This window comes from Streptomyces luomodiensis (assembly GCF_031679605.1).
Taxonomy (GTDB): domain Bacteria; phylum Actinomycetota; class Actinomycetes; order Streptomycetales; family Streptomycetaceae; genus Streptomyces; species Streptomyces luomodiensis.
In genome coordinates, this window is the sequence record NZ_CP117522.1 from 9,580,751 (window position 1) to 9,811,436 (window position 230,686).

Below are 230,686 nucleotides of genomic sequence, written 5' to 3' on the forward strand. Positions count from 1 at the left end.
GTCCGGTCCCGGCGGACCCCGTGCCGCCGGAGCGGTCACGGGAAGACCGCATGACGGAGGGCCCCGACCCGGACGGAGCGGGCCGGGTCCCGACCGGACCGGGCGCAGGGGCACCGGACGTGACGGAACCGGGCACAGAGGCACCGGACGTGGCGGAACCGGATATGACGGCACCGGACGTGGCGGAACCAGACGTGGCGGAACCGGATATGACGGCACCGGACGTGACGGCACCGGACGTGGCGGAACCGGACGCGGCGGAACCGGACGTGACGGAACCGGACGTGACCGCACCGGACGCGCCAGGACCGGACGCGGCAGGACCGGACGCGGCAGGACCGGGCGCTCCCGGCCCGGTCCGTCCGGGGCCGGACGGTCGCGCACCCGCACGCGAGCGCCCCGCGGCCCCGCCGGCGCCCCCGGCCCGCGCAGCACCCGCGACCCCCGGTGTCCGGGCGTCCGGCGCGGCGTCCGGGGTACCGCCGTCGGAGGCGGCCGCTCCCTCCGGACGCACGGCGCGGAGCAGCAGCGGCCCCCCGCCGCTCGGAGCGGACCGGGGAGCGGCCGGGCGGGTGACGCCGCGCAGCAGTCCGGCCGGGGCGGTGGGGAGCAGAGCGTGGCCGAGACCGGCGTCGAACGACGGGTTCTGCCAGGCCGCGAGGCTCGCGCGGAAGGCGAGGCCGTCGCTGACGGCGAGCGGGGTGCGGGCCACGGTGAGGTGCGGCGGCGCGGTACGGCGCCATCCGCCGTCCCAGTCACCCGGCACGGACGGCCCCGGCACTTCGGACGCGCCGGGGCTCACCCCGTCGTCCGACCGCCCGCCCCGACCGGAACCCAGCCCGGCCCCGGAATCCAGCCCGGCCCCAGGACCCGCCGTCCCCGCAGGTTCCGCCGTGCGGGCGGCGGGGCGCCGGCGCCGTCTGTGCAGCCATGCCATCCGCTCAGCCACCTTCGTTCACACGCGTGTTGATCCGGGCGATCTCGGCCACCCACTGCCGGCGCTCGTCGTGGGTCAGGTCGAGGATCTCCGCGCGGGGCCAGTGGAAGTGGTAGGCGATGTACGCGATCTCCTCCCGGAGCCGGGGAAGGGCGTACGTCACGATTCCCCCAGGCGCCCACCCGAGAGGTCGACCTCGAAGCCGCCCTCGCAGTGCGGGCAGGTCACCGCGGCGCGGGTGTGGCCCTCGCTGTTGACGCGGCGGTAGAAGTCCTGGAGGAAGGCGACGTCCGTGGCGTACATCCGCTCCACGATCCCGGCGTGCACATCGGTGAGGGTGCCGAGCCGGGTGATCACCTGGCTGAGCAGCACCACGCTCAGGTACGCCGGGTTCTCCTTGACCCGCAGGTCGATCTGGGGCCGCAGCTCGTCCCGGGCGGTGGCCAGCCGCATGGTGCCGTGGCGGTGGACCGCGCCCGTCTCGTCCACGTACCCGCGTGGCAACTCGAACGCGAACTCCGTCCGCAGCCCGTGGTCCTCCCCGGACGTGGCCGGAGTCGCCGGGGCCGCCGCCGTCTGCTCCGGGGCGGGAGCGGGCGCCGTCACCTGGAGGATCTCCTCCAGGTTGCCCGCGGTCACCGTACGGCGCCTCATTCGACCACGATCTCCTCGAAGACGATCGTCACCGTCTCGGTGGCCGCGGCCGACTCGCCCGCCTTCAGCGACGGGCCCTCCCATTTGGACGCCCAGCCCTGCATGAGCTGGATGCGCCGGACGGTGGTGCCCTCGGAGTCCTTGATCTCGATGGTGAGGTTCTGCCGGGCGGCGTCCACGGCGCCCTTGTTCAGCGTCTCCTTGATCCACTCGGTGAACTCGCTGCTCTTGTCGAGTCCCCGGGTGATCGTGACCTCTCCGGCCTGCCGGGCGCCGGGCTGCTTGCGGATGATCTGTTTGCCCTCCGAGCTGACCTGGCGTACCTCGACGACCTCCTCCTCGACCGTCAGCCCGCTGATCTCCTGAATCGACTCGACCAGATAGCCGCCGAGCTGCACGCCGAAGACGTGGGTGGAAAGAGCGTCACCCTCTGCCATGACTGTCCGTCACCTCTCCTTGCGATCCGCGGGTCACTCGTCGATGAGGCTGGTGCTGTCGGAGAACTGGGCCAGCCGGAACACCACGAACTCCGCGGGCTTGACCGGCGCGACGCCGATCTCGCAGACGACCCGGCCCTGGTCGATGGACTCCTGCGGGTTGTTGTCGCGGTCGCACCGCACATAGAACGCCTCGTCGGCGGTGCGGCCGAACAGCGCGCCGCGCCGCCACTCCTCGGTGAGGAACGCGGTGACGTTGCGCCGGATGCTCGACCACAGCCGGTCGTCGTTCGGTTCGAAGACCACCCACTGGGTGCCCAGGAGGATCGACTCCTCCAGGTAGTTGAACAGCCGCCGCACGTTCAGGTACCGCCAGGCCGGGTCGGAGGACAAGGTGCGGGCGCCCCACACCCGGATGCCCCGGCCGGGGAAGGCCCGTACGCAGTTCACCCCGATCGGGTTGAGCAGGTCCTGCTCGCCCTTGCTGAGCCGCAGTTCGAGGTCCACCGCGCCCCGCACCACCTCGTTGGCGGGCGCCTTGTGCACACCGCGCTCGGCGTCGCTGCGCGCCCACACCCCGGCGATGTGGCCGCTCGGCGGGACGGTGGTGTTGCGTCCGGCGGCCGGGTCGAAGACCCGCACCCACGGGTAGTACAGGGCGGCGTACCGGGAGTCGTAGCCCGCCTCGTCGTTGCGCCAGGCGCGGACCTGCTGGGCCGAGAGGCGCGGCGGGGGATCCAGGACGGCCACCCGATCGCCCATCTGCTCGCAGTGCGCGATCACGGCGAGCTGTACGGTGCGCACGCCCTCGGCGTCGAGGGCGCCGCGCTCGTAGGCGCTCATCAGATCCGGCACCGCGACCATCGTGATCTCGTCGATGGTCTCCAGGCCGCCGAAGCCTGTGCGGGCGGCGGCGTCCCCCACGTACTCGGCCGGGTCCAGGCGCACCACGTCGCCGGAGCCGGACCCGCCGGGCGTGGCGGGGGCGACGGGTGCGGCCGGTCCGTCGGGCACCGCCACGGTCCCGGTCGCGGGCCTGCTCTGGGCGGCGGGCCGCTGCTCGGTGACCTCGATCAGCTTCGAGGAGCGGGCCTGGGTGACCAGATACCCCTTGACGTTCTTGCGGGTGGAGGCCTCGTACCGCTCCACCACCTGGTCGCCCTGGCGCACCAGGAGCGTGAAGCGGTCCTCGGGCGGGTTCTCCCCCTCGGCGTCGGCCACCTCCACCGACACCCCGGTGACCCCCGGCCGGGCCGCCACCAGGAAGCCGCCCAGCTCCACCGGCTCCGCCGCCGGGGTCTCCCCGCGCCGCCGCGGGCCGGTGGCGGCCGCGGGCGCGGAGGTGTCCTCGGCGGAACCGCCGATCCGCACGATGTACGCGGCGCCGCCGCCGTTGGCGAAGTACCCGTACACCGCATGGGCGAGATACGTCCCCTCGGTGAAGCCACCGAACGACTGGGTGTACTGGTCCCAGCCGGTGACCAGCGTCGGCGTGTGGAACGGGCCGCTCTGAGCGAACCCGACGAACGCGGCGACGGCGGTGCCGACCCCTTCGATGGGCCGGGCACCGGACTGCACCTCCTCCACGTACACGCCCGGGGTGAGGTACGTCGGCATTCCGGCTCCTTCACGTCCTGACAGCCCACTTGTGTCCGGGCCGAGTCTCATCGGTGGGTCCCTTGGGACGGCAGGGGCCCGGGTCCCTCTCCGGGGGCAGGCCGGCTGCCTTTCCGAACGCCCCGCCTGCCTTGTCCGGCCGTCACCCGGCCTTGCCCTCGGCTCTGCCTGTGCGGGCCTGGACACCCGTGGTCCCCCGCGACCGGCACGGGGGAACGAGGCCCCGGGCCCGGCGAGCCCCGGCCACGGGACCGCCGTCCAGCGGACGGAGACGGACGAGCGGAGAGCAGGAGGAGGCGGTGGAAGCGGCGGGGGCGAGCGAGCCAGGGGTGGGCGCCCTTCACGCCTCGTTGGCCGCCCCCAGATACGGCCCGAACTCGCCCTCCAGTACCAGCCGTCCGAGCTTGCGGTACTCCTGGGCGACCGCCGTCACCAGCAGTCGCATGGTCAGCGGGCCGCCCGACTCCGCCGCGAGGTAGGCCGCGGTCACCGCGCAGGCCCGGATCGAGCCGCCGGCCAGCTCGAAGCGGTCCGCGCAGAAGGCGAGGTCCACGTCGGCGGCGCGGGGCAGTCGGTCACCCAGGCACCGTTCCCACAGGGCGAGGCGCCGGCCGGCGTCGGGCACCGGGAAGTCGGCCACCACGTCCAGACGGCGCGTGAACGCCTCGTCCAGGTTGGCCCGCATGTTGGTGGTCAGCACCGCGATCCCGTCGAACGACTCCATGCGCTGGAGCAGATACGCCGACTCGATGTTGGCGTGCCGGTCGTGCGCGTCCTTCACCTCCGAGCGCTTGCCGAAGATGGCGTCGGCCTCGTCGAAGAGCAGCACCCCGTTGACCACCGACGCCTCGGTGAAGATCCGCTCCAGATTCTTCTCGGTCTCCCCGACGTACTTGTCGACGACCGTGGACAGGTCCACCACGTACAGGTCCATGCCCAGATCGGCCGCGACGACCTCGGCGGACATGGTCTTGCCGGTGCCCGACTCGCCTGCGAACAGCGCGATCACGCCGCGGCCCCGGCCGCCGCCGGGCCGCATCCCCCACTGCCCGAGCACCTGATCGCGGTGGCGGGCGCGCACCGCGAGGTCGCGCAGCCGCCGGTGGGTCGGCCGCGGCAGGACGAGGTCGTCCCAGCCGACGGACGGCTCCACCCGGCGGGCGAGCCGGTCGAGCCCGGCACCGTTCTGGGCCCGTACGGCGGCCCGCAGATCGTCGGGGCCGACCGTACGCCCGCCGAGGGCGGCCGTGCGCACCGCCACGTCGGCGGCGCGGCGCAGCTGCCCGGAGTCCAGGCGGTGGGCGGCGACCGCCCGAGCCAGTGCGTCCGCGTCGCCGGTCGCGCGCCCGTCCCCGGCGGCCCGGTCCAGCGCGTGCCGCCAGCGCGCGGCCTGCCGCTCAGGTGTGGGCGCCGTGACCGTCAGGGTGACGGGCGAGTCGGCCGCCCACGCCGGATCCCATCCGGTGGCGCCGTACGTGAACAGGGGGACGCCGCGCAGCGCGTCGCACACCGCCCGCAGGACGCGAGCCCGTCCGGCGGGTTCGCCGGGCAGCGACTCCAGCGGGCCGAGGAGGACCCCGGCGCCGGTCAGCCGCGCCTCCAGGGCGGTGACCCGGGCGAGTTCCGGCACCTCGCCGGCGCGCCGGGCGAGCGCCGCCGGGTCCAGCACCAGCGGACCGAGACCACGGGCGCGCAGCGCGGCGGCGGCCAGCCCCTCGGCGTCGCCGCCCCGGCTGCGCAGATGGACATGGCCGGTGCCGGTTCCGGCCGCGGCGGCCGCGTGGTCCGTCTCGGCCGCCTCGGCGGTCGGGTCCGGGCAGGCCGCGGCGAGCACCCCGATGAGCCGCGCGTCGGGCGCCGGGTGGCCGAGCAGATGGGCGGTGACGCGGTCGGGCACCCGCACGACGCGGGACAGCGGCGGCCGGTCCGGCTCGGTGACCTCCAGCAGACCGCCCGCGATCAGCGGCGCGCCGGGCGAGAGCCGGAACCGTGCGGGTGACACCCCGCCGGCCCCGCACAGTTCGAGAGCGAGCCCGACCGTGGGGCGACGGCGCGTCAGGTCGTCGTTGAGATAGCCGTAGAGCTGTTCGTACCGGGAGTCCAGATCGGGCGCCACCGCGACCAGGAGCAGGTCCGCGTCCAACGGCGACAAGCCGAAGTCGGCCGCGAGACGGGCCAGGACCGAGCCGGGCGGCGGGGACGGCGGCTCGGGGGCGGCCGGTCCGAGCCCGTTCGGCCGGTCCAGGAGACGGGCGACCGCCTCCGGGGAGAGGTACTGCCCCCGGTACGGGTCGTCGGGGTCGGGATCGAGGGCACGCCGCGCCGCCACGGCCTCCCGGACCCGCTCCTCGACCAGCCGGAACCGTGCCCACAGATACGCGTCCCCGGCCCCCTCGACAGCGCCCCCACCGGGCGGGGTGCCGAGAGCGGTGGCGGGCCATGCGCCGGGTGCGGCGTCGGTGCCCCGCTCGGCGGGCGGTGGGGTGTCGGGTCTGGCGCCGGGTGGTGTCTCGGGCCGGGTGCCGGACGCGGTGCCGGGCCATGCGCCGGGTGCGGCGTCGGTGCCCCGCTCGGCGGGCGGTGGGGTGTCGGGTCTGGCGCCGGGTGGTGTCTCGGGCCAGGTGCCGGGCGCAGTGCCGGGCCATGCGTCGGGTCTGGCGCTGGGTGGGTGGCCGGTGACACCGTCGGCGGTCCGGCCGTCGGGTACGGCCTCGGTCCGTGGCTCGTCCCGGGCCTCGGGCGGGGCTTCGGGCGGGGCCTGGGGCGGGGCCTCGTCCGAGGCTTCGGGCGGGGCCCCGGTGCCAGGTTCGCGCGCCGGGTCGGGCCGGGCGGCGACGGGTTCGGCGGTGTGCGTCACGGCCGGCGGTCTCCCTGGTCGTCTCCCCGGCTGTCGTCCCGATGGTCTCCTCGGCGGCGCCGCCGGGCGGGGACGGGCTGCCGCTCGCGCGGGCCGGCGAAGCCGTACGGGCCCGGGTCGGTCGTGCCCGGGTAGCGCAGCCGGCGCCCCGGTGTCGCGTCCCCGCCACTGTCCCGGGCCGCGGAGCGCGCCACCAGTCCCTCGGTGACCGGTGGCGCGACGGCGGTGCTGATCCCGGCCAGCGGCGCCCGCACCCGCACCCCGAGCGACGCCTTCAGCTCCCCGCCGAGCGCCGACCACACATCGGCGGCGGTCGGCGCGTCGAGCCCGGCCTCCGCGGTGTCCAGGCCCACGGTCAGGCCGAGTTCGGCGAGGGAGCCGGTGAGCAGCCGCGCGGGCAGCGTCTCGGTGGCCACCAGGCAGGCGAGTACCTGCGAGAGCAGCCGGTGTTCGTCCTGCGGCCGGTTCGCCCACGCCGTGACCAGGTACGTCAGCGTGAACCAGCGCGCCGGGGCCCGCCGCGCCACCACGTGGCCGTCCGCGTCGTACACCTCCCGGTCCCCGGCGCCGCGCCGCGTGGCGTCCTCGCGGATGTCGTAGAGGAACACGCAGACCGTGGGGGCGCTGCGGCGCGCCGCCCAGTCCCGGGTGGGCGCGTCGAACACCACCTCGATGCCCGACGCCTCCAGTGCGCACTCGCCGAGCAGGCGGCGCAGCCCCTCGTCCACCTCGTGGATCATCGCCGGGTCACCTCGTCCGGCGGCTGTACGGTGCCGCTGACGACCAGGAAGTCGGTCCGCACCGGGGAGAATCCCGGGCCCCTGGCGGTGATGGTCCGCGGTCCGGTCTGATCCTTGGCGAGGATGAGCAGTTGGCCGATGAACGTGCCGTCCGGCAGCGGTACGGTCGGCGCCGCCGCCGCGGTGATCCCCGGTTTCCAGGTGAACCGCACCGGCGCGCCCGGCGGGAAGTCCTTGCCGCGCACCGAGGTGACGAAGCCGGGCTTGCCGATCGGCGGCACGGCGACGATCCGCGGCTGGAGGATCCGCAGCCGGGTACGGGCGGTGTTGTCGCGCGGGTCGGCGTCCGTCCCGGTCGTGGTGAGCGTGGCCGTGGTGTACGCGGTCAGCGCCTTGTCGGGGCTCAGGACGACGGTGAGGCCGGCCCGCGCGCCCGGGGCCAGGTCCGGCAGGGCGCAGACCCAGGCGCGGTCGCAGCCCGGCGGCGGCCCGTCGGCCGGGATGCCCCGGGGCGGGCCGATGCGCAGCCGCAACCCGGTGGCCAGCGCGTTCCGCCCGTTGCGCACGGTGTACGTCACCACGACGCGGCCGCCGACGTAGCCCGGGTTGGGCTGGGCCGTGATCCGCACCCCGGGCCCGGCCGCGGGCTCCTGTGGCGGGGGCGGGGCCGGCGGGGGAGCGGTCGTCGGCGGGGTGGGGGTGGGCGTCGGGGTCGGCGGCCGGGTGGCCTCGCGCACCGGCACCACGGTCCGGCCGGTGTTGTCGTCGGGCCGCGGGTCCAGCACGGCGCCGGTAACCGACCAGTCGACCGGCGCCGGGCCGGGGGTGACCCCGGTGAGGGTGACGGTCACCGGGACGGTGGCGCCCGGCGGTACCACGCCGATGTCGCACTGGAGGGAGGCGGCGTCGCAGGTCCCGCCGGGCCGGGTCAGTCCGGTGATCCGCACCCCGGGCGGCGGGGTGGCGGTGAGGCGGGTGCCGGGGGAGGCGGCGGGGCCGTTGTTCACCACGTCCACGCGGACCGTGGTGGAGCGGCCGACCGTGACCGCCGGAACGCTGCCGGGCGCGCGGACGGCGAGGTCCACGGACTGCCGGACGCTGGGCTCCTTCTGCCGGCCCGGGAGGCCGGCGGTGAGCGGGGTGACGCTACCGGAGGCGACGTCCACCAGCCGTAGCTTCTCGGGGCTGTTGGGCGGCAGGGCCTCGCGGGAGCTGAACACCAGGGCCGTGCCGTCGGCCGTCCAGGCGGCGTCGCGCGGCTGGAACGGGCCGGTGGCCGAGGTGTCCGGCAGCTCCCCGTGGCAGGCGTCGGGGAGGTCGCGGGCGGCGGCGGGCAGCAGGACCCGGCAGTCGTCGCCGGAGACGGACGCCAGGAGGAGGCCGTTGCGCTCGTCGACCCGGCCGCCGCCGTTCTTGCGGTTGAACGCGACGGTGCGCCCGTCCGGTGAGAACGCCGGGCTGTCGTCGATGACCTGGCAGTTTCCCGGGCAGAACGTGGCGCTCAGATCGCGCTGCCGGTCCAGGTGGTCCACGGGCACGGTCCACACGTGCTTGCTGCCGCCGGTCCCGTAGATCACCTGGTCCCGGGTGAAGGCCAGGGTGGTGCCGTCGGAGGACCAGGTGGGCTGGGCGTCCCCGCCCTGGCCCTGCCCGGCCGGCGGGGTGATCTCGCCGCGGATCGCGCCGGTGGCCACGTCCGCGATCAGGATGCGGCCGGGGCCCGCCCCGTCGCCGGTACCGCCCGGGGAAGTGCGGGTGAAGGCGAGGTATCTGCCGTCCGGGGAGAACGTCGGATCGGTGTCCCAGTCTCCCGGGCCGCCCCCGGCGAGCGGCAGGGGCGCCGCCTGGGAGCCCTCCGCATCCGCCGTCCAGATACGCTCGACACGGGTGTCCCGTTCGTCCTCGAACCTCGTCACCACCAGCCCGCGCCCGTCGGGGGTGTAGTTCTGGCGCTCGGTCCACGGGTCGTAGCCCGGCCGGGGCTGGAACAGGGGGTCCCGGGTGGGGTCGGTGTTGGTATCGGCTTCCGGGTCCTCGTCGAGGATGGTCGGCCCCAGGTCGCGTGGGTCGACCCCGTCCATCCGGATGTCCTGCAACGTCGCCGTCCGCACCGTGGGGGCGGAGGTGCGCTGCACCACCACCGAGCCGCCGTCGAGGGGGCCGAGCCAGGTGGGCGAGAGGACTTCCCGGTCCTCGCTGAGCACCAGCTCGGGCCCGCCGGAGGGCGAGCGCACCGCGTACACGTGGTCCCAGTCGCCCTTGCAGTCGCACGTGCGGTCCGGGCTGAGGAACAGCAGTCCGTTCCCGTCGGGCAGCCATGCCGCCGCGTGGCTGCGCCAGCCCTCCGGCACACCCGTGAGCAGCGGTTCGTCGGTGCGTCCGTCCGTCACCCGCAGCCGGGGCCCGCCCGTGGAGGTGGACGTGTACGCGATCCGGTCCCGGTGGGCGGGGTCGTCGACCGGGTTCCACACCGGTTCGGTGGCCGTGCCGTTCGCCGGGTCGGTGATCCGCGTGGCGGTGCCGCCGTCCAGGGGCCGGACGTAGATCTGCTGTCCGGCGGGCGGATCGCTGTCGCAGGAGTACGCCAGGCGCAGTCCGTCGGGGGAGACCGTGGGGAACTCATCGTTGGCGGGGGTGTCGGTCAGCCGCCGCAGCCCGGTGCCGTCGGTGTGCACCAGCCACAGGTCGCGCTGGGTCCCGCCGTCCGGCCCGCCCGGCTCGGCCGAGTCGAACACAACGGACCGGCCGTCCGGCGTCAGCCGGGGGTGCGCCGCGTCCCGGCCGCTGGTGAGGCGGCGCACCGACCCGTCGGCGGACCGCAGATAGATCTGCGGGTTCTTCTCGTCGCGGCGGCCGGCGAACACCATCGCGTCGCCGAGGGCGGACGGCTGGACGTCGAAGTGGGCCGGCCCCGCGCCGAACAGCGGCTCGCTGGACTCCTCCCCGGTGACCCGGCCCAGACTGCGGTGCCGGGTACCGGCGTAGGCGACCCGGGTGTCCGCGGCGTCCTTCACCACCGGCCCGGGAGCGGGCTCGGCGCTGCCGCTCCCGGAGGCCGCCGTCACGGTGAGCAGCGGAACGATCAGCAGCCACGACATGCCGAGTCTCCCCAGGCGGTACCGCCCACCGGACGCAGCGGTGCCCATCACGGTCCCCCTCACACTCCGGTACGGCCATGCCCCCGCCATCCTGCGCCCCGCCGTGCGCGGCGCGGCAGGGTGGCAGGGACGTACCCGGGGGAAACGCGCGGTGTGCGTTCGGGCAGCGCCCAGGGCCCGGCCGCCGTCAGATCAGCCCGTTGCGCAGCGCGTAGCCGACGGCGTGGGCCCGGTTGCGCAGTTGCAGCCGGGCGATGACCTCGTGCAGCACGTTCTTGACGGTCCGTTCGGAGTACGCGGTCTTGCGTGCGATCTCGGCAGTGTCCAGGCCGTCCGCCACCAGCCGTAACATGTCGGCCTCGCGCGTGGTCAGCGTGGACAGGGCGGGGCCCTGCGGGTCGAGCGCGGACCGCTGAAGTCTGCTCACCTGGGCCAGGAGCGTGCCGAGCAGGTCGCCGGGCAGCACCCCCTCGCCCTTGGCGATCGCCAGGATCAGGTGCAGGAGCTGGTCCTGACCGGCCTCGGCGCGCCGGAGCACCGCCGCGACACCGCATTCGATGACCCGTTGCAGCGCGCCGGCCCCGAGGGTGCCGACCACCAGACCCGTGCGGGTGGCGGGGTTGTGCCGCAGCCGGTGCAGCAGGGCGGCCACGTCGTCGTCGACACCGTCCACGACCACCAGCGACACCTGGGCGTGCCCGGCGTCGGCGTCGTCGAGCAGATCGACCTCGGGGCGCTGGCGCAGCTGGTGGACGACGCCGACGCGCAGCACCGGATCGGCGGCGTAGATCGCGACGGTCACCCGGTCCGGACGGCCCGGACCGGAGGGCCACCGTACCGCCCGGGACCGGGCGGGCACGGGCGTCGCGGCGGCGGACGGGGTGCGGCTGGTTTCCTCTGAACGGGACATGGTGCGGATACCTGTCTCTCGAGTTCGGGGAAAGGAAAGTCAGAACCAGGAGGATCGCGAGGATCAGGAGGATCAGGAGCAGGAACGACGGGGAGCGGAACGGAGGGCCTGGCGGGGAAAGGGGAGGAAGCCGGGACGGGCACGGGGCGGGCCGGGCGCCGCGGGGCGGCGCGGCGGGCAGGGCGGGGCCGCATCACGATCTCATTCGCGTTGAGCGCAGGGCGGCGGCTTCCGGGGCAGCGCGCGTGCCCGGACGTTGCCCCCGCGTTCCTCGTGGCGCCCCGGGCGCGTTCCTACCGTGGTGGCGTGACGCCTTCTGCAGCCTCGTCCGGCGCCGGCGCGCCGGGTCTCGAGATCCCGGCGGTGACGGTGGCGCCCGGCGGCACCGCCACGACCACCCTGACCGTCCGCAACGACAGCGACATCGTCGAGGCATACGATCTGGAGGCCGTCGGCGACTGTGCCCCCTGGACCACCGTGGAACCCGCGCGGGTCTCCCTCTACCCCGGCACCTCCGAGACGGTGACGCTCCGTCTGGAGCCGCCGCGGTCCCCGGAGATCGGGGCCGGCGCGGTGCCCCTGGGCGTTCGGGTGCTGCCGAACCAGCATCCCGAGTCGGTCCGGGTCCCCGAGACCACCGTGCACATCGAGGAGTTCCACGAGCTGCGCACCGAACTGGCCCCGCGCCGCCGGCGCGGCTGGCTGCGCGGCCGCTACCGGCTCGCGGTGCGCAACCAGGGCAACACCCCGGTGCGGGTGGGCTTCACCCCCGGTCAGGCGGGTGAGGAGCTGGGGTTCGCCTTCAGCCCGACGGGGCCGAAGCTGGAGCCCGGCGAGTCGACGGAGGTCCGGCTGCGGGTCCGTACCGGCAAGCCCGTATGGTTCGGCGCGCCCGTGGTGTGGCCCTTCACCGTGCACACCACCGAGACCGGTGATCAGGACGCGGCACGGCGGGAGGAGGCGCGGCGGGACGCGGCCCCACCCGCCGTCCAGGCGCCGCTGGACGCGGAGTTCGTCCAGATCCCGGTCTTCTCCAAGTGGCTGCTCGCGGTGCTCGCGGCGCTCATCGCACTGGTGCTCGCCTGGTTCGCCCTGGTCCGCCCCGCGGTGCGCAGCGCCGCAGAGAAGGCGGCCAATAAGACCGTCCAGTCCCGCCCCGGCCTCGGCGACCAAGGCGGGCAGTCCCCGGGAGCCGGCGCCGGGGACGGTGCGCCGACCCAGCCCGGAGGGCAGGAGACCGGCGGGCAGAACGGGCAGCCCGAGCCCGGCGGATCGGGCCCCGGCGCCTCGTCCGGATCCGGCGGGGGCACCGGCCGCACGGCCGGCGTTGAGCAGAGTTCGCGGACCATCGACGTGCGGACGGCCGCGGGGGCGAAGAAGACCGGCACCTACCGGGTGCCCGAGGACACGGCCTTCGGGATCACCGACATCGTCGTCGCGAACTTCCAGGGCGACGAGGGCGTGATGACCATCACCTTCGGCAATCGCAAGATCACGACGATTGCGCTGGAGACCTTCCGCAACCAGGACTACCACTGGGTCACCCCCATCCAGATCGCCGAGAACGACACCGTGACCGTCGAGGTGACCTGCGACAAGCCGGGCATCCCGGCCACCGGGCGTCGGGCGCGGGAGTGCCACGAGGTCCTGAACGTGAGCGGAGAGCTCAGTCGCACGAAGCGATGAAGTGCGCCTGCCGGGACATTGTTGGGCACCTGTGACGCCGTGAGGAAGGCGGGCCCACGGCGGATGACCGGAAGACGTATGAAAAACAATGACGCTCGTCCGAAAACAGCGTCCGCTTCCCGGGCACCGACACTGCTGGGTCTGCCGGCGCGGCGGCCGCCCCCAGCGGGCGAGCGCCACTCGGCGCCGCGCGGCCCTTCCGGAAGCTGTCGCCCCCGGCGGCACGCTGCTCTTCGCCACCACGGCCTTGTGGCGGGGACGGCCCCGCCGCGAGACCAGCGCGCTGTACGCCGACCACGGGTACGACCACGACATCGTGGCCGGCCCCGCGCCACCGCTGCCGTTCCGGCATCTGCGGTGCCCTTGCGGCTGCCTCTTCAGCTGGTGGAGGCCCGGCCGATCAGTCGCCTGCGGACCGGCTCCGACCGCGCGACGTCCGCGATCGTCAGTGCCATGGCCAATCCGCCGTCGTGAACGAACCGGTCGCCCTCGGGGCCTGCCGCAGCGGCCGCGAAGGCGGCGGTGTGATTGCCTTCCTCGGTCGGAAGATCGAACGACAGCATGGGGTGCAGCGCGGGGATCCGCAGGGAGACGTTGCCCATGTCGGTCGACCCGAACGTCTTGTCGGGATAGTCGGGGAAGGTCCGGCCGATGGCCTTCGCGTGGGACTCGAAGATGGGGGCCAGGTCCTGGTCGTGACGGAACTCGCGGTAGACGGAGGGCAAGGACGTGAACTCCACACCGGTCCCGGTGGCGATGGCTCCGGCGTCGAAGCACCGTCGCACCCGCTCCCACACCTCATCGACCTCATTGATCGTGTCAGCGCGGATCATGCAGTCGACCACGGCGTGGTCCGCGATGACATTGACGGCCGACCCGGCTTCCTTCACGACGTGATGCACCCTGATGCCGTCGCGCAGCTGCTGGCGCAGCAGACCGATGGCGGTCTGGGCGACGACCGTCGCGTCGGCGGCGTTCAGCGCACTCCACGGCCGTGACGCATGCCCTCCACGACCCGTGTACGTCATGCGCCAGGACCGCGCGGCGCGGAGTTGCGGGGTGACGACATCCTTCAGCGAGGGGTGAACCATGATGGCCGCGTGGGTCCCGTCGAAGACGCCGCGGTTCACCATGATCTCCTTGCCGGTTCCGCTTTCCTCGGCAGGTGTACCGAAGACCCGCACCGTCAGTCCGAGCTCATCGGCGAACGGGGCCAGCGCCAGCGCGGCACCCACGGCCGACGCGGCGATGACGTTGTGACCACAACCGTGGCCGATGCCGGGGAGGGCGTCCATCTCCGCGCAGACGCCGAACACCAGGTCACCGGATCCGGCCGACGCCACGAATGCCGTTGGCAGGTCGGCCACTCCTTTCTCGATCGTGAAGTCACCGCTGTTCTCAAGAGCCGCGACGATCGCCGCCGATGTCGCGTACTCCTCGAAAGCCGGCTCGGGATGGGCGCTGATCCTGTGCGAGAGCTCGGTCACCAGGTCGAGGTTCTTCTCGAACTCGCGCTTGACGCGTCCGTTGATGTCAGCCATGGTCGCACCTCGTTCCAGGGGTGGGTGGATGTTGCCGCTTGCTCCGTCGAAGCCGCACGTGGTCGACGACCTGGGCATTCGCCAGTGGTACGAGAGGCACTCCGCTGGGCAGTACGTCTAGGCATCGGCGTCCGGCTCGGCGGCCACCCGGCGTCGTACGCGCCCGTCTTCGGCCACCACGATGGACGGATCCAACTCCCTCGATGCCTCAGCGAACCGGGCGAGGATCGAGGCCGCCGCCTCGGGCCTCGGAATGACCGGCTGACTGTCCGCGTCCAGTTCGATGGGGTCCAGGCGGAGCTCGGGCCCGTCGGACCCTCCCAGCCGCACACGGAATACCGCACTCTCGTACCAAGGCCCCTTCAGCAAGGCCGGCTGATACGGAGCGGAGGGATGAGCGTCTTCCTTCGCGACCATCGAATCCGGATTCCACCCGTCGCACCAGTCGAAGACGAAGTTCCCCGTCGAATAGAGGATCAGGCCGTGTTCGTAGAACTCGACCGGGTGGAGGCAGTGCGGGTGGTGCCCAATGATGAGGTCCGCCCCGGCGTGGATCAAACGCCGTGCCAAGGGCTGCTGGTACCGCGCCAGCGGCCCTTGCGCTGTCGGCAGGTAGCAGAACGGCACGCCCCAGTGCAGCGCGACGGCCACGAAGTCGTTGCGCTTCTTGGCCTCGTGGATCAGGGCCTCGGCCCGCTGAACGTCCGGCTCGTGCGCGCTGGAGTGCACGAAGGGAGGCGTGCCGGGTGTCTCCTCCAGGAAACCGCTGTCGAACTCGAAGCTCTGGCGTACCCGGATCGCTGCGATGCCCGCCCGGTCGGCGGTGGCGTCGGCGCCCAGGGGGAGCGCGCAGCAGAAGCTGAAAAAGGCCAGGCTGCTCTCACTGAGAGGTACCACACGGGGACGAGTCGCCTCAAAGATCGATTCGCCGAAGCCGGCGTGCAGGACTCCCGCGGCATCCAGCGCCCGCACCGTGTCACGCATGCCCTCGGCGCCATAGTCCATCGCGTGGTTCATGGCCAGGGACATGACATCGAACCCGAGAGCCGCCAGTTCTGCCGCGCCCGACGTCGGAGCACGCATCGTGACCAGTTTCTCGGCACGCTCCCCGGACGCGGTGAGCGGTACCTCCAGGTTGCCGATCGTCAGATCACCGCCCTGGAGCAGCCCGAAGGCCGAGTCGCCGGGTCGGGCGGGGTCCCGGGTCGGGCGCCGCGGCACCCCGGAGACGACGACATCTCCGACGACGGTGAGATCCATGGTGCTCCGTTTCGCTTTGCGACACGACGTACCGCAATGTAATCCAGCTCTGTGGTGTCCGTAAAGCGCGAAGGTGTCGATCGGGCAGGTGCGGCGCCGGGGTGGCTCGCGCCGAAATGGGGTTCACACCAGGTGATAAGGTCTTTGCCTTATGCGCATAGAAGAGGGCGACAAGGACGCCTCCGGCCAAGACAAGCGGAGCACCGGCGTCCGATCGATGAACAGCGTGCTGAGCACACTCCGCGTCTTCGAAGAAGTCGCCCTGCGGCAGCCGATCGGCGTCTCGGAACTGTCCCGCGTGACGAACATCCCGAAAAGCTCGGCGCAGCGATGCCTGGTGACACTCCAGCAGGCCGGCTGGCTACGAGTCGTCGACCCCGAGCATGCGCGGTGGGGTGTGACGATGAAAGCTCTCACCCTCGGATTGCGGGGCGCCGGAGAACAGGATCTCCGAGAGGTGGCGGGGCCCGTTATCAAGCGTCTCGCGGCAGAGACGGACGAGACCGTCCACCTCGGCCTCCGCGACGGTGAGGATTACGTCGTCGTCGCGAGAGAAGACAGCACGCACGTCGTTCGGGTGTTTCTCGACATCGGCACGCGCCTGCCCCTGCAAGCCACCTCGGGGGGAGTCGCGATCATGGCGTACCTCGAGGCCGCCGAGGTCGATCAACTGCTGCGGCGCGAACTTGAGGAGTTCGCGGAGTTCCCCATGCCGGACTCCGATGAGCTCCGGCAGGAGATCGCCCGGACCGCCGAACGCGGGTACGCGCTCAACGTCTCGTCGTCGTGGTACCGCCCGCACGTCTCCTCGATCGCCGCGGTTGTCACGAACGCGGCCGAGCAACCCATCGCAGCGCTCACGCTCTCCATGCCGGAGATCCGCTATGACAGCGCACGCGAGAAGGACCTGGCGCACTTGGTCATCGCGGCAGCGGATGAGATCAGCCGGCTGATCTCATCCGCCTGACAGCCCCGGCGGCGGTCACGAGCGGGGTGGTCCGGTGGTGGTCCTATCCGGCTACCACTCGGGCCACGAGCTCAGCCGTGCCGGCAGGCGACTCGCGGTGAAAGTGATGACTGCCCAAGTCGACGGGCACGATGCGGATGCGGTCACCGTAGCGGTCGATTGCCTCCTGTGTGAGGATCTCGCGCACCGCGAACAAGGTGATCGGCTGCTTTACCTCGCGCAGCACGTCATCCATGCGCCAGCGCACCAGGCCCTCGAGTGATCGCAAGCCCGCGGGCTGCCGCACGGACACCATCTTCTCGAAGTACGCGTCCTTCACCCCCGGATCGGTGCCGGCCGGTGAACCCGCCTCGACCATGCCCCGTACGCCCGCGGGGAAGTCTTCGCTGAAAGACCGCAGCATCGCCTGGACCTGGCTCTCGTCCTGCGCGGGAAACAGGGAGAGATAGTGCAAGGCGTCGAGCGCGACCACGTGCGAGACCACATCGGGCAGGAGCCGGCCGACTTCAACGGCCACCGCTCCGCCGAGCGAGTGCCCGACCACGACACAGGTGTCCACCCGCTCGGCCTCCAACACCGCCGCCACGTCCCGGGCGAACTCCTCCATCGTCCAGACGTCTCGTGTGGACCGCGACTCACCGTGCTCGGCAAGATCGACCGCAAGGACCCGGTAGTGCTCGGGGAGGAAGGCGGTCACCTCGCCGAAGTCGTCACGGTCGCATCCCCAGCCGTGCACGAAGACCACCACCGGCCCGTCGGCCGGACCGCTGATCGTGTACCGGATCGTCGTATGGCTCGAACGCTGGACTGCGCGCGTCGTCGTGCTCCCACGTACCTTCGACATAGCAGGCTCCTCTGTACCGCAATGTGATCCAACAGATCGCATTATGATCCATGTGGGCCTGGCCGCCCAGGCTGACCGCCCGGAGCGGCACCAACCACCGATGGCGCACGGCTCGTCGCCAGTCCGGCTCCATGACCGGGCGGGTGGCCCTTCCGCAGCCGCGCAAGGCCGCGAAGAAGGTTGCCGCGGCGGTCGACGTGCCACGGGAAGCTGAAGCCGGCCAAGCTCGGCAAGGCCGAGGATGACAGACCCATCGCGAGCAGGCCCGGTTGCCATGACCGGGCCTGCTCGTACGACACGCACCCACCACAAACAAAACCGTGAATCTGCTAATGTCTCCCGTAAGCAGAACAGCGATTCTTTTTGTGGGAGGTGTGGTGCCTCGGCTCACCGACGCACGCAAGGAACTTCGGCGTACTCAGATCGCCGAGGCCGCCGTCCGCTGCTTCAGCCGCAACGGCCTGGAGCGGACCTCGATCGCCGACATCACCGCCGAGTCCGGCCTCTCGGCCGGCTCGATCTATGCGCACTACCGCAACAAGGCCGACCTGGTCCGGGCCGCCGCCCGCGAGGTGCTCGCCAAGCGCGCCGATGTCCTCGGCGAGTACGCCGCGGCCGACGCCCCACCCAGCCCCGACGAACTGCTCGCCCGCCTGATCGCCGCGATCGACCCGGCCGAGGCCCGGGTCGGCGTGCAGACCTGGGGTGAGGCGACCACCGACCCGGCCATCCGCGACATCGTCGTCGACATGACGGACCGGATGCGCGCGATGCTGCACGACTGCGTCACGGCCTGGCTCGTCAAGGTGGAGCGCCATCAGCCGCCCCAAGCCCGGGAGCGCGCCACTCCGATCGCCCACCGGGTCATGGCGCTCTACCAGGCCGAACTGCTGTACACCGCCTTGCGAACACCGACCGAGGAGACAGCGTCATGACCACCACGACCGCTTCGTTCGCCGCCCGCACCGTTTTCCGGATCGGCTACGGCGCATTGCAGCTCGAGCGGCTGCACGACCGCCGCGGCGAGGCCGTCGCGCTGCTGCGCCGCGCGGTCGAGCTGGGTGTCGACCATGTGGACACCGCCGAGTTCTACGGCTTCGGTTTCGCCAACGCCGTGATCCGCGAGGCACTTCGCCCCGAGGACGACGTCCTGGTCGTTACGAAGGTGGGGGCTGACCCCAACCCGGGCGGGCGCCTGCCGCTGCGTTTGGCGCAGCGGCCCGAGCAGCTGCGCGCCAGCGTCGAGGACAACCTGCGCAGCCTCGGCGTCGACCGGCTCGCGGTCGTCAACCTCCGCCGTCTGGACACCGGCCCCGGGCTGCGTCCCGAGGGCGATCAGGTCGTCGACCTCGACGACCAGCTCGCGGTGATGACCGCCTTGCGCGACGAGGGCAAGATCGGCGCGATCGGCCTGAGCAGCGTCACCCTCGACGGCCTGCGCCGTGCCCTGCCCGCCGGCGTCGTCTGCGTGCAGAACGCCTACAGTCTCGTCTCCCGCGAGGACGAGGAGATGCTGCAGCTGTGCGCGGCCGAGGGCATCGCCTGGGTGCCGTTCTTCCCGCTCGGCGGGGCCTTCCCCGGCCTGCCCAAAGCGACCGACGAGCCGGCGGTGCACGCCGTGGCCGAGTCCCTGGGCGCCACGCCCTCCCAGGTCGGCCTCGCCTGGCTGCTGCACCACGCCCCGAACGTGCTGCTCATCCCCGGCACCGCCAACGCCGCCCACCTGGAGGCCAACATCGCGGTCAGCGAGATCGCGCTCGACGCCGCGACCCTCGCCACCCTCGATGGCATCGAGTCCCGCTCCAACGACGTCCCCATCGGCTGACCGGAACCAACGCGGCCCGGGTCGCGACCGCACCACACGCCGGACACCCTGCCGAACCGCCAGGCCACACCGGGAAACCCCCTATCAGGCTCCAAGGACGGATCATGAAGGCCATCATCTACCGCGACAACGGCGCCCCCGACGTTCTGCAGTTCGTCGACCGTGACCTGCCGGCGCCCGGCCCCGGCGAGGTTCGCGTCCGGGTCGCCGTGTCCGGGGTCAACCCGACCGACTGGCAGGCACGCTCCGGCGCCGGCCACCCCAAGCACTTCTCCGAGGTCACCCCGCACCTCGACGGCGCCGGCACGATCGACGCCGTCGGTGAGGGTGTCGCCCAGAGCCGGGTCGGTCAGCGGGTCTGGCTGTTCATGGCCGCCGCCGGGCGGCCCACCGGCACCGCCGCCGAGTTCACCGTCGTGCCCGCCGAACAGGCCGTGCCGCTGCCCGACGAGGCCGGCTTCGACGTCGGCGCCGCACTCGGAGTCCCCGCGCTGACCGCGCACCGCGCGCTCACCGTCGCCGAGGACGGCCCGCGTCGGCTGCGGCCCGGGGCACTCGACGGGAAGGTGGTGCTCGCCGCGGGCGGGGCCGGAGCGGTCGGGCACGCGGTGATCCAGCTCGCCCGATGGGCCGGCGCCACCGTGATCAGCACGATCAGCAGCCCGGAGAAAGCCCGGCTGGCCACCGCCGCCGGGGCCCACTACGTGATCAACTACCGCGAGGGCGACCCGGCCGCCGAGGTCCGCAAGATCGCCCCGGACGGCGTCGACATCGTCGCCGAGGTGGCCCTGGGCACGAACCTCGCACTGGACCTGGCCGTGCTGCGAACCCGCGGCACGATCTCGACCTACGCCAACGACGGTGGCAAGCCGGTCGAACTGAACGTGCTGCAGAACATGGTGCTGAACACACGCTTCCAGTTCCTGGTGCTCTACACGGCCGGTCCGGAGGCACGCACCGCGGCCGTCCAGGACGTCGCCACCGCAGTACGCGACGGCGCGCTGCCGGTCGGCGAGAAGCACGGCCTGCCGCTGATCCGCTTTCCCCTCGACCGCACCGCCGACGCGCACCGAGCGGTCGAGAGCCACGCGGTCGGCAAAGTCCTGGTGGACGTCACCGCCTGACGTCCAGTTGGCCACCGCGCGCCCTCCGGCCGCCCCGGGGAGCCCGGCATGGGGCGGGCCGGGCGGGCGGCGTCACCCCGACTCTCCGGTCTCATTCGATCTTGCCGCCGCGCAGTGCCATGATCTGCGGAGAGACAAAGTCGGGTGAGACGCCGAAACCTCGCCGTCTCGCATGATGTTGTCGCTCGGGCTCGTTTCCAGACCACGCCCTCGCATCCGCGCCGCCTGTAGGGACGTCCCGAGTCACAGGTCATCGGGGTAGCAGTACGCCCCCTCTCCGCTGGAGACGTCGTCGGTTGCGTAGCGCATGACGATGTGATGCCAGTCGTGATTGGCGCCTATAACGGCGTCCATGTTGGTGATGAATCTCTCCACGGCTGATACGATCTCTGGCCGGGTGCCCGAGCCACGAAGCTCGGCGCGCAGGCTCTCGCAGGCATCCTTGTAGATGGTGACGAGTTCCGCCATACGTTCCAGCACTGACCCAACTGCTTCCTGGGCGCTGCAGCCCTTTTCCTGCTGGTAGATCACGACGCTGTTGACCTGGCGCTCCTGGTGATCTTCGCGGGCAGCGGAGAAAACGTCGTTGAGGAGTGCCTGCTGAAGGGTGGAGGACCAGCGCAGGGTACGCATCGGGATGCTCCGACGCACCGCCTCCGGCAGGTAGGTGCCGGAGGAGTTGACCATTTCCATGAAGTCATAGACCCACTCCATGCCGTATGTGATCTCACGGAAGGATTCATACTCAGCCAGCGGCATCACCTGACCCTGACCGGGTGCGTAGTTGAAGCGCGACTGGTCTGCGTAAGAGCGGACGAGGTCACAGTAGTGGCGGCGGAAGGTGTCCACCCAGTCCGACGGACGGCCTTCCTGGGTGTGCAGCCAGGTGCGGTGCAGTTCTTGGGAAAGTGCGCTGTCGCCGGCTTCGCGCTGGTTGTGCATGATGCCTGTGATTTCTTCGACCGCGCGGTTGACACGGACGAAGTCCCGTTGGGCCGCTCCCTCTTCCATCTGGTCGTCGAACCGGAAGAAGAAGAACATCCACTTCATGCCCTCCAAAAGCTGCTCCTGGTCCGCCCACGGCCAGCACCAGCAGGAGGCAAGTTCTATGCCGCTGCGTCTGAGGCGTTCGCGGGCGCGGTCGTTCGGAGCGAGCGTCCGGTTTTCAATCCATTCCCAGAAGCGCTGTGACACGCGACCGGTGTAGGGATTCAGGAGAGGTGTGAAGGGAACGGGAAAGCGAGTGGGGATCTCGAATCGCACGTCACTCCTCCGAGCACTTCGGTGGTCTTCCCGACATCTTCATGCCCGGGAGGTGACGCGTATTCGCAGCCCGCGCGGAGCAAGAACGGCGCCGAGGGCGGGACGGACCGGTTCGCTGGAAGCCGGCTCCAGATCCCATTTGGCGGCGATACTGGAGATCACCAGGGACGACTGGGTGAGGCTGAAAATATCGGCGATGCATTTGCGTGGGCCCTCACCGAAGGGAATGTGCGCGTTGCGGGGAACATCGGCGGCGCGCTCGGGCAGCCAGCGGTCGGGATCGTAACTTTCCGGATCGGGATATACGTCGCCGTCCCGGTGGATCATGTAGGGGCTGTAGATGATTGTGGTGCCTGCCGGAATGGTGTGCCCGGCGAGCACGCTCTCGGTTGTGCTCACCCTGGTGACAAACCAACCGGGTGACCACAGGCGGAGCGATTCAGCGATAACGCGTTTGGTGACATCCAGGCTCCGCAAGTCCTCGAAGGTGGGGTCGGCGCCCTTGAGGACGGCATTCATTTCGGCCTGCAACTGGCTCTGCACATCACGATGTTGTGTCAGGAGGTGCAGCGTCCAGGACAGAGCGCTGGCAGTCGTCATCACGCCGGCCAAGAAAAACGTGCACAGATGATCGTGGATTTCACTCCCGGTCAGGCCCTCGCCCGCGTCGTCGCGTTCACTCAGCAGCACGGAGAGCAAATCGCCACGATCCTCACCGCTGGCCCGCCGCTCGGCAACGATGCTGTTGACAGTGTCCTTGACGAAGGCACGGCACGCGTCGTAGCGGCGTTTGTCGGGAAGAGGGAGCTTGTCCAACGGCGGCGGCATGATCATGCGCTTGTACATGGTTCTGACGATCGTGACGAAATTCTCGGTCGTTTCCCTGACCAGGTCAGGCGACATCGAGTCCGAGAACATCGTGGCCAGAACGACCTTTGCCGTGATGGTCAGCATTTCCGAGTAGCCGTCGATGACCTGTCCGTCGCGCCAGGACCCGGTTACCGCAGCAATCTGCTCCCCCATGATATTCGCATAACCGGGCATGCGGGAGGTGTGGAAGGCCGGTTGGATCATGCGGCGCTGCCGCCGATGCACATCGCGCGGGGAGGTGCCCAGACCGTTGCCCATTATTTCCCGGAGGCGGTCGAAGAAAGGTCCACCTTTGTCGAAGGTGCGGTCGTCGCGAAGAACTTCCTGCGTCAGTTCACGGTCCAGCAGCACGATCGCCTTCATCGGACCGATCCGGATCTGAACCAAGTCCTCACTGGCGGGCAACGATTTCAGGAACTCAATCGGGTCTCGCAGCAACTGCACGCTGTTGCCGATCAGCGGTATCGCGCCGGGCGCTTGAGGAATTGTGGTGGCCATAAGACACTCCTTGCGAACATCCTGAATGGATGCACTCAACCGTGGCTGGGGGGCGGCCTTTGCGGACTCAGTCTTCGCCAAAGGGATCGGCGCGGTGTAGGAGGTGCTGGCGTTGTACTCCGGATCCGGCCAAGTGGCCGGATTTATACGGACGTTAGTACCCGCAAGCGTAGCGAGAGGTGGCGCCTTGTCAAGCTATCTGACCTGCAGTTATTCTGACTTCGCATCAGGTTTATCCTCAGCTGCAACACCGTTGACTTCGGCCTGGCGGCGACGTGTCAAGGGGTTGAACGACGCAACGGAACGTGCGAGCAGCCTGTGGTGTACTTCTCCTGGCGCTGGCACTGTTCGAGCGGTGCGGCTGTTGAGCGGTCCGCGAAATGCTCCATCGCGTATCCCGCGGCGGACCGTTGTGCTTGCCATGCAAGACGATGTGCGGCTCAATGTCTGGACGGCGGAACTGGAAGAACTGCTCGTGCGTATCGGCCGCCGGTTCGGGCGGGGGACTTACGGCGGAGCGGCGTCATGCCCCAGGCGGCGAGCGTGTCGAGCATGTCCACCGCCAGCCGCCACTTCTCCCGGTGCCCGACCTTGGGCGGGAGGCAGTTCGCTCGTTTCCCCAGTGCCCCGCAGTACTGCGGGGCCACCCCGACCGACATCCGTCCGTCCATGGGCACCGACACGTCATCGATCACCACGCTGTCGGACCGATGAGCGGCGGCATCCGCTCGCAGATCCGCCGCCGCACAGGCACCGGGTCCCACGTGGACTGGTTCACGAACTGCTGCACGTTCCGCTCGTTGCCGTCCGGCAACCGTCCCCGCAGATAGCAGTGGCCCGCTGATCCTTCCGCGGCACCGAGGCGAACACATCCGCCACGAACAACGCCAACGCCGCCCGGACACGGTTCACTTCATGGGCATCCGCACACCCAACATGCTCCCGAACCTATTAGGGGGTGGGTCGGAGGCTGGTGGGTTTGCGGTCGTGTGCGTGGGGCTGGGATGTGGTTGTCGTGTGGTTGTGGGTTTCGGGCAGTGCGGTGGTGATGATGATGAGTGCGATGGCTGCGAGGGCTGTGATGTAGGTGCCGGGTGCCAGGTGTCCGAAATGTTGGGTGAGGAGGGCGCCGAGGAGTGGGGCGGTGCCGCCGAATACGGCGTAGGCGGCGTTGTAGGCGAGTGCTGTGCTGGTGGTGCGGATGTGGGGTGGGACGAGTTCCACGGCCATGATGGTCGCCGGCATGCCGATGAGGGCGGCGGGGATGATGAGCAGGGTTTCCGCGGCCAGTGTGGTGAGAAGTCCTCCGCCGCCGGCGAGGATGTAGGCGGGTACGGAGCCCGCGGCTGCGATGACCACTCCGGTGATCAGTACTGGCTTGCGTCCGATGCGGTCGGTGAGGGCGCCGGTGAGGATGCACAGGCCGGTACACAGGAGGAGAGCGGTGCCGCCTGCGACGAGTACGGTGACTTCGGGGAGGCCGCCGGTGGTGATGAGGTAGGTGGGCAGGTAGCCCAGGAGGTTGTGGACGACGACGGCGAGGAGGGCGAAGACGGTGAACAGGACGAGGAAGAGCCGCCAGTTGCGGAAGGAGTCCCTGACCGGGCTGGCCGAGGTTTCGCCGTGGGCTTCCAGGTTCCGGAAGGTGCTGGTCTCCTCGAGGCTGAGGCGCATGTAGAGGCCGACCAGGGCCATGAGTCCTCCGAAGAGGAAGGCGATCCGCCAGGTCCATTCCGTATAGGCGTGTGGTGATGCCGAGTGGAGGGCGAGGAGCGCGAAGGCGGCGAATGCGGAGCCGATGAAGGAGGCGCTGCCTACGGCGCTGATCCACAGTCCGCGCCTGTTCGCAGGGGCTTGTTCCATGACGTAGGACGCCGCGCTGGTGTATTCGGCTCCCATGGATATCCCTTGGGCGAGCCGGCAGCACAGCAGCAGCAGTGGGGCGGCGATCCCGGCTGTGGTGTAACCGGGCAGCAGCGCGATCGCGGCCGTCGAGACAGCCATGATCAGTACCACGGTGGACAGCGCGGTGCGTCGGCCAAGACGGTCGCCGATGCTGCCGAAGACGGCGGCGCCGACAGGGCGGACCACGAAGGCGATGCCGTAGACGGCCAGGGCCGACAGGATCGCCAGGGTCGGGTTGTCGTCGGGGAAGAAGTGTTGGGCGATGATGGTCGCTGAGGAGCCATAGATGACGAAGTCGTAGGACTCGACGGCGTGCCCGATCATAGCGGCGCCGAGAATTTTCTTTTGCACCACTGCTCCGTTGCTCCGTGAGAGAAGGATGGGAAGGTGTGCGGATGCTCCTGGCGTGTGGTGCTGCGTGGGTCAGCGCTTCACCAGATGTTCTCGAGCACCCGCAGTGCGTTGCCGCCGATGACCGCGGAGATGTCCTCGTCCGAATATCCGTGCTTGACGAGCCAGCGAGTGATGTTGCGGAAGCATTCACCGGGGTTTTCCAGCCCGGCTACGGATTCGATGGTCTCGAATTCGGGGCCGGATCGGATGGTGTCGGTGACTCCCCACTTCTGACTCATCACGTGGTGCAGGTCCAGGTGGTCTCCGAAGAAGGTGTCCGGACCGAATCCGACGTGCTCGATGCCGACCAGGTCGACGCAGTAGCGGAAGTGATCCATCACGGACTCGATGGTGTGGCGGCGGTGCTGCGGGCTGACGGTGGTGTAGGGGGCCGCTTCGATGCCGATCATGCCGCCTGTTTCCGCGCAGGCGCGGATGACCTCGTCGGGTTTCATCCGGGCGGTGTTCCACAGACCCCGTGCCCCGGCGTGCGTGATCAGTACGGGTTTGTCGCTGGTCTCGATCACCTCGAGCGCGGTCCGGTCCCCGGCGTGCGAGAGGTCGATGGCGATGCCGAGTTGGTTCATCCGGCGGACCGCGCGCCGTCCGAGTGAGGTCAGGCCGCCGTCCGTTTTTTCTCGCAGACCACTGCCGAGGGAGTTCGCGTCGCTGTAGGCGATGCCGATCTGCCGGACGCCCAGTCCGTGGAGCACGTCGAGCCGGTCGATTTCGTTCTCGATCAGTGCCGCTCCCTCGAGGCCGGCGACCACGGCGAGTTGGCCTTCGGCGTGCGCGCGCCGGATGTCGGCGACCGACTCGGCGCGGATGACGTAGTCCTGGTGGGCGACGTCGCACCAGCGCATTCCCAGGTCGGTGATGACGTCGTCCCACTTCCACCCGTTCCGGGACTCGCAGGCGCCCCAGCCGAGGTTGTCGAACACGGCGTCCAGTCCGGACCGGCTCAGTCCTTCGTAGCCGTAGGCGAGGCGGGCCTCGCGGTTCCACTGGAGCAGTTCCGTCCTGGCCCTTAGGGGGAGGCGCACCGGGTGGTCGTGGAGCGATACCGCGATGTTCTCGGTCAGGAGGCGCTCGGCCCGTGCCTGTTCATCGGCGGTCAGTCCGAGGTCGTGTTCCGGCAGCCGGTCCACATCGGCCGAGGGGGTGAACTCGGTGTAGTCTTTTCCGGCTTCCAGGTAGGAAAAGGACTGGTAACCGGTATAGCGCTTGGTTGCCATCGGGACTTCGCCTCCATGCGAGTGTGGGCGTACGGCTTGCGGAACAGCGTGCTGCTGGCGGGACGCGTGTGAGGGGCCTGTGCCGAAGCGAGGGCGGCGAGGCCTGTGGAGTGCCCGGGTCGTGCGGCACCAAAGCCTCGGAGCGACGCGACTGGGCCTTGCCGTGACCGCGGCGGCGGTGACGATGACCCGCCGGGCGATGCCCGCAAGGCCACGAAGCGGGGCTGGATTCGGCGGCGGCCGGACAGGTTCTGCGTGTGCGATGTGTCGCTCAGGGGGCCGAGTCGTCCAGGCAGCGCTCATGGCGCAACCCCCGTTGTTCCGGAATACGGAACGACCGTGCTGCTTTCCGACACGAATCTGAACGGAGCGTGGCGGTTCTGTCAACCATCGCGCGGCACTCTCCGTCGGCCGGAGGTGGCCGGAGGCGGCCGGAGGAAAGGCGGTGCGGATGGCGGTCCGGCTGCCCGCCGAGGCCGTGCGGCGGCTGCGCCGGCCCTTCCGCCTGGTGTCAGTGCCACCTCGTCCAGGCGGGCGTCGCCCCCTGTCCGGATCGACCGGGGCCTCGCGCTGGACGGTGCGCTCGTGGAGGAGCGACCCGACCCCCTTGTCTTCCTGTGTCTTCCTGCCGTCAGGGTCGGCAATCGGCGGTTGACGATGACGCGGCACCGAAACTATCGTTCCGTATCTCGATACGCTGTTCACTATGGCGGCACGGTAGGCGCATGCTCATGCCAGCCGGAAGCAGGAGAGAGGTATGGCCGATGACGACGGCATCCATGGCCTGGACCCCGATTCGTCTCAGGGAGCTGTCGGTACCCAACCGGGTGTGGCTCTCACCGATGTGCCAGTACTCCGCGGACAGGTCCGGCGCCCCGACCGACTGGCACATTGCCCACTACGGGTCCCGGGCGGCAGGGGGCGTCGGCATGATCATGGTCGAATGCACCGCCGTCGCCCCCGACATGCGCACCACGGCACAGGACCTCGGGCTGTACACCGATGACCAGGTGATCGGCCACCGGCGATTGGCGGAGGCCATCACCTCTATCGGGTCGGTGGCGGCGGTCCAGCTGGGGGTCGCGGGTCGCAAGAGCTCGCACGGCGTGCCGTGGGCGAATGACGGGACCCGGAACGCGATACCACCGGAGGATGGCGGATGGCAGCCGCTTGCGCCTTCCCCGATCCCGTTCGCCGGCCTGGCCGTTCCGGCCGAGATGACCACGAAGGACGGAACGCGGGTGCTGGAGGACATCGAGCGGGCCGCCCGCAACGCCCATCGCGCGGGTTATGAGGCCATCGAACTCCATGGGGCGAACGGATATATGCTCCACGAGTTCCTCTCGCCGCTGGCCAATCACCGTACCGACGAGTGGGGAGGCGACCCGGAGCGGCGGATGCGGTTCCCGCTGGAGATGGTGAAGGCCGTTCGCGCGGGCTGGCCGGAGGACAAGCCGGTCCTCGTCCGTCTGCCCGCCGCGGATCTGCTGGAGGGCGGTCTCACCGCCGACGATATGGCCCTGGTCGCGACCCGCATGGGCGAGGCGGGCGTTGACATGATCGACCTCGTGACCGGGGCGCTGGTCCCGGAGGCCCTCCGGGTTGCCGAGCCCTTGCACAACGCCCAGTACGGTCCGCGCTTTCGTGCGGCAGGGGTCCTCACGGCGGCGTCCGGCATGATTTCGCAGGCGCACCACCTCGATCAGGCGATCCCGGAGCTGGTGGACGCGGTGCTGGTCGGCCGGGCCATGCTGCGCGACCCCTATTGGGCGCTGCGCGCCCTCGATGCGGAGCCGCGTGCGTCGTGGCCGAAGCAATACCATCGCGCGTTCTGAGGTACGCGCATCGCCCGCAGTCCGCCGCCGTGTCCCCAGGACTCCAGGACCCCAGGACGGGAATCCCTGGAAGCGGCGGACAGTTGCCGCAGCGTGCGGGATGCGGGTTCGGCGTGCGAGGAAACTTCACGCGCGGGCGATGATTTTGCTTCGGGGTAAGGGTCTCCTCCTTGAACGCCCCTGCCGGACGCCCACCTGTTCCGGTCCGGGTGCGGAGGCAGAGCACTACTCGTGACAGGAGACTCTCCCGAATGACTGATCCCGAACTGGCAGCAGGCCGCAGCCGGAGGGCCGGGGTCTGGCCCCTGATCCGCAATGAGCGAGCGGCGCTGGCGACCGATCTCGCGGACCTGTCTGACGAGCAGTGGGCGACACCTTCGCTGTGCGGCGGATTGACGGTACGCGAGGTCCTGGCGCATCTGACTGCGGGGGCCAGCCTCAACGCCGCGCGCTGGCTGGCGGGTGTGATCCGCTGCCGGTTCGACTTCGACAAGCAGGTGGCCATGCGGCTGGCCGAGCAGCTGGGGGCAACCCCGACCGAGACCCTTGAGCGATTCCGGCACATCGTCCCGAGCACGACGAAGCCTCCGCTCCCTGCGGTGGCCATGCTGGGCGAGACGATCGTGCACGCGGAAGACATCCGGCGCCCGCTGGGAATTCGCCGTGACCATCCGATCGAGACAGTCACGCAGGTGGCCGAGTACTACCGGGGATCGGACCTCGTGGTCGTCGCCAAGGGACGCATCGGCGGCCTGCAACTCGTCGCCACTGACGGCCCCTTCGCGGCCGGTTCCGGACCGCTCGTGTCCGGCACCAGCTTGGCCCTGGTGATGGCCATGACCGGGCGCACGACGTACTGCGATGACCTTGAAGGCGACGGTGTTGAGCTCCTCCGCGGCCGCTGCGCAATAGTGTGACGGCGTGGAGCCGTTCCTCCCAACGCTTCGCCCGGTGGAGCCGGGCCCGAGTACGGGCCCGGCTCCACCGCGTCCCGACACCCCCGGTCACCGGTATGTCGCCGGTAAAGGTGTGGAGTCCTCGCAACGACGCGGACGCTCCGGTCGTCGCTTTCCAACGCGCGCTGACGAGGGACCGCCGGCCGGAGATGGCTGACAGGGCCCGGCCGGCCGGCGGTCGTTCGGGGTTATGCGAACAACGGGCTTTCGCCGCCGCCCGCCGTGGGGTCACCTTCGTCCATGGGCATGCGCGAGCTATCCCTTCAGTCGAGGAGGTCCAACCCGGCGGCGACGATGCTGTCGGTATCGATGCCGTGGTAGCGGTAGACGTCCTCAAGGCCGCCGGACTGGCCGAAGCCGGTCACGCCGAGCGTGGCGATGGGCACGTTGTTGACCGTGGCGAGGAAGGCCAGCGTGTGCGGGTGGCCGTCGAGCACGGTGAGCAGGGGAGTGGCCCGCTCGGCCGGGAAGATCTGGTCGAGGATCCAGGCCGGGGCAGCCGCCAGCCCCCGTCGGGCCTGGAGCGCGCGGAAGAGCAGGTCCGGACTGGTCACGCACACGACGTCGGCGCCGTAACCGAGTGCGGCCAGCCGGTCGGCGGCGGCCATGGCCTGGGGAACCGTGGCGCCCATCGCGGCCAGTGTCACTGCCGGCTGATCGTGCTGCCGTAGCCGGTAGCCGCCTGCGACCACCTGCCGGCGGCGGCGTTCGCGGGCAGCCGGGTCGCTCGGCACCGCCGCCAGGGACTGGTCGATGGGACGGGTGGACAGCCGCAGGTACGCCGAGCTCCCGTCCGGCCGGCCGAGGTTGCCGAGCGCGGCCAGCAGGCACCACTCGGTATCGATCGCGAACGCGGGCTCGTACGCCACACACCCCGGCTGTTCGATGCCGAGCGAGGGCGTGGTGATCGACTGGTGCGCGCCGCCTTCCGGTGCGAGGGTGACGCCGGACGGCGTGCCGACCAGGATCGACTGGCCGCCGGCGTAGATACCGAAGGACCACGGCTCCAGGGCCCTGTTGACGAAGGGGTCGTAGACCACGCCGATCGGCAGCAGCGGCTGGCCCCAGCGGCTCCAGGTGGCGCCCAGTTCGCCGAGCAGGCCGACCAGGTTCGTCTCGGCGATCCCCAGCTCCACGTGCTGCCCGGTCGGCTTCTCCCGCCAGTGCAGGATCGTCTCCGCGTCGTCCGCGAACCAGTTGGTGCGTTCAGCGGGCGACCACACGCCCACCTTGTTGAGCCAGCCGCCCAGGTTGGTGGTGGAGCTGACGTCCGGGCTGACGGTGACGATCCGGCCCGCCGCCTGCGGTGCCTGACGGGTGAGGTCCAGCAGCACCCGTCCCAGGGCCTGCTGGGTGGTGCCGGTGCCGCTGGGTGCCGGGCGGCCAAGGTCGGGCGGGACCGTGGGCGGCGCCTGCGGCTCGCGCAGGGGACGGCGCAGCCGCCGGGCGGCGGCCGCGCACAGATCCGCTTCCGCCGAACCCTCGGCGAAACCTGTCCATGGGTGGTCCAGGTCCGTCCCGAGGCGGTCGGCCAGTGCCCGCATCTGACCGGCGGTCAGCAGCGAGGAGTGGTTCTGCGGATGGCCCTCGGTGGGCAGCCGATGGCCTTTGACCGTGTACGCGAAAATCACGGTCGGGCGGGTGTCGTCGACGGCGTCGTACGCCTCGAGCAGCGTGCCGAGGTCATGGCCGCCCAGGTTGCGCAGTGCCGCCAGCAGAGTGGCATCGTCCAGTTCCGCGATCAGCCCGGCGATGGGGGCGGCGGTGGAGCCGGTGCCGGGCAGACGTTCGCGCAGCTGATCGGCGGAGCAGCGCAGCAACCGCTGGTACTCGGGGTTGCCCATGGCGTCGATACGGGCGCGCAGGGACTCCCCGCCGGGACGGGTGAACAACTCCTGCAGCAGGTGCCCGTACTTGAGGCTGAGCACCTGCCAGCCGGCCGCGGCAAACGTGTCCCGCAGCCGTTCCGCGGCGATTCCGGGCACGACACGGTCCAGCGACTGCCGATTCAGATCCACGACCCACACCACCTCGCCCAGGCCCGGCACCGCCGGGTCCTGGACCGCCTCCCAGATCGCGCCCTCGTCCAGCTCCGCGTCACCGAGCAGGGAATACTGCCGCCCGGTGCCGGCGCCGCCGAAGTGGCCCTCCACGTAGCGCCGCGCGAGGGCACCCCACAGGGGAGCGGTGGCGCCGATGCCGACCGAACCGGTGGAGTAGTCGACCGGATCGGGGTCCTTGGACCGGCTGGGATAGCTCTGCAGACCGCCGAAAGCGCGCAGACTCGTCAGGTAGGACTCGTCCAACTCGTCCAGCAGGTAGTTGATCGCGTGCAGAACGGGTGACGCGTGAGGCTTGACGGACACCCGGTCCTCGGCGGCCAGCGCGTGGAACCACAGCGCTGTCATGATCGAGGTCATCGAGGCGCTGGACGCCTGGTGACCGCCGACCTTCAGCCCTGACGGGTTCGGCCGCACGCGGTTGGCATGGTCGATGATCGCCGTGGAGAGCCACAGCACCCGCCGCTCGACCGCCTCCAGCGTCGCGAGTTGTCCTGGCTGGACAGGCCCCCTGTCCTGAGCGTCAACGGATGCCACCTTCGGAACCACCACAGACCACCTCCGCATCCCGGGTCAAGACCCCGGGCTGTGACTTTGTGATCCGCAAGTAGACAGATAAGTCTCCGACTGCACAAGATGCTCCTCTGTGACTGAGCATTCTGCTCAAATGCAAGGGGAACGAGAGGACGCCGATTGAACACCGTGAACAGCAAGCGGGCCCTGGACGCCACCGACGCCCGGATCCTGCTCGCCCTGGCGACCGAGCCACGCGCCACCGTCGTCGCCTTGGCCGAGCGCCTGGGCCTGTCCCGCAACACCGTTCAGGCGCGGCTGGCCAGAATGGAACGTGGTGGCGCGCTCGGTTCCTTCGAACGCCGCATCACCCCGGACGCGCTCGGCTACCCGCTCACCGCATTCGTCACCGCACGGGTCGACCAACACCGGCTGGCCGAGGTCTCCCAGGCGCTGACAGGCATTGCCGAGGTGGTGGAGGTCTTCGGTCTCAGCGGCGAGACCGACCTGCTCGTGCGGGTCGTCGCAGCCGACGCCGAGGACCTGTACCGGATCGCGGGACAGATCCTCGCCATCCCCGACGTGGAACGCACCACCACGGCCCTCGCCATGCGCGAACTGGTGCCCCACCGCCTCACCCCACTGCTGCGCCGTGCCGCCATGGACGGCAGCCGGCAACAGGACGATGAAGGGCCCTGATGGGCGGGTCGGCCGGTCGGTGCGGGCGGCACTCCACCACGGGAAGCCCGCCGCCTGAGCAGGTGTCGGCTGGTCACGCTCGGCCGCAGCCGCTGCGGACTACGCCTCTCCAGCGCACCGGCCCTCGCCGTCGGCTGCCTGCTCCCCGGCGGCCAGGCCACCTCCTGGAGCAGGGAGAAGACCAGCGCGCGCCGTGTGATGGCCTGGGGAGCCCCGCCCCGGCCCCCGTCGCGGACGGCACCGCCGCGTAGGGGGGGGCGGCCGGACGCGGACCGGCGAGTGGAGCCTTGACATGCCGATGAGCCCGTCCCTAGCCTGTGCCGTGTTCAGGCACACCGTGCCATGATTTGGCACGCCGTTAGGGAGTGAAAGCCTTCACCCTCCGGAACGGCGACGATAGGGGTGTTCGTGACTTCTTCAGCTGGCGCGACCGTCGGCACGTACGACCCGGGCGCGTTCCGCGGACTGCGGTTTCACACGGCGGTGGAGCGGTTCCGCAGTGGCGCTGACACGCCGCGCGATTACCTGGAGCGTTGCCTTTCGAGGATCGCCGAACTCGAGCCGACCGTGCGAGCCTGGGCCGTGCTCGAGGAGTCGGGTGCGCGCGAGCAGGCTGACGCCAGCACCCGTCGCTACCGTCGGGGGGAGCCGCTCTCGCCCATCGACGGCATGCCCGTCGGAATCAAGGACGTTCTGGAAACGAAGGACATGCCCACCGAGTACGGCTGCGCCGCGTACGCGGGTAACTTCCCGAAGCGGGACAACGCCGCGGTGTGGGCACTGCGGCAGGCGGGCGCCGTCCTGGTCGGGAAAACCGTCACCACGGAACTGGCGGGCCCGGAACCCGGCCCGACGACCAACCCGTTCCACCCGGAGCACACGCCGGGTGGATCGTCGTCCGGCTCGTCAGCGGCCGTCGGGGCGTCGATGGTGCCCGCGGCGATCTCCACACAGTCCGGCGGATCGCTCATGCGGCCTGCGAGCTTTTGCGGAAACTGGGGTCTGAAGCCGTCACGCGGGGCCATCAATCGTGGTGAACGACAGACCGCGAGCACGACGGCCCACGGCGTGGTGGCGGCGTGTCCTGAGGACATGTGGCAGGTGGCCATCGAGATCGCCCGTCGCGTGGGCGGCGATCCGGGTTGGCCGGCCTTGCGCGGGCCCGCCACGCCGCCACCGGCCCGAAAGCCCCTCACCCTCGCCGTCATGGAGACCGAAGGCTGGGACCGTCTGGACGAGCGGAGCCGCGAAGCCTTTGACCGGGTGACCCGGCAGATCGAGGCCTGCGGCGTGACGGTGCTCCGGCGAGGCGACGAACCACTGGTCGAACGATTCGAGCGGGCACTGGTCGGCGCTGCCGAGTTGACCAGTCTGATCCTCGCACGCGAGCACCTGTGGGCCTTCCGTGACCTGGTGGAGGCACACCCGGACCGCGTCAGCGCGCGGAGCAAGCGCTTCTTCATCGAAGCCGCGGAGAGGCTGGGGGCGGCAGGCTATGAGCGGGCGTTGCAGGACCGCGAAGTCGTGCAGGCGGCTTTCGCGGGTATGGGCAACGTCGTGGACGCCGTCGTCGCGCCGACATCCACCGGCTCGGCGCCGCGGTGGCTTGGCGATGTCGCCGGAGAGCCGCCGGCGCGATGGCCGACGGGAGACCCGGTGTTCAATACGCCGAGCTCGCTCTTGGGGGCCCCGGCGGTGAACGTTCCGCTCATGGCGGTCGGCGGGCTGCCCTTCGGCCTTCAGGTGATGGGGCAACCGGGCACCGATGCCCGCATGGTCGCTATAGCACGCTGGTTGGGTGAGGCCGTTGCGCCGGTCATCGCCTGATGCGGGCCAACGCGCCGTCCCGGAAGGGGGAGGGTCCGCCGTACCACGCCGAGGCAGCATGTTCCGCCGCTGCATCGTCCGGCGGAACGGCCACGCCGCTGACGAACGGCTCGGCGAGGTAGTCACCAGGGCGAACGTTGCCGATCCGGCACTGGTGCCAGTACTGCTCTTGGGAGACGCCCCGGTGGTCCGCGGTGGCTCGTAGCCGGAGGCGTTCACGTGCGTCCGGAGCGCCCACCACCGGCCAGAAACCGGCTCATCGCTGCCCGAACCTCCGGCCGGGCGGCGGCGTCGGCGATGAACCCGGCCTCGCACTCGAGGTGATCACGCAGTCCGTCGAGGTGTCCGGCGCGCATCAGCAGTTTCGCCCGGCTCAGCGCGGCTACTTGGCCGGTGGCCAGGGAACGGGCCAGTTCCTCGGAGACGGAGGGCAGGTCCTCGTCGTCGACGACCCGGCTGAACAGCCCCCACCGCTCGGCCTCGGTGGAACGCAGAACGCGGTTGGTGAACACCAGGTCGAGGGCTCGGCGCTCACCCACCAGCCGGGGCAGGAACCAGGAGGCTCCGCAGTCGGGAGTGAGGCCGAGGGCCGTGTAGGCCAGGCGCAGCTTGGCCGAGCGCGCCGCCACCACCAGGTCGGCGCTCAGCGCCAGGCCCACCCCTCCGCCGGCGACCGCGCCGCTGACTTGTGCGATGACGGGAACGGACAGCCCCGCCAGTCCGAGGACGGCGGCGTGCGCGGCACTGGCGACCGACATGACGTACGCGCCGACGTCGTCCCCTTGCGCGACGAACGCCTTGAGGTCGCCGCCGACGCTGAAGTTGCGGCCTTCGGCGCGAACCAGCACTGCGCCTACGCCGTTGCGGTCCGGCTCGGCCGTCCAGGCAACGACCTGTTCCACGACTCGTCGCAACGTGGTGACGAAGCCGAGGTTGAAAGCGTTTCCCGTTTCCGCGCTGGCCAGCACGACGTGCGCCACGGCGCCGTCGCGCTCCAGCACCACAGGAGGGTGGGAGGAGGCGGGCTGCTCACTGGCCGATGGCATCCGGGTTGTCGGTGCGGACTGTGTCATGAGCTCGTGTTCCTAGTCTCGCGGAGGACGTGTGGGACCGGCTGGGCGGTGCCTTGCGCCGGTGATCCGGCCGCACCGGACGTCGCCGTCGCGGACGACGACCCGCTGTCGGCTGTGTGCCGGGCGCGGACTGAGGCGGGGGAGGTCCATGCCGTCATCGCGCATCGCCGGCGAGCCCGGTCCGGTCGGAGTCGGCGAGGTGCGCGTGTTGCACTCTCAGGTCCTTCTTGAGGATCTTGCCACTTGGGTTCTTGGGCAGGGATGTGGCCAAGACGACGTACTTGGGCCGCTTGAAGCCGGCGAGCTTCTCGCGGGCGTGAGCGTCGATCTGCTCGCGGGTGAGCTCGACACCCTCCTTGGGCACCACCACCGCGGTGACCGCCTCGATCCAGTGCGGGTGGCTGATGCCGAACACGGCGACCTCCGCCACTCCGTCGAGCAGGTAGAGGGCCTCCTCGACCTCGCGGGAGGCGACGTTCTCGCCACCGGTCTTGATCATGTCCTTCTTACGGTCGACCACGGTGAGGTATCCGTCCTCGCCGATCACGCCGAGATCGCCGGAGTGGAACCAGCCGTTGCGGAACGCGGCGGCGGTCTTCTCCTCGTCGTCGTAGTAGCCGAGCGCGGCGTGCGGGGAGCGGTGCACGATCTCGCCGACCTCGCCCGGCGGGACCGGGTTGTCGTCCTCGTCCACCACGCGGGTCTCCACGTTGAGCGCTGCCCGGCCCGCGCTGCCCGCCAGGGGCAACTGCTCCTCCGGACGGAGGATTGTCGCGACCGGCGACATCTCGGTCTGACCGTAGAAGTTCCACAGTCGCAGGTCCGGGAGCCGCCGCCGCAACTCGCGCAGCACCTCCACGGGCATCGCCGCGGCGCCGTAGTAGCCCTTGCGCAGGCTGGACAGATCCAGGGTGTCGAAGGCGGGATGGCGCAGCAGGGAGATCCACACCGTGGGCGGACAGAACAGCTTGGTGGCCTTCTCGCGCTCGATCGCCGCCAGGATCGTGCCGGCGTCCGCCGCGGGCACGATGACGCTGGTCGCACCCAGATAGACGTCCACGCTGAAGAAACAGTCGAGCTGCGCGCAGTGGTACATCGGCAGCGCGTGGACCTCGATGTCGTCCGGGGTCATGCCGCCGTCGACGATGCAGGACACGTACTGGCTGATCAGCGACTTCGACGACAGCATCACGCCCTTGGGACGGGACTCGGTGCCGGAGGTGTACATCAGGCGCAGCGGGTCGTCGTCCGCGACGGCGACATCCGGCGCGGCCGGATCCCCCTCGGCGATCCAGCTACCGACGTCTTCCCAGTCCCTGGTGGGCGCCGCACCGGAGAGTCCGATCCAGCCACGGACCCCGCCCGCGAGCCCTGCGGCGGCGATGGCCCTCTCCGCCGTCGGGGCGAGCGCGTCTTCGATGACGATGCCCTTGGCACCGGAGTGGCCGAGGATGAACCCGGTTTCCTCGGCGTTCAGCATGAAGTTGACGGGCACGAGCACCACGCCGAGCCGTGCGGTGGCGAACGCCAGCACCGCGAACTCCAAGGAGTTGTGCGAGATCAGCGCGAGGCGGTCGCCCTTCTCCAGCCCGCGGGCGGCGAGGGAGTTGGCGCAGCGGTTCACCGCCTCGTCGAACTCCGCGTAGGTGGCGCGGCGCTCGCCGGCGACCACCGCGAGCTTGTCGGGGTAGCGCTGCGCGGTGCGGTGCAGCAGGTCGCCGAGGGTGTGCTGACGGGCCTGCGCGATTGAGGCTGCTGTCTGCGGTGCGAACGAGTTCGGCACGGTCGTCCTCCGAGCGGGTAGACGGGTCGGGTCGGGTGCCTCGGGCCGCGGCGTTCCCTTGGCGGGAAGCAGGGTCCGGTCGAGCGCCTTCATGCTCGAGATACCCATGAGAGTCAGGTGCGCGCCATCTGGGCCCGCAGGACAGAACACATGCTCGACTCCGGCCGGCTGCGGCCGCCGCCCTGCCGTGGAGGTGGGACCGCCCGATGCGGACCGGCGTCGCGTCGAGGCAGGGGCGACGACGACGTCGCGAAGATCCGTGCCGCTCGCCGGCGGTGCCGCGCGGGTGAGCGCGGCACCCCGGCCTTCCCGCGGATCGTGCCGGTCCCGCATCAGGCGCTGGGCACGGTCTCCGGGTGCTCCGAGCGAGGCTGGTCCACCGTGAGGTCGGTGAGGTCGCGGGTACGGGTTTCCGGGATCCACCACACGGCCAGCGTGCTGAGCAGGCTGATCACGAGCACGAAGGCGGAGATCAGCCCCGTGTTGGTGCCCCCGCCGGCCGCGGCGAGCAGCGACGCGGCGATGAGTGGTGTGAAACCGGCCATGAGGTGGGCGAGTTGGTAGCAGGTGGACACACCGGTGTAGCGGATCTGGGTGGGAAACAGCTCGCTGAGCATGACCGGTGCGACCGCCACCACCGGAGTCATCGCGAGCACCAGTACCGCGGCGACTGCGAGCATGAACAGCCCGGCCGAGCCGCTGTTTATCAGCAGGAACGCGGGGTGGGCCAGCGCCGCCATGAGGATGGTGCCCCCGACCACGACCGGCCGACGGCCGATCCGGTCGGACAAGCGGGCGAACAACGGCGTGGCGACCAGGGCGATCAGCGTGCTGACCAGGACCGCGCTGAGCGTGGTGCTGTGCGCGTATCCGATGGCCGGGGCGTAGGACATGATGAAGATGCCGAACACGCCCTGCCCGACCGTGGCGCCGAGCAGGAAGCCTGTCGACATGAGAACCGTGACCGGGTGGGTGCGCAGCAGCGTGACGATGGGGGCGCCCGCCGGCTGGTGTTCCTCGCGGCGCGCGAGGAACACGGGGCTCTCGGCGATGCGCAGACGGAAGTAGAGACCGACGCCGACCAGCAGGAAGCTCACCAGGAACGGAATGCGCCAGCCCCAGGCCAGCAGTTGGTCCTCGGGTAGCAGGGTCACCAGGGTCATCGCGCCGGTGGCGAGGACCGCTCCACTCGCGGCGCCCATCGCGGCGGCGCTGCTGGCGAGTCCTCGCCGCTTGGTGTCCGCGTGTTCGGATGTCATCAACACCGCGCCGCCGTACTCGCCGCCGACCGCCAGGCCTTGCAGGATCCGCAGGACGACCAGGAGAAGCGGGGCTGCGTCGCCGATCTGGTCGGACCCCGGCATGAGGCCGATGAGGCCGCTGGTGACGCCCATGATGACCATGGTGGTCACCAGGACGGCCTTGCGGCCGAGGCGATCGCCGAAGTGCCCGAAGACGATCGCCCCCGCGAAGCGGGCGATGTAGCCCACCGCGAGGGTCGCGAGGGCGACGATCGTGCCCACCCACGGCGAGAGGCCGGAAAAGAAGACCTCGTTGAAGACCAGCGCCGCGGCTGTGGCGTAGAGCAGGAAGTCGTAGTACTCGATGGTTGTGCCGAGATAGCTGGAGGTGGCGACTCGGCGGAGGTGTGTGCCCTTGGACGGCGTCGTTGCCATGGGGTTCCCTCTCGGGACAGTGAAGTCCAACGGACGGGTGGCCCGCGACGCACCGCTCGCCTCCGGGTAGTCGTCATGCGCTGTCGGTTGGCTCGGAGCGGTCCCGCGGTGCAGCCATGATTGGTAGGCAATTCAAGGGCTGTCAAGGGTTCGGGATGCCCTGGCTTATGACACGGTCGACGCGCTCGGAAAGGGCTTCTGTGCGGAGCGGCGCCTTGGAATGCTCGCTGGGATGGCGTCGAGTGGTCCCCTGACCAGGCCAATATGCTCATCGCTCAGTGCCGCTGCCGTCGTTGGGTGGGGTGTGGATGGTGGGCGCTGCTCCACCGGTTGCCGCTCGGTTTCACGGTTCAAGGACTTGCGTAACTCCTCAGGGGCAGCAATATTGGCTACCAATCGCGTCGGTGATTGCGCTGGAGATCGCCATGCCAGATCCCACCGGATGGGACGGCTCCGACGAGGCGCCAGGGGCCGGTGCGCCGTGATCCCCGTCCGTTCAGCGTCGTCGACTGATGTCCGTCCCCACCCCACCAACCCTTACCGAGAGGACGAAACCGATGGCCGAGATCGTGTTCGGGGCCGGGACCTCGCACAGTCCGTTGCTCGCAGCCCCGCCCCACCTGTGGGCCGAGCGCGCCGACCAGGACGTCCACAACCCTGAGCTCTACGACCACACCGGAGTCATCCGCGGCTTCGGCGAACTCGCCGCCGCCGCGGGCGGCCGGTTCGATGCCGTCTGCACGACGGAGGTCTGGCAGGCGAACTGGGACCGCTGCCAGGCCGCGCTGGACCGGCTGCGCGAGGATTTCCGCCGTGTCGCACCCGACGTGGTCCTGGTGATCGGCGACGACCAGCGCGAGCTGTTCGACGACACCAATCAGCCCGCCATGGCGATCTCCGCCGCGGCGGAGATGAAGACCTGCCTGCTCGACGATCACGATTCGGAGTTCCTCAAGGAAGCCGCGGCCAGCTATCTCATGGACGAGGAGTTCACCTTCTCCGGCCATGCCGAGCTCGCCGAGGATCTCGTCCGCGGGCTGATGGACGAGGGTATCGACGTCGGCTGGATGGCGGGTGCGCCCGCAGGCAAGGGCTTCGGGCACGCCTACGGATTTCCCATCCACCGGTTCCTTCAGCCGGACCCGGTGCCGGTCATCCCCTTCATGCTCAACACCTACTATCCGCCCAACCAGCCCAGCCCGCGCCGCTGTTTCGCGCTCGGTCGCGCCCTGCGGGCGGCCGCGGCCGCGTCGCCGATCAACGCGCGCATCGCGATCCTCGCCTCCGGCGGCCTGTCGCACTTCGTGGTCGACGAGGACTTGGACCGCAAGGTGCTCGACGCGATCGCCGCCAAGGACGCGGAGACCCTGTGCAGCCTGCCGCCCGAGTTGCTCAACAGCGGCTCCTCGGAGATCCGGAACTGGATCACTGCGGCGGGCGCGATGGAGGGGCGGGCGATCGACTGGTGCGAGTACGTGCCGATCGTGCGCTCCGCGGCCGGGACCGGCTGCGCCATGAGCTTCCTGGCCTGGCAGTAGATCCGCAAGACCGGCCGTAAAGACCGGCCGTAGACGCCCGCACCCATCCGGAAAGGATCCGTCCATGGCCCGACGATCAATCGAGGTGCCCGGACTGCACCACGGTGGCCTGCCCATCCCCCAGGCCAGCGTGGTCGGCAACCTGCTGGTCTCCAGCGGGATCTCCCCGCTGGACCCGGACACCGGCACCGTTCCGCCCGGTACGGAGGAGCAGGTCGCGCTGGTGTTCGCCAATGTGCGCCGCGTCCTCGACGCGGCAGGCGGATCGCCCGACGACGTCGTCAAGTGCGCGGCGTTCGTCCGCGACAAGTCGATCCGGCCCGTCATCGACAAGCACTGGCTGGAGATGTTCCCCGACGAGGCGAGCCGACCCGCGCGCCACACCCTGCGCATCGACCTCGCCGACCCACTGCAGATCCAGCTCGAGATCACCGCCGTCCTCGAAGAAGGCTGAACCAACATGATCATCGATGCACACGCACACCTCGTAGCGCCCGATTCCCTCTACGCCTTCCGCGCACTGCTGCTCGCCGACGGCGGCTACCACGGCATCGACCCGAAGATTTCCGACGACGCCCTGACCGAAGCCGCAGCCGGCAACGTGGCGATCATGGACTCGGTCGGCACCGACCTGCAGCTGCTGTCCCCGCGCCCGTTCCACCTCGGCAGCTCGATGCAGCCCTCGCGGATGCTCGCCCCCTGGGTCCGCGCCAACAACGACACCATCGCGCGCACGGTCGCGCTCCATCCGACCCGCTTCGCCGGTGTCGGAGCGCTTCCGCTGTCTCCGGATGAGCCCGTCTTGGTGGGATTCGACGAGCTGGAGAGGATCGACGAACTCGGCTTCGCCGGGGTGTTGATCAATCCCGACCTCCACGAAGGCCGAGGGAACACCCCGGCACTCGGCGACCGCTACTGGTACCCGCTCTACGAGAAGCTCGTCGAGCGCGACCTCCCGATCCACATCCACTCGGCCGGCTGCTACTCCGGCCGCGAGACCTACTCCGAGCACTTCGTCACCGAGGAGTCGATCGCGATCCTCTCGCTGCTGCGCAGCGACGTGTTCACCCACTTCCCGACCCTGCGCATCATGATCTCGCACGGCGGCGGGTCGGTGCCCTACCAGATCGGGCGCTGGCAGTCAGAGGCCCTGCACCCCAGCCTCGGAGGCAGCCCGGACGCCGAACGGTTCGAGACCGCGCTGCGCCGCTTCTGGTTCGACTCCGTGCTGCACCACCCGTTGTCCCTGGAGCTGCTGCTGCGCACCGTCGGCGCGGACCGCGTCCTGTTCGGTACGGAGAAGCCGGGGAGCGGCAGCGCCCTCAACCCCGACACCGGCCGCGACTTCGACGACATCAAGCCCGTCATCGAGGGCTTGGCATTCCTTTCCGAAGCCGAGAAGCAAGCCGTGTTCGAGGACAACGCGCGCACCGTGTTCCCCAAGCTGAAGAACCACGAGGCCCGCTGATGAACGACATCCTGGAACGACTGCGTGCGGTCGACACCTGCGCGGTGTCCGATGCCCTCGACCGCCACGGAGTGCGGGGCGTGGTGACCGGTCTGCGTTCGCTCGCCGCCGACCGCCCCTTCGCCGGGCGGGCCGTCACGGTTCGTCTCGGTCCGCCGGCCGAGGGCGGCACCCTGCCGAAGCGGCACCTCGGCACCGCCGCGGTCGACGCCTCCGGGCCCGGTCAGGTCATCGTCGTCGACCACCAGGGCCGGACGGACTGCGCGGGCTGGGGCGGCCTGCTCTCCCGAGCCGCCGCCTCCCGTGGGATCGAGGGGGTGATCGTCGACGGCGCCGCCCGCGATCTCGCCGAGGCCGCGGAGGTTGGGTTCCCCGTCCACGCTCGCACATCCACACCCGTCACCGCCCGTGCCCGTGCGGTCGAGCACGCCTGGGGAGAACCCGTAACCCTCGACGGCCTCGAGGTCATGCCCGGTGACCTCGTCCTCGCCGATTCCGGCGGTGTCGTCGTCGTCCCCGCGGACCGTGCTGAAGAGATCATCGCGACCGCCGAGCGCGTCGCCGCCACCGAAGCGGCCATGGCGCAGGCCATCGACGGCGGCACACCGGTCTCCGACGTGATGGGCAAGACCTACGAGGAGCTCACCGATGCCGATCACTGAGAACCAGTCCGAGCAGCGGTCGAAGCCGGACCCGGGCACCGCGCCCGAGCTGATCGCCCGGTTGGGCGCGCTGTCCACCTCAGGGGTCTCGGACGCCCTGGACAAGCTCGGCATGACCGGACAGGCCCTCGGCATCGCACCGTTGGACCGCTCCTTCCGCCTCGTCGGCCGGGCCTGGACCCTGCGCTACGGGCCGGTCGGCCAGGACCGGGGCACCGTCGGTGACTACATCGACGACCTCGGTCCCGACGACGTCGTGGTGCTCGACAACCAATCCCGTCTCGACGCAACCGTGTGGGGTGACCTGCTCACCACCACCGCGCACCGACGTGGCGTGGCCGGCACTGTCATCGACGGCGTCTGCCGCGACGTCGACCGCAGCCTGACCCTCGGCTATCCGATCTTCGCCCGAGGTAACTGGATGCGTACCGGTAAGGACCGGGTGCGGGTTGAGGCCACCCAGGTTCCTGTCTCCATCGGCGGTGTGCGCGTCGAACCCGGTGACCTGCTGCTCGGTGACGGCGACGGGCTTGTCACGATCCCCGCGGCCCGGATCGAGGAGGTCCTCGCGGCGGCCGAGGGGATCGAGCGAGCCGAGGACGCCATCAGGCGCTCGATCGAGTCCGGGGCGTCGCTCCGGGAAGCCCGCACCACCCACCGGTATCACGACCTACAGCATCGGACGACGTCATGACCGCCACCCGGACAGCCACCCTCACCTCAGCCACCGTTCACGAGGCCGCCGGGCGGATCGGGGCGCTGCCGTCGGCGATCAAGCCCGTGCATCCCGCGATGCACGTCGAGGGACCGGCCTTCCCGGTGCGGATGCCGGCAGGCGACAACCTCTGGTTGCACCGCGCGGTCTACGCGGCGAGCCCGGGGGAGATCCTCGTCATCGATTGCGGCGGGGGGTTCGAGCACGGCTACTTCGGAGAGGTGCTCGCCGAGGCGGCCCTCGCGCGTGGCCTCGCCGGCCTGGTCATCCATGGGGGAGTGCGCGACGCGCGTCGTCTCGGAGAGATCGGCTGGCCGGTGTTCGCCGAGCGGGTCTGCATCCGCGGCACCGGCAAGGATCCGCACGGCGACGGGGAACTGGGTGAACCGATCACCATCGGGGACGTGGAGATCCGTCGCGGCGACCTCGTCGTCGCCGATACCGACGGCGTCGTCTGCGTCCCCGCCGACCGTGCCGAGGAGGTCCGAGCCGCCTCGGCTGCCCGTGACGAAGCCGAACACGGCTACATCAGTCGACTCCGAGCCGGAGAGAGCACCCTTGCGGTCTATGGGCTGCGATGAGCATGCGGCCGGGCCGCACCGGACCACGCTGTTAGACTCCGAACCGCGGTCAACGGAGGGAGGAGGGCGAGCGATGGCAGGGGACCAGCCCGCGAGCCCGCCCAGCAAGCGCAGCGTCGCAGCGGTGGTCGACAGGCTGCGCGAACAGATCCTGGACCGCGTTCTCATGCCCGGCGAGCCGATCCGCCAGGAGGAGATGGCCCGCAGGCTCGGCATCAGCCGAGTCCCGCTGCGCGAGGCGCTGCGGGTCCTCACCACCGAAGGACTGCTCACCCACCGCCCGCACCAGGGCTACTTCGTCGCACAGCTCAGCGTCGAGGCCCTGCGCCAGATTCACGCGCTGTTGGAGTTCCTCGAAACCGAACTCATCCGGACCGCCCGCTGGCCGGACGACGAGGAACTGGCCGAGTTGCGCACGATCAACGCGACCATGGCTCACGCGGCCCGGGTCGGAGACGTCGCGGCTGTCAACCGGCTCAATCGACAGCTGCACAACCGGATCTTCGCCCTGTCCCCGCAGGAGATCTACCTGAGCGAGGCCGAGCGGTTCTGGACGCTCTCCGAGCCCTACCGACTGCTGCACGTCACCTCCACCGACGCGGCAATCGCCACGGAGCAGCACGAACAGATCATTGACGCGCTTGCCGCGCGTGACCGCGCACTGTGTCTGCGGGTGCTGAGTGAGCACCGGCGTGAGACGCGGAACGGCGCGCTCAGCATGCTCAGCCGGATGGAGTCCGGCAGCACGCCTCGCGCGGTCGGCTGACCCGACCGACGGCGGAGCCACGCGCTTCCGCAACCAGCTGTGTGAGTCCTCATCGCTGTTGCCGAGGTCTCGGGCTGGAGTGGCACCTGTCCCAGCCCGTGCGACTGCGCAATGGCGCGCCGACCTGCACGCCCCCTTCTGCTTCGGTGCGGTGGGTCTTCGCCGTCGCGCCGTCGACCATCCCTGCCGACTCGGATCCCGTTACTCCAGTCCGTGCACCCCTTCCCCCGCCTGCTGCACGTCACTCACGGCAAAGAGCCCGTCACCCACCGCAGAGAGAAGGAACAGATGCGCATCGCTTACTGGGCAGGCATTCCACTCGCGCGTCAGCTGATCACCGCCAGTCTGCAGTCCGTCGAGGGCGCGGACGTCCTGGTCGTCGACACACTCCCGGCGTTGCTCGACGCGCTGCCCGAGGTGGATGCCCTCGTGCTCTCCGACTGTCCGGTATCGGAGGCAGTCGAGATAGGCAGGCGACTGCGCTCGCCGGACAACCGAGTGCGGTGGATGCATTTCATCACCGCCGGACGCGAGAAGTTCCTCAAAGCCGGAATCCCTTCCGGGATTCGCGTGACGGATCCTGACGGGGCCATCGCCCCGACCGTCGCCGAGCACGCCCTCGCACTGCTCTTGGCCCTGGGGCGGCAGCTGCCGGCTTGCGCCGCATCCACCGGCCGCGGCGAGTGGGACCGCTCGATGGCGGTCCGGGCACGCTCGATCGAGGGCCAGTCATTGCTGGTGGTTGGGTACGGTCACGTCGGCCGCCAGGTGGCACGCCGCGCTGCTGCGTTCGGCGCACGGATCACCGTCGTCACCCGCACTCCCCGACACGACGACGTGGCCAGCGATATCCGACCGCTGTCCGCTCTTGAGGAAGCGCTGTCCACTGCGGACGCGATCGTGGTCACGATCGCGCTCACCGAGCAGACCCGCCATCTCATAGGCGCCAGGCTGTTCGCCGCTGTCAAGTCCGGAGCCTTGCTGGTCAATGTCGCTCGGGGGGACGTGATCGACCAGTCCGCGCTGGCCGCCGCCCTGCACGCTGGACGGATCGCCGCCGCGGGACTCGACGTCACCGAACCGGAACCGCTGCCCACTGGTGATCCGTTGTGGGGTGCCCCGAATCTGCTGGTCTCCGGCCACTTCGCAGGCGCCGGGAGCGCGCCGAGCGTCGAGCGCCTGGCACAGGGCGTAGTGGCCCACGCTGCGAGGTTCGTCGCCAGCTCCGGCTCGGAGGTCTGAGACATGCGTGTGGTGGATGTCCAGGTGCTGGCGGCAGACGGGGGCTACCGGGTCTGTCGCTTCGTGAAGGTGACGACGGATGAGGGCCTGGTGGGGTGGAGCGAGTACTACGACCAGCTCAGTCAGGTGGATCTCACGTCGCTGATACTCCATCACGGGAGGTCGCTGATCGAGCATCGCATCGATCCGTGTTCGCCGGGCCTGGTCAGTTCGGCGTTGACCGCTACAACGCGGTTGACGGCCGGCGGAGTGCAGCAGCAGGCGATCGCCGCCCTGGAGAACGCATGCCTCGATATTCAGGGCAAGGCGGCAGGCCTGCCCGTGTCCCGTCTGTTCGGCGGGCCGTTCCGGACTCGGATACCCGTCTACTGGACACACTGCGGCAGTCTGCGCGTGTGGCACGCGGCGTTCTTCGAGCGCGAGTTGGGCATGGCACCGGTACGGTCGCTGGAGGACCTGACCAGCTTGGGCCAACAAGCTCGGCGTCTGGGGCTGCGAGCGGTCAAGACGAACCCGGTCAGCTTCCGACCGGATGCGAAAGGGTGGAACGGTGGGTTCCGTATCGGTCCGAGGATGTTCGACCGCCGAGGCGACGACTCGCTCATCGCCGACATCGAGGACCAGCTGGCCGCACTACGGGCCGGGCTCGGGCCGGACGCGGACCTGATGCTGGATGTGAGCTTCAGCCAGCGCACCGAGGGCGCCGTGCGGTTGGTCCGATCTCTGGAGGGACACGGACTGCGGTGGCTGGAGCTGGACATCCCCGATCCGGAGGCGCTGGCGTTCGTCCGCCGCTCGAGCCGAACTCCTGTGGCCTCTCTGGAGTCGCTCTACGGGCTGAATGCCTACCGCCCGTTCCTACAGCAACGCAGCGCCGATGTCGCGATCGTGGACGTGCTGTGGAACGGCTTCTGGCAGGCCAACCGGATCGCCACTCTGGCCGACGCCTACGACACCGATGTCGCCCCGCACAACATGGTCGGGGAATTGGGCAACCTCATCAGCGCACATTTCTGTGCCGCCATCCCCAACTTTTCGATCATGGAACTGCGGGTCGACGAAGCCCCCTGGACCCGCGACTACGTCACCAGCCCCACCGTCTTGGACAACGGCGAACTCATCCTGCCCAGCGGACCCGGATGGGGCAGCGACATCAACGAGGACGCCGTCAAAGACCACCCACCACGCGCTCGACCGCGCTGAGATCCCGCACGCCGCCGGCTGAGAGCTGGGTTCACGCGCAGGAACCGACCGGCGTGACAGCCGTCGCGGGCACGGATCACAAGTGCGGATCCGTGCCCACAGCCGAGGCCGGATACACCGGCACCAGACTCCTGGCCGACGGTGGGATGACGGGCCGCTTCTTCGGGCACACCACCGCGAGTCCGCCGGCGGAGACGTCGCGGCCAATGTCAGATGATCGCGTTCTGGCGGGCGAGTTCGGCACGAACGGCGGCCACATCGTGCGGTATCCCGTCGGCATAGTGCGCGGCCGCGACGCCGGCGGCATGCCCGGTGGCGAAAGCGGCACCCATGACCCGCACCGAGGCGTACGCCTGGGCGTCGGCGCTGGTGAGGCGTCCGACACCCCAGACATTGTCGGTGTCGGCCGAGCAGATGGCGCCGTAGGGAACGTCGTACCAGCCGCGTCCCGCCAACTCGGTGTAGCGAGTGACGCCAGGACCTGCGTGGTCCTCGATCGGCCAGCCGCACCGGGCGATCGAGGATGCGGGCAGCTTACGCGTGGTGAGCACGTCGGACGCGGTCAGTGTCTCCCGGCCGATGAGATGCCGGCTTTCCCGGATACCCATCTGGGGACCGGTCTCGATCAGGTGCGCACCGGACCAGCCGGGAAGGTACGTGCGCAGCGCCGACAGATAATGCCACGCCTGACGGCGCGCACTGACCTCGTCTCGGCTGAGCGCATCGACGTCCAGCGCGTCGACCTGTTCATCGGCCAACAGCGCAACGACTTCACCGGTGAGCGGCAGATGCGCCGCGATGCCGGAGTCCCGGGCAAGCCGCACTCCGGCATCACGACGGTACGCGGCCACCGCCGCCCGCAATCCGTCGCGAGACAGATCGGCGTCCTGGGCGACCCCTCCGAAGCGGCACACCAACGTGCTGGTCTGCCGACGCTCGACCGGCTCCACTCGCACACCGGCACCCGCCGCCGCCAGTACCGCGCCGTCACCGCTGGCGTCCACGAACGCCGGCGCCGCGACGTTCTCACGACCACCCCGGTGGTACAACTCGACCTCGGTGACACGGCCATCCTCCCGCCGGGCGCCGATGAGCGTGGTGTGCAGGAGCACATCCACCCCGGCGGCCTCGGTGACCGCGTCACACGCCAGCTTGGTCGCCTCGGCGTCGAGCAGGATGACACGATTCCCCGAGGAGCTCATGGTCTTTTCCTCGTACGCACCGAGGTCACGTAGCTGCTTCAAGACCTGCTCGCCCGCCCCCGCGACCACGCGTTCCCCGCGCTGGTCGAAGAAGCCGCAATAGCCCAGCACCGAGCTGTTCGTGGCCGCTCCGCCCAGGAACGGAAACCGCTCGACCAGGAGCACTCGGGCGCCTGTCCGCGCGGCACCGACGGCCGCTCCGATACCCCCCGCGCCGCCCCCGACGACAACGACGTCATATGACCTGCTCATCGACCACCCCTTTCTTGACCTGCGGCCAGTACACGATGTGCGGGGCGGGCGACGCCAATATCATTCGAACATCAGGCTCATAACGCAAAGGTATGGCTTCATGGAGCTACGACAGCTGCGCTACTTCGTCGCGATTTTCGAACATCGCTCGGTCTCCCGCGCGGCTGAACACCTGCGGATCTCGCAGCCTGCGCTCACCCGCCAGCTCCGTCAGCTCGAGCGTCACGTGAACACGCCCCTGTTCGAACGCGGGCCCACCGGGGTCAGCCCCACATCGGCGGCGGTAGCTCTGCACGAGCATGCGAGGCTTCTGCTCCGGCTGGCTGACGCCACTGGCGAGGTCGCCCGCTCGGCCGGCCCGGCCAAGGAGATCGTGCGTGTCGGTCTGCCGCCCGGTACGCCCTCGGCGTGGCTGGACCAGGTACTTGACGCGCTGCGCAGCCACGCTCCCGGTGCGGCGATCCAGTTCACCGACGCCAGCAGTACCGACCAGGTACGGCTGCTGCGTGAAGGCCTTCTCGACATAGCCCTCGTCCACCAGCGACCAGCGACTCGGTGCACGGCTCGGTTGCTCTACGAACAGCCGGCCGGGATCGCGGTGCGCCCCGGCCACCCGTTGGCCCGCCGTCGCCGCTGTCACCTGGCCGAGCTCGACGGGCTGCGGATTCTCGCCCACAGCCGGGACCAAACCACCGCCGAACACGACCGTGTCCTTACCGTCGCGGAATCGCTTGACGTGCGCCCCGATTGGGTCTTCGCGTGGTTCATCGAGAACGCGCTCGCCTGCGCCACCGCCAGCGACGCCGATGCCGCGTTGCTCACCCGCCCCAGTGCCCAGCGGCTGTTGCCCGGTTGGCGCTGGCTACCGCTCACCGATCCCGGCTTCGCCTTGCCGACCTGGCTCGCCAGGCAACCGCGGGCCCGCGCGATCGTGGAGAGGGTGGCCGAGGTGGTCACGGCGACGGCCGCCGACCCGACCGCATGAACCAAGCCGCCGACCCGACCGCATGCACCACAGCGTCTCGGCCACTGTCGTCGTCGACTCGGTGCCGCGCTGGAGGTGCCCGGTCACGCTCGTGCCTTCCCAAGACCACCCCGCCGTGGCTCCCCACTCGAACCGGTGCTCTGCCAACCGTCAGTGCCGAGCAACGCCATGGTGTGTTCCTCTTGAGCAAGCGGTCGGAATGTTTCGCTGACGTGCCGGCATCAGTCAGGCATGGTGAGGAGCGGCTTGATCACCTCGCCGCGAGCCGACGCTTCGAGGGCATCCTCGACGCGCTCCAGCGGGAAGGACTCAATGAGCCGGTCGAAGGGAAACCGGCCCTGTGCGTACAGGTCCATCAGGGCGCCGATGAGTTCCAGGCTCCGGCCTCCGCCGCCGAGGACGCCTACGACCGACTTACCACGCAGCATGCTCCCGTGGTCGAGGCTCAGTTCGGCGCCGGCCGACGTTCCGCCGACGAGCACGCACGTGCCGAGCATGCCGACCGAGTCGGCCGCTTGCCGCGCGCCCGAGACGGTGCCGGTGCAGTCCACCGCGTGGTCCGCGGGACCGTCGCATATGTCGTGGATTGCGCGTACCGGGTCTTCTTGCGTCGTGTTCACGACGTGGGTGGCGCCGAGCTGCTTGGCCAGTGCCAGTCGCGACGCGTAGCGGTCGACAGCCACGATCCTGGTGGCTGCCGTGCTGACGCAGGCCATGATCGCTGATAGACCGACGGCGCCGACTCCGTAGACAGCGACCGACGCACCGGGCGACGGCCGGACGGTGTGGAAGACCGCTCCCGCTCCGGTGGCCAGACCACACGCGAGAGGACCCATGAGCCCAACGGGGAGCCCGTCGGGGATGGGTACCAGCGACGACGCGTAGGTCACCGAGTGGGTGGCGAACGACGACTGACCGAAGAAGTGGCTCGACAGCCGCTCGCCGGTGAGTTCACGCAAGGCCGACGAGCCGTCTTGCCGACCGCCGCTCGACGCGAGCGCGAAGACCGACTGGCAGTATCTGTGCTCTCCTGCCCTGCAGTGTCGGCACCGTCCGCACCATGGCCAGCCGATGACGACGGCCTGGCCCTCCCGTACCTCGGACACGCCGTCGCCGACAGCGACGACGGTGCCGGCGCCCTCATGCCCGAGCACTCCGGGCAGCGGAAACGGCAGGTTTCCGTCTCGTGTGGCGGCGTCCGTGTGGCAGATGCCACTGGCCGCGATCCTGACCAGCACCTCCCCGGGCCCGGGTTCATCAATCTCAACGTCCCGGACGTCGAACCGGCCGTGCAGCCTGTCCACGACCGCCGCGCTGACCCGCATGAACTACTCCCCTCGCTGTGGCCTCTCGGAGGAACCCTCGCCACGAAGTCAGAGCCATGGCAGGAGGATCAATGGGAGACGTTATTGGTAGCCAATCCATATGGCAAGGGTCACGGTATCTATGTGATTTCCGGTCCTCTGTGGGCGGCAAGTCTGGATGGAGACGCACCAGAAGGCCATCGAGGGCATCCGACATCCGTGGACTTGGCTACCAATCCTGATGGCCGACTCGTGTCTGCCGCGCCGGCTGCTCGCGCGGAGTGCCGCGCTGCTCATGGGGGAAGGTCGGCTGCCGGACGCTGACCGGATCGAGTGTGAGCGGCTGGCGGAGGGCAAGAACTCGAGTCCGCACTTCGGGTACGGCGCTTCGTACCGCGGGCAGGGGGGGCCGGCCGCGGCCGATTGCGTCGCGCAGTACGCGTGCAAGCGGCCACTGCCGGCCTACCGGGCCCGACGGACAGAGGTCAGGTCCCCGTTTGCGACCGGGTCGTGTAGGCGGCGCCCGGACGACGATCAGCCGTTCTCGCGTCGGTCCAGCGTGCTGCCCACCACCTTGGGATTCCCCTGCGTCCAGGTGCCGGTGACCCGTCGTCGGGCGATCCGCCAGCCTTCGGTCGTGCGCGTGAGCCGGTCCTCGTACCTGCCCCCGATGAGGAACTGGTCGCCGCCTTCGGTGTTCGCGCGGACGTGCTGGGCCAGGAAGTAGGCCGTCGCTTCGGCGGTATCACCGTCGATGACGGTCTCGATGTTGGTGACCAGGTGCTGTGTGGTGTCCAGCGGCGGCAGGAACGCCTTGTAGTCGACGAGCATCCTGTCCAGTCCGACGGCCTGGCCGGTGGCGAAGTCGCCCACGGCCTCGGGGATGAAGCAGGTGGCCAGCAGGTCCCAGTCGCGGGTGTCCATCGCGCGGGCGAGCCGGTGCAGAACCTGGGCGATCTGGATCTGGTCGTGGTCCGGGCCGGTCGGCGCGTCCGCGGGAGTGGGGGTGGGGGTGGGGGACATGTGCATCGTCCTGTCTGTGTCGTCTTGTTCGTCTGGTTCAGGTGTTGGGCTGCGGGGCGGGTGGCCGCTTGTGGCGGTAGAGCAGGGCGGTGAGGAATGCTCCCGCGGTGTAGGTGCCGGCGCCCCACCAGTAGGCGACGGCATAGCCGTGGGTGGCGGCCTGTGCGGTGGCGGTCGGCGAGGTGCCGTGTGCGGCGAGGTAGTGGTCGGTTGCCGCGGTGGCCAGGGTGTTGAGCAGGGCGGTGCCGATCGAGCCGCCGATCTGCTGGCTGGTGTTGACCACGGCGGAGGCGACGCCGACGGTTCCGGGATCGACGCCCGAGGTGCCGGCCTGGAAGGACGAGGTGATGACGTTGCCGATGCCGAAGCCGATGAGCAGCAGGGCGGGCAGGACGCCGGTGGTGTAGGTGCTGTCCGGCTCCAGGCCGGTGAGCAGGACCATGCCGATGGCGCCCAGCACCATGCCGGTGGGCACGACCCTCCGGTGCCCGAGACGGGGCAGGAAGACGTTGGTCGCCAGCTGGGAGCCGATGATGAGCAGGACGACCATGGGCAGGAAGGCCAGCCCGGTCCGTATCGGCGAGTAGTGGAGGGAGTTCTGCAGGTAGTAGTTGACGAAGAGCAGCACACCGAACATGCCGACGCTTGCCAGCAGGATGCCGCTGTAGCCGGCCGCGCGGTCGCGGTCGAGCAGGACGCCCAGTGGCAGCAGGGGGTGCGCTGCGCGCCGCTGCCAGGCGGCGAAGGCCACCAGTAGCAGCGCCGAGGCGGCGAGTGGTGCCCAGCTCAGCGGCGAGGTCCATCCGTCGGTCTCGGCCTCGGAGAAGCCGAGGACCAGGGCGAACAGCGCGGCGGAGACCAGCACCGCGCCGGGAATGTCGAGCGCCGGACGGGGTCCCTGACGCGGGGTGCGGCCGATGGACACGGTGGCCGCGGCCGCGGCCACCACGGCGATGAACACGTTGATGTAGAGCGTCCAGCGCCAGTTCAGGCCCTCGGTCAGAAATCCGCCGAGCAGCACGCCGATCGCGCTGCCGGCGCCCGCGGCGGCACTGAACACGCCGAAGGCGCGGGCGCGTTCCTTCGGCGCGGTGAACGTTGTGGCCAGGACGGCCAGCGCCGTGGGTGCCAGCAGCGCGCCCGCCGCACCCTGGAGCACGCGGGCGGTCACCAGCATGCCGAATCCGTCGGCCGCACCGCCCAGTGCGGACGCGGCGGCGAAGCCCACCAGGCCCGCGAGGAACGCGCGCTTGCGGCCGATCATGTCCGACACCCGGCCGCCGAGCAGCAGCAGACCGCCGAAGGCCAGCGAGTAGCCGGTGACGATCCACTGGCGGTCGCCGTCGGAGAAGCCCAGGTCTGTCTGGGCCGAGGGGAGCGCGATGTTCACCACCGTGCCGTCCAGGACCACCATGAGCTGGGCCAGTACCACCGCGCCGAGCACCCACCAACGCCGCGCGGACGTGCCGTCGCCGGGCCGGGGCGGCGCTCCGCTTCGAAGTGCAGTTTCCATGGACGTCACCATAAACGAAACCAGCCAGTTCCGGAAACGCTTAGTTCCGGAACCGGCTGGTACGCTGCTGGAGACATCGAAGGGAGTGCGTCGCGCATGTCTGGAACAGCAGCCGCCATAAGCGGTGCCGGCGGGGCCGTGCCGGAGCGTCCCGCCCCGCGGCTCGGGCGCAAGCGGGACCACACCCGTGACGCGGAAATCCTCAAGGCCACGCTCGACGTCCTCGCCGAGACCGGGTACGAGGCCATGTCGATCGACATGGTCGCCACCCGCGCCAAGGCGGGGAAGGCCACGATCTACCGGCGGTGGGACACCAAAGGGCACCTTGTACTCGATGCCATCTCCTCTTTGAAGGACACCGCGCTGTCCCCCGACCGGCTGCCGGACACCGGCTCACTGCGCGGCGACATGATCGCGATGATCAACCCGCGCTGGCTCGGCGAGAGCGAGCAGCGCATCAAGATCCAGTCGGGTCTGATGTCCTTGCTGTACCGCGCTCCCGAACTCGCCGCGGCCGTCGACGCCGCGATCGTCGAGCCATCCGCCGCCGCCTACCGGCAGCTCATGGCGCGCGCCGTCGAACGCGGCGAAATCCCCGCCAGCACGGACATCGACACGCTCGCGCTGATCATCCCGTCCATGAGCGCGTACCGCGTGATGTTCATGCGCGGATGCGCGGACCGGACATTCCATGAAGCCCTGGTCGACGAAGTGATACTGCCGGCGCTCGGCATCCGCCCCTCACAGACCGTCGCAGATCAGCGGTTCTGACATACAGCACGATTCCGTGAAAGCCACGTCGATCGAGTACCGAGGGCCAGTTCGACGGCCTGTGACGTCGCAGTCCAGTCCGGCTGCTCCGTGCTCACTCGGCGTTCCCCGCCTTCGTAATGTCTCCATGGCCGTCCGACGTATCCCGCCACCGACGCGCTCTGCCAGCTCGCGAGCCGCCTGGAGGTGAACGTCCTGGGCACCAGCCCCGGCTACCTGGCGGCCTCCCGCACGGCCGGTGTGCGGCTCGCCGACCACCACCCGGCCTCGCTCGAGCGCCTGGGGGCCGGGTGTAACGGCGGCCGCGCCGGGGGGGGCACCGGTGCGGCGGCGCGCTCTCGGTAGCAGTCCTTCACCCGGCGCCCCTCGCGGCCCAGGAGTTCCTGCCGGGTGAGGCCGACAGGGTCCTCGTCGGGAAAGCGCAGCCGGTACATGGCGCATGCGGCAGCCAGCTAAGACAACCGTTCCGGCTCTGCGTGGGGTGTGAGCAGGGCGGCTTGTCGCGGTGGCCGCCCGGGGCCAGGGCTGGAAGCTGCTGCGCGGGTGCCTGCCCCTCGGGCACTCGAATGGGTTATTAAATGCGGCGACTTTCAAGGTAGCACTCTCATAGTGAATGTGAGCGCGGAAACGTGATCAGACGCATGGACCAGCGATCTGGTACTGCCGACCGAAGAAGGAGTAATGATGGCCGGGAAGAGCATTTCGGAAGCTTTGGCAGGCTTGACTGCAGAAGACATCAACGTGGACGAGGAGGGCCGGGTCGAGATCAACAATCCGGAGATTTCTAAGACCCTGGCAGAGGCGGTTTCTGAAGCTCCTGGAAAGGGTGGCCAGACTCCGTCAAATGCTAGTGCCTGCCAACCCAACGGCTCAAAATGCAGCCCTAATGCCTCGCAGTGCAACCCTCCGAAGCCAATCAAGGCGTGACTCCTCAACGCCAAGGGGAAGGATCGTGGTGAATAGTCGCACTGACGTTGCTACGAGATTCACCGAAGAGCTCGCACTCTCGCTCCGCAACGACAGCCTGCACCTCATCCTGCTGCCCACAGAGAAGTGCAACTTCAGGTGCACTTACTGTTACGAGGACTTCTCTGTGGGCCGCATGAAAGATTCGATCGTCAAGGGCATCAAGGGCCTGATCGACCGACGCCTGGAGGGTTTGCGCTCTCTTAGCATCTCGTGGTTCGGCGGGGAGCCTCTGCTGGCTCTTCCGGTGATCGAAGAGGTCTCCGCCCACGTCATCAGAGTTGCCGCGGATCATTCGGACCTGGAGTACGCGGCCGACATGACGACAAACGGCTACCTCCTTGACTCCACAACGATGACCCGTCTGAGCGCGTTGGGAATCCGTCAATACCAGATTTCCCTCGACGGGCCGCAGAAATTTCATGATCGAACTCGCGTACAGGCTAACGGTTCCGGATCGTTCCATCAAGTATGGGAAAATCTGCTGGCGATTCGCCAGAGTGCAACGCCGGTCCACGTCATCCTGCGGGTGCATATTACCCCCGCCAACTTGTCGTCAATGCCAGAGTTTCTGACGCACATCCAGGACGCGTTCCTCGGAGATGCTCGATTCTCTGTGCTCCTTAAGCCGGTGGAGCGACTCGGCGGACCTAATGACGAGAAGATGAGCGTCATCGGCGGAGAGGAAGCACCGAAGATCCTCGCCGATCTACAGTCGATGGTGCTTTCTGGTGGAGCAGGCTCCGGCCTGCAGCCCGTTCCGGACGTTTGCTATGCCGCACGTCCCAATTCCTTGATGATTCGCGCCAATGGCGTCGTCGGGAAGTGTACCGTGGCGCTTACCGATCCCGCCAATGCCATTGGGAGACTCCGGTCGGACGGCACTGTCGAAATCGACAATGTTCTGCTCCGCCCCTGGTTGCGGGGATGGGAATCCGGTGACTGGAGTACCTTGAGCTGTCCCGCTAACGGACTTCCGCGTAATCAACCCACGTTGCTGCAGGTCGGTCCCACACGACTTGAGCCGGAGCGGATGTAAAAATGTCCCCCGCTGCTACGTGGCCGGGCTGCTCGCTCGCCGCAGAATCCCTCATGGACTATGACCGACCATCGCGGCGTGCTCTGGACAAGTGGGCAAACGAGCTGTGCGGTGACCTGAATTCTCTCAACTCCGCACAGCACCTTATGGATCAGAGAGAAACAGCGTCAGCATATATGAATCTCGCCGCCCTCGTCGTAGCTCATTCAGGTGACGTCAAAACCGCTGAACGACTGTGCTGGCTCCAATTGGAGTGGTTAGCTCGGCTCTCCTCCGATTCCGGTGAATCTTTCATCCTGCACAACACTTTGCAGCCATGGATCAATGTGGGGCGGCTGCGTGCTCTTCAGGGGGATGCGGATGGGGCCCGACGTCACTTTCTTCTGGCCGAGTATATGCGCGATCGCCGAGCTGTGCAGCTAGGTCCGTGCAGTATTCTGGCTGGCGCATGGCCGCTCATTCTGGCCGCCGAACCTGAGATTCCTGGCGTACTGTGGAATGTTTACGCAATCGATCAGGTAAAAGCATATATGCGCTCTGGAGATCCAGCCCGTGCGCTGGCTGTTATCTCTGGTCTGCGTCGTGTTGCCCCGCCCGCATCGCATCCATTCATCACCGAAGGAGAGATTCTCATCCTTCTGCGCAGCGGGCGCGCCAAGGAGGCCCTCGACAAGGCAACCAATGTGACCCCCGAAAGACCGTCCAGCGAGATGGCATTTCTGTTGCATCAAGTAGCGGCCATGGTTGCGTTGGGACATGAGGGGCGTGCGAGACGGCTCGCAATCAGTCTCACGGCGCTTGTTACGCGGACAGACCTGGAGTACGCCACTCCCGGCACTTTTCTCCGGCACCTCAAACAACTTGGGCTGCTTCTGGAAAAGGTCAGCGAATTCAATTACGCCCGTGCAATTTATCTCCGAGGGCTGGAAGTATGTGACAAACATGAGGATGAGCCGTTGCGTCTGGAGTTCGTAGAAGGAGTCCTGCGCCTGGCGCCGAATGATGCTGCATCAGCCAAGTGGCGTTCTAGACGGGATGACCTGCTCGGGCGATCCTTGTACTTTGAAGTACGCCGAAAGAATGGTATAAGAGCAGCGCACGACCATCCATCGATCCGTCATCTGGTAGCGGCCGCTGAATCGATGAGTGGGTGCAGCTCTGTTTCGAGTAAGGCGTTGAGGAGCAGCCGAGCGTGAGGTCGGCCTCCCCGGTCGGGAGCCAGTACGACTCGTGATGGCGGACCCGGCCGGCCAGGTCCGCCAGCGGCGTCCCGGAGTGTTCCGGGAAGATCCGGTTTTGACCTGACGGTGCCCGGTTGACGGGTGTGGAGGGGAGCCGAGCACGGCACTTGGGGATCATGGAGTTCTCTACGCTTCAAGATCCGCCGCTTCGAGATCCGCAAGGTTGCCGTGCTCGTTGCTTCGTCCTTCCCCAACGAGGTGCGGCCGGTCGACGCGTGCGTCCCGGTACTGTGTCGCCTACTACCCGACGCGCGGGCCGAGGAAGGGGAGCGTGTTGGAACTCACCGAGATGATCCGGGAATTGCGGGCGCAGCTGACGGCCGCGGCGGCGGACGGCACGGGTGAGTCGCTCCAGTTCGAGGTCGGCCCGATCGAGATCGAGGTGAGTGTCGCCGTCAGCAAAGAGGCGGGCGGCAGCGGCAAGGTGCGTTTCCTCGTCGTCGAGGCGGGCGCTGACGGCAAGTACGCGAGGGCCGAGACACAGCGCATCACGATCACCCTTCAGCCGACGTCCCCAGGTCCGGGCGGCACTCGCACGGCCACCCGGATCTCGGGGGCCGAGGTGCCGGAAGAACGCTGAGGGGTGAAGCTGGACGGTGGGGGGATTGGACATCGGCCGCGTCGCCGAGATCATCGTCACAACTGCGGCAGGTAAGGGGCTCCGAGGTTCGGGCTATTTGGTGGCGGCCGGGCGGGTTCTGACGGCGGCGCACGTGCTCACGGATGCGGTGGCCGTGCGGGTGCGGTTCGACGCGGACCGGCCGGGGGAACGGGTGCTCGACGCCGAGGTGGTCTTCACGAACGTGGCGATCGATGTCGCCGTCCTCTCCGTCGCCGCCGTTGCCGGTGGGCCCGCCCGGTTCGGCCGCGTGGGCGAGCGGGACGCGGTGCTGCGGTGCAGTGCCGTGGGCTTCCCGGCGTTCAAGCTGCGGGAGGACGAGGACGGATCGCGCTACCGCGACTCCGAGCACGTACAAGGCACCTGCCCGGTGCTATCCAACCGTCGCGAAGGCACCCTCGATCTGCATGTCCCGGCGCCGCGGGGCGACTGGGACGGCATGTCAGGGGCGGTGGCCTTCAGCGACGGCCGGATCGTCGGGATCGTGGTGATCCACCACCCGGCCGACGGTCCCGGGCGCCTGGCGGTGAGCCGTGCCGATCGCTGGGCCGAGCGCCTGTCCGCTGACGAACGGAAGACGCTTGAGAAGCTGCTGGGGACGGAACTCCTTCCGGATCGGCTGCCCGACGTGCTGGTGTCAACCGGGTCCGGCCGGACCAGAACCGGCTTTGAGGAGTTGTTGCGGGACATCGCACCACCCGAGTTGCTGGGGCGGGAGGCCGAGCTCAAGGATCTTGTGACGTTCTGTGCCGGACGGGAGCCGTACCGGTGGCTCCGGGGAGGTCCGTGGGTGGGAAAGACGGCGCTGGTGTCGTGGTTCGCGCTGCATCCACCCCGTGGCGTGATCCCCGTGTGGTTCTTCATCACGTCACGCCTGGCCGGACAGGCGGACGTCGCCGCGTACACGGAGGCTCTCGTCCACCAGCTCGCCTGGCTGGCCGGGCGGGAGCCGTCCTCGCACACCTCGCCGATCGCCAGGGACGTGGAACGCAGACAACTGCTGAGGGAGGCGGCCGAACACGTCGCTGAGGACGGGGGCACGCTGCTGCTCATCGTCGATGGCCTTGACGAGGACCAATCCGCGAGACTCGGCAGCGGTGTGAGCATCGCCTCGCTGCTGCCGGAGCACCCGCCGGACAACGTGCGGGTGCTGGTCACCAGTCGGCCGAACCCCGCTCTTCCCTTGAGCGTCAAGCCCACCCATCCGCTGCGTAGGTGCATGGTGCGGTGGCTCGACAGCACCCACGTGGCGCGGAACCTGGAGGACCAGGCACGGTTCGAACTGAACCAGGCGTTCGCGGGGGACGCCGTGGAGAAGGACATCGTGGGCCTGCTGGCGGCGGCGCGCGGTGGCCTGCGTCCCGAGGACCTGCGGGAGCTGAGCGGGCAGGCGCTGTACGCCGTGCGGCACCGCGTGGACAGCGTCTTCGGACGAATTCTGCGCTCCCGCAGCACCGTGGCCGGTGAGCCGGCCGAGCGTCGCTACCTGTTCGCGCACGAGACGCTCTACGAGGCCGCGGTGCACACGCTCGGACCGGACATCCACCCGTACCGCGAACGCATCGAGGAGTGGGCCGAGTCCTACCGCCGGCGGAGCTGGCCCGAGGACACGCCGCCGTATCTGCTGGAGTCCTACGTGCCGATGCTCGCGGAGAACGGAGACACGGCACGGGCCATGGCCCTGGCCACGGACGCCGCTCGGCACCACCGGATGCGTGCCATCACCGGCAGCGACGCAGCCGCGTTCGCCGAGATCGACGCCGTCCGGCGGGAACTGCGTCGCAAGAACCCAGGTGACGTGGGTGACCTGGCGGTCCTCACCGCGACCGAGGACACGTTGAGCCGCCGCAACGCGCTGATGCCGGCGAACATCCCCGCCATCGTGGCGCGGCTGGGGCAGCTCCGGCGCGCGGAGGGTCTGGCAAGGACCGTGGTGCCACCTTCTTATCGCCCCATGGCCAAGGCGCGCGCGCTCGCCGCCGTAGCCCGGGTCATGGCCGAGAGAGGTGAGCCCCGTGCGGTGGGGCTGGCGCTGGAATCCGAGCGTCTGGCAAGAGGCATCATGGAGGACGGCAGACCGCTTCCAGCCTATGACGTCTATGCGGTATTCAGGGACGCGGCTACCGCCCTCGCGGGAGCGGGGCTCGGAGAACGGGCCCGCGGCATGGTCGGGTCTCTCCGGACCGTGCTCCTGTACGGGGAGTTCGACGGAGATGTCGAGTACGGCCCTTCGCCTCCCTTTCCCAGGTTCTCCCATGAGCGTCGTCTCGCGTCCAGGGAGGCGGCCATGGCGCTGGTCGACGTATCGGCGGCGTTGCGTGGGCGGGACGCGCTGCTCGCCGCGGACATCCTGGATGAGGCGGAGCAGGGCGCCGAGGAAGAAGCGCACGCCAGCGGCCGTGTCCAGGTACTGGCAAAGGTGCTCCGCGCGTGCTCGGGCTCCGATCGTGAACGGCACTGTCGAGTGCTCGGCCGGATCGAGAGGACGGTCACCGATCCAGCGGCCGATGCACTTCAGGCAGCAGACACCCTGTCCGCAGCAGCTGTCGCCCTGCATGATGTCCTCCCGGAACGTGCCGCCCACTGGGCCCAGGAGTTGAGTCGGCGCTTCACGTCCGGCTCTTCGACCGAGCGTGAATGGACGCGCACGAATACGGGACAGATAGCCTATGCCCGAACCATCCAGACCCTGACGGCCCTCCACATGATCCACCACGCACAAACCCTCATTGACGCGTATGTCGGGGGTGAGGAGCTGAACCATCGGTTCAGGAGGCGATGGGAGGATCCGACGTCATCGGAGGACCCCATGTCATGGGCGGTTCTCCGTAACGACTCTCTTGCCGCGATCGCCTGCGCATGGGCGCGGGCAGGCCACGCGGACAAGGCTCGGGAAGCATTGCAGCAGCGGCGGAGACCGGGGCTCTTCGGGGAGGTGGGGACGGAGACCCGGAAGGCGGTGGCCTGCGCCCTGGCAGCGAGTGGGCTTGTCGCAGAGGCGGAGAAGTGGGCCAACTCCATGCCGGGCACTCTGGCCGCCATGGCGGAGCGCCTGTGCGAACGCGATCGGGACCAGGCCGAGCGGCTCGTTGAATCCGCAATGAACCGCTACAGCCCCATTATTGGTTACGCGGACACCGCGTTCTTCGAGGCTCTTGCCGGGGCGCTCGCCGCATGTGGAGACCAGGTCCATGCCGAGCGACTCGCCAGGCGTGCCGTGGGCAGGACGGCACGGGCCTTGGCCGCCGTGGCTCCTGCTGTCGGAGGCGGACGCGCGGCGCGTCTGACAGCGGACGCGCGCGAGTTCGCCGACCGCCCGTACATGGACAGTAATGACGGCCGGGACAAAGGACTGGCGGCGGTCGCTGATGCCCTCGCACGGACCAGGCAACAAGACGCCGCGCTGTCCTTGCTCGCAAAGTTCGTGCAGGATATGGAAAGCATGGACCAATGGGGTCGGCTGATCTCTGACGATCCCGGCCGGCGGCTGAATACCATCCGCATCCCATTGGTGTCCAGCCTGTGGGAATGGGCGCCGACTGCTGCCGCCTCCCTCGCCGATGATGTGGAACGTGACTGGGACGACAAGACTGGACCCGTCTCCCACATCCTCTTCCACACCTCGCACCAGAGGGAATACAGCGTTGATCTCATGGCGCGGCTCATAGCAGCGGTCGGTGACCGGGATATGCCACGGAGCCGCCGCCTCGTCGGCAAGCTGAAGTCGCTGTCCTTACCTGACGATGAGCGCATTCGAAGTGAAACATGGGTGCTGGCGGCGATGGCGGTCGCGACAACCGAACCAGATCATGCCGAGGCCCTGCTGCTGCGAGCTGACGCGCGCCTGCGTGAGTACACCCCCGATGAGCCTCTCACCCCCCGAAGCCTGAACGTGCGGGCGGTCTCCCACGCCGCGGCTGGAGACTACGAGACGGCCGAGGAGCTTGCCGAGCGGATACCCGCGGGCAGGGAACGAGCCACGTGCCTGGCCTCGGTGGCGGCGCTGCTGGTGGGGCTGCCGGACGACGCCACGCTTGTGCATCTCGACGTTCTCAGCGGTTCCCGCCCTCATCTGCTGCGTCTGGGCGCCGATCTGCTCGGCCCGCCCACGGCGGCAGATATCGAGGATCGGTTGAGGCGCGCCCGTCGGCTCGTCGCCAAGGCGATGGCGAGCGAGGAGTGGTATCACGCCCTGCCGGTCCTCGCTCAGCTGGACCGGGATGCCGTCCGGAGCGTCGGAGCCGTCGTCTTCTCACACCTGGACTTGTGACGCACTGCTCCGGAGCCCAAAGGGCTTCTGAACAGTGTTCCGCGTGGGTGCACCCGATGCGTGGCAGGTCGGCGGCGCTGCGGCCAGCGCGGTTGCGGGGCCGATGGGGAGTGATTCCATGGAAGGAGGTGGTGGCCCTGCGGGTCTGGCGTGCCGAGAGCTGTTCTCGGAAGGAGAGCGCGCGATGCCGAAGGTTATTCGTCACCCGCCGGGCAAGAGGCGACCGCGCAGCGCGCCGATGGCCACCCTGGATCTGAGACGGGCGGGAGAACGGTTCCGGCGAGCCGCTCTCAGCTATTGGCACATCGCGGCTATGCGCCTGGAGGCGCGCCGGGCAACCACCCGCCCCAAGAAGTGGCGCCGATGGATCTCATACGCCAACGTGACCAGGATGGTCTGGCTGGTCGCCGCGCTCGCTGTCCTTGCCTGGTGCGGGGAGGGCCTGTACATACTGGTCACACATCAGACGACCCCCTTCGAGGGGTGGCTGCGGGGGAACGCGGGGTTCGACGCCGTCGTCCGCTTCGTCGGTCCGGTACTCACCGCTTCGATCGCTGCCGTGGCGTTCCTGTTCTGGTGGTACAGGGGGGCCAAGCGGCGTTACCTCGCCAAGGCACGCAAGCATCCCCGGGAGTTGGTGCTCACGGCGGGGCCGGATATCGCCGAGATTGTGGGCCGGGAGGAGGTCGCCCAGGTCATCGCCCAACGGTTGCGGGAGCGCACCACCCGCAGGCCCTATGTGCTCGTTGGCGGTGTCGGAGCGGGGAAGACCGCTGTCCTGGTGAGGCTGACCGAATTGCTGGCCCGGCAGCATGCCGTGCCCGTGCCGATCCGGCTGAGGGACGTTGCCAGTGCCGCCGACATGAACTTCGAACACATGGCCAGGAAGCGATTCGCCGAGGAGGCGCCCCAGGGCATCCTGGCCCGCGCCAAGAACGAGCGAGTCTGGCAGCAGATGCTCGCCGACGACAAGCCCGTGGTCATCGCCGATGGCTTGGAAGAGGCGCTCCTTGACGAGAGTCTCCAGGAAGACCGGGACAACATCATCCGTCGGGCGATCGAGCGTGCCCATGCGGAGAAATTGCCTCTGGTCATCGCTTCCCGGCCGCACAGTCCGCTGGAGAGTACCCAAGCCGCGATCATGGAGCTGGAACCGCTGAGTGAGGAGGAGGCGCTGCACTTCCTGGAAGCACGTGTCCCGGAGACGGACGAGCGCCGGGTGGACTGGATCGTGGAGACGGCGGAGGTGACCGAATCGCCTATCTACCTTCAGATCGCCCGGGAACTGCACCGCCACGGAGCCTTGGAACGCGACCGTCCGCGCAACGACCCGCAGCGGTTGGACACCCGCAGTTGGGATCGCAGCACGCTCCGGCTGTGGCTGCTGGAGACCTGGGACCACGCCCTGTGCGAAGGCCGACTGCGCGAGGATGTCGCGCTGGCCCTGCAAGAGCGGCGCGACACCCTCGAAGTGCTCTCCGCCCTGGCGTGTGTAGGACTGCTCCAGGACAAGGTGGAGGTCGGCTTCGCCGAGTTGCTCGACCAGGACGTCCACCCTGGTCCGGCGCGACGCGCGAGGGCCCGTGCGGAGCACCTTTGGGCGAGGCGACGTGGCTTCGACCGGTACGGCAAGCGCGGGAACGCCCTGTCCGAGAGGCACCGGCAACACCTATGGGACGCGCTCTGCGACAGGCTCAGCGCCGAGGAGAGCAGACACCTGCGCGAAGGGAACATGGGCCAGTGTCAGGCCGCGCTCGCCCGCTTCGCGAACAACGCCAACAAGCTCGAGCTGGTGGAGGGATGCGAACAGAAGGTCCGTTTCCCGCACAGCATCATCCAGGCGTACCTCGGTTTCCGCATGCTGAGCCATCTGGGGGAGCGCGGGGCCGGGGAACTGATCGAGCAGGTGCTGCAGCCGCCCGGTCCCAGCCGCGAACTGCTGATCGCGCTGGTGCTGTTGTCACGTCAGCAGGCGGCGAAACTCACAGCCGAGTGCGGCAGTGTCCGGGCCGAGATGAAGAAGCAGATGGCGAATCGGTGGCGACAGGCGCCCGTCAGTGGACGTACCCTGGCCAACCGCCTCCACGCGGCCGCGAACCACCGGACGGATGACCCGAAGGTCCTCGACCTGTACGCGGCAGCCCTGGAAGTCGAGAGCGTGGAAGAAAACCCGAAACTGCTCAGCTGTATCGTCGGCACGGTGCACGCCCGCTGGGACAGCATCAAGGGGGATCGACGCACCGTCGAGGACGCAAAGCGGCGACTGCTCAAGCAACTCGGCGCGGCGCTGCGCAAGGCCTCCGACAAGATCGACACCACGCCGCTGTACGAGAAGCTCTTCGAGATCGGCATTGCGGAGCCCACCTACCCCATTCGCTTGGCCGCTGCTCAAGAGTTCGGCAGCGGCGGCAATGCGGCCTTCGCCGTGATCCGCGAGCGGGTCGGTCTGAACAGTGACCCCGTGCGGGAGTACAACGAGAGGATCAGCGATCTGAAAGCCTGGAAGCGGCAGGAGCACCAGGCATGGGCCGACGAGATAAGGCGCGCGAGAGCTGCCCGCACGTTCTCGCCGACCACTCCCGGCAAGATCATCGAACAGTTGCAACGCGACCGGCAGGATTTCAAGCGGCGGTACCAGAAGCAACGCGCCGACCTCATACGGGAGTTCGCGATGCGAGCCTGGATGCTGCCCATGCTTCTGGGCTCCGTCGACGACGCCCACCGCGACGAGGCCCGGGAACGCCTCACCAAGTGGCTGCGTCACCTCGACCCGAAGTTCACCGGCGGCGCTCCCGACCTGCCGCTCGCCCTCGAGGCCGCGCTGGCCCAGGGCTTCAAGTACGCGGCCAACCGGCGCAAACGTCACCCGCACACCTACCCGGGCAGTCGTGCCGACCTGATTCGGCAGGCGGAGACCGTGCTGCAGCAGTCTCGGTGCTGGTATGCGCAGATCAGCTTGCTCCAGGCGCTGTGCTTGTGGGAACTCCCGGACGATATCGGCCGCCATGAGCAGGACGAGGACACGTTGACATGGCCGGATGGCGATCGCCACGCGGCGCGCGAACCGTCCCGAGGGATCGGCGGGACAACCGCCGTGCAGACCGTGAAGCGCTGGCTCTCGATGGCGGGCACGGTGAACGGAGCGCGCGGACAGCCCGGTATGAGTCCTGACTCAACCCGACCATGCGTACATCCATTCGTCGCCGAGGCGGGCGACCTGGTTGCCCTTGCTTTGGAGACCGGGCAGGTCGAACGCTTCCTATGGATCGACGAGAAGGGGGTCGCCGACAACATCGGCTCCCGCACCCGCACCCCCACCCACGGGGCGTACCGCAAGCACAACCTTTGGATTCCGCCTTCGGCCGGGTGGAGCACCCTCGACGGGCGTGCCCAACGACTTGTCGCCGATCTGCTGGTCATGCTGAACCTCATCGAACGGGACGGGCACCCGGACGAGGTCGAGGAGCGTCTGGCCCGCGCGGAGCAACCCGGCATGCCGCTTCCGCCGTGTATCCGTACCGACCGCGATGCACTGCGGCCCGGCTTGCGGGCCGGTGTCTCCACCCCGCCCGTACCAGGCACCACCTGCCTGGCCGACTGCACGTTCCAGCTCTGCCCGTATCCGCCCCTTGGGTCCGTATCCCGGGGCGAGATCCGTGAGCCGTTCTGCCGCCAGCAGCAGGCCCTCTTGCCCGGACGCTGGCGCCGCTGTTTTCCCAGGGTCCTGCGCCGGAAGACGCCCTACTGGGTGGGTATGCGCGTCCGGGAACTGGACCGTTTCTGGGACGCGATGGCCAGGCGAACGCGCCACTCCTAGGACGTGCCGGAGCACTGGCCGACCGGCGCACGTATTCACGTTCGAGTGCCGCGGTGCCGGGTGTGCCCCTACCGGTCGGGGTCGCTGGGGGTGAGCTGTTCGCGGATCGCCTCCATGTCGATCAGGGACCAGATTTCTGCGATCCTGCCGTCCTGGTAGCGGTAGAAGACGTGCTCGACGAACGAGATGGGCCGGCCGGTGGGCGGTATGCCGCGGAAGCTCGCCGCAGGGGTGCAGTCGAACCGGATGCGGCACGCCACCTGCTCGCCTTGGACGACGAGCCGCTCGATCGCGTAGTGCAGATCGGGTATCTCCGCTGCGTCACGGCGCAGCAGATCCTGGAACTCGGTGATGCTCAGCGTCCGGTCGTTGTGCACCACGGGGTTGTGCACGAACTCCGAAAGGTCATGGAAGCGCCGCTCGTTCAGGCACGTGAGGTACTCGCGGTATCGGTTCTCAAGGTCAAGATCAGTCATGGGGTGTGTTTCCTCGATTCCGTGGGCACGGTGTCCCTCCGACGCGGTACCTCTGGCGGGGCGGTCCACCATCGGATTGGCACCTGAATCTACAGCCAGCATGTGGGGTTCGCCCGGGGCGGGCTGGGTCGCTACGGCCCGTCGTGTCCTATCGAGGCCAACGCCATGAGCGGGCGATGCCGGTGTAGTAGGCGTAGTCGTCCCTCGACCGGATCGCCGCCCCGGCCCAGCCCTCCGCCTCACCCCGTGTCGCGATCGTCACCGGCGGCTCGCGCGGCATCGGCCGCCAGACCGTCGGCCGGCTGACCGCCGACGGGTACGCCATCGTGGTCGGCTACGCCGGCAACCAGGACGAGGCCGAAGCCGCCGTGAAGGAGGCCGTCACCAGCGGTGGCCGGGCGATCGCAGTGCGCGCAGACGTCGCCGACGAACATGCGGTCGCGACCCTGTTCGACGCGGCCGAAGCAGAGTTCGGCGGCATCGACGTCGTCGTGCACGCGGCCGGGCGGGCGCACACGGCGCCGATCGCCGAGCTGGACCTGGCCGTCCTGGACGACCTGCACCGCACCAACATTCGCGGCACGTTCGTCGTCGTCCAGCAGGCCGCCCGTCGGGTGCGCCCCGGCGGTGCGATCGTGACGTTCTCCACGTCCGTGGTGGGGCTGGCCTTCCCGAACTACGGCGCGTACTCCGCCAGCAAGGGCGCGGTCGAGGCGCTGACGCTGTTCCTGGCCAGGGAGCTGCGGGGCCGGGACGTCACCGCCAACGCCGTCGCGCCCGGCCCCACGGCCACCGACCTGTTCCTGGACGGCAAGGACGAGGAGACCATCGCCCGCCTGGCCGCCCAGCCCCCGCTGGAGCGACTCGGTAGCCCGGCCGACATCGCGGAGGTCGTCGCGTTCCTGGCCTCCCCGGCCGGCCACTGGATCAACGGACAGGTCGTCCGTGCCAACGGCGGAATCATCTGAACCGCCCGCCGCCACCCCATCGAGCAACGAAAGGCTCTGTCATGAGGAACGACGACACCGAGAAGGTCATCCTGGTCACCGGGGCCTCCAGCGGCATCGGGGCGCTGTCCGTACGTGCTCTGGCCCGCGCCGGTCACACCGTGTACGCGGGCATCCGCCAGACCGCGACCCGTAACGCCACCGCGGTGGCCGACCTGACGCGCTACGGCACCGACCACCAGGTCGAGGTGCACGCCGTCGAGCTGGACGTCACCTCCCAGGACTCCGCCGACGCCGCAGTCGACCGGATCCTCGCCGAGCGCGGCAGGCTGGACGTGGTCGTGCACAACGCCGGGCACATGGTCCTGGGCGCCGCCGAGGCGTTCACCACCGAGCAGCTCGCGGACCTGTACGACGTGAACGTCCTGGGCACCCAGCGCGTCAACCGCGCCGCCCTGCCGACGTTGCGTGCGCAGGGCTCGGGGCTGCTGGTGTGGATCGGCAGCTCCAGCACCCGCGGCGGCTGCCCCCCGTTCCTGGCCCCGTACTTCGCCGCCAAGGCCGCGATGGACGCCCTGGCCGTCAGCTACGCCGCCGAGGTGCTCCCGTTCGGCATCGACACCGCGATCGTGGTGCCCGGCGCGTTCACCACCGGCACCAACCACTTCGCCAACGCGGGCGCTCCCGCCGACGTGGACTGTGCGGAAGCCTACGACCAGCGCCACCGACCCCTGATGGACGATCTGGGCAAGCGCCTGGCCGCGCTCATCCCTTCGGACGCCGATGTGAGCGAGGTGGCTGAAGCCGTCGCGCGCCTGGTCGCGATGGAGCACGGCACTCGGCCTCTGCGCACCCACATAGACCCCAGCCGGGACGGCAGCGAAGTGGTCTCCGCGGTCGCCGACCGCCTCCGCGCCGACTTCTTCCGCCGCATCGGGCTGGACAACCTGCTCACCGCAGGCAGCTCCCTGTAACGCCCCACGGGAAGGCGGATGGGACGGGGCGTCCGTCACTCGTAGAACAGAAACGGGGCCCTGATGCCGTTGGGGTCCATGACGAGTACCGGGTAGGGGGGCGTGCCTGACGGCGCGACGGCCGTCGGAGCCTGCGTCGAGGACATGTGCTGCCCGTTTTGGAGCGCGTGGTGGAGCACCCCCGCAAGCCCGTTGATGGTGAACTTGAGGGACGAGGGGGAGGCGGCGCTGTAGGCGAAGACGTGGCTTTCGTGCTGCGGGGTCAGCCGCACGCACTCAAGGTTGGTGACCGTATGGGTGGCCTGTGCCCCTCCCTGGTTCGGGAGGGGCACCGCAGACGGCGGAGGGCTGTCGGTGAACACCGCCCCGGTGTGGCGGATGGTCCCGGGCAGGAAATCGGCGTCGATGGCGTTGCCGATCGATGCGTTGAGGGAGGCGTCCCCGATCCGCAGATTCTGCGAGCTGCTGTTGAGGGCGCTGAGCAGGCTCTGGATCGCGGCCTCCACCGGAGCGCGCTGCGTCCTGGTGAAGGGATGGTTCAAGGCGTTGATGACGGCGTTGCGCCGTTGGACCATCGCGGTGTGCTCGGGCGAGCCATTCGTGAACAGGGCGTCGCAGTTCGCCTCGAATGCGGCGACAGCACTCTGCCACCCCGTTGTGCCGCGGGCGTCGAACAGAAAGTTCGCGTGCTTGTCCAGGTCGCGCTGGATCCGTTCGAACGGGATGATGTGGTTGAGGGACGCGTTCGGCCCGGCATTGTTGGCCATCGCTTGGGCGGTGGGTTCCCAGGCCGGGCGGCCCGGTGTGAGCTGGAGCTCGAAGCTCCCGTCGTCGGCGTTCGGCCCGAACTCGATCAGCCGCTGCACGGCGGCGTGGCCGTGGTCGTGCGCCGCGGAGTCCGGGGCGGGGCCGTCGGTGTGCTGCTGCGCGCTGACCGGCCCGGACATCACCCGCCGCGCGGTGGCTTCGGCCTCGCGCTCGAAACGGTCGGACGGGTCGCTCACCCGCAGGCCGTGGCCGGTGTCGCTGCCCGCGACAGGCCCCCGGCGCTGCTGGACGACATGGGTCAGCTCGTGGGCCAGCGTGTGCTTGTCCACGCCGCCTTCGCCGACAACGATGTGGCTTCCGGAGGTATAGGCCTGGGCGTCGATCTCGCCCGCCGAACGCCGGGCGGCGGCATCCGCGTGCACGCGTACATCGCTGAAGTTCACGCCCCCGAAGCGGGCCTCCATCTCGGTGCGGAGTCCTTCGTCCAGCGGCTGCCCTGCCGAGCGAAGGACATCGTGCACCGCGGACCGCTGCACCGCCAGTTCCTGTTCATGGCGGCAGCCCGTGCCGCGCCGCCGACCGATCATCCGTGCCACCGCCGCGTTTCCGACGGTGCGTTGCAAGGACGCGACCACGGGAGCCGACATGACCCCGGCGGCGGGCTGCGCCCTGGCAGTGGTCTGCCGCGTCGGGTTCGGCAGGCTCCGTGGACCGGCACTCTTCTCCGGCTGTTCCTTGGCGTGCATGTCGAGACGACCCTTCTCACGGCTTCCGCGCTCCCTCCTCCGTACAGAAGCGGAAGCCGTCCGGGAACGGTACGGACGGGCAACCCTGGTGCACATGACTGCCCTTCCGGGCACCGGGGCCGGGTGGAGTCGCTGCGCGTCGAGTTGGCGAGGGCAGAGCGAAGCCGCAGCGCTTGGCGGGATGGCGGGGCGGTGGCCGCCTCGGTGTCCTTGGCCCCGGCGGTCCGCTAACCGCTGGACAGGTGCTCGACTGCGCCGAGGAAGACGCGGAAGGCCTGGTCGGTGCGGGTGGTGTCGCCGGTGGCGTCGAGGTCCATGAGGAGACCGCGGATGACAGCGAGAACGAGCGTCGCGAGATCCGGCCGGCCGATGCTGCGCAGACCGTCCTCGAGCGGCCCGAGCCAGTCGGTCGTCGCGGTGCGCCGGAAGTTGGGCCACAGCTGCTGCTCCGTACTCTCGCGCAGCTGACCGAACATGCGCAGGTACGGCTGGCCGTCCGGGCCGGTGATGGAGGTCCAGGCGCGATACAGGGTGGTCGTGTACGGCTCGTCGGGCCGCACCCGCAGGAGGTCGCCGAATGTGTCGAGTTGGCGTTGCCGCGCGCGCCCGAGGACGGCCCGCAGCAGGGCGTCGCGGGTGCCGAAGTGGTAAATCAGCATGCGGGCCGAGGTGCCGGTGGCGGTGGCCAGCGGTTCGAGCCGGTCGGGGAGGCCGTGCGCGAGGGCGTGATCAGCGCAGGCATCGAGCAGCCTCTCCTTGATGTGCGGTTGCGGTCGTCTGCCCACGACTCCAACTTTTTCACGTAACGGCGGCTACGTCTACCGTTGATCGAAAGGCAGTCAACGTAGATGTGGAGGCAGCGATGAGGGTCGTGTTCGTGCATGGGGCGTGTGTGCGGGACGGGTCGTGGTGGTGGCACCGCACCGCCGAGCTGCTGCGGGAGCGAGGGGTGCCGAGCGTGGCCCCGGCGCTGCCGAGCTGCGGCGAGGCGGGCCCGCCCGGCGGCGTCGGCGGTCCGGGGCTGTCCGAGGATGTTGCCGCGGTGCGGCAGGTGCTGCAGGCCGGCGACGAGCCGACCGTCGTGGTCGCCCACAGCTACGGCGGCATCGTCACCGCGGAAGCCGCCGCGGGAATCGGGTCGGTACGCCACCTGCTGCTGGTCTCCAGCTATCTGCCCGAGGTCGGGCAGAGCCTGTCGGAGTTCGGGGACGGCAGCCCGGCCCCGTTCCTCGACGTCGACCCCGGCGCCGGCACCTTCGGGGTCCGCCCCGAGCTGCTGGTGGACACGTTCCTGCACGACTGTGACCCTGAGGTCCAGGCGCAGGCGGCGGACCATCTCGCCCGGCAGAGCGTGCAGGTGACCGGGCAGCCGGTCGGGGCGGCCGCATGGCAGCAGGTGCCCTCGACGTACCTCGTCTGCGCCCAGGACCGCGGCACTCCGCCGCGGCTGCAGCGCGAGTTCGCCCGCCGGGCCGGCAGTGTCGTCGAACTCGAGACCGGCCACCACCCGTTCCTGTCCCAGCCCGCCGCGGTCCGGGACCTGCTGCTGAGCCTGTGACGGCAGCCGCGGACGAGCCGGGCCCGCGAACCGAGGACCAGGAGAACCAGGAGACCGTCATGAGTGCCTGGGGAGAACTGCTGTCGAGGGCCTACCTGGCCTGCAACGGGCAGGACGTCGACGGCCTGCCCGCTCTCGTCGGCGACGACGTCGGCCGGCCGGACGGTTCGCAGAGCGGCGTGGGGTCATCCGAAGGCCGTGGTCGTGAGTCTGGTGCATCAAGGGGGCCCAGGAGTTCCCGTAGGAAAAAGCAACGGTGAGGAAGGAGAAGCGCACCGCCACCGTCGAGGGCTCTGGCTAGTCGGTCAGATCGGCCACGGCCACGATGTGGGTGGGGTGAACACGGACCAACAAGGTGCCTGGGCCTCCGATGCGCCTTCCGATCTCGTCGGCGAGGTCGGCGCCCATGTAGCGCGCCGCGCTTGCCGTGGCCCACCTCAGCAGTTCTTCGGGCTCTTCGCTGAGGGTGACCGTGCCCTCGATGCTCACGAAGGAGAACGGTGGCCGTTCGTCGTCGATGCACAAGGCCACTCGTGGATCGCGGCGCAGTGCTCGTCCCTTCACCGAGGCGGCACCGGTGGTGATCACGATGTCGCCGAGCGGTGACTCGGGGGTGGCCGCTGTCCGGTCCAGGGTGAACCAGACCGGGGCCGCATGGGGCCTCCCGTCCGGGCGCACGGTGGCCAACGTGGCCGTCCGGGCCGGTTCCGCCGTGAGGAAGGCCACCAGCTCGTCATCGCTCATGGGGTGGGGCATCTCTTCTCCATTCGGGCCGGAGGGGGCATGGGCGAGGTTGCGCGGGTCCGAGGAGACGGCGCGTCACTCAGAGCCGGGCAGCGCGTTCATGTAGTCCTGGATGCGCGTCACCTTGCCGTCGCGCCGGGTGATGAACCAGATGTAGCCGAGATCCCTGGGCGTGCCGTCGGGGCTTCGGTGGTGGCCGGTGGCCTGGACGATGGTCTCGTCGCCCGCCTCACGCACGTGGACGTCGGTGAACGGCCCGAACTCGATGACCTCAGGGAGCCGGCTCATGTAGGCCGCGATCGCGTCGCGCCCCTCCAGACGGCGGACGGCGCCTTCGGCCGCCCAGGGGAATTCGTGCGTGGCGTCGGGAGCGTAGATGCTCATCCACCCGTCGAGGTCGCCGGCGGCAAGGGAGCCGAGCGCGTCGGCGAGCCATGTGGGGAGAGCGGACGTGGGTGACACCGGGTCCTCCGATATATTTACGGACTGTGAGTCCAGAACACTCTAACAGTATTACGGACCGGCAGTCCGCAAAGGCGGGTGCGGGTGCGCGTCGAGGCCGCCCACCGGTTCGCCCCGAGGTCGTGCTCGCCGCCGCCGACGGGCTCTTCGCCGACGCCGGCGCCCCCGACACGGTCCCGATGGACGCCATAGCCGCCGCGGCCGGCGTGGGGAAGGGAACTCTGTTCCGGGCCTTCGGCAGCCGCGACGGCCTGCTCGACGCACTGTGGGCCCATAAGCTCACCGCCCTGCGCGAGGCCGTGGAGGAAGGAGAGGCACCGCTCGGTCCGGGGGCACCGTCGCGCGAGCGGGTCGTCGCGTTCCTCGACGCGCTGCTCACCTTCAAGCTGGACAACCGCCACCTCATCCGCGCACGCGAGGTGGCCTCCGCCGGAGTGCGGCAGTCGGAGCACTACAAGTGGATGCACGGCCTGCTGCGGAACCTGATCGAGGATGCCGCGCCCGGGGCGACGGCGGACGACACCGTATACGCCGCCCACGTCCTGCTCGCGGCGCTGCACATCGATCTCATCGAGGAGTTGCTCGCCGCCGGACGCTCGCCCCGAGCGATCCGCCGCGCACAGGCCGCGCTCGCGCGAGCGGTCATGGACGACGCTCGACGCCGCTAGGACTTGTCCGGCCGATCATGTGATTGCATCCGGCACACCATCCCGGAGAAGTGCCGACAGCCAGGCCACCCGCCTGCGCAAAGGCTCCCGCGGTGGACGGCCGCCTGGCTTCGACGAGGAGCGGTGCAAGAGGCGCAACACGGTCGAGCGGGCGATCAACAGGTTGAAGCATTCCCGGGCCGTGGCCACTCGGTACGGCGAACGCGGCTACGTCTTCCTCGGCACTGCCACCACAGCCGCCCTGGTCATCTGGCTTCGCGCATGATCGACCGGACAAGTCCTGGATGCGTCCTAGATGTGGTCGGCCGCCATGGCGCGGCGAACGCTCTCGCGGAGCAGGGTGCGACGCCGGTCGTGCAGTTCGGGTGGCTCCTGCGCCGTTGCCGCGTAGACATTGCTGACCGGGGACCATGCCATGGACATGGCGATCACCATGGCCATGAGGTCGAACGGGTCTCCCTGGCGCACCGAACCGGCGGCCTGGGCCTCGGCGATGGCGCGTAGCTTGCGGTCGTCGAGGCGGTCGGGATCGTCCACCAGGTGACCGGCCGGGCGCCGCTCCAGGCGCGCCCAGGTGGCCAGCCGGATGAGGTCGGGGCGGCGCAGATACTCGTCGTAGAGGCGTACGGCCCAGTCCGCGAGGTCGGTGGCGTCGATCGGGACGACATTCACGATCCGCTCCAGCGAGCCGAAGAAAATGGCGTCGAAGAGCCCTTCCTTGCTGCCGAAGTAGGCGTAGAGCTGCGCCTTGTTCGTGCGGGCCGCAGCCACGATCCGCTCGACGCGCGCGCCGGCGATCCCGTACTCGGCGAATTCCTGGGTCGCCGCTTCGAGGATGCGTTGGTACGTCGCGGCTCCACGCGCGCTCAGGGGCTGATCGGCCATGTGCCCAGGCTAACAGACAGAATAGTTGGTTTGCCTGGGGTCGCAGCGGGCGCTACGGTGACAGACCGAACAGTCTGTTTATAAGGATGCGCCATGAGGAACACGGTTGGCTGGCAGGTGGAAGACTCGTCGTCGACGCTGCGGCGGACGCCGCTGCAACGACGCGATCTGCGCCCTGACGACCTGGCTGTCAGGGTGGATTACTGCGGTGTCTGCCACTCCGATCTGCACGCCATCGGTGCCCGGGACGGCGAAGGCAGCCGGCCTTTGGTGCCCGGACACGAGTTCACGGGCGTGGTGACCGAGACCGGCCCCGCGGTCACCCACTTCACCGTCGGTGACCTGGTCGCGGTGGGCAACATCGTCGACTCCTGCGGCGAGTGCGCCATGTGCCAGGCCGGTCAGGAGAACTTCTGCCGCGCCATCCCGACCCTGACCTACGGCGGCACCGACCGGCACGACGGATCGACCACGCTTGGGGGTTACTCCCGCGAGTACGTGGTCCGCGACCGCTTCGCCTACCCCCTTCCCGCCGGACTGGATCCGGCCGCCGCCGCTCCGCTTCTCTGCGCCGGGGTCACCGTCTGGGAACCGCTGCACGCCCTCGGCGTGGGGCCGGGAACCCGCGTCGCCGTGGCCGGACTGGGCGGCCTGGGCCACCTCGCGGTCAAAATCGCCGTGGCGCTCGGCGCCGACACCTCGGTCATCAGCCGCTCACCGGACAAGGCCGAGGACGCTCGCCGTCTGGGGGCCCACGGTCTCATCGTCTCCGCGGACCCGGAACAAATGGCTGACGCCCGCGACCGCTTCGACGTCGTCATCGACACCATCTCCGCCCCGCACGACCTCGGCCCTTACCTGCGCCTGGTCGCCATGGACGGGACGCTGAGCCATCTCGGGCACCTTGGACCCGTCACCGTGGAGACCACCGACCTGCTCGTGGGGCGCAAGAAGCTCAGCTCCGCAGGCAGCGGCGGCAGGCCCGCGACCATCGCCATGCTGGACTTCTGCGGCGAGCACGGCATCACCGCCGACATCGAACTGCTCCCCTCGGCGCAGGTGAACGAGGCCCTCGACCGTCTGAGGCGCAACGACGTCCGCTACCGCTTCGTACTCGACATGTCCGACGTGGACTGACGCCCCGCGGCAACGTCCGTGACCGGAAGGTGGGGGTGTCCTCCCGTCACCGCGGGTTCTCGGCGAATGTACAGGTCATCGTGGATGCGGAAACCCGCTCGTGATGGCGGCGGCCCGGTGGGGCATCCGACCACGGAGACTCCGCGACCTCCGCGAAAACCCGTTGGCGGACCACGGCGACCACTGCTACTTTTCCGGAGGCCGTGCGAGAGAACGAGGAGGTGGTACCCGTGAACGTATCGACATGGGTGCTCCCCTCCGGGGTCACGGTCGGGCGATAGGTCGTCCGGGAGCGCCGTTCAAGAGCCCTCCCGAAAGGCACGACCATGCGATTCACTTCTGAACAGCGCCTCGACGTCGGCGTCCTCGAGCGCGAATTCACCCTCGGCGAGATCCCCGGCACCCTGTGGACGCCTGGGCCCGCACCTGCCCCGCTGATCCTGATCGGCCACAACGGCGGCTTGCACAAGCGGGAATCGCGGCTGGTGGCCCGTGCCCGGCACGCCGCGGCGGAGTACGGCTACGCGGTGGCCGCCATCGACCACCCCGGGCACGGTGGCCGGCCCCGTTCCGCCGTCGATGAGCAGGCCCGCGCCGACCTGCGTCGGGCGATGGCGGCCGGCGAGCCGGTCGACGAGATCTTCGAGTCCTTCATCGGCCCGCTGGTCGAAAAGGCGGTCCCGGAATGGCGGACCACTCTGGACGCCCTCCTCGCGCTGCCCGAGATCGGCGGCCCGGTCGGGTACTCGGGGATGACCGCCATCGGCATTCGGCTGGCGGTGGTCGAACCGCGCATCGCGGCCGCCGGTTTCTTCGCCGGGGGTTATGTGCCGCGCGCCCAGCGCGAGGAGGCCCGGCAGGTCACCATTCCACTGCTGTTCTTGCTGCAGTGGGACGACGAAGGGAACGACCGGCAGTCGGCCCTGGACCTGTTCGACGCCTTCGGCACCAAGGAGAAGACGCTGCACGCCAATATGGGCGGGCACGCCGGCACCCCGTGGTTCGAGGTGGACGACGGGGACCGGTTCTTCGGCCGGCACCTGCGGTGAGGCCGGGCCGTCAGGCCGGCCGCAGACGGTAGGCGGTGTCGGCCAGGATGCCGCCATCGAGGACAGCTCCCGGCCCTCCTCGATGGCGGCGGCCGGCAGATGCGCAACCGCCCCGATCGCGGCGGTACCGGCCCTCGGCGGCACCGGCAAGCAGGCCCCGGTCACCGGCGAAGACACAGCAACTCCGGTCCTCCGGCTGCACGACGTCCTCGACGACGCGACACGGCCTCAGCCACTCCGGACGGCTCCTTCGGGCTTGGCAAGGCACATGCGGGACCCCACCGCCCGACCGGAGACACGGCATGAACGCCAGAACCGCTCGTGTGACCGGCGGCGCCCGCGGAGTGGGCGCCGCCACCGCCCAGCGCCCTTCGCGCACCGGGAACCGATGACCGGCGGTTGCGGGATGCGGGTGCGACGGCCTGGTCAGGGCGTGGGGGCGGGACCTGGCGGCAGGTGGACCGTCATGATCAGGTGGCAGGTCTCGCCACCCGCCCCGCGGTAGGTGTGGGGGGCATCGCCGTCGAAGGTGGCGGTCTGGCCGGCCTCGACGGGGTGCTCCGTGCCGTCGACGACGAGGACCATCCGCCCCGAGGTGACGCTGACGGTCTCGATGACTCCGGCCTGGTGGGGGTGGCTGGCGTACTCCTCGCCGGGCTCCAGCCGCCAGCGCCACACCTCGACCGGGGCCGGCCCCGAAGCCGTCAGCATGAGCCGGGCCTCACTGCCCCGCTCTCCCGCCCACAGCGGCATCACGGCATCGGCGGACACCACGCGGACACGGCCCTCGGTCGGCCCCTCCATCAGGGCGGACACCGAGATGCCGAGCGTGTCGGCCAGCCGGACCAGAGTGGCGAAGTTCGGATTCCCCTGGGCCTTCTCCAGGCCGACCAGGGCCCCTTTGCTGACCTTGGCGCGGCGGCCGAGCTCGTCCAGGGACAGGCCCGCGCGGGCGCGGGCCGTCCTGACGTTGTGCGCGAGTGTGCGCAACGCTGCCTCCGTCTCGGCCACCTGATCACCATCCTCACCGGTCGGTCAGTTCGGTCAGTGGAATGCACCATCCAGTCGTTTGGTTGACAGAGGCTGGTCGTTCCGCTGTACGGTTCAGTCGTTCTACTGCAATGGTAAGGGATCGTCTCGTGATAGCTCTGCTGCTGGCCCTGGGCAGCTCACTGGCCTACGGATGCGCCGACTTCCTCGGTGGCCTGGGCGCCCGCAAGGCCCACGTGCTGCGCACCGTGATGGTCGCCGCCCCCGCCAGCCTCGCGGTCGAGCTGCTGCTGTGGCCCGTGCTCGGCGCCTCCTTCAGCCCGGACGCCGTCGGCTGGGGCGCCGCCTCCGGTGTGGCCTCGGCCGCCGCGTTCGCGCTGCTCTACAAGACCCTCGCCATCGGTCCGATGAACGTGCTCTCGCCGGTGACCGCGCTCGTGTCCGCCGCGCTCCCGGTCGTGGTGGGGCTGCTGGAGGGCGAGCACCTGGGCCCGGCCGGACTGCTGGGTCTGCCGCTCGCGCTGGTCGCGGTGGTGCTGGTCAGCGCCGGACACGGCGCGGGTTCGTCCCGCCCGTCGCGTACGGCGCTGCTGCTGGCCTTCGGCGCGGGCGCCGCTATCGCCCTGCAGCTGATCTTCCTGCACCAGGCGCCGTCCGACAGCGGCGTGGCACCGCTGGTCATCGGCCGGGCGGTCTCGTCGGCCGTCACGCTGACCGCGGCCGGACTCCTGCGCCGCAGGCTCGGCCCCGAGAAGCCCGCATACGCCCTGTCGGCCACCGCCGGTGTGCTGGACTCGCTGGCGAACCTGCTGTTCCTGCTCGCCGCGCGCAGCGGCGACCTCACGGTCGTGGCCGTGATCACCGCCCTCTACCCGGCCGGGACGGTGCTCCTCGCCCGCAGCGTGCTCGCCGAGCGCATCCGCAAGGGTCAGCTCGTCGGCCTGGGCGCCGCCGCGGTCGCGGTCAGCCTCCTCGCCCTCACCTGAGCGATCCCGTCATCCCCGTGATCAAGGAGCCCCGCATGTTCATCCACCCTTGGGACGCGGCCCTGGACGAGGCCGAATGGCAGACCTGGATCGCCGACGGCCACGACTTCGGACTGCTCAGCGTCAACGGCCCGCTCGGCCACGCACCCGCGGTCGTGCCCACCCACTTCGCCCCGGACGGTGACCAGCTGCTGATCCACCTGGCCCGGCCGAATCCGGTCTGGGAGTGGATCGAGTACGACCCGAACGTCACCTTCAGCGTGATCGGCGACTACGCCTTCGTCCCCGGCCCCTGGCGCGCGGGGCCCGGTATCCCGCCCACCGACGGCGTGCCCACCAGCTACTACGCGGCCGTCCAGTTCGTCTGCCAGGCCCGTATCGTCGACGAACCCGAGGCCAAGGCCGAGCTGCTGCGCCGCCAGATGGCCCACTTCCAGCCCGACGGCGACCATGCTCCGGTCGAGGTCGACCAGCCGCCGTACGGCCGGATGCTGCCCGGCATCCGAGGCCTGAGGCTGGACGTGGCCGAGGTGCGGGCCAAGTTCAAGTACGACGACCACAAGCCCGTCGACCACCGCACCACCGTCGCCGACCGCCTCACCGCCCGCGGCCAGGCGCTGGACGAGCCCACGGCCCGCCAGCAGCGGCGCCGCCTGGACCGCATCGGCCCTTGGACACCCTGACCGCTGCGTGGCCACGAACCCTGGCCCGACACCAGCGCCGCCCTCGACGCCCGTGCGCTCGCCTCCAGACCCAGGCTTGTCAGGTGCTGGACATGGTTGTGGGGGCCGGGGCGGCGGACCGTCCCTCGGGATCTTCCACGTGCCGTGTCTCCTTGGCCAGAATGACCGTCCCCGCCGTGAGCCCGCTCATCAGGGCGATGAAGACGACGACGCCGGTCACGCTGTGGTCGAACCAGAGCAGCAGCGCCGTGGCGAGCATCGGCGCGAGTCCGCCGGTCAGGACGGTGCCGATGTTGTTGGCGACGCCGACCGCGCTGAACCGGACCTTGGTGTCGAAGAGTTCCGCGAAGAACGCGGGCTGCGAGCCGAGGATCGCCGACTGCCCGGCGCCGAGGGTGACCAGCAGCGCCACCCAGATGAGCGCTGTGTTCCCGCCGTCGACGATCGTGAAGAACGGCCACGCCGCGAGCAGCAGCACCAGCGCCCCGCCGATCGACACGGGCCGCCGCCCGACACGGTCCGAGAGCGCGCCGAATGCGGGCACCGTCACCAGCTTCACGGCCGCCGCGATCGAGATTCCGCTGAGCAACGCAGCGGTCGACAGGCCCCGGTCCTCGGCGTACGCCACGGAGAAAGTGCCGAAGATGTAGTAGCCGGCGTTCTCGGCGGCACCCGCGCCGATCACGATCAGCATCTCCTTGGGGTAGCGCCGCCAGGCTTCCACGAACCGGGTGCGGGCCAGCCGCTCGCGCCATGTGCCGCTGCGGTCCCGGGGGACGGTGGCGCCGTTCTCTTTGAACTCGGCGGTCTCGTCGAGGGACGTGCGCACCCACAGCCCGAACAGCGTGAGCACCGCGCTGAGCAGGAACGGGATGCGCCAGCCCCAGGCCAGGAACGCGTCCTCGCTCAGCAGCCCGGTACAGAGCGCGAAGGCGCCCGTGGACAGCAGCGTCCCGGTGCCTGTGCCGATCGCGGGCAGCGAGGTGAGCAGCCCGCGCCACTTCGGCGGCGCGTTCTCGAACAGGATGATCAGCGCCCCGGTCTTCTCGCCGCCCGCCGCGAACCCCTGCACGAACCGCAGCAGGGTCAGGAGCAGCGGCGCGGCCACGCCTATCCGCGCGTACGTCGGCAGCAGCCCGATGGCGGTGGTGGCGAGGCCCATCAGGAGCAGCGTCGCCACGAGAACCTTCTTACGGCCCTGTGTGTCGCCCTTCTCGCCGAAGTAGGCGCCGCCGAGCGGCCGCGCGAGGAAGCCGATGGCGAAGGTGCCGTAGGCGAGGATCGTGCCGACGAGCGGGTCGCTGTCGGGGAAGTAGAGCTTGTTGAACACCAGTGACGCCGCGGTGCCGTAGAGGGCGAAGTCGTACCACTCGACGGTCGTTCCGAAGACGGCCGCGATCGCCGTCCTCGGTTGCAACAGCCGCCTTCTGCTTGCCACTTCGCTCATGGGACTCCCTCGTCGTCGGACGCCTGGAGCGGTCGAGAACCACCGTCGTACCACCTGGTGGTCCTCTTGTGCCGCTGAATGGTTTGGTGATGTTATGGAGGGGCCCACCTCATGGCAAGGGGTCGGCACCGATGTGTTCCGTTTCCGGGAGGAGACCCATGCCCGAGTCCGAAGCAGGGGGCGTGCGCAGCGTGCAGCGCGCGGTCGATCTGCTCGCTCTGTACGACGCCGAGCACCCCGCCCGCACCGTCCGCGAACTGGTCGACGAGACGGGTCTGGCCAAGAGCACCGTCGTCCGTCTCGTGCACACGCTGGAGCAGTGCGGCCTGCTGTGGAGCCGCGGCGACGGCCGCACGGTGCCCGGCCCCGGCCTGCTCCGCTGGGCCGAACTGGCCAGCTCCACCTGGCAGTTGCCCGAGGCGGCGCTCGCCCTGATGAAGCAGCTGAGCGAGGCCAGCGGCGGCGAGGCCGTGCATCTGTACGTGCGTCAGCGGGACGCCCGCGTCTGCATCGCCCGGCACGAGGGCACCCGCACCCTGCGGCACGTGGTCCGCGTCGGCGAGGAGATGCCGCTGTGGTCCGGCGCCGCCAGCCACGTCCTCCTCTCCCGCGCCGAACGCGCCGACGTCGAGGCGGTGGCCGCGACCGCCCCGCACGAGGACTGGCCCACGCTGCTGTGGGAGCGGGCGCAGCGGGCCGCGGTGGCGGGCTGGTCGGCCAGCCACGGGGAGCGCGAGGCGGGCGTGTCCGGTGTCGCCGCGCCCGTCTTCGGCCGGTCCGGCCGCGTCGTCGCCGCGCTCGCCCTGGGCGGGCCCACCACACGCTTCACCGAGGAGACCGTGGCCGACTTCGCGAAGCTCCTCGTCGAGTCGGCCACGGCACTCACCGCCCTCGACTGCATCGGAGGCACCGCCCGATGAGCACGCCACTTCTGGAGGGCGTACGCGTCCTCGACCTCACGAACGTCCTCGCCGGCCCCTTCGCGGGCTATCAGCTCGCCCTCCAGGGCGCCGACGTACTGAAGATCGAGATGCCCGGATCAGGCGATCTGGCCCGGCAGTTGGGCGCCGACCGCGCGCTCAGCGAGGACCTGCTCGGCGCCTCGTTCCTCGCGCAGAACGCCGGCAAGCGCTCCCTCACCCTCAACCTCAAGGAAGCGGCGGGCAAGGAGGCCCTGCTGCGGGCCGTGCGCGACGCCGACGTCCTCGTGGAGAACTTCCGGCCCGGCGTGATGGACCGCCTCGGCGTCGGCTGGGAGGTACTGAAGGGCGAGAACCCGGGCCTCGTCTACTGCGCCATCTCCGGCTTCGGGCAGACCGGACCGATGCGCGAACGCCCCGCCTACGACCAGATCGTGCAGGGCCTCAGCGGCATGATGAGCGTCACCGGCACTCCCGAGGCCACCCCGCTGCGGGCGGGATTCCCGGTCGCGGACACGCTGGGCGGCATGGCGGCCGCGTACGCCATCGCGGCCGCGCTCGTCCGCCGCGCTCGCACCGGCGAGGGTGCCCTCCTCGACGTGTCGATGCTGGAGGCCGCACTCACGGCGATGGGCTGGGTCACCTCCAACTACCTGATCACCGGCCGGACTCCGCAGCCCATGGGCAACGAGAACTTCACCGCGGCCCCCTCCGGCACCTTCGCGACCGCCGACGGCCACCTCAACATCGCCGCCAACCGCCAGCAGCAGTTCGCGACGCTGTGCCGGCTCATCGGCCGCGACGACCTCCTGGCCGACCCGCGCTTCGTCCACCCCGCCGACCGCAAGACGCACCGCGATCAGCTGCGCGCCGAGGTCGAGGCCGGGCTCGCGCTGCGCACCGCCAAGGAGTGGGAGGAGATCCTCTCCGACGCGGGCGTCCCCGCCGCCCGCGTCCTGTCCGTCCCGGACGCCCTCGGCCTGGAGCAGCTGGCGGCCCGCGGCTTTGTCCACCGCCTCACCTTCCCCGACGGCCGCGACCGGCCTCTGGAGGTTCTGGGCAGCGCGATCCAGGTGGACGGCGAACCGGTCGGCCCGGCCGGCCCGCCCCCGCTGCTCGGCGAACACACCGACGCGGTCCTGGCCGAACTCGGTTACGGGGAGCGGGAGATCGAGGAACTGCGCGCGAACGAAGCGGTGTGATGACCGAAGGTCCCGTACGTACCGAGGCGGCGCTGATCGAGCAGGACCGGGTCACCGACTGGTGGTCCACGGCCGTGAGCCGCGTCCGCCCCGGCGAGATCCTGCTCCGCGGCTACCCGGTGGAACAGCTCATCGGCCACGTCACCTTCGCCGAACAGATCTGGCTGATGCTACGCGGCGAACTGCCAACTCCCCTACAGGGCAAGCTCCTTGAGGCAGCCCTCGTCTCCGCCGTCGACCACGGCCCGCAGGCGCCGTCCATCGCCGCTGCGCGGATGGCCGCCACCTGCGGAGTGGGCCTCAACAGCGCGGTCGCCACCGGCGCGGGGCTGCTCGGCGACACGCATGGTGGGGCGGGCCAGCAGTGCATGGAGATTCTGGAGCGCATCGTCGCGGGCGCCGAACCGCGCGCCGTGGTCGCGGAGTTCAGGGAACGCAAGGCGTACGTCCCCGGCTTCGGACACCGCTTCCACCCGCACGACCCGCGCCGCGATCCGCTGCTCGCGCTGGTGAGGGAGGCGGTGGAGGCGGGGGAGGTGCCGGGCCGTGCGCTGGCCGCCGGTCTCGCGCTGGAGGCGGCGCTGGCGGAGGGCCGTGCCCGTCCGGTCCCGATGAACATCGACGGGGCGACCGCCATCGTCTACGCCGAACTGGGCTTCCCCGCCGAACTGGGGCGTGGCCTCTTCATCCTCTCCCGCAGCGTCGGCATCCTCGCCCACGCCTGGGAGGAACACGGGAGCGGGACCCGGATCAAGGGCCCCCTGCCCAGGCCCCTGCTGGCCGGATACCACGGTGTGGCCCCGCGCGACCTGGAGCGCGCGCGCCGTATGGGGTGACGTCACGGTGGGAAGCCGCGTACCGACTGGGGCACCAGCCATCCCGGCGTCCGAGGATATGGGCCGCTTCTGATGAGACCAGGTCCGGCGCATACCTGCGGGCCGCGACCGGACCGGGTGCTGTCAGCGGCCGGGGACGGGCAGGAGGCCCTCGGTGTACTGGGCGCGTCCGAAGCCGAACGACCAGTCCTGGGGCCCGTTCTCGAAGATGGAGACGAAGACGTCCTCGCCGTCGATACCGAGGGGCTCCAACCGTTCGGCAACGGTCCGGAAGACGCGTTGCTTGACCTCGGTCGTGCGCCCTTCCTGAGTGAAGATCTGGATCATCACGAGCCGCTCGCCGCGCTCGAAGCCGAGGCCGGCGTCGAGGGCGATGACATGGTCGGCGTCGTGCTCGGTGAGGATCTGGAATCTGTCCCGCTCGGGGATGCCCAGCACATCCACCAGGGCACGGTGTGTCGCGTCGGCGATCGCCCGCAGCTCGTCGGTGCGTCGCCCGCGGATGAGATCGATGCGTACCAAAGGCATGAGTGTGACTCCTTTTCCGCCGGGTCGCACTTCGACGCTAGTGACCGCCTGGCCTGGACGGAAATGCCTGTCGCGCGCAGTCCATGCGCGTGGGACATGGATGCAGGGTCATTGCTGACCGGCGGGAACGGCCGCAGTCGCGCCCACTCCGTATCCGTCAGATCACCTCGAAGGTGGCGCCGGGGGCGGCGTAGTCGACGGGACCGTCGAACCGCGCCGAGGCACGCGCCACGGCTTGCTGCGGGGTGAGGAAGCGGCCGACGTGTGTCACGATCAGTCGGCCCACCCCGGCCGTGCGGGCTGTGTCCCCGGTGTCCTCGGGCGTGTGGTGCACCTGTTCGCCCTCGACTGGTGCCTGTGCGCTTTCGGCTTCGCACAACAGCACGTCGCATCCCTCGGCCAGCTCGGTGAGGCTGGGGCACGGTGCTGTGTCCCCGGAGTACACCAGCGACGTGCCCGCAGCCTCGATGCGCACTGCGAAGGCCGGGATGCCGTGCGACACCGCGCGGCTGGTCAGTCGGAGCGAGCCGATGGCCGCCTGATGTCCGTCGTGCAATTCGGTTACCGCGAAGGCGGATTCGACCGGGCTGCGAGCCGGGGTGTTGGTGAGGAAATTGGCCAGCCGGTCGGCGATTCCAGGCGGACCGTAGAGAGGGATCGGCGCCGCGAGGTGGATGTCCGCGTACAGGGCGCCGTAGTAGGCGGTGAGCAGGTCCGCGCTGTGATCGGCGTGCAGGTGCGAGATCCAGATCGCATCGAGCTCATCCAGCCGCACATGACGCTGGAGCGGGCCGAGTGTCCCGCTGCCCGCGTCCATCCAGATACGGGTGTCCCCGCTCGACACCAGGTAGCCCGAGCATGGATTGTCCACGCTCGGGTAGGGCGTCGCGCAGCCCAGGACCGTGAGGTGAAGAAGCTCATCGCCCATCCCAAGATTCTATCGGCCGATGCGACCCCGGCCAGCGCCGCGGACTCCGCCCGCACGGCGGTGCGCGCCACTTCACGCGCTGAGCCGCGGGCGGCGGCCAGGGTCCGCCGCTCAACCGACTGCCTCCTGGCCGACGGTGAAAGCCCGCCGCCCGTCGACCCTGTTTCCCGCTTGGGACACCTACGGCATCGACGACACCTGCCAGCACGAGCCCCCCGAGCCCGTGGCGCGCGTCTGAAAGCCCGTGGCCGGGTGGTGAACGCGGCCACGGCGCGCCGTCCGGCCCGGTATGGACACCGATCCGGCAGGCCCGTCGGGCGGGCCGATCCGCGGTCGGGCCGCCGGATGGGGGCGTCAGGCCGGTTGGTGAGTTCGTGAAGTGGCTTCGTGAGGTCTTCGTCACCACCGATTCACCGGAGGGTATTGCAATCCATTCATGGAAGAGGAACCCTGCATAGACATATGCAGGCGGTGGTGCGGCCCCGAGCTCTGGCGTGCCCGGCCCCGCCGAGGAACGGCAGGACGGAGCACGTGGTGGCACAGGCCATGGTCGAACGGCGTTCCATCGACGTCATCCCCGACGAGGAGCGCCATGGGACGGCGTTCTCTCAGTTCACCCTCTGGCTCGGGGCCAATCTCCAGATCACCACGGTCGTCACCGGCGCGCTTGCCGTCGTCTTCGGCGGTGACGTGGTCTGGTCCGTGGTGGGGCTGCTCGTCGGCAATCTGCTGGGCGGCGCGGTCATGGCCCTGCACTCGGCGCAGGGGCCCCGGCTGGGCCTGCCGCAGATGATCTCCTCGCGGGCGCAGTTCGGGGTGCGCGGAGCGGTCGTACCGCTGGTCCTGGTGGTCGTGATGTACATCGGGTTCTTCGCCAGCGGTTCGGTGCTCGCCGGCCAGGCGGTCGGCAAGCTGACCCACCTCGGCCCGGTGCCCGGCATCATCGGCTTCGCCCTGGTGACCGGTGTCATGGCGACCGTGGGCTACCGGGTGGTCCACGCCCTGGGCCGGGTGGCCAGCGTGGTGTGCGCGCTGGCCTTCGTCTACCTGGGTGTGCGCCTGATGGAACGAGCGGATCTCGCACACCTCGCACACCAGCACCACTTCGCGCTGCCGATGTTCCTGCTGGCCATGTCCTTGTCGGCGTCGTGGCAGCTGGCGTTCGGGCCGTACGTGGCGGACTACTCGCGCTATCTGCCGCGCACCACGTCCGCACGGGCCACGTTCGGCTGGACTCTGGCCGGTACGGTGCTGGGTGCCCAATGGTCGATGAGCTTCGGCGTGCTGGTCGCGGCCACCGCCGGCACGGCCTTCGTGGACGACCAGGTCGGCTACGTGGTGGGCCTGGGTGGGACCGGTCTGGTGGCGTCCTTCCTGTACTTCGTCATCGCGCTGGGCAAGCTGACGGTGAACGTGCTCAACACCTACGGCGGATTCATGTCCCTCGTGACCAGCGTCAGCGGATTCCGCGGCCGGCGGGTGCTGTCGCAGCGCGGTCGTACCGCCTACATCCTGGGCATCATGGTCGCGGGCACCGCCGTGGCGCTCGCGGGGCGCACGTCGTTCCTGGACTCCTTCGCCGACTTCCTGCTGTTCCTGCTGACGTTCTTCACCCCGTGGTCGGCGATCAACCTGGTGGACTACTACCTGCTCTCCAAGGAGCGGTACGACCTGCCGGCCCTGAGCGATCCCAACGGCCGTTACGGCGGCTGGCGCTGGGATGCCCTGCTGGTCTACGGCGTCGGTCTCGTCGCCCAGTTCCCGTTCCTGTCCACCAGCTTCTACACCGGCCCCCTGGTGACTCCGCTCGGCGGTGCCGACATCTCGTGGATCGTCGGTCTGATCGTTCCGGCCGTGCTCTACGCGGCCCTGGGCTCCCGCCGTGCCCGCACCGCACCGCCTTCCCCCACGACCGCCGACGCGTCCCGCACCGCCTCGCGCGCCAGCTGAAGTGATCCGTCGCCCGAGATCACCCGGCGCCCCTGCGGACGCGTGCGGGAGGTGAGGGGCTCCCTCCGGGAGACTCGGCCAGGGCCTGCCCGGCGGGCCTTCCAGCGGCGACGGTCCCGCCCCGATTCGTCCGCGCCGGTCCCGCCTTGCGGGCACGGCCAGCGTGCTGGTCAGCGGTCCCGCCATGACGGTGACGGAATCCGGCACGACACGGGACGACACGACACGGTACGGCACGCGCACGGCACGCTCGCCGCCACCGTCGGTGCGCACGGCAGCCGCCTGCCATACCCGCCCGTGCCGTTCCGTAAGTGTGGCTCCCGCAGCGGGCGACGTCGGCGGTCATGCCGTACGGGACCCTCGGAGAAGAACGGACAGCGGCCCAGGTCATGGCCGAGCGGGGCACTGGTGAACTCTTCTGGCGACGGACATGGGGAAATCCTTCATGCGCTGTCCATCCGCAGGAAAGGTCCGGAGCAGCGCTTTTGTTGCCGCCCTGAGTTCCAGCTGCTCGATCACACCTCGCTGACCAGCAATAATGCAGGATTCCGCCATTGACTGGCGGAAAATCGCTGGTTAGCTTCGGTGCATGACCGAGGCAGCCCTCAGGGACACCATCGACGAACTGGACCGTCGCGTCATCGCAGCGCTCCAGCTCAACGGCCGTGCCCCGTGGAGCGCGGTGGCGCGCTGGGTGGGTGCCAGTGAGACCACCGCGCAGCGCCGCTACACGGCTCTGCGTGAGCGGGGGCTGCTGCGCGTGTCCGGAACTCTGGAGCTGGACCGGACCAGGGAGGGATCCTCCATGATGGTCCGGGTCCAGGCCCGCCCGGGTCGTGGGCTGGAGGCCGCGGCCCGGTTCAGTGAGAGCCCCGACGTCCGTTTCGTGGCCGTCGTCACCGGATCGGCCGACCTCATCGTCGACTTCGTTGCCCGTGACAACGAGGAGATGATGCGGATGCTGTTCACCGATCTTCCGGCGACCGACCTCATCACGAGTACCGAGGCCGTTCCCGTCATACGGTCCTTCACCTCGGCGGCGATGTGGGACACCGGCTTGCTCCCGCCCGCGGCGGCCGCCGAACTCCGGCCGGCCTCGTCCGCGCGCGACCGCCCCGACCGGGACCGCGCGCCACAAGCGCTCACCCCGCTCGAGCAGGAGATCGCCGCAGCGTTGAGGGAGGACGGCCGGACGCAGGTCAGTGTCCTCGCCCGGCATATGAACCGTGCCGAGTCCAGCGTCGCCCGCGCCATGGACCGGCTCATCTCCCGTGGCGTCCTCCAGTTCCGCACCCTCGTCGAACCGTCCCTGCTCGGCTTCGACGCGGAGTTCATGGTGTGGCTGTCCATCGAACCCGGACAGCTGGACGCCGCCGGCAGGCAGCTCGCCAAGCATCCGGGGACGAAATTCCTCGGCGCGACCACCGGGCGTTTCAACCTCATCGGACACATGGTCCTGCCCCGGCGCGCAGACCTGCACCCCTACACCAGCGAGGTCATCGGCTCGCTGCCCGGACTCATCGCCTCCGACGTGACGCTGCACCTCGCCACCATGAAGTACTCCTGGTACCGGATGGACCGACCCGTCTGAACCACCGGCCCACCCGCCCACCGGCCCTGCCCACCCTCGCCGCGCCGCGGCCCCTTCACCTCCGCTCCTCCCCGGCCCGTATCACCCTCAGGGAGTCACCCATGCCCTCAGAAGACTCCAGCCTGCCCGCAGAGAGCTGGCGCTGGCCCGAGACCACGTGGCGCGGTCACGTCGACGCCGTGCGCGCCGGACAGCGCCTGGTCCCGAACCGCTGGCCCGGCGACGCCCGCGTCGCCGTCGCCCTGTCGTTCGACTCCGACCACGAGACGATCCCCCTGCGCGACGGCGAGACCAGTCCCGGCCGACTGGCCCAGGGCGAATACGGCGCCCGCGTCGGCGCGGCGAGAATCCTGAACCTGCTGGCGCACTACGGCGTCCCCACCACGTTCTTCATGCCGGCCGTCGCCGCCCTCCTCCACCCCGAGGAAGCCCGCGCGTACACCCAGGACGGGCACGAGCTGGCCGTACACGGCTGGATCCACGAGCGGAACATGCTCCTGGGCCGCGCGGACGAGCGGGAGCTGACCGCTCGCGCCCTGGACACCCTCACGACGCTGACCGGGCAGCGTCCGGTCGGCATCCGGACTCCCTCCTGGGACTTCTCCGAGTCCACCCTCGCGATCATGCTCGAGCTCGGGTTCGCCTACGACTCCTCGCTCATGGCCGACGACGAGCCCTACGAGATCCTCGCCGGCGGGCGCCCCACCGGTCTGGTCGAGATCCCCGTCGACTGGATCCGGGACGACGCGCCGTACTTCACGATGGATCGCTACGGGTCCGTCCGCCCCTACAGCCGGCCCCGCGACGTAGGGGAGATCTGGCGGGACGAGTTCGACGCCGCCTACCGCGACGGCGGAGTCTTCCAGCTCACGCTGCACCCGCACGTCATCGGTCACCGCTCACGCCTGGTGGTACTGCGCGAACTGCTCGACCACATCACCGCGCACCACGACGTCTGGTTCGCCACCCACGCCCAGCTCGCCGACGCCGCCCGCGGCGTGCTGCACGGCTCCACCACCGCCCGTACCGTCCCCTCGGAGCACACGCCATGACCACCGGATCTGCCATGTCCGCCGGGTCCCGGAAAGAAGAGGGCGGCGTGTCCGCCCCGGGGAAACTGCGTGCCACTCAGCGCAAGGCCATCGTCGCAGGCACCATCGGCAACACCGTCGAGTGGGTGGACTGGGCGCTGTACTCGATCTTCGCGAAGATCATCGCGGATGAGTTCTTCCCCAAGGGGGACGGCGCGGTCGCCCTGCTGTCGACTCTCGCCGTGTTCGCGGTCGGGTTCGTCATGCGCCCGGTCGGTGCCGCCGTGCTCGGCGCCTACGCCGACCGCCACGGCCGCAAGAAGGGCATGACGCTCACCGTGGCCCTGATGGCGGGAGCCGGCTTCGTGATCGCCATCACCCCCTCCTACGAGCAGATCGGTGTCCTCTCGCCGCTGCTCCTGCTCATCGCCCGCCTGGTGCAGGGCTTCTCCGCCGGCGGCGAGTTCGGTTCGTCCTCCGCCTTCCTCGTCGAGTCCGCAGCCCGGGGCCGCCGGGCCTTCGCCGGGTCCTGGCAGCAGGTGTCGGTCGCCGGCGGTGTCCTGATCGCCTCCCTCCTGGGCACCCTCACCACCTCGGCGCTCAGCGACGGGGCGCTGCACTCCTGGGGCTGGCGCGTCGCGTTCGTCTTCGGAGGACTGCTGGGACTGGTGGGTCTGTGGCTGCGCGTCTCAGTCGAGGACACCGAGTCCTTCGCTCGGACCCAGGGCAGCGGCCGCACCCGCAGCAATCCCGTCAAGGCGATGCTCGTCGAGCATCCGGCAGCCACCCTGCGCGTCGCCGGCATCACGATCGCCGGCACGCTCACCTACTACATCTGGGTCAACTACCTGCCCACGTACGCGAATCTGACCACCGGCATCCCGCTGAAGACGGCACTGCTCTCCCAGACCCTGTGCCTGATCGTCTTCGTGGTCGCGCTGCCCTTCGCCGGAGTGCTCTCGGACCGGATCGGACGCAAGCCGACGATGGCCGGCTTCGCCGGCGGGTTCGTCGTCCTGGCCTGGCCGCTGCTGCACCTGCTCGGCAACAGCTTCCTGAGCCTGTTCCTGGTCCAGCTCGTGGGCATGCTGCTCATCCTCGGCTACTCCGCCAACTGCGCCGTCATCATGGCCGAGCAGTTCCCCGCGGAGGTCCGGGCCACCGGCATCGCCCTGCCCTACGCACTGGCCGTCGCCGTCTTCGGCGGCACGGCGCCGTACATCACGACGTGGATGCACGAGAGCGGCCACAGCGACCTGCTGTGGATCTACGTGTGCGCGGCATCGCTGATCTCCCTCGTCGTCTACCTCACCATGCCCGAGACCAAGGACAAGGACTTCACGTGATGCGGCACGTTCTCATCACCGGCGCCGCGGGCGGTATCGGCAGCGCGACCGCCGAGGCGTTCGCCGGCCAGGGTGCGTTCCTGACGCTCACCGACCGCGACCACGACGCACTCCGGGCCACCGCCTCCCGCTTCGGCACGAGCGCCGCGACCCGGGCCGCCGACCTGACCGATCCCGGCGCGGCGACCGCCCTCGTCCAAGAGTCCTGGGCGGCGCACGGTCCGGTGGACGTCCTGGTCAACGCGGCGGGCATCTACCCCTCCCTGGACATGGCCGACGTCGACGCGGCCGCCTGGGACCGGCTGTTCGCCGTCAACGCGCGCGCCCCCGTCCTGACGACCGCGGCACTCGCCCGCCTCGCCATGGCGGAAGGCCGGCCCGGCTGCGTCGTCAACATCTCCTCCGGCTCGGCCCTGCGCTCACGCCCGGGGGGCGGACCGTACGCCAGCTCGAAGGCGGCCCTCGAAATGGCCACCCGGGCCGCCGCCCTCGAACTGGGCGGACACGCCATCCGCGTCAACGCGGTCAGCCCCGGCTTCGTCCTGGTCGACAGCGACTGCAATCCCGTCTCCGCCGAGTACGCCAAGGCCATCAGCGTCAACCCGCTGGGCCGCCCCGGAACGCCCGAGGACATCGCCCGCGCCGTGTGCTGGCTCGCGGGACCCGACGCCTCCTGGATCACGGGGGAGGTCCTCCGCGTCGACGGCGGGTCGAGCACCGGAGCCCTCCACCTTCCCCGGATCTGGCAGTCCGACGACACCCGCGCCACCGCGGCCCCCGCACCCGTGGCGGCCGTCCCCACGACAGAGGAACACGCCCGATGAGCGACACCAGCCCGGAACGAGCCGCCTACACCATCGTCGGCGCGGGAGCGATCGGCGGTACTCTCGCCTTCGCCCTCGCCCGCGCGGGCCACCCCGTCACCCTCGTCGACACCGACCGTGAGCACGTCGACGCCATCCGCGCGCACGGACTCGTCCTCGCCCAGGGCGACGGCCGAACCAGCGTCCCGGTGACCGCCACCACCCCCGACACGTTCACCGGCCGGCTACAGCGCGTCCTGCTGGCAGTGAAGGCTCAGGCCACCAAGAGCGCGGTCGACTGGATCGCTCCCCGCCTGGACCCGGACGGGTACGTCGTCTCGGTGCAGAACGGTTTCAACGAGGACCTGATCGCCCAACACGTCGGCGCTCACCGCACCGTGGCGGCCTTCGTCAACATCTTCGCCGACGTCATCGAACCGGGAGTGGTCCAGGACGGCGGCGCGGGAGCCCTGGTCATCGGCGAGCCCAACGGCGCCCCCCTCAGCGCACGCGTCCGCGACCTGGTCGCCGACCTGCAGAGCTGGGGCCCCGCTCGGGCCGGCGACAACATCGAGGGCTACCTGTGGGCCAAGGCGGGATTCGGCGCGATGCTCGCCGCCACCGCCCTCGCCGACGCGCCCATGGCTGACCTGATCGACCGCCACCGCCCCGCCATGGCCGGGCTCACGGCGGAGATATTCGCCGTAGCCGACCAGCGCGGCGTCACTCTCCAGGCGTTCGACGCCTTCGACCCCCACCCCTTCCGGCACGGCGCGGACGCCACGGCACGCGACGCCGCCTTCGACCGTCTCACCGCCTGGCTGCGCACCCAGACCAAGGACCGCAGCGGCATCTGGCGTGACCTGGCCGTACGCCACCGCCCCGTCGAAGTCACCACCCACTACAGCGACGTCATCGCGTACGCCACCCAGATGGGGCTGCCCACAGCCCTCCTGCGGACCGTCATGGACGGACTGCGCGAGCTGGAAGGCACACCGCAGAAGATGTCCGAAGAGCGACTCGACGCACTCGACCGGCTCACCGGGCAGCCGACGCCCCGGCACATCCCCGCCGACGAACAGACCGCGCCCGTCCGGCGCTGGCTGGCACACCACCGCGAAGACATGGTCGCCGACCTGGCCGCCTACACCGCCCAGGGCAGCGCCAGCGACGACCTGGACGCCCTCGACGCCTGTCTCGCCTGGCTGCGCGACTGGCTCGACCAGCGGCTCGGAGCCCCGGACACGGAAGAGATCCTCCCGCGCGCCGAGGCCGGCGACATCATGATCCGCCGGTACCCGGCGCACGACGCCACCGCGGCCGACCAGCGCCCGGTCATGCTGGTGGGACACTACGACACCGTCTGGCCGACCGGCACTCTGGACACCTGGCCCTTCCACCGCGAAGGCGACGCCATCAGCGGACCCGGCGTCTTCGACATGAAGGCCGGCCTCGTCCAGGCGGTCTGGGCTCTGCGCGCCCTCCACGCGCTCGGCCTGCCCCGACCGGCCGTCACCCTCGTGCTCAACGGCGACGAGGAGACCGGAAGCCTCGCCTCCCACGAGGCGATCGTCGAGGCGGGCCGCGACTGCCGACTCGCCATGGTCTTCGAAGGCGCGGCCGACGGCGCCATCAAGACCGCCCGCAAAGGCGTGGGCCTGTTCACCCTGACGGTCATCGGCACCGAGGCCCACGCGGGACTGGACCCCACCGCCGGAGCCAGCGCCGTCGACGAACTCGCTCACCAGATCCTGCGCTTGACGGAACTCCGCGACCACGCGGCCGGAACCACCCTCAACATCGGAGTGATCGAAGGAGGCACGCGCAGCAACGTCACGGCCGGCCGCGCCGGCGCACACCTGGACATCCGCGTGGCCACCGCCCCCGAACAGCAGCGCATCACACAGGCCCTCGCGGAACTCCGCCCCGTCGACCCCCGCACCCGCCTTGAGATCACCGGAGACTGGAACCGCCCCGTCTTCGAACGCAGCGAACCCGTCGCGGACCTCGCGCACCTGGCGAAGACCTGCGCCCGACGGCTCGGACACGACCTCGCGGAGGCGTCCGTCGGCGGAGCGAGCGACGGCAACTTCCTCGCGGCAGCCGGTGTACCGGTCCTGGACGGCATCGGAGCGGTCGGCCACGGCGCACACGCCCGCTCGGAGAGCACCTCTGTGTCCGGCATGGTCACCCAGGCCGCGTTGACCGCCACCATCCTCACCACACTCGCCGGAAAGTGACATCCGGCCCGCGGCAGGACGCAGCCCCGCACCGGACCGCCCGCCTGGCAGGCGAAGTGCTCTTGCACGGCGCAGCTCGCATGAGATCGGTACACAAGATGCGGTGCACGCGGCACCGCCCGCGACGTGGAGCGGATCCGGAAAACCTGCGCAGCACGCTGCCGCCGCTCCAGCCGGCCAAGCCCCGGGACACCGTCCCGGGGCCGTGCTGCCCTGGCCCGCGTACCGGGTGATCGCCGCCGAATGCGCCACCGGCCAGTCCACGCCGGGCCGGCTCATGGCGTCCACCGCCTCGGTGATGAACGGAACGTTCTCCGCGAAGCGCCAGGGGAGCCGCGCGCCCGCCCAAAGTCAGTGGTCACTCGGGGGGCATGGGAGGCGAAGGCACGCCGCCACCGACGGCCTCGGCCGCGCCCTCGCCCTGCGCCTCGCGACCGAGGACGACGTCCGACTCGTCCTGCACGGCCGCGACCCCGCCAAGCTCGAGCGGCTCCTCGCCGAGGTCCTCGAGTCCGGCGCCACCGCACCTGTCACCGCGACCGCCGACCTGTCCGGCCTCGACCAGGTGGCCGGGCCGGCCGATACCATCGCCGACAGCGTCGACACCCTCGACGTGCTCGTGAACAACGCGGGCATCGGCTCCGGCGAGCCCGACGGACGCGAGCGCCGCACCAGCCGCGACGGCCATGAGCTGCGCTTCGCGGTGAACTACCTGGCGACCTTCCTGCTCACCGAGAACCTGCTCCCGCTCCTGCGGGCCTCCACGACCACGCAGCACGCCGCCCGCGTCGTCCACGTCTCTTCCCTGGGCCAGCACCCGCTCGACTTCGACGACCTCATGCTCGAACGCGGCTACTCAGGTACGCGCGCCTACGGCCAGAGCAAGCTCGCGCAGATCATGCACTGCTTCGACCTCGGCGGACGGTTCGCGCCCACCGAGCTGACCGCCACCTGCCTGCACCCCGGCAGCTACATGCCGACCAAAATCGTCCTGTCCGAGATCGGCGTCACCGCCGACACCCTCGACTCGGGAGCCGAGGCCACCCGCGGGCTCGCCGTCGACCCCGCCCTCGAAGACACCACCGGCCAGTTCTTCGACCGCCTCCGACCCGCCCGCGCGAACGACCAGGCCTACGACGAACAGGCCAGGGCGACCCTGCGCGCCCGCAGCCTCTCACTCGTGGACGGCCACCTCGCGACGACGCGCTGACCCGGCGCCGGCCCAGGCGGCCAGTTCGGCCCGCCACTCCGCCAGGTCCAGGTGGAGCGGCAGGCCGTGCGAGCGCTGGGTGATGACCGTGCGGATGGCTGCTCTCCTCGGACGTTCCAGGGGCGGGCAGATCAGCAAGGTCCGCAATGAGGCGTTCGCCAACCGCCAGAGCCAGGGGAACGTCATCGCCACCGCCATGGGCGGTGCTGGCTTGTGCTGGCAACAAGCTCAGGCTGACGGCCAGGCGCCGAACAGAAGGAACCCGGCGTCTTCGCGACCGTCGGCCACCAGGAATGAGGGAGCGCCCGGCACATGTCGTGTCAGGCGCGGCGTCCTCGGCCTGCCCGCGCGAGTCTCGATCGCCGCACGCGGGCAGGCCGTCTTTCGCGTTGTCCGCTACGCGGTCTAGTTGCCGCGCAGCACCGTCGTGGCCTTGTTCCCGGCGTAGTCCTCCAGCACGGCGACGACCTTGCTGGTGGAGCCGGCCATGGTCACTGTCATCGCCGGGCGGGTGGTACGGCCGCGGACGATGTACGGCTTGTTGCCCGACCCGTACGTCGTGGCGAACGACTTGGGCTGACCGTTCTCCAGGACGGTCAGGGTATGCCAGTCGGCAAGTGTTGGACGGGAGAAGGTGAAGGTGTTGCCCGATATCTTGACGGCGGTGGCGGGGTAGGGGCTGATCTCGGTGTCGGCGAAGGTGCCGCGTACACCTGTGGCCGTGCCGTTCTCGGTTTTCGCGGTCAGAAGGTATTCGTCCCCGTTGACGGGTACGCCGGTCAGGGTCGCGCTCGTCTGCTGACCGGTCACCGTGACCTTCTTGGTGAAGGGGTTGGCAGTGTCGAGGCTGCGGACCTCCAGCGTGACCGGCCGGCCGGTCTGCCTCGGGGACCATGTCGCCTTCAGCATCCCGTCGGAGCCTGCCTTGGCCGTCAGGCCGGCCGGGGCCGAGGACAGATCGAAGGACACGGTCGCGGGCTTGCTCCGGGATCCGTCGGGGCCGACCGCGACGAGCTTGATCGTCCCTGATGTGGCGGTGAACCGCTTGACGTAGTAGACGTCGTCGTAGATGCCACCGAGGTAGGTGTCGTCGAGATAGACGTCGTAGCGGCGGACCGTGTCGTAGTCGCTTCGGTGCCAGGACAGGAACAGCTCGTCGCTGCCCGGCAGCAACTGGTCGATGCGCAGCTTCTCGGGCTTGGCCGGGGTGCGGTCGACGCCGTCGTGCAGGGCCAGGGCACCCAGGTTGACCTGGTAGTTCTCGATCGGCTGTGCCCCGGCGGCGACCACGAGGCCCAGTGAGGCGATGTGCTCACCGGCGTACTTCGACAGGTCGGCGGACACGGTGGTCCAGCCCTCGGTGCGTTGACCGGAGCCGGACAGCGGCACCTGCACCACCTTGCTCGGGTCGGAGGCCAGCACCAGCGCGAGCCGGAGCTGGGAGTCATCGTCCGCCGAGGGCTTGTTGTACGTCAGGGAGAGGGACGACTTCGCCTTGACGCTCAGGTCGGTCTTGTAGAGGCGTACGGTGTTGTCGCTGTCGAGCCTGCCGCTGAGCACCAGCGAGCTGCCCCCGTCGTAGGCCCCGATCTTCTGGTAGGAGAAGCGGCCCGCGGGCGTGTACTTGGGGCCGTAGTCGAAGTCGGCCTTGAGCGGCGAGCTCGCGGCGTCGATCCACCACTGCCAGGTCACCGGGATGTCCTGGAGGTTGATGTTGCCCCATTCGGCGTCGTTGGAGAGCTTGCCGCCGCTCCAGGTCGACAGGCCGTGTCCGGTGTTGAAGGACGTCGCGAAGGTGCTCCCCTTGATGACCGAGCGCTCGGCGATGTACTTCGAGATGCCCTTCCAGCTGCCCTCAGGCGTGGTGGACCCCTGGGACGAGCCGGTCCACCAGCGGCGTTCCCGGTCGAAGACCGCCGACTGGGCCGTGTCGTCGGTCTTGTCCGCGTAGTCGGAGGAGACGAAGTCGGCGCCGAGCGTGGCGATGGCGTTCATGGGCGCGCCGTCGGCGCCGAGGTTGTCGTCGAGGTGGTACGGCTGGTCGAACTGGTACATGCCCGCCTCTACACCGGCGAAGACGCGTCTGCGGGGGTTGAGGCCCAGGCTCTCCGCATAGCTCTTGGACCGGGTGAGCTTGGACTTGTCCCACCAGTAGTTGAGGAAGACCGAGTCGGACACATCACCCTCGGCCTCGTCCCGGACGAACGGGGCGTTGACCGCGTTGAACTCGTTCTGGTACGAAACCCGGCCCGTGGCGTTGTCGATGGAGTCGTACCACTGCACATACAGGCCGCCGTCGCGCAGCTGCTTGAGGAAGCGCTTGAAGGTGGGGATGTCGGCCGCGGCGACCGCGTCCTCCTGGTTGAAGAAGTAGCCGTCGAAGCCGTAGTACCTGGCGACCTCGACGAGCTTCGCGGCGGCGGGGAAGTCGCCGGCGGCGTCCCGGACGAGCAGTTCGGAGTACGTCTGGTCGCCACGGTCGTTCGGGGAGAAGAAGATGCAGCCCAGCGACCGCACGCCGTTCGCGTGGGCGGCGTTGGTGTAGCCGGGATTGGGCAGGTTGACCGCCCCGAACTCGAACCACTTCTCCTTCCAGTCGAGGTTGGGGTCGTAGTAGTCCACGGGCACGCCCTCGGTGGGCATGCCGTGCCAGGAGGCGTACACATCGGAGTACTGCCAGTAGTTGAAGAGGTACTGACTGAACTCGTTGGTGTACGGGTGGCTCTCGAAGAAGGCGTTGCCGTAGTCGCCCGCGAGGGTGAGCTGCTGGGTGTCGGCGGGCAGCGCCGGGTTGCGCTGGGTCGTGGCATTGGGGGCGATACGGGTCTGCAGCGGCACCTTGGCGCGCAGCAACTCGGCGTCGGTGTCATCCGCCGGGTTCCACCGCAGCAGATCGGTGGGGGAGTAGCCGTGCTGGTAGGGCTGGTTGGCTCCGACGGCGCTCTCTCCCGTCCAGGGGAGGGTGTCACTGGCCAGAGCGGTGCCGGCGCCCAGGGTCAGGGCCAGTGCCGCTGCCAGGACACTGGTACGTGCACGGGCCGAGGCCCGTCTTCTGGCGCCGTGTGATCGTGCCATGCCTTTCGTCCCTTTCTCTCATGTGGTCCGGCCTGGGGGCGGGGCCGACCAGCTGGGTGGTGTCGGCCAGAGGGGCGGCTTACGGACGGATCGTGGTGCGCTGATCCATCACGTACAGCTCGGTGCGGGCCTGGGCGGCGGTCGCGCCCTCGGCGAAGCAGCGCTCGGCGGGCAGGTCCCAGGCGACGGTGACGCGGGTGCGCGGCGGGACGGTGACCCGGCGGAAGGCGAGCAGTTCGCGGCGCCGGGGCAGCACCGTCCCGCCGGTGCGGTGACCGAACAGCGGCGTGATGACCTCGGCTTCGGTGGGGGCGGGGTTGGAGACGTCCACCTCGACGCGTACCGATCGCCCGGACACCTCCGCGGTGAGGCGGTCGAATCCGACGCTGGTGTAGCGCAGCCCGAATCCGAAGGGGAACAGCACGGGGTCGGGCGCGTCCCGGTAGACGCCGACGGCCGTGTGGCGGTCGTTGTAGCGCACCGGCACCGCGCCGGGGTGGCGGGGCGCGGTGAACGGCAGCAGGCCCACCGGTTCACAGCCGCCGAGGAGCGCGTCGCTGATGGCCTCGGCGCCGTGCGGGCCGGGGTAACCGGCCCACAGCACGGCGTCCGCGTGGTCCGTCACGGTGGTGAGCACATGCGGCCGGCCCGCGATGACCACCGCGACGACGGGGCAGTCGGACCGGGCGCGCACGGCGGCCACCAGGTCGTCCTGGCCTCCGGGCAGGGACACGTCCGCGAGGTCGACGCCCTCTCCCGCGGTCGCCACGGAGGCGGGGCCCACGACGGCCCCGTTGGCGGCGAAGCCGTCGTCGTACGCGCGGTGGCTGGTGCCGCCGAGGGCGAGGATCACGACATCGGCGCCGCTCAGGTCGGCCTGCGAGGGCAGGCCCCGCGGGCATACGATCTCGGCCTGGGGCAGCGCCTGGCGCAGCGCGTGTTCCAGCGGTACGGCCGACCGCTCGGCAAGTGGCGGCACGTAGTCGCCCAGCATCGCGGTGACCTCGCGGGCGTTGGGGCCGGCGAGCACGACCTTGGTGAGGGAGCGCGGGGCCAGCGGCAGCAGCCGGTCCGGGTTGTGCAGCAGGACCAGGGACTGCCGGGCCAGGCGCCGGGACAGCCGGTCCGTCGCGCGGAACGCCGGCTCGAGCCGCTCCCGTCCGGCCGGCGGGGCCTTCTCTTCGGCGCCGGTCGCCTCCTCGGGCAGGAGGCCCAGGCGGTGTTTGAGGGTGAGCACCCGGCGGCAGGCGGCGTCGACGAGCTCGGCCACCCGAGTGTCCTGGGCGGCGGCCGACTCCAGCAGCGCGAAGGACTCGTCCCACAGCGAGAGATCCACGCCCGCCTCGAGGGCGGCCACGGCCGCGGCCGTCGGGCTGCCGGCCATCGCGACCAGGCGGTCCACGGCCAGGCCGTCCGCCATCACGATGCCGTCGAACCCGCACTCGGCGCGCAGGAAGCCGGTGAGCAGCTCGCGGTTGGCGCAGCACGGCACGCCGTCGATGTCGTTGTAGGCGGCCATGAAGCCCAGCGCCCCCGCCTCCACCGCCGCCCGGACGCTCGGCAGATGCAGTTCGTGCAGGTCGCGGCGGCCGATGACGGCGGACTGGCCGTTGCGTCCGCCGACCGCCTCGCCCTGGCCCGCCAGGTGTTTGAGCACCACGGCGACGCTACCGGCGCCCCGCGCGCCACCGGGCCCGCCCTGCATTCCGGTCACCACGGCGCGGGTGAGTTCGGCGGCCAGCAGCGGGTCTTCGCCGAAGCACTCCTCGGCCCGCCCCCAGCGCGGGTCGCGCAGCAGGTCGAGCGCCGAGACCAGCGCCAGATGCACCCCGCTCGCCGCGAGTTCGGCGGCCACGGCCGCCGCCGCCTCGGTCAGCGCGGCGGGATCCCAGCCCGCGGCGACGGCCAGGTTCGTGGGCAGCAGCGTCCCGCCGAGGGCCTGGTGGCCGTGGGGTGCCTCCTCTGAGAGCAGCACCCCGATCCGGTGACGGCCGGCCCGTACCACTTCCCCCTGGACCAGCGCCGCGACCTCGGCGCGCTCCTCGGGGCGGATGCCGTCGGCCCACGAACGGCCCGACCAGGCATCGGCGCGGAACAGCCCGTACAGCGCCCCGAGGCCGCCCCATCGGTCGATCTCGGCGCGGGCCCGGTCGGTGAGCCGGAAGCCGCCCCGGGGGGCGCGCTCGACGGCCTGCCAGCCGTACAGCCGCTGGTTGAGCTGGCCGACCTTCTCGCGCGGGGACAGCTGGGTGAGGACGCGTTCGACGGCGGCGGGCGTGGGGCCCTGCGCGTGTTCAGTCTTCGGCATGGGTGTGAGTCCGGTTGAGTACGTCCGCGTCGCTGACCGAGCTGTAGAAGGTGCGCCCGGTCGGCTCGGCGTGGACGAGGGATTCGATTCCGCGCGCGCTGAGCGCGCCCGGGTCGGCGGCGGTGGCGGAGGTGACGAGGGCGGGGCGCGCCCCGCCCCGGGCACCTCGCATCCACGCCTCGAACACGCCGCCGCCCGGGGACAGTTCGGCGCGGGAGACGGGGATGTCCTCGTCGTCGACCGGGATCACGACGGCCTCTCGGCGAGGCGCGGGACGGGGCCGGTCACGGAGCTCCTCGGCGAGCGCGGCGAAGCGCCGTCCGATCGGCTTCACCCGGCCATCGGCGTCGATGAGGCCCAGGCTGTGCTCCAGCTCCGGGAAATCCCCGAGCCGGCGTTCCACGTCGTGGGAGCACCACCAGGTGACTCCCCACAGCGCTTCGCTGTCGGCCGCCGCCCGGACCGTCTGCTCGCAGAAGTCCGGCGCCTGGTCCTCGGTGAGGTGGTTCAGCGGGGCCCCGACCTCCTGGAGCCACACCGGGCGCGCCGGGTCGAGGGCGAAGGCGCGTGACAGCTCGATCAGGTACGCGGCGTGGTGAACGCTCTCGTGGGACATGGCGCCGTAGCCCTGCGCGGTCCCGTTGAAGATCCACGAGTGCACCACGCTCATCTGGCCGTGCCGGCTGGAGTGGGCCGGGACGAAGGCGTGGTCGTCGGCGTACCAGACGGCGTCGTATTCGGCGTTGAGCCTGAAGTGGCGGGGGTCGCGCGGCCCGGTGCCGTGCAGGGCCTCCAGCCAGGACGTCACCTGCTGTGTCGTGGCGGGCATCCGGTTGGGGTGCACCGCCGAGGTGAACTGGTTGACCTCGTTGCCCAGCGTCAGTCCGAGGAAGTTGGGCAGGTCGTGCAGGTGCTCGTCGAACGCCTCGACCAGCAGCGCCTGGGCGGCGATGGCATCGGGGTCGCTGAACATGCTGCGCCGGTGCCAGTTCGCCAGCCAGCTCGGCACGAAGTCGAAGCCGGACAGGTGTCCCTGGAGGACGTCGACAGCGGCGTCGAGACCGGCCTCCCCGGCGATCTCCACGACCTGGCGGATGTCCTGGAGGGCGCGGCGGCGGATCAGGGTCCTGTTCGGCTGCACCACGGGCCACATCGGAAGGATGCGTACGTGGTCGATGCCCAGGCCGGCGAGGGCCTTCATATCGCGACGGGTGACCTCCCGGTCGGGGGCCAGCCAGGAGTAGAACCAGTCCTGAGAAGGCGTGTAGTTGACTCCGAATCTCAGCATGTCAACCTTTCAGGCCGCCGGCTTCCAGCCCGCGGAAGAAGTAGCGCTGCAAGACGGCGAAGAACACCACAATGGGAACCAGGGCGATGATGGTGCCGGCCGCGATGAGGCGCGGATCGTCGTAGAAGGTGCCGTGCAACCGGTTCAGGCCGACGGTGAGGGTGTAGTTCTGCTCGTCCGACAGGACGATCAGGGGCCAGAGGAAGTCATTCCACGAGCCGACGAAGGCGAAGATCGCAACCACCGTGATCACGCCCTTGACCTGGGGCACGGAAACCCGGATGAACCGCTGCCAGGCGTTGGCGCCGTCGACGATGGCGGCCTCTTCGAACTCCGCGGGAAGGTTGCGGAAGGCGTTGCGCATCAGCATCACGTTCAGCGCCGCCACCAGGGTCGGCAGGACGACCCCGAACAGCGTGTTCACCAGCCCGGCGGTCCTGATCGTGAGGAACTGCGCGATCAGGACGGTCTCGGAGGGGACCAGCAGGGCGGCCACGACGACCGCGGTCGCCAGGCCTCTGCCGCGGAAGCGCAGCTTGCCCAGCGCATAGCCGGCGCAGGTGGCTCCGACAACGTTGCCAACCACGGCCATGGCCGCCACCGCCAGGGAGTTCAGCAGATAGCGCGGCACGGGGACGCGGTCGAGCACCGTGGCGAAGTGGTCGAGCGTGGGATGTTCGGGGATCAGCTGGGGCGGCCGGGTGTACAGGGGTTCGCCGGCGCCTTTGAGCGACAGCGAGAGCTGCCACACCAGCGGTCCCGCCAGGAGCACGACCATGAGCAGGAGGGCGAGATAGCGCGCCACGGAGCCCGGCCGGGCCCTGCGCCGCCGGGCGGCCGTGGGGTGCGCGCGTGGGGAGGGATGAGCCATCAGGAACTCCTCTGCTTCCGCTGCATGGCGAGTTGCACCAGCAGCAGCGCGCCGAGGACCACGAACATGAAGAGACTGATCGCGCCCGCGTATCCGGTGCGCGCCTGCAGCCCCGTGCCCTCGCGCTGGATCAGCATGGTCATGGTGAGATCGCCTCCCCCCACTCCTCCGGTGCCGCCGGTGAGGACATAGATCTCACCGAACACCCGGAAGGCCGCCACGGAGGACAGCACGGCGATAAGTGTCATCGTCGAGCGCACCCCGGGAACCGTGACGTTGAGGAAGGTGCGCACCACGCCGGCGCCGTCCATGGCCGCCGCGTCGTACAGGCTCTGATCGATGTTGGCCAGGGCCGCGAGGTAGATGACCATGTAGTAGCCCAGGCCGGTCCACACCGTCACGAACATCGCGCTGAAGAGCAGCAGCCACCGGTCGCTGAGGAAAGGCACGGGCCCGGCGACCATGTGGAGCGTGCTGAACAGCGCGTTGACCAGGCCCCGCTTGTCGAGCATGTTCGTCCAGATCAGCCCGACGACGACCGGCGACATGACGACGGGCAGATACATGGTGGTGCGGAAGAAACCCGAAAGCCGTCCCGCTCCGCTCACCAGCGTGGCGAGGATGAGCGGGAGGACCACCACGCAGGGCACCACGCACACGGTGTAGAGCGTGGAGTTCAGCAGGGCCGTGGTGAAGCGCTCGTCGTCGAACATCCGCTGGAAGTTCTCCCAGCCGACGAACTGCCCCTGCCGCAGCAGCGTCGAGTCCGTGAAGGCCAGTCCCAGCGTGTTCGCGAACGGCACCATGACCATGAGCACGATGACGGTCAGCGCGGGCAGCAGAAACAGCCACGGGGTCAGGATCCAGCGATGCGTTGCCAGGACGGTCCCCCCGCGGCGAGGCCGGCGGCCGCCTCGCTTCAGGGGGGTCCCACGCTGAACGGAGAGCGTCACTTGTCCGCGTCCAGGCGCTCGTTGGAGTACCGGACGGAGTCGTCCAGCGCCTTCTTCGCCGACTTCTTGCCCAGCAGCGCCTGGGCTATCTGCTCACGCAGCGTCTGGCTGTCGGCCGCCCCGGAGAACGCCGGCGGCCACCACACGACCGCCTTCTTCACCTGTTCGGCGCTCTCCAGCCGCACCTCGGTGGCGAGGTCCCCGTCGTCCTTGGTGAAGTACGGGTCGTCCAGTGTCCCGGCCGACGAGGGGAAGACCGACGCCTTCTTGGCGAAGGAGAGCTGATGGGCGGAGTTCGTCACATACTTGGCGAAGGCGCTGGCCAGGGCCTGGTTCTTGCTGCCCGCGTTGACGACCAGGGACTCGATGTACATGTTGGGAGCGCTGTTGCTGATCCGCGGCCCGATGCCCAGATTCTTGTAGACCTCGGGCGCGGTGGCCTTGAGGTCGCCCAGCGTGTAGGAGCTGCCGGGCAGATAGGCCACGTGGCCCGCCTTGAACTCCTCGGCCTCCTTCGTCTGAAGGTTGTTCAGCGCTTCCTCGTCCATGCCCTTCTTGGCGTACAGCTTGCGGAACCGCTCGACGTACTCCACGCCCTTGGCGTCGTTGTACGTGAACTTCTCGCCGCGCTTGTCCATGAGCGGCACGCCGTACTCGCCGAAGGTCTCGATGGCGGGCATCCTGGCGATCATCATGGTGTCCGAGCAGTTCTCGGCCATGGTTTCCGCCTGGTCGAACAGCTCGTCGTAGTTCGCGGGCAGCTTGTCGGGGTTCAGCCCGCACTTCTTGAACAGGGCCTTGTTGAAGAACGACGGCCCCGTGTTCAGGTACCACGGGTAACCGTACGTGCCGCCGCCCAGACCCTTGAACGTCATGGCCTCCCATGCCTTGCCCAGGTACGCGCGCTTGGCCTCCGCGTCGGTCTTGTTGAGGTCGAGCAGTACGCCCGCCTGCGCCAGGGTGTAGGCGGCCTCCGGCCCCATGTCGACGACATCGGGGAGGGAGCCCGCCGCGGCGTCCGCCGACAGCTTGTCCTGGTAGCCCTCGGCGGGCTGGTCCACCCATGTGATGTCGGTGCCCGGGTGGGCCTTCTCGAACGCGGCGATGAGGTCGTTGAAGTACGGGGTGAACTTGTCGTTCTTCAGGTTCCACGTCTGGAAGGTGATCTTGCCGGACAGCTTTCCGTCCGATGACGTGCCCGTCGAGCCGCCGCCGCCACCGCCGGTGACGCAGGCGGACAGCATCAACGATCCGGCAGCGAGCCCCGCGGTGAACGCGGTCCGTCTTCCCACTGACTTCATTCGTTGTCTCCTCACAGGGGATGTCTGGTGGCGCCTTCGTGTCAGGTGGCGATCCGCAGGGTCGCCACCTGGAAGGGGCCGAGATACAAGGCGGCGCCGTCGGCGGGACGGCGGGTGCCGGCCCGCGTCCGCGGCAGCGCCGCGGGCAGGTCGTCCTCGACGGCGCCCTCGGTCGAAAGCTCGCGCTCCAGCAGATCGGTCTCCCATACGACGGCGTCCACGCCGAGCTCCGCGCAGGGTCGCAGCAGGGCCTGTGCCGGGCTGCCCTGCGTCTCGTAGACGCGCACCACGAGGTCCCCCGAGCCGTCGTCGGCGAGTTTGACCCAGTCGACGATCGCGTGGCCGGCCAGCGGCTCCAGCGCCACGAGGGGTTCCAGCGGCGGGAGCGCCGCGAGGTCGGGTGCGTTGAACGCGGCGGCGGCCTCCACCGTGGCGGGCACGTCGGCGCCGGGGAGCAGCGCCCAGCGGAAGTGGTGGCGGCCCGCGTCGGCGTCCGGGTCGGGGAAGCGGCTGCCGCGCAGCAGCGAGAGCCGGACCACGGTGGAGTCGCGGTCGGCGCGCGCGTCGGCGCCGTACATGGTGTCATTGAGGACGGCCACGCCGAAGCCGGCGTCGGCCACCTGTATGTAGCGGTGCATGGCGGCCTCGAACATCGCGTCCTCCGCCGCGGTGTTCACCACAAGCGGCCGCTCGACGTATCCGTACTGCGTCTCGAACCGCGCCGTTCGGGCCATGACGTGGACCGGCAGGGCGACCTTGAGCAGCCGCTCACGCTCCTGCCAGTCGACCTCGCACTCCGTCTCGAACCGCCCGGTGCCCGCCCTCAGCCACATCGTCAGCGTGACCGTCGACGCGCCGAACCGCCGGACGACCTCGACACCGGCGTCGGGTCCGTCCTGGACCACCGTACGGCTGGTCACGTCGTCGACCACCTGGAAGTTCCGCAGGGCGTGGCGGTCCACGTCCCACGCGTCCCACCGCACCGGCTCGTCGCGGAACAGCTGCAGTACGCCCGCGCGCCCGCCGGGCGGCACCACCTCGCGGCCACCGCGCAGGTCGTACAGCGAGGTGACGTGGCCGTCGGCGTCGACGACGACCCGCAGCAGGCCGTCGTCCAGAACGGTGGCACCGGCCTCCCCGTCGGAGACCCGGACGGGTCGCGGCTCCCCCGCCGCGTCGGCGGCGCGCGCGGACCCGAACGGAGGGAGCGGCCCCGCCGGCTGCCCGGCCGTCGGAGTGCCGAGCGCCTCGGCGGCCTGGTCGATGAGCTCGCGCAGGCGGGCCTCGGTGGCCTCGTAGGTGTCCCGGGCCTCGCGGTGCACCCAGCTGATCGAGGTCCCCGGGAGGATGTCGTGGAACTGGTGCAGGAGCACGGTCCGCCAGATCTCGTCGAGGCTCTCCCGCGGATAGGGCGCTCCCCGCAGGACCGCGGCCGCGGCGCCGAGGTACTCGGCCGCCCGGAGCAGCGACTCACAGCGCCGGTTGTGCCGCTTCATCGCCACCTGGGACGTCAGGGTGCCCCGGTGCAGCTCCAGGTACAGCTCTCCCCGGTGGACGGGGGCCAGCGGCGGCGCGGCCGACTCGACCTCGCGCAGCTCCGCCTCGGCGTCCTCGAAGAACTCCGTGGGAGTCCGGGACACCACGCGTGGCGCGCCCTCCAGGTCGGCGAAGCGGCGCAGCCGTTCGGCCATCTCCCGGGTGGGGCCGCCACCGCCGTCGCCGTAGCCGTAGGGCAGCAGCGAGTGCGAGGCGATCGCCTTGTCCTTGAAGTTGGTGACCGCGTGGCGCAGTTCGCGGGCCGTGACCTCGGCGGCATAGGTCTCCGCGGGCGGGAAGTGGGTGAAGATCCGGGTGCCGTCGATGCCCTCCCACCAGAAGGAGTGGTGCGGGAAGGTCGTGGTGTCGTTCCAGGAGATCTTCTGGGTCAGGAACCAGCGGGCCCCGGCCCGGCGTGCCAACTGCGGCAGCGCGCCCGAGTAGCCGAACGAGTCGGGCAGCCACACCTCCCGCGCCTCGATGTCGAAGCGGCTGAGGAAGTACCGCTTGCCGTAGGTCAGTTGGCGCACCATGGACTCGCCGGTGGGTATGACGCCGTCCGGCTCCACCCACATACCACCGACGGGCACCAGCCGCCCCCGCTCGACATGGTCCCGCAGCCGCGCGAAGAGTTCGGGGTAGTGCTCCTCGAGCCAGGCGAAGTGCTGCGCCGCCGACATCGTGTAGACGAGGTCCGGGTCCGCGTCCAGCAGGGCGAGGGCGTTGGAGACGGTCCGGGCGAGCTTGCGCACCGTCTCACGCAGTGGCCACAGCCACGCCGAGTCCATGTGCGCGTGCCCCACCGCGGTGATCCGGTGGGCGGTGAAGTGCGCGGGAGCGGCCAGAAGCGGCGCCAGAACGGCGCGCGCCCGGCGGGCACCGGCTTCGGCGTCCGCCTCGTCGTAGACGTCGAGGGCCTGCTCGATCCCGCGGAGCAGCCGCCAGTGGCGCGGCTCGTCCTCGGTGAGTTCGGCGGCCAGGCCGCCGACCACGTCCAGGTCGGACAGCAGGGCGTGCACCTCCGGCGAGAACGCGGCGGTCTCCGCGCGCCGCAGCCGGAACTGGTCGAACGGCTCCCGCGCTCCCTTCTCGCCGTGCTCGGTGACGACGAAGGGCGGCAGGCCCAGCAGGAGCGGGTTCGCCGCGGCCTCCACGTAGAGCACGAAGCGGCCGTCGGAGTCGAGCAGCCCTGGGTCGACATCGCCTCCGGCGAGCCGGATCGCCGTCTGCCGCGGGTGCAGGCCCTTGACGATGGTGCCGTCCGAGGTGAAGACCAAGCCCTCGCAGTGGCCTCCGACGGAGTGGTCGAACCAGCCCAGGTCGAGCAGCAGGTCGACCGGTCCGGGTGTCCCGGGCTCGACCTGGCCGCGGACGCGGAACCACGTCGTGGACCACGCCGGCCCCCATGGGTCGCCCAGCGCGAAGGGGCGGTAGTCGGGGCGGCTGCGGCCGGGCTCCGACGCCAGCCCGAGCGCGTGACGGGGACTCACCGGCTCGCCGTCGTCCCCGACCGCCCATGCCTCGATCTCAACGTCCCCCAGGTGGCGGTGGACTTGCGGAAGGATCCGTTCCCGGCGTACGCGGTCGAGCCGCTCAAGCGTCCTGCTGAAGTGATTGTGCATGCGTGGTTCTCTCCGTGGCGGAGGAGCGACAGGCCATCTAATACGTTTTAGTAGTGGCGTAAGTGGCCACAGGCTAATACGTTTCAGTTCGGCGGTCACCGCAGCGCGTTGTCACGTTTGGGTAAAGTTCACGTGCGCCACGATGGAGGGTCGATGTCACTGAAGAAGAACGCCTCGTCAGGAGCGGAGGCGGACTCGGGCTCCCCCGGACGCACGCCCAGCGGGGAGCCGCCGCCCCGGCTGCGCAGCACCGACATCGCACGGCTCGCGGGCGTCTCCGTCGCGGCCGTGTCCATCGCGATCAACGGGCGCCCCGGACTGAGCGATGCGACCCGCAAGCGCATCCTCGATGTCGCGGATGAACTCAACTGGCGTCCACACCTGGCCGCTCGGGCGCTCAAGGGCGCGACCAGCGACGTGGTCGGCATCGTCATCGCCCGTCCCGCGCGCACGCTGGGCGTCGAGCCGTTCTTCGCCCAGTTCCTCTCCGGGCTGCAGTCCTGTCTGTCCAATCGAGGCATCGCCACCCAGTTGCTCATCGTCGAGGACACCGCGACCCAGATCGCGGTCTACCGGCGCTGGGCGGCCGAGAACCGCGTCGACGGGCTCGTCCTGCTCGACCTCGAGGTCGACGACGTACGGCCACAACTCGTCGCCGATCTCGGCATTCCCACCGTCGTGCTGGGAAGCCACGGCAGCCCCATGCCGCTGACCAGCGTCTGGGTGGACGACCACGCCGCGACGGTCAGCATCCTGGACCATCTGGTCGGCCTCGGACACCGGCGCATCGGCCACGTCAGCGGCATCGTGTCCTACCAGCACACCCAGCGCCGGCTGCGGGCGATCGACGACGTACGCGAGGCGGCGGGCATCGACGTGACGTCCATCGCCACCGACTACTCCGACGCCCAGGGCGCAGTGGCGACCCGCCGACTGCTCGAGGCGCACCCGCGCTACACCGCGGTCGTCTACGACAACGACGTGATGGCGGTCGCCGGACTCGGCGTGGCCACCGAAATGGGCATTGCCGTGCCCGACACGTTGTCCGTCGTGTCCTTCGACGACTCCGTCCTCACCACCATGGCGCGCCCCACCCTCACCGCGCTCACCCGCGACACCTTCGCACTCGGCACGCTCACGGCCACCGAACTGCTCCGCGTCATGGCCGAACGCCCCCAACCCCGCCCCGTCCAGGCCCCCACCCCCCAGCTCGTCGTACGGCAGAGCACCGCCCCTCCCGCCGAGGGAGCGGACGCCGGACGAGGCTGAACCGGGCGCCGGGACGACTGGATACGCCTGGGACTGTTCGCCCGGCTGCGCACCCTTCTCGAGGTCGGTCGCGAGGTGGAGCTGTCGAAGCTGGGAGGGGGCGGCGGAGGCGGGGACGGCCGGCCTCGCCCGTCAGTGCGGGGACGGGGCCCGTGTGTGCAGGCCGAGCCGTCGCGCGTCCTGTTCCGGCCGGATGGCGGTGATGGCCGAGGCGCCCGCCGGCAGCATGACCGCGGCTGCGATGAGGAACGCGGCCGCAAACGAACCGCGCGCGAAAGGGGCGGGCGGAGCCCGTCCCCGTCCGCGCCGTGCCACGGTGCCGTCCGCGTGGCCGGTGAACGCCACGTGCGCCGTCAGCCGTTGTGGCGCGGCTCTTTCATCAGTTCGAAGACCCGCTTCTGCACCGCGTCGGATGCCTTGGCCAGTGAGCCGGAGTCGAAGGGGGGCTGCGGGTCGTACTCGATCAAAAGCTGAATCGCCTGGGCGGTCACTTCGTCGGTCAGCAAGGCGGCCAGAGTGAGGGCCATGTCGATGCCGGAGGATACGCCGGCCGAGGTGATGACCTTGCCCTGTCGGACCGTACGCTGGGGGGTGTAGACAGCGCCGTACGACGCCAGCGTCTCCACCTCGCTCCAGTGGGTGGTGGCGGTCAGGCCCTGCAGCAGGCCCGCTGCGCCCAGCACCAGGGACCCGGTGCAGACCGAGGTGGTGAACCGGGTGCGGTCGTGGACGCGGCGCACCCAAGCGAGGAAATCGTCATCGGCCACCATGGCCTTGAAGCTGCCCCCGCCCGGGACCAGCAGGACGTCACAGTGCTCCACCTCGGAGTACGTGGCCGGGACGTACGTCGGCAGGGACCCCAGCGCATCCTTCACGGGGCCCTTCTCGGCCCCGACGAACCGTACGGAGGCGCCGGGGATGTGGGCGAGGACTTCATAGGGTCCGACCACGTCGAGCGGCTCGTAGTCGTCGTAGAGCGGGATCACGATGTTCATGGCGGCTTCCTCTTTCCCGGATGACCTCACGGTGCGGATGTCGGATTGCGACGCGGACGCTGCCGCCGCACTGGCGGCGAGCGGCAGCGCGGCCGCAGCGGCCATACCGGTCCCGAGGACAGTGCGCCGGGACACGGTGGCTGTTCGAGCGCGCTTGGGTTTGCTTGTCATGGCTAGATGGTCGGCTGCGGGCCCACGTCAGTTCCCGTACGCACCTGGCTGAGCCCTCGGACCCAAACCTGCCCGCCGGTGACCGGCGGTCATCCGCGTGCTCCCGGCCGCTGCTGCCAACCCCCACCGGGCCGTCCGGGAGCCCCGTTTGTGACCCGGTCGGCCACTGCGGTTAGATCAGGTGCGTGGAGCTTCAACAGCAGATCGCGGACAGCCCGTACGGCTATCCCGACTGGCGCAGCGTCCCCTACGTGGGCGAGCGCCGGGGTGCCGGGCCGGATGAGGATGCGCTGGGCCGTTTCGGTGCCCGCCTGGCCGCCCGCGTGCTGGACATCGGTGTCCTGATGGCCGCGGTGTTCCTGGCGAATGTGCTCACCGACTACGCCGGGGGCGGCTTCACGGTGCTCTTCATCGTGGTGGTGGCCGGGTACGAGCCGGTGTTGACCACGGTGTACGGGGCCACGCTGGGCAAATGGCTGTGTGGGCTGCGGGTCGTCAGGCGGGACGACGGTGGCGGGCTGGGCTTCGGCCGGGCGCTGTGGCGCTGGGCCTGTGTACTGATCGGGTGCGCCATACCGGTCCTGGGGATCGTCAACCTGTTGCGGTGCGCCTGGGACCGGCCCTACCGTCAGTGCCTCCACGACAAGGCCGCGGATACCGTCGTCTGCCGCGTCCAGCGATGAAACCCGCCACGATGATGCTGATCGCGCGACAGATATCGTGTCCGGCATGGGGTTGTGGAAGACGAACAAGTCTGTCGTACAGCAGCCGGTGTGGGGGTGGCAGGCGTGGGACTGGCAGAGGTGGCAGCCGCCCAGTGCCATCGAGCAGCAGTTGCTGGAGGCGAAGTCGCGCGGCGACTGGGCCGGATATCTCGATGTGGCGGGCCATGCGGACCTGTTCTTCGCCGACCGGCGGGCGCGCGCTGACGCCCACCCCGACACCGTCCGCTTCAGCCCGCAGTGGAACCCTCATCTGCGCGCCGAATACCTGGCCCTGTTCACGGAGGGAATTCTTCCGCCGCCCGATCCGGAGCTGGTCTTCCAGTCCATGACGCTGGAGTGGTACGCGAGCGTCTGGGACGAGGAGGAAGCACCTTGGATCGCCATCAACCCCGGCACTCCCTGCGAGGCGTATCTCCCCGCCGCCACCCCGGAGGCCAGGGCCGTCTGGCGACGGCACGCCGACGACCGTGACGGCGGCACCGGTGGCTGCGACCACGCCCACCCGCACGGCCGGCTCCGCGGCCTGTCCGTGGGCGGCCCCTCCCAAGGTCCGGTCGCACACGGCCTGGCGTGCGCGGCACTGCTCTTCGTCAAGAACGGCGAGTTGTGGAATTCCATGGCCCACCACGGCATGGGGTACAACCAGGAGAAGCGCAGACTCAAGGAGTGGTGGGGGGTGACCTGCCGGGAGGAGTGGGCCAGCACCCAAAAACGCCTGCTCGACGCCGACATGGTCAGCCCGGTGTGGGAGTTCGCACTGGGCATTCGCCGCTCCCTCGCCCAGGACTTCGCGGGGGCAGTCGAGCTGGACCACTGGCGGCAGGTCGCCGAGCGCGTACTGCGCCACGCCGCCGCGGAGGCAGCAGAGCCCCGGCTCACCCCCGACGGGGTCCTCCCGGCACGCCCTGGCAGCGCCGCCGAAGTCGAGGCCCAGGTCGCCGGAGTGCAGCGACTCATCGGGCGGATCGCCCGCTACGAGGCCCGGTTCCGCGCGGACGGCCTGCTGGCCGACAACGCCTTCGTCCGTTCCGTGGAAGCGTGGGACTACGGGCGGGCCTCCGCCATGGCCCGGTGGGGCCTGTCCACCCGCTACTGCACGCCCCAGGAGGCTGAACAGGCCGTGGTCGCCGCCGGCCGCGCTTGCCGCCAGAACTATCGCTCCTGGCGAGAATTCTCCGCCGCCTACATCCTCGGACGCTGTCTGCACTTCGACGAGGAGGAATTCGGCAGATGGTACGAGGACATGCTCACCGCGCACCGCCTCCTCACCACCGACCCTGCCAGCCCCTGGCTTACCATCCCGTGGAACTGACCGCTCCTGGTGCGGGCCGGGGCGGGGCGTTCCCAGGTCTCGACAAGCCGTCCGTTACCGGTGAGTCGACAGCCCGTCAGCTGGGTCGCACCCGCTCATCCGTAGTTCGCAAAGCCCTCCGCGTAAGCCGCGTCTGTCGCGTCGCGCAGGTTGCGCCAGCGGGTGTGCAGCCGTGCGTACCGCGCGGCGCGGGCGTCGTCGGGCTCGACCCTGCGCAGGGTGCCGATGAGCCGGGAGCGGAGGGCGTCCAGGCTGGTGGCCGCGCCGCAGCCGAGGAAGGCCAGGGCCGCGGCGCCGAGCAACGTGACGTCCGGTTGCGGTGAGACCAGCAGCGGTCGGGCGAGGATGTCGGCACGTAGTTGTGCCACGTGGGCGCTGCGAGAGGAACCGCCGGCGAAGGCGACCGGCAGCCTGCCCGACGGATCGAGCCGGTCCAGCCCGTCGCGTACGGTGAAGGACGCCGCTTCCTGAGCCGCCCGCAGGATGCAGGCGGCGTCATGCTCGGGACGCTGGCCGAGGACCGCGCCGCGGGCGCCGGGCCGCCAGTCGGGGAACCGGGCGCCGGTCATGCCCGGCAGAATCACCAGCCCGTGCGCGCCCGGCGGAAGTGCGGCGAGCCGCTCGTCGTCGACCGTGCCGACCAGGGAACGCCATTGGGCGACAGCACCCCCGGTGAGGCCGGTGGCCCCGCCGGCGACGAAGCGGCCGGGCAGCACGGACGGGTTGAGCACGGCCCCGTCCGGTACGTCCTCGCCCCGCGGCAGCAGGCGTCCGACGACGTCAGTGGTGCCCGCCACGTCGGCGATGATGTCCTCGTCCGTACCGAGCAGCAGTCCCATACCCACTGAGCCGTCCGGACCACCCGCTACCACGGGGAGCCCGGCGGGCAGTCCGGTGGCGGTGGCGGCCTCCTCGGTGAGGGCGCCGACCACCGACGTCGGCTCCGCCTGCTCAGGCAGCAGCGCGGAGTCGAGGTCCGCCGCACGCAGCACATCGAGGTTCCAGGCACGGCGGCGCACATCGGAGGCCAGGGTGTACGCGGCGCTGATGGTGTCCGAGGTGAGCCGGCCGGTCAGCCGAGCGACCAGGAAGTCCTTGGGGGACAGTACGGCGTGCACCCGTGGCATGGACTTCGGGTCCATGCCCAGGAGATAGGCCAGGGCACCGCCGGTGAGCGTCGGCCTGCCGGCGGTGTGCAGGAGCCGGCGCACTGCTCCGTCGCCGAGTGCGGTCAGCTGGGACACGCCGACGGAGTCGGCCCAGCCGCTGCTGCGGCCGACGGGCATGAGGGCCGAGTCGACGGCGACGGTGCCGATGTGGGCGGCGACGGCCAGGGCCGCGGGTGCCGGTCCGCCGGACACGCCCGAAAGTGCCGCCCGTACGTCCTTGTCCAGCGCCGCGGCATCGAAGGTGTCGCCGCCGAGCCCTGAGACACGGCTGATGCGCTGCTGGGAGACGATATGGCCCGCGGAGTCCACGAGCGCGGCCCGGACGGCCGAGGTGCCGACGTCCACCGCGATGACGTGTGCGCTCATTCGGCATCGATCCGCAGCAGGAACGGGAACGCGGGCAGCGTCCAGCTCGTGGTGAACTCGACGATCTCGCCGCGCGAGCCGTAGGTGGTGCGGCGCACCTCCAGCGCGGCCCCGCCCGGCGCGGTGTCCAGCAGCTCCGCCTGCTCGGCGGTGAGCAGTGTGGCCGCCATGGACTGGTCGGCGTGGCGCAGTTCGACGCCGAAGCGCTCGGTCAGGGTGCGGTAGAGGGACCCGTCGAGCAGTGGTTCGCGGGACAGCGACGGTGCCACCGAGTAGGGCACCCAGGCATCCTGGAGCGCGGCGGGCGTGCCGCTGATGAGACGGACTCGGGTGAGCCGGTTGGCCCTGTCGCCCTTCGCGGCGCCGAAGACTTCGGCCACCTCGGCCGGCGCGGGCGCGGTCTCGTTGCGGATCACCCGCGAGGACGCGGTCCCGCCGTCGCCCTCGACCTCGTCGGCGAAGGACCGCAGCCGGTTGAGCCGCCGCCCGTGTTCGGCGTGATCACTGACGAACGTGCCGCTTCCCTGCCGTCGTACGACGAACCGCTCCGAGTCGAGCAGATCCAGGGCCTGACGCACCGTCATCCGGCTGACGCCGTACTGTTTGGCGAGGTCGGTCTCGCCGGGCAGCCGGGCGCCGGGGGCAAGGGCGCCGGAGCGGATCTGGGAGACCAGGTCGTCGTAGATCACCTGATACCTGGGTGCGCGCGACATGATTCAGATCGCTCCTGACTCCCGCAAGCGGTCCAAGTCCTCTGCGGACATACCCAGGATCTCCTGGTACACGTACGCGTTGTCCTCTCCGACCCTCGGCGGGGCCTTGCGAACCGTGGACGGGGTCTTTTCCATTTTGACGGGGTTGCCGGGCATCCGAATCGTACCCAGTTCGGGGTGCTCCGCCTCCACGATCATGCCGCGGGCGGCGATCTGCGGTGACGCGGCGACCTCCGCGACCGAGGCCACCTTGGCGTAGGGCACGCCCACCTCGTCAAGGACCGCCGCGATGTCCCCCGTGGTGCGCTCGGCCGCCCACGCGCCGATCTCGCCCTCCAGGAACTCCTGGTGCGCCATCCGGCCCTCGACGGTGGCGAAGCGCGGGTCGCCGGCCAGGTCCGGCCGCTCCATCACGGCGCACAGCTTCGGAAACAAAGACGCGGTGCCGGCCTGGATGTAGATGGGGCCGTCGGCGGCCTCGTAGACGTTGACCGGGGCGGTCAGCAGGTCGCGGGAACCGCTGCGCGGCATGTCCTGGCCCAGCATCAGCTGGGACATCAGGCGGACACCGAGCGCGGAGAACATCGTGTCGAAGGACGCGACGTCCACCAGCTGCCCCTCACCGGTGCGTTCCCGGTGCAGGATCGCCATCAGCGCCCCGATCGCGCCCTGGTATCCCGTGGTGTAGTCGGCGATGTACGTGCCGCTGAGGGTGGGCTTGCCGTCAGGCTCGCCGGTCATGCTCATCAGGCCCGAGGACGCCTGCGAGATCGCGTCGAACAGGGCCCGGCGCGAGTCCGGACCGGTCTGGCCGAACCCGGAGATGGACACCAGGATGATGTCCGGGTTCAGCTCCTTCATCCGTTCGTAGCCGATGCCCATCTTCTCGATCGTGCCGGGGCGGTAGTTCTCCACCACGACGTCCGCCCACTCGATGAGCCGCTCCAGGATGCCGAGCGCCTCCGGGTGGCGGGTGTCCAGGGACGCGTCGTACTTGTTCCGGTGGTAGAGGAACATGTAGATGCTCTCGCCCTGGTGGTACGGCCCGTGGTGCCGGGAGTCCTCACCGTTCGGGCGCTCGACCTTGACCACCTCGGCGCCGAAGTCGGCCAGGATCTGCGCGCACAGCGGGCCTGCGATGAACCGCGAGAGGTCGAGCACCTTCACGCCGCTCAGGGGCGCGGCGGTCCCGTTCGCCATTGACGCTGTCACCTCCTGCTTCTCTCGTCCGGTTACTTCTCGCGGGCCGTGAACGCCGGGAACGTCCAGGCGTTGACGTCGCGGTCGATCGGCACGTCGAGGACCACCGGGGTGCCCGCCGCGAAGGCGTCGGCGACGCGCCGGCGCAATGTGGGCAGGCTGGTGACGACCTCGCCGGGCACGCCCAGCGCGCGGGCCGCCATGCCGAAGTCGACGGGGCCGAAGTCGACGCCGGTCGTCCGGCCGTTGAAGTGCAGTTCCTGTTCCTGGCGGATGTTGCCGTAGCTGGAGTCGTTGAGGACGACAATGCAGACATTGCCGCCGACGCGAGCCAGCGTCTCCACCTCGCCCAGGCTCATGCCGAGGGAGCCGTCGCCGATCAGCGCGAGCACGGGGCGCTGAGGGTCGATCAGCGAGGCCGCGATCGCCGAGGGCAGCGCGAAGCCCATGTTGCCGAAGCCGACGGGCTTGATGTAGCTGTTCGGCCGCCGGATCTCCCACAGGAACGACCAGACGCCCGGGTTGCCGGCGTCCGGGATCAGCAGGGTGTCCTCGGGGGCCACCTCACGCAGCGAACGGACGATGTCGGCCGGGGAGAGGGGCCCCTCGGCGCCGCCGTCCACCACATCGCTCTCCCGCCACCACTGGGTGCGGGCCTTGTCCAGCGTCGCGATCCACTCGGCGCGCCCGGCCTTGGCCCGCTCCGCCTGGCCGGCGGTGGCAGTGACCAGGTCACGGGCGAAGGAGCCCAGGTCGCTCACCACGCCCTGGGTGATCTCGGAGTAGTAGCGTCCGATCATCGTCGGGTCGACGTCGACCTGGACGATCTCGGGGAGCGCGCGCCGCCAGCGGGTGGTGGACACGGCGTTGAGGCTGTTGCCCAGGGCGAGCACCAGGTCGGCGTCGCCGATGACGTCACTGGAGAGCGCGGTTCCCATGCGGCTGACGGCACCGAACACCAGCGGGTGCGTGGTCGGCACGGAGCCGATGCCGTTGAAGGTGGTGACGACCGGGATGCCCAGAGCGTCGGCGAGTGCCAGGACATCCTCGCTCGCGCGGGCCCGGTTGCCGCCGTTGCCCAGCCAGATGACCGGCCGCTGGGCACGCAGCACCCGTTCGGCGACCCGGGCCAGGGCGGCCGGGTTGGCGGAGGGGCGTTCGGTGACCCAGGCGCGGCTCGGGTGTACGTCGGGCACCGCCGGCGGGTTCTCGACCCGGCCCTCGATGGTGTCGCGGGCGAAGTCCAGATGCACCGGACCGGGGTTGCCGGTGAGGGCGTTGACATAGGCCTCTTCCATCGCCTGCTTGATGGAGGAGGCGTGCGCCACCAGGCGGGAGTACTTCACCAGCGGTTTGACCAGCTCGACGTGGTCGGCGTTCTGGGCGTCGTCCTTGTGAATGTTCTCGCCGTTGTTGTTGCAGGTGATGACGAATCCGGGGCTGGAGTCGCGGTAGGCGCCGCCGACGCCGGTGAGCAGGTTGGTGGCACCGGGGCCGGTGGTGGAGATGCAGGCGGCGGGCTTGCCGGTGAGCCGGCCGTAGGCGTCCATCATCACGGCGGCGGCGTTCTCGTGCCGGGTGTGGATCAGCTGGATGCCGGGGGTGTCGATGATGGCGTCGGTGATGGCGAGGGTCTGGCCGCCGACGACTCCGAAGACGTACTCGACGCCCAGGGACGTCAGCATGTCGACGACGACCTGGCCGCCGGTCTTGGAAGTGGGCATCTGCGAGGTCCGCTTTCTGTATCGGTGGGGTGCGGTCGGTTCGGTGGGTCAGGACGCGGGAACGGTGACGGCGGCCCAGCCGGCCGTCATGAGGCGGTTGTCGGTGTCCCGGCGCACCCACACCTCCAGGTCGACACGGAGGCCGTCGTCGACCGGGGTGACAGCGGTGACGACGCCGGTCGAGGTGAACGGCTCGAACACGTCCAGCGGGACGAGGAACTTCAGCCGCAGCCACCCGGAGGTCAGGAACGTGGGCCCGGAACGGAGAGTCAGCAGCTGGGCCAGGACGCCGAACTGCTGCTGGCCCTGCACGATCGGCATCCGCAGACCGCCCGCGCGGGCCACGTCGATATCGTTGTGGATGTTGCGCACGTACTCGCCGATACGGCTGAACACCGCGGCCTGCTCGGCGGTCACCGTCTTGTGCAGCGGTGCGAGCACGTCGCCGGCGCGGATGTCCGGGCCGAGCGTGTCGACGATCCGCGCGTCCGGCGGGACCTCGCCGGTCACCCGGCGTCCGGGCTTCGCCGAGCCGCGGCCGCCGATGGCGCCGGGGTTGGTCTTGAGGATCTCGACACCGCGGTGGCGCACGATGCTGCGCCCGTCCTCGCCGGTGGCCGTGGCCTCCATGACGACGTAGCCTTCACCGCGGCGCTCGTAGGCCTCGGTGTAGGTGCCGTGCAGCGTGACCACCTCGTCCAGCGCCGCCGGGCTGTCGAACCACATCTGTTCCTCGGTGTGGTAGCCGACGACCTTGCTGCCCGCGTAGACGAGGGTGAACAGCTGCACCAGGTCGTTGCCCAGCAGCGCCGCCTGCCCCACCCGCTTCCCGCCGAAGTAGGGACTCCCGGCGAGGGCCCAGGGGTGGTGGTCGTCGTGTGTGAAGGCGTACCGCTTGATCTTGTGGTCGTCGACCACCACCCGTACGGTGCCGAGGTCCTCGGGGATCTCCAGGTTCTCGAACTCGGGCTCCTTCAGCCCGGCTTCGAGGTCGTCGGCGGTGGCGGCCCGGCGCGGGTCGGTCAGGTCCCGCCAGGGGCGCGGGGATGACTGGGTCATCGTGCCTCCTCGGTCGGTGCGCCGACACGCGTCATGTCGGCCTTGTTGGTCTCGGGCGCCAGCACCGCGCACACCAGCCCGATCAGCAGGCATACGACCGTGATCAAGGCGATCGGCCAGGGGTCGCCGTCGGTCGCGGCCAGCAGGGCGGTCGAGGCCAGTGGCCACAGACCGATGAGGACGCTCGGGATCTGTGCGGACAGCGACAGGCCCGTGTAGCGCGTCTTGGTGCTGAACAGCTCGGCGAAGAAGGCCGGTTCAACGCCGTAGACGGCGCCCACGCCGATCGCGTACGCCACCGTGTAGATCACGTACGTCAGCACCAGGGCGTCGGCGTCGAGGATCCAGAAGAAGGGGAAGATGACGATCAGTCCGGCGACCGAGCCGAGAATGAAGACCGCGCGCCGGCCGATCCGGTCGGACAGCTTGCCGAAGAAGTAGTAGGTGTAGATGGCGAACGCGGCGGCGACGCTGCTCGCCACCAGCACGTGGGTGCGCGGGATGTCGGTGTAGTTCTCGGCGAAGGTCAGCCCGATGGTGAGGATGATGTAACCGAAGACCGCCTCGCCCAGGCGCATCCCCATGGCCAGCAGCAGGGGCCGCTTGAACCGCTTGAACAGCTCGGCGATCGGCATCCGCTCCTTCGCCTGCTCGGCGGACTGCTGCTCCAGCTCCTCCTGCGCCGCCTGGAAGGCCGGCGTCTCGGTGAGTCTGAACCGGATGAACAGCCCGACAGCGATGAGCACGGCACTGAGCAGGAAGGGCAGTCGCCAGCCCCAGCTGAGGAGCTGGTCGTCGGGGAGCATCGACACCAGCGCGAAGACGGCCGTGGACAGCACGAGGCCGACGGCGTTGCCGATCTGCGGAAAGCTGCCGTACGCACCGCGTTTGTCCGCCGGGGCGTACTCGACGGCGACCAAGGACGCGCCGCCCCACTCGCCGCCGACGCCGAAGCCCTGGATGAGCCGCATCAGGACGAGCAGGATCGGGGCCAGGACGCCGATCTGGCCGGTTGTGGGGATCAGCCCGATGAGGAAGGTGGAACCGCCCATCATCATGAGCGTGGTCACCAGGGCGGCCTTGCGGCCGACCTTGTCGCCGAAGTGGCCGAAGACGATGCCGCCGAGGGGGCGGGCCAGGAAGCCGACACCGAAGACGGCGAAGGCCGAGAGGGTGCCCATGATCGGGTCGTCCTCGTTGGGGAAGAACAGGTCGCCGAAGACGAGGGCCGACGCGGTGCTGAAGATGAAGTAGTCGTACCACTCGACGGCCGTGCCGACGAGGCTGGCGACGGCGGCGCGTTTGGCGAGCGCGGTGCGCTCCTGCTCGTTGACCACAGGAGCGGTAGCTGATTGCGCCATGGATGACTCCGTTGTCGATCTCATTGACTGGCTGGGCGGTCGGCGGAGGTGTCAGACCAGGCGCGCAGGGCGCTCAGGATCGTCAATGACGCGGGCCGAAGCCCAGCCGAGCGCGGTGCGGGTGCCGTCGGCCTTGTCCACCCAGACCTCCAGCTCCAGCCGGTCACCGCGGACGCCGACGACGGCACCGCTTGTGGTCAGCTCCTCACCGACGAAGGCCGGGGAGACGAAGCGGAGGTCGACCTCGCCGGAGGTGAAGAACGTCGTGCCGAAGACCTCGACCAGATTGGCGATGATGAACCCGGTCTGCTGCTGGGCCTGCACGATCGTGCGGTCCAGGCCGGAGGCCGCGGCCTTCTCCGGGTGGGTGTGCACATTGGCGTAGCCGCGGCCTGCCCAGGAGAAGACCGACATCTGGTCCTGGGTGAAGGTGATGGTGCGCCGGGGCAGCGCGGCGCGCTCCGGAGCGTCGAGTGTGGCCCGCTCCAGGGGGCGGACGGACGGGTCGACGGTGCCGAGCACGGTGCGTGACCGTGCCTCGCCCGCCGTGCGGTTCCGCCCGGTGACCTCACCGGCGACCGTCCGCATGATCTCCTTGCCGACGTGCCGCACCAGCAGCCGTCCGTCGGCGCCGCGGGCCTCCGCCTCCAGGACGACGTAACCCTGTCCGCGGCGCTCGTACTTCTGTGTGTAGCCGCCTTCGACGGTGACCGTCTCGCCGACCGCGACGGGGGAGTGGAAAGTGAGGTGCTCGTGCGTGTGCAGACCCTGGGCGGTGTTGCCGTCGTAGTTCTCGTAGAACAGGAAGAGCAGGTCATTGGCGAGGACCAGAGGATGGCCCACCGGTCCGCCGAACGGCGAGGTTCCGAAGTACCAGGACCCGAAGTCGTCCTCGCTGTAGGCGTAGTCGAGCACCTTACGCCGGTCCACGGTCACGGTGACAGGTCCCATCGGCTCGGGAACGTCGACCAACTCGTAGCGGGCTTCCTTCAACTGAGACGTCTGCGACTTCATCGTCACCTCCGTGTCAGACCCCAGCAGGGCCAAAATTGTCTAGACGACTAGTCTTTACGGTAGGTAGACGCAAATGGAGGTGTCAATAGGTGTGCGAGTCCTCGTGAGATACCTGCGTCTGTACGGGGGGAAGCGACCTGAGGGGCGCTGTCGCCCTGGCAAGGGCCGGTGGGCGTGTGAGTCGATCGGCGCCGACGTCGTAGCTTTTGCCGACGCGGGGTACCGCACTCATCCCCGTCACCGGCGTCCTCATCGGGGACACGCTCACCGCGACCCCGACCCCACCCGGACAGCTCGTCCCGGATCCCCGCACCCACCGCGGAGGCCACAGCGCGCCGCCCAGCCACCCGCGCACGACGGGCCGGCCGGGGGCGACATCGCCCTGGAGCGGGACGGCAGGAACGCCGGCAGCACCAGCCACTGAGACCCGGTCGGGTCCCGGGCCCGCCGCGGGCCCGGAACCTCGCACCGGATCGAGGCAGACGTCGGCGTCGTCCAACCAGGGCACATCCACGCGCGACCGGCTCTACGCCCGCCGCTGCTACCGGCGGTGCCGGTCCGGCGCGTCGGAGGAGGCGTTCGTCAGGAGAGGGCAGCGGAGTCAGTAGGAGATCGAGCAGGCAATCGGCCAAGGAGACCGAGCCGATGCCTCCATCCGTCCACATCCTTCTGTACGACGGGGTGGAGGAGGGTACCGCGCTTGATGGTGCGGCCCGGCGGCGTGTTGTCGGAAGGCGTGCCGGGCGTGGTGTCCTGTCGGCCAGTGGCTCAGCGCAGCCCGGCGACCAGCGCGTCGCCGGCCGAGCACCAGATCTGCCGTGCCTCGGTGAAGCCTTGTTCCCGCAGGGTGTCGAGGTGCCACTGCACAGTGGTGGGGCGGTCGGGCCGCGCGTCGGCGGGCCGGGGCTCGCGCGGATCACCGAGCAGGGCGAAGCGGCGCGCCGCCGGTTCGGCGAGAGCGGGGTCGTCGGCGACCCGGCTCCACCAGTCGGCCCAGTCGAGCGCGCCCTCGCGCCGCTGCCCCTCCTGGCGCTGGGTGAGCAGGGCGTTCATGGCGGCGTTGAGGCGGGGCGCCGACTCGTCGGACATGTGGTCGGCGTTGAGGAACACGCCGCCTTCGCGCAGCAGTCCGGCCAGAGTGCCGTAGAGGCGGCGGAGCGGTTCGGTGTCCAGCCAGTGCAGGGCGGTGGCGGTCACCACGGCGTCGAAGGACGTGTGGGGGAGCCGTTCGGTCCAGTCGGGGTCGGTGAGGTCGGCTTCGGTGAAGGCGACGCGTTCGTCGCCGGAGAAGTGGCCGCGGGCGATGGTCAGGAGGACCGGGTCGATGTCGACGCAGACGGTGCGGGCGCCGGGGAGCGCGCACAGCAGCCGGTCGGAGATGCTGCCCGTGCCGCAGGCGAGGTCGAGGACGAGCGGGGTGCGGCCCGCCACGGCCTCGACCGCGTCGGTCATGACGCGGAAGCGTTCCTCCCGGTCCGGCATGTACCACTCCTGCTGGCGGTGCCGGCTTGTCTGCCACCGCTGCCAGTCGGACGTGGTCGTGGTGGCGGTCATGGGTGAGGGCGTTCCCTTCACTGGTCGCTCTGTTCGGAGGGGGCCGGGGTGGCGGCGCCCAGGTGCCGGGACCGCAGCAGCAGGCGGGTGGTCTCGGAGCGCGCGGAGGTCAGGACCGTACGGCTGTCGCCGCTCTCCACCACCCTGCCGGTGTCGAGGACGACCAGGTCGTCGGCGAGCCGCTCGATGAGTGGGAGGTCGTGGCCGATCCACAGCACGGCCGTGTCGCGCTCCTCGCGGAGGCGGGCGATCTCGGCGGTCACCAGGTCGGTGCTGACGGCGTCGAGCGCCGTCGTGATCTCGTCGCAGATCAGCACGTCGGGTTCCGCGAGCAACGCCCGTGCCAGCGCCGCCCGCTGGAGTTCACCGCCCGAGAGTGCGGCGGCGTGCCGCGTGGTGTGCGCCGGCGTGAGTCCGAGCCGTTCCATAAGCTGCCGGGCCTGCCACTCGGCCTCCCGCGCCGTGAGGCCGCGCAGCCGTACGGCGGTGCGGGCGACCTGTTCCAGGACGGTGCGCCGCTCGTCGAAGGAGTTGCGCACCTCCTGCCAGACGTACTGCACGCCCCGGATCTGCCGGGTGGTGCGGTGGCGGAGGGCGGGCAGGGGCTCGCCTCGGTAGCTGAGGTGTCCGCGGTGGCGTTCGTGCAGTCCGGCGAGGCAGCGGGCGAGGACGGTCTTGCCACTGCCCGAGGGGCCGACGACCGCGGTGCAGCCCCCTTCCGGCACCCGCACCGCCACGTCGTGCAGCACCTCGCCCCGGCCACCCGGCCGCAGCCACGCGGTCAGACCCCGCGCGTCCAGTACGGAAGCGGATCTCGCGGGCGCGGCCGGCACCGGGGGAGGCGGCGGCACCGCGGGGGCCGGCAGTACCTCCGGTGTGCGGCCCGCGGCGGTCACCCGGCCGCGCTCCAGCAGCACGGTCCGGGTGGCCACCGCGCGCACCAGGTCGTGGTCGTGGCTGAGCAGCAGCAAGGTGTAGCCGTCGGACGCCAGCCGGGACAGCTGTCCCGCCAGCCGCAGCCGCGCCACCGTGTCCAGGCCGGTGCTGGGTTCGTCGAGGAGCAGGACCCGAGGGCCGCAGGCCAGTACCTGGGCGAGGGCCACGCGTTGTCGCTGGCCGCCGGAGAACTGGTGCGGGAAGCGGCGCCGGGTGGCAGGGTCGTCGGGCAGGCCGGCGGTGCGCAGTGCCTCGGTCGCGTACCGCGTGGCGGCGGCGCGGCCGTCCGTGCCGTCGGTCCGGTGCAGGCGGGCAAGTTCGGTGAGGACCGGGCCGATCTGCCGGGCGGGATTGAGGGCGTGGGCCGGGTGCTGGGGCAGGTAGGCGGCGATCCGGCCGCGCACGTCACGGGCGGAGCGCGTCGGTCCGTCGTCGTCCACCACCCGGACGCCGGCGACCCGTACCATGCCGCCGAGCCGTACGCCGGGTGCGGCCTCGCCCAGCAGGGCCAGCGCGGCGGTGGTCTTGCCGCTGCCGGACGGTCCCACCAGGGCGGTCACCTCGCCGGGTGTGACGGTGAGGTCGACACCGTTCAGGAGCCGGGCCGTTCCCGCGTGGGCGGTCAGACCGCTGACCTCGATCACTGGTTCCACGCCGTCGCCTTCCGTCCCATGGCCTTCCTTCCGGTCCGGCCGGAGTGCGGCAGCAGGCCGTCCGCCAGCAGATTGACGCCGACGGTGAACATCACCAGCATCAGCGTCGGGACCAGCACCGCCCACGGCTGTACGAACAGGGCCTCCCGACTCGCGGCGATCATCACGCCCCAGTCCGGCGAGGTCGGATCGAGGCCGAGGCCGAGGAAGTTGGCGGCGGCCACCGTGAAGACCGCGCCGCCGACGCGGGTGCCGGCGTCGGCGGCGGCGACCGGCAGTACGGCCCGTCCGACGTGCCCGAACAGGATCCGCGCGCTCGACTCGCCCTGGAGCCGCATCGCCTCGGCGACGGGTCCACTGGCCGCGTCCAGGGCCGCCGCCCGCAACAGCCGGGCCACGGCAGGCACGTTGAGGGCGGCCACCGCCAGCGCCACCGCGACCGGATGCCCGCGCCAGCCCACCCCGACCACGCTGATCACCAGCAGAGAAGGGAGTGGCAGCAGCAGTTCCACGGGCCGCATCAACAGGTCGTCCAGCCACCGGCTGCGGGAGGCCGCCGCGGCCAGCCCGAGCGCGGCGCCCACGGCGACGGCCAGCGCCACCGCGGCGCACGCCACGCCCAGGGAGCTGGCCCCGCCGCGCAGCACCAGGGTCAGGACGTCCCGGCCCAGGGCGTCCGTGCCGAGCGGATGCCCGCCGCCGAGGGCGTAGGGCATGCCGTCGGACGGGATGTCGGCGTCCGTCACCAGCGGGCCGACGACGGCCGCGGTGACCGGCGGCACCAGGAGCAGCGCCCCGCCCGCCGCCCGCCGGGTCCGCCCGCCGGCGCTCATCGCAGCACCTCCGTACGGGGAGCCAGGCGGTGGCTGACGAGATCCGCCACCAGGTTGAGCAGGCAGGCCACGGCGGCCAGGGCCAGGGTGAGCCCCTGCACGGTGGGCACGTCGCGGTTCTGGACGGCCTCGACCAGCGCGGTGGCGGTGCCGGGGACGGCGAAGACGGCCTCGACGACGAGCACACCGCCCAGCAACTGGTCGCCGGTGCGGGCCAGTTCTTGTACACCGGGGACAGCGGCGTTGGGCAGGACGTGCCGCAGCACCAACCGGACCGGCGGTACTCCGAGGCGGCGGGCCTGCACCGTGTAACCGGCGCCCAGCGCCGTGACCGTACCGGCCCGGATCTGCCGCGACAGCACACACACCGTCCGGGCCAGCAGCACCGCCACCGGCAGCACGAACAGCTCGGGCCGCTGCCACCACACGTCGTCCGCCCCCACCCACGTCGACGGCAGCCAGCCCAGGCGCAGGGCGAAGACGCCGACCAGCAGCAGGGCCAGGACGAAGTCCGGCACCGAGGTCAGCGTCAGCGTCACCGCGGAGACGACCCGGTCGGTGCGGCTGCCCGCCCGCAACCCGGTCAGCAGGCCGACCGCGACGGCTAGCGGCACCAGCAGCACCACGGTGACGGCGGCCAGTGCGGCCGTCACCGGCACCGAGGACGACAGCACCTCGCTCACCGGACCCCCGCCGGCCAGCGACGTACCGAGATCACCGGTGAGCAGACCGTGCGCCCAGTCGGCGAACCGCTCGGCGAGCGGCCGGTCGAGCCCCATCTGCTCGCGCAACTGGGCAACCTGATCCAGCCCCGCCTGTTCGTTGAAGTCCACGGTGGCGGCGTCGCCCGGCAGCAGGTCGGTCAGCAGGAAGACAATGACGCTGACCGCGGCCAGCTGGAAGAACGTCCACGCGCACCGCCGCAAGGCATAGCGCAGCACCCGGACTCACCCCAGCCACACCGTGTCGAACCGTGCCCAGTCCACGGTGTTGGGCGGGGCCTCCTTCACACCCTGGACGGTGCGCGAGATGGCGTTCAGCCACTCCGGATGCCCCCACAGCACCAGTCCGCCCTGGTCGCGCAGTGTCGTCTGCACCGACCAGTACCGCTCGGTGCGCTCGTCATCATCCGCCACGGCCCGCGCGGCGGTGAAGGCGTCGTCGAAGTCCGCGTGCTTCCAGGCGGTCTGGTTTTGCGGGGAGTCGGAGAGCAGCCGTTCGCTGAGGTAGGTGGGGATCGTCATGGCGCCGCACCGGTGGTTGGTGATGGTGCCCTTGCCCAGCACGTCCGTGAAGTAAGACTCCGGCGGCCCGTTGACGATGTCCACCTTCAGGCCCGCCTCACCGGCCTGCTCGGCGAACAGGTGCGCCGCCTGCGGGAAACCGCCGGCCGCCGTGGAGGTGTAGAAGGTGACCTTTTTGTTGTACAGACCGGTGCGTTTGAGCAGCCTCCGGGCCTCCGCTACGTCCCGCTCGCGCTGCTCCAGGCCGTCCGGGTAGTACGTGTAGCCCTTGCCGTACAGGTCGTTGCCGATCTCGGCACGGCCCGAACAGACCACCTCCACCAGCCGCTCCCGGTCCACGAGGAGTTTGACCGCCAGCGCCGCGTCCGGGTCGTCGAACGGCGCCCGGTCCGTCTTCAGCGCGAAACCCTGCACCCCGCTGTGCTTGGTCGCCACGACCCGCACCCGGCTGTCGTGGGCGACGGTGCGGGCGAAGGTGGGTGTCATCTCGTGCGCGAAATGCACTTCGCCGCTGCGTACGGCGGCGGCGCGGGCCTCGGTCTCTGCGGACAGGATCCGCACCTCGTCCAGGTGCGGGGCTCCCCTCCAGTGGTCGTCGAAACGGCGGCCGGTGAAGCTACGCCCGGCGGTGAAGGAGACGAACCGGAACGGGCCGGTGCCGACGGGTCTCGTCGGGTCGTCCCAGCCATCGCGGACGATGGACGTGCCGGTCATCGCCAACTGGCTGGGAAGCTCGGCGTTGGGCCGGGTGAGGGCGATCTCCACACCCCGCTTGCCCGCCTTGCGACAGTTGGCGAGGTCGACGTGCGAGAGGGAGTTCTTCGCCAAGTGGTCGGCGGCGTCGGGGTCGAGGATGCGGGAGAGGCTGTACAGCACGTCGTCGGCGTCCAGGACATGCCCGTCGTGGAACCGGGCCTCGCGCAGCTCGAAGCGCCACACCCGGGCCTCGTCGTCGCTGGACCACGCACGGGCCAGGCCCGGGACCGGCCGCAGGGTCGAGTCCAGCTCGACGAGCTTGTCGAAGACGGCCTTGTGCCGGGCGATGTCGACGAACTGCCGCTGCGCGTGTGGATCCATCGTCTCCTTCACGCCCGCGCCGGGGAAGGCCGCGCGCAGCGTCCCGCCCTTCTTGGGCGACGAGGAACCGGAATCGGCGGACGAACAGCCGGTGATGAGGCCGGCGCCTGCCGCGACCGCCGCGGCGAGCACACTCCGGCGGGTGGGGGTGACCGGCATGGGGACGCACCTTCCTGCCTGCTGCTCATGAAGCACGGAACACGCATCAAATAAGTAATTGCAAGTGATATGCAATAGGGCGGGGTGTGGGACCGATCACGCAGGGCCGATCCGTCGCCGGGCATCACGCGCGGCGTACGTCGCTTTCACCGACCGTCCGGGGTGTGGACTCGGCGTAGCCGCCGCGAACGTGCGCCGCCTGGAGCAGCCCGCAGTACGAATGGACCTGGTGAACCAGCCACTGTGGAGGTCCGGCAGGAGGGAGGCTCTCAGCCACCGGCGGAAGCACGGGCTGTCCTCTTCCCGTCGGGGGCGTATCGTCCGCCCGTTCGTCACGCCCGACGACGTGCCGCCTTCGTGGATGCGCTCGTCAGCCACGGTGTGCCGGCGTGCAACCTGAGTGGAGGCCGGCTGAGGGGTGGACGATGACCGGGCATTGGCCCAGGTCGTGATACCGGGTGCACGGGGCGGCTGTTGCGGCATCGCTCAGGCCGCGCGGTGTTACGGCGCGGCCGGGCGCTTGCCGGGGAGTTGCGGGGCCAGAGTGCCCTTGCCCCACCACGAACCCGCCGTGTCCGCGTCGCGGTGTCCGGTGTCGGTGAGGTTCGCGCCGTTGGTCTCCGGCGCCCACATCAGCGACGTGACGCCGCCGATCAGCGAGACCACGCCCATGAAGAACATGGACCAGCTCAGTCCGAGGTGGGTCAGGGACAGGGGCAGCAAGAAGGTGCCGACGGCGGCGCCGACGCGGCTGGCCGCGGAGGACAGCCCGACGCCGGACGTGCGGATCGAGGTGGGGAAGACCTCCTCCGGGTAGATGCCGGGGAGGATGCTCATGATCCCGTACGAGTAGAGGTAACCGAAGAAGCAGACGGTGCCGAGCCATATCGGCAGCACATGCCCCAGACTGACCAGGAAAAGGGCGAGAGCGCAGCCGAACATCGGCCAGATGAGGATGGTCCGGCGGCCCACGCGGTCGACCAGCCACCAGCCGGTTGCCGCGCCGAGCAAGGCGATCACCGTGCCGAGCAGGGCGCCGGCCAGAGCGCTGTCCCCGAGCCCGATCGCGCTGAGAACGGTGGGCTGGAAGAAGGTCAGCGCGAAGTACGGCAGGACGATGCAGATCCAGAAGGTGCAGGCGAAAACGGTGCGCCGCAGGTAGGCCGGCGAGAACAGCTCGCGGTAACGGGTCTTGGCGGGCTCTTCGGCGTGAAAGCCATCGCTGTCGGAGGTGGTGCCCAGTTCACGCTCGATGATGGCGATGGCCTCCTCGCGGCGCCCCTTGGACATCAGCCAGCGCGGCGACTCGGGCAGGCCGTGCCTGGCGAGCAGGCACAGCGCCGCGGGCACGGCGCTCGCGGCGAGGGTGATGTGCCAGGCCCCGGGCCAGTTGGTGTTGATGACGTAGCCGATGAGGTAGGCGACCACGTAACCGACGTTCCAGAGGATCTCCAGGATCCCCAGGTAGTGGCCGCGCCGGGCGCTGGGTGAGAACTCGGCCAGCAGCGGAGAACCGATCGAGTAGTCCGCGCCGACGGCCAGTCCCATCACCAGGCCCAGGACGAAGACGTGCCAGGCCGACGTGACGAAGAACATCAGCACCGAACAGATCAGGAAGACCGAGAGGTCGATGGTGAACATCGGCCGCCGGCCGACCTTGTCGGTGACGTACCCCAGGGCCAGGCCGCCGAAGAACGTGCCGACGAGCGTCGAGGCCGAGATCAGCGCGCTCCAGGTGGCGGTGATACCGATGTCACGCGCCATGGCGTTCCCGGCGAGGGCGGCGGCCACGGAGGCGAAGACGAAACCGTCGATGAACATGCCACCGCCGGTGGCGAGGGTGAGGCGGCGCAGGAAACGCCCGGTGCGCGGGTTCGGCTCGTTGGTCGGCGGCCTGTCGAGGACTGTCGGCATGAAGATCCCTTTCCTGGGTACGTGCAGCGGGCACCTACCCAGGACGGGGCGCAGCACTGAGTGACGTGGATCACCATTTGCTGCGTCATGTTTTCGTCACTGTCGGCTGAGAACGCCGTCATACAGGGCCGTCGTTCCGCCGCATGACGGTGCGTTCCCGAGGACACCGGCACCGCATGGGTGACCGACCGCCACCCCGGCGCCGCGCCACGCCGACCCCCTTTCCCGCTCTCCGCTTCCCGTGGCTGTCCCGCGGGACCCGCGGCTGCGATCATGACAGGCCATGTGCGCAGACCAAGACGCCGCCGGGAGCGCGGGAGCGGCCTCGGGATGGCCGGATGTGCCGGGCGACACCGCGTTCACCATCAAGGTGCCCGCAGCCGATCCGCTGGTCCGGGCCGGGTTCCCGGCCCATGTGACCGTGCTTTACCCGTTCCTGCACGAGAGCCGCATCGATGCCGCGACCGACCGCGAACTGACCGGCCTCTTCGCCGGGCACGCGGCCTTCACCCTCAGTTTCGACGCCTTCGGACGCTTCCCTGGGGTGCTCTACCTCGACCCGTGGCCACACGGCCCCGTGACCGCGCTGACGAAGGACCTCACCCGGCGCTGGCCCGAGGCGGTGCCCTACCGGGGGATATTCGGCGCCGGGCTCGCCCCGCACCTGACGGTCGCCAACAGCGAGGGCCCCGCCACCCAGGACGCCGCGTACGACGCGCTGCAGACCGAACTGGCCCCGCGGCTGCCGCTGAGCTGCCACGTCCAGGCCGTGCACCTCATCACCTGGGACGGAACGCGCTGGCAGGACCGTGCCGAGTACCGCCTGACGGCCCACCTCTGAGAGGCGCGCAGCGGCGCCAGAGCACACCTCCTCGGGCGTTACCGGGACCGGCGGACGAGTACACCGGAGCGTTCCGCACCCGCAACGTCGCATGCTGCCTGGCCGACCTCACGGGGTAGACCCGCCGCTGGATGGGGAGCAACAAGGCGGCACACCGCCGCGACAGGGGAGGGCAGGAAAGCATGGGGACAACGCTGCTGGGGGTATGTGCCGCGGTGGTCGCCGCGGTCGTCGTCACGGCCCTGGTACGCGCCGGGCGCCGTGAAGCACAAGCTGAGAAAACACGGCTCGCCGAAGAAGAGCGGCGGCAGGCCCGCCGTTCGCTGGACGCAGTCTGGGCCATGGACGATCGCGAGTTCGAGGAGTACATCGCCGAGCTGTGCCGCCGCGACGGCTGCACCGACGTGGAACGAGTCGGCGGCGCCGGCGACTTGGGCGCGGACGTGATCGGGCGGTTGCCCGACGGACGGAAGATCGTCATTCAGTGCAAGCGTTATGCGAAGCACCGCACGGTCGGCAGCCGCGACATCCAGACGTTCAACGGCACCGCCCGCGCCGAACACGGCGCCGACGTCCCCGTCTTCGTCGCCTCCTGCGTCTTCACCGGCCCCGCCCGCACCTTCGCCGCCAAGCACGACCTGACGCTCATCGACGTCAACCTGCTCGGCTTCTGGAACAACGGCACCACGCTGACCTCGCTTCTGACCCTGGACATCGGGCGCTCCGGCAACAACCGCCGACTGCACCCGGACCACGACTGACAGCACCCCGTCGCCTCCGGCACCGGGACGCGCACTCAACTGCCGCAAGGTAATCCACCTCCAGCGCGCTCGCCGCGCCCAGATCGCGGCGCGGATCGACCGGGGGCAGCTCGGCCTTGAGGCGGAGGACTTCGTGTGGCGGCGCGAGCAGGCCGGGGCCGAGCAAGCCCGCCAGGATGCTGCCCGTGGATGATGTGGACGAGGTCGCCTCCGGCGCCGCCCGCGTGAGGGAGCCCCTGGAGACCGACGTCGTCACCGCCCAGCGCGAGTTCATGGAACTGGTGGAGCCGGGCGAGACGACGCGGATGGGTTCACCTTGCCCGGCGACGTTGGCGAGTTCTGCCGCGACGCGGTTGCAGGCGATCATGGCCAGTACCCAGTTCCCCTCCAGCGGGGTGGCGGTGGAGCGGGTGTTCCAACAGCTCGTGCGGGGCCGGTCGGCTCAGGACCATCCTCATCCTGCTGACCGTTGCTGAGGGGCGAGGTCGTATCCGTAGCGTTCGGCCACCGCAGGCATTTCTCCTTTCATGAATTGGCGCTCAAGCTCGGGGGTGATCCATTGGAGCCATTCGTTGGGAGTGCCACTGCGCATGATTCTGGTGTTTCCCTCGACGGGGTCGGGATGCTTCGCCTGGGACTTGGATTCGTGCGCGCGCATATTTGCGAAACTACTCTTCTCGACGGCCCGCGAGATGGCGTCGTCGGGCACGGTGACACCGAGGTCTTCGAAGTTTGACCGAAGTGTGGCAACCGGTTCACGTTTGAGGTCTTCGTAGGTCGTCAGTGTTGATACCTGGAAGGCCGCGCGGCGATCTGCCCACTGCTCATAAAATATGGACCAGTCGGCAAGGCGGCTTACTCCCGCTGGTCCAGGGCGTTCGAGCCAGGCATGGAAGGTTCCCGATGCGATATCTAGTGGGTCTTTGGCGAAATTGGTGCGGAACTTGTACCACGAGAAGAGGGAGTCTCGCGGGTCCCGCACGAGTATCCATACCCCCTTAAGGGGGCGCTGCTCAAGGAAACCTGGCGTCAGATGGGTCTTGAAGAAGCGAGGCCATTGTCCTTTCTGCAGGGGCCGTTCACCGCCGTGCCGGTCCGCTGTCGCGGAGAGCCTTTGGGCATAGTCGCTGTAGGCGGGCACCGGGCTGCTGGTTCCGTCAGCGTGCAGGGCTTCGATGTACGGGTCCGTATAGTTGAGTCCCACCTCCTGGAGAATGTTGCCGAGTAAAGACTGCCCGGAGCCGCCGATGCTGGCCACAGCGATGTCCTCGGCGCCGAGGCATTTCATGTTCTCCTGGTACAGGGCGTTGTATCGGTCCTGTATTCCGTGCAGGAGGTAGTAGACTTTTCCGCTCATGCTGCACCTTCACTTTATCCTGGAAGGAGTGGTTTCGTGTTAGCTGACGTTCCTTCGGGAGCGTGACGCGCGGACGGTACCGGGCCGTTCGTGCGCGAACCCTTTTTGATCGCCGCCCAGCAGGACTGTCACCAGACCACCCAGGACAGCGATACCGGCGGCCACAAGGAAAGCGAGGCGGTACCCGGCAGCCAGGGCCGTTGCCTGGTCAGCCGCGTCCATGTGGGCGGTACGGGCGGCGGCGATGCTCCCCAGGCAGGCAATCGCAAGGACACCTGCCACGTACTTGGCTGTTTCGAAGAGGCCATAGCCTACGCCCTTTTCGTTCGCCGAGAGATCCTTACCCGCGGCGATGTTGAAGGTAACGGCTCCGACGACCGTGCCAAGGCCGAGGATGAGTAGACCGGGCAAAATGTGCGGCACGTACCGCGCACTGGGAGAAGCCAGCGCCAGAAGAACGAATCCGCATGCGCTGAGGAACTGTGCGCACGAGGCGATGATCGTCCAGTGGTAGCGCCGTAGCAATAGCTTTGTCAGCGGGGAACCGGCGAGGACGACGATACCTAGGGGGCAGAAGGCCAGCCCAGCTGCCAATGGGCTGTATCCGAGGGCCTGTTGAAAGAATAGAAGGCCGATAAAGACAGTACCTTGATAGGAGAATTCATTGGCGGGCATGGCCAGTGCCGAGGTCCGGAAAGAGGGAACGCGCAGTACTTCTGGGCGGATTAAAGGCGCTGCTGCCTTGCGTTCGTGGCTGATGAACATGAGGAAGACGAGGACTGACCCCGCCAGGGAGCCCAACACGACGGGCGAGGCCAACCCGGCGTGCTCGACGCCGGCAATGCCGTAAACGAGGATCATGAGACCGGCGACGGACAATGCCGCACCTGGCAGGTCCAAGCCGTCGGGGTGCCCGCGAGGCCGGTGGCCAGGCAGAAGCTTCGGGGCGGAGAGGAAAGCGCAGGCCGCGACAGGCACGGACAGCAGGAAGACGTAGCGCCAGCCGAGGCCTTGGATGACCGCGCCGCCTACGACGGCTCCGCCAGCTGCACCGAGCCCGCCTGCGACCGCGACCGCGGCGAACATGCGGTCGCGGTCACCCGCGTCGGGTCGGCTGCTGATGGTCGCGAAGGACGTCGGGACGGCCAGGGCCGCGCCCACGCCCTGGAGGGCCCTGCTGACGAGGAGCAGCCAGGGTGTGGGCGCGAGTCCGGCGAGCATCAGGCCTACGGTGAACAGCCCGAGGCCGGTGGTCAGGACGCGTCGGCGGCCGTACCTGTCGCCGCACCGGCCGCCAAGCAGCAGCATGCCTCCCAGGGGAAGCATGTACGCCGTCATGACCCACTGAGCACCGACCTGGCTCATGCCGAAGCCGCGTTGCACGGTGGGCAGCGCGACGGTGACGACCAGCCCGTCGAAGACCACCAGGAAGTTCGTCACCACAAGCAGCGCCGTGAGGTAGAGCGCCTTCCGGGGACGAGCCGCGTGCTCGGGACGAGAAAGAGACATGGTCCTCGATCTTCCCGGGCCCGCAGCCCGGTGATTGCGGTGGCCGGGTGACAATGGCCGTCGGCTGCCGTGCTCAGGCGCTACGGCGCCGGGCCGCCCAAGCGCGGGTGAGGTAGGTGGTTTCGACCGTACGGGCGTCCCCGATGCGGTCCCTGGCGTAGCCGAGGAACCGCTCGAACTTCTCCTCGCCGAGCTGTACTCGGACATCATTCACCGAACGCCACACTCCGATGTACTCCTCGACCGTTTGACTGACCTGGTGCCGCCCCTCCAGGAATACCAAGTCGTCGAAGACGGGTGCGCTTGCCAGCCGGTCTGTGAGTTCGTCCGGGCCGTCCTCATGGCGCAGCACCCAGTCGTCGAGGTCGCGAGGGCCGTTTCCAGCGGCTCCCTGACCGTGTGGGCCCGCAGGCTGCTCACCTCGGCGGCGGCTTGGTCAGATCGAGTCCCCTCGGGGGAGAGCAGTCCCTCCCGGAAGGCGGTCTCGGCCATCGCGAACCGCACGCGAGAGGTGTGAGGAGACACGTTCAGGACGTCGCCGATGAGCTGCCAGTCGGCGCCGCCGACGTGCTCGAACACGGCGGCGGCTTCGAAGAACCGCTGCGCGGCGGCGAGCACACGGGTGGCGTCGGCCAGCACAGTGCCTGGCGCGCGGATGGTGCCGTCGGGGTTCAGCTCGTGCTCGCCGATCGGAACGGCGGCACGCGCGAGGTCGGCCAGTTCGCATGCTTCGTAAGCCATCACCAGCCTCGCTCGCGCCGCGTCTGTGTAGGGTGCGGTGGCTCCCGCTCCCGCGCCGTTTTCGGTCATGTCAGTCGGCCTCCGCTTCCGACGACGGCAGTGATCGCTGCGGCTTTCCGTGTGGTCAGCCGCGCAGGAAATACAGGACGGTCGTGATCACGGCGGTCGCCAGGAGGACGCCCCGCAGCAGCCAGGCGGGAAGACGGCGGGCCAGGTGGGCGCCGGCGAAGCCCCCGGCCACGGCACCGATCAGCATGGCGGTGAGGAGCAGCGGAGCGCTTAGTGCGTCCGAGGCGGTGAGGAACAGCACCGTCGCGCTGAGATAGATGGCCGCGAGTTGGGCGATCCGAATCGGGTTGCTGACCGCGGCGTCGAGACCGAGACCGATGGTCCACAGGGCCATCATCATGATGCCTACGGCTCCGCCGAAGTATCCGCCGTACACGGCCAGGAAGAACTGTCCGATCAGGACGGCTCGTGAACTCATGCCCACCGAGCGGCCCAGCGCCCTGCTCAACGCCCGAGAGAGGTGGCGGCCAGAGGCGAGGATTACCGTGGCGAAGGCGAGCAGCCACGGCGCCGCGGCGTCGAACGACGCTGCGGGCAGGACCAGCAACAGGCCGGCACCGAGGCCACCGCCGATCACACTGATTGCTGTGAGCGCCTTCGTGGATGTGGGCCCGACGGGGGTGAGCTCGCGCCGGTATACCCACGCACTGGCCACGGCGCCGGGTACGAGGGCGACCCGCGACACCGCGTTCGCCGTCACCGGTGGCAGACCGAAGGCGACGAGAGCGGGCAGCGCCACGAATGTGCCACCACCCCCCATGGCGTTCAGGACTCCGGCGGCGACACCGGCCAGCAGGACAAGCGAGAACTCGATCACCTGCCGAGCATCGCCCCGTGACGAGCGGGTCCACAATGCGGAATCGGTGTACTGAGCCTAAGGCTGAGCCTAAGGCTTGGCCTTAGCCTGAGTCAGTGCGCTATGACCTGGACGACCTGCGGCTCTTTCTCCACATCGTCACGGAGGGGTCGATCACGGCGGGTGCTGCTCGCATGCACCTGAGCCTTCCCTCGGCCAGCGCCAGAGTGCGCTCGCTGGAACGCCACACCGGCGTGGCACTGCTGATCCGCGGCCGGCGGGGCGTGCGGCCCACGCCGGCGGGGACGACCCTGGCACGCCACGCACGCGACGTACTCGACCGGACCGCGCGGCTCGAAAGCGCCGTCGCGAGCTACACCCGGTCCCCGACCGCTCCCGTGACCCTGCTGGGCGGCGGCTCCGCGATGCACCGGCTCGTGCCGCAGGCCCTGATCTCGTTCCTCCGCGCCCACCCGGACGTCGACGTCACGGTGTCGGAGAGCCGCACACCGCAGACTGTGCGGATGCTCGCCGACGGCGAGGCAGATCTCGGGGTCGTCCTCGACGACGAGGCCGGCGACTGCGGCCTGCACATGGAGCCCCTCGGCGACGACTCCCTCGTCGTGATCGGCCAGGCCGAAGGCATCCTCGCCGGACGGACCGCGCTGACCTACAACGAGGTCGCCGAACACCCTCTCGTCGGCCTCGACGCCGACTCCTCGCTGCGCCGCTGGATCGAGAAGCACCTCGGGCCGCACGCTCCGGTGGTGCGCCACCGCACCACCGTCGCCGACCTCAGCGTCCTCGTCGCCCTCGTCGCCGCCGGCGTCGGGCTCGCCGTCGTACCGCGCCGCGCCATCGACCCTCACCAGTCCCTCGCCGTGTGCGAACTGCAGGAGCCCTGGGCCCGCCGCCACCATCTACTGGCCTGGGGCGTCAAGGACCGTGCCTCGTCGACGGCCACCGCGGCGCTCGCCGAACACCTGCGTCATGCGGCCCAGTCCGAGCCTTCCTTTCGCAGTGCACACGGAGCCCCCCTCGGTTGGCAATCCTTCCCCGAGGGCTGACCGAACACGGGCCGAGACCTATCCCCGTCCTTTACTGGTCACCCGGCTGTCAGTCCTTGCGGAGTGCCCTGCGGGCAACCCCCGCCGTGTAGCCGGGACGGGAGTTTCCCGCGTCCTGGGAGCACAGGGTGGCGGTGTTGATGTGGAGGCCGAGGAGCCGGCTGAGGACCACTGCGGGAAGCTGCCCTGCCAGCTCCATGAGAGCGGTGTTTCGGCCGGCTGGGGTAGGGATGCCGAGTCGGTCCAGACGCTTCTTGAGGTGTCGCTCTTGCAGAGGGGCCCGTCGGGCGGCCGGCCGTGGACTGGACGGACCTGGCCGCAGATGTGGCAGGGTTCCTTGTGGCGGGTGCAGGCTTCGCAGAGAGCGGAGCCGTCCTCGGCTCGGCCCCAGACGGGACGGACGGTGCCGCATCGTTTGCAGGGTTCTTGATGGAGGCGGGCGGTGCAGTTCGGACAGCGTGGCGAGTCGGTGTCCGCGTTGTGGCAGGGCTTGTGGTCGCCGCGGCTGGAGCATGTTGCCAGGGGAGGCCGCCAGCGTCGCGTGCAGAGGCCGGCGCCGTCCTCGCCCCGAAGGAGTAGAGCCAGGCGTCCGCATGCGGTACGGGTCTCGTGGTTGACCGGATCACGGCGCATACAGGGCGAGCAGAGCGGCTCTCCCTGGGGAGTACGCATCGCAGCGTGAGCAGGGCAGAAGCCATGTCTGGTCGTAGCAGCGGCGGCAGCATCGTGCGTCGTCGCGTCGGAATCTCCAGGCGACCGTGCGCTGGCAGAAGGGGCACGTCGGCAGGACGCCTTGCGCGCTGGCAGCTCGACGATGATCGACTCAGCTCCGTCTTCGGTCGGCCGCCGCTGCGGGCGGCGCCCGCAGCGGTGTGCTCGACGGCATGGGGCGGGAATGTGGGCCGGGAGCCTGTCCCGCCGTGGGTGGAGAAGGCCGGGTACGCGCATCAGGCGGGCTGACGAGGCCGGTCCGGCCGGCTCCGCAGGATTTGCCGCATGCGGTTGTAACAATTATCGTTACGACCAGAACCGAGGGGCGAGGGAGGTGGAGTCCGACGTGAGTGCCAACAGCAGGCTGACCATCGCGGCGCACGCCCTGACATGGATCGGGCTGTATCAGCGGCGTGGCCACGAGGTCGCCACCTCCGAGCAGATCGCGACGAGCGTCAACACCAACCCGGTGGTGATCCGCCGCCTGCTGGCCAAGCTGAGCAAGGCCGGCCTGGCCGATTCACGGCGGGGCGCGGGGGCGGGCTGGATGCTCGCGCGGGACCTGGCGGCGATCACCCTGCTCGACGTCTACCAGGCGATCGAACCGGGGCCGGTCTTCGCCCTGCATCGCGCGACACCGGACCACGAGTGCGTCGTGGGCCACGGCATCGGGCCCGCGATGACCGCCGTGTACGACGGTGTGGAGGCCGCCCTGCGCAGGGAGCTGGCCAAGACCACGCTGGAGGACGTGCTGCGGGACGTCTTGAAAGCCGCCTGACCTCGGACCGCCGACTTCCCCTGAACCGAGGGGGATCGCATTCCGCACATCGATGTAACCAATATGGTTACATCAAGATTGGAGAATCTCATGGGACAGCTGGACGACAAGACCGCCCTCGTCACCGGCGCATCCAGCGGCATCGGCCTGGCGATCGCCCGCCGTTTCGCCGCCGAGGGCGCGACCGTCTACCTGACCGGGCGCCGCAAGGCCGCGCTGGACGCCGCCGTCGCGCAGGTCGGCGCCCGCGGCATCGCCATCCAGGGCGATGCCGCGGACCTCGGCGACCTCGACCGGCTCTTCGCCGAGATCGCGAACCGCAGCGGCCGCCTGGACATTGTGGTGGCCAACGCCGGGGTCGGGGACTACGGCCCGCTCGGCGCGATCACCGAGGAGGAGTACGACCGCACTACCTCGATCAATCTCAAGGGCACGGTCTTCACTGTGCAAAAGGCGCTGCCGCTGCTGACGGCCGGCGCCTCGGTGATGCTGCTTTCCTCCAGTTCGGCCCTGCGGGCCGTCCCGGGCCTCGGCGTCTACGCCGCCACCAAGGCCGCGATCCGCAGCCTCGCCCGCACCTGGGCCGCCGAACTGGCCGGCCGGGGAATCCGCGTCAACACCCTCACCCCCGGCCCTGTCGAGACCCCGGGCCTGGCCGAACTCCTCACCGCTTTCCCGCACGGCGACCAGCCCACCGCGGCCGAGCCTGCTCCAGTGACCCCGCTCGGCCGCGCCGGCCATCCCGACGAGGTCGCCGCCACCGCCCTCTACCTGGCCGGCGACCAAAGCACTTTCACCACCGGCGCGGAACTGTTCGTCGACGGCGGCGCCACACAGCTCTAGGCGCCAAACCGGCGACGCGGGACGCATTCGACGCTGCAAACGAAAAGACAAGGGACAAGGAAGAAGGACGATGGCAACAGATGCTCAGACCTCGCGGACCGTGGCCGAGAAGTTCGTGGAGCGCCTCGGCAGGCAGGACCCCGACGGCATCCAGGAACTGTTCGGCGAGGAGATCGACTGGTACGTTCCCGGCAGTGACGCGCTGTCCTGGACCGGGCGCCGTACCCGCCGGGAGGAGGTCGCGCCGTACTTCACCACGATGTGGCCGCACTTCGTGCACGGCAGGAGCAAGGTCGTGCTGGAGCGCATCATCGTCGACGGTGGTGAGGTGGTACTGCTGGCGGTCTGGACGCACACCGTCGTGGCCACTGGAAAGGAGTTCACCACACCGGCGGCCATACACCTGACGGTCGAGGACAACCGGATCGTCCGCATGCACCTGTACGAGGACACACTGACCGTCAAGGAGGCGTTCAACGCCGGCTGAGGGAGAGTGCTCATGTGCTCCGTGGCCTGGTGGATCTCGCCCAGGCAGGCCCATGCCGTGTGCCGGGAGCGAGGCTCGGACCGCGGGTCACCGTCGAGGAGAGTACGGGCCCAGGCTTCGACGGCGCGGCGGATGCCCGGGGCCATTCCGGCCACCGGTCGACTGCGGGGGCGCGGTCGTCGGTGAACAGGCCACGGCAGTCGAGGACTTCGGCGTCCGCACGACCGGTGGTCCGCGGACGCGCAGGGCCGGGAGGAGCTCGGAGTACCGGATCGACTCACCTTCGCGGTAGCCGGACAGCACGACCCGCAGCCTCAGGCGAGCGTCACCTCGACGGGCAGCTTCTTGATGCCGTTGACGAAGTTGGAGCGCACGCGCGGCACGTCGCCGGCGAGGCGGATGTCCGCCAGGCGCGGGATCAGCTCCTCGAACATGATGCGGATCTCGGTGCGCGCCGGCAGGTTGCCCAGGCACAGGTGGGGGCTGCCCTTGCCGAAGGTGACGTGGTCGTTGTCCTGCCGGGCGACGTCGAAGTCGTAGGGGTTGCCGAAGACCTCCTCGTCGCGGGGCACACGTCGGGCCGTCCGGTCGTTCGAGCCCCAGTGTACGGGCGGGCACCGTCAGCGTTCGTGGACGATACGTCCGTCGAACACCGTCAGATCCACCTCTGTCTCGGCGATGCGGTGCGGCTCCAGGCCGAGCAGCGGACGGTCCAGTACGCACAGGTCGGCGATCTTGCCCGCCTCGACGGCCCCTTTCCACGCCTCGGCGAAGTTCTGCCGCGCGGCGTTCACCGTGTAGGCGCGCAGGGCCTCGTCGAGGCCGACGCACTGCTCCGGGCCGCTGCTGCGGCCGCTGGCCCTCGACTCCCGCAGCAACATGCCGGCCACGGAGCGGCGATCACGGTGCGGCGCCGCAGGAGCGGTTCCTCCGCGGCATGATCCGGGTGCTCCGGTGGGGTGTGGTCGTCTTCAGGCCGGGGCGGAGGTGTCGCTCACCCCCTTAGGGATCCTGGGGCTGGCCCCCGTGCGGCTGGGGTGTTGACGCCATGGCGCCGTATGACCCCGGTCCGTACGTTTAAGCAGGTCAGAGCTCTACTGGCCGATTCAGGACCGGAGTCCTCCATGTCTCAGACCACCGCGCCGTCTGTGTCCACCGCACCCGTCGGTGCCACTGCGCAGCAGGGGAGCGAGTTCACTCCCCTGCTGCGGAAGGTCAGGGAACAGGGGCTGCTGGAGCGTCGCAAGGGCTGGTACGCGCGGATGATCACCGTGAACCTCCTTGCCCTGGCCGCTGTGGTGGCAGGGTTTGTCCTCGCCGGGGACACCTGGTGGACGCTGCTGCTCGCCGTGCCGCTGGCCATCCTGTCCGCCCGCACCGCCTACGTCGGCCACGACGCCGGGCACGCCCAGATCGCCGTCGGCCGCCGGGCGAACCGCGCCATCGGACTCCTCCACGGCAATCTGCTCCTGGGCATGAGCTACGCGTGGTGGAACGACAAGCACAACCGGCACCACGCCAACCCCAACCACATCGAGAAGGACCCGGACGTCGGCGCCGGCGCACTCGTGTGGACCGCGGAGCAGGCCGCTGTGCGCCGCGGATTCGCCCGCTGGGTCACCCGCCACCAGGCCTGGCTGTTCTTCCCGATGCTGCTGCTCGAAGGCATCGCCCTGAAGGTGAGCAGTGTCCAGGACCTGCGGCGGCAGCCGGTGCGCGAGCGGGCCGTCGAGGGCGCGCTGCTGGCGCTGCACGCGGCCGGTTACGGTGCCCTGCTGCTCACCTGCCTGCCGGTGGGCAAGGCCATCGTGTTCGCACTGCTCCATCAGGCGCTCTTCGGGCTCCACCTGGGAATGGCCTTCGCTCCCAACCACAAGGGCATGGACATGCCCGACCCGGCGGGCGAGCGCTGGGGCCATCTGCGCCGCCAGGTCCTGACCTCGCGGAACGTCCGGGGCGGGCCGATCACGGACTGGCTCCTCGGCGGGCTGAACTACCAGATCGAGCACCACCTCTTCCCGAACATGCCCAGGCCCCACCTCAGGCTCGTACAGCCTCTGGTCCGGGAACACTGCCGCAACCTCGGGCTCTTGTACGCCGAGACCGGGCTGCTCGACTCGTACCGGCAAGGGCTGCGGCACATGCACACGGTCGGCGGTGCGGCCCGGCCAGAATGAGGCGGTGGTGTCGGCGATGCGCAGCGGATCGCTCGCTACCGCTCGCACGCCCTCGAATCAGCCGCTTCCGAAAGCCCTGCTCCGCACCAACGAGGGGCTGCTTCCAAAGATCCAGGTGTGGGCGCCGGCCATCGGCCCGGCCTCCAGCTGCCGGACGAGCTCGTCCGCCTGCGCGGGGGAGACCCCATTCCGCGGGCGAGTGCCTCGAACACGACGCGCGCGCGGTCACAGCATCACTTGGGTGCCGGCTGATGCCGGCCAGCTCTTCCCCGTACGTGTCGTGCGGTAGCTGATCACGGCAGTCGGCGCGGGCAGTAATATCCCGTTTCATGGTCGTGGACATGGGGCGGGACGGAAGACAGGATCGAGCTGGTCTACCGGCCGACACGCGCCGACATCCTCGCGGGCGTGGCGCTGCGTGAGCGCCGTCGGCGCCTCCACCTGGTCCGGTGGGGCTTCACGGGGCTGTTCGGGGCCGGCGCTGTGCTGGCGGTGACCACGCCGGAAAGCTCCGCGCTGTCGTTCGTGACCGCCGTCTTCTGCGCCGCCTGGAGCTGGTCGATCCCGCACCTCCAGGCCCACCACGCGCTGCGCACAGTCTCCTGGCAGGGCGAGTACCGCACGTCCGTGAGCGAGACGGGGATCGCGGCCGAGAACGCGCACGCGACGCTCGTACAGCGTTGGCCAGTCTTCCGCGGTTACCGCGAGACCCGCGACCACGTGGTGTTGCTCAGCCGCGACCCGAACATCCTGCTCGTGGAGGTGCTGCCCAAGCGCGGGGCTGCGCTCTCCGTAGGACGCGGAGCGGCTGAGGGCCCTCCTGAGCCGCCATCTGCCCCGCGTCTGAACCCGTTTCAGTCCTCCGCCGCCGCGGCCGCGAGGCCCTTGACCTCGACCGCCTTGCCGCAGACCCGGCAGCCGAGGTGGTGGTGTTCGCCGGTGGGGCAGCGGTGGTCGGGACCGACGCGGAGGTGGCTCGGCTAACGACACCTCCATGCCGCCCTCACCACGTACGCCGGGCACTACACCACCGGACGGGCCCACCGCAGCCTCGCCCACGCGCCCCGGACGACCACCCGAGCGTCATCCCCCGGCCGCTGCCGTAGTGCGACGGCGACAGCTACTCGGCGGCCTGCTGGACGAGTACCACACCACGCCACCCCAACGACGTCTCCATCCACAAGGAACGCCCAGCTCAGCCGCCTGATCGGAATATTGACACCCTTCACCGCCGAACGGGCGGTGCTGCGCATGCCGCGCGCCGGGCGCCCGGCGGAACCGGGCTCGACCGGGGCGTACGCGGGGTGCGTACGCCGCCCGCATCGCGCGTACGCCGCTAGACCTCGGCGCCGGGCGGGGCCTCGTTCATGAGGGCCAGGGTGGTGAGCGGGTTCCAGTAGTCGCGGTAGTGCAGCACGAGCCCGTCGCGGACGCGCAGCACGGAGACGAAGGCGAGGTCGACCTGTTCGCCGGTGGCCGTCGCGGTGGACGTGCCGGCGAACTCGATGACGAGGACTTCCGGGTCCTTGGTCTCGTGCACCGTGAGGTCGGTGACCTCGCTGGTCCCCATCATCCGCGAGTAGTTCATGAAGTACTCGCGCACCGCCTCGCCGCCCTCGATCCGGCGGGGCCGGCCCGGCGGGGTGAAGGGGAACTCCATGACCGCGTCGGGGTGGATCAGGGTCAGGAAAGTGGGGATGTCGTTGACGAGCAGCAGCTCCATGCAGCGGTTGAAGACGCCGACCGGCGTGGTGTCCATGGTGTCCGTGGTGTCGGTCACGGGGAGTGTGTCCCTTCGGGGTTGGGTCAGGTGCGGGCAGAGACGGTGGAGCCGTCCACCCGGAGCGCGCCGGACGGGCAGCGCTCCACCGCCTCGCGTACGGCCTCGTGTGTCTCCGGTGGCGGGGCCGGGTCCAGGACGACCACGGTCGCCTCCACCGGGTCCTGGTCGAAGACCTCGGGGACGGCCAGGGCGCACACCGCGGCCCCGATGCACCGGCCGGTGTCCGCCACGATCCTCATCGGGGAAGTACCTCGTCCCAGGCCGCGGGGACCTCCGCCGGTCCGCGGGCGGTGCTGTCGTCCCGGCACTCGATCTCGGACAGCGGCTTGACCAGCCGCAGGGACGGCACGCGGGTGGCGAGTCCGCGCAGCGCGGCGGTGAGCTGAACGCGGGCGATCTGCTGGGCCACACAGGCGTGCGCGCCGTGGCCGAAGCCGAGGTGCGGGCCCGGCTTGCGGGCCATGTCGAAGACGTCGCCGTCGGGCAGCAGGGCGGTGTCCCGGTTGGCCGACTGCACCGCCAGCACCACGTAGTCGCCCGCGCTGATCGGCTGCCCGTGCACCGTGGTGTCCTCGGTCGCCTGGCGCAGCAGGCCCGTGGGAGAGCCGAGGAAGCGGACGACCTCCTCGGCCGCGGTCGGGGCCAGGTCGGGGTCGGCGCACAGCCGCTCCCACCGTGACCGGTCCGAGAGCAGCATGAGCAGGCCGCCCGACAGACGCGAGGAGATGACGTCGAAGCCGAAGATGAACAGCGCGCCGTTCATCATGATCAGCTCATGGTCGCTCAGCGGCCGTTCGGCCTGGGCGTTGAAGGCGATCAGCCGGCTCACCACGTCGTCGCCGGGCTCGGCGCGGCGGGCGGCGACCAGTTCCTGCATGTAGACGTAGAGCGGGAGGAGGGCGGGCCCCAGCTCCTCGGTGGCCTTGCCAGTCGGGTCGAACAGGGCTTTGGCGGTGTCGTAGAACAGGTGCCGCGACTCCTGCGGGACCCCGATCAGCTCGGCGATCACCGTGGTGCTGATCAGGCGCGAGTAGTTGACGTGGAGGTCGTGCGGCTGCGCGGCGCCCTTCAGCCCGTCTACCGCGTCGTCCACCGTCTCCTGGACCAGCGGCTTGAGCTCGGCCAGGCGGCGGGGGTGCGACAGCTGCGGGGCGAAGTTGCGCCGGATGCGGATGTGCTCGGGACCGTCCATGCGCGTGAAGAGGTCGTCCACCGGCGACTCGGGGTCGAACCCCGGCATCACATGCGCGGTGGACCCCGGCCGGGCCGAGAAACGGCGCCCGTCTCCGAGCACCTCGCGCACCCCGGCGTAGTCGGAGACCAGCCAGGCGTCGAAGCCGGCCGGGGTGGAGACCCGGACGACTTCCCCCGAGGCGCGCAGCGCGGCGTACTCGGGCGGCGGGTCGAAGGGCAACTGCCGTTCCGGGGCCTGCGGCAACGGGGGGTGAGTGGTCACTGGTGACTCCTTATGACCTCTGGGGTATGTACCGACTGCGGTGTCTGGACTGTAACGGCGCCCGTTCCGGGGCGGGCCGGATGCTGCCGAGGGATTCCCCGGGTTCGTAGGCGTGTCGCGAACCGGGCGCGGGGGCCGGGCGGTCACCGGCCCGCACCGGCCGGGTACTCGCCGGTCAGGATCGCCGTGGCCACGTCCACCCGGCTGCGGTAGCCGGTCCTGGCGAAGAGCCGGGTCAGTACGCCCTCGACGCTCTTCTCGCTGGTCTGGAGCACGGTGGCCAGCTGGCGGTTGGTCGAGCCCTCGGCGATCAGGGTGGCCAGCAGCCGCTCGTTCTCCGACACCGCCGCGGCGCGGTGGGGCACCGGCACGTCGTGCTCGCGCATCAGCCGGCGCAGGCGGTAGCGGTACAGCAGCGCGTCGAGACCGCCGTACAGCTCATAGGCCTCGCTCAGCAGCGACGTGGCGCCGCATCCGGTGGCGGCCACCACCGACAGCGTCCTGGCCAGGGCGCGCGGCTGACCCAGCGTCCGCGCCAGTGCCACGGCCCGGTCGGCCACGACCGGATCGCGGTGGACGGCGACCCGGGCCAGCAGCGCGGTCAACTCGCCGTGCACGGTCCCGAGAAGAGCGGCCGCCCGCTCGACGCCGGCCAGCCCCTCCCGGGCTCCCGCCGGGTCGCCGCGGCTGACGGCCAGCCAGACGCGTATGAGCCACAGGTCGGCGGTGCCGGTGACGACCGCGTCCTCGGCCGCGTGGGCCAGTCCGTCGGCGACGTGGGCCTCCGCCCGTTCCGGGTCGCCGAGGGTCCAGGCGATCTCGGCGTCCATGGCGTCCAGCAGGTGGCCCGACGTGGCCGGTTCGGCGCGGGCGGCGTCCAGCGCGGCCCGCGCGGCGGCCGGGCGCCCGCGGCCGAGCAGGATCTGGGCCACCGCGTGCTGGAGAGCGCCCGAGGCGGCCTCGGAACCGGTACCCGTCCGCGCGTGGTACAGCGCCTCGTCCCAGCGCCCGCGCTGCCAGGCGAGCAGGCCCCGGTCCACGCCGGACAGCCGCTCGGCCGACAGTCGCGCGGCGGCCAGCACCCGTTCGGAACCCTCGGTCTCCTGACACACCAGCAGGGTCCCCACCCGCACCCGTGCCCAGAGCTCCGGGCAGCGGGCTGCCCACTCCGCGCCGGGCGCCTCCAGCAGCTGCCGCAACCGGCCGGGGCGGCCGGTGACCGCCCCGGCGCAGGAGAGCAGCAGCTCGCCGACGGCCGCCGCGGCGGCGTCGCCCGCCCAGGAGCCCCGGGCGCCGGCCAGCCGCCGGTACGCCTCGTCCCAGCGGCCGAGCAGGCACAGTGCGATCGCCCGGCCGACGGCCCGGGACGCCGCGTCGTGCCCCGCCTGCTGCTCGCCCGCGGCGATGCGCCGTACCGCCGCGACGTCCCGCAGCCCCCACAGGGCCGTCACCCGCACCAGCTGGGCGTCCAGGGCGGCGCCCGGCGGCAATTGGCCGGCCCGCAGCCGCAGCAGCTGGTCCGCGCTGTGCGCGGCGGCCGCGTGATCCGCGGCCAGGCAGCCGGCGTTGGCGTGTTCCGCCAGGGCGACGGCGCGCTGCCGGGCGCCGGCCGCGGACTCGACGGCCGCGGCCAGCCACCGGGCGGCGGGCCCGGGGGTGCGCAGCATCGCGGCCGTCCCCAGGGCGAGCAGTTCGCCGCCGATCCGCCCGGGTTCGCCGAGCGGCCGGCAACGCATCAGCTGCTCGGCCCGGTAGTCGTCGCTGACGGGCCCCGCCTCGCCCGACCACAGCGCCGTGACGGCGGCCCGGGCCAGCTCGCGGCGCTCGTACGGGCCGAGAGCACCGGCCAGCGCCTCGGCCCAGTACGGCACCGCGAACCGCCACCCTCGCCCGGCCGTCCGCAGGATGCCCTCCTCCACCAGCGTCTCCAGCGCCCGTACGGTCTCCCCGGCGTCAAGGCCGAGGGCGACCGCCGCCAGCCGGGGCAGCAGCTCGTGCAGGGGGTGCAGTACGGCGGCCGCCTTCGCGACGGTCCACACCGGTTCGGGCAGCAGCCGGAAGCGCGCGAGCAGCGGGTGGCCGGGCGGCAGCGGGGCGGGTCCGGCGTGCCCGAGCAGATGGGCGCGGCCGTCGGCCACCTTCAGCGCCCCGGCGGCCGCGTAGCCGTCGATGGCCGCGTGGAGCGCCGCCGGGACGCCTCGGCTGTCCCGGCGCAGCCGGTTGGCGAGCGCGCGGTCGGGACGCGCCTGGAGGAGGTCGGCGGCGAGCCGGTCGGCCACCTGCCGGGGCAGCGGCGGCAGCGTCACCACGCGGGCCGCCCCCTCGGCCACCAGCCGCCGCAGCGCGGGCGGGAGGTGTGCCGCAACGGGGGAGCGTACGGCGCACACCCAATGCGCCGTCGACCGGTTCAGCCGGTGCACCAGCTGTTCCAGCACCTGACGCGAGGAGGCGTCCAGCCACTGCGCGTCGTCGACGAGGAGGAGGAGGCCGGGGCGGGCCAGCAGCAGCCGGGCGAGTTCCGCGGTGACCTGCTCGATGCCGGTGGACCCCGCCGGTGCCTCGCGGTCCGGGCCGCGGCGCGCCGGAGCCTGCCGCCGGACCGCGACCGGCAGCCGGGTGAGGGCGGCGGCCAGGCGGGCGGCCGCGTGCAGCGGCACCGTGCGGCCGTGCCGGGACAGCGAGAGCGTCAGTGTCGTCTGCCCGCGCCTGGCCGCCTCGCACGCCACTTCCCCCAGCACCGCGGTGCGTCCCGTCCCGGCCGGCCCCGCCAGCACCGTCAGGACGGCCGGGCCGCGGCCCGCGTCGTCCGCGGCACCGGCAGCACCGGCAGCGCCGTTCACGATCTCCCGGACCGTGTCCTCGCGGCCGACGACCGCGTGGCCGCTCACGTGGAGACCCGGGCCGGGCCCGCGGCGGTCAGCCGCCCGGCCAGGCTCGCCGTCGCCAGCTGCACCCGGGAGCGGCAGCCGGTCCGCGCGAACAGCCGGACCAGGTGGTCCTCGATGGTCTTCTCGCTCATCCGCTCCCGCCGGGCTATCTGCCGGTTGGTCCAGCCGTCGCAGATCAGCTGGATGATCCGCAGCTCGGTGGGGGAGAACGTCTCGCGCCGCGCGCGCGGACGCGGGACGGTGACGCCCCGGCCCCGCATCAGCGTCCGGATGCGCCGGCGCAGATACGTCGAGTCGAACGGCCCGGCCAGCTCGTACGCCTCGCGCAGCCACCTCCGGGGGGCGTCGCCGAGCTCGCCCGCCACCAGACAGGCCGTCACCAGGGCGGGCTGGTGGGCGCGGCGGCGGGCCAGTTCGGCGCCCGCCTCGGCGGCGGTGGCGTCCCCGGCGACCACCGCCCGGGTCAGCAGGCGGGCCTCGGCCAGCAGCGGGTCGGGGTCCCCGGCGCAGCGGTGCTCGATGTCGGCGAGCAGTTCGCGGGCGTGCCGGTGCTCGCCCGCGCTGACCGCCATCCGGGCCAGCCGCGGCAGCAGCCCGGCCACGCCGTGGCGGGTGCCGCCGTCCCCGAGGCGTTCGTAGACCCGCCAGCCCGCCGCGAAGGCCGCACGGTGCTCCGGGTCCCTGGCCTCGTGCCGCAGCGCGACCACCCCGCACTCCACCCAGCCCCGCAGCGCCGGGCAGACCCCGTCGGCGGGCACCGACTCCAGCCAGCTAAGGGCCTGGCGGGCGTCGCCGCGGGTCCGGCAGATCTCGGCCGCCAGCAGCCGCCCGTGCCGGTGTGCCGGGGTGTCCGCCGTCCCGGTCACCTCCAGCCGCCGTGCCGCGGACAGCGCGGCGGTGAGGTCACCGCGCGCGTAGCCGCGCACGATCCGCCGGTAGAGGCCGGGCACACTGCCCGGCGGCGGGGTGTAGCGGGGGCCGAGGGTCCGCTCGAAGACCTCCGCCACGTCGGCGGGGTCCGGCGCCGGACCGCCGGCCGTGCGCAGCGGCCGGACCACCCGGGTGGCGTCCGCCTCCGGCCGGCGCGGCTCCCGGCCGGCGGACCAGGCGGCGGCGAAAGCCAGCGGCTCGGGCGGTTCGCCGCCGTCCGTGGCGAGGGCCCGCACGGTCGGGGCGGGGACCGGCTCGCCGGTGTGCACGGCGGCGAGCATGGCCGCGTCGGCCAGCTCCCCGCGCAGCGCCGACGGCACGCCGTGGTCGGCCAGGATCATGCCGACCGTCTCGCCGAGAAGTTCGTAGTGCCCGGCGCGGACCAGCAGCCGCAGCAGCGGGCCGGCGAGGCGGGCGCGGAGCCGTGCGTCGGCGGCGTGCCACCAGGCGGCCCGCAGCCACGCCGCCGCCCGTGCCGGGTCCTCGTCCGGGCGGGCGGCGAGGGTGGTCAGCAGTCTCCCGAGCGCGAGGTCGCGGGGCAGCGCCCGGCCGGCGTCCGCGACCCGATCGGCCAGCGCCGCCGGGTCCACCGGCAGCCCGGCGGCGAACCTTCGGCGCAGCGCGTCGGCCAGCGATCTGCGCAGCGCGGCGGCGACGGCGGGGTCCGCCCGCTCCCGCAGCAGCGTGGCGAGCGCGGGGGAGCGGTGCCGCAGGTGGCCGTCGGCGTCCGTCTCCAGCACACCGCGGTCGACCAGCGTGTCGACGAGCCGTCCGCAGTCGGCGGGCCGCATCCCGCGGGCCGCCGCGAGCAGCGGCAGCTCATCCAGGCCGACGGGGCCGAGCGCGATCAGGCCGGCCACCGCCGCGGCGTCCTCGCCCAGGTCCTCGAGCGGGCCGGCCGGGCCGTCCGAGGCCAGGGCGATCGGCCGGTCCGGCGCACCGAGGCAGAGCCGCCCGTGCACCGGCGTCAGCCGGCCCCTCGCCTCCAGGTCGGCCAGCGTGGCGAGTACGGCGCCGGGGTTCCCGGCCAGCGGGCCCAGGGCCTGGCACAGCGCGGGCAGCAGGGCCTCGTCCGGCGGGGCGGGGTACCGCTCGGCGACCAGCCGGTCCAGGTGGTTCCCGGTCAGCGGAGGCAGGTCGATCACCAGGTCGGCCAGGGTGACCAACTGGGTCATCGCGGCGGCGCCCCGGCCGGTGGAAGCGGTGTCCCGGACCGCGGCGACCACCAGGCAGCCCGGCCGGCGCGCCGCGTCGAGGGCCGCCGCCGGTTCCGCCACCGCGTCGGCGTCGTCGACCAGCAGCGCGACCGGGGCCGGGCCGCTGATCGAGTCGAACATAACGGCCAGTTCGAGGACCAGCGAGACCGTACGCTCCGGACGGGTCCACGGCCGGCCGGCGCACAGCCGGACCAGCCCCCCGATCGCGTCCGTCAGGCGCGGCTCGTCCAGCTGCTCGACGTGGTCGCGGACGGCCCGTACGACTGCCTGGTAGCCGAACGGGTCCGCCGGGTCCGCGGTATCGCCGAACCGGGTGGCCAGGACCTGGACGCCCGCGGCCCGCCAGGCGTCCGCCACGGCGTCCAGCAGCGCGGTCCTGCCCATGCCCCGGGCGCCGCGGAGGACGACCAGCGCGCCGCGCCCGGCCGCGTCGGCCAGCGACCGGTCCAGGGCGGCGCGTTCGTCCTGCCGTCCCCACAGGCGGCCTCTGCCCATGACACTCCATCCTGACGTGGCCTTTTCAGCTGACACAGCACACCCTTACGGAAATGTGTTTAGGGATGCACCTAAACTCGGTTCCGGACGGTGTAGGCGGCCATGCAGCGGCGTACGGAGCCGGAGCCACCTTTTCGGTGGCCGGCTCCCGGGGGCGAAGAGCCCCAGCGTGTACGCGCGGGAGACCAAGGACGCCCGGGTCGGGGCGCGCATCGTGCGCAGCCGACGCGGGAAGCGGGACACGTCGCCGCCGGGCTCCGGGGAGCGTCCTGGCCCGCCCGCCGGGGCGAGGCTCGGACGGGACACCACCTCGGAGACCACCGAAGGGGACACGGGCCTTTCCCCCCGGGCCTTTTGGGATGCACCGCCGCCTCGCGCAGGTCACCGGCGTGGACGTCCAGCTCGGCGTCGACCAGAGGACAGCGCATGCCGGTCGCGACGCGGTGACGAGGAGGCCGGCATCGTCACCGGTGGGACATCCTGGCGAACTCCACCACCTGCCGGGCCATGGTCTCCATCTGCTCCCGCACCCGGGGGTCCGCGCAGTGGCCGTCCTCGGTGAACCCGGTGGCCGAGGTGTTCACCACCACTCCGAGTGGTGTCGGCCAGCCCCGCAGCGCATGCGTGATCGTACGCAACGCGCCCAGCGTGGCCACGCCGCTCTGCCAGCCCTGGGCCACCGTCAGACACCCCACGGCACGGCCGCTGAGGTACGGGCGCTCGTGGGTGCGCAACTCCTCGATGTGATCCAGGGCGTTCTTCAACAGGCCCGAGGTGCTGCCGTGGTAGGCGGGGCTGGCGATCACCAGCGCGTCGGCCTCGGCCACCGCGTCCAGCAGCCGCCTGGCAGGCCGGGACAGGTCCCGTTCCGCCGGGTCGTACAGCGGCATGACCAGCTCGGCGCCGCCGATGACCGTGCCCTTCGCGCCGAGGCGTTCCGCGGCGGCCAGCGTGGCGCGCAGGGCCAGCTCGGCGGTCGAACCCGGCCGGGTCGAGCCACCGATGCCCAGTACGTTGACGGGTCGCTGCACCGTGTACGCCGTTGTCCCCTGATCCACACCCCGACTCTATGCAGCGGGTTCCATCGCCCGTTCTATCGCCGGTAACGCGGTGCTCCGCGGTGGGCAGACGGGCGATTACAGCGCCGTGGACGGACTCGGGGAAACCGCCGCTAACGTGTGGCGCCGCGGGCACTTCGCGTAACGGAGGGCGCGGCGGGCACACCGTCGCCGCGCGTCCGCCGGCCCTTTCGCCTCAGCTGCCCGTGGACGTGGGACGAAGCCACCCGCGAACGGCACCCAAGGAGGAACCACCATGTCCGAGACGACCGCCGAGCGGGTCCCCACCCGTGAGGAGCTGATCGAACGGGCACAGGGTCTGATCCCTCTGCTGCGGCGCAACGCCGAGCAGACCGAGAAGGAGTCGAGGGTCCCGGACGAGAGCATGACCGCCATGCGCGAGGCGGGTCTGCTGCGGCTCAGCACGCCCCGGAAGTGGGGCGGCTGGGAGCTGCCGATGCGTCACCAGGTGGAGGTCCTGTGCGAGCTGGGCCGCGGATGTCCGTCCACCGGCTGGATCGCCGCCAACCACGCCGCCTCCGTCGACCTCGTGATGCTCATGCCCGAGCCCGGTCTGCAGGAGATATACGGCGCCGACCCGGACGCCGTCATGCTCTCGGCCGCCAGCCTCGACCCCAAGCTGCGGGGTGACAAGGTGGACGGCGGTGTGAAGGTCAACGGCCGCTTCCCCTACGCCTCGGGCTGCGAGATCTCGGACTGGGCGTTCCTCGCCTGGGTGCCCATCTACGAGGACGGCAAGCAGACGGGCGTGGCCAACCTGCTGGCTCCCCCCACCGACCTGCGCATCGAGCGCACCTGGAACGTGGCCGGCCTGCTGGGCACCGGCACCCACGCGATGGTGGCCGAGGATGTGTTCGTGCCGGACCGCTTCATGCAGTTCGCGCCGCTGAAGGAGGACGGCGAGCCCGACTCGCCGGTCCCCGCCACCGTCCTGATCAAGGGCAATCTGCACTCCCTGTCGTCCCTGGTGGGCGCCGCCCGCGGGGCGCTGGACGTGGTCCGGGACAAGTTGGAGGAGCACAAGCCCCTCGCCTTCTCCACCTACTCCCGGGCCATCGACTCGCTGTCCGTGCAGCAGGAGTTCGCCGAGGCCACCCACCTGATCGACACGGGCATGCTGCACATGCTCGCGGTGGCGGACGGGTTCGACGCGGTGCCCGAGGGCGAGGACGCGACCCCGGAGGAGCGGGCCCGGCTGCGCATGCACATGGTCAGCTCGCTGGAGCGCTGCCGCGAGGCGATGCAGCGCCTGCTGGACTTGGCGGGCACGAGCGGGTTCGCGCAGACCCACCCGGTGCAGCGGTACTGGCGGGACCTGGAGATCGGCAGTCGGCACACGGCGCTCAACCGGCCGATGATCTTCGAAGACTACGCCCGGTCGCTGCTCGGCACCGGCGCTCCGGTGTCGCTGCTGTTCTGACGGCCCGTCGGCGCGGGCCCTCGGCCGTACCACCGGCCGCGGGCCCGCGCCGCATGTCCGTCCGGCACGGGAACATTCCGCCCGTCATCAGGAACCCTCATCAGAAACACGGCGAACGGCCCTGCCCGGTGCTCTCCGCACCGGGCAGGGCCGTTCACACGCTGGAACGCGCTCAGGGCGCCGGCGCCGCGGGCGGCAGACCGGGGTGGCCGTCGAGGTCGAAGCCCGCGGGCAGCACCAGCCCCTCGGGCGCGCGCACCGCCTCCGCCGGGACGTCCTCTCCGGTCAGCCGGCGCAGCGCGGGGCTCACCACGACGGATGTGTGCCCGGCGGCCCGCGCTGCCGCGACCTGCCCGGCCACGTCGGCCGCCAGGGTGCCCGCCGTGTCGCCGGCCGATTCCTCGACCAGCAGGGGGAAGACGGTCACCTCCACCGTCGCACCGTCCGCCGCGCGGTACCGCGACGGCGGGCACGGGGCCATGGCGCGCACCGGCGCCGACCGGGCCACGAACGACCGCAGCGTGGCGTCGTCCAGCTCCGCGAGCGAGGGGTCGAAACGCCGCAGCGCCTCGGGCGTGCCCAGGTCGGCCACGTACGCGACCCGGGTGGCCGTGGCCGCCGCCCCGGCGTCCTCGCCCGCCGGCGCCGCGGACCGGAAGTCCCGTACGTCCGTGCGCGGCAGCGGGGTGTCCGCACCGGTCAGCGGGTGCACCAAGTGCAGCGCGTCCTGGTGCCGCAGCACCGTGCACACCTCCCGCAGGCCCGCCGCCAGCCGGTCGATCGCGGCGTCGTCGACGGCGTACGACGGCTGGATCCGCAACGTGTGCGGGGAACTGCCCGTCGGCATCAGCCGCACCCGGTACTTGCGCAGCAGGAATCCGGAGACGGCGAAGCCGAAGAACCCGCCGCGCGCGTAGTTGCGGATCACCGCGGAGCCGGACGCCGACTGGTCGGCGAACTCGAACCCGAGCAGCAGACCCCGCCCGCGCACGCCGCGCACCACGTCCCCGAACTCGGCGTGCACCTCCTCCAGGGCGGCGCGCAGCCGCGCCCCCCGCTCGGCGGCCTGCCGGTAGGCGGCCCCGTCGTCGCGCTCCAGCATCTCCAGCACCTTCTCGGTGATCGCGCAGGAGAAGCTGTCCTTGGCGAACGTCGAGCTGTGCAGCAGCTCGAACTCCTTGACGTACGCCGACCGCCGCACCAGCAGCATCGACGTCTTGGCCAGGCCGCCGCCGACGCTCTTGGCCAGCGTGTAGTAGTCGCCGGTCAGGCCGATGCCCGCGCTGGCGAAGAAGGCCCCCGTGCGCCCGGCGCCGGTCTGGATCTCGTCGACCACCAGCGGGCACTGGAGCGTCCGGCACACGTCGGCGATCCGCTTGGCCTGCTCGGGGGTGAGCTCGTGGATGCCGCCCTCGCCCTGGATGGGCTCGACGACGAAGGCGGCGACGAACGGCACCGGCCGCCGCACCACGTCCACCACCCCGTCCTCGGCGACGACGTCGAGCAGATGGGGCTGCTCGGCCCCGACGTACTCCAGCGCCTCCTCGGGCCGGTCGGCGGGGACGAAGCGGGCGCGCGCACCGAGCCCCTGGAACGGCAGGCGGAACGTGGGGTTGTGGGTGAGCTGGAGGCTGCCCACGAGCTTGCCGTGGAATCCGCCGTCCAGCGCGAAGAACTCCGGCGCCCGGCCCAGGGCCTCCGCGTTGCGCCGCCCGGCCTCCGCCACCAGCGCCGCCACGTCTCCGCCGGGCCCGGCCACCTGGGCGGCGGCCGGCGTGAGCCGGACCCCGCCGGCCCGCGCCCGCTCCTCGGCGTCGCGGGCGTGCGCGGCCACCTCGGCGGCCAGCGCGTTCAAGCGGAACACCCGCGCCAGCTCGGCGTGTTTCATGGCCGCCTCGACGGCCTCGGCACCGGTGTTGGCGAAGACGACCTCGTACGGCTCCGTGGCGCCGAGCTCCCGCCGGACGATCGCGTCGAGCGCCGCGGCGACCCGCTGGGCCTCGGTGCGCTTGGACAGCTGCGCGTGGCTCGGCGTGCCCGCGTCCAGCAGGGCCTTCGCGTGGGCCACCAGCTCCGGGTGGTTGTGCCCGAAGAACAGCGAGCCGAAGCCGCCCACGAAGTCGGTGACCGCGGTCCGTTCCCCGTCGGGACCGGGCAGGTACACGGTGTCGCCCTGGGCGCGGTCGTACTCCACGTCCAGGCCCCACGCGGACAGGGCGTTTCCCAGATAGCGTTCCGCCAGCTCTTCCATCGGCAGTACTCCTCTCACAGTGAGGACGCGGGCGCGAACTCCCGCAGCGGGTTGAGCCGCTCCGGCCCGATGCGCTTCCGCACCTCCGGCGCGGTGACGCCCAGGCCGGGTTCCGGCGCCAGGCACAGCACGCCGACCTTGCCGACATGCTCGTTGTTCTGCACCAGCCGGGTCGCCTCAGCGGCCCGTTCCAGCGGGTACAGCGCGGACAGGGTGGGCACGATCCCGCCCTGGGACAGCAGGCGGCTGGTGCGCGCGGCCTCGTCCAGGTTGGCGCCGTGGCTGCCGACCACCTTCTTGAGCCGCATCCACAGGTAGCGGTTGTCGTACGCGTGGTGGTAGCCGGTGCTCGAACCACAGGTGACCACCGTGCCTCCCCGCCCGGCGACGAAAACCGAGATGCCGAAGGTGGCCCGCCCCACGTGCTCGAAGACGATCTGCGGGTCGCTGCCGGTCTCCCGGCGGATGATGCGCCCCAGCCGCTTCCCGGCGGCGATGGTGTCCTCGGGGGAGGGGTCGGGGTCGTCGCTCAGCCCGATCTCGGACCGGTCGACCACCACCTCGCAGCCCAGCCGGCGGACGGCCTCGGCCTTGCGCTGCGAACCCACCACCGCCACGGGTATGCCGCCGCCGTTCTTGACGAACTGCACCGCGTACGCGCCCAGACCTCCGGCGGCGCCCCAGACCAGGACCACGTCGCCCTGGGTCATCCGGGCCCCGTTGGGCCCGACGAGCATGCGGTAGGCGGTGCTGCCGCACATCGGGACGACGGCCGCTTCCTCCCAGGTCAGATGGGGTGGCTTGGGCACCAGCATGCTGGCGCGGGCGATGGCGAACTCGCCCATCCCGCCGTAGTTGGTCTCATAGCCCCAGGCGCGCATCTCGGTGCCGAGCATGGCGTCGGCGTGGGTCACCGGCTCCTCTTCGTCCACGTGCACCGGGTGCACCACGACATGGTCACCGGGCTTCCACCGGCTGACCTTGGAACCGACCCGCACGACCACGCCCGCGGCGTCCGAGCCGACCACCTGGAACGGGCGGTCGTGCCGGGCCGCCCAGCCGCCCTGCGCCGCGTAGTTGCGCAGGAAGGTGAACGTCGGCATCGGCTCGAACGTCGCCGACCACACCGTGTTGTAGTTGATCGAACTGGCCATCACGGCGACGACGACCTCGTCGGGGGCCGGCTCCGGCATCTCCACCGGGCCGACCCGCAGCGACTTCCTGACGTCCTTGTCGGCGGCGTCGCGGAACATCTCGGTGTCCTCCGCGCGCAGATGCGCGGCGGCGTAGGTGTCGGGAAGGTCCAGACTCTCGAACACCTCAGGTGGTCGGTTGTCGAGAATCGCTTCCAGGAATGGGTTCACGGCTGCTCCCTGGCATAGTCCGGCCTGCTGCGGAACCTAGTGCCACCAGGTAATCGCCCGTTCATCGCGCCCGGCCCCGGCCCGGATTCCGGCCAGTTGCCGGGCGGTGGAGCCCCGCGCATACCGTCGATTTCGTGGCCGTAGACGTGCATGACGAACCCCGTCCCCCGGAGCCCGTGGCGGTTGTCGGAATCGCCTGCCGACTCCCTGGAGCACCCGACCCCGGCGCGTTCTGGCAATTGCTGCGCGAAGGGCGCGGCGCCGTCGCCGAGGCCCCCGCCGACCGCTGGAGCGACGCCCCCGTGCGGCTGCGCAGGGGCGGCTTCCTGGACCGCGTCGAGGACTTCGACGCCGACTTCTTCGGCGTCACCCCGCGCGAGGCGGCCGCCATGGACCCCCAGCAGCGCCTCGCGCTCGAACTCGGCTGGGAGTCCCTGGAGAACGCCCGCATCGTGCCGTCGCGACTGCGCGGCACCCGGTTCGGGATCTTCTTCGGCGCGGTCGCCGACGACTACGCCCGGCTCACCGCGGGCGCGGGCCCGGAGGCCGTCTCCCCGCACACCCTGGCCGGTCTCGGCCGCAGCCTGATCGCCAACCGACTGTCGTACCTGCTGGGCAGCCGTGGCGCCAGCATGACCGTCGACACCGGCCAGTCCTCGTCCCTGGTCGCCGTGCACCTCGCCTGCGAGAGCCTGCGGTCGGGCCAGTGCGACCTCGCCCTCGCGGGCGGCGTGCAACTCAACCTCAGCGGCGCCGCGACCGCCGACGTCGAACGGTTCGGCGCCCTGTCCCCGGACGGCGAGTGCTTCACCTTCGACGCCCGCGCCAACGGCTACGTCCGCGGCGAGGGCGGCGCGGTGGTGGTGCTCAAACCCCTGCGCCGGGCCCTGGCCGACGGCGACGACATCTGGTGTGTCATCCGCGGCGGCGCGGTCAACAACGACGGCGGCGGTCCCGCCCTGACCCACCCCGAGCCGGACGCGCAGCGCGAGGTGATCGAGGAGGCGTACCGCCAGGCGGGCGTCGACCCGGCCGCCGTCCAGTACGTCGAACTGCACGGCACCGGCACCCGCGCCGGCGACCCCGTCGAGGCCGAGGCGCTCGGCGCGGCGCTCGGCGCCCTTAGGCCCGCCGACCGGCCGCTGCACGTCGGCTCGGTCAAGACCAACGTGGGCCACCTGGAGGCCGCCGCCGGCATCACCGGCCTGCTCAAGGTGGTTCTCGCGCTGCGCGAGGGCGAGCTGCCCGCCAGCCGCAACTACCGCACCCCCAACCCGCGCATCCCCATGGACGAGTGGCGGCTGCGCGTACACGACCGGCTGGGCCCGTGGCCCAGCCCGGACGCGCCCCTGATCGCCGGGGTCAGCTCGTTCGGCATGGGTGGCACCAACTGCCACCTGGTCCTGGCGGCCGCGCCCGACCCGGCGGACCTCCCCGACGCCACCGCTCCCGCCCCGGCTGACACCGGTGCCGCCCCGGCTCCCGGGTCCGGCCCCGCCCCGGCCGATGCCCCCGCCCCGGCTTCCGCCCAGGACCCCGCCTCGGCCGGCCACGCGCTGCCCCTGCCGTACGCCGTCTCCGGCCGCGACGCCGAGGCGCTGCGCGCCCAGGCCCGTCACCTCGCGCGCTGGGTGGAGGAGCGACCCGGGGTGCCACCGGCCGCACTCGCCGCGTCACTCCTGACCACCCGCACCGCTTTCCCCGCGCGGGCCGTCGTGGTCGCGGGCGACCGCGCCACCCTGCGCACCCGGCTCGACGCGCTGGGCCGGGGCGCCGAGGGCGCCGGCACCGCCGTGGGCCAGGCCACGGGCGGCGACGTCGCGGTGCTGTTCAGCGGCCAGGGCGCGCAGCGGCCCGGTATGGGGCGGGAGCTGTACGCCGCCCACCCGGCCTTCGCCTCCGCCTTCGACGAGGTCTGCGCGCACTTCGATGCCCTGCTCGACCGTCCGCTGCGCGAGGTGCTGTGGGCCGGACCCGGCTCGCCCGACGCCGATGCCGTGCACCGTACCGAGTACGCCCAGCCCGGCCTGTTCGCCATCGAGGTCGCGCTCCACCGGTTCGTCACCGGCCTCGGCGTACGGCCCGCCCTGCTGCTCGGCCACTCCATCGGCGAGCTGGCCGCGGCACACGTCGCCGGCGTGCTGACGCTGCCGGACGCCTGCGCCCTGGTCGCTGCCCGTGGGCGGCTCATGCAGGCGCTGCCCGGCGGCGGCGCGATGGCGGCCGTCGAGGCCGGCGAGGACGAGGTCAGGGCGGCCCTCGACAACGACGGCCTGACGGACCGGGTGTCCGTCGCCGCGGTCAACGGGCCGCGCGCCGTGGTGATCTCCGGTGACGCCGAGGCCGTCGACGGGCTCGCCGAGCGGTGGCGTGCCGAGGGCCGCAGGACCCGCCGGCTGCGGGTCAGCCACGCGTTCCACTCGCCCCGCATGGAGGGGATGCTGGACGCCTTCCGGACGGTCGCGGAGTCCCTGTCCTACGCGCCGCCGCGGCTGCCCGTCGTCTCCGACCTCACCGGCGACATCGCCACCGCCGCCGAGCTGTGCGACCCCGCGTACTGGGTGCGGCACGTGCGGGACAGCGTCCGGTTCGCCGACGGTGTGCGCCGCCTGGACGCGGCCGGGGTCACCACCTATCTGGAGCTGGGGCCCGACACGGTGCTCACCGCCGCGGCCCGCTCCACCGTTCCCGAGGGCCGCCGCTTCCTCGGCGCCCTGCGCGCCGGCCGCCCCGAGCCCGAGACGCTGGTGGAGGCCCTGGCGGGGCTGCATGTGGCCGGCGCCGAGGTGGACCTGACGGCGCTGACCGGGCGCGGCGGCCAGGTCGCCCTGCCCACCTACGCGTTCCGCCGCCGCCGGCACTGGCTGCCCGCGGCGCCCGCCGCCGGGCAGGCGGCTTCGGGCGGGTCCGTGCCCGAAGAGACCGCTTTGGCCGCGCCCGTACCCGGGGACTCCGGCCCGGCCGCGCCGGTACCACAGGCGGCTGCCCCTGCCGGGTCCGTGACCGGGCAGGCCACCCCGGCCGCCCTGTCGGCGCCCACACAGGGGCCTGCCACCTCCGCCGGGGCCACTTCGGGGAAGACCGCCCAGACCGCGCCCGCGTCCGGGCGTACGGCACGGCCGGCCGAGGACCCGCTGGACCTGGTGCGGCGCCACACCGCCGCCGTCATCGGCTCCGACGCCCCCGGCGAGATCCCGGCCGACGCGGCCTTCCGCGACATCGGCGTCACCTCGATCATCGCCGTGGAGCTGCGCGACCGGCTGGCCGCCGCCATCGGCCGCGCCCTCCCGGAGACCCTGGTCTTCGAGTACCCCACGCCCGGCCGGCTCGCCCGCCACCTCTCGACGGGCGCCGACACCGCCGACGAGCCCCCGGCAGCCGACGAGTCCCCGGCAGCCGCCGAGAGCACGGACCCGGACGACGACCCGGTGGTCATCGTCGGCATGGCCTGCCGTTTCCCCGGCGGCGTCCGGTCCCCTGAGGACCTGTGGCGGATCGTGGCCGACGGCGTGGACGCGATCGGCCCGTTCCCCACCGACCGCGGCTGGGACGTCGACCGGCTCTACGACCCCGACCCGCGGCGTCGCGGCTCCTCGTACGTGCGCGAGGGCGGCTTCCTGGCCGGCATCGCGGAGTTCGACGCCGCGTTCTTCGGCATCAGCCCCCGCGAGGCCGCCGCGCTCGACCCGCAGCAGCGGCTGCTTCTGGAGACCTCCTGGGAGTCCCTGGAGCGCTCGGGCATCGACCCCGGCTCGCTGCGCGACAGCGACACCGGTGTCTTCGTCGGCGCCACCTTCCAGGAGTACGGGCCGCGCATGGGCGAAGACAGCGACGGCTCCGACGGCTACCTCTACACCGGCACCACCCCCAGCGTCGCGTCCGGGCGGATCGCCTACGTCCTCGGCCTGCGCGGACCCGCCGTCACCGTCGACACCGCCTGCTCGGCGTCGCTCGTGGCCCTGCACACCGCGGCCCGCGCACTGCGCGCGGGCGAGTGCGCGCTCGCCCTCGCGGGCGGGGTGACCGTCATGCCGACGGCGGGCGTCTTCGCCGAGCTGAGCCGGCTCGGCGGACTGTCGCCCGACGGCCGGTCGAAGGCGTTCTCCGCCGCCGCCGACGGCACCGGCTGGGCCGAGGGCGCCGGCATGCTCGTCCTGGAACGTCTCTCCGCCGCCCGCCGCCACGGCCATCCCGTCCTGGCCGTGCTCCGCGGCTCGGCCATCAACTCCGACGGCGCGTCCAACGGGCTGACCGCCCCGAACGGTGCCGCGCAGCGCCACGTCATCCGGGCGGCCCTGCACACCGCGAACCTGACCGGCGCCGACGTCGACGCGGTCGAGGCCCACGGCACCGGCACCCGGCTCGGCGACCCCATCGAGGCGAACGCACTGCTGGCGACCTACGGCCAGGACCGCCCCGAGGGCCGCCCGCTGTGGCTCGGCTCGCTGAAGTCGAACATCGGGCACACCCAGTCGGCCGCGGGCGTGGCCGGCGTCATCAAGATGACCATGGCACTGCGCCACGGCGTGCTGCCCCGGACCCTGCACGCCGACGAGCCGTCCCCGAGCGTCGACTGGAGCGCGGGCACGGTCCGTCTGCTGACCGAGCCCGTCGACTGGGCCGGCGCCGAGGGGCGACCGCGCCGGGCGGGCGTGTCGTCGTTCGGCATCAGCGGCACCAACGCCCACCTGATCCTGGAGGAGGCGCCCCCGCCGGCCGACCCCGAACCGCCCCGCGCCGCGGCGGGGCCCGTGGCCTGGCCGCTGTCCGCGAAGACGCCCGCGGCGCTGCGGGCCCAGGCCGCCCAGCTGCTCGACCACCTCGCCGCCCACCCCGGCACCGACCCCGCCGACGTGGCGTTCTCGCTCGCCCACGGCCGTGCCGACTTCCCGCACCGCGCCGTCGCCGTGGCCACCGACCACGACGGCTTCGCGGCCGCCCTGGACGCGCTGGCCACCGACACCCCGGCCGGGGGCGTCGTGCACGGCACCGCCGCCGACCACGGCCGGGTCGCCTTCGTCTTCCCCGGCCACGGATCGCAGTGGCCGGGCATGGCCAACGCGCTGTACGAGCAGGCCCCGGCGTTCGCCGACAAGCTGCGCGAGTGCGCCGCGGTGATCGACCCCCTCGTCGGCTGGTCCCTGCTCGACACCGTGCTCGGCCGTGAGGGCGCCGCCGACCAGGAACACAGCGACGTGGCCCAGCCTGTGCTGTTCTCCGTCATGGTCTCGCTCGCCGCCCTGTGGGAGGCGCACGGCGTACGCCCCGCCGCGGTCGTCGGCCACTCGCAGGGCGAACTGGCCGCCGCCTGCGTCGCCGGTGTGCTCACCCTGGAGGACGCCGCGACCGTCGTGGTGCGCCGCAGCCGCCTGTTCGCGCAAGAGCTGCCGGGACGCGGCATGATGGCCGCGGTCGAGCTCTCCGCCGACGGTGTGCGCCGCCGTATCGCCGAGCGGAACGCGCCCGTCGATCTCGCCGTCGTCAATGGGCCGACTGCCGTGACCGTCGCGGGAGAGCCCGACGAGATCGAGCGCTTCGTCGCCGACTGCAAGGCGGACGGCATCCGCGCCCGCGTCGTGGTCCGCGCGGGCGCCTCGCACTGCGCCCTGGTCGAGCCGCTGCGCGAGCCCCTGCGCGAGTTGCTCGACGGCATCCCCCACCACCCGCCGCGCATCGCCCTCTACTCCACGGTGACCGGTGGCCCGCTGGGCGCCGACGACCTCAACCCTGGCTACTGGTTCCGCAACGCCCGCGAGCCGGTGGACTTCCAGGCCGCCGTGGTCGCCCTGCTCGGCCACGGGCACCGCGCGTTCGTCGAGTGCAGCCCGCACCCCCTGCTGCTGTCGGCCCTGCTGGACACCGCCGACGAGATCGGCCACCAGCCCGCCGCCGTGGGCACCCTGCGCCGCGGCGAGGGCGGCCGGGAACGCTTCCTGCGTTCGCTCGCCGAGGCGCACGTCCGTGGGCTCGCCGTGGACTGGGACGCGCCCCTGGACGGCACCGGGGCACGCCGGACCGACCTGCCCACCTACCCCTTCCAGCGGCGCCACCACTGGCTGTCCCCGGCGACCGGCCCCTCCGACGTCGCGGCCGCCGGACTCGCCCCCGCCGACCACCCCCTGCTCGGCGCCGTCCTGACCGCGGTCGACGGCGACCGGACCGTGCTGACCGGCCGCCTCTCGCCGCGTTCGCCCGCCTGGCTCGCCGACCACGCCGTCGGCGGCACCGCGCTCATGCCCGGCACCGCCTACGTCGAAGTGGCCCTTCGGGCCGGGGACGAGGTGGGCTGCTCCGGTATCGAGGAGCTGACCGTCGAGCGGCCGCTCCTGCTGCCCGAGGGCACGGCGGTCCAGCTCCGGGTCACCGTCGGCGCGCTCGACGCCCACCACACGCGCCCCGTCGACGTGCACGCCCGCCCGGACACCGGCGACGACGAGCCGTGGACCCGGCACGCCACCGGCTCCCTGACCACGGCCGCCCCCAGCCCGCAGCCGCCCGCCGCCTGGCCCCCGCCCGGCGCGGAACCGGTCGACGTGACCGCCTTCTACGCCGACCGGGAAGCCGACGGCTACGGATACGGGCCCGCCTTCCGGGGGTTGCGCGCCGCCTGGCGTCTGGGCGACGAGATGTACGCCGAAGTCGCCCTCGACCAGGCCCACCACGCCGACGCCCGCCGTTACGCCGTCCACCCCGCCCTGCTGGACGCGGCCCTCCACGCGGAGCTGCTGCGTACCCCGGCCACCGGGGCCGGCATGGTGCGGCTGCCGTTCACGTGGTCCGGCGTCCGCGTACCGGCGGCCGGGGCCACCACCCTGCGCGTGCGCGTCGCCCCGGCGGGCGGCGACGCGGTGAGCGTGACCGCGACCGACCCCGCGGGCCGCCCGGTGGCCGCCGTCGACTCGCTGCTGATGCGACCGGTCCCCGCCGCCGACCTGACGGCCGTCACCACGGGCGGCGGCGCCCTGTACGCACTGGACTGGCAGCCGCTGCCGGCCGGAGCGGCCACCGCGGCCGGAGCCGACCTGCGGATCGTGACACCGGCCGACGACGCGGCCGGGCCCGGCGGCCTGCCGGACGCGGGGGCGGCGGTGCCTCGGGCCGGGTACGGGCCCGGGTCCGGTGCTATGCCGGACGCGGCATCGTCGGCCGGGCAGGCGCCCGGTCCGGGTGACCTGCCGGAGGCGAGGGACGCGGCACCGGCAGCCGGGCGGGGGGCGGCACACGCCCGTGCCGCGGCGGCACGCGGCCTGACGGCCCTCCATGCCTGGCTCACCGACGCACACTCCCCGGCCGCGCGCCTGGTCGTGCTCACCCGCGGCGCGGTCGCGGTGCGCGGTCCGGCCGATGTCTCCGACCCCGCCGGGGCCGCCCTGTGGGGTCTGGTGCGGTCCGCGCAGGCCGAGCACCCGGACCAGTTCGTGCTGGTGGACGCCGACGCCGCCGCCGACGAGGCCGCCGTGCGGCGCGCCGCCGCCCTCGCCGTGGCGGCCGGCGAGAACCAGGCCGCGATCCGTGACGGCGCCATCCTGGTGCCCCGGCTGGTCCGTACCGCCGGCGCCGACCGGACCGCCGCCGATCCCACCGGCACCCACCTGATCACCGGTGGCCTCGGCAGCCTCGGCGGCGACCTGGCCCGCCACCTCGTCGCCGCCGGGGCCCGCCACCTGGTGCTCACCGGGCGGCGCGGCGCGGACACCCCCGGCGCCGCCGAACTGGCCGCCGAACTCACGGCCGCGGGCGCCGACGTCTCCGTACGCGCCTGCGACGTGACCGACCGCGCCGCGCTCGCCGCCGTGATCGCCGACATCCCCGCCACGCATCCGCTGACCGGCGTCTACCACCTGGCGGGCGCGGCCGACGACGCCCCGCTGGACGCCATGACGCCCGAGCGGCTCGACGCGGTGCTGCGCCCCAAGGCCGATGGGGCGGTCCACCTGGACGAGCTCACCCGCGACCTGCCGCTCACCGCCTTCGTGCTGTTCTCCTCGGCCGTCGGCGTGCTCGGCCTCCCGGCCCAGTCCGCGTACGCCGCCGCCAACACCTTCCTGGACGCGCTCGCCCACCGGCGCCGTGCCCGGGGCGTGCCCGGCGTCTCCCTGGCGTGGGGACTGTGGGAGCGCCCCAGCGGCCTGGGCAGCCTCGCCGACGCGGACCTGGCGCGGCTGCGCAGGTCCGGCCTCGCCCCGATGTCCACCGCCGACGGCTTGACCCTGTTCGCCGCCGCGCTCGGCGGGGACCGCACTCTGGTGGTCCCCGCCCGCCTCGACCTCGCCGCGCTCCGCGACCGGGCGGGGGAGAACACGCTCCCGCCGCTCCTGCGTGGCCTGGTGCGCGCACCGGCCCGCGCCCTCGCCGCCGAGACGGCCGAGGTGAGCGGGGAGGCGGGCCGGCTGGCCGGGCTCTCCCGGGCAGATCAGGACCGGCACCTGCTGGACCTGGTGCGCGGCCACGCGGCGACGGCGCTCGGCTACGACGCGGCCGACCGGGACACCATCCACCCGGACCGCGCGTTCCGCGAGTCCGGCTTCGACTCGCTCACCGTGGTCGAGCTGCGCAACCGGCTGCGGTCCGCGACCGGGCTGCCGCTGCCCGCCACCTTGCTGTTCGACTACCCGACCCCGGCCGCGCTCGCCGCCCACCTGCGCGAGCGCCTGCTCGGCGACGCGCCGGCCCCGGCGGCCGAGGCGGGCGGGACCACCACGGCTGCCGCCCCCGCCGGCGAGGACCCGATCGCCATCGTCGCCATGGCCGGCCGCTTCCCCGGCGACGTGCGCGGCCCGGAGGACCTGTGGCGGCTCGTCGGCGACGGGGCCGACGCGGTCGGTGAGTTCCCCACCGACCGCGGCTGGGACACCGGGCGCCTCTTCGCCGAGGACCCGGAAGGCACCGGCCGCTCGGCCACCCGCCACGGCGGATTCCTGTACGACGCCGGGCACTTCGACGCCGCCCTGTTCGGCATCAGCCCGCGGGAGGCCCTCGCCATGGACCCGCAGCAGCGGCTGCTGCTCGAAGTCGCGTGGGAGACCTGGGAACGCGCCGGCATCCCGGTCGCCGACATCCGCGAGAGCTCCACCGGCGTGTTCATGGGCGTCGCCTACCACGACTACGCCGCCCGCGCCGAGCGGCTCCCGGACGGGGTCGAGGGCTATCTGATGACCGGCTCGGCGGGCAGCGTGGCGTCCGGCCGCATCGCGTACACCTTCGGCCTGCGCGGCCCGGCGATCACCGTGGACACCGCCTGCTCCTCCTCGCTGGTCGCCCTGCACCTCGCCGTCCAGGCCCTGCGCAACGGCGAGTGCGCCATGGCGCTCGCGGGAGGCGTCAGCGTGATGGCCACCCCGACCACCTTCGTCGAGTTCTCGCGCCAGCAGGGTCTCGCGGTCGACGGGCGGTGCAAGTCGTACGGGGCGGGCGCGGACGGTACGGGCTGGTCCGAGGGTGTGGGCGTGCTGCTGGTGGAGAAGTTGTCGGACGCGCGTCGGCTCGGGCACCCGGTGGTGGGTGTGGTGCGTGGTTCGGCGCTGAACCAGGACGGTGCCTCCAACGGGTTGACGGCCCCGTCGGGTCCCGCCCAGGAGCGGGTGATCCGGGCGGCGTGGGCGGACGCGGGAATCACCGGCGCGGATGTCGATGTGGTGGAGGGGCACGGGACCGGTACCCGGCTCGGCGACCCCATCGAGGCGCAGGCGCTGCTGGCCACGTACGGCCGGGACCGCGGCGACCGGGGCCCGCTCTGGCTGGGCTCGCTGAAGTCCAACATCGGCCACACCCAGGCCGCCGCGGGCGTCGCCGGCGTCATCAAGGTCCTCCAGGCCATGCGGTACGAGCGCATGCCGCGCACCCTGCACGCCGAGGAACCGAGCCCGGAGGTCGACTGGGAGGCGGGCGACGTCCGGCTGCTGGCCGAGGCCCGGCCGTGGCCGCGTACCCCGGACCGGGTGCGGCGGGCGGGGGTGTCGTCGTTCGGGATCAGCGGCACCAACGCGCACGTGATCATCGAAGAGCCGCCGGCCGAGCCGGTGCCCGAGCCCGCCGAGCCCGCCGAAACCGGTACGCCCGCCCTGCCGTTCGTGGTGTCCGCCGGGTCCGCCGCCGCCCTGCGCGGCCAGGTGGAGCGGCTGTCCACCCGGCTCGGCGAGGGCACGGCCGACCCGCTGGACGTGGCGTACTCCCTCGCCGTGTCCCGGTCGCCGCTCGCCTACCGTACGGCGGTCGTCGCACACACCTCCGCGGAGGCCGTCGAGCGGCTCGCCCGTGCCACGTCCGACCTCGCGTCCGCCGACCGCCGGGTGGCCGTGGTGTTCTCCGGCCAGGGGGCACGGCGGGCGGCGCCCGGCCGGGCGCTGTCGGCGGCGTTCCCCGTTTTCCGGCGGGTGTTCGCGGACGTGTGCGGGCGCTTCTCGCCGGAGCTGGCCCAGACGCTGTGGTCGGGGGACGGCGCCGAGCAGGAACGTACGGAGGTGGCGCAGCCGGCGCTGTTCGCCTATCAGGTGGCGCTGTTCCGGCTGGTGGAGTCCTGGGGGGTGCGGCCGTCGGTGGTGGCGGGGCACTCGGTGGGTGAGATCGCGGCGGCGCATGTGGCCGGGGTGTTGAGCCTGGACGATGCGGTGGTGCTGGTGGGTGAGCGGGCCCGGCTGATGCGGGAGCTGCCGGCGGGCGGGGTGATGGTGGCGGTGGCGGCGCCGGAGGAGCGGGTGCGCGCGTTGCTGACGGAGGAGGTGGCCATCGCGGCGGTCAACGGGCCGGAGTCGGTGGTGGTCTCGGGTGCTCAGGCGGCGGTGGGGGCCGTGGTCGCGGGGCTGGGGGACGTACGGCACCGGCGGCTGCGGGTGTCGCACGCCTTCCACTCGCCCCTGATGGACCCGATGCTCGACGCCTTCGCCGCCGCGCTCCGCGAGGTGACACTGCGCGAGCCGCGCATGCCGGTGGTGTCAGGTCTCCTCGGCCGGCCGGTGGAGCCGGGCGAGCTGTCGGACCCGGGGTACTGGGTGCGGCATGTGCGCGAGCCGGTGCGGTTCGCGGACGCGGTGGCGGCGATGCGCGCCGACGGGGTGGACGTGTTCGTGGAGGCCGGGCCGGACGGGACGCTGACGGGGCTGCTCACCGAGGTTCCGGTGGCGGTGCCGCTGATCCGGCGGGACGCCGACGAGGCGGCCGGTGCGGTGTCCGCGCTGACCCGGCTGTTCGCGGCGGGTGTGCCGGTGGACTGGGAGGGCTTCTTCGCGGGCCGCGGTGCGCGCCCGACCGACCTGCCCACCTACGCCTTCGACCACCAGCACTACTGGATCGCCGACGGCGCCCCGCCGGCGACCGTGGCGGCGGCGCCCACCGCGGCGCCCACGGACCCCGGGTTCCGCGAACGGCTCGCCGGCCTCCCCGCGGCCGACCGGGGCCCGTACGTCCTCCAAGCGGTGTGCGAGCAGACCGCGGCTGTGCTCGGCCACGCCGACCCCGACGCCGTCGATCCGGAGCGGCCGTTCCACGAGATGGGCTTCGACTCCCTCACCGCCGTAGAACTGCGCAACCGGATCAACCGGCTCAGCGGCCTGGCGCTCTCCGCCACGCTGGTCTTCGACCACCCCACCCCGGCCGCGCTCGCCGAACACCTGCGTACCGAGCTGCGCCCCGGGCCCGACCCGGCTCCCGACGACCCGGCTCCCGACGACCCGTCCCTCGACGACCTGTTCGCCTACGTCGACAGCGAACTCGGCCCGGAAGCGGAGTGATCCCGATGCCCACCCCCAACGAGCAGAAGCTCGCCGCCTACCTCAAGCGGGTCACCGAGGAGCTGCGGCGTACCCGGGACCGCCTCGCCGAACGGGAGTCCGGTGACGACGATCCGATCGCCGTGGTGTCGATGGCCTGCCGGTACCCGGGCGGTGTCCGCACCCCGGAGGACCTGTGGCGGCTCGTCCGCGACGGGGGCGACGCGATCGGCGACTTCCCCGACGACCGCGGCTGGGACCTGGCCGACCTCGCCGCCCGCTGCGACACCACTCGGGGTGGATTCCTCGACGGCGCGGGCGACTTCGACGCCGCGCTCTTCGGCATGACGCCCCGCGAGGCGCTGGCGACCGACCCGCAGCAGCGCCTGCTCCTCGAAGTCGCCTGGGAAGCGGTCGAGCGCGCGGGCATCGACCCGGCCGCGCTGCGCGCCACCCCCACCGGTGTGTTCGCCGGCTTCGCCGGCCAGACCTACACCGACATGGACACCGGCCCGGACGAGCTGCGCGGATACCTGCTCGCCGGCAGCGCGGCCAGCGTGGCCTCCGGCCGCGTCGCCTACACCCTCGGCCTGCACGGCCCGGCGATCACCGTGGACACCGCCTGCTCCTCCTCGCTGGTCGCCCTGCACCTCGCCGCTCAGGCCCTGCGCAACGGCGACTGCACGCTCGCGCTCGTCGGCGGCGTCACCGTCATGTCCGCCCCCGGCGCCTGGATCGAGTTCTCGCGCCAGCAGGGTCTCGCGGTCGACGGGCGGTGCAAGTCGTACGGGGCGGGCGCGGACGGTACGGGCTGGTCCGAGGGCGTGGGCGTGCTGCTGGTGGAGAAGTTGTCGGACGCGCGTCGGCTCGGGCACCCGGTGGTGGGTGTGGTGCGTGGTTCGGCGCTGAACCAGGACGGCGCCTCCAACGGGTTGACGGCCCCGTCGGGTCCCGCCCAGGAGCGGGTGATCCGGGCGGCGTGGGCGGACGCGGGAATCACCGGCGCGGATGTCGATGTGGTGGAGGGGCATGGGACCGGTACCCGGCTCGGCGACCCCATCGAGGCGCAGGCGCTGCTGGCCACGTACGGCCGGGACCGCGGCGACCGGGGCCCGCTCTGGCTGGGCTCGCTGAAGTCCAACATCGGCCACACCTCCGCCGCCGCCGGGGTCGGCGGCGTCATCAAGATGCTGCTCGCCCTGCGGTACGGGGCCGTGCCGCGCACCCTGCACGCCGACGAGCCCACCACCGTCGTGGACTGGTCGGCCGGCGCCGTGCGGCTCGCCGTACACGAGCAGCCCTGGCCGCACGTGCCCGGCCGGGTGCGGCGGGCGGGGGTGTCGTCGTTCGGGATCAGCGGCACCAACGCACACGTGATCATCGAGGAGCCGTCCGCCGCCGACGCCGGGCCCGCGCCCGTTGTGGAGACGCCGCACACCTCCGTCCTGCCACTCGCCGTCACCGCCGCCACCCCCGGCGGGCTGCGCAACCAGCTGCACCGGCTGCGCGACCACCTCACCGCCGTCCCCGACGGCGCCCTGACCGATGTGGCGTACTCGCTCGCGACCACCCGCGCCGTCCTGCCGTACCGCGCGGTCGTGTCCGGCCGGTCGACGGCGGACCTGCTGCCCGGCCTGACCGCCGCCGCCGGCGACGCCCCCGAACCGGCGGCCCGCCGACGCCGGGTGGGTGTGGTGTTCTCCGGCCAGGGGGCACAGTGGGCGGGCATGGGCAGTGGCCTGTCGGCGGCGTTCCCGCTGTTCGCCCGGGTGTTCGCGGACGTGTGCGGGCGGTTCTCGCCGGAGCTCGCCGAAGCGGTCGCGACGGGGGAGGGGCTGGACCGCACCACGTTCGCGCAGCCGGCGCTGTTCGCCTATCAGGTGGCGCTGTTCCGGCTGGTGGAGTCCTGGGGGGTGCGGCCGTCGGTGGTGGCGGGGCACTCGGTGGGTGAGATCGCGGCGGCGCATGTGGCCGGGGTGTTGAGCCTGGACGACGCGGTGGCGCTGGTGGGCGAGCGGGCCCGGCTGATGCAGGAGTTGCCGGCGGGCGGGGTGATGGTGGCGGTGGCGGCGCCGGAGGAGCGGGTGCGCGCGCTGCTGACGGAGGAGGTGGCCATCGCGGCGGTCAACGGGCCGGAGTCGGTGGTGGTCTCGGGTGCTCAGGCGGCGGTGGGGGCCGTGGTCGCGGGGCTGGGGGACGTACGGCACCGGCGGCTGCGGGTGTCGCACGCCTTCCACTCGCCCCTGATGGACCCGATGCTCGACGCCTTCGGCGCGGTGGTGCGCGAGCTGCGCCTCGCCGCACCGGCCGTGCCGCTGGTCTCGGGCGTGACGGGGCGTATGGCGGACCCGGAGGAGGTGACGGACCCGGGGTACTGGGTGCGGCATGTGCGCGAGCCGGTGCGGTTCGCGGACGCCGCGGCGGCGATGTCGGCGGCGGGGGTGGACACCTTCGTGGAGGTGGGCCCGGACGCGGTGCTGACGGGGATGCTGGCCGACGTGCCGGTGGCGGTGGCGCTCGGCCGCCGCGGCGGCGATGAGGCGGCGGTCGCGGTGACCGGCCTGGGCCGGCTGTTCGCGGCGGGTGTGCCGGTGGACTGGGAGGGCTTCTTCGCGGACCGCGGTGCGCGCCCGACCGACCTGCCCACCTACGCCTTCGACCACCGCCGTTACTGGCAGGCCGCCCGGCGCGGCGCCGACCGCTCCGCGACCGGGCATCCGCTGCTCACCTCGGCCGTCGAGGACCCGGAAAGCGGGCGCGTCACGCTGACGGGGCGGCTGACCGGCGCCGGCACACCCGCGACGGTCTGGGTCGAGGCGGCTCTGCGCGCCGCCGACGAGGTCGACTGCACCACCGTGGAGACCCTCGCCGTCGACGCCGTCCCACCCGCGCGCGGAGGGCTCCAGCTCCAGGTCACGGTAGCGGCGCCGGGCGCCGACGGCCGCCGCGACCTGCGCGTCCACGCCCGCCCCTCGGAGGGTGGCGCGTGGACCCGGTACGCCCACGGCACCCTCAGCCCGACGCCGGCCGTACCACCCCCGGCCGTACCGCCCCCGGCCGCGGACGGCGCGTGCACCGTGGACGGTGACGACGCGGAGCGCTACATCCTCCACCCTGGGCTGCTGTCCGCCGCGACCGGCCACCGGCCCGTGCTCCGCTGGCGGGGCGTGCGCGTCTACACCGCGGGCGCGGACGCGGCACGCGTCGCACCCACCCCGCCCGGCGGGCCCGGCCTGCTGCTCACCGACGCGGCCGGGCGAGTGATCGCCGCCGCGGACGAGGTCACCTACGGCGATCCACCCCCGGTGCTCCCGGCGGACGGCCTCCACCGGGTCGTGTGGACCCCGGTGGTCCTGCCCGCCGCCGAAGGGCCCGTCCCGCCGGGTACGCACGTGGCTGCCACGGATCCGCTGCACCGCGTGCTCGACGTGGCCCAGCGCAGTCTCGCCGACGGGCCCCCCGGCACCCCCCTCGCCGTTGTCACCCGCGGCGCGGTGGCGGTGGACGGGCAGGCGCCGTCGGACGCGGCCCCCGTCTGGGGCCTGCTGCGCTCCGCCCAGTCCGAGCACCCCGGCCGGTTCGTCCTGGTCGACGTGGACGAGTCCGCCACCGAGGTCCCGCCGTCGCTCCTGGCCGCCGTCGCCGCCTCCGGCGAGCCGCAGGTGGCCGTGCGCGGCAGCCGGGTCCTGGTGCCCCGGCTCGCCCCCGCCGCGGCGCCCACCGGGACGCCGCACTGGCCCACCGACGGCACCGTGCTGATCACCGGTGGCACCGGCGCGCTGGGCGCCGAGGTGGCCCGCCACCTGGCGGCCCGGCACGGCGTACGGCACCTGACGCTGACCAGCCGCAGCGGCCTGCGCGCCGCCGGCGCCGCGTCCCTGGTCGAGGAGCTGGCCGCGCTGGGCGCCCACGCCACCGTCGAAACCTGCGACGTCGGCGACCGGGCGGCACTCGCCGCCGTCCTGGAGCGGATACCCGCCGACCGGCCGCTGCGCGCGGTCGTGCACGCGGCCGGCGTCCTGGACGACGGCGCGTTCACCGCGCTCACCCCGCAGCGCCTGGAGACGGTCCTGCGCCCCAAGGCCGACGCGGCCCGGCACCTGGACGAGCTGACACGCGGTCACGACCTCACCGCGTTCGTGCTCTTCTCCTCCGTCGCCGGGACCTTCGGCGGCCCCGGGCAGGCCAACTACGCCGCCGCCAACACCGCGCTCGACGCCATCGCCCAGCGCCGGGCCGCCGCCGGGCTGCCTGCCGTCTCGGTGGCGTGGGGGCCGTGGACGGTGGCGGACGGGGGCATGTCGGCGGCGGCCGACCTGCGCAGGGTCGCCAGGGAAGGCTTCGGGACGATCTCCGCCGAGCACGGCATGGCCATGCTGGACGCCGCGGTCGCCGCCGCGGCCTCCCTGGTGGTGGCCTGCCCGATCGACCTGGACACGGTCCGCGGGCAGGTTCCGGTCCCGCCCCTGCTGCGCGGGCTGGCCCGCCGCGGCGCCCGCCACCCGGCGGGGGAGTCGGCATCACCCATGGCGCTCGCCGACGAACTGGCCGCCCTGCCGCCCGCCGAGCGCCGGGCGCGCGTCCTGCACCTGGTACGGGCCCGGACCGCCCACCTCCTGGGCCTGACCGGCCCGGACGCCGTGCGCGCCGACGCGTCCTTCCCCGAGCTGGGCTTCGACTCGCTCAGCTCCGTCCAGCTGCGCAACCAGCTCGACGCCGCCTCCGGGCTACGGCTGCCACCCGGCCTGATCTTCGACCACCCGACCCCGCGGTCCGTCGCCGACCGGCTGCTGCGCGACCTGCAGCCCGCCGCACCCGACGGCGAAGCACCCGCCGGCGCAGGCCGGACGACGGACGACTTCGCCGCCGACACGGTCCTCCCCGCCGACATCCGGCCCGCCACCACCACCGTCGAGGCCGTGGCCGACCCCGGCGAGGTCCTGCTCACCGGCGCCACCGGCTTCGTCGGCGCGTTCCTGCTGCGCGACCTGATGCGTACCACCCGCGCCAGAGTGCGCTGCCTGGTCCGCGGCACCGACCGGGACGACGCACTGCGCCGTCTGGCGGACAACATGCGCTGGTACGAGGTGTGGGACGAGGTCGACACCGGCCGCCTCGACGTGGTCGTCGGCGACCTCGCCAGGGACCGGCTGGGCCTGACGGCGGAACAGTTCGACGACCTCGCCCGGTCGGTCGATCTGATCCTCCACGCGGGCGCCCACGTCAACTGGCTCCAGCCGTACGCCGCGCTGAAGGCCGCCAACGTCGACGGCACCGCGGAACTGCTGCGCCTCGCGGCCCGCCACCGCACCGTCCCGCTGCACCACATATCCACCACCGGCGTGTTCGCCCGGCCGGTCACCCCCGGCGTTCCGCTGCGCCCCGACGACCCGACCGGGCCGCCCGAGGAGCTGCGGACCGGCTACACCCAGAGCAAGTGGGTGGCCGAGCAACTGCTCGGCCAGGCCCGCGAACGGGGGCTGCCGGTCACCGTCCACCGGGTCGACCTGGTCTCCGGCGACCAGCGGCGCGGCGCCTGCCAGACCCGCGACTTCGTGTGGCTGAGCGTCAAGGGCATGGTGCAGGCCCGCGCCGTCCCCGCCGGCCTCGGCGGCAGTTTCCACCTCGTGCCGGTGGACTACGTCAGCGCCGCCGTGCTCGCCCTGGCCCGGCGGCCCGACACCGCGGGCCGCACCTTCCACCTGTCCGGCCGGACCCCGGTCGGCTTCGCCGACATCGTGGCGCACCTGCGGTCCTTCGGCCACGAGCTGACCGAGCTCGACCGCGCAGCCTGGCACGACAAGGTCGTCGCCGACCGAGGCAACGCGCTGCTGCCCCTGCTCGAATCGTTCGAGGCCGTCTCCGGCCCCGGCGCCACCGACGTGTACCTCGCCATGGACAGCTCCGCCACCGACGCGGCGCTCGCGGACACCGGCATCGTCCGGCCCGAGCCCACCCGGGAGCTGTTCCGCCGGTACGACGAGTTCTTCACCCGCACCGGCTACTTCCCCCGGTGACCCCTTCCACTTCCCCGGTGCAACCGGCTGCTTCCCGCAGTAGGAGATGACAGACCATGCTCACACCCACCCGACGGCGGACCGGACTGCGCGATGTGTCCCTCGACGGACACGACCTCGCCGTCGAGGACATCGTCACCCTCGCCCGGCGCCCCGGCACCCGGACCGTCGCCCTGTCCCCCGAGGCGGCCGCGCGGATCGCGGCGTCCAACGCGATGAAGCACACCCTGATCGACGCCGGCACCCCGATCTACGGGGTGACCTCCGGATTCGGCGACAGCAGCGCCCGGCAGATATCCCAGCGCAAGACCGACCACCTCCAGGACAACCTGGTCCGCTTCCTGTCCGCGGGCACCGGCCCGCTGGCCCAGGACGACGTCGTACGGGCCACCATGGCGGTCCGCGCCAACTGCCTCGCCCGCGGTGTCTCCGGAGTGCGGCCCGAGCTGATCACCGCGCTGATCGGCATGCTCAACGCGGACATCCTGCCCCGTATCCCGGAGCGTGGCTCGGTCGGCGCCAGCGGCGACCTGGTGCCGCTGAGCTACCTCGCCGCCGCCCTGACCGGGCGCGGCACGGTACGGCACGCGGGCGAGGACAAGCCCGCGGCACAGGCCCTCGCCGAGTGCGGCCTGACCCCGGTGACCCTGGAGGCCAAGGAGGGCCTCGCCCTGGTCAACGGGACCTCCTTCATGTCCGGCTTCGCCGTCCTCGCGCTGCACGACGCCCGGGAGCTGGCCTTCGCCGCCGACCTGTGCACCGCGCTGACCAGCCAGGTGCTGCTCGGCAACCCCTCGCACTTCGCCCCCTTCCTGTTCGAGGCCAAGCCGCACGACGGCATGGTCGCCAGTGCCGCCGCCATCCGGGCGATGCTCACCGGCGACACCATGCCCGACCCGCTGCTGCGCAGGCCCGACGGCGACTTCGGCGAGCTGGAACGCCCCATCCAGGACCACTACTCGGTACGCTGCGCCCCGCACGTCACCGGCGTCCTGCGCGACACCGCCGACTGGGCGCACCGGTGGCTGACCGTCGAGGTCAATTCCGCCAACGACAACCCCCTGTTCGACGTGGCCGCCGGCACCGTGCGCAACGGCGGCAACTTCTACGGCGGCCACGTCGCCCAGGCCATGGACGCACTGAAGACCGCCGTCGCCAGTGTCGGCGACCTGCTGGACCGGCAGCTGGAACTGATCGTCGACGAGAAGTTCAACAACGGCCTCACGCCCAACCTCATCCCGCACCTGGGTCCCGACGCGTTCGAGGCCGGCCTGTTCCACGGGTTCAAGGGCATGCAGATCACCGCCTCGTCGCTGGCCGCGGAAGCCTTGAAGTGGACCATGCCGGCCGCCTCGTTCTCCCGCTCGACGGAGGCGCACAACCAGGACAAGGTGAGCATGGGCACCATCGCCGCCCGTGACGCCCGCTCGGTCGTCGAACTGGTCCAGCGCGTCGCGGCCGTCCACCTCATCGCCCTGTGCCAGGCGGCCGACCTGCGCGGCCTGGACGTCCTCAGCGCGCCGACCCGTACGGCGTACGACGCGGTGCGCGGCCTCAGCGCGTTCCTGGACCGCGACCGGCCGCTGGACACCGACATCGAACGCGTCGCCACGCTGATCGCCTCCGGCGAGCTGCGTACCCGGGTCGAGCTCGACCTTCAGACGCGGGGCGCGGAGACCGGCGAGGCGGCCCGGTGAACGCGCCCGTGGCGCCGTACGCCGAGGTGTCCTGCGAGGAACGCCCCGACGGCAGCCGGATCCTGCGCGTCGGCGAGGAGCTGAAGGACCATCCGCCCACGCTCGCCCACGCGCTGCGCCACTGGGCCGCCGCCGAGCCGGACCGGGTCCTCGCGGCCGAGCGCGACGGCGAGGGCTGGCGCACCCTGACCTATGGCGCCGCCGCCGAGGCCGCCGCCGCCCTCGGCCAGGCGTACCTGGACCGGGGGTGCGGCCCCGGTGCCCCGGTCCTGCTGCTGTCCGGCAACTCCCTGGACCACCTGCTGCTGACCCTCGCCTGCCACCTCACCGGCGTACCGGCCGCACCGGTCAGCGTGGCCTACTCGCTGCGCAGCACCGACCTGGCGCGGCTGCGCTCCCTCGCCGCCCTGGTCCGCCCCGGGGCGGTGTACGCCGAGGACGGCGAGCTCTTCCGCCGCGCCCTGGTGGCGGCCGCCGACGCGGCCGGCACCTCGCCCGTGACCCTCGTCTCGCGGCGGCCGGGTGCGGGGGATGTGACCGTCGACGCCCTGCGTCGCACCGCCGTCACCGGCGCGGTGCGGCGCGCGCAGGACGCGCTGACGCCGGACACCGTCGCGAAGATCCTTTTCACCTCGGGCTCCACGGGCACCCCCAAGGGAGTGCTCAACACCCACCGGATGCTGTGCGCCAACCAGCAGATGCTCCGGCAGATCTGGCCGTTCCTGGCCGACGAGCCGCCCGTACTGACCGACTGGCTGCCGTGGAGCCACACCTTCGGCGGCAACCACAACCTGAACCTGGCGCTGTGCAACGGCGGCAGCCTCTTCATCGACGACGGGACACCGCTGCCCGACGCGTTCCCCCGCACCCTCGACGCGCTGCGCCGGATGCCGCCCACCGTCGTCGTCAACGTACCGGCCGGCTACACCCAGCTCGCCCAGGCGCTGGAGAGCGACCCCGGCCTCGCCCGGCGCGTGCTGTCGCGCGCCCGGATCATCCTCTACGCCGGGGCCGACCTGCCGGACGCGCTGCGGCGGCGGCTGCGGGCCGTGGCCCGTGCGGCGACCGGCCGCGACATCCCCGTGGTGTCCTCGTGGGGCGCCACCGAGACCGGGCCCGCGGCGACCTCCACCTGGGGCGGGGTGCGCGACGGCATCGGCATTCCGCTGCCCGGCGTCGAGCTGAAGCTCGCCCCGGCCGGCGGCCGGGCCGAGATCCGGGTGCGCGGCGCCTCGGTCACCCCCGCCTACCTGGGCGCCGAGGTCTCCGACGCGCTCGACGAGGACGGCTACTACCGCACCGGCGACGCGGCCCGGCTGCTCGACCCCGGCGGCGACGCCCGCCGCGGGATCGCCTTCGACGGCCGGATAGCCGAGGACTTCAAGCTCGCCACCGGCACCTGGGTCGCCGCCGGCCGGCTGCGCAACGCGCTGCTGTCGGCCGCCGGGGTGCTTTCCGACGCCGTCCTCGTCGGCGGCGACCGGCCCTATGTCGCCGCCATCGCCTGGCCGGCGCTGGGCCGGGCCAACGAACTGCTCGGCACCGACGCCGCCGACACCGCGGAACTGCTCGGCGACGACGGCCTGCGCGACCACCTCGCCGCCACCCTGGCCGCGCTCAACGCGGGCAAGGGCGCCGCCTCGAGCGTCGCCCGGCTGGCCCTGGTGGCCGAGCCACCGAGCATCGACAACGGCGAGATCACCGACAAGGGCTACCTCAACCAGCGCGCCGTGGCCGAGCGCCGCGCCGAAGTGGTCGACCTGCTCTACGCCGAGCCCCCGGACCCGGCACGCGTGGTCACCGCGGGGGACCGGCCGGGTGCGGCGGCGTCCGGTCGGTGAGCCGGGCTCGGGGGGTGCCGTGCGGAGGTGGCCGGTCTGCTGTGCCAGTGGGCGGTCACCGTCCGGCGCCGGCCGGGAACAGCGGCGTCCCCTCCGTGAGCCCGGCCCTGGGCTCCGGGTCGGCCGCCGTCCGGGCCGCGTCGCGCAGCCGCTGCACCACGGAGCCCAGCCGGAGCAGCTCGGATGCCACCGGGCGGAGCGATCCGCCCGGTGCCCGGGAGCGGCCCTCCCAGCGCGCTACGGCGGCATGCTTGGCGGCCCGCTGGGCCTGTGGGAGCCGTGCGTAGGCCACCTCGCGCAGCAGCGGCTGCCGGAAGGTGAAGCTGCCGGTGGTGCCGGCGTCCGCGGGAGTGGTCGGTGCCGCGGTGGGCGGTCACCGTCCGGCGCCGGCCGGGAACAGCGGCGTTCCCTCCGTGAGCCCGGCCCTGGGTTCCGGGCCGGCCGCCGTCCGGGCCGCGTCGCGCAGCCGCTGCACTACGGAGCCCAGCCGGAGCAGCTCGGATGCCACCGGGCGGAGCGATCCGCCCGGTGCCCGGGAGCGGCCCTCCCAGCGCGCCACGGCGGCATGCTTGACGGCCCGCTGGGCCTGTGGGAGCCGTGCGTAGGCCACCTCGCGCAGCAGCGGCTGCCGGAAGGTGAAGCTGCCGGTGGTGCCGGCGTCCGCGGGAGCGGCCATGAGCACTCCGCGGCGGACGAGTTCACCGAGCGCGTCGGCCACGTCGCCGGCGTCGGACTGCCGTTGGTCCCGCAGCGCCGCGACGTCCTCCGGGCGGACGGCCTCGCCGAGCACGGCGGCGTCCTGCGCGACCGCCTTGAGGTCGGTCGGCAGCGCGTCCAGCTGGGCCGCCAGTGCCCGGCCGACCGCCGACGGCAGCATGTCGTGCGCCGCCTCCGGCCGCTCGTCCGGGGCCGCGTCCGCCGCTGCCGTGTCCGGGCTGACGCGCCGCAGCGCCATCCGGGTCAGCTCCGCCGCGAACATCGGGTTGCCGTCGGCCAGCGCCGTCACCACCTCGACCAGCTCGGCCACCGGCCCGGGTGGCCGGTCCCGCCCTCCGCCCGCTTCGAGGACGGTACGCGTCAACTCGGCGACGACGGTGTCGGGCAGCCGTGTCAGCTCGGCGGTGACGTTCACCGCCGACTCCCAGGCGGGGCGCCGCAGGAACAGCTCGGGACGGGCCGCGGCCACCACCTTCAGCCGGGCCGGACCCTCCTGGCCCAGCAGCGGGCCGACGAGTCCGAGCACGGACTCGTCCGCCGCGTGCAGATCGTCGATGACCACGACCACGGTGCGCTCCGCGGCCAGCCGCTCCAGCAGCGTGCACCAGGCCGCGACCACCTCCTCGGGACCGGCGGCCTGCTCCTGGTGCGTCACCTGCCCGAGCGGTACCAGCAGCCGCTCGAAGAGCCGTCGCGCCTCGTCGGCGTTTGCCGCCGCCCGCTCGACCATCGCCCACAGCTTCGCCCGCGCCGTCCCGGGCGGGTCCCACGACCCGATGCCACAACACGACGACAGCTCCGTGGCGAGGACGCGCAGGGCGCTGTCGTCCACCGTGCACGGCAGCAGATGCGCCAGCAGGGGCCGCGTCGCCGGGTCGCGCCCGGCGGTCTGCCGCTCGAACTCCTCGAGCACCGCGCTCTTGCCCATGCCGGGGCCGCCCACCACCAGCGCGACCCGCCGCTCCACCGCGTCGGTGTCGAGCAGGTCCGTCAGGGCCCGTACGCAGTCGGCACGCCCCAGCAGCGGCAGCCGCGGGCCGCGCACGGTGGCGCACCGTACGCCCTGTACCGTCCACATGGCCGCGTGGACGCGGGCGCGCTGATAGCCGATCAGGTTGTCGGTCTGTCCGCGGGTGCCCTCGCTGACCCATACCTCGTCCAGGGGGACGAGCGGAAGCAGCGACTGCGGCCGGTCCAGCGCCGCGCTGGTCACCGTCGGGGGTCCGGCACCGTCGCGGCCGTAGCGCACCAGGGCCTCGCCGGTGTCAACGGCGGCGCGCAGGCGCAGCGGGTGCGCGTTCCGCGCGCGGATCCGGTGGCGTACGGCGAGCACCATCAGCACCGCGCGCATGGCGTCGTTGTCGTGGCTGCGCCTGGCGCCGAAGACGACGAGCCAGCAGCAGCCGAGCTTCGCCGCCACGACGCCGTCGAAACGACTCGCCTCGGCCACGACGACCTCGTGCAGGGCCTCCATCGCCATGTCCACGTGCTCCGGGTCACCGCCGCCCGGAACCGCCGGGCAGACCGCGTTGATCAGCGCGACGCTGACCTCCTTGCGCTCCGGCACGAGCCCGGCGGACTCCACCGCGTCCGGCGCGGGGGAGGCGGCGTCGGCCGCGGCCGACGGCTGCCGCGGTGCCGGACGCACCTGGAGGGTGCCGGGCAGCGGCGTGTAGTGGAGCGCTGTGTCGTGGGTGAGGATCGCCTGGTGGAGCTCCTGGAGTTCCCGGCTCGGATCCAGACCGAGCTGGTCGGCCAGCTCGGCGCGGTGCGCCCGGTAGACATCCAGGGCGTCGGACTGCCGCCCGCTGCGGTGCAGCGAGAGCATGAGCTGCCCGGTCAGCCGCTCGCGCCGCGGCTCGGACCGACGCAGCGTCAACAGCTCGGGGAGGACCGCGCTGTGCCGCCCCAGGGCCAGCTCGGCGTCGAAGTACTCTTCCAGCACGTCCAGCCGGGTGTCCGCGGACACCTTCAGCTCCGGCCAGGCCACCCCGGCCTCGGCCAGGTCGGCCAGCAGGGGCCCGCGCCACAGGGCGAGCGCCTGGCGCCACAGCCGGGACGCCTCCGCCACCCCGCCGTCCCGCATCCGGGCCCGCCCCTCCGCCACCAGCTCGTGGAACCGGTACAGGTCGACGGCCTGGGGGTCCACCCGCAGCAGATAGCCGGGCGGGCGCGACTGGAGCGACATGCCCTCCAGCTCGGCGTGCTCCTCGTGCAGGTGCAGCAGCTTGCGCAGCCGCCACACCGCGTTCTGGACCATCTTGCGGGCCGAGGCGGGCGAGGGCCCGTCCCACAGCGCCGAGATCAGCTGGCTGGTGGCCGTCACCCGGTTGGGGTGCAGCAGCAGATAGCCCAGGACGGTGCGCTGCTTGATGCCGCCGAGCGGCAGCGGCACGCCGTTCCTCAGTACTTCCAGCGGTCCCAGCACGTGAAACCGCAGCTCTTCCGCGGTCGCGGCGGGTCTCATGCGGCCAGCCGGAGTACCGCGCCGGGCGCCGTCAGCTCGGGGTCGTGCGCGAGTACGTACTGCTCCAGATCGCGCAGTCGGGGGCCCGGCCCGGTCCCGAACCGCTCCGCCAGCACCGACCGGGTGCGGCGATAGACCTCCAGCGCGTCGGTCTGCCGGCCGGTCCGGTACAGCGCCACCATGTGCAGTCGGCACAGCCGCTCCCGGACGGGCTCGGCATCTGCCGCGAGCCCCAGTTCCGCGACCACCTCGCGGTGGCGGCCCAGCATCAGGTCGGCGACGATCCGGTCCTCCAGCGCCTTCCACCGGGCCTCGCGCACCACCGCCAGTTCAGGCCACTCGATACCGGCCTCGACCAGGTCGGCCAGCACCTCCCCGCGCCACAGCCCCAGCGCCTCGCGGAGCGTACGGGCGGCCGCCTCCCAGGACCGGTCGGCCAGTTCCCTGGCGCCGCGTTCCAGGAGCAGGTGGTGCCTGCCGAGGTCGATGTGCTCGGGCGGGATACGCAGGACGTACCCCCGGCCCTCCGTGCGGAGTGCGACCGGAGCATCGCCGGACTGATGATGCGTCAGGAACGCCTTGCGTAGGCCTGATAACGCGTTCTGAACGCTCTTCCGGGCCGTTGTCGGCTCATTTGCGCCCCACAGGGCACCAATGAGCCGCTGGGTGCTCACGGAGTTGTTCGGATGGAGTAGGAGGAAAGCGAGGACAGTCCGCTGGCGGAGTCCTCCGAGGGGCACGCCCTTGCCATGGTGATTCGCCGTCAGTGGGCCCAACACGCTGAAACGCATGAAACTCCCCGCTTGGCCGCGCTTATTACTGCGTCCTACATTAGCTGGCTTGTCCGGGCTTCCAGGATGGCCAAGTGAATGGGCTAAATCACACCGCGTCAATCCTGTGATCGGGAATTCGGGGAACTGCGCGCGCGAGTCGCTGCCGACACCTGGCTTTCGATCAGCCGTGCCCACAGCGGGCGACGTGGTCTTCGGCGCGGCGGGTGCTCCTTCGGCGATGACGGGGCGCGGCCGAGGGCAACGGCGGGAGCCGGCCCTGCCGTGGGCGGCTGATGAGCGGCCACCGAGCGGCGTGGGCAACACGACCCAGCTGCGCCCCGGCCGGCAGCGGCCTCGGTGCCGGGGGCGGCACCGTGTGGCGACGTGCCGGAGTCGCCTCGGCCACGGCGGCGGCGCCGCTCCGCACCCCGGCCCCGGGGGCGTCGCGCACGGCCTGCTCGGCGCCGGACCGTGATCGTGGCCGATGCGGTCCACCGCCGGTCACCCGTCACCCGTACGTGCGGGCCGCCCGGCCCGCCTTGCAGGCGTGCCCGATCACCGTCTCGCCGACCTCCACAGCCCGGAACCCCGCCCGTGTCCAGGGAGTAGGTCCAGGAATTAGGCGCCGCCGGACCGAAACGGCGGGGAATTCGAGGCGGATCGGGTGACGGGTATTTACTCGGCTGCTTGGCATCGTCACCCCTTCTTGGTCGCGAATTTCCGCAAATTGAATTGGTCATGACATCTTTCGTGTCGGGGTCCCACCTCCAGGACCGTTCCAGTCGGGCAGCGAACGGTCACCCCCGGCGATGAAACGGGTTTCCGGATACGGTTCAGCGGCGACACCGGCCGGTGAACTGCCGGTGCGCGCGGGCGATAAACCAACATCACGCCGGGGCGACCGGGCACGGGGCCCGGACAGCGCCCTCCGGACGCTACCGAGGGATTTCCCGGTTTTCGATCATGCACCGTCCTCAGCGATCACTTCTCCCGGCGCGCTGTGTTTGGCTGTCGCCCATGAGGCGCCGCCCCGGAGCCCGAACCGCCCCGGGGCCGCACGAACACTGCGGCGGCGACGGCCCGGAGTACGGCTCTCCCGGCTCCGCTCGGCCGCCATCGGCCCGCGCAGGTACGGACTTTCAGGGAGTACAGGCATGCCGACGCACACCACGGGCCCGGTTACGGGTGGCGAGGCGGACGACACCGCGATCGCCGTGATCGGAGCCTCGTGCCGGGTACCCTCGGCCTCCCGGCCGGCGGAGTTCTGGCGTCTCCTCACCGAAGGCACCGACGCGGTCTCCCCGTGGCCCGCCGAGCGCGGCCCCGGCCGCTCCTGGCACGGCGGCTTCCTCGACAAGGTCGACGAGTTCGACGCCGCGTTCTTCGGCGTGGCACCCGACGAGGCCGCCGCGATGGACCCCCAGCAGCGGCTCGCCCTGGAACTGGCCTGGGAGGCGATGGAGGACGCCGGACTCCGCGACGACCAGCTGCGCTCCAGCCGCACCGGCGTCTTCGTCGGCGTCATGGAGGACGACTACGCGGCCCTGTCCGCCGCCGCCGACGACGGACCGCACACCTTCACCGGCCTGCACCGCGCCATCATCGCCAACCGCCTGTCGTGGACCCTCGGCCTGACCGGGCCCAGCTTCGCCGTCGACGCCGCCCAGGCCTCCTCCCTCGTCGCCGTGCACCTGGCCTGCGAGAGCCTGCGGCGCGGCGAATCCACCCTCGCCCTCGCCGGCGGCGTCAACCTGATCCTCTCGCCGCGCGGCATGGAGACCGCCGCCGGCCTCGGCGCGCTCTCCGTCAGCGGCCGCTGCGCCGTCTTCGACGAGAGCGCCGACGGCTTCGTACGCGGCGAGGGCGGCGCGTTCGTTCTGCTCAAGCCGCTCGCCCGCGCCGTGGCCGACGGCGACCCCATCTACTGCGTCATCCGCGGCAGCGCGGTCAACAACGACGGCGGCGGCGAGCGGCTCACCGACCCCGACGTCCACGGGCAGCAGGACGTGCTGCGCCGCGCCTACGCCGACGCCCGCACCGCGCCCGAGACCGTCCAGTACGTCGAGCTGCACGGCACCGGCACACCCGTCGGCGACCCCGTCGAGGCCGCCGCCTTGTCGGCCGTCCTCGCCCAGGGCGGCCCCGGCCGGCTTCCCCTGGCGGTCGGCTCGGCGAAGACCAACATCGGCCACCTGGAGGCCGCCGCCGGCATCGTGGGCCTGCTCAAGGCCGCGCTCGCCCTGCGCCACCGCCAACTCCCGCCGAACCTGCACTTCCGCACCCCCAATCCGGACATCCCGCTGGAACAGCTGAACCTGCGGGTGCAGACCGAACTCGCCGCCTGGCCGCGCCCCGACGAAACGCTCGTCGCCGGCGTCAGCTCGTTCGGCATCGGCGGCACCAACTGCCACGTCGTCCTCGGCGAAGGCCCGTACACCGGCCGGCCGCCCGCCCCCGAGCGGACCCCCGCCACCCTGGGCCGGGACCTCCCCTGGATCCTCTCCGCGCGCAGCGCACGCGCGCTGGGCGCCCAGACGCGGCGACTGCGCGCCCACCTGGAGGAGCACCCCGACCTCGACGCCGCCGACGTCGGCCGCTCCCTGGCAGCCACCCGTTCCGTCTTCGAGCACCGCACCGTCCTGCTCGGCGCGGACCGGGCCGAACTCACCGCCGCCCTCGACGGCGGACCCGCCGCCGACGCGGTCAGCGGCACCGCCAAGCCCGGCGGCACCGCCTTCCTCTTCCCCGGCCAGGGCGCGCAGCACATCGGCATGTGCCGCGAGCTGTACCGGACCTACCCCGTCTTCGCCGAGGCTCTGGACGAGGTGTGCGCCCAGTTCGAACCGCGCCTGCGGGACGTGCTGTTCGCCGACCCGGACAGCGACGACGCGGCGGTGCTCCACCAGACGCGGTACACCCAGCCGGCGACCTTTGCCGTCGAGGTCGCCCTGTACCGCCTCCTCACCTCCTGGGGCGTCACCCCCGACGTCGTCATCGGCCACTCCTTCGGGGAGATCGCCGCCGCCCACGTCTCCGGTGTGCTCTCCCTCGCCGACGCGGCCACCCTCGTCGCCGCGCGCGGCGAGCTGATGCAGGCGCTGCCCGACGGCGGCGCGATGTACGTGGTCGAGGCGACCGAGGAGGAGGCCGCCGAGGCACTCACCGGCATCGACGACGTCTCGATCGCCGTGATCAACGGGCCGACGCAACTCGTGCTCTCCGGCAACGGCGAGACCGTGGCCCGTATCGCCGAGGACTTTCGCGCGCGGGACCGCAGGACCACCAGGCTGCGCGTCTCGATCGCCGCCCACTCCCCGCTGATGGAACCCATACTGGCGGACTTCGCCGACGTCGCCCGCGGCCTGTCGTACGCGCCGCCCACCCTGCCCGTCATCTCCAACGTCACCGGCCGGGTCGCCACCGCGGACCAGCTGTGCTCACCGGACTACTGGGTCGACCACGTACGCGCCACCGTCCGCTTCCACGACGGCGTGGCCGCCCTCCGTGCCCAGGGCGCCACCCGGTTCCTCGAACTCGGCCCCGACGCCGTGCTCACCCCCGTCATCGAACCCGCCGAGTCCGAACTGGCCGTATCGCTGCTCCACCGGGACCAGCCGGAGCCCAGGGCGCTGCTGCGCGGACTCGCCGAGGCGTTCGTCGCCGGCGTCGGCGTCGACTGGACGGCCGCGTTCGCGGACACCGGCGCCCACCTCGTCGACCTCCCCACCTACGCCTTCCAGCGCGAGCGCTACTGGGTGGGCGAGGAGCCCACCGGGGCCGCTGCCCCGGTCGTGGCGGACGACCACGTCAGCTCCGCCACCCTCGCCCTCCGCGAGCGCCTGCTCGAACAGCCGGAGGGCTTCCTCGCGCAGTGGCTGGCCGCGCACCTGGCCGCACTGGACGGCCCCGAGCACGCCGAGGGCCGTACGACCTTCCGCGACCTTGGCTTCGACTCCGCCCGCTCCGTCCAGCTGCGCAACCGGCTCGCCTCCGCCACCGGCCTGCGGCTCCCCAGCAGCCTGCTCTTCGACTACCCCACTCCGGACGCCCTCGTCGACTATCTGCACGACCGGATCCTCGGCGTGCTCCCCGCCGAGGAGACCGTCACCCGCCGGACGGCCGTCGACGGCGACCCCATCGCCATCGTCGGTATGGCCTGCCGGCTGCCGGGCGGCATCGCGTCGCCGCGGCAGCTCTGGCAGGCCGTGGCCGACGGCGTGGACGCCACCTCCGAGTTCCCGACCGACCGGGGCTGGAACCTCGCCGCGCTCTACGACCCCGACCAGGACCGTGTCGGCACGAGCTACGTCCGCCGGGGCGGCTTCCTGGACACCGCGGGCGAGTTCGACGCCGAGTTCTTCGGCATCAGCCCGCGCGAAGCCATCGCCATGGACCCGCAGCAGCGGCTGCTGCTGGAGACCTCCTGGGAGGCGGTCGAGCGGGCCGGCATCCGCCCCGACACCCTGCGCGGCGGCCGCGTCGGCGTGTTCGTCGGCGCCACTTCGATGGAGTACGGGCCCCGGCTGCACGAACCGGTCGAGGGCACCGACGGCCTCCGGCTGACCGGCAGCACCTCAAGCGTGGCCTCGGGGCGGGTGGCGTACACCTTCGGGTTCGAGGGGCCGGCGGTGACGGTGGACACGGCGTGCTCCTCGTCGCTGGTCGCACTCCATCTGGCGGCGCAGGCGGTGCGCAACGGTGAGTGCGATCTGGCGCTGGCGGGCGGTGTCACGGTGATGTCCACGCCGGGCATGTTCGTGGAGTTCTCGCGTCAGCGGGGTCTGGCGGCGGACGGCCGCTGCAAGCCGTTCTCCGATGACGCGGATGGTACGGGGTGGGCCGAGGGTGTGGGTCTGCTGGTGGTGGAGCGGTTGTCGGATGCGCGGCGCAACGGCCATCAGGTGTTGGCGGTGGTGCGGGGCAGTGCGGTGAATCAGGATGGTGCGTCGAATGGTCTGACGGCGCCGAATGGTCCGTCGCAGCAGCGGGTGATCTGGCAGGCGCTGGCCAGTGGGCGGCTGGGTCCCGGTGATGTGGATGTGGTGGAGGCGCACGGTACGGGGACGACGCTGGGTGACCCGATCGAGGCCGAGGCGCTGCTCGCCACCTACGGTCAGGGCCGTCCGGAGGACGCGCCGCTGTGGCTCGGGTCGGTGAAGTCGAACATCGGGCACACGCAGGCGGCGGCGGGCGTGACCGGTGTGATCAAGATGGTGATGGCGATGCGGCAGGGTGTGCTGCCGCGCACCCTGCACGTCGGAGAACCGTCGCGGCATGTGGACTGGTCGGCGGGTGCGGTGAGTCTGCTGACGGAGGAGCGGGCGTGGCCGGAGGTGGACCGGCCGCGCCGGGCGGCGGTGTCGTCGTTCGGTATCAGCGGCACCAACGCGCATGTGGTGCTGGAGCAGGCTCCCGCGGAGGTCCGGCCCGCGCTGGAGCCTGTCGGGGATGGTTTGGTGCCGTGGGTGGTGTCGGCGAAGTCGGTGTCGGCGTTGGGGGAGCAGGCGGGGCGGCTGGTGGACGTGGCGCCGGGTCTGCGGCCGGTGGATGTGGGTTTCTCGCTGGCCACGGGCAGGGCGTCGTTTGAGCATCGTGTGGTGGTGCTGGGCCGGGACCGGGAGAGGTTGGTGGAGGGCTTGGTGGCGGTGGCCGGGGAGCGGTCGGCTGCGGGTGTGGTCCGGGGGACGGGTGTGTCCGGTGGTCCGGTGTTTGTGTTCTCGGGTGAGGGTGCGCAGTGGGTGGGTATGGCCCGGGGTTTGCTGGAGGGTTCGCCGGTGTTCGCGGGTCGGATGGCGGAGTGTGCGGTGGCTTTGGAGCCGTATGTGGACTGGTCGTTGTTGGCGGTGGTGCGGGGTGAGGAGGGTGCTCCGTGTCTGGATCGGGTGGATGTGGGTCAGCCGGTGTTGTTTGCGGTGATGGTGTCGTTGGCGGCGGTGTGGGAGTCCTATGGGGTGCGTCCGTCGGCTGTGGTGGGGCATTCGCGGGGTGAGATCGCGGCGGCGTGTGTGGCTGGTGCGTTGTCGCTGGCGGATGCTGCCAGGCTGGTGGTGGCGCGGGGCCGGTTGCTGGTGGGTGCGCGGGGTGCGGGGGCGATGGTGTCGGTGGCGTTGTCGGCGGAGGGGGTGGGGGAGCGGTTGTCGGGTGGGTTGGAGATCGCGGCGGTGAACGGGCCCGCGTCGGTGGTGGTCGCGGGAGACCCGGCGGAGGTGGCCGGGTTCGCCGAGGCGTGTGAGCGGGATGGTGTCCGTGTCCGGCAGGTCAGTGACGCGTTCGCTTTCCACACCAGCCAGATGGATGCCGTTGGTGAGGAGTTGGCGGCGGCGGTTGCTGGGTTGTCTCCGCGTGTGTCCGAGGTGCCGTTGTATTCGACGGTGACCGGCGAGTTGCTGGACACCGTCACGATGGACGCCGACTACTGGCGGCGGAATCTTCGGGAGCCGGTGCGTTTCGAGGCTGCGGTTCGGGCGTTGCTGGGTGCGGGGCACGGGCTGTTCATCGAGGTCAGTCCGCATCCGGTACTGACCGGCGCGGTGGAGCAGACCGCCGAACAGCAAGCGACTTCCGCTGTGGCTTTGGGCACGCTGCGCCGGGGCGAGGACGATCAGGAGCGGTTGCTGGCGAGTCTGGCGCAGGCGTATGTGCACGGCGCGGATGTCGACTGGTCCGTGTGGTTCGAGGGCCTCGGTGCGCGGCGGGTCGAGTTGCCCACGTACGCCTTCCAGCGCCGGCGGTACTGGCTGGAGACGGGGCATGGTTCGGCCGATGCGGCCGGGCTGGGGCTGGAGTCGGCGGGTCATCCGTTGCTCGGCGCGGTGGTGGTGCCGGCGTCGCAGGACGGTGTGGTGCTGACCGGGCGGTTGTCGTCGCACACGCATCCGTGGCTGGCGGATCATGTGATCGGTGGGTCGGTTCTGCTGCCGGGTACGGCCTTCGTGGAGTTGGCGTTGCGCGCCGGTGACGAGGTCGGCTGCGGGCTGTTGGAGGAGCTGACCCTGGAACAGCCGCTGGTGCTGTCCGGGGACCGCTCGGTGGCGGTGCAGGTGACCGTGGAGGCGCCGGACGAGACCGGGCGCCGTACCGTCGTCGTCCACTCCCGCCCCCAGGGCGCGGGTGAGACCGACGAGCCCATGACCCAGCACGCGACCGGCGTTCTGGTGGCGGGCGCGGCCGACGTCCCCGAGCAGGGCCTCGGGGTATGGCCACCCGAGGGCGCGGAGCCGGTTGATCTGACCGACGTGTACGAACACCTCGCGAGCCGCGGCTATGGCTACGGCCCGGTGTTCCGGGGCCTGCGCGCGGTGTGGCGGACGGACGGCGGCGAGTTCTTCGCCGAGCTGGCGCTCCCGGAGGGCACGCAGCCTCCGTCGACCGCGTTCGGTATGCACCCGGCGCTGCTGGACGCCGCTCTGCACGCCGTGCTGCTCGACACCGGGAGCGATGAGCTGCTGGTGCCGTTCGCGTGGACCGGGGTACGGCTGCACGCGGTCGGCGCCTCCGCGCTGCGCGTACGGCTGACGCCCGGTGCGGCGGGCAACGTGGCGATGGCGGCGTTCGACGAGGCCGGAGCGCCGGTCTTCGCCGCCGAGGCCGTCACCATGCGGGCAGCCGCGGCGGAGCAGTTCTCGGGCGCGGCCACCGCCGTGCGGCAGTCGCTGTTCGACGTTCAGTGGATATCCCTGCCCCCGTCCGAGCGCAGGCCGGTGGAGTGGGCCGAGCTGGGTACCGACTACGACCTGGATGCGCTGGTCACCGCCGGTACGGTGCCGGAACTCGTGGTCGCCCCGGTCGAGTCCGGCGGCGAGGTGCACGCGCGCCTCGGCGCGGTGCTGCGGCTGATCCAGCTGTTCGTGGAGGCCCCGGAGCTGGTCGACGCCCGGCTCGTATTCGCCACTCGGCACGCTGTGCCGGTGGTCGCCGGCGACGAGCCCGATCCGGTGACGGCGGCGGTGTGGGGTCTGGTGCGTTCGGCGCAGGCGGAGCACCCTGGCCGGCTGCTGATCGTGGATGTGGACGCGGATGTGGACGCGGGTGGCGTGGCGGATGTTGTGCCCGCGGTGGTGGGGTGTGGTGAGCCGCAGGTGGCGGTGCGTGGGGACCGGTTCCTCGTGCCGCGTCTGGTGCGGTCCGCCGCGTCTGGTCTGGTGCCGCCTGTGGGTGTGCCGTGGCGTTTGGAGGTGGGTGCGCGCGGGACGCTGGAGAGTCTGGCGCTGGTGCCTGCTCCGTATGTGGCGGAGGAGTTGGCGCCCGGGGATGTGCGGGTGGCGATGCGTGCGGGCGGTGTGAACTTCCGTGATGTTCTCAATGCGTTGGGCATGTATCCGGGGGATGCGGGTGCGCTGGGTAACGAGGGTGCGGGTGTGGTGCTGGCTGTCGGTTCGAACGTGGTGGGGGTGGGTGTCGGGGACCGGGTGATGGGTCTGTTCCCGCGTGGTGGGCTGGGTCCGGTGGCGGTGACTGATCATCGTCTTGTGGTGCGGGTTCCGCGGGGGTGGTCGTTCGCGGAGGCGGCGGCGGTGCCGACGGTGTTCTTGACCGCGGTGTACGGGCTGGTGGATCTGGCTGGTCTGCGGGCGGGTGAGTCGGTGCTGGTTCATGCGGGTGCTGGTGGTGTGGGTATGGCGGCGGTGCAGCTGGCGCGGTATTTGGGGGCGGAGGTGTATGCCACGGCGAGTCCTGGTAAGTGGGATGTGTTGCGGGGGTTGGGTCTGGATGATGCGCATATTGCGTCGTCGCGGACGTTGGAGTTCGCTGAGAAGTTTCCCGTGGGTATCGATGTGGTGCTCAATTCCCTGGCGGGGGAGTTCGTGGACGCGTCGGTGGGGTTGCTGGCCGAGGGTGGCCGGTTCGTGGAGATGGGCAAGACCGATATCCGCGACGCGGCGACCATGCCGGTGTCGTACCAGGCCTTCGACCTGTTCGATGTCAGCCCCGGGCGGCTGCGGGAGATGCTGGCCGATCTCGTGGAGTGGTTCGACCGGGGTGAGTTGGGCCGGTTGCCGGTACGGGCGTGGGATGTCCGGGAGGCCGCGGAGGCGTTCCGGTTCATCAGCCAGGCGCGGCACGTCGGCAAGGTGGTGCTGACGATCCCGCGGGAGCTGGACTCGCGGGGTACCGTTCTGGTCACCGGGGCGAGTGGCACCCTGGGTGGGCTGGTGGCCGAGCGGCTGGTCACCGGGCACGGCGTCCGGCATCTGCTGCTGCTCAGCCGGCGCGGCGTGGATGCGGCCGTTGTCGGGAAGCTGACGGAGCTGGGCGCGACGGTGCGGGTGGCGGCCTGCGACGTGGCCGACCGTGACGCGCTGGCGGAGGTATTGGCGGAGGTCCCGGCCGCGCACCCGCTCACCGGCGTGGTCCACACGGCCGGTGTGCTCGACGACGGTGTCGTCGGCTCGCTCACGCAGGAGCGGCTGGACACGGTGCTGCGCCCGAAGGCGGACGCGGTCGTCAACCTGCACGAGCTGACGGCGGACGCGGACCTCGCCGCCTTCGTCCTGTTCTCCTCGATCGCCGGCGTGATGGGTACGGCGGGGCAGGCCAACTACGCGGCGGCCAACGCCTACCTCGACGCGTTCGCCGCGCGCCGCCACGCCCGCGGCCTGGCCGCGGCCTCGCTCGACTGGGGCCTGTGGGGGCAGACCAGCGGGATGGCCGGAGGACTGGACGCCGCCGACCGCGACCGGTGGGCGCGCCTCGGTGTGCTGCCGATCGACACCGAGCACGGCATGGCCCTGTTCGACGCGGCGCTGGACAGCGCCCGTCCCACGCTGATCCCGATGCGGCTGAACCCCGCGAAGATCGACGCCGCCGCCGGGGTCCCGCCGCTGCTCCAGCAACTGGCCAGGACCGCGCCGCGGCGTACCGCGCGGACCCGCCCGGCGGGGCGCGGCTCCCTGCTCGACCGGCTCGCCGCCGCCACCGAGGCCGACCGGCACCACATCCTGCTCCAGCTCATCCGCGGCGAGGTGGCCACCGTCCTGGGCCACACCAGCGGCGACGGCATCCCCGCCGAGCGCACCTTCCACGACCTCGGCCTGGACTCGCTGACGGCTGTCGAGTTCCGCAACCGGCTGATGACCGCCACCGGACTGCGGCTGCCGACCACCGTGGTGTTCGACTACCCGAACCTCGCCGCGATGGCCGACTACCTGCTGGGGGAGCTGCTCGGGACGGTGGCCCCCGCGCGGGAGGCGGCCCCCGTGACGGCCGCCACCGACGAGGACGCGGTGGCGATCGTGGGCATGGCCTGCCGCTTCCCCGGTGGCGTCGAGAGCCCCGACGACCTGTGGCATCTGGTGTCCGGCGGCGAGGACGCGATCGGCGCGTTCCCGACGGACCGCGGCTGGGACCTGGACGGCCTCTTCGACGCGGACCTGAGCCGGTCCGGCACGATGTACGCCCGCGACGGCGGGTTCCTCGCCGACGCGGGCGGGTTCGACGCCGGCTTCTTCGGCATCAGCCCGCGTGAGGCGACCGCGATGGACCCGCAGCAGCGGCTGCTGCTGGAAACCTCCTGGGAAGCCGTCGAGAGCGCGGGCATCGACCCCACCTCCCTGCGTGGCGGCGACATCGGCGTGTTCGTCGGTGCCATCGCCCAGGAGTACGGGCCCCGCCTGCACGAGGGCGGAGAGGGCGCCGACGGGCACCTGCTGACCGGCACGACGACCAGCGTCGCCTCCGGCCGTATCGCCTACGCCCTCGGCCTCGAAGGCCCGGCGGTGACCGTGGACACGGCGTGCTCCTCGTCGCTGGTCGCGCTGCACCTGGCGGGCCGGGCGCTGCGCAACGGGGAGTGCTCGATGGCGCTCGTGGGCGGCGTGACCGTGATGTCCTCGCCGGGCATGTTCGTGGAGTTCTCCCGGCAGCAGGGGCTGTCCTCGGACGGCCGGTGCAAGTCCTTCTCCGACACGGCCGACGGCACGGGCTGGGCCGAGGGCGTCGGCCTGCTGGTGGTCGAGCGGCTGTCGGACGCGCGCCGCCACGGACACCAGGTGCTGGCGGTGGTGCGGGGCTCGGCGGTGAACCAGGACGGTGCGAGCAACGGCCTGACGGCGCCGAACGGCCCCTCGCAGCAGCGTGTGATCCGCAAGGCCCTGGCCGACGCCGGGCTGAGCGCCACCGACGTCGACGCGGTGGAGGCACACGGCACCGGCACGAAGCTGGGCGACCCCATCGAGGCGCAGGCGCTGCTGGCCACGTACGGCCAGGACCGTCCCGAGGACCGGCCGCTGTGGCTGGGTTCGATCAAGTCGAACATCGGGCACACCCAGGCCGCCGCCGGTGTCGCCGGTGTCATCAAGCTGGTGCTGGCCATGCGGTACGGCGTACTGCCGCGCACCTTGCACGTGGTCGAACCCTCGCGCCACGTGGACTGGTCGGCGGGCGCGGTCAGCCTGCTGACGGAGGACCAGTCGTGGCCGGAGGTGGACCGGCCGCGCCGGGCGGCGGTGTCGTCGTTCGGTATCAGCGGCACCAACGCCCACGTCATCCTGGAGCAGGCTCCCGCCGAGGACGCGCCGGCCATCCCGGAGGACGTGCCGAACCCGGGCGTGGTGCCGTGGGTGGTGTCGGCGAAGTCCGCGCCCGCCCTGGTCGAGCAGGCACGGCGGCTGGTGGCCACCGCACCCGGCCTGCGCCCGGAGGACGTGGGCCTGTCGCTGGCCACCGGCCGGGCGGCCCTGGAGCACCGGGCGGTCGTCCTCGGTCGGGACCGGGACGAGCTGCTGCGCCGCCTGGCCGCGTTCGCCACGGGCCAGCCGGACGACGGCGTGCTGACCGGTACGGCCGACGCGCTCGGCGCCGCGAAGACGGCGGTGCTCTTCACCGGCCAGGGCAGCCAGCGCGTCGGCATGGGCCGGGAGCTGTACGCGGCCTATCCGGTGTTCGCCGCCGCGCTCGACGCCGCCATCGCGGCACTCGACCCGCACCTGGACACCCCGCTGCGCGAGGTGCTGTTCGCCGAGGACACGCCGGAGGCCGCACAGCGGCTGGCCCGTACCGGATACGCGCAGGTGGCACTGTTCGCGGTGGAGACCGCGCTGTACCGGCTGGTCGAGTCGTTCGGGGTGCGCCCCGACTACCTCGTGGGCCACTCCGTCGGTGAGCTGACCGCCGCCCACGTGGCCGGCGTGCTGTCTCTGGAGGACGCCGCGAAGGTGGTCGCCGCGCGTGGCCGCCTCATGGAGCGGCTGCCGGACGGCGGCGCCATGGCGACCCTCGCCGGAGAGCCTGAGCAGGTGGCGGCACTGGTCGCCGACCAGGCGGACCGGGTGTCGATCGCGGCGGTCAACAGCCCCCGCTCGGTGGTGATCTCCGGCGACTCCGACGCCGTGGACGAACTGGTCGCGCTCTGGAAGGCGCGGGACGGCCGGCCGCGCGCGAGCCGGCTGCGGGTCAGCCACGCCTTCCACTCCGCGCACATGGACCCGATCCTGGAGGAGTTCCGCGCGGTCGTGGGCTCGGTGCGGCTGCGGCCGCCGGCCATTCCCGTCCTCTCGAACGTCACCGGCGAACCGGCCACCGACGAGGAACTCACCAGCCCGGACTACTGGACCCAGCACATCCGGGCGACCGTGCGCTACCTCGACAGCACCCGCCGCCTGCGCGCGGAAGGGGTCACCCACTACCTCGAACTGGGCCCGCACCCGACCCTCACCACCCTCACCGAGGAGACCTTCGCCTCGGACGACGCGGAGACCGAGGGACCGGCGGCAGGCACCGTCGCGCCGGTGGCGGTGGCCGCGCTGCGCGCCGACCACGACGAGCCGCGCACCCTGCTCAGCGCCCTCGCCCAGCTGCACACGCACGGCGGCTCCGTCGACTGGGCGGCGGCCCTGGACGGCACCGGTGCGCGCCGGGTCGGCCTGCCCACCTACGCCTTCCAGCACGAGCGGTACTGGCTGACCGCCGCGGACCGGTCGGCGGACGTCGCGTCCGCCGGCCTGGGTGCCGCCGGACACCCGCTGCTGGGCGCGGTGGTGAGCGTGCCCAGCGCCGACGGCGCGGTGGTGCTGGCCGGCCGGCTGTCGCCGCGTACACACCCCTGGCTGGCCGACCACGCGGTGGGCGGGTCGGTGCTGCTGCCCGGTACGGCGTTCGCCGAACTGGCCCTGCACGCCGGTGGGCTGGTCGGCTGCGGCGTCATCGAGGACATGGCCCTGGAGGCGCCGCTGGTGCTGACGGACCACGGCGCGGTGCGCGTGCAGGTGGCCGTGGGCGCCGCGGCCGCCGACGGCCGACGGCCGGTATCGGTGCACTCGGTGGCGGAGACCCCGGAGGCCGACGCCGACGGGCTCGCGGAGGAGACGTGGACCCGGCACGTGACGGGTCTGCTCGCCCCCGACGCCTCGGTTCCGGAGGCCACCGGTCTGGAGGCATGGCCGCCCGCGGGTGCGGAGGCGGTGTCGCTGGAGGGCTTCTACGAGGAGCTGGCCGGGCGGGGTTATGGCTACGGGCCGGTCTTCCGGGGTCTGGAGTCGGTGTGGCGGGCGGGCGATGACCTGTTCGCCGAGGTGGTCCTGCCGGCCGAGGCCGATGGTTTTGGTGTGCATCCGGCGCTGCTGGACGCGGCGCTGCACGCGTCGCTGCTCGACACCGGGAGTGATGAGCTGCTGGTGCCGTTCGCGTGGACCGGGGTGCGGCTGCACGCGGTCGGCGCCTCGGCGGCACGGGTGCGGATGTCACCCGTGGCCGACGGCCGTCTCGCCCTGCTCGTGGCGGACGAGACCGGCAGGCCGGTCCTCACCGCCGAGGCGGTGTCGCTGCGCGCGATCGCGCCAGAGGCGCTGTCCGCCGCGGCCACTCCCGGCGAGGACTCGCTGTTCGAGGTGCGGTGGGTGTCGGTGCCGGTGGGTTCGGTGGTGGCGGTCGAGTCGGTGGTGCTGGGGGTGGATTGCGCTGATGTTGCGGGACTGGCCGGGTGTGGTGAGGTTCCGGGTGTGGTGGTGTCGGTGGTGGAGCCTGGTGGTGTGGCGGGTGCTGAGGTGGTTGGTGTGCTGGAGGTGGTGCGGGGGTTCTTGGCTGAGCCGGGGTTGGCTGGTGCGCGGTTGGTGGTGGTGACGCGTGGTGGGATGGCGGAGGTGCCGGATCCGGCTACAGCGGCGGTGTGGGGTCTGGTGCGGTCCGCGCAGGCGGAGTACCCGGGGCGTGTGGTGCTGGTGGACGTGGAGGGCGACTTTGCCGTCGGCTCGTTGAGGGGTGCGGTGTCGGTGGCGTTGGGGTGTGGCGAGCCGCAGGTGGCGGTGCGGGGTGAGGGTGCGTTGGTGCCCCGTCTGCTGCGGCTGGGTGGGGTGTCGGGTGCGGCGGGTGTGGCCGGGCCGGTGTGGGATGCGGTGGGGACGGTGTTGGTGACGGGTGCCAGTGGTGCGTTGGCTGGTGTGGTGGCGCGGCATTTGGTGGTGGAGCAGGGGGTGCGGCGTTTGGTGTTGGTGAGTCGCAGTGGTGTGGGGGTGGAGGGGTTGGTGGCCGAGTTGGTGGCCGCCGGTGCTGAGGATGTGTCGTTCGTGTCGTGTGATGTGGCGGATCGTGAGGGTATGGCGGAGGTGCTGGCGGGGGTGCCGGAGGAGTATCCGTTGCGGGGGGTGGTGCATGCGGCGGGTGTGCTTGATGACGGTGTGCTGGTGGGGTTGTCGGGTGAGCGGTTGGCTGGGGTGTTGCGTCCCAAGGTGGATGGGGCGTTGGTGCTGGATGAGCTGACGCGTGGGCTGGATCTGTCGGCGTTCGTGGTGTTCTCGTCGATCGCTGGTGTGGTGGGTACGGCGGGGCAGGCCGCTTATGCGGCGGCCAATGCGTTCATGGACGCGTTGGTGGCGGTGCGGCGTTCGGAGGGGCTTGTGGGGACGTCGTTGGCGTGGGGTCTGTGGGCTGCTGGGGGTGGTATGGGTGGCGGCTTGGGGGAGCGGGATCTGGAGCGTGTGTCGCGGATGGGGATTGTTCCCATGCCGGATGCGGAGGCTTTGGGTCTGTTCGACGCGGCGATGGGGCTGGGCCGGGCGTGTGTGGTGCCGGCGCGTTTGGACATGGCCGCGCTGCGGGAGCGTGCCGCACAGGACGACCTGCCCGCCGTACTCCGCGGACTGGTGCGTACGCCCGTCCGCAAGCAGGTCGCAACCGCGACCCCGGCCGCAGCCGGCGCCGTCGGCCAGGATGCCGACTCGCGGTGGGGTGCCCGGCTGGCCGGGCTCGCCGGTGAACGGCGCAAGGCGGCGCTCAGGGAGCTGGTGAACGCCGAGGCCGCGCACGTACTGGGACACGCGTCGGCCGACACGATCGAGGCATCGCGGCCGTTCCAGGACATGGGCTTCGACTCGCTGATGGCGCTGGAGCTCAAGGAACGCATCCAGGACGAGACCGCGACGCGGATGCCCGCCACTCTGATCTTCGACTATCCGACACCGCAGGCCCTGGCCGACTACCTGCTGCGGGAGGTCCTCGGTGCCGGAACCGAGGCCGGTGACGCCGCGACCGCCCCGGCCGCGACCGACGTCGTGGCCGCCGCCCTCGATGAGCCGGTGGCCATCGTGGGCATGGCCTGCCGCTACCCGGGCGGTGTGACCTCGCCCGAAGACCTGTGGCGGCTGGTGGCCGAGGGCGGGGACGCTATCACCGAGTTCCCCTCGGACCGCGGCTGGGACGTGGACGGGCTCTACGACCCGGACCCGGAGAGTGTGGGGAAGTCCTACAGCAGGCACGGCGGTTTCCTGCACGACGCGGCGGACTTCGACGCGGACTTCTTCGGGATCAGCCCGCGCGAGGCGACTGCCACGGATCCGCAGCAGCGGCTGCTGCTGGAGACCGCGTGGGAGGCGCTGGAGCGCACGGGCCTGGACCCGGAGAAACTGCGGGGCAGCCGCACGGGCGTGTTCGCGGGGCTCATGTACCACGACTACGGGGCGTGGGCACCGGCCGCCGAGGGCTTCGAGGGAATGCTGTCGACCGGCAGCGCGGGCAGCGTGGCCTCCGGACGGGTCTCGTACACCTTCGGGTTCGAGGGGCCGGCGGTGACGGTGGATACGGCGTGCTCGTCGTCGCTGGTGGCGTTGCATCTGGCGGCGCAGGCGCTGCGGAACGGTGAGTGCGATCTGGCGCTGGCCGGTGGTGTCACGGTGATGGCGACTCCGCAGACGTTCGTGGAGTTCTCGCGTCAGCGGGGTCTGGCGGCGGACGGCCGGTGCAAGTCGTTCTCGGATGACGCGGATGGTACGGGGTGGTCCGAGGGTGTGGGGCTGCTGGTGGTGGAGCGGTTGTCGGACGCGCGGCGCAACGGTCACCAGGTGTTGGCGGTGGTGCGGGGTTCGGCGGTGAACCAGGATGGTGCGTCGAATGGTCTGACGGCGCCGAATGGTCCGTCGCAGCAGCGGGTGATCCGGCAGGCGCTGGCCAGTGGGCGGCTGGGTCCCGGTGATGTGGATGTGGTGGAGGCGCATGGTACGGGTACGACGTTGGGTGATCCGATCGAGGCGCAGGCGCTGCTGGCGACGTACGGTCAGGGCCGGCCGGAGGACCGGCCGTTGTGGCTGGGTTCGGTGAAGTCGAATATCGGGCATGCGCAGGCGGCGGCTGGGGTCGCCGGCATCATCAAGATGGTGATGGCGATGCGCCACGGCAGGATGCCGCGCACGTTGCATGTGGGGGAGCCGTCGCGGCATGTGGACTGGTCGGCGGGTGCGGTGAGTCTGCTGACGGAGGAGCGGGCGTGGCCGGAGGTGGACCGGCCGCGCCGGGCGGCGGTGTCGTCGTTCGGTATCAGCGGCACCAATGCACATGTGGTGCTGGAGCAGGCTCCCGCGGAGGTCCGGCCCGCGCTGGAGCCTGTCGGGGATGGTTTGGTGCCGTGGGTGGTGTCGGCGAAGTCGGTGTCGGCGTTGGGGGAGCAGGCGGGGCGGCTGGTGGACGTGGCGTCGGGTCTGCGGCCGGTGGATGTGGGTTTCTCGCTGGCCACGGGCAGGGCGTCGTTTGAGCATCGTGTGGTGGTGCTGGGCCGGGACCGGGAGAGGTTGGTGGAGGGCTTGGTGGCGGTGGCCGGGGAGCGGTCGGCTGCGGGTGTGGTCCGGGGGACGGGTGTGTCCGGTGGTCCGGTGTTTGTGTTCTCGGGTGAGGGTGCGCAGTGGGTGGGTATGGCCCGGGGTTTGCTGGAGGGTTCGCCGGTGTTCGCGGGTCGGATGGCGGAGTGTGCGGTGGCTTTGGAGCCGTATGTGGACTGGTCGTTGTTGGCGGTGGTGCGGGGTGAGGAGGGTGCTCCGTGTCTGGATCGGGTGGATGTGGGTCAGCCGGTGTTGTTTGCGGTGATGGTGTCGTTGGCGGCGGTGTGGGAGTCCTATGGGGTGCGTCCGTCGGCTGTGGTGGGGCATTCGCGGGGTGAGATCGCGGCGGCGTGTGTGGCCGGTGCGCTGTCTCTGTCCGACGCGGCCGGGCTGATCGCGGCGCGGGGCCGGTTGCTGGTGGGGGCGCGGGGTGCGGGCGCGATGGTGTCGGTGGCGTTGTCGGCGGAGCGGGTGGGGGAGCGGTTGTCGGGTGGGTTGGAGATCGCGGCGGTGAACGGGCCCGCGTCCGTGGTGGTCGCGGGAGACCCGGCGGAGGTGGCCGGGTTCGCCGAGGCGTGTGAGCGGGACGGTATCCGTGTCCGGCAGGTCAGTGACGCGTTCGCTTTCCACACCAGCCAGATGGATGCCATTGGTGAGGAACTGGCGGCGGCGGTCGCTGGGTTGTCTCCGCGTGCGTCCGAGGTGCCGTTGTATTCGACGGTGACCGGCGAGTTGCTGGACACGGCCACGATGGACGCCGACTACTGGCGGCGGAATCTTCGGGAGCCGGTGCGTTTCGAGGCCGCTGTTCGGGCGTTGCTGGACGGGGGCCACGGGCTGTTCATCGAGGTCAGTCCGCATCCGGTGCTGACCGGCGCGGTGGAGCAGACCGCCGAACAGCAAGAGACTTCCGCCGTGGCTTTGGGCACGCTGCGGCGGGGTGAGGACGATCAGGAGCGGTTGCTGGCGAGTCTGGCGCAGGCGTACGTGCACGGCGCGGATGTCGACTGGTCCGTGTGGTTCGAGGGCACCGGTGCGCGTCACGTGGAGTTGCCCACGTACGCCTTCCAGCACAAGCGGTACTGGCTGGAGGCCTCCACACAGGCCGCGGATGTCGTGTCCGCAGGTCTGGGCACGGCCAGGCACTCCCTGCTGGGTGCGGCGGTCAGCGTGGCCGAGGCGGACGCCGCGGTCGTCCTCACCGGGCGGCTGTCGCCGCACACACACGCGTGGCTGGCCGACCACACCATCGGCGAGTCGGTTCTGCTGCCGGGTACGGCCTTCGTGGAGCTGGCGCTGCGCGCCGGTGACGAGGTCGGCTGCGACGCGGTGGAGGAGCTGGCGCTGTACGCCCCGCTGGTGTTCCCGGCGGCTGGGGCGGTCCAGGTGCAGGTGGTGGTCGGGGAGATGGCCGATGGGCGGCGGCCCGTCGGCGTCTACTCCCGGGTCGAAAACGAGCAGTCGCCCGCCGAGTGGGTGCAGCACGCCGGCGGTACCTTGGTCGCCGGTGACCGTACCGAGCCGGACTTCGAACTGACGCAGTGGCCGCCCGCGGGTGCGGAGGCGGTGTCGCTGGAAGGTTTCTACGAGGAGCTGGCCGGGCGGGGTTATGGCTACGGGCCGGTCTTCCGGGGTCTGGAGTCGGTGTGGCGGGCGGGCGGCGACCTGTTCGCCGAGGTGGTCCTGCCGGCCGAGGCCGATGGTTTTGGTGTGCATCCGGCGCTGCTGGACGCGGCGCTGCACGCGTCGCTGCTCGATTGCGACGAGCTGCGGGTGCCGTTCACATGGGCCGGGGTGCGGCTGCACGCGGTCGCCGCCTCGACGCTGCGCGTACGTCTTTCGTCCGGTGACGAGGGTGCGCTGCGTTTGGTCGCCGCCGACGCCGACGGCCTGCCGGTCATCTCGGTGGACGAGCTGCGTACCCAGCCCATGTCGCCAGAGGCGCTGTCCGCCGCGGCCACCCTCGGCGACGACTCGCTGTTCGAGGTGCGGTGGGTGTCGGTGCCGGTGGGTTCGGTGGTGCCGGTCGAGTCGGTGGTGCTGGGGGTGGACTGCGCTGACGTTGCGGGGCTGGCCGGGCGTGGTGAGGTTCCGGGTGTGGTGGTGTCGGTGGTGGAGCCTGGTGGTGTGGCGGGTGCTGAGGTGGTTGGTGTGCTGGAGGTGGTGCGGGGGTTCTTGGCTGAGCCGGGGTTGGCTGGTGCGCGGTTGGTGGTGGTGACGCGTGGTGGGATGGCGGAGGTGCCGGATCCGGCGACGGCCGCGGTGTGGGGTCTGGTGCGGTCCGCGCAGGCGGAGTACCCGGGGCGTGTGGTGCTGGTGGACGTGGAGGGCGACTTTGCCGTCGGCTCGTTGAGGGGTGCGGTGTCGGTGGCGTTGGGGTGTGGCGAGCCGCAGGTGGCGGTGCGGGGTGAGGGTGCGTTGGTGCCCCGTCTGCTGCGGCTGGGTGGGGTGTCGGGTGCGGCGGGTGTGGCCGGGCCGGTGTGGGATGCGGTGGGGACGGTGTTGGTGACGGGTGCCAGTGGTGCGTTGGCTGGTGTGGTGGCGCGGCATTTGGTGGTGGAGCAGGGGGTGCGGCGTTTGGTGTTGGTGAGCCGCAGTGATACCGGGGCGGAGGGGCTGGTGGCCGAGTTGGTGGCCGCCGGTGCTGAGGATGTGTCGTTCGTGTCGTGTGATGTGGCGGATCGTGAGGGTATGGCGGAGGTGCTGGCGGGGGTGCCGGAGGAGTATCCGTTGCGGGGAGTGGTGCATGCGGCGGGTGTGCTTGATGACGGTGTGCTGGTGGGGTTGTCGGGTGAGCGGTTGGCCGGGGTGTTGCGTCCCAAGGTGGATGGGGCGTTGGTGCTGGATGAGCTGACGCGTGGGCTGGATCTGTCGGCGTTCGTGGTGTTCTCGTCGATCGCTGGTGTGGTGGGTACGGCGGGGCAGGCCGCTTATGCGGCGGCCAATGCGTTCATGGACGCGTTGGTGGCGGTGCGGCGTTCGGAGGGGCTTGTGGGGACGTCGTTGGCGTGGGGTCTGTGGGCTGCTGGGGGTGGTATGGGTGGCGGCTTGGGGGAGCGGGATCTGGAGCGTGTGTCGCGGATGGGGATTGTTCCCATGCCGGATGCGGAGGCTTTGGGTCTGTTCGACGCGGCGATGGAGCTGGGCCGGGCGTGTGTGGTGCCGGCGCGTTTGGACATGGCCGCGCTGCGGGAGCGTGCCGCACAGGACGACCTGCCCGCCGTACTCCGCGGACTGGTGCGGGCCACTCGGCGTACGGCCGCACGGGGCCAGGAGTCGTCCGTCCTCGTACAGCGGCTGCTGGCCATGCCCGAGTCCGACCGCGAGCGCTTCCTCGTCGACCTGGTCGGCGCTGAGGTGGCGGTGGTGCTGGGGCACGCGTCGCCCGGCACGATCGACACCTCACGCGCGTTCCAGGCGATGGGCTTCGACTCGCTCACCGCGCTGGAGTTGCGCCAGCGGTTGCAGAACGCGACCGGGGTGCGGATGCCCGCCACCCTCGTCTTCGACTACCCGACGCCGCAGGCGCTGGCCGACTACCTGCTGCGGGACGTCCTCGGCACCGAGGCCGCCACCGCGTCGGCCGCTGCCGCGCCGGTCGCCACGGTCGATGAGCCGGTGGCGATCGTGGGTATGGCGTGCCGGTATCCGGGTGGTGTGGCCTCGCCGGAGGATCTGTGGCGGCTGGTGGTCGAGGGCCGGGACGCGATCACCGAGTTTCCCTCGGACCGTGGCTGGGATGTGGAGGGGCTCTATGACCCGGACCCGGAGAGTGTGGGGAAGTCCTACAGCAGGCATGGCGGTTTCCTGCACGACGCGGCGGAGTTCGACGCGGCGTTCTTCGGGATCAGCCCGCGTGAGGCGACCGCCACGGATCCGCAGCAGCGGTTGCTGCTGGAGACCGCGTGGGAGGCGCTGGAGCGCACGGGCCTGGACCCGGAGAAACTGCGAGGCAGCCGCACGGGCGTGTTCGCCGGAGTGATGTACGGCGACTACGCCGCGCGGCTGGACCGCGCGCCCGAGGGCTTGGAGGGAATGCTGTCGACCGGCAGCGCGGGCAGTGTGGCCTCGGGGCGGGTGGCGTACACCTTCGGGTTCGAGGGGCCGGCGGTGACGGTGGACACGGCGTGCTCCTCGTCCCTGGTGGCCCTGCACCTGGCCGCCCAGGCGCTGCGCAACGGTGAGTGTGATCTGGCGCTGGCGGGCGGGGCGACGGTGATGGCGACTCCGCAGACGTTCGTGGAGTTCTCGCGTCAGCGGGGTCTGGCGGCGGATGGCCGGTGCAAGTCGTTCTCGGATGACGCGGATGGTACGGGGTGGTCCGAGGGTGTGGGTCTGCTGGTGGTGGAGCGGTTGTCGGATGCGCGGCGCAACGGCCACCAGGTGCTCGCGGTGGTGCGCGGCAGTGCGGTCAACCAGGACGGCGCGTCGAATGGTCTGACGGCGCCGAACGGTCCGTCGCAGCAGCGGGTGATCCGGCAGGCGCTGGCCGGCGCCCGGTTGTCCCCGGCCGAGGTGGACCTGGTAGAGGCGCACGGCACGGGGACGACGTTGGGTGACCCGATCGAGGCGCAGGCGCTGCTGGCGACGTACGGTCAGGACCGGCCCGAGGACCGGCCGCTGTGGCTGGGCTCGGTCAAGTCGAACATCGGGCACACCCAGGCCGCCGCCGGTGTTGCCGGCATCATCAAGATGGTGATGGCGATGCGCCACGGCATGATGCCGCGCACGCTGCACGTGGGGGAGCCGTCGCACCACGTGGACTGGTCGGCGGGCGCGGTGAGCCTGCTGACGGAGGAGCGGGCCTGGCCCGAGGCGGACCGGCCGCGCCGGGCGGCGGTGTCGTCGTTCGGTATCAGCGGCACCAACGCCCACGTCGTGCTGGAGCAGGGCCCGGCCGAGAACGCGGCCGAGCCGGTGGAGCCGACCGGTGACGTCCTGGTGCCATGGGTGGTATCGGCGAAGACCGAGTCGGGCCTCATGGGACAGGCGCGGCGGCTGGCGGACGTGGCGCCGGGTCCGCGGCCGGTGGATGTGGGCTTCTCGCTGGCCACGGGCAGGGCGTCGTTCGAGCATCGCGCGGTCGTGGTCGGGCGGGATCGCGACGCGTTGCTCGCCGGAGTGGAGTCCGTCGCCCACGACACGGCGGCACCTGGTGTGATCCGGGCCGTGGCGGAGGCTGGCAAGAGTCCGGTGTTTGTGTTCTCGGGTGAGGGTGCGCAGTGGGTGGGTATGGCCCGGGGTTTGCTGGAGGGTTCGCCGGTGTTCGCGGGTCGGATGGCGGAGTGTGCGGCGGCTTTGGAGCCGTATGTGGACTGGTCGTTGTTGGCGGTGGTGCGGGGTGAGGAGGGTGCCCCGTCGCCGGACCGGGTGGATGTGGGTCAGCCGGTGCTGTTTGCGGTGATGGTGTCGTTGGCGGCGGTGTGGGAGTCCTATGGGGTGCGTCCGTCGGCTGTGGTGGGGCATTCGCGGGGTGAGATCGCGGCGGCGTGTGTGGCTGGTGCGCTGTCGCTGTCCGACGCGGCCGGGCTGATCGCGGCGCGGGGCCGGTTGCTGGTGGGTGCGCGGGGTGCGGGGGCGATGGTGTCGGTGGCGTTGTCGGCGGAGCGGGTGGGGGAGCGGTTGTCGGGTGGGTTGGAGATCGCGGCGGTGAACGGGCCCGGGTCGGTGGTGGTCGGGGGGGACCCGGCGGAGGTGGCCGGGTTCGCCGAGGCGTGTGAGCGGGACGGTATCCGTGTCCGGCAGGTCAGTGACGCGTTCGCTTTCCACACCAGCCAGATGGATGCCGTTGGTGAGGAGTTGGCGGCGGCGGTTGCTGGGTTGTCTCCGCGTGTGTCGGAGGTGCCGTTGTATTCGACGGTGACCGGCGAGTTGCTGGACACCGTCACGATGGACGCCGACTACTGGCGGCGGAATCTTCGGGAGCCGGTGCGTTTCGAGGCCGCGGTTCGGGCGTTGCTGGACGCGGGCCACGGGCTGTTCATCGAGGTCAGTCCGCATCCGGTACTGACCGGCGCGGTGGAGCAGACCGCCGAGGCCGTGGACGCGCCCGTGGTTGCCCTGGGAACGCTGCGCCGGGACCAGGACGATCAGGAGCGGTTGCTGACGAGCCTGGCGCAGGCGTATGTGTACGGCGCGGATGTCGACTGGTCCGTGTGGTTCGAGGGCACGGGTGCGCGGCGGGTCGAGCTGCCCACGTACGCCTTCGAGCACCAGCGGTACTGGCTTGACGCGGGTCGCGGGACGGCCGATGCGGCCGGGCTGGGGCTGGAGTCGGCCGGTCATCCGCTGCTCGGCGCGGTGGTGGTGCCGGCGTCGCAGGACGGTGTGGTGCTGACCGGGCGGTTGTCGTCGCACACGCATCCGTGGCTGGCGGATCATGTGATCGGTGGGTCGGTTCTGCTGCCGGGTACGGCCTTCGTGGAGTTGGCGTTGCGCGCCGGTGACGAGGTCGGCTGCGGGCTGTTGGAGGAACTGACCCTGGAGCAGCCGCTGGTGCTGTCCGGGGACCGCTCGGTGGCGGTGCAGGTGACCGTGGAGGCGCCGGACGAGACCGGGCGCCGTACCGTCGTCGTCCACTCCCGCCCCCAGGGCGGAGACGGCACATGGGACCGGAACGCGACCGGCGTTCTGGCCGCGGCCGCCGCGCCATCGGCCGAGGCCCTGGAGGTGTGGCCACCTGCCGACGCGCAGCCGGTGCCGGTGGACGGGCTCTACGAGCGGCTGGCCGACCGGGGTTACGGCTACGGGCCGGCGTTCCAGGGCCTCACGGCGGCCTGGCAGCAGGGGAACGAGGTGTTCGCCGAGCTCGCCCTGCCGGACGGCGCGGAGGGCTTCGGTATCCACCCGGCGCTGCTGGACGCCGCTCTGCACGCCTTGCTGCTCGAGACCGCGAACACCGCCGACGACGAGAACGGCGAGAACCCCGGGCTGCGGGTGCCGTTCGCGTGGACCGGGGTACGGCTGCACGCGGTCGGCGCCTCCGCGCTGCGTGTGCGCCTGTCGCGGGAAGCCGGTGACACGGTGCGTCTGGTGGCGTACGACACCACCGGTCTGCCTGTCGTGTCGGTGGACGTGCTGCGGCTGCAACCCATCTCCACGGAGCGGCTGGCTCCTGCGGTCCCCGCGCGCGACGACGCGTTGTTCGAGCTGCGGTGGACGCCGGTGCCGGCACCGCAGGTGGCCGCGACGGACATCGTGACGCTGGACACCGACTGCGCCGGCCTCGCCGAGCTGATCGACAGCGGCGTACGGCCCGACGGCGTGGTGGTCGCCCCGGTCGAGCCCGGTGGTGAGGTGCACGCGCGCCTCGGCGCGGTGCTGCGGCTGATCCAGCAATGGGCGGACGCGCCGGCCCTCGCCGACTCGCGCCTCCTCGTGGTCACCCGCGGCTCGATCGCCGAGGAGCCCGATCCGGTGACGGCGGCGGTGTGGGGTCTGGTGCGTTCGGCGCAGGCGGAGCACCCTGGCCGGCTGCTGATCGTGGATGTGGACGCGGATGTGGACGCGGGTGGCGTGGCGGATGTTGTGCCCGCGGTGGTGGGGTGTGGTGAGCCGCAGGTGGCGGTGCGTGGGGACCGGTTCCTCGTGCCGCGTCTGGTGCGGTCCGCCGCGTCTGGTCTGGTGCCGCCTGTGGGTGTGCCGTGGCGTTTGGAGGTGGGTGCGCGCGGGACGCTGGAGAGTCTGGCGCTGGTGCCTGCTCCGTATGTGGCGGAGGAGTTGGCGCCCGGGGATGTGCGGGTGGCGATGCGTGCGGGCGGTGTGAACTTCCGTGATGTTCTCAATGCGTTGGGCATGTATCCGGGGGATGCGGGTGCGCTGGGTAACGAGGGTGCGGGTGTGGTGCTGGCTGTCGGTTCGAACGTGGTGGGGGTGGGTGTCGGGGACCGGGTGATGGGTCTGTTCCCGCGTGGTGGGCTGGGTCCGGTGGCGGTGACTGATCATCGTCTTGTGGTGCGGGTTCCGCGGGGGTGGTCGTTCGCGGAGGCGGCGGCGGTGCCGACGGTGTTCTTGACCGCGGTGTACGGGCTGGTGGATCTGGCTGGTCTGCGGGCGGGTGAGTCGGTGCTGGTTCATGCGGGTGCTGGTGGTGTGGGTATGGCGGCGGTGCAGCTGGCGCGGTATTTGGGGGCGGAGGTGTATGCCACGGCGAGTCCTGGTAAGTGGGATGTGTTGCGGGGGTTGGGTCTGGATGATGCGCATATTGCGTCGTCGCGGACGTTGGAGTTCGCTGAGAAGTTTCCCGTGGGTATCGATGTGGTGCTCAATTCCCTGGCGGGGGAGTTCGTGGACGCGTCGGTGGGGTTGCTGGCCGAGGGTGGCCGGTTCGTGGAGATGGGCAAGACCGATATCCGCGACGCGGCGACCATGCCGGTGTCGTACCAGGCCTTCGACCTGTTCGACGCCGGGAACGACCACATCCACGACATGTTCGCCCAGCTGGTGGAGTGGTTCGACCGGGGTGAGCTGGGCCGGTTGCCGGTACGGGCGTGGGATGTCCGGGAGGCCGCGGAGGCGTTCCGGTTCATCAGCCAGGCGCGGCACGTCGGCAAGGTGGTGCTGACGATCCCGCGGGAGCTGGACTCGCGGGGTACCGTTCTGGTCACCGGGGCGAGTGGCACCCTGGGCGGGCTGGTGGCCGAGCGGCTGGTCACCGGGCACGGCGTCCGGCACCTGCTGCTGGTCAGTCGGCGCGGCGTGGATGCGGCCGTTGTCGGGAGGCTGACGGAGCTGGGCGCGACGGTGCGGGTGGCGGCCTGCGACGTGGCCGACCGTGACGCGCTGGCGGAGGTGCTGGCGGAGGTCCCGGCCGCGCATCCGCTCACCGGCGTGGTCCACACGGCCGGTGTGCTCGACGACGGTGTCGTCGGCTCGCTGACGCAGGAGCGGCTGGACACGGTGCTGCGCCCGAAGGCGGACGCGGTCGTCAACCTGCACGAGCTGACGGCGGACGCGGACCTCGCCGCCTTCGTCCTGTTCTCTTCCGCCGCCGGTACCTTCAACACGCCGGGCCAGGCCAACTACGCGGCGGCCAACGCCTACCTCGACGCCTTCGCCACCCAGCGCCACGCCGCCGGTCTTCCCGCCGTGTCGCTGGCGTGGGGCCTGTGGGCGCAGAGCAGCGCGATGACCGGTGACCTGGACGCCACCGACCGCGACCGGATGGCCCGTACGGGCGTCCTGCCGATCGAGACCGAACACGGTCTGGACCTGTTCGGCATCGCGCTGGGCGCCCAGAGGCCCGTCCTCGTGCCCGTCCGGCTGGACCTCGGCGCGATCGGCGGCCACCAGGAAGTGCCCGCGCTCCTGCGGCAGCTGGCCCGCACGGCGCCGCGGCGCGCCACCCAGACGGCAGCCGGCCGGCAGCCCCTGCTCGAACGGCTCGCCGCCGCCACCGGGACCGAGCGGCACCACATCCTGCTCCGGCTCGTCCAGACCGAGGTCGCCGCGGTCCTCGGCCACGCCACCCCGGCGGACATCCCCGCCGACCGGGCCTTCCGGGAGCTGGGCTTCGACTCGCTCACCGGCGTCGAGCTGCGCAACCGGCTCAACGCCGCCAGTGGCCTGCGGCTGCCCGCCACGCTGGTCTTCGACTACCCCACGCCGACCACGCTGGTGAGCCACCTGCAGGCCGAACTCGTCGGGGACGAGATGGGGGACGAGACGGCCCAGGCGGCCGGGACGGCCGTACGGGACCTGGCCCCCGCCCCGACCGCCGCCGACGACGACGCGATCGCGATCGTGGGCATGGCCTGCCGCTTCCCGGGCGGGGTGGCCGGCCCCGAAGAGCTGTGGCACCTGGTGTCCGGCGGCGGGGACGCGATCGGCGGGTACCCCACGGACCGCGGCTGGGACCTGGAGAGCCTGTACGACCCGGACCCCGACCACTACGGCACCGCCTACGCGCGCGGCGGCGGGTTCCTGGCCGACGTGAGCGGGTTCGACGCCGACTTCTTCGGCATCAGCCCGCGTGAGGCCACCGCGATGGACCCGCAGCAGCGGCTGCTGCTGGAGACCTCCTGGGAGGCCCTGGAGAGCGCGGGCATCGACCCCACCTCCCTGCGCGGCAGCGGTGTCGGCGTGTTCGTCGGTGCCATCGCCCAGGAGTACGGGCCGCGCCTGGCCGAGAGCTCCGACGGGCTCGACGGGCACCTGCTGACCGGCACCACGACCAGCGTCGCCTCCGGCCGTATCGCCTACACCCTCGGCCTCGAAGGCCCGGCGGTCACGGTGGACACGGCGTGCTCCTCGTCACTGGTCGCGCTGCACCTGGCGGTGCAGGCGCTGCGCAACGGCGAGTGCTCGATGGCGCTCACCGGCGGTGTCACCGTTTTCTCCTCGCCCAGCTTCTTCGTGGACTTCTCCCGGCAGCGCGGGCTCGCGGCCGACGGCCGCTCCAAGCCGTTCTCGGACGCCGCCGACGGCATGGGCGGCGCCGAGGGCGTGGGCCTGCTGGTCGTGGAACGGCTCTCGGAGGCGCGGCGCAACGGCCACACCGTGCTCGCGGTGGTCCGCGGAAGCGCCGTCAACCAGGACGGTGCCTCCAACGGCCTGACGGCGCCCAACGGACCGTCCCAGCAACGTGTGATCCGCAAGGCGCTGGCCAACGCCCGGCTGAGCCCCGCCGACATCGACGTGGTGGAGGCGCACGGCACGGGCACGAAGCTCGGCGACCCGATCGAGGCGCAGGCGCTGATGGCCACGTACGGCCAGGAGCGCCCCGAGGGTGCACCGCTGTGGCTGGGCTCGGTCAAGTCCAACATCGGGCACACCCAGGCCGCCGCCGGTGTCGCCGGCGTCATCAAGATGGTGCTGGCCATGCGGCACGGCGCCATGCCGCGCACCCTGCACGTCGACGAGCCGTCCCAGCACATCGACTGGTCGGCCGGCACGGTGAGCCTGCTGACCGAGGAGCAGCCGTGGCCGGAGGCCGGACATCCGCGCCGGGCCGCGGTGTCGTCGTTCGGCATCAGCGGCACCAACGCCCACGTCATCCTCGAACAGGGCCCTGCCGACGACCGCCCCGTGCGGGAGCCGAGCGCTGACCCGCGGCATCAGGGTGAGGTCCTGGTGCCGTGGGTGGTGTCGGCGCGGACCCCGGCCGCGCTCGCGGAGCAGGCGCGGCGGCTGGCCGGAGCGGTGGCCACCGGCGACGCGCGCCCCGTGGACGTGGGCCGCTCCCTGGCCACCGGCCGGGCGGCCCTGGAGCACCGGGCGGTCGTCCTCGGCCGGGACCGGGACGAACTGCTGCGCCGCCTGGCCGCGTTCGCCACGGGCCAGCCGGACGACGGCGTGCTGACCGGTACGGCCGACGCGCTCGGCGCCGCGAAGACGGCGGTGCTCTTCACCGGCCAGGGCAGCCAGCGGATCGGCATGGGCCGGGAGCTGTACGCCGCCCATCCCGTCTTCGCCGCCGCCTTCGACGAGGTGTGCCACCACCTCGACCGGCATCTGGACGAGTCCGTCGCCGAGGTGCTGGAGAACGAGGAGACGCTCGGTCAGACGCGCTACGCGCAGCCGGCGCTGTTCGCCGTGGAGGTCGCGCTGTACCGCCTCCTCCAGCACCACGGCCTGACCCCCGACTACCTCGCCGGGCACTCCCTCGGCGAACTCGTCGCCGCCCACGTCGGCGGGGTGCTGAACCTGGCGGACGCCGCCGTGCTGGTCACCGCGCGCGGCCGCCTCATGCAGGCGGTGGCGGCCGACGGCGCCATGACGTCGGTCCAGGCGACCGAGGACGAGGTCCGCCGGGCCATCGACGGTCTCGCGGACCGCGTGGACATCGCGGCGGTCAACGGCCCCGACGCCGTGGTGGTCTCGGGCGACATGGCCACCGTGGACGCGGTTGCCGAGCGGTTCGCCGCGCAGGGCCGCAGGACCCGGCGGCTCGGTGTCGGGCACGCCTTCCACTCACCGCACATGGACGCCGTCGTCGGCGCGTTCCGCGACATCGCGGCGACCTTGACCTACCACCGCCCGGCCGTCCCGATCGTCTCCAACGTGACCGGCCGGCTCGCCACCGACGAGCAGCTGACCTCGCCGGACTACTGGGCCGGGCACATCCGCCACGCGGTGCGGTTCGCCGACGGCGTCGCCTGGCTGGCCGGGCAAGGCTGCGGCACGTACGTCGAGGCCGGGCCCGACGCCACGCTGACCGCGCTCGTCGGCGGCGTCCTCGCCGACCGGCCCCACCTCGCCGTCAGCGCGCAGCGCCGCCGGTCCGGCGAGTACGAGTCCCTGCTCACCGCCCTGGCCGCCCTGTACGTCCACGGCACGGCCATCACCTGGGACGGGCTGTTCCCCGACGCGGACCGTGTCGACCTGCCCACCTACCCGTTCGAGCACCGGCGCTACTGGCGCGCGGCGGGCGCGCGGGCGGGTGACGCCACGAGCCTGGGCCAGGACACCACCGCGCACGCCATCCTGAACGCGGTCGTGGAGCTGCCCGACGGCGGACACCTCGCCACCGGCCGCGTCTCCGTGTCCACCCACCCGTGGCTGGACGACCACCGCATCGACGGCACGGTCGTGCTGTCCGGGACCACCTTCGTGGACCTGGCCCTGCACATCGGCGAGATGGTCGGGTGCCCGCACCTGAGCGACTTCACCCACCAGGAGTTCCTGGTCCTCGACGAGGCCGGAGCGCCGGGCACCGGCTCGGCGGAGGCGCGGGTCCAGGTAAGCGTGGGCGCCGCCGACGGCGACGGCCGGCGTACGGTGACCGTCCGCTCCCGGCCGCGCGACGCCGCGCCGGGAACGGACTGGACCGTGCACGGCAGCGGCACGCTCGGCCAGGAGCCGGCCACCGGGCACCGCCTGCCCGCCGCACCCGCGGGCCAGTGGCCGCCCGCCGGCGCCGAGCCGGTCGACACCGACGAGGTGTACCGGCTCCTCGAAGGGGTGGGCCTGGAGTACGGGCCGGTCTTCCACGGCCTGCGGCGCGCCTGGCGCGACGGCAGCACCCTCTACGGCGAGGCCGCGCTGCCCGAGCAGACCGACGCCGGCGCGTTCCGCGTCCACCCCGGCCTGCTCGACGCCGTCCTGCACCTGTTCGGAGCCCAGGGACTCGGGAACGCCGACGGGGCGCGGCTGCGCGTGCCGTTCTCCTGGAGCGGGGTCACCCTGCACGCCACCGGAGCCACTTCGGTGCGGGTCGCGCTCGAGGCGCGCACCCCCGAGACCCTCTCCCTGGAGCTCACGGACGACGACGGCGCACCCGTGGCGAGCGTCGCGGAGCTGGTCACCCGTCAGGCGAGCCCGGCACAGCAAGCGAGCCGCGGCGCCCGGCTGTACGAACTCACCTGGACCGCGCTCGCACCGGCTTCCCGCGCCCCGGAGCGTACGGACACCTGGGTGACGCTCGGGGACGCCACCTTGCCGGACGTCGCCCACTACGCGGACCTCGGCGCGCTGGTGTCCGCGCTCGGCGACGGCCTGCCCACGCCGGAAGTCGTCGTCGCGGGGTGCGACGGCGCGGAGGGCGAGGACGCCGCCACCGGCGCCCACGTCGCCCTCGCGGCCACGCTCGACACGCTCCAGACCTTCCTCGCGCTCGACGAACTGGCGGACACGCGGCTCGTCCTCACCACTACCGGCGCCGTGTCCGTGGCCGGAGAGGACGTCACCGACCTGGCGGCCGCCGCGTTGTGGGGCATGGCGCGCGTCGCCCAGACCGAGCACCCCGACCGCGTGACGATCGTCGACGGCGGGGCGGACGCGGCCCTGTCGGCGGCGATCGGCAGCGGCGAGCCCCAGCTCGCGGTCCGCGACGGGCTGTCGTACGTGCCCCGGGTCACCGCCGCCGCGGCGGCGCCGGACCGGGCGCCGACCTTCGCCGCCGACGGCGCGGTCCTCGTCACCGGCGGCACCGGCGTCCTGGGCGGGATCCTCGCCCGCCACCTGGTGACCTCGCACGGCGTACGGCACCTGGTGCTGCTCAGCAGGCAGGGCCCGCACGCCTCCGGGGCCGCGTCCCTGGTTCGGGAGCTCGCCGAACTGGGGGCCCACGCCGACATCGTGGCGTGTGACGCCGCCGACCGCGACGACCTCGCCGCGGTGCTGAAGCGGTACCCCGTCACCGCCGTGGTGCACGCCGCCGGTGTACTGGCGGACGCGACCCTGGCCAACCTCGGCCCGGCCGAACTCGGCGCCGTGCTGCGGCCCAAGGCCGACGCCGCCTGGCACCTGCACGAGCTGACCGCGGACCGCGACCTGGACGCGTTCGTGCTGTTCTCGTCGCTCGCGGGCACGGTGGGCAACGCGGGGCAGGCCAACTACGCGGCCGCCAACGCCTTCCTGGACGGGCTCGCCCAGCACCGGCGGGCGCACGGGCTGACCGCCGTGAGCATGGCCTGGGGGCTGTGGCACAGCGGTATGGCCGACACCCTCACGGACGCCGAGCGCGACCGGCTGGTCCGTACCGGCCTGCCGCCGATCCCGACCGACCAGGCGCTGCGGCTCTTCGACAGCGCCCTGGCCGCGGGGCGGCCGACCACCGTCAACACGGTGGTCGACACGGCGGCGATGGACGTGACGAGGCCGGTGCCCCCGGTCCTGCGCGACCTGCTCAGGACGACTGCCCGGCGCGGCACGGGCGCGGCCGACACCCCCACCCGGGCCCTGCGGCAGCAGCTCGCCGGGCTGAGCCGGGAGGAGGCGCACGGCGTCCTGCTCGACCTGGTGCGTACCCACATCGCCGGGGCGCTCGGCTACGAGTCCATCGACGCGGTCGAGCTGCGGCGGGACTTCCAGAAGCTCGGGTTCGACTCGCTGACCGCCGTGGAGCTGCGCAACAAGCTCAACACGGCGACCGGGCTGCGGTTGCCCGCGACGCTGGTCTTCGACTACCCCAACCCGGCGGCGCTGGCCGACTTCCTCACCGGCCGGCTCCTCGACGCGGCCGAGGAGCCGAGGGCCGCGTCGGCCGCCGCCGCGCCGGTCGCCACGCTCGATGAGCCGGTGGCGATCGTGGGTATGGCGTGCCGGTATCCGGGTGGTGTGGCCTCGCCGGAGGATCTGTGGCGGCTGGTGGTCGAGGGCGGGGACGCGATTACCGAGTTTCCCTCGGACCGTGGCTGGGATGTGGAGGGGCTCTATGACCCGGACCCGGAGAGTGTGGGGAAGTCGTACAGCAGGCATGGCGGTTTTCTGCACGACGCGGCGGAGTTCGACGCGGCGTTCTTCGGGATCAGTCCGCGTGAGGCGACCGCCACGGATCCGCAGCAGCGGTTGCTGCTGGAGACCGCGTGGGAGGCGCTGGAGCGCACGGGCCTGGACCCGGAGAAACTGCGGGGCAGCCGCACGGGCGTGTTCGCGGGGCTGATGTACCACGACTACGGCGCGTGGACGCCGGGCGCCACGGAAGGTTTTGAGGGGATGCTGTCGACCGGCAGCGCGGGCAGCGTGGCCTCGGGACGGCTCTCGTACACCTTCGGGTTCGAGGGGCCGGCGGTGACGGTGGACACGGCGTGCTCCTCGTCGCTGGTGGCACTCCATCTGGCGGCGCAGGCGCTGCGGAACGGTGAGTGTGATCTGGCGCTGGCCGGTGGGGTCACGGTGATGGCGACTCCGCAGACGTTCGTGGAGTTCTCGCGTCAGCGGGGTCTGGCGGCGGACGGCCGGTGCAAGTCGTTCTCGGACGATGCGGATGGCACCGGCTGGTCCGAGGGTGTGGGTCTGCTGGTGGTGGAGCGGTTGTCGGACGCGCGGCGCAACGGCCACCAGGTGCTCGCGGTGGTGCGGGGTTCGGCGGTGAACCAGGATGGTGCGTCGAATGGTCTGACGGCGCCGAATGGTCCGTCGCAGCAGCGGGTGATCCGGCAGGCGCTGGCCGGCGCCCGGCTGACCGCCAAGGACGTGGACCTGGTCGAGGCGCATGGTACGGGTACGACGTTGGGTGATCCGATCGAGGCGCAGGCGCTGCTGGCGACGTACGGTCAGGACCGGCCGGACGACGCGCCGCTGTGGCTGGGTTCGGTGAAGTCGAACATCGGGCACACCCAGGCCGCGGCCGGTGTTGCCGGCATCATCAAGATGGTGATGGCGATGCGCCACGGCATGATGCCGCGCACGCTGCATGTGGGGGAGCCGTCGCGGCATGTGGATTGGTCGGCGGGTGCGGTGAGTCTGCTGACGGAGGAGCGGGCGTGGCCGGAGGTGGGTCGGCCGCGCCGGGCGGCGGTGTCGTCGTTCGGCATCAGCGGCACCAACGCGCACATCATCCTCGAACAGCCCGGGGAGCCGGCCCGGACCGTCCCGGCCGAGGACCTGCCGGCGGCCCCGGCCGCGCTGCCCTGGCCGGTGTCGGCCAAGTCGGCGGCGGCGCTGGACGCCGCGGTGGCCGCGGTGCGGGAGGCGGCCACCGGCCTGTCACCGGTGGACGTGGGCACCACGCTCGCCCGCCGCTCGGTTTTCGAGCACCGCGCGGTCGTACTCGACGACGTGGTGGTGCGGGGCGTCGCCGCCGCGGGCCGGGTGGGCCTGCTGTTCACCGGCCAGGGCAGCCAGCGCTGCGGCATGGGGGTCGGCCTCTACCGGACGTTCCCGGTGTTCAAGGCCGCGTTCGACGAGATCGCCGCCCTGACCGGCATGCCTCTGGTGGAGCTGGTCGTGGAGGGCGGGGACGAGGAGGCGCTCACGGCCACCGGGGTGGCGCAGGTGGCGCTGTTCGCGGTCGAGGTGGCGCTGTTCCGCCTGCTGGAGTCGGTGGGCGTGACGCCCCACGCGGTCTGCGGGCACTCCGTCGGCCAGATCGCCGCGGCCCACGCCGCCGGTGTTCTCTCGCTCCCCGACGCGTGCCGCCTGGTGGCGGCGCGAGGCCGGCTGATGCAGGCCCTGCCGGAAGGCGGCGCGATGCTGGCCGTGGAGCTGCCCGAGGACACCGTCGCGGAGGCCCTGACGGGGCTGACGGACCGGGTGTCCGTCGCGGCGGTGAACGCGCCCACGTCCGTGGTGGTCGCGGGAGACGAGGCTGCGGTGGCCGAGCTGGAGCGCGGCTGGCGCGCAGCGGCGGTACGGGTCAAGCGGCTGTCGGTCAGCCACGCGTTCCACTCGCCGCTGATGGACCCCATGCTCGACGACTTCGCCGCCGCCGTGGACGGGCTGACCTTCCACCCGCCCGCCCTGGCCGGGCTGCCGGAGGCGGTCACGGACCCCGCCTACTGGGTGCGGCACGTACGGGACACGGTCCGGTTCGCCGACATGGTGCGGTCGCTGAGCGACGAGGGGGTCACGCGCTGGGTGGAGGTGGGCCCCGACGCGGTGCTCGCCGCACTGGCCCAGCAGACCCTCGACGCGCCGGACGCCGACGGCCTGGACGGGCAGGTGTTCGTGCCGGTGCTGCGCGCCGGCCGCGACGACCTGGCCGCCTTCTCCACCGCCCTGGCCCATCTGCACGTCGCGGGCGTGACCGTGGCCTGGGGCGACCTGTTCGCCACCTGGGGAGGACGCCTGGTCGACCTGCCCCGTTACCCCTTCCAGCGGCAGCGGTACTGGCTGTCCCGGAGCGTCGGCCGGGCCGGGGACGTGTCCGCGGCCGGCCTGGCCGCCACCGAACACACCCTGCTCGGCGCGGTGGTCGAGCTGGCGGGGACCGGCGGCCGGCTGCTGACGGGACGGCTGTCGCCCACCACGCACCCGTGGCTGGCCGACCACAACGTCCTGGGCTCCGTTGTCCTGCCGGGCACCGCGCTGGTGGAGTTCGCCCTGCGCGCGGGCGCGGCCGTGGACTGCCCGACGCTCGCCGAGCTGACCATCGAGGCCCCGCTGCCGCTCGGTGACGGTGTCGACGTGCAGGTCAGGGTGGTCCCGGCCGAGGAGCCGGCCCGTGGCCACCGGGTGGACATCCACTCCCGGCCGGTGGGCGACGCGGGGGCGTGGGTACGCCACGCCACCGGGACCCTGACCGACGCGCCGGCGTCGGCGCCCGGGGAGATCGGCCTCGCCGAGCCGCCGTCGGGCGCGCAGCCCTCGGTGCCCGCCGACGAGCTGTACGTGCGGCTCGAAGCGGCGGGGCTGCACTACGGCCCGGCCTTCGCCGCCCTCCGTCAGGCGTGGCGGCTCGACGACGCCGTCCACGCCGAGGTCGCGCTGCCGGACGACCCGGATCTCGCCGTGGACCGGTTCGTCGTCCACCCCGCGCTGCTCGACGCCGCCCTGCACGCGATCGCGGCCGCGGAGGGCGGGGACCAGGACGCCGCCGGGGCGGCGCCGACGGCGCGCGTGCCCTTCGCGTGGTCCGGGGTGACGGTGCACCGGGCCGGCGCCCGTGAGCTGCGGGTCCGGCTCACGCGCCGGGACGCGGACACCTATGCGCTGACGGCCACCGACCCGGCCGGCGCCCCCGTGGTGTCGGTGGAGTCGCTGGCGCTGCGGACGGTGTCGCGCGAGCAGCTGGGCGCGGCGGGGACGGCGGGCTCGCTCTTCCGGGTGGACTGGATCGCCGCCGGGACCAGCGCCCCGGAGGGGACACCGGCGGTGCGGACGGTGTGCCCGGCGGGACCGGACGCGCACCTGGCCACCGCGTCGGCGCTGGAGGCGGTGCGCACGCACCTGGCCGACCCGGCCGGCGGAGTGCTGGCGGTGGTGACCCGGGGCGCGGTGACGGCCGGGCCGGACGGCGGCGGTACGGCGGTGGATCCGGCGATGGCCGCCGTATGGGGCCTGGTGGGGTCCGCGCAGAACGAGAACCCGGGCCGGATCGTGCTCGTCGACACGGACACGGACACGGACACCGGCACCGGTGACGCTGCCGGACTGGACGCCGTGGTGGCGACCGCCCTCGCGACGGGCGAGCCGCAGGTGGCGGTGCGCGGCGGCGCGGCGTGGGTGCCGCGGCTCGTACCCGCCGCACCCGGCCGCGACAGCCGGGCCGACGGCACCGGCACGCATGCCCGGTTCGGCACCGGCACGGTCCTGCTGACCGGGGCGACGGGCGCGCTCGGCAGCGCGCTGGCGCGGCACCTCGTCGCCACGTGGGGTGTGCGGTCGCTGCTGCTGGTCTCGCGCCGCGGCGAGAGCGCGCCGGGCGCGGCGGAGCTGGCCGCCGAACTCGGCGCGGCCGGGGCGCGGGTGGAGTTCGCGGCGGTCGACGTGGCCCACCGTGACGCGCTCGCCGCCGTCCTGGCCGGGCGCGACCTCTCGGCGGTGGTGCACGCCGCCGGTGTGCTCGACGACGGTGTGGTGACGGGGCTGACGCCGGAGCGGCTGGCGGGCGTCCTGGCGCCGAAGGCGGACGCGGCCCGGCACCTGCACGAGCTGACCGCGGACCAGGACCTGTCGGCGTTCGTGCTGTTCTCCTCGGTCGCCGGGGTGCTCGGCAACCCCGGCCAAGCGGCGTACGCGGCGGCCAACCGCTACCTCGACGCGCTGGCCGAGCACCGGCACGCCCGCGGCCTGCCCGCGACCTCGCTGGCCTGGGGCCTGTGGGACTCCGCCGGCGACCTGACACGGGGACTGGCCGACGCCGACCGCGCGCGCATGGGCCGCGACGGGGTGGAGGCACTGCCCGAGTCCGCGGGGCTGGCCCTCTTCGACGCGGCCGTCGGCGGACCCGACCCCGTACTCGTCCCCGTACGCATGAACCGGGCCGCGCTGCGCCGCCGGGCGGCCACCGAACCGGACCTGTTCCCCGCCGTCCTCCGCTCGCTCGTCCCGGCCGCACCGCGCGCCGCCGGGCGTACGGGCCACGGCGCCGCGACGGTGCTGTGGAAGGAGCAGCTGGCCCCCTTCGCCGAGGCCGAGCGTCGGCGCAGGCTGCGGGAGCTCGTCCGGTCGGAGATCGCCACCGTCCTGGGGCACCCGACCGTCGCGGGCATCGAGCCGCAGACCAGCTTCCAGGAGCTGGGCTTCGACTCGCTGATGGGCGTCGAGCTGCGCAACCGGCTGGGCAGGGCGTCCGGCCTGACGCTCCCGGCGACGGTGGTCTTCGACCACCCGAGCGCGTCGGCGCTCGCCGACGAGCTGTTCTCGCTGCTCTTCCCGGAGGGCGAGCAGGACGGCGCCCCGGCCGACGGCACGGACCCGTTCGACGAGGCGGCCTTCCGCCGCGCCCTGTCGGCACTGCCGCTGGACGCCCTGGAGAACGCCGGTCTCCTGGACGCGCTCCGCAAACTCACCGGCGAGGAACCGCCCGGCGACGGCGGGACGGCGGAGGCCGAGGAGGCCGAAGCGGATCAATTCGAGGACATGGACGTGGACGCACTGGTGCGGGTGGCACTGGGCGACGTCGAGGGAAGCGGGGAGTAGGGGACATGGCTGCGTCCAACGAGCAGGTCGCGCAGGCGCTGCGCGCGTCGCTCAGGGAGAACGAACGGCTCAAGAAGGAGAACCGGCGGTACGCCGAGTCGGCCTCCGAGCCGATCGCCATCGTCGGCATGGCCTGCCGCTACCCCGGCGGCGTGCGGTCGCCCGGCGAGCTGTGGCGGCTCGTCGCCGAAGGCGTCGACGCGGTCTCCGGGTTCCCCGAGAACCGGGGCTGGGACATCGACCGGCTCTACGACCCCGACCCGGAGGCCACCGGCACCACGTACTGCCGCGAGGGCGGGTTCCTGCACGACGCGGACGAGTTCGACGCCGAGTTCTTCGGGATCTCGCCCCGCGAGGCGCTGGCGATGGACCCGCAGCAGCGGCTGCTGCTGGAGACGTCCTGGGAGGCGCTGGAGCGGGCCGGGATCGACCCGACGTCGCTGCGGGGCAGCAGGACCGGCGTGTTCGCCGGCGTGATGTACCACGACTACGGAACCTGGCTCCAGGAAACGCCCCGATCCGTCGAGGGCCTGCTCGCAAACGGCAACGCGGCCAGCATCGCCTCCGGCCGGGTGGCCTACACCCTCGGCCTCGAGGGCCCCGCCGTGACCCTCGACACGGCGTGCTCGTCGTCGCTGGTCGCCCTGCACCTGGCCGTGCGGGCGCTGCGCGGCGGCGACTGCGACATGGCGCTGGCCGGCGGTGCCACGGTGATGACGACGCCCCGCACCTTCGTGGAGTTCAGCCGCCAGCGGGGCCTGGCGGCGGACGGCCGGTGCAAGTCCTTCGGCGCCGGGGCGGACGGCACCGGCTGGGCCGAGGGTGTGGGCATCCTCGTGGTGGAGCGGCTGTCGGACGCCCGGCGGCGCGGCCATCACGTGCTCGCGACGGTACGGGGTACCGCGATCAACCAGGACGGCGCGAGCAACGGGCTGACGGCGCCGAACGGCCCGTCGCAGCGCCGGGTGATCCGCCAGGCCCTCGTGGGCGCCGGACTCACGCCCGCCGACGTCGACGCCGTGGAGGCGCACGGCACCGGCACCACCCTGGGCGACCCCATCGAGGCCCAGGCCCTGCTCGCCACGTACGGGCAGGGGCGGGACGAGGACCGGCCGCTCTACCTCGGCTCGGTCAAGTCCAACCTCGGCCACACCCAGGCCGCCGCCGGGGTGGCCGGGGTGATCAAGATGGTCGAGGCCATGCGCCACGGCGTTCTGCCCAGGACCCTGCACGCCGACGAACGCTCACCGCACGTGGATTGGTCCGCCGGCCGGGTCGAGCTGCTGACCGAGGCCCGCGCGTGGCCCGCCGTGGACCGGCCGCGCCGCGCGGCGGTGTCCTCGTTCGGCATCAGCGGCACCAACGCCCACGTCATCCTGGAGGCCGCCCCCGACGCGCCCGCGCCGAAGGCGGACCCCGCCTCCGCGGGTACGGTGCCGTGGCTGCTGTCGGGTCGCGGGGAGGACGGCCTTCGCGCACAGGCCGGGCGGCTGAGCGGCTGGCTGGCGGACCACCCGGACGCCGCCGTGGCGGACATCGGCCGGTCGCTGGCCACTGGCCGCGCGGCGCTGGAGTCGCGCGCCGTGGTCCTGGGCGCCGACCGCGCCGCCCTCACCGCGGCCCTGGAGGCGCTGGCCGCCGGCGCGGACAGCGCGGACGTGGTGACCGCGGCCCGTACGCCCGGGGCGCTGGCCCTGCTCTTCACCGGCCAGGGGAGCCAGCGCCCCGGCATGGGACGGCTGCTCGCGGAGGCCTTCCCCGCCTTCGCCGCGGCGCTGGACGAGGTGTGCGCCCTGCTGGACCCGCTGCTGCCGCACCCGGTGCGCGAGGTGATGTTCGCCGAGCCGGACACGCCGCGGGCGGAACTGCTGGACACCACCGGGATGACCCAGCCCGCGCTGTTCGCGTTCGAGTACGCCCTGTACCGGCTGGTGGCGTCGTACGGGATCGCCCCCGACATGGTGGCCGGGCACTCCGTCGGCGAACTGCTCGCGGCCCATGTGGCCGGGGTGTTCTCCCTGCCCGACGCGTGCACCCTGGTGGCCGCCCGCGCGCGGCTGATGCAGGAGCTGCCCGCGGGCGGCGCGATGCTCGCGGTGGCGCTGGACGAGGCCGACACCGCGCCGCTGCTGGCCGGACGCGCGGACCGGGTGGCCGTCGCGGCGGTCAACGCCCCCGGCTCCGTGGTCCTCTCGGGCCCCGCCGACGACCTCGACGTGATCGCCGGGGAGTTGGCGGCGCGCCAGGTACGCACCCGGCGCCTGCGCGTCAGCCACGCGTTCCACTCGCCCCTGATGGAGCCGATGCTCGACCGCTACCGTCAGGTGGCCGAGGGCCTGACCTACGCGGAGCCGGCCATCCCGGTCGTCTCCACCGTGACGGGCCGCACCGCCGAGACCGGGCTGCTGACCCGGCCCGAGTACTGGGTGCGGCAGGTGCGCCAGGCGGTGCGCTTCGGCGACGCCGTGGCCGCCGCGCGCACCGACGGCAGCACGCTGTTCCTGGAGGTCGGCCCCGGCGGCGTGCTGACCGGTATGGCGCGGACCGTCCTGGACGGCGACCCGACGGCGACCGCGGTGGCCTCGCTGCCCGACGGACGGCCCGAACCGGACGCCCTGCTGCGGGCGCTGAGCCGGCTGCACGCCGCGGGCGGGGCCGTCGACTGGCGCGCCTGGTTCGCCGACGTGGCGCCCGCCGCCGGCCGGGCCGACCTGCCGACCTACCCGTTCGCCCGCCGGCGCTTCTGGCTGGGGCCGGGCGGCGCCTCGGCCGGCCTGACCACGGTGGCGCACCCGGTGCTCGGCGCGGTGGTGCCGAGCCCCGACGGCGCGCTGAGTCTGGTGGGGCGGGTGTCCCTGGCCACCCACGCGTGGCTGGGCGACCATCGGGTCCTGGGCACCGCCCTGATCCCCGGCACCGGTCTGGTCGAACTGGCCCTGCGCGCCGGCTGGGAGGCGGACTGCCCCGCCCTGCGCGACCTGACGCTGCGGGCGCCCCTCGTCCTGCCGGAACAGGGCGGCGTCCGGATCCAGGTGACCGTCGGCCCCGCCGGAGCCGACGGCACCCGGACGGTGGGCATCCATTCCCGCCCCGACCACGCGGTCCCCGAGACGCCCTGGACCCTGCACGCCGAGGGCCTGCTGGGCCCCGCCGCGCCGACGCCCCAGGGCGACGGCGCCCCCTGGCCGCCGGAGGACCCGGACGCCGCGGTGGACGCCATCGACGTCAGCGACGCCTACGAGGTGCTGGCCGAGCGCGGATACACCTACGGCCCCGCCTTCCGCGGACTGCGGGCCGCCTGGCGGCGCGGCGACGACGTCTTCGCCGAGGTCGTCCTCCCCGAGGAGGCCCAGCAGGACGCCGACGGCTTCACGATCCACCCGGCCCTGCTCGACGCCGCCCTGCACGCCGGGCTGATCGCCGACGATCCGGCCGGTGACCAGCCGCCCGTCCTGCCGTTCGCCTGGACCGGCGTCGGCCTGCACGCCACCGGCGCCACCGCGCTGCGCGTCCGCATCAGCCGCTCCTCCGGCGGCGCAGCCTCCGTGACGGTGACCGACACCGCCGGGACACCCCTGCTCTCCGTGGACTCGCTGGCCGGCCGCCCCGTCCCGCCCGAGCACCTGGCCAAGGCGGGCACCCCGGCGGACCACGCCCTGTGGGCGGTGCGCTGGACCCCCGCGCCCGACGGCACCGCCGCGGCCGGGGCGCCGGATCCCGTACCGGCGGTCGAGGCGGCCTCGTTCGCCGCACACCTGGACGCGCTGGCCGCGGACGGGACCCCGCCGCCGTACGTGCCGGTCCTCTGCACGGCCGCGGGCGACGGCGAACTGCCCGCACAGGTGCGCACCGCCACCGCCGGCGCACTGGCGGCGATCCAGGCGTTCCTCGCGGACGAGCGGTTCGCCTCCTCGCGACTGGCGGTCGTGACCCGCGGCGCGGTGGCCGTGGCCCCGGACGAGCCGGTGGACCTGCGGACCGCGCCTGTGTGGGGCCTGGTCCGCGCCGCGCAGGCGGAGCACCCGGGTCGGATCGTCCTGGTGGACACCGACCACGACGAACCGTCGTGGCAGCGGATCGCCACCGCCGCGCTCGGAGACGAGCCCGAGCTGGCGGTACGCGCCGGACGGTGCCTGCTGCCGCGGCTGAGCCCCCTGGCCGGCGGCACCGACGAGGAGCCGGGGTTCGGGGCGGGCACCGTCCTGGTCACGGGCGGCACCGGCGGCCTCGGCGCCCTCGTGGCCCGGCACCTGGTGGCCGAGCACGGGGTGCGGCGCCTGCTGCTCCTCTCGCGCCGCGGCGCCGAGGCCCCGGGCGCGGCAGAGCTGGCGCACGAGCTGACCCGGGCCGGCGCCCAGGTGCGCGTCGCGGCGTGCGACGTCGCGGACCGGGCGGCCTTGGCGGAGGCGATCGCGGACATTCCCGCGGAGGCCCCCCTCACCGGCGTGGTGCACGTGGCCGGTGTCAGCGACGTGGGCATGGTGGACTCGCTGACGCCGGAGAAACTCGACGCCGTGCTCGCGCCCAAGTCCGACGCGGCCTGGTATCTGCACGAACTCACCGTCGACCTGCCGCTGTCGGCGTTCGTCATGTTCTCGTCCGCCGGCGGCCTGGTGCTGGCGGCGGGACAGGGCACCTACGCGGCGGCGAACGTCTTCCTGGACGCCCTCGCGCAACACCGGCGGGCCCGCGGCCTGCCGGGCACCTCCCTGCCGTTCGGCCTGTGGGACACGCGCACGGGGCTGGCGGGCGAGCTGAGCCACGCCGGTCTGGAGCGCATCCAGCGGCAGGGCCTGCCCGCCCTGTCCGTCCAGGAGGCACTGCGCGCGTTCGACGGCGCGGTGCGCGGCGACGAGCCGGTCGCGGTGCCGCTGCGCGTGGACACCGCCGCCCTGCGGGCGCGCGCCGCGCGCGTACCCGCGCTGCTGCGCGGCCTGGCGGGACCGGTGGTACGGCGAGCCTCCCGGGGCACGGCGCCCGGCGGCGCGGAGGCGAGCTCGCCGCTGGCGCGGCGGGTGCTGGCGGCCGAACCCGGCGAGCGCGAGCGGATGGTGCTCCGGGCCGTCCGGGAGAAGGCCGCGGCGGTGCTGGGCCACACCTCGGCGGAGGCGGTGCCGGCCGACCGGGCCTTCCAGGAGCTCGGCTTCGACTCACTGACCGCCGTCGAGCTGCGCAACGACCTGAACGACAGCACCGGCCTACGGCTGCCCGCCACCCTCGTCTTCGACTACCCGAACGCCCAGGCCGTCGCCGCGTACCTCGTCTCCGAGATCACCGGTGCCGCGGAGACCGGCCCACTGCCGGCCGCGTCGGCACCGGCGGCGTCGGCGCGGCCGGACGAGCCGATCGCGATCGTCGGCATGGCCTGCCGCTACCCCGGCGGCATTGCCTCCCCCGAGGACATGTGGCGGCTGGTGACGGACGGCGTGGACGCGGTCTCAGGCTTCCCCGCCGACCGCGGCTGGGACGTCGACGGGCTGTACGCCCCCGAGCCCGGCCTGCCGGGGAAGACCTACACGCGGCAGGGCGGCTTCCTCTACGACGCCGCGGACTTCGACCCCGACTTCTTCGGCATCTCGCCGCGCGAGGCGCAGCGCATGGACCCGCAGCAGCGGCTCCTGCTCGAAGTCTCCTGGGAGGCCGTCGAGCGCGCCGGCGTCGACCCGACGGCGCTGAGGGGCAGCCGCACCGGCGTGTTCGCGGGCGTCATGTACCACGACTACGGCCTCAGCACCGCCTCCGCGTCCACCAGCGGGGGAAGCCTGGTCTCCGGCCGTATCTCCTACACCCTGGGCCTGGAGGGGCCGGCGGTGACGGTGGATACGGCGTGCTCGTCGTCGCTGGTGGCGTTGCATCTGGCGGCGCAGGCGCTGCGCAACGGTGAGTGCGATCTGGCGCTGGCGGGCGGTGTCACGGTGATGTCCACGCCGGGCATGTTCGTGGAGTTCTCGCGTCAGCGGGGTCTGGCGGCGGACGGCCGGTGCAAGTCGTTCTCGGACGATGCGGATGGTACGGGGTGGTCCGAGGGTGTGGGTCTGCTGGTGGTGGAGCGGTTGTCGGACGCGCGGCGCAACGGCCACCAGGTGCTGGCGGTGGTGCGGGGTTCGGCGGTGAATCAGGATGGTGCCTCCAACGGTCTGACGGCGCCGAATGGTCCGTCGCAGCAGCGGGTGATCCGGCAGGCGCTGGCCAGCGGGCGGCTCGGCCCCGGCGACGTGGATGTGGTGGAGGCGCACGGTACGGGTACGACGTTGGGTGATCCGATCGAGGCGCAGGCGCTGCTGGCGACGTACGGTCAGGACCGGCCCGAGGACCGGCCGTTGTGGCTGGGGTCGGTGAAGTCGAATATCGGGCACGCGCAGGCGGCGGCCGGTGTCGCCGGCATCATCAAGATGGTGATGGCGATGCGCCACGGCATGATGCCGCGCACGCTGCACGTGGGGGAGCCGTCGCGGCATGTGGACTGGTCGGCGGGTGCGGTGAGTCTGCTGACGGAGGAGCGGGCGTGGCCGGAGGTGGACCGGCCGCGCCGGGCGGCGGTGTCGTCGTTCGGTATCAGCGGCACCAATGCGCATGTGATTGTGGAGCAGGCCCCGGCGGAGGCCCGGCCCGCGCTGGAGCCTGTGGGTGATGGTCTGGTGCCGTGGGTGGTGTCGGCGAAGACCGGGTCGGCGTTGGGGGAGCAGGCGGGGCGGCTGGTGGATGTGGCGTCCGGGGCGCGGCCGGTGGATGTGGGTTTCTCGCTGGCCACGGGCAGGGCGTCGTTCGAGCACCGCGCGGTCGTCGTCGGGCGGGATCGTGACGTGTTGCTTGCCGGAGTGGAGTCCGTCGCCCGCGACACGGCGGCACCTGGTGTGATCCGTGCCGCTGCGGAGGCTGGCAAGAGTCCGGTGTTCGTGTTCTCGGGTGAGGGTGCGCAGTGGGTGGGTATGGCCCGGGGTTTGCTGGAGGGTTCGCCGGTGTTCGCGGGTCGGATGGCGGAGTGTGCGGCGGCTTTGGAGCCGTATGTGGACTGGTCGTTGCTGGCGGTGGTGCGGGGTGAGGAGGGTGCCCCGTGTCTGGATCGGGTGGATGTGGGTCAGCCGGTGCTGTTCGCGGTGATGGTGTCGTTGGCGGCGGTGTGGGAGTCCTATGGGGTGCGTCCGTCGGCTGTGGTGGGGCATTCGCGGGGTGAGATCGCGGCGGCGTGTGTGGCCGGTGCGCTGTCGCTGTCCGACGCGGCCGGGCTGATCGCGGCGCGGGGCCGGTTGCTGGTGGGTGCGCGGGGTGCGGGGGCGATGGTGTCGGTGGCGTTGTCGGCGGAGAGGGTGGGGGAGCGGTTGTCGGGTGGGTTGGAGATCGCGGCGGTGAACGGGCCCGCGTCCGTGGTGGTCGCGGGGGACCCGGCTGAGGTGGCCGGGTTCGCCGAGGCGTGTGAGCGGGACGGTATCCGTGTCCGGCAGGTCAGTGACGCGTTCGCTTTCCACACCAGCCAGATGGATGCCGTTGGTGAGGAGTTGGCGGCGGCGGTTGCTGGGTTGTCTCCGCGTGTGTCGGAGGTGCCGTTGTATTCGACGGTGACCGGCGAGCTGCTGGACACCGTCACGATGGATGCCGACTACTGGCGGCGGAATCTTCGGGAGCCGGTGCGTTTCGAGGCCGCTGTTCGGGCGTTGCTGGGTGCGGGGCACGGGCTGTTCATCGAGGTCAGTCCGCATCCGGTACTGACCGGCGCGGTGGAGCAGACCGCCGAGGCCGTGGAAGCGCCCGTGGTTGCCCTGGGAACGCTGCGCCGGGGCGAGGACGATCAGGAGCGGTTGCTGACGAGCCTGGCGCAGGCGTATGTGCACGGTACGGATGTCGACTGGTCCGTGTGGTTCGAGGGAACCGGGGCGCGGCGGGTCGAGTTGCCCACGTACGCCTTCCAGCACCAGCGGTACTGGCTGGACGCCACGCTCCGGGAGACGGCCGACGTCACGTCGGCGGGTCTGCGGACGGCGGACCACCCGCTGCTGACCGCTGCCGTGGGTCTCGCGGGCAACGACGGCGGGACCGTCCTGACCGGCCGGCTGTCGCGCCACACCCACCGGTGGCTGGCCGACCATGCCGTCGGCGGCGTCGTGCTGCTGCCCGGCACCGCGTTCGTGGAACTGGCCCTGCGCGCCGGTGACGAGGTCGGCTGCGACATCGTGGAGGACCTGACCATCGAAGCGCCGCTGGTGCTCCCGGAGACCGGCGCCGTACAGCTGCAACTGCACGTCGGTGCCGGGACGGGCACCGACGGCCGCCGGACGGTCGAGGTCTACTCCCGGGTCGAGGACGACACGGCGTCCGGCGAGTGGACCCGACACGCCGAGGGCGCGCTGACCACCAGTGAGAGCGGTGGGGGCGCCGACTTCGACCTGGTGCAGTGGCCGCCGCCGGGCGCCCGTCCGGTGGACGTCGAGGGGATCTATGAACGGCTGGCCGAGCGCGGATACGGCTACGGGCCGGTGTTCCAGAGTCTCAAGGCGGCCTGGGAGCAGGGGTCCGACGTGTTCGCCGAAGTCGCCCTGCCGGCCGAGGCGGCGGACGGCGGGACCGAGTTCGGCATCCACCCCGCCCTGCTCGACGCCGTCGTCCACCCGATGATCCTGCGGTCCGAGCCGGGAGCGGAGATCCTTCTGCCGTTCTCCTGGGCCGGTGTACGGCTGTACGCGGCCGGTGCCTCGGAGCTGCGGGTCCGGCTGTCGAGCTCCGGCACCGACGCGCTGAAGGTGGCCATCGCCGACACGTCCGGGATGCCGGTCGCGTCGGTCGACACCCTGACCGCGCGCCCGGTGCCGGCGGAGGCGCTGGTGGGAGCGGTGCGCAACGACGAGCTGTTCCAGGTGACCTGGCAGCCGGTGCCGTCCTCCGGCGCCCGCCCGCAGAAGTGGGCCGCGGTCGTCGGCCTCGGCACCGTGCCGGCGGGCGCCGAGGCCTTCGCCGACCTCGCCTCCGTCGGCGCCGATGGGCAGGTGCCGGAGGTGGTGCTCCTCCCCGTCGAGGGCGGCGGGCCCGAGCGGCTGGGCGCCGTCACGTCCCACATCCTGTCCCTGGCCAAGGAGTGGCTGGCCAACGAGCGGTTCCGCTCCTCGCGGCTCGCCGTGCTCACCCGCCGGGCCGTGGCCACGCGTCCGGGCGAGGAGATCCGGGACCTCGTCGGCGCGGCCGTGTGGGGCCTCATCCGCAGCGCGCAGTCGGAGAACCCGGACCGGTTCCTCCTTCTGGACCTCGATGACGCCGAGAGCTCGGTCGGCCTCGGGCTCGCGGAGGCGCTGGCCACTGGAGAGCCCCAGCTGGCGGTGCGCGACGGTGCCGCGTGCGCCCCGCGCATCGCACGGCTGTCACGCACGGAGCCGTCCGCGGCGCCGCGGACGCTCGACCCGGACGGCACCGTCCTCATCACCGGCGGCACCGGTACGCTCGGCGGGCTCGTCGCCCGGCACCTGGTCACCCGGCACGGGGCGCGGCACCTGCGGCTGGTCAGCCGCCGGGGCCCCGACGCGGCGGGCGCCGACCAGCTGCGGGCCGACCTGGCCGCCCTCGGCGCCGAGGTCACCGTCACCGCCTGCGACATCACCGACCGGGACGCCCTGGAGAGGCTCCTCGCGGACATACCGGCCGACCATCCGCTCACCGGCGTCATCCACACGGCCGGCGTGCTGGACGACGGCATCCTCACCTCGCTCACCCCGGAGCGGCTGGACACGGTCCTCCGCCCCAAGGCCGTCGCCGCCTGGCACCTGCACGAGCTGACGGCACGACTGGACCTCGCGGAATTCGTCCTGTTCTCCTCGGTCTCCGGTGTGCTGGGCGGCGCGGGCCAGGGCAACTACGCCGCGGCCAACGCCTTCCTCGACGCCCTGGCCCACCACCGGCAGGCCGCGGGACTGCCCGGCACCAGCCTCGCCTGGGGCCTGTGGGCGTCGGAGAGCACCATGAGCGGCACCCTCGACGGGACGGACCGGGCCCGCCTGAACCGCGGCGGCCTCCTGCCGCTGGCCTCCGACCACGGCCTGAGCCTCTTCGACGGCGCACGCTCCTCGGGCCTGCCGCTGCTGGTCCCCGTACGGATGAACGCGGCGGCGCTCCGCTCCCAGGCGGCGGCGGGAACGCTCCCGTCGATGCTGCGCGGCCTGTTCGCCGTTCCGGCGCGGCGCACGGTCGACGGCGCGGCGAAACTGCGGAACCGGCTGGCGGAACTGGGCCCGGAGGAGCAGGAGAAGGCCGTCCTGGACCTGATTCTGGGGCATATCGCCACGGTGCTCGGACACGCCTCGGCACAGGCGATCAAACCGCAGCGGCCGTTCTCCGAGCTGGGCTTCGACTCGCTCGTCGCCGTGGAGTTGCGGAACCGGCTGAACACGGCCACCGGGCTGCGGCTGCCGGCTACCGCGGTCTTCGACTATCCGACGCCCGCCGCGCTCGCCGGCTTCGTCCGGACGGACATGCTCAAAGATCTGACCCCCGACGGATCGGACGAACTCCGGCAGCTCGACCGGCTCGAAGCCGCCCTGGCGGCGCGGCCCGCCGACGACGCCTGGCGGGCGAAGCTCACGGCCCGCCTCCAGACGATCCTCGTGGGCCTCGGCGTGGACAGCTTCGCCGCGAGCGCGGCCCCCGCGGACGGCGTCGCGGCGGAGAACGACGAGAACGACGATCGGCTGCATCTGGCCACCACCGACGAACTGTTCGCGATCGCCGAGCAGGAATTCGGCATTTTCCACGACGACGAGCGCCCGCAAGCCTGATCACCCGAGGAAGGCGAAAGACCGATGGCCGAGGAAGAAAAGCTCCGACAGTATCTCGCGGCTGCGCTCGGGGAACTCAAGCAGACCCGTCAGCGTCTGCAGAAGGCCGAAGCCGCCGGCCATGAACCGGTGGCGATCGTGGGTATGGCGTGCCGGTATCCGGGTGGTGTGGCCTCGCCGGAGGATCTGTGGCGGCTGGTGGCCGAGGGCCGGGACGCCATCACCGAGTTCCCGACCGACCGCGGCTGGGACGTGGACGGGCTCTATGACCCGGACCCGGAGAGCGTCGGGAAGTCCTACAGCAGGCATGGCGGTTTTCTGCACGACGCGGCGGACTTCGACGCGGACTTCTTCGGGATCAGCCCGCGCGAGGCGACCGCCACGGACCCGCAGCAGCGGCTGCTGCTGGAGACCGCCTGGGAGGCGCTGGAGCGTGCGGGGGTCGACCCCGCGGGACTGCGGGGAAGCCGTACGGGGGTGTTCGCGGGGCTGATGTACGGCGACTACGCCGTGCGGCTGCACCGCGCGCCCGAGGGGTTCGAGGGGATGCTGTCGACCGGCAGCGCGGGCAGCGTGGCCTCGGGGCGGGTCTCCTACACCTTCGGGTTCGAGGGGCCGGCCGTGACGGTGGACACGGCGTGCTCGTCGTCGCTGGTGGCGTTGCAT

The 230,686-nt window shown here is 71.6% G+C and carries 136 protein-coding genes and 7 pseudogenes (1 of these 143 only partly in view); 65 read left to right on the forward strand and 78 right to left on the reverse strand.

Translation table 11 applies throughout. The annotated features are described in order from the left end of the window. Positions 1 to 941: 941 nt before the first annotated feature. The 8 genes from PS467_RS40105 to PS467_RS40140 all read right to left on the reverse strand — a co-directional run bounded on the left by PS467_RS40105 (position 942) and on the right by PS467_RS40140 (position 11,250). On the reverse strand, positions 942 to 1,100 hold the full coding sequence (locus PS467_RS40105; protein ID WP_268976619.1) for a DUF6760 family protein: 159 nt from the start codon (positions 1,098 to 1,100) through the stop codon (positions 942 to 944). Further along, positions 1,097 to 1,591 carry a hypothetical protein gene (locus PS467_RS40110; protein ID WP_311039441.1) on the reverse strand — a complete coding sequence of 165 codons (495 nt, stop codon included), beginning with the start codon at positions 1,589 to 1,591 and terminating at the stop codon, positions 1,097 to 1,099. The genes PS467_RS40105 and PS467_RS40110 overlap by 4 nt, the downstream gene beginning before the upstream one ends. Next, complete coding sequence (locus PS467_RS40115) at positions 1,588 to 2,028, reverse strand: phage tail protein (RefSeq protein WP_268976621.1); 441 nt, start codon at positions 2,026 to 2,028, stop codon at positions 1,588 to 1,590. Before PS467_RS40115 ends, PS467_RS40110 begins: the two co-directional genes overlap by 4 nt. 33 nt (positions 2,029 to 2,061) lie before the next feature. Beyond that, a complete protein-coding gene (locus PS467_RS40120) occupies positions 2,062 to 3,645 on the reverse strand; it encodes a phage tail sheath family protein (RefSeq protein WP_311039442.1) in 1,584 nt (527 codons plus the stop codon). 340 nt (positions 3,646 to 3,985) lie between these two features. Further along, on the reverse strand, positions 3,986 to 6,019 hold the full coding sequence (locus PS467_RS40125; protein ID WP_311040097.1) for an ATP-binding protein: 2,034 nt from the start codon (positions 6,017 to 6,019) through the stop codon (positions 3,986 to 3,988). Positions 6,020 to 6,498: 479 nt separating this feature from the next. Further along, positions 6,499 to 7,242: a Pvc16 family protein gene (locus tag PS467_RS40130; RefSeq protein ID WP_311039443.1), complete on the reverse strand. Its 744-nt coding sequence runs from the start codon at positions 7,240 to 7,242 to the stop codon at positions 6,499 to 6,501. Then, the gene (locus PS467_RS40135) at positions 7,239 to 10,340 is read right to left on the reverse strand and encodes a hypothetical protein (RefSeq protein ID WP_311039444.1); all 3,102 of its coding nucleotides are present in this window, start codon (positions 10,338 to 10,340) and stop codon (positions 7,239 to 7,241) included. Before PS467_RS40135 ends, PS467_RS40130 begins: the two co-directional genes overlap by 4 nt. Before the next feature lie 187 nt (positions 10,341 to 10,527). Then, the gene (locus PS467_RS40140; RefSeq protein ID WP_268976625.1) at positions 10,528 to 11,250 is read right to left on the reverse strand and encodes a helix-turn-helix transcriptional regulator; all 723 of its coding nucleotides are present in this window, start codon (positions 11,248 to 11,250) and stop codon (positions 10,528 to 10,530) included. A 306-nt stretch (positions 11,251 to 11,556) separates the two neighbouring features. On the opposite strand from PS467_RS40140, the gene PS467_RS40145 reads away from it, so the two are divergent. Next, positions 11,557 to 12,936, forward strand: coding sequence for a COG1470 family protein (locus PS467_RS40145; protein ID WP_311039445.1), 1,380 nt, complete (start codon positions 11,557 to 11,559; stop codon positions 12,934 to 12,936). A 377-nt stretch (positions 12,937 to 13,313) separates the two neighbouring features. Here PS467_RS40145 and PS467_RS40150 read toward each other — a convergent pair whose 3' ends face one another. Together PS467_RS40150 and PS467_RS40155 are read right to left on the reverse strand one after the other, a co-directional pair. Beyond that, positions 13,314 to 14,477: a M20 family metallopeptidase gene (locus PS467_RS40150; protein ID WP_311039446.1), complete on the reverse strand. Its 1,164-nt coding sequence runs from the start codon at positions 14,475 to 14,477 to the stop codon at positions 13,314 to 13,316. Between the two features lie 117 nt (positions 14,478 to 14,594). After that, positions 14,595 to 15,737 carry a CapA family protein gene (locus PS467_RS40155; protein ID WP_311039447.1) on the reverse strand — a complete coding sequence of 381 codons (1,143 nt, stop codon included), beginning with the start codon at positions 15,735 to 15,737 and terminating at the stop codon, positions 14,595 to 14,597. Between the two features lie 151 nt (positions 15,738 to 15,888). Between PS467_RS40155 and PS467_RS40160 the strand changes: the two genes are divergently transcribed. Next, entirely contained in the window at positions 15,889 to 16,704 is an 816-nt protein-coding gene (locus PS467_RS40160) for an IclR family transcriptional regulator (protein ID WP_311039448.1), read from the forward strand. 43 nt (positions 16,705 to 16,747) lie between these two features. Here PS467_RS40160 and PS467_RS40165 read toward each other — a convergent pair whose 3' ends face one another. Next, complete coding sequence (locus tag PS467_RS40165; protein WP_311039449.1) at positions 16,748 to 17,548, reverse strand: alpha/beta fold hydrolase; 801 nt, start codon at positions 17,546 to 17,548, stop codon at positions 16,748 to 16,750. A 377-nt stretch (positions 17,549 to 17,925) separates the two neighbouring features. On the opposite strand from PS467_RS40165, the gene PS467_RS40170 reads away from it, so the two are divergent. From PS467_RS40170 to PS467_RS40180, 3 genes are all read left to right on the forward strand, one after another. Further along, on the forward strand, positions 17,926 to 18,483 hold the full coding sequence (locus tag PS467_RS40170; protein ID WP_311039450.1) for a TetR/AcrR family transcriptional regulator: 558 nt from the start codon (positions 17,926 to 17,928) through the stop codon (positions 18,481 to 18,483). Next, positions 18,480 to 19,373: an aldo/keto reductase gene (locus PS467_RS40175; RefSeq protein WP_311039451.1), complete on the forward strand. Its 894-nt coding sequence runs from the start codon at positions 18,480 to 18,482 to the stop codon at positions 19,371 to 19,373. The genes PS467_RS40170 and PS467_RS40175 overlap by 4 nt, the downstream gene beginning before the upstream one ends. Positions 19,374 to 19,477: 104 nt before the next feature. Next, positions 19,478 to 20,497, forward strand: coding sequence for an NADPH:quinone reductase (locus PS467_RS40180; RefSeq protein WP_311039452.1), 1,020 nt, complete (start codon positions 19,478 to 19,480; stop codon positions 20,495 to 20,497). Positions 20,498 to 20,740: 243 nt separating this feature from the next. Here PS467_RS40180 and PS467_RS40185 read toward each other — a convergent pair whose 3' ends face one another. From PS467_RS40185 to PS467_RS40205, 5 genes and pseudogenes are all read right to left on the reverse strand, one after another. Beyond that, positions 20,741 to 21,760, reverse strand: a complete 1,020-nt coding sequence (locus PS467_RS40185; RefSeq protein ID WP_311039453.1) for a terpene synthase family protein — start codon at positions 21,758 to 21,760, stop codon at positions 20,741 to 20,743. 39 nt (positions 21,761 to 21,799) lie between these two features. After that, positions 21,800 to 23,128 (reverse strand): cytochrome P450, encoded by a 1,329-nt coding sequence (locus PS467_RS40190; protein WP_311039454.1) that lies wholly within the window; start codon positions 23,126 to 23,128, stop codon positions 21,800 to 21,802. A 518-nt stretch (positions 23,129 to 23,646) separates the two neighbouring features. Beyond that, a pseudogene (locus PS467_RS40195) lies at positions 23,647 to 24,040 on the reverse strand (transposase); the annotation flags it as partial. Between the two features lie 39 nt (positions 24,041 to 24,079). Further along, complete coding sequence (locus PS467_RS40200) at positions 24,080 to 25,357, reverse strand: MFS transporter (RefSeq protein ID WP_311039455.1); 1,278 nt, start codon at positions 25,355 to 25,357, stop codon at positions 24,080 to 24,082. A 107-nt stretch (positions 25,358 to 25,464) separates the two neighbouring features. Next, a complete protein-coding gene (locus tag PS467_RS40205) occupies positions 25,465 to 26,661 on the reverse strand; it encodes a dipeptidase (RefSeq protein WP_311039456.1) in 1,197 nt (398 codons plus the stop codon). 764 nt (positions 26,662 to 27,425) lie between these two features. Here PS467_RS40205 and PS467_RS40210 point away from each other — a divergent pair. After that, positions 27,426 to 28,496, forward strand: coding sequence for an oxidoreductase (locus PS467_RS40210; protein WP_311039457.1), 1,071 nt, complete (start codon positions 27,426 to 27,428; stop codon positions 28,494 to 28,496). Positions 28,497 to 28,747: 251 nt separating this feature from the next. Next, entirely contained in the window at positions 28,748 to 29,413 is a 666-nt protein-coding gene (locus tag PS467_RS40215) for a maleylpyruvate isomerase family mycothiol-dependent enzyme (RefSeq protein WP_311039458.1), read from the forward strand. A 302-nt stretch (positions 29,414 to 29,715) separates the two neighbouring features. On the opposite strand, the gene PS467_RS40220 is transcribed toward PS467_RS40215, so the two are convergent. Then, the gene (locus PS467_RS40220; RefSeq protein WP_432280787.1) at positions 29,716 to 31,992 is read right to left on the reverse strand and encodes a transketolase-like TK C-terminal-containing protein; all 2,277 of its coding nucleotides are present in this window, start codon (positions 31,990 to 31,992) and stop codon (positions 29,716 to 29,718) included. A 213-nt stretch (positions 31,993 to 32,205) separates the two neighbouring features. Between PS467_RS40220 and PS467_RS40225 the strand changes: the two genes are divergently transcribed. Together PS467_RS40225 and PS467_RS40230 are read left to right on the forward strand one after the other, a co-directional pair. Beyond that, a complete protein-coding gene (locus PS467_RS40225) occupies positions 32,206 to 32,724 on the forward strand; it encodes an Lrp/AsnC family transcriptional regulator (RefSeq protein ID WP_432280698.1) in 519 nt (172 codons plus the stop codon). 408 nt (positions 32,725 to 33,132) lie between these two features. Continuing rightward, entirely contained in the window at positions 33,133 to 34,551 is a 1,419-nt protein-coding gene (locus tag PS467_RS40230) for an amidase (RefSeq protein WP_311039460.1), read from the forward strand. Between the two features lie 215 nt (positions 34,552 to 34,766). Here the strand turns inward: PS467_RS40230 and PS467_RS40235 are convergent, their stop codons facing one another. From PS467_RS40235 to PS467_RS40245, 3 genes are all read right to left on the reverse strand, one after another. Then, positions 34,767 to 35,624, reverse strand: coding sequence for an enoyl-CoA hydratase/isomerase family protein (locus tag PS467_RS40235; protein WP_311039461.1), 858 nt, complete (start codon positions 35,622 to 35,624; stop codon positions 34,767 to 34,769). A 154-nt stretch (positions 35,625 to 35,778) separates the two neighbouring features. After that, entirely contained in the window at positions 35,779 to 37,407 is a 1,629-nt protein-coding gene (locus PS467_RS40240) for a fatty acyl-CoA synthetase (RefSeq protein WP_311039462.1), read from the reverse strand. A gap of 332 nt (positions 37,408 to 37,739) precedes the next feature. Then, on the reverse strand, positions 37,740 to 39,083 hold the full coding sequence (locus tag PS467_RS40245) for an MFS transporter (protein ID WP_311039463.1): 1,344 nt from the start codon (positions 39,081 to 39,083) through the stop codon (positions 37,740 to 37,742). 557 nt (positions 39,084 to 39,640) lie between these two features. On the opposite strand from PS467_RS40245, the gene PS467_RS40250 reads away from it, so the two are divergent. The 9 genes from PS467_RS40250 (at position 39,641) to PS467_RS40290 (ending at position 47,258) form a co-directional block, all read left to right on the forward strand. Then, on the forward strand, positions 39,641 to 40,621 hold the full coding sequence (locus PS467_RS40250) for a DODA-type extradiol aromatic ring-opening family dioxygenase (protein ID WP_311039464.1): 981 nt from the start codon (positions 39,641 to 39,643) through the stop codon (positions 40,619 to 40,621). A gap of 64 nt (positions 40,622 to 40,685) precedes the next feature. Continuing rightward, complete coding sequence (locus tag PS467_RS40255; protein ID WP_311039465.1) at positions 40,686 to 41,075, forward strand: RidA family protein; 390 nt, start codon at positions 40,686 to 40,688, stop codon at positions 41,073 to 41,075. 6 nt (positions 41,076 to 41,081) lie between these two features. Continuing rightward, positions 41,082 to 42,089, forward strand: coding sequence for an amidohydrolase family protein (locus PS467_RS40260; protein WP_311039466.1), 1,008 nt, complete (start codon positions 41,082 to 41,084; stop codon positions 42,087 to 42,089). Next, a complete protein-coding gene (locus PS467_RS40265) occupies positions 42,089 to 42,751 on the forward strand; it encodes an RraA family protein (protein WP_311039467.1) in 663 nt (220 codons plus the stop codon). Before PS467_RS40260 ends, PS467_RS40265 begins: the two co-directional genes overlap by 1 nt. After that, positions 42,738 to 43,445 (forward strand): RraA family protein, encoded by a 708-nt coding sequence (locus tag PS467_RS40270; RefSeq protein WP_311039468.1) that lies wholly within the window; start codon positions 42,738 to 42,740, stop codon positions 43,443 to 43,445. Before PS467_RS40265 ends, PS467_RS40270 begins: the two co-directional genes overlap by 14 nt. Beyond that, complete coding sequence (locus PS467_RS40275; RefSeq protein ID WP_311039469.1) at positions 43,442 to 44,047, forward strand: RraA family protein; 606 nt, start codon at positions 43,442 to 43,444, stop codon at positions 44,045 to 44,047. Before PS467_RS40270 ends, PS467_RS40275 begins: the two co-directional genes overlap by 4 nt. 73 nt (positions 44,048 to 44,120) lie before the next feature. After that, positions 44,121 to 44,813 (forward strand): GntR family transcriptional regulator, encoded by a 693-nt coding sequence (locus PS467_RS40280; protein WP_311039470.1) that lies wholly within the window; start codon positions 44,121 to 44,123, stop codon positions 44,811 to 44,813. A 288-nt stretch (positions 44,814 to 45,101) separates the two neighbouring features. Further along, the gene (locus PS467_RS40285) at positions 45,102 to 46,055 is read left to right on the forward strand and encodes an NAD(P)-dependent oxidoreductase (RefSeq protein ID WP_311039471.1); all 954 of its coding nucleotides are present in this window, start codon (positions 45,102 to 45,104) and stop codon (positions 46,053 to 46,055) included. A gap of 3 nt (positions 46,056 to 46,058) precedes the next feature. Continuing rightward, positions 46,059 to 47,258: a mandelate racemase/muconate lactonizing enzyme family protein gene (locus PS467_RS40290; RefSeq protein ID WP_311039472.1), complete on the forward strand. Its 1,200-nt coding sequence runs from the start codon at positions 46,059 to 46,061 to the stop codon at positions 47,256 to 47,258. Positions 47,259 to 47,467: 209 nt separating this feature from the next. Here the strand turns inward: PS467_RS40290 and PS467_RS40295 are convergent, their stop codons facing one another. Further along, positions 47,468 to 48,712 carry an FAD-dependent oxidoreductase gene (locus PS467_RS40295; RefSeq protein ID WP_311039473.1) on the reverse strand — a complete coding sequence of 415 codons (1,245 nt, stop codon included), beginning with the start codon at positions 48,710 to 48,712 and terminating at the stop codon, positions 47,468 to 47,470. A 100-nt stretch (positions 48,713 to 48,812) separates the two neighbouring features. Here PS467_RS40295 and PS467_RS40300 point away from each other — a divergent pair, with 100 nt between their 5' ends. Further along, positions 48,813 to 49,697, forward strand: a complete 885-nt coding sequence (locus PS467_RS40300; protein ID WP_311039474.1) for a LysR family transcriptional regulator — start codon at positions 48,813 to 48,815, stop codon at positions 49,695 to 49,697. A gap of 221 nt (positions 49,698 to 49,918) precedes the next feature. Here PS467_RS40300 and PS467_RS40305 read toward each other — a convergent pair whose 3' ends face one another. From PS467_RS40305 to PS467_RS40315, 3 genes are all read right to left on the reverse strand, one after another. After that, positions 49,919 to 51,022, reverse strand: a complete 1,104-nt coding sequence (locus tag PS467_RS40305) for an NAD(P)-dependent alcohol dehydrogenase (RefSeq protein ID WP_311039475.1) — start codon at positions 51,020 to 51,022, stop codon at positions 49,919 to 49,921. Between the two features lie 513 nt (positions 51,023 to 51,535). Continuing rightward, positions 51,536 to 52,024, reverse strand: a complete 489-nt coding sequence (locus PS467_RS40310) for a nuclear transport factor 2 family protein (protein ID WP_311039476.1) — start codon at positions 52,022 to 52,024, stop codon at positions 51,536 to 51,538. Positions 52,025 to 52,061: 37 nt separating this feature from the next. Beyond that, positions 52,062 to 53,537 (reverse strand): MFS transporter, encoded by a 1,476-nt coding sequence (locus tag PS467_RS40315; RefSeq protein ID WP_311039477.1) that lies wholly within the window; start codon positions 53,535 to 53,537, stop codon positions 52,062 to 52,064. 96 nt (positions 53,538 to 53,633) lie between these two features. Here PS467_RS40315 and PS467_RS40320 point away from each other — a divergent pair, with 96 nt between their 5' ends. Then, positions 53,634 to 54,308 carry a TetR/AcrR family transcriptional regulator gene (locus PS467_RS40320; RefSeq protein WP_311039478.1) on the forward strand — a complete coding sequence of 225 codons (675 nt, stop codon included), beginning with the start codon at positions 53,634 to 53,636 and terminating at the stop codon, positions 54,306 to 54,308. 292 nt (positions 54,309 to 54,600) lie between these two features. Here PS467_RS40320 and PS467_RS40325 read toward each other — a convergent pair. Continuing rightward, positions 54,601 to 54,760 (reverse strand): annotated as a pseudogene (locus PS467_RS40325) (type I-E CRISPR-associated endonuclease Cas1e); the annotation flags it as partial. 232 nt (positions 54,761 to 54,992) lie between these two features. Between PS467_RS40325 and PS467_RS40330 the strand changes: the two are divergent. From PS467_RS40330 to PS467_RS40355, 6 genes are all read left to right on the forward strand, one after another. Then, positions 54,993 to 55,235 (forward strand): hypothetical protein, encoded by a 243-nt coding sequence (locus PS467_RS40330; RefSeq protein WP_311039479.1) that lies wholly within the window; start codon positions 54,993 to 54,995, stop codon positions 55,233 to 55,235. A gap of 28 nt (positions 55,236 to 55,263) precedes the next feature. Then, positions 55,264 to 56,313, forward strand: a complete 1,050-nt coding sequence (locus tag PS467_RS40335) for a radical SAM protein (protein WP_311039480.1) — start codon at positions 55,264 to 55,266, stop codon at positions 56,311 to 56,313. A gap of 176 nt (positions 56,314 to 56,489) precedes the next feature. Continuing rightward, positions 56,490 to 57,509, forward strand: a complete 1,020-nt coding sequence (locus tag PS467_RS40340; protein WP_311039481.1) for a hypothetical protein — start codon at positions 56,490 to 56,492, stop codon at positions 57,507 to 57,509. Between the two features lie 316 nt (positions 57,510 to 57,825). Further along, positions 57,826 to 58,134, forward strand: a complete 309-nt coding sequence (locus tag PS467_RS40345; protein WP_311039482.1) for a trypco2 family protein — start codon at positions 57,826 to 57,828, stop codon at positions 58,132 to 58,134. A 25-nt stretch (positions 58,135 to 58,159) separates the two neighbouring features. Next, complete coding sequence (locus tag PS467_RS40350) at positions 58,160 to 62,443, forward strand: trypsin-like peptidase domain-containing protein (RefSeq protein WP_311039483.1); 4,284 nt, start codon at positions 58,160 to 58,162, stop codon at positions 62,441 to 62,443. 184 nt (positions 62,444 to 62,627) lie between these two features. Continuing rightward, the gene (locus tag PS467_RS40355; protein ID WP_311039484.1) at positions 62,628 to 66,260 is read left to right on the forward strand and encodes an NACHT domain-containing protein; all 3,633 of its coding nucleotides are present in this window, start codon (positions 62,628 to 62,630) and stop codon (positions 66,258 to 66,260) included. A 68-nt stretch (positions 66,261 to 66,328) separates the two neighbouring features. Here PS467_RS40355 and PS467_RS40360 read toward each other — a convergent pair whose 3' ends face one another. After that, complete coding sequence (locus PS467_RS40360; RefSeq protein ID WP_311039485.1) at positions 66,329 to 66,736, reverse strand: ester cyclase; 408 nt, start codon at positions 66,734 to 66,736, stop codon at positions 66,329 to 66,331. A 148-nt stretch (positions 66,737 to 66,884) separates the two neighbouring features. Beyond that, complete coding sequence (locus PS467_RS40365; protein WP_311039486.1) at positions 66,885 to 67,061, reverse strand: hypothetical protein; 177 nt, start codon at positions 67,059 to 67,061, stop codon at positions 66,885 to 66,887. Between PS467_RS40365 and PS467_RS40370 the strand changes: the two genes are divergently transcribed. Together PS467_RS40370 and PS467_RS40375 are read left to right on the forward strand one after the other, a co-directional pair. Then, a complete protein-coding gene (locus tag PS467_RS40370) occupies positions 66,991 to 67,704 on the forward strand; it encodes an SDR family oxidoreductase (protein ID WP_311040099.1) in 714 nt (237 codons plus the stop codon). The two genes, PS467_RS40365 and PS467_RS40370, sit on opposite strands and share 71 nt — an antisense overlap. Before the next feature lie 41 nt (positions 67,705 to 67,745). Further along, the gene (locus PS467_RS40375) at positions 67,746 to 68,657 is read left to right on the forward strand and encodes an SDR family oxidoreductase (RefSeq protein WP_311039487.1); all 912 of its coding nucleotides are present in this window, start codon (positions 67,746 to 67,748) and stop codon (positions 68,655 to 68,657) included. A gap of 35 nt (positions 68,658 to 68,692) precedes the next feature. On the opposite strand, the gene PS467_RS40380 is transcribed toward PS467_RS40375, so the two are convergent. Both PS467_RS40380 and PS467_RS40385 read right to left on the reverse strand, forming a co-directional pair. Continuing rightward, positions 68,693 to 70,048, reverse strand: coding sequence for an eCIS core domain-containing protein (locus PS467_RS40380; protein ID WP_432280699.1), 1,356 nt, complete (start codon positions 70,046 to 70,048; stop codon positions 68,693 to 68,695). Between the two features lie 350 nt (positions 70,049 to 70,398). Beyond that, complete coding sequence (locus PS467_RS40385) at positions 70,399 to 70,956, reverse strand: TetR/AcrR family transcriptional regulator (protein WP_311039488.1); 558 nt, start codon at positions 70,954 to 70,956, stop codon at positions 70,399 to 70,401. A 77-nt stretch (positions 70,957 to 71,033) separates the two neighbouring features. Here PS467_RS40385 and PS467_RS40390 point away from each other — a divergent pair, with 77 nt between their 5' ends. Next, entirely contained in the window at positions 71,034 to 71,729 is a 696-nt protein-coding gene (locus PS467_RS40390) for an alpha/beta hydrolase (RefSeq protein WP_311039489.1), read from the forward strand. Positions 71,730 to 72,026: 297 nt separating this feature from the next. Here the strand turns inward: PS467_RS40390 and PS467_RS40395 are convergent, their stop codons facing one another. After that, a complete protein-coding gene (locus PS467_RS40395) occupies positions 72,027 to 72,485 on the reverse strand; it encodes a PPOX class F420-dependent oxidoreductase (protein ID WP_311039490.1) in 459 nt (152 codons plus the stop codon). A 63-nt stretch (positions 72,486 to 72,548) separates the two neighbouring features. Beyond that, positions 72,549 to 72,935, reverse strand: coding sequence for a nuclear transport factor 2 family protein (locus tag PS467_RS40400; protein WP_311039491.1), 387 nt, complete (start codon positions 72,933 to 72,935; stop codon positions 72,549 to 72,551). Positions 72,936 to 73,057: 122 nt separating this feature from the next. On the opposite strand from PS467_RS40400, the gene PS467_RS40405 reads away from it, so the two are divergent. Beyond that, positions 73,058 to 73,603: a TetR/AcrR family transcriptional regulator gene (locus PS467_RS40405; protein WP_311039492.1), complete on the forward strand. Its 546-nt coding sequence runs from the start codon at positions 73,058 to 73,060 to the stop codon at positions 73,601 to 73,603. Positions 73,604 to 73,630: 27 nt separating this feature from the next. Further along, positions 73,631 to 73,868, forward strand: a pseudogene (locus tag PS467_RS40410) (IS5/IS1182 family transposase); the annotation flags it as partial. Positions 73,869 to 73,894: 26 nt separating this feature from the next. Here the strand turns inward: PS467_RS40410 and PS467_RS40415 are convergent. Next, positions 73,895 to 74,488 carry a TetR/AcrR family transcriptional regulator gene (locus PS467_RS40415; protein WP_268976654.1) on the reverse strand — a complete coding sequence of 198 codons (594 nt, stop codon included), beginning with the start codon at positions 74,486 to 74,488 and terminating at the stop codon, positions 73,895 to 73,897. Positions 74,489 to 74,581: 93 nt separating this feature from the next. Between PS467_RS40415 and PS467_RS40420 the strand changes: the two genes are divergently transcribed. From PS467_RS40420 to PS467_RS40425, 3 genes and pseudogenes are all read left to right on the forward strand, one after another. Next, a complete protein-coding gene (locus tag PS467_RS40420; protein WP_311039493.1) occupies positions 74,582 to 75,625 on the forward strand; it encodes an NAD(P)-dependent alcohol dehydrogenase in 1,044 nt (347 codons plus the stop codon). Positions 75,626 to 75,639: 14 nt separating this feature from the next. Next, positions 75,640 to 75,723, forward strand: a pseudogene (locus PS467_RS41950) (IS5/IS1182 family transposase); the annotation flags it as partial. Positions 75,724 to 75,951: 228 nt separating this feature from the next. Then, complete coding sequence (locus PS467_RS40425; protein ID WP_311039494.1) at positions 75,952 to 76,674, forward strand: dienelactone hydrolase family protein; 723 nt, start codon at positions 75,952 to 75,954, stop codon at positions 76,672 to 76,674. Between the two features lie 426 nt (positions 76,675 to 77,100). Here PS467_RS40425 and PS467_RS40430 read toward each other — a convergent pair whose 3' ends face one another. Next, on the reverse strand, positions 77,101 to 77,685 hold the full coding sequence (locus PS467_RS40430) for a helix-turn-helix domain-containing protein (RefSeq protein ID WP_311039495.1): 585 nt from the start codon (positions 77,683 to 77,685) through the stop codon (positions 77,101 to 77,103). A 128-nt stretch (positions 77,686 to 77,813) separates the two neighbouring features. On the opposite strand from PS467_RS40430, the gene PS467_RS40435 reads away from it, so the two are divergent. Then, the gene (locus PS467_RS40435; RefSeq protein ID WP_311039496.1) at positions 77,814 to 78,650 is read left to right on the forward strand and encodes an EamA family transporter; all 837 of its coding nucleotides are present in this window, start codon (positions 77,814 to 77,816) and stop codon (positions 78,648 to 78,650) included. A gap of 35 nt (positions 78,651 to 78,685) precedes the next feature. Then, positions 78,686 to 79,333, forward strand: coding sequence for an FMN-binding negative transcriptional regulator (locus PS467_RS40440; RefSeq protein ID WP_311039497.1), 648 nt, complete (start codon positions 78,686 to 78,688; stop codon positions 79,331 to 79,333). Between the two features lie 79 nt (positions 79,334 to 79,412). Here the strand turns inward: PS467_RS40440 and PS467_RS40445 are convergent, their stop codons facing one another. Further along, complete coding sequence (locus PS467_RS40445; protein WP_311039498.1) at positions 79,413 to 80,780, reverse strand: MFS transporter; 1,368 nt, start codon at positions 80,778 to 80,780, stop codon at positions 79,413 to 79,415. Between the two features lie 158 nt (positions 80,781 to 80,938). Here PS467_RS40445 and PS467_RS40450 point away from each other — a divergent pair, with 158 nt between their 5' ends. Genes PS467_RS40450 through PS467_RS40460 form a run of 3 tightly spaced genes read left to right on the forward strand, consistent with a single transcriptional unit; the run spans position 80,939 to position 83,738 of the window. After that, positions 80,939 to 81,700 (forward strand): IclR family transcriptional regulator, encoded by a 762-nt coding sequence (locus PS467_RS40450; RefSeq protein ID WP_311039499.1) that lies wholly within the window; start codon positions 80,939 to 80,941, stop codon positions 81,698 to 81,700. Next, complete coding sequence (locus PS467_RS40455; RefSeq protein WP_311039500.1) at positions 81,697 to 82,902, forward strand: CaiB/BaiF CoA transferase family protein; 1,206 nt, start codon at positions 81,697 to 81,699, stop codon at positions 82,900 to 82,902. The genes PS467_RS40450 and PS467_RS40455 overlap by 4 nt, the downstream gene beginning before the upstream one ends. Beyond that, positions 82,902 to 83,738 (forward strand): citryl-CoA lyase, encoded by an 837-nt coding sequence (locus PS467_RS40460; protein ID WP_311039501.1) that lies wholly within the window; start codon positions 82,902 to 82,904, stop codon positions 83,736 to 83,738. The genes PS467_RS40455 and PS467_RS40460 overlap by 1 nt, the downstream gene beginning before the upstream one ends. A gap of 123 nt (positions 83,739 to 83,861) precedes the next feature. Here the strand turns inward: PS467_RS40460 and PS467_RS40465 are convergent, their stop codons facing one another. After that, on the reverse strand, positions 83,862 to 84,266 hold the full coding sequence (locus PS467_RS40465; protein WP_311039502.1) for a tautomerase family protein: 405 nt from the start codon (positions 84,264 to 84,266) through the stop codon (positions 83,862 to 83,864). Between the two features lie 157 nt (positions 84,267 to 84,423). Continuing rightward, complete coding sequence (locus tag PS467_RS40470; protein WP_311039503.1) at positions 84,424 to 85,194, reverse strand: MBL fold metallo-hydrolase; 771 nt, start codon at positions 85,192 to 85,194, stop codon at positions 84,424 to 84,426. A gap of 546 nt (positions 85,195 to 85,740) precedes the next feature. On the opposite strand from PS467_RS40470, the gene PS467_RS40475 reads away from it, so the two are divergent. The 7 genes from PS467_RS40475 (at position 85,741) to PS467_RS40505 (ending at position 95,365) form a co-directional block, all read left to right on the forward strand. Further along, positions 85,741 to 87,144, forward strand: a complete 1,404-nt coding sequence (locus PS467_RS40475; RefSeq protein ID WP_311040101.1) for a purine-cytosine permease family protein — start codon at positions 85,741 to 85,743, stop codon at positions 87,142 to 87,144. Positions 87,145 to 87,733: 589 nt separating this feature from the next. Further along, positions 87,734 to 88,735: an Lrp/AsnC family transcriptional regulator gene (locus tag PS467_RS40480; protein WP_311039504.1), complete on the forward strand. Its 1,002-nt coding sequence runs from the start codon at positions 87,734 to 87,736 to the stop codon at positions 88,733 to 88,735. Positions 88,736 to 88,836: 101 nt separating this feature from the next. Next, positions 88,837 to 89,787: a polysaccharide deacetylase family protein gene (locus tag PS467_RS40485; RefSeq protein ID WP_311039505.1), complete on the forward strand. Its 951-nt coding sequence runs from the start codon at positions 88,837 to 88,839 to the stop codon at positions 89,785 to 89,787. A 14-nt stretch (positions 89,788 to 89,801) separates the two neighbouring features. Then, positions 89,802 to 91,112: an MFS transporter gene (locus PS467_RS40490; protein WP_432280788.1), complete on the forward strand. Its 1,311-nt coding sequence runs from the start codon at positions 89,802 to 89,804 to the stop codon at positions 91,110 to 91,112. Further along, positions 91,112 to 91,936 (forward strand): SDR family NAD(P)-dependent oxidoreductase, encoded by an 825-nt coding sequence (locus PS467_RS40495; protein ID WP_311039507.1) that lies wholly within the window; start codon positions 91,112 to 91,114, stop codon positions 91,934 to 91,936. The genes PS467_RS40490 and PS467_RS40495 overlap by 1 nt, the downstream gene beginning before the upstream one ends. Beyond that, positions 91,933 to 94,155, forward strand: coding sequence for a 2-dehydropantoate 2-reductase (locus PS467_RS40500; RefSeq protein WP_311039508.1), 2,223 nt, complete (start codon positions 91,933 to 91,935; stop codon positions 94,153 to 94,155). The genes PS467_RS40495 and PS467_RS40500 overlap by 4 nt, the downstream gene beginning before the upstream one ends. Before the next feature lie 205 nt (positions 94,156 to 94,360). Then, positions 94,361 to 95,365, forward strand: a complete 1,005-nt coding sequence (locus PS467_RS40505) for an SDR family NAD(P)-dependent oxidoreductase (protein ID WP_311039509.1) — start codon at positions 94,361 to 94,363, stop codon at positions 95,363 to 95,365. Here PS467_RS40505 and PS467_RS40510 read toward each other — a convergent pair. The 8 genes from PS467_RS40510 to PS467_RS40545 form a co-directional block, all read right to left on the reverse strand. Beyond that, complete coding sequence (locus tag PS467_RS40510) at positions 95,330 to 95,551, reverse strand: hypothetical protein (protein ID WP_311039510.1); 222 nt, start codon at positions 95,549 to 95,551, stop codon at positions 95,330 to 95,332. The two genes, PS467_RS40505 and PS467_RS40510, sit on opposite strands and share 36 nt — an antisense overlap. A gap of 219 nt (positions 95,552 to 95,770) precedes the next feature. Further along, positions 95,771 to 98,440 carry an endo-beta-N-acetylglucosaminidase gene (locus tag PS467_RS40515; protein ID WP_311039511.1) on the reverse strand — a complete coding sequence of 890 codons (2,670 nt, stop codon included), beginning with the start codon at positions 98,438 to 98,440 and terminating at the stop codon, positions 95,771 to 95,773. A 79-nt stretch (positions 98,441 to 98,519) separates the two neighbouring features. Next, entirely contained in the window at positions 98,520 to 100,748 is a 2,229-nt protein-coding gene (locus PS467_RS40520; RefSeq protein WP_311039512.1) for a glycoside hydrolase family 3 protein, read from the reverse strand. After that, positions 100,735 to 102,036 carry a glycoside hydrolase 5 family protein gene (locus PS467_RS40525; protein WP_311039513.1) on the reverse strand — a complete coding sequence of 434 codons (1,302 nt, stop codon included), beginning with the start codon at positions 102,034 to 102,036 and terminating at the stop codon, positions 100,735 to 100,737. Before PS467_RS40525 ends, PS467_RS40520 begins: the two co-directional genes overlap by 14 nt. Before the next feature lies 1 nt (position 102,037). Then, positions 102,038 to 102,907, reverse strand: a complete 870-nt coding sequence (locus tag PS467_RS40530; protein WP_432280700.1) for a carbohydrate ABC transporter permease — start codon at positions 102,905 to 102,907, stop codon at positions 102,038 to 102,040. Next, positions 102,907 to 103,860, reverse strand: coding sequence for a carbohydrate ABC transporter permease (locus PS467_RS40535; protein ID WP_432280701.1), 954 nt, complete (start codon positions 103,858 to 103,860; stop codon positions 102,907 to 102,909). The genes PS467_RS40530 and PS467_RS40535 overlap by 1 nt, the downstream gene beginning before the upstream one ends. Continuing rightward, positions 103,857 to 105,161 carry an extracellular solute-binding protein gene (locus PS467_RS40540; protein ID WP_311039515.1) on the reverse strand — a complete coding sequence of 435 codons (1,305 nt, stop codon included), beginning with the start codon at positions 105,159 to 105,161 and terminating at the stop codon, positions 103,857 to 103,859. Before PS467_RS40540 ends, PS467_RS40535 begins: the two co-directional genes overlap by 4 nt. A gap of 41 nt (positions 105,162 to 105,202) precedes the next feature. Beyond that, positions 105,203 to 108,319, reverse strand: a complete 3,117-nt coding sequence (locus PS467_RS40545; RefSeq protein ID WP_311039516.1) for an alpha-mannosidase — start codon at positions 108,317 to 108,319, stop codon at positions 105,203 to 105,205. 153 nt (positions 108,320 to 108,472) lie between these two features. Here PS467_RS40545 and PS467_RS40550 point away from each other — a divergent pair, with 153 nt between their 5' ends. After that, positions 108,473 to 109,588, forward strand: a complete 1,116-nt coding sequence (locus tag PS467_RS40550; protein WP_311039517.1) for a LacI family DNA-binding transcriptional regulator — start codon at positions 108,473 to 108,475, stop codon at positions 109,586 to 109,588. 353 nt (positions 109,589 to 109,941) lie between these two features. Here PS467_RS40550 and PS467_RS40555 read toward each other — a convergent pair whose 3' ends face one another. After that, positions 109,942 to 110,583, reverse strand: coding sequence for a DJ-1/PfpI family protein (locus tag PS467_RS40555; RefSeq protein WP_311039518.1), 642 nt, complete (start codon positions 110,581 to 110,583; stop codon positions 109,942 to 109,944). A 356-nt stretch (positions 110,584 to 110,939) separates the two neighbouring features. Between PS467_RS40555 and PS467_RS40560 the strand changes: the two genes are divergently transcribed. Together PS467_RS40560 and PS467_RS40565 are read left to right on the forward strand one after the other, a co-directional pair. Continuing rightward, a complete protein-coding gene (locus PS467_RS40560; RefSeq protein WP_311039519.1) occupies positions 110,940 to 111,437 on the forward strand; it encodes an RDD family protein in 498 nt (165 codons plus the stop codon). A 46-nt stretch (positions 111,438 to 111,483) separates the two neighbouring features. Continuing rightward, a complete protein-coding gene (locus tag PS467_RS40565; protein WP_311039520.1) occupies positions 111,484 to 112,791 on the forward strand; it encodes a DUF1266 domain-containing protein in 1,308 nt (435 codons plus the stop codon). A gap of 95 nt (positions 112,792 to 112,886) precedes the next feature. Here PS467_RS40565 and PS467_RS40570 read toward each other — a convergent pair whose 3' ends face one another. The 13 genes from PS467_RS40570 to PS467_RS40630 form a co-directional block, all read right to left on the reverse strand. Continuing rightward, on the reverse strand, positions 112,887 to 114,326 hold the full coding sequence (locus PS467_RS40570; protein ID WP_311039521.1) for a xylulokinase: 1,440 nt from the start codon (positions 114,324 to 114,326) through the stop codon (positions 112,887 to 112,889). Further along, positions 114,323 to 115,039: a GntR family transcriptional regulator gene (locus tag PS467_RS40575; protein WP_311039522.1), complete on the reverse strand. Its 717-nt coding sequence runs from the start codon at positions 115,037 to 115,039 to the stop codon at positions 114,323 to 114,325. The genes PS467_RS40570 and PS467_RS40575 overlap by 4 nt, the downstream gene beginning before the upstream one ends. 3 nt (positions 115,040 to 115,042) lie before the next feature. Further along, the gene (locus PS467_RS40580; protein WP_268976680.1) at positions 115,043 to 116,239 is read right to left on the reverse strand and encodes a CaiB/BaiF CoA transferase family protein; all 1,197 of its coding nucleotides are present in this window, start codon (positions 116,237 to 116,239) and stop codon (positions 115,043 to 115,045) included. Positions 116,240 to 116,271: 32 nt separating this feature from the next. Then, positions 116,272 to 117,963, reverse strand: coding sequence for a thiamine pyrophosphate-binding protein (locus PS467_RS40585; protein ID WP_311039523.1), 1,692 nt, complete (start codon positions 117,961 to 117,963; stop codon positions 116,272 to 116,274). A 48-nt stretch (positions 117,964 to 118,011) separates the two neighbouring features. Further along, positions 118,012 to 119,022 carry a hypothetical protein gene (locus PS467_RS40590; RefSeq protein WP_311039524.1) on the reverse strand — a complete coding sequence of 337 codons (1,011 nt, stop codon included), beginning with the start codon at positions 119,020 to 119,022 and terminating at the stop codon, positions 118,012 to 118,014. Then, positions 119,019 to 120,383 carry an MFS transporter gene (locus PS467_RS40595; protein ID WP_311039525.1) on the reverse strand — a complete coding sequence of 455 codons (1,365 nt, stop codon included), beginning with the start codon at positions 120,381 to 120,383 and terminating at the stop codon, positions 119,019 to 119,021. The genes PS467_RS40590 and PS467_RS40595 overlap by 4 nt, the downstream gene beginning before the upstream one ends. A 51-nt stretch (positions 120,384 to 120,434) precedes the next feature. Then, positions 120,435 to 121,397, reverse strand: coding sequence for a MaoC/PaaZ C-terminal domain-containing protein (locus PS467_RS40600; RefSeq protein ID WP_311039526.1), 963 nt, complete (start codon positions 121,395 to 121,397; stop codon positions 120,435 to 120,437). A gap of 768 nt (positions 121,398 to 122,165) precedes the next feature. Next, positions 122,166 to 122,951: a class I SAM-dependent methyltransferase gene (locus PS467_RS40605; protein WP_311039527.1), complete on the reverse strand. Its 786-nt coding sequence runs from the start codon at positions 122,949 to 122,951 to the stop codon at positions 122,166 to 122,168. Positions 122,952 to 122,968: 17 nt separating this feature from the next. After that, a complete protein-coding gene (locus PS467_RS40610; RefSeq protein WP_311039528.1) occupies positions 122,969 to 124,540 on the reverse strand; it encodes an ABC transporter ATP-binding protein in 1,572 nt (523 codons plus the stop codon). Further along, a complete protein-coding gene (locus PS467_RS40615; protein ID WP_311039529.1) occupies positions 124,528 to 125,373 on the reverse strand; it encodes an ABC transporter permease subunit in 846 nt (281 codons plus the stop codon). The genes PS467_RS40610 and PS467_RS40615 overlap by 13 nt, the downstream gene beginning before the upstream one ends. Beyond that, positions 125,370 to 126,314: an ABC transporter permease gene (locus PS467_RS40620; RefSeq protein WP_311039530.1), complete on the reverse strand. Its 945-nt coding sequence runs from the start codon at positions 126,312 to 126,314 to the stop codon at positions 125,370 to 125,372. The genes PS467_RS40615 and PS467_RS40620 overlap by 4 nt, the downstream gene beginning before the upstream one ends. 6 nt (positions 126,315 to 126,320) lie before the next feature. Then, on the reverse strand, positions 126,321 to 127,853 hold the full coding sequence (locus tag PS467_RS40625) for an ABC transporter substrate-binding protein (RefSeq protein WP_311039531.1): 1,533 nt from the start codon (positions 127,851 to 127,853) through the stop codon (positions 126,321 to 126,323). A 501-nt stretch (positions 127,854 to 128,354) separates the two neighbouring features. Next, positions 128,355 to 129,767 (reverse strand): MFS transporter, encoded by a 1,413-nt coding sequence (locus PS467_RS40630; protein ID WP_311039532.1) that lies wholly within the window; start codon positions 129,765 to 129,767, stop codon positions 128,355 to 128,357. 283 nt (positions 129,768 to 130,050) lie between these two features. Here PS467_RS40630 and PS467_RS40635 point away from each other — a divergent pair, with 283 nt between their 5' ends. The 3 genes from PS467_RS40635 (at position 130,051) to PS467_RS40645 (ending at position 131,845) form a co-directional block, all read left to right on the forward strand. Beyond that, positions 130,051 to 130,608, forward strand: coding sequence for a 2'-5' RNA ligase family protein (locus PS467_RS40635; protein ID WP_311039533.1), 558 nt, complete (start codon positions 130,051 to 130,053; stop codon positions 130,606 to 130,608). Positions 130,609 to 130,823: 215 nt separating this feature from the next. Beyond that, positions 130,824 to 131,369, forward strand: coding sequence for a restriction endonuclease (locus PS467_RS40640; protein ID WP_311039534.1), 546 nt, complete (start codon positions 130,824 to 130,826; stop codon positions 131,367 to 131,369). A 185-nt stretch (positions 131,370 to 131,554) separates the two neighbouring features. Continuing rightward, positions 131,555 to 131,845: a hypothetical protein gene (locus PS467_RS40645; RefSeq protein ID WP_311039535.1), complete on the forward strand. Its 291-nt coding sequence runs from the start codon at positions 131,555 to 131,557 to the stop codon at positions 131,843 to 131,845. On the opposite strand, the gene PS467_RS40650 is transcribed toward PS467_RS40645, so the two are convergent. The 5 genes from PS467_RS40650 to PS467_RS40670 form a co-directional block, all read right to left on the reverse strand. Next, complete coding sequence (locus PS467_RS40650; protein ID WP_311039536.1) at positions 131,824 to 132,726, reverse strand: sulfotransferase domain-containing protein; 903 nt, start codon at positions 132,724 to 132,726, stop codon at positions 131,824 to 131,826. The genes PS467_RS40645 and PS467_RS40650 overlap by 22 nt on opposite strands. A 39-nt stretch (positions 132,727 to 132,765) precedes the next feature. Beyond that, positions 132,766 to 134,235, reverse strand: coding sequence for an MFS transporter (locus PS467_RS40655; protein WP_311039537.1), 1,470 nt, complete (start codon positions 134,233 to 134,235; stop codon positions 132,766 to 132,768). Between the two features lie 73 nt (positions 134,236 to 134,308). Then, on the reverse strand, positions 134,309 to 134,449 hold the full coding sequence (locus tag PS467_RS40660) for a hypothetical protein (protein WP_311039538.1): 141 nt from the start codon (positions 134,447 to 134,449) through the stop codon (positions 134,309 to 134,311). Further along, on the reverse strand, positions 134,446 to 135,045 hold the full coding sequence (locus PS467_RS40665) for a hypothetical protein (protein WP_311039539.1): 600 nt from the start codon (positions 135,043 to 135,045) through the stop codon (positions 134,446 to 134,448). The genes PS467_RS40660 and PS467_RS40665 overlap by 4 nt, the downstream gene beginning before the upstream one ends. Positions 135,046 to 135,100: 55 nt before the next feature. Then, positions 135,101 to 135,862 carry a sulfite exporter TauE/SafE family protein gene (locus PS467_RS40670; RefSeq protein WP_311039540.1) on the reverse strand — a complete coding sequence of 254 codons (762 nt, stop codon included), beginning with the start codon at positions 135,860 to 135,862 and terminating at the stop codon, positions 135,101 to 135,103. A 95-nt stretch (positions 135,863 to 135,957) separates the two neighbouring features. Here PS467_RS40670 and PS467_RS40675 point away from each other — a divergent pair, with 95 nt between their 5' ends. Next, a complete protein-coding gene (locus PS467_RS40675; RefSeq protein ID WP_311039541.1) occupies positions 135,958 to 136,908 on the forward strand; it encodes a LysR family transcriptional regulator in 951 nt (316 codons plus the stop codon). A 49-nt stretch (positions 136,909 to 136,957) separates the two neighbouring features. Here PS467_RS40675 and PS467_RS40680 read toward each other — a convergent pair whose 3' ends face one another. Continuing rightward, positions 136,958 to 137,107: a hypothetical protein gene (locus tag PS467_RS40680; RefSeq protein ID WP_311039542.1), complete on the reverse strand. Its 150-nt coding sequence runs from the start codon at positions 137,105 to 137,107 to the stop codon at positions 136,958 to 136,960. An 858-nt stretch (positions 137,108 to 137,965) separates the two neighbouring features. Between PS467_RS40680 and PS467_RS40685 the strand changes: the two genes are divergently transcribed. The 3 genes from PS467_RS40685 (at position 137,966) to PS467_RS40695 (ending at position 139,727) form a co-directional block, all read left to right on the forward strand. Continuing rightward, entirely contained in the window at positions 137,966 to 138,397 is a 432-nt protein-coding gene (locus PS467_RS40685) for an Rrf2 family transcriptional regulator (protein ID WP_311039543.1), read from the forward strand. A gap of 90 nt (positions 138,398 to 138,487) precedes the next feature. Next, positions 138,488 to 139,240: an SDR family NAD(P)-dependent oxidoreductase gene (locus tag PS467_RS40690; protein ID WP_311039544.1), complete on the forward strand. Its 753-nt coding sequence runs from the start codon at positions 138,488 to 138,490 to the stop codon at positions 139,238 to 139,240. Between the two features lie 70 nt (positions 139,241 to 139,310). Next, complete coding sequence (locus PS467_RS40695; protein ID WP_311039545.1) at positions 139,311 to 139,727, forward strand: nuclear transport factor 2 family protein; 417 nt, start codon at positions 139,311 to 139,313, stop codon at positions 139,725 to 139,727. A gap of 314 nt (positions 139,728 to 140,041) precedes the next feature. Here PS467_RS40695 and PS467_RS40700 read toward each other — a convergent pair. Then, positions 140,042 to 140,293: pseudogene (locus PS467_RS40700) on the reverse strand (cytochrome P450); the annotation flags it as partial. Positions 140,294 to 140,347: 54 nt separating this feature from the next. Next, complete coding sequence (locus PS467_RS40705; RefSeq protein WP_432280702.1) at positions 140,348 to 140,617, reverse strand: amidohydrolase family protein; 270 nt, start codon at positions 140,615 to 140,617, stop codon at positions 140,348 to 140,350. Between the two features lie 234 nt (positions 140,618 to 140,851). On the opposite strand from PS467_RS40705, the gene PS467_RS40710 reads away from it, so the two are divergent. Next, the gene (locus PS467_RS40710) at positions 140,852 to 141,904 is read left to right on the forward strand and encodes a fatty acid desaturase family protein (protein ID WP_311039546.1); all 1,053 of its coding nucleotides are present in this window, start codon (positions 140,852 to 140,854) and stop codon (positions 141,902 to 141,904) included. 875 nt (positions 141,905 to 142,779) lie between these two features. Here the strand turns inward: PS467_RS40710 and PS467_RS40715 are convergent. From PS467_RS40715 to PS467_RS40745, 7 genes and pseudogenes are all read right to left on the reverse strand, one after another. Beyond that, positions 142,780 to 142,854 (reverse strand): annotated as a pseudogene (locus PS467_RS40715) (transcriptional repressor); the annotation flags it as partial. A gap of 386 nt (positions 142,855 to 143,240) precedes the next feature. Beyond that, positions 143,241 to 143,684 carry a nuclear transport factor 2 family protein gene (locus tag PS467_RS40720; protein ID WP_311039547.1) on the reverse strand — a complete coding sequence of 148 codons (444 nt, stop codon included), beginning with the start codon at positions 143,682 to 143,684 and terminating at the stop codon, positions 143,241 to 143,243. Between the two features lie 26 nt (positions 143,685 to 143,710). Beyond that, positions 143,711 to 143,926, reverse strand: a complete 216-nt coding sequence (locus PS467_RS40725; protein ID WP_030840144.1) for a ferredoxin — start codon at positions 143,924 to 143,926, stop codon at positions 143,711 to 143,713. After that, entirely contained in the window at positions 143,923 to 145,143 is a 1,221-nt protein-coding gene (locus tag PS467_RS40730) for a cytochrome P450 (RefSeq protein ID WP_311039548.1), read from the reverse strand. Before PS467_RS40730 ends, PS467_RS40725 begins: the two co-directional genes overlap by 4 nt. A gap of 143 nt (positions 145,144 to 145,286) precedes the next feature. Continuing rightward, complete coding sequence (locus tag PS467_RS40735; RefSeq protein WP_311039549.1) at positions 145,287 to 148,031, reverse strand: ATP-binding protein; 2,745 nt, start codon at positions 148,029 to 148,031, stop codon at positions 145,287 to 145,289. Further along, positions 148,028 to 150,673 (reverse strand): helix-turn-helix transcriptional regulator, encoded by a 2,646-nt coding sequence (locus PS467_RS40740; protein WP_311039550.1) that lies wholly within the window; start codon positions 150,671 to 150,673, stop codon positions 148,028 to 148,030. The genes PS467_RS40735 and PS467_RS40740 overlap by 4 nt, the downstream gene beginning before the upstream one ends. Before the next feature lie 464 nt (positions 150,674 to 151,137). Continuing rightward, on the reverse strand, positions 151,138 to 151,731 hold the full coding sequence (locus PS467_RS40745; RefSeq protein WP_268976700.1) for an NADPH-dependent FMN reductase: 594 nt from the start codon (positions 151,729 to 151,731) through the stop codon (positions 151,138 to 151,140). A gap of 256 nt (positions 151,732 to 151,987) precedes the next feature. On the opposite strand from PS467_RS40745, the gene PS467_RS40750 reads away from it, so the two are divergent. Beyond that, complete coding sequence (locus PS467_RS40750; RefSeq protein ID WP_311039551.1) at positions 151,988 to 153,172, forward strand: acyl-CoA dehydrogenase family protein; 1,185 nt, start codon at positions 151,988 to 151,990, stop codon at positions 153,170 to 153,172. Positions 153,173 to 153,344: 172 nt separating this feature from the next. Here the strand turns inward: PS467_RS40750 and PS467_RS40755 are convergent, their stop codons facing one another. Then, positions 153,345 to 155,423 (reverse strand): aspartate aminotransferase family protein, encoded by a 2,079-nt coding sequence (locus PS467_RS40755; protein WP_311039552.1) that lies wholly within the window; start codon positions 155,421 to 155,423, stop codon positions 153,345 to 153,347. A gap of 14 nt (positions 155,424 to 155,437) precedes the next feature. Continuing rightward, positions 155,438 to 156,787: a crotonyl-CoA carboxylase/reductase gene (gene ccrA, locus PS467_RS40760; RefSeq protein WP_432280703.1), complete on the reverse strand. Its 1,350-nt coding sequence runs from the start codon at positions 156,785 to 156,787 to the stop codon at positions 155,438 to 155,440. A 134-nt stretch (positions 156,788 to 156,921) separates the two neighbouring features. Here ccrA and PS467_RS40765 point away from each other — a divergent pair, with 134 nt between their 5' ends. Genes PS467_RS40765 through PS467_RS40780 form a run of 4 tightly spaced genes read left to right on the forward strand, consistent with a single transcriptional unit; the run spans position 156,922 to position 178,047 of the window. After that, positions 156,922 to 168,513 (forward strand): type I polyketide synthase, encoded by an 11,592-nt coding sequence (locus PS467_RS40765; protein WP_311039553.1) that lies wholly within the window; start codon positions 156,922 to 156,924, stop codon positions 168,511 to 168,513. Further along, a complete protein-coding gene (locus PS467_RS40770; protein WP_432280789.1) occupies positions 168,513 to 174,509 on the forward strand; it encodes a thioester reductase domain-containing protein in 5,997 nt (1,998 codons plus the stop codon). Before PS467_RS40765 ends, PS467_RS40770 begins: the two co-directional genes overlap by 1 nt. Before the next feature lie 56 nt (positions 174,510 to 174,565). After that, entirely contained in the window at positions 174,566 to 176,206 is a 1,641-nt protein-coding gene (locus PS467_RS40775) for an HAL/PAL/TAL family ammonia-lyase (protein ID WP_311039555.1), read from the forward strand. After that, on the forward strand, positions 176,203 to 178,047 hold the full coding sequence (locus PS467_RS40780; protein WP_311039556.1) for an AMP-binding protein: 1,845 nt from the start codon (positions 176,203 to 176,205) through the stop codon (positions 178,045 to 178,047). The genes PS467_RS40775 and PS467_RS40780 overlap by 4 nt, the downstream gene beginning before the upstream one ends. 55 nt (positions 178,048 to 178,102) lie before the next feature. Here PS467_RS40780 and PS467_RS40785 read toward each other — a convergent pair whose 3' ends face one another. The 3 genes from PS467_RS40785 to PS467_RS40795 form a co-directional block, all read right to left on the reverse strand. Beyond that, on the reverse strand, positions 178,103 to 178,339 hold the full coding sequence (locus PS467_RS40785) for a hypothetical protein (protein WP_311039557.1): 237 nt from the start codon (positions 178,337 to 178,339) through the stop codon (positions 178,103 to 178,105). An 81-nt stretch (positions 178,340 to 178,420) separates the two neighbouring features. Then, complete coding sequence (locus PS467_RS40790) at positions 178,421 to 181,231, reverse strand: ATP-binding protein (RefSeq protein WP_311039558.1); 2,811 nt, start codon at positions 181,229 to 181,231, stop codon at positions 178,421 to 178,423. Then, positions 181,228 to 182,022 carry an AfsR/SARP family transcriptional regulator gene (locus PS467_RS40795; protein WP_311039559.1) on the reverse strand — a complete coding sequence of 265 codons (795 nt, stop codon included), beginning with the start codon at positions 182,020 to 182,022 and terminating at the stop codon, positions 181,228 to 181,230. Before PS467_RS40795 ends, PS467_RS40790 begins: the two co-directional genes overlap by 4 nt. Positions 182,023 to 183,158: 1,136 nt before the next feature. Between PS467_RS40795 and PS467_RS40800 the strand changes: the two genes are divergently transcribed. The 3 genes and pseudogenes from PS467_RS40800 to PS467_RS40810 all read left to right on the forward strand — a co-directional run. Next, positions 183,159 to 219,266, forward strand: coding sequence for an SDR family NAD(P)-dependent oxidoreductase (locus tag PS467_RS40800; protein WP_311039560.1), 36,108 nt, complete (start codon positions 183,159 to 183,161; stop codon positions 219,264 to 219,266). A gap of 5 nt (positions 219,267 to 219,271) precedes the next feature. After that, positions 219,272 to 230,020: a type I polyketide synthase gene (locus PS467_RS40805; protein WP_311039561.1), complete on the forward strand. Its 10,749-nt coding sequence runs from the start codon at positions 219,272 to 219,274 to the stop codon at positions 230,018 to 230,020. Between the two features lie 54 nt (positions 230,021 to 230,074). Further along, a pseudogene (locus PS467_RS40810) lies at positions 230,075 to 230,686 on the forward strand (type I polyketide synthase); its annotated part runs 15,963 nt beyond the window's last position; the annotation flags it as partial.

Bases quoted from the DNA above. Each gene is read 5' to 3' on its own strand.
- PS467_RS40300 (WP_311039474.1), top strand. From the start codon at position 48,813: ATGGAGCTACGACAGCTGCGCTACTTCGTCGCGATTTTCGAACATCGC.
- PS467_RS40590 (WP_311039524.1), bottom strand. From the start codon at position 119,022: ATGACCCAGTCATCCCCGCGCCCCTGGCGGGACCTGACCGACCCGCGC.
- PS467_RS40320 (WP_311039478.1), top strand. From the start codon at position 53,634: ATGTCTGGAACAGCAGCCGCCATAAGCGGTGCCGGCGGGGCCGTGCCG.
- PS467_RS40340 (WP_311039481.1), top strand. From the start codon at position 56,490: ATGAATCTCGCCGCCCTCGTCGTAGCTCATTCAGGTGACGTCAAAACC.
- PS467_RS40395 (WP_311039490.1), bottom strand. From the start codon at position 72,485: ATGCCCCACCCCATGAGCGATGACGAGCTGGTGGCCTTCCTCACGGCG.
- PS467_RS40115 (WP_268976621.1), bottom strand. From the start codon at position 2,028: ATGGCAGAGGGTGACGCTCTTTCCACCCACGTCTTCGGCGTGCAGCTC.
- PS467_RS40710 (WP_311039546.1), top strand. From the start codon at position 140,852: ATGTCTCAGACCACCGCGCCGTCTGTGTCCACCGCACCCGTCGGTGCC.
- PS467_RS40695 (WP_311039545.1), top strand. From the start codon at position 139,311: ATGGCAACAGATGCTCAGACCTCGCGGACCGTGGCCGAGAAGTTCGTG.
- PS467_RS40615 (WP_311039529.1), bottom strand. From the start codon at position 125,373: ATGAGCGCCGGCGGGCGGACCCGGCGGGCGGCGGGCGGGGCGCTGCTC.
- PS467_RS40205 (WP_311039456.1), bottom strand. From the start codon at position 26,661: ATGGCAACCAAGCGCTATACCGGTTACCAGTCCTTTTCCTACCTGGAA.
- PS467_RS40140 (WP_268976625.1), bottom strand. From the start codon at position 11,250: ATGTCCCGTTCAGAGGAAACCAGCCGCACCCCGTCCGCCGCCGCGACG.
- PS467_RS40245 (WP_311039463.1), bottom strand. From the start codon at position 39,083: ATGGCAACGACGCCGTCCAAGGGCACACACCTCCGCCGAGTCGCCACC.
- PS467_RS40740 (WP_311039550.1), bottom strand. From the start codon at position 150,673: ATGGGCAGAGGCCGCCTGTGGGGACGGCAGGACGAACGCGCCGCCCTG.
- PS467_RS40440 (WP_311039497.1), top strand. From the start codon at position 78,686: ATGTTCATCCACCCTTGGGACGCGGCCCTGGACGAGGCCGAATGGCAG.
- PS467_RS40355 (WP_311039484.1), top strand. From the start codon at position 62,628: ATGCCGAAGGTTATTCGTCACCCGCCGGGCAAGAGGCGACCGCGCAGC.
- PS467_RS40725 (WP_030840144.1), bottom strand. From the start codon at position 143,926: ATGAGGATCGTGGCGGACACCGGCCGGTGCATCGGGGCCGCGGTGTGC.
- PS467_RS40455 (WP_311039500.1), top strand. From the start codon at position 81,697: ATGAGCACGCCACTTCTGGAGGGCGTACGCGTCCTCGACCTCACGAAC.
- PS467_RS40550 (WP_311039517.1), top strand. From the start codon at position 108,473: ATGTCACTGAAGAAGAACGCCTCGTCAGGAGCGGAGGCGGACTCGGGC.
- PS467_RS40625 (WP_311039531.1), bottom strand. From the start codon at position 127,853: ATGCCGGTCACCCCCACCCGCCGGAGTGTGCTCGCCGCGGCGGTCGCG.
- PS467_RS40470 (WP_311039503.1), bottom strand. From the start codon at position 85,194: ATGGGCGATGAGCTTCTTCACCTCACGGTCCTGGGCTGCGCGACGCCC.
- PS467_RS40375 (WP_311039487.1), top strand. From the start codon at position 67,746: ATGAGGAACGACGACACCGAGAAGGTCATCCTGGTCACCGGGGCCTCC.
- PS467_RS40490 (WP_432280788.1), top strand. From the start codon at position 89,802: ATGTCCGCCGGGTCCCGGAAAGAAGAGGGCGGCGTGTCCGCCCCGGGG.
- PS467_RS40425 (WP_311039494.1), top strand. From the start codon at position 75,952: ATGCGATTCACTTCTGAACAGCGCCTCGACGTCGGCGTCCTCGAGCGC.
- PS467_RS40315 (WP_311039477.1), bottom strand. From the start codon at position 53,537: ATGGAAACTGCACTTCGAAGCGGAGCGCCGCCCCGGCCCGGCGACGGC.
- PS467_RS40630 (WP_311039532.1), bottom strand. From the start codon at position 129,767: ATGCCGACAGTCCTCGACAGGCCGCCGACCAACGAGCCGAACCCGCGC.
- PS467_RS40270 (WP_311039468.1), top strand. From the start codon at position 42,738: ATGCCGATCACTGAGAACCAGTCCGAGCAGCGGTCGAAGCCGGACCCG.
- PS467_RS40420 (WP_311039493.1), top strand. From the start codon at position 74,582: ATGAGGAACACGGTTGGCTGGCAGGTGGAAGACTCGTCGTCGACGCTG.
- PS467_RS40510 (WP_311039510.1), bottom strand. From the start codon at position 95,551: ATGACGTTCCCCTGGCTCTGGCGGTTGGCGAACGCCTCATTGCGGACC.
- PS467_RS40175 (WP_311039451.1), top strand. From the start codon at position 18,480: ATGACCACCACGACCGCTTCGTTCGCCGCCCGCACCGTTTTCCGGATC.
- PS467_RS40135 (WP_311039444.1), bottom strand. From the start codon at position 10,340: ATGTCGTGGCTGCTGATCGTTCCGCTGCTCACCGTGACGGCGGCCTCC.
- PS467_RS40680 (WP_311039542.1), bottom strand. From the start codon at position 137,107: ATGGAGCTGGCAGGGCAGCTTCCCGCAGTGGTCCTCAGCCGGCTCCTC.
- PS467_RS40310 (WP_311039476.1), bottom strand. From the start codon at position 52,024: ATGTCCCCCACCCCCACCCCCACTCCCGCGGACGCGCCGACCGGCCCG.
- PS467_RS40515 (WP_311039511.1), bottom strand. From the start codon at position 98,440: ATGGCACGATCACACGGCGCCAGAAGACGGGCCTCGGCCCGTGCACGT.
- PS467_RS40390 (WP_311039489.1), top strand. From the start codon at position 71,034: ATGAGGGTCGTGTTCGTGCATGGGGCGTGTGTGCGGGACGGGTCGTGG.
- PS467_RS40255 (WP_311039465.1), top strand. From the start codon at position 40,686: ATGGCCCGACGATCAATCGAGGTGCCCGGACTGCACCACGGTGGCCTG.
- PS467_RS40750 (WP_311039551.1), top strand. From the start codon at position 151,988: ATGTCCGAGACGACCGCCGAGCGGGTCCCCACCCGTGAGGAGCTGATC.
- PS467_RS40545 (WP_311039516.1), bottom strand. From the start codon at position 108,319: ATGCACAATCACTTCAGCAGGACGCTTGAGCGGCTCGACCGCGTACGC.
- PS467_RS40570 (WP_311039521.1), bottom strand. From the start codon at position 114,326: ATGAGCGCACACGTCATCGCGGTGGACGTCGGCACCTCGGCCGTCCGG.
- PS467_RS40605 (WP_311039527.1), bottom strand. From the start codon at position 122,951: ATGACCGCCACCACGACCACGTCCGACTGGCAGCGGTGGCAGACAAGC.
- PS467_RS40360 (WP_311039485.1), bottom strand. From the start codon at position 66,736: ATGACTGATCTTGACCTTGAGAACCGATACCGCGAGTACCTCACGTGC.
- PS467_RS40585 (WP_311039523.1), bottom strand. From the start codon at position 117,963: ATGCCCACTTCCAAGACCGGCGGCCAGGTCGTCGTCGACATGCTGACG.
- PS467_RS40190 (WP_311039454.1), bottom strand. From the start codon at position 23,128: ATGGCCACCACAATTCCTCAAGCGCCCGGCGCGATACCGCTGATCGGC.
- PS467_RS40160 (WP_311039448.1), top strand. From the start codon at position 15,889: ATGCGCATAGAAGAGGGCGACAAGGACGCCTCCGGCCAAGACAAGCGG.
- PS467_RS40260 (WP_311039466.1), top strand. From the start codon at position 41,082: ATGATCATCGATGCACACGCACACCTCGTAGCGCCCGATTCCCTCTAC.
- PS467_RS40485 (WP_311039505.1), top strand. From the start codon at position 88,837: ATGCCCTCAGAAGACTCCAGCCTGCCCGCAGAGAGCTGGCGCTGGCCC.
- PS467_RS40665 (WP_311039539.1), bottom strand. From the start codon at position 135,045: ATGACCGAAAACGGCGCGGGAGCGGGAGCCACCGCACCCTACACAGAC.
- PS467_RS40555 (WP_311039518.1), bottom strand. From the start codon at position 110,583: ATGAACATCGTGATCCCGCTCTACGACGACTACGAGCCGCTCGACGTG.
- PS467_RS40290 (WP_311039472.1), top strand. From the start codon at position 46,059: ATGCGTGTGGTGGATGTCCAGGTGCTGGCGGCAGACGGGGGCTACCGG.
- PS467_RS40580 (WP_268976680.1), bottom strand. From the start codon at position 116,239: ATGGCGAACGGGACCGCCGCGCCCCTGAGCGGCGTGAAGGTGCTCGAC.
- PS467_RS40110 (WP_311039441.1), bottom strand. From the start codon at position 1,591: ATGAGGCGCCGTACGGTGACCGCGGGCAACCTGGAGGAGATCCTCCAG.
- PS467_RS40155 (WP_311039447.1), bottom strand. From the start codon at position 15,737: ATGGATCTCACCGTCGTCGGAGATGTCGTCGTCTCCGGGGTGCCGCGG.
- PS467_RS40790 (WP_311039558.1), bottom strand. From the start codon at position 181,231: ATGAGACCCGCCGCGACCGCGGAAGAGCTGCGGTTTCACGTGCTGGGA.
- PS467_RS40120 (WP_311039442.1), bottom strand. From the start codon at position 3,645: ATGCCGACGTACCTCACCCCGGGCGTGTACGTGGAGGAGGTGCAGTCC.
- PS467_RS40200 (WP_311039455.1), bottom strand. From the start codon at position 25,357: ATGATCGGGCACGCCGTCGAGTCCTACGACTTCGTCATCTATGGCTCC.
- PS467_RS40305 (WP_311039475.1), bottom strand. From the start codon at position 51,022: ATGCGGGTCAGCGCGGCGGTCGTGGACAGGCTGCACGGCCGGTTCGAC.
- PS467_RS40530 (WP_432280700.1), bottom strand. From the start codon at position 102,907: ATGGCTCATCCCTCCCCACGCGCGCACCCCACGGCCGCCCGGCGGCGC.
- PS467_RS40600 (WP_311039526.1), bottom strand. From the start codon at position 121,397: ATGAAGTCGCAGACGTCTCAGTTGAAGGAAGCCCGCTACGAGTTGGTC.
- PS467_RS40655 (WP_311039537.1), bottom strand. From the start codon at position 134,235: ATGTCTCTTTCTCGTCCCGAGCACGCGGCTCGTCCCCGGAAGGCGCTC.
- PS467_RS40285 (WP_311039471.1), top strand. From the start codon at position 45,102: ATGCGCATCGCTTACTGGGCAGGCATTCCACTCGCGCGTCAGCTGATC.
- PS467_RS40480 (WP_311039504.1), top strand. From the start codon at position 87,734: ATGACCGAGGCAGCCCTCAGGGACACCATCGACGAACTGGACCGTCGC.
- PS467_RS40540 (WP_311039515.1), bottom strand. From the start codon at position 105,161: ATGAAGTCAGTGGGAAGACGGACCGCGTTCACCGCGGGGCTCGCTGCC.
- PS467_RS40565 (WP_311039520.1), top strand. From the start codon at position 111,484: ATGGGGTTGTGGAAGACGAACAAGTCTGTCGTACAGCAGCCGGTGTGG.
- PS467_RS40295 (WP_311039473.1), bottom strand. From the start codon at position 48,712: ATGAGCAGGTCATATGACGTCGTTGTCGTCGGGGGCGGCGCGGGGGGT.
- PS467_RS40775 (WP_311039555.1), top strand. From the start codon at position 174,566: ATGCTCACACCCACCCGACGGCGGACCGGACTGCGCGATGTGTCCCTC.
- PS467_RS40130 (WP_311039443.1), bottom strand. From the start codon at position 7,242: ATGATCCACGAGGTGGACGAGGGGCTGCGCCGCCTGCTCGGCGAGTGC.
- PS467_RS40575 (WP_311039522.1), bottom strand. From the start codon at position 115,039: ATGTCGCGCGCACCCAGGTATCAGGTGATCTACGACGACCTGGTCTCC.
- PS467_RS40595 (WP_311039525.1), bottom strand. From the start codon at position 120,383: ATGGCGCAATCAGCTACCGCTCCTGTGGTCAACGAGCAGGAGCGCACC.
- PS467_RS40235 (WP_311039461.1), bottom strand. From the start codon at position 35,624: ATGACACAGTCCGCACCGACAACCCGGATGCCATCGGCCAGTGAGCAG.
- PS467_RS40520 (WP_311039512.1), bottom strand. From the start codon at position 100,748: ATGCCGAAGACTGAACACGCGCAGGGCCCCACGCCCGCCGCCGTCGAA.
- PS467_RS40445 (WP_311039498.1), bottom strand. From the start codon at position 80,780: ATGAGCGAAGTGGCAAGCAGAAGGCGGCTGTTGCAACCGAGGACGGCG.
- PS467_RS40365 (WP_311039486.1), bottom strand. From the start codon at position 67,061: ATGGCGTACCCGTCGGCGGTCAGCCGGCCGACGGTCTGGCGGCCGATG.
- PS467_RS40165 (WP_311039449.1), bottom strand. From the start codon at position 17,548: ATGTCGAAGGTACGTGGGAGCACGACGACGCGCGCAGTCCAGCGTTCG.
- PS467_RS40805 (WP_311039561.1), top strand. From the start codon at position 219,272: ATGGCTGCGTCCAACGAGCAGGTCGCGCAGGCGCTGCGCGCGTCGCTC.
- PS467_RS40330 (WP_311039479.1), top strand. From the start codon at position 54,993: ATGGCCGGGAAGAGCATTTCGGAAGCTTTGGCAGGCTTGACTGCAGAA.
- PS467_RS40450 (WP_311039499.1), top strand. From the start codon at position 80,939: ATGCCCGAGTCCGAAGCAGGGGGCGTGCGCAGCGTGCAGCGCGCGGTC.
- PS467_RS40795 (WP_311039559.1), bottom strand. From the start codon at position 182,022: ATGCGTTTCAGCGTGTTGGGCCCACTGACGGCGAATCACCATGGCAAG.
- PS467_RS40495 (WP_311039507.1), top strand. From the start codon at position 91,112: ATGCGGCACGTTCTCATCACCGGCGCCGCGGGCGGTATCGGCAGCGCG.
- PS467_RS40755 (WP_311039552.1), bottom strand. From the start codon at position 155,423: ATGGAAGAGCTGGCGGAACGCTATCTGGGAAACGCCCTGTCCGCGTGG.
- PS467_RS40635 (WP_311039533.1), top strand. From the start codon at position 130,051: ATGTGCGCAGACCAAGACGCCGCCGGGAGCGCGGGAGCGGCCTCGGGA.
- PS467_RS40800 (WP_311039560.1), top strand. From the start codon at position 183,159: ATGCCGACGCACACCACGGGCCCGGTTACGGGTGGCGAGGCGGACGAC.
- PS467_RS40210 (WP_311039457.1), top strand. From the start codon at position 27,426: ATGACGACGGCATCCATGGCCTGGACCCCGATTCGTCTCAGGGAGCTG.
- PS467_RS40150 (WP_311039446.1), bottom strand. From the start codon at position 14,477: ATGGCTGACATCAACGGACGCGTCAAGCGCGAGTTCGAGAAGAACCTC.
- PS467_RS40465 (WP_311039502.1), bottom strand. From the start codon at position 84,266: ATGCCTTTGGTACGCATCGATCTCATCCGCGGGCGACGCACCGACGAG.
- PS467_RS40650 (WP_311039536.1), bottom strand. From the start codon at position 132,726: ATGAGCGGAAAAGTCTACTACCTCCTGCACGGAATACAGGACCGATAC.
- PS467_RS40525 (WP_311039513.1), bottom strand. From the start codon at position 102,036: ATGCTGAGATTCGGAGTCAACTACACGCCTTCTCAGGACTGGTTCTAC.
- PS467_RS40475 (WP_311040101.1), top strand. From the start codon at position 85,741: ATGGTCGAACGGCGTTCCATCGACGTCATCCCCGACGAGGAGCGCCAT.
- PS467_RS40500 (WP_311039508.1), top strand. From the start codon at position 91,933: ATGAGCGACACCAGCCCGGAACGAGCCGCCTACACCATCGTCGGCGCG.
- PS467_RS40275 (WP_311039469.1), top strand. From the start codon at position 43,442: ATGACCGCCACCCGGACAGCCACCCTCACCTCAGCCACCGTTCACGAG.
- PS467_RS40180 (WP_311039452.1), top strand. From the start codon at position 19,478: ATGAAGGCCATCATCTACCGCGACAACGGCGCCCCCGACGTTCTGCAG.
- PS467_RS40265 (WP_311039467.1), top strand. From the start codon at position 42,089: ATGAACGACATCCTGGAACGACTGCGTGCGGTCGACACCTGCGCGGTG.
- PS467_RS40415 (WP_268976654.1), bottom strand. From the start codon at position 74,488: ATGGCCGATCAGCCCCTGAGCGCGCGTGGAGCCGCGACGTACCAACGC.
- PS467_RS40215 (WP_311039458.1), top strand. From the start codon at position 28,748: ATGACTGATCCCGAACTGGCAGCAGGCCGCAGCCGGAGGGCCGGGGTC.
- PS467_RS40250 (WP_311039464.1), top strand. From the start codon at position 39,641: ATGGCCGAGATCGTGTTCGGGGCCGGGACCTCGCACAGTCCGTTGCTC.
- PS467_RS40690 (WP_311039544.1), top strand. From the start codon at position 138,488: ATGGGACAGCTGGACGACAAGACCGCCCTCGTCACCGGCGCATCCAGC.
- PS467_RS40280 (WP_311039470.1), top strand. From the start codon at position 44,121: ATGGCAGGGGACCAGCCCGCGAGCCCGCCCAGCAAGCGCAGCGTCGCA.
- PS467_RS40460 (WP_311039501.1), top strand. From the start codon at position 82,902: ATGACCGAAGGTCCCGTACGTACCGAGGCGGCGCTGATCGAGCAGGAC.